General features: G+C 67.8%; 221 protein-coding genes, 6 tRNA genes, 2 pseudogenes and 1 riboswitch (2 of these 230 running past the window's edge). Of the genes and pseudogenes, 92 read left to right on the top strand and 137 right to left on the bottom strand.

Annotation, left to right across the window (positions count from 1 at the left end; genetic code table 11):
* The 44 genes from V5F75_RS12440 to fumC (V5F75_RS12225) all read right to left on the bottom strand — a co-directional run.
* On the bottom strand, positions 1 to 904 hold the 5' portion of the coding sequence (locus tag V5F75_RS12440) for a carbohydrate ABC transporter permease (RefSeq protein WP_394034678.1). 8 nt of this gene lie to the left of the window's left edge; only the first 904 of its 912 coding nucleotides appear in the window; its start codon is at positions 902 to 904; the stop codon falls past the left edge of the window.
* Between the two features lie 76 nt (positions 905 to 980).
* Positions 981 to 2,249 (bottom strand): ABC transporter substrate-binding protein, encoded by a 1,269-nt coding sequence (locus V5F75_RS12435; protein WP_394034679.1) that lies wholly within the window; start codon positions 2,247 to 2,249, stop codon positions 981 to 983.
* Positions 2,250 to 2,300: 51 nt separating this feature from the next.
* Complete coding sequence (locus V5F75_RS12430) at positions 2,301 to 3,383, bottom strand: ABC transporter ATP-binding protein (RefSeq protein WP_394034680.1); 1,083 nt, start codon at positions 3,381 to 3,383, stop codon at positions 2,301 to 2,303.
* Positions 3,384 to 3,385: 2 nt separating this feature from the next.
* A complete protein-coding gene (locus V5F75_RS12425; protein ID WP_394034681.1) occupies positions 3,386 to 4,168 on the bottom strand; it encodes a DeoR/GlpR family DNA-binding transcription regulator in 783 nt (260 codons plus the stop codon).
* 176 nt (positions 4,169 to 4,344) lie between these two features.
* A complete protein-coding gene (locus V5F75_RS12420; protein ID WP_394034682.1) occupies positions 4,345 to 5,667 on the bottom strand; it encodes a replication-associated recombination protein A in 1,323 nt (440 codons plus the stop codon).
* Positions 5,668 to 5,682: 15 nt separating this feature from the next.
* Positions 5,683 to 7,080: a DegQ family serine endoprotease gene (locus V5F75_RS12415; RefSeq protein WP_394034713.1), complete on the bottom strand. Its 1,398-nt coding sequence runs from the start codon at positions 7,078 to 7,080 to the stop codon at positions 5,683 to 5,685.
* A 186-nt stretch (positions 7,081 to 7,266) separates the two neighbouring features.
* On the bottom strand, positions 7,267 to 7,692 hold the full coding sequence (gene rplQ, locus V5F75_RS12410) for a 50S ribosomal protein L17 (RefSeq protein ID WP_394034683.1): 426 nt from the start codon (positions 7,690 to 7,692) through the stop codon (positions 7,267 to 7,269).
* 67 nt (positions 7,693 to 7,759) lie between these two features.
* Positions 7,760 to 8,788 carry a DNA-directed RNA polymerase subunit alpha gene (locus tag V5F75_RS12405; protein ID WP_394034684.1) on the bottom strand — a complete coding sequence of 343 codons (1,029 nt, stop codon included), beginning with the start codon at positions 8,786 to 8,788 and terminating at the stop codon, positions 7,760 to 7,762.
* 130 nt (positions 8,789 to 8,918) lie between these two features.
* On the bottom strand, positions 8,919 to 9,308 hold the full coding sequence (gene rpsK / locus V5F75_RS12400; RefSeq protein ID WP_394034685.1) for a 30S ribosomal protein S11: 390 nt from the start codon (positions 9,306 to 9,308) through the stop codon (positions 8,919 to 8,921).
* Positions 9,309 to 9,429: 121 nt separating this feature from the next.
* Entirely contained in the window at positions 9,430 to 9,798 is a 369-nt protein-coding gene (gene rpsM / locus V5F75_RS12395) for a 30S ribosomal protein S13 (protein ID WP_394034686.1), read from the bottom strand.
* A gap of 356 nt (positions 9,799 to 10,154) precedes the next feature.
* Positions 10,155 to 10,742 (bottom strand): adenylate kinase, encoded by a 588-nt coding sequence (locus tag V5F75_RS12390; RefSeq protein ID WP_394034687.1) that lies wholly within the window; start codon positions 10,740 to 10,742, stop codon positions 10,155 to 10,157.
* A complete protein-coding gene (gene secY, locus V5F75_RS12385; protein ID WP_394034688.1) occupies positions 10,742 to 12,076 on the bottom strand; it encodes a preprotein translocase subunit SecY in 1,335 nt (444 codons plus the stop codon). The genes V5F75_RS12390 and secY overlap by 1 nt, the downstream gene beginning before the upstream one ends.
* Before the next feature lie 197 nt (positions 12,077 to 12,273).
* Positions 12,274 to 12,759, bottom strand: a complete 486-nt coding sequence (rplO, locus tag V5F75_RS12380; protein WP_394034689.1) for a 50S ribosomal protein L15 — start codon at positions 12,757 to 12,759, stop codon at positions 12,274 to 12,276.
* Between the two features lie 11 nt (positions 12,760 to 12,770).
* The gene (gene rpmD / locus V5F75_RS12375; RefSeq protein ID WP_393988608.1) at positions 12,771 to 12,959 is read right to left on the bottom strand and encodes a 50S ribosomal protein L30; all 189 of its coding nucleotides are present in this window, start codon (positions 12,957 to 12,959) and stop codon (positions 12,771 to 12,773) included.
* A gap of 33 nt (positions 12,960 to 12,992) precedes the next feature.
* Positions 12,993 to 13,550, bottom strand: coding sequence for a 30S ribosomal protein S5 (gene rpsE, locus V5F75_RS12370; RefSeq protein WP_394034690.1), 558 nt, complete (start codon positions 13,548 to 13,550; stop codon positions 12,993 to 12,995).
* A 15-nt stretch (positions 13,551 to 13,565) separates the two neighbouring features.
* Positions 13,566 to 13,928: a 50S ribosomal protein L18 gene (gene rplR / locus V5F75_RS12365; RefSeq protein ID WP_394034691.1), complete on the bottom strand. Its 363-nt coding sequence runs from the start codon at positions 13,926 to 13,928 to the stop codon at positions 13,566 to 13,568.
* A 12-nt stretch (positions 13,929 to 13,940) separates the two neighbouring features.
* Positions 13,941 to 14,474 (bottom strand): 50S ribosomal protein L6, encoded by a 534-nt coding sequence (gene rplF, locus V5F75_RS12360; protein WP_394034692.1) that lies wholly within the window; start codon positions 14,472 to 14,474, stop codon positions 13,941 to 13,943.
* A gap of 16 nt (positions 14,475 to 14,490) precedes the next feature.
* The gene (gene rpsH, locus V5F75_RS12355; RefSeq protein WP_393988611.1) at positions 14,491 to 14,889 is read right to left on the bottom strand and encodes a 30S ribosomal protein S8; all 399 of its coding nucleotides are present in this window, start codon (positions 14,887 to 14,889) and stop codon (positions 14,491 to 14,493) included.
* Positions 14,890 to 14,899: 10 nt separating this feature from the next.
* The gene (rpsN, locus tag V5F75_RS12350) at positions 14,900 to 15,205 is read right to left on the bottom strand and encodes a 30S ribosomal protein S14 (RefSeq protein ID WP_394034693.1); all 306 of its coding nucleotides are present in this window, start codon (positions 15,203 to 15,205) and stop codon (positions 14,900 to 14,902) included.
* A gap of 139 nt (positions 15,206 to 15,344) precedes the next feature.
* The gene (rplE, locus tag V5F75_RS12345; protein ID WP_394034694.1) at positions 15,345 to 15,899 is read right to left on the bottom strand and encodes a 50S ribosomal protein L5; all 555 of its coding nucleotides are present in this window, start codon (positions 15,897 to 15,899) and stop codon (positions 15,345 to 15,347) included.
* Positions 15,892 to 16,209, bottom strand: coding sequence for a 50S ribosomal protein L24 (rplX, locus tag V5F75_RS12340; protein ID WP_393988614.1), 318 nt, complete (start codon positions 16,207 to 16,209; stop codon positions 15,892 to 15,894). The genes rplE and rplX overlap by 8 nt, the downstream gene beginning before the upstream one ends.
* The gene (gene rplN / locus V5F75_RS12335) at positions 16,209 to 16,577 is read right to left on the bottom strand and encodes a 50S ribosomal protein L14 (protein ID WP_138398138.1); all 369 of its coding nucleotides are present in this window, start codon (positions 16,575 to 16,577) and stop codon (positions 16,209 to 16,211) included. The genes rplX and rplN overlap by 1 nt, the downstream gene beginning before the upstream one ends.
* 195 nt (positions 16,578 to 16,772) lie before the next feature.
* On the bottom strand, positions 16,773 to 17,021 hold the full coding sequence (gene rpsQ, locus V5F75_RS12330) for a 30S ribosomal protein S17 (protein WP_234050018.1): 249 nt from the start codon (positions 17,019 to 17,021) through the stop codon (positions 16,773 to 16,775).
* A 7-nt stretch (positions 17,022 to 17,028) separates the two neighbouring features.
* Positions 17,029 to 17,238, bottom strand: coding sequence for a 50S ribosomal protein L29 (gene rpmC / locus V5F75_RS12325; RefSeq protein WP_394034695.1), 210 nt, complete (start codon positions 17,236 to 17,238; stop codon positions 17,029 to 17,031).
* Between the two features lie 10 nt (positions 17,239 to 17,248).
* On the bottom strand, positions 17,249 to 17,662 hold the full coding sequence (gene rplP, locus V5F75_RS12320) for a 50S ribosomal protein L16 (protein ID WP_393988616.1): 414 nt from the start codon (positions 17,660 to 17,662) through the stop codon (positions 17,249 to 17,251).
* A gap of 28 nt (positions 17,663 to 17,690) precedes the next feature.
* Entirely contained in the window at positions 17,691 to 18,449 is a 759-nt protein-coding gene (rpsC, locus tag V5F75_RS12315) for a 30S ribosomal protein S3 (RefSeq protein ID WP_394034696.1), read from the bottom strand.
* Entirely contained in the window at positions 18,449 to 18,829 is a 381-nt protein-coding gene (gene rplV / locus V5F75_RS12310) for a 50S ribosomal protein L22 (RefSeq protein ID WP_234050014.1), read from the bottom strand. Before rplV ends, rpsC begins: the two co-directional genes overlap by 1 nt.
* 6 nt (positions 18,830 to 18,835) lie before the next feature.
* A complete protein-coding gene (gene rpsS, locus V5F75_RS12305) occupies positions 18,836 to 19,114 on the bottom strand; it encodes a 30S ribosomal protein S19 (RefSeq protein WP_393988618.1) in 279 nt (92 codons plus the stop codon).
* 11 nt (positions 19,115 to 19,125) lie between these two features.
* Positions 19,126 to 19,959, bottom strand: a complete 834-nt coding sequence (gene rplB / locus V5F75_RS12300; RefSeq protein ID WP_394034697.1) for a 50S ribosomal protein L2 — start codon at positions 19,957 to 19,959, stop codon at positions 19,126 to 19,128.
* Positions 19,960 to 19,984: 25 nt separating this feature from the next.
* Entirely contained in the window at positions 19,985 to 20,293 is a 309-nt protein-coding gene (locus V5F75_RS12295) for a 50S ribosomal protein L23 (RefSeq protein WP_393988620.1), read from the bottom strand.
* Positions 20,290 to 20,910: a 50S ribosomal protein L4 gene (gene rplD, locus V5F75_RS12290; RefSeq protein ID WP_394034698.1), complete on the bottom strand. Its 621-nt coding sequence runs from the start codon at positions 20,908 to 20,910 to the stop codon at positions 20,290 to 20,292. The genes V5F75_RS12295 and rplD overlap by 4 nt, the downstream gene beginning before the upstream one ends.
* Positions 20,910 to 21,641, bottom strand: a complete 732-nt coding sequence (gene rplC, locus V5F75_RS12285; RefSeq protein WP_394034699.1) for a 50S ribosomal protein L3 — start codon at positions 21,639 to 21,641, stop codon at positions 20,910 to 20,912. The genes rplD and rplC overlap by 1 nt, the downstream gene beginning before the upstream one ends.
* Before the next feature lie 23 nt (positions 21,642 to 21,664).
* Positions 21,665 to 21,973 carry a 30S ribosomal protein S10 gene (rpsJ, locus tag V5F75_RS12280; RefSeq protein WP_012113701.1) on the bottom strand — a complete coding sequence of 103 codons (309 nt, stop codon included), beginning with the start codon at positions 21,971 to 21,973 and terminating at the stop codon, positions 21,665 to 21,667.
* 82 nt (positions 21,974 to 22,055) lie between these two features.
* A complete protein-coding gene (gene tuf, locus V5F75_RS12275) occupies positions 22,056 to 23,246 on the bottom strand; it encodes an elongation factor Tu (RefSeq protein WP_394077724.1) in 1,191 nt (396 codons plus the stop codon).
* A 63-nt stretch (positions 23,247 to 23,309) separates the two neighbouring features.
* On the bottom strand, positions 23,310 to 25,385 hold the full coding sequence (gene fusA, locus V5F75_RS12270; protein WP_394037042.1) for an elongation factor G: 2,076 nt from the start codon (positions 25,383 to 25,385) through the stop codon (positions 23,310 to 23,312).
* Between the two features lie 18 nt (positions 25,386 to 25,403).
* Complete coding sequence (rpsG, locus tag V5F75_RS12265; protein ID WP_394037044.1) at positions 25,404 to 25,874, bottom strand: 30S ribosomal protein S7; 471 nt, start codon at positions 25,872 to 25,874, stop codon at positions 25,404 to 25,406.
* 24 nt (positions 25,875 to 25,898) lie between these two features.
* Positions 25,899 to 26,270, bottom strand: a complete 372-nt coding sequence (gene rpsL / locus V5F75_RS12260) for a 30S ribosomal protein S12 (RefSeq protein WP_012171083.1) — start codon at positions 26,268 to 26,270, stop codon at positions 25,899 to 25,901.
* A gap of 575 nt (positions 26,271 to 26,845) precedes the next feature.
* Positions 26,846 to 27,829: a malate dehydrogenase gene (locus V5F75_RS12255; protein WP_394037046.1), complete on the bottom strand. Its 984-nt coding sequence runs from the start codon at positions 27,827 to 27,829 to the stop codon at positions 26,846 to 26,848.
* Positions 27,830 to 28,038: 209 nt separating this feature from the next.
* On the bottom strand, positions 28,039 to 29,088 hold the full coding sequence (locus tag V5F75_RS12250) for a helix-turn-helix transcriptional regulator (RefSeq protein ID WP_394037048.1): 1,050 nt from the start codon (positions 29,086 to 29,088) through the stop codon (positions 28,039 to 28,041).
* 120 nt (positions 29,089 to 29,208) lie between these two features.
* Positions 29,209 to 30,036 (bottom strand): TPM domain-containing protein, encoded by an 828-nt coding sequence (locus tag V5F75_RS12245; RefSeq protein WP_394037050.1) that lies wholly within the window; start codon positions 30,034 to 30,036, stop codon positions 29,209 to 29,211.
* A gap of 106 nt (positions 30,037 to 30,142) precedes the next feature.
* The gene (locus V5F75_RS12240) at positions 30,143 to 30,922 is read right to left on the bottom strand and encodes a TPM domain-containing protein (RefSeq protein WP_394037155.1); all 780 of its coding nucleotides are present in this window, start codon (positions 30,920 to 30,922) and stop codon (positions 30,143 to 30,145) included.
* A gap of 46 nt (positions 30,923 to 30,968) precedes the next feature.
* Positions 30,969 to 31,583 (bottom strand): LemA family protein, encoded by a 615-nt coding sequence (locus V5F75_RS12235; protein WP_394037052.1) that lies wholly within the window; start codon positions 31,581 to 31,583, stop codon positions 30,969 to 30,971.
* Between the two features lie 111 nt (positions 31,584 to 31,694).
* Positions 31,695 to 32,276, bottom strand: a complete 582-nt coding sequence (locus tag V5F75_RS12230) for a ParB-like protein (RefSeq protein WP_509212069.1) — start codon at positions 32,274 to 32,276, stop codon at positions 31,695 to 31,697.
* Positions 32,277 to 32,489: 213 nt separating this feature from the next.
* Positions 32,490 to 33,878 carry a class II fumarate hydratase gene (gene fumC, locus V5F75_RS12225; protein ID WP_394037056.1) on the bottom strand — a complete coding sequence of 463 codons (1,389 nt, stop codon included), beginning with the start codon at positions 33,876 to 33,878 and terminating at the stop codon, positions 32,490 to 32,492.
* Between the two features lie 432 nt (positions 33,879 to 34,310).
* Between fumC (V5F75_RS12225) and V5F75_RS12220 the strand changes: the two genes are divergently transcribed.
* The 6 genes from V5F75_RS12220 (at position 34,311) to V5F75_RS12195 (ending at position 38,954) form a co-directional block, all read left to right on the top strand.
* Complete coding sequence (locus V5F75_RS12220) at positions 34,311 to 34,505, top strand: DUF4169 family protein (protein ID WP_394037157.1); 195 nt, start codon at positions 34,311 to 34,313, stop codon at positions 34,503 to 34,505.
* Positions 34,486 to 34,764, top strand: a complete 279-nt coding sequence (locus V5F75_RS12215) for a ribbon-helix-helix domain-containing protein (RefSeq protein WP_394037058.1) — start codon at positions 34,486 to 34,488, stop codon at positions 34,762 to 34,764. Before V5F75_RS12220 ends, V5F75_RS12215 begins: the two co-directional genes overlap by 20 nt.
* A gap of 252 nt (positions 34,765 to 35,016) precedes the next feature.
* A complete protein-coding gene (hflK, locus tag V5F75_RS12210) occupies positions 35,017 to 36,159 on the top strand; it encodes an FtsH protease activity modulator HflK (RefSeq protein WP_394037060.1) in 1,143 nt (380 codons plus the stop codon).
* On the top strand, positions 36,156 to 37,052 hold the full coding sequence (hflC, locus tag V5F75_RS12205) for a protease modulator HflC (RefSeq protein ID WP_394037062.1): 897 nt from the start codon (positions 36,156 to 36,158) through the stop codon (positions 37,050 to 37,052). The genes hflK and hflC overlap by 4 nt, the downstream gene beginning before the upstream one ends.
* Before the next feature lie 17 nt (positions 37,053 to 37,069).
* Positions 37,070 to 37,264 carry a DUF2065 domain-containing protein gene (locus V5F75_RS12200; RefSeq protein WP_394037064.1) on the top strand — a complete coding sequence of 65 codons (195 nt, stop codon included), beginning with the start codon at positions 37,070 to 37,072 and terminating at the stop codon, positions 37,262 to 37,264.
* Between the two features lie 217 nt (positions 37,265 to 37,481).
* A complete protein-coding gene (locus tag V5F75_RS12195; protein WP_394037066.1) occupies positions 37,482 to 38,954 on the top strand; it encodes a DegQ family serine endoprotease in 1,473 nt (490 codons plus the stop codon).
* Positions 38,955 to 39,012: 58 nt separating this feature from the next.
* On the opposite strand, the gene serB is transcribed toward V5F75_RS12195, so the two are convergent.
* Positions 39,013 to 39,912: a phosphoserine phosphatase SerB gene (gene serB / locus V5F75_RS12190; RefSeq protein WP_394037068.1), complete on the bottom strand. Its 900-nt coding sequence runs from the start codon at positions 39,910 to 39,912 to the stop codon at positions 39,013 to 39,015.
* Here serB and miaA point away from each other — a divergent pair.
* A complete protein-coding gene (miaA, locus tag V5F75_RS12185; RefSeq protein WP_394037070.1) occupies positions 39,911 to 40,855 on the top strand; it encodes a tRNA (adenosine(37)-N6)-dimethylallyltransferase MiaA in 945 nt (314 codons plus the stop codon). The two genes, serB and miaA, sit on opposite strands and share 2 nt — an antisense overlap.
* Here the strand turns inward: miaA and V5F75_RS12180 are convergent.
* The 3 genes from V5F75_RS12180 to V5F75_RS12170 form a co-directional block, all read right to left on the bottom strand.
* On the bottom strand, positions 40,846 to 41,691 hold the full coding sequence (locus tag V5F75_RS12180; protein ID WP_394037072.1) for a protein-methionine-sulfoxide reductase heme-binding subunit MsrQ: 846 nt from the start codon (positions 41,689 to 41,691) through the stop codon (positions 40,846 to 40,848). The two genes, miaA and V5F75_RS12180, sit on opposite strands and share 10 nt — an antisense overlap.
* Positions 41,692 to 41,815: 124 nt before the next feature.
* Positions 41,816 to 42,019 carry a hypothetical protein gene (locus V5F75_RS12175; RefSeq protein ID WP_394037074.1) on the bottom strand — a complete coding sequence of 68 codons (204 nt, stop codon included), beginning with the start codon at positions 42,017 to 42,019 and terminating at the stop codon, positions 41,816 to 41,818.
* A 19-nt stretch (positions 42,020 to 42,038) separates the two neighbouring features.
* Complete coding sequence (locus tag V5F75_RS12170; RefSeq protein WP_394037076.1) at positions 42,039 to 42,833, bottom strand: thymidylate synthase; 795 nt, start codon at positions 42,831 to 42,833, stop codon at positions 42,039 to 42,041.
* A gap of 221 nt (positions 42,834 to 43,054) precedes the next feature.
* On the opposite strand from V5F75_RS12170, the gene V5F75_RS12165 reads away from it, so the two are divergent.
* Positions 43,055 to 43,131: transfer RNA gene (locus V5F75_RS12165), tRNA-His, on the top strand.
* Positions 43,132 to 43,266: 135 nt separating this feature from the next.
* On the opposite strand, the gene V5F75_RS12160 is transcribed toward V5F75_RS12165, so the two are convergent.
* Positions 43,267 to 43,950 carry a TetR/AcrR family transcriptional regulator gene (locus V5F75_RS12160; RefSeq protein ID WP_394077481.1) on the bottom strand — a complete coding sequence of 228 codons (684 nt, stop codon included), beginning with the start codon at positions 43,948 to 43,950 and terminating at the stop codon, positions 43,267 to 43,269.
* Positions 43,951 to 44,316: 366 nt separating this feature from the next.
* Here V5F75_RS12160 and V5F75_RS12155 point away from each other — a divergent pair, with 366 nt between their 5' ends.
* Together V5F75_RS12155 and V5F75_RS12150 are read left to right on the top strand one after the other, a co-directional pair.
* The gene (locus V5F75_RS12155) at positions 44,317 to 46,080 is read left to right on the top strand and encodes an acyl-CoA dehydrogenase family protein (protein WP_394037080.1); all 1,764 of its coding nucleotides are present in this window, start codon (positions 44,317 to 44,319) and stop codon (positions 46,078 to 46,080) included.
* Between the two features lie 45 nt (positions 46,081 to 46,125).
* The gene (locus tag V5F75_RS12150; protein WP_394037082.1) at positions 46,126 to 47,775 is read left to right on the top strand and encodes a long-chain-fatty-acid--CoA ligase; all 1,650 of its coding nucleotides are present in this window, start codon (positions 46,126 to 46,128) and stop codon (positions 47,773 to 47,775) included.
* A gap of 57 nt (positions 47,776 to 47,832) precedes the next feature.
* On the opposite strand, the gene V5F75_RS12145 is transcribed toward V5F75_RS12150, so the two are convergent.
* The 3 genes from V5F75_RS12145 to V5F75_RS12135 all read right to left on the bottom strand — a co-directional run bounded on the left by V5F75_RS12145 (position 47,833) and on the right by V5F75_RS12135 (position 50,174).
* On the bottom strand, positions 47,833 to 49,245 hold the full coding sequence (locus tag V5F75_RS12145) for a hypothetical protein (protein ID WP_394037084.1): 1,413 nt from the start codon (positions 49,243 to 49,245) through the stop codon (positions 47,833 to 47,835).
* Between the two features lie 88 nt (positions 49,246 to 49,333).
* Positions 49,334 to 49,618: a membrane protein insertion efficiency factor YidD gene (gene yidD, locus V5F75_RS12140; protein WP_394037159.1), complete on the bottom strand. Its 285-nt coding sequence runs from the start codon at positions 49,616 to 49,618 to the stop codon at positions 49,334 to 49,336.
* A gap of 97 nt (positions 49,619 to 49,715) precedes the next feature.
* Positions 49,716 to 50,174: an iron-sulfur cluster assembly scaffold protein gene (locus V5F75_RS12135; protein WP_394037086.1), complete on the bottom strand. Its 459-nt coding sequence runs from the start codon at positions 50,172 to 50,174 to the stop codon at positions 49,716 to 49,718.
* 342 nt (positions 50,175 to 50,516) lie between these two features.
* On the opposite strand from V5F75_RS12135, the gene folE reads away from it, so the two are divergent.
* The 4 genes from folE (at position 50,517) to V5F75_RS12115 (ending at position 54,005) form a co-directional block, all read left to right on the top strand.
* Positions 50,517 to 51,263 carry a GTP cyclohydrolase I FolE gene (gene folE / locus V5F75_RS12130; RefSeq protein WP_394037088.1) on the top strand — a complete coding sequence of 249 codons (747 nt, stop codon included), beginning with the start codon at positions 50,517 to 50,519 and terminating at the stop codon, positions 51,261 to 51,263.
* 72 nt (positions 51,264 to 51,335) lie between these two features.
* Positions 51,336 to 51,812 carry a phosphoribosyl-AMP cyclohydrolase gene (gene hisI / locus V5F75_RS12125; RefSeq protein WP_394037090.1) on the top strand — a complete coding sequence of 159 codons (477 nt, stop codon included), beginning with the start codon at positions 51,336 to 51,338 and terminating at the stop codon, positions 51,810 to 51,812.
* 434 nt (positions 51,813 to 52,246) lie between these two features.
* On the top strand, positions 52,247 to 53,320 hold the full coding sequence (locus tag V5F75_RS12120; protein WP_394037092.1) for a patatin-like phospholipase family protein: 1,074 nt from the start codon (positions 52,247 to 52,249) through the stop codon (positions 53,318 to 53,320).
* Between the two features lie 82 nt (positions 53,321 to 53,402).
* Entirely contained in the window at positions 53,403 to 54,005 is a 603-nt protein-coding gene (locus V5F75_RS12115; RefSeq protein WP_394037094.1) for a flavin reductase family protein, read from the top strand.
* Positions 54,006 to 54,008: 3 nt separating this feature from the next.
* Here V5F75_RS12115 and V5F75_RS12110 read toward each other — a convergent pair whose 3' ends face one another.
* Genes V5F75_RS12110 through V5F75_RS12100 form a run of 3 tightly spaced genes read right to left on the bottom strand, consistent with a single transcriptional unit; the run spans position 54,009 to position 57,343 of the window.
* Positions 54,009 to 55,097: an alginate O-acetyltransferase AlgX-related protein gene (locus tag V5F75_RS12110; protein ID WP_394037096.1), complete on the bottom strand. Its 1,089-nt coding sequence runs from the start codon at positions 55,095 to 55,097 to the stop codon at positions 54,009 to 54,011.
* 15 nt (positions 55,098 to 55,112) lie between these two features.
* Entirely contained in the window at positions 55,113 to 56,537 is a 1,425-nt protein-coding gene (locus V5F75_RS12105) for an MBOAT family O-acyltransferase (protein ID WP_394037098.1), read from the bottom strand.
* 23 nt (positions 56,538 to 56,560) lie between these two features.
* Positions 56,561 to 57,343: an NAD kinase gene (locus V5F75_RS12100; protein WP_394037100.1), complete on the bottom strand. Its 783-nt coding sequence runs from the start codon at positions 57,341 to 57,343 to the stop codon at positions 56,561 to 56,563.
* 227 nt (positions 57,344 to 57,570) lie between these two features.
* Here V5F75_RS12100 and cutA point away from each other — a divergent pair, with 227 nt between their 5' ends.
* Positions 57,571 to 57,909, top strand: a complete 339-nt coding sequence (cutA, locus tag V5F75_RS12095; protein WP_394037102.1) for a divalent-cation tolerance protein CutA — start codon at positions 57,571 to 57,573, stop codon at positions 57,907 to 57,909.
* A 4-nt stretch (positions 57,910 to 57,913) separates the two neighbouring features.
* On the opposite strand, the gene V5F75_RS12090 is transcribed toward cutA, so the two are convergent.
* The 3 genes from V5F75_RS12090 to V5F75_RS12080 form a co-directional block, all read right to left on the bottom strand.
* On the bottom strand, positions 57,914 to 58,903 hold the full coding sequence (locus tag V5F75_RS12090; RefSeq protein WP_394037104.1) for an MBL fold metallo-hydrolase: 990 nt from the start codon (positions 58,901 to 58,903) through the stop codon (positions 57,914 to 57,916).
* A gap of 136 nt (positions 58,904 to 59,039) precedes the next feature.
* A complete protein-coding gene (locus V5F75_RS12085) occupies positions 59,040 to 60,068 on the bottom strand; it encodes an amino acid ABC transporter substrate-binding protein (protein ID WP_394037106.1) in 1,029 nt (342 codons plus the stop codon).
* A 45-nt stretch (positions 60,069 to 60,113) separates the two neighbouring features.
* The gene (locus V5F75_RS12080) at positions 60,114 to 60,746 is read right to left on the bottom strand and encodes a L,D-transpeptidase (protein WP_393990230.1); all 633 of its coding nucleotides are present in this window, start codon (positions 60,744 to 60,746) and stop codon (positions 60,114 to 60,116) included.
* Between the two features lie 374 nt (positions 60,747 to 61,120).
* Between V5F75_RS12080 and thrS the strand changes: the two genes are divergently transcribed.
* Positions 61,121 to 63,094 (top strand): threonine--tRNA ligase, encoded by a 1,974-nt coding sequence (gene thrS / locus V5F75_RS12075; protein ID WP_394037108.1) that lies wholly within the window; start codon positions 61,121 to 61,123, stop codon positions 63,092 to 63,094.
* Between the two features lie 315 nt (positions 63,095 to 63,409).
* Here thrS and V5F75_RS12070 read toward each other — a convergent pair whose 3' ends face one another.
* Both V5F75_RS12070 and V5F75_RS12065 read right to left on the bottom strand, forming a co-directional pair.
* A complete protein-coding gene (locus V5F75_RS12070; protein WP_394037109.1) occupies positions 63,410 to 63,757 on the bottom strand; it encodes a c-type cytochrome in 348 nt (115 codons plus the stop codon).
* A 43-nt stretch (positions 63,758 to 63,800) separates the two neighbouring features.
* Positions 63,801 to 64,724, bottom strand: a complete 924-nt coding sequence (locus V5F75_RS12065; RefSeq protein WP_394037111.1) for an RgsD C-terminal domain-containing protein — start codon at positions 64,722 to 64,724, stop codon at positions 63,801 to 63,803.
* A 293-nt stretch (positions 64,725 to 65,017) separates the two neighbouring features.
* On the opposite strand from V5F75_RS12065, the gene V5F75_RS12060 reads away from it, so the two are divergent.
* Entirely contained in the window at positions 65,018 to 65,581 is a 564-nt protein-coding gene (locus V5F75_RS12060; RefSeq protein WP_394037113.1) for a nitroreductase family protein, read from the top strand.
* A gap of 7 nt (positions 65,582 to 65,588) precedes the next feature.
* On the opposite strand, the gene V5F75_RS12055 is transcribed toward V5F75_RS12060, so the two are convergent.
* Together V5F75_RS12055 and ygfZ are read right to left on the bottom strand one after the other, a co-directional pair.
* Positions 65,589 to 66,185: a DNA-3-methyladenine glycosylase I gene (locus V5F75_RS12055; RefSeq protein ID WP_394037115.1), complete on the bottom strand. Its 597-nt coding sequence runs from the start codon at positions 66,183 to 66,185 to the stop codon at positions 65,589 to 65,591.
* On the bottom strand, positions 66,185 to 67,069 hold the full coding sequence (gene ygfZ, locus V5F75_RS12050; RefSeq protein ID WP_394037117.1) for a CAF17-like 4Fe-4S cluster assembly/insertion protein YgfZ: 885 nt from the start codon (positions 67,067 to 67,069) through the stop codon (positions 66,185 to 66,187). The genes V5F75_RS12055 and ygfZ overlap by 1 nt, the downstream gene beginning before the upstream one ends.
* Before the next feature lie 182 nt (positions 67,070 to 67,251).
* Between ygfZ and folP the strand changes: the two genes are divergently transcribed.
* Together folP and folK are read left to right on the top strand one after the other, a co-directional pair.
* The gene (gene folP, locus V5F75_RS12045; RefSeq protein WP_394037119.1) at positions 67,252 to 68,088 is read left to right on the top strand and encodes a dihydropteroate synthase; all 837 of its coding nucleotides are present in this window, start codon (positions 67,252 to 67,254) and stop codon (positions 68,086 to 68,088) included.
* Positions 68,085 to 68,573 carry a 2-amino-4-hydroxy-6-hydroxymethyldihydropteridine diphosphokinase gene (gene folK / locus V5F75_RS12040; RefSeq protein WP_394037121.1) on the top strand — a complete coding sequence of 163 codons (489 nt, stop codon included), beginning with the start codon at positions 68,085 to 68,087 and terminating at the stop codon, positions 68,571 to 68,573. The genes folP and folK overlap by 4 nt, the downstream gene beginning before the upstream one ends.
* Positions 68,574 to 68,752: 179 nt before the next feature.
* Here folK and V5F75_RS12035 read toward each other — a convergent pair whose 3' ends face one another.
* Complete coding sequence (locus V5F75_RS12035) at positions 68,753 to 68,953, bottom strand: CsbD family protein (RefSeq protein ID WP_394037123.1); 201 nt, start codon at positions 68,951 to 68,953, stop codon at positions 68,753 to 68,755.
* Between the two features lie 234 nt (positions 68,954 to 69,187).
* Here V5F75_RS12035 and meaB point away from each other — a divergent pair, with 234 nt between their 5' ends.
* The 6 genes from meaB to V5F75_RS12005 all read left to right on the top strand — a co-directional run bounded on the left by meaB (position 69,188) and on the right by V5F75_RS12005 (position 74,216).
* On the top strand, positions 69,188 to 70,177 hold the full coding sequence (meaB, locus tag V5F75_RS12030; protein WP_394037125.1) for a methylmalonyl Co-A mutase-associated GTPase MeaB: 990 nt from the start codon (positions 69,188 to 69,190) through the stop codon (positions 70,175 to 70,177).
* Between the two features lie 102 nt (positions 70,178 to 70,279).
* Entirely contained in the window at positions 70,280 to 70,873 is a 594-nt protein-coding gene (locus V5F75_RS12025) for a pyroglutamyl-peptidase I (protein WP_394037127.1), read from the top strand.
* A gap of 231 nt (positions 70,874 to 71,104) precedes the next feature.
* On the top strand, positions 71,105 to 72,031 hold the full coding sequence (locus V5F75_RS12020; protein WP_394037129.1) for a sulfite exporter TauE/SafE family protein: 927 nt from the start codon (positions 71,105 to 71,107) through the stop codon (positions 72,029 to 72,031).
* The gene (locus tag V5F75_RS12015; RefSeq protein WP_394037131.1) at positions 72,028 to 72,834 is read left to right on the top strand and encodes a TIGR02186 family protein; all 807 of its coding nucleotides are present in this window, start codon (positions 72,028 to 72,030) and stop codon (positions 72,832 to 72,834) included. The genes V5F75_RS12020 and V5F75_RS12015 overlap by 4 nt, the downstream gene beginning before the upstream one ends.
* A 420-nt stretch (positions 72,835 to 73,254) precedes the next feature.
* Entirely contained in the window at positions 73,255 to 74,037 is a 783-nt protein-coding gene (locus V5F75_RS12010; RefSeq protein WP_394037133.1) for an enoyl-CoA hydratase-related protein, read from the top strand.
* 104 nt (positions 74,038 to 74,141) lie between these two features.
* Positions 74,142 to 74,216: transfer RNA gene (locus tag V5F75_RS12005), tRNA-Gln, on the top strand.
* 227 nt (positions 74,217 to 74,443) lie between these two features.
* Here the strand turns inward: V5F75_RS12005 and V5F75_RS12000 are convergent.
* Positions 74,444 to 75,352 (bottom strand): LysR family transcriptional regulator, encoded by a 909-nt coding sequence (locus V5F75_RS12000; protein ID WP_394037135.1) that lies wholly within the window; start codon positions 75,350 to 75,352, stop codon positions 74,444 to 74,446.
* A 790-nt stretch (positions 75,353 to 76,142) separates the two neighbouring features.
* Here V5F75_RS12000 and mdlC point away from each other — a divergent pair.
* The 6 genes from mdlC to V5F75_RS11970 all read left to right on the top strand — a co-directional run bounded on the left by mdlC (position 76,143) and on the right by V5F75_RS11970 (position 84,857).
* Entirely contained in the window at positions 76,143 to 77,708 is a 1,566-nt protein-coding gene (gene mdlC, locus V5F75_RS11995) for a benzoylformate decarboxylase (protein WP_509212068.1), read from the top strand.
* A gap of 166 nt (positions 77,709 to 77,874) precedes the next feature.
* Complete coding sequence (locus V5F75_RS11990) at positions 77,875 to 78,813, top strand: AEC family transporter (RefSeq protein WP_394037139.1); 939 nt, start codon at positions 77,875 to 77,877, stop codon at positions 78,811 to 78,813.
* A 94-nt stretch (positions 78,814 to 78,907) separates the two neighbouring features.
* On the top strand, positions 78,908 to 80,041 hold the full coding sequence (locus tag V5F75_RS11985; RefSeq protein ID WP_394037141.1) for a cupin domain-containing protein: 1,134 nt from the start codon (positions 78,908 to 78,910) through the stop codon (positions 80,039 to 80,041).
* Between the two features lie 582 nt (positions 80,042 to 80,623).
* Positions 80,624 to 82,087 carry a class II fumarate hydratase gene (gene fumC, locus V5F75_RS11980; RefSeq protein ID WP_394037143.1) on the top strand — a complete coding sequence of 488 codons (1,464 nt, stop codon included), beginning with the start codon at positions 80,624 to 80,626 and terminating at the stop codon, positions 82,085 to 82,087.
* A gap of 147 nt (positions 82,088 to 82,234) precedes the next feature.
* Positions 82,235 to 84,025 carry an NAD-dependent malic enzyme gene (locus tag V5F75_RS11975; RefSeq protein ID WP_394037145.1) on the top strand — a complete coding sequence of 597 codons (1,791 nt, stop codon included), beginning with the start codon at positions 82,235 to 82,237 and terminating at the stop codon, positions 84,023 to 84,025.
* A 307-nt stretch (positions 84,026 to 84,332) separates the two neighbouring features.
* A complete protein-coding gene (locus tag V5F75_RS11970) occupies positions 84,333 to 84,857 on the top strand; it encodes a phospholipase D-like domain-containing protein (RefSeq protein WP_394037147.1) in 525 nt (174 codons plus the stop codon).
* A 13-nt stretch (positions 84,858 to 84,870) separates the two neighbouring features.
* On the opposite strand, the gene pap is transcribed toward V5F75_RS11970, so the two are convergent.
* From pap to V5F75_RS11950, 4 genes are all read right to left on the bottom strand, one after another.
* Positions 84,871 to 86,364, bottom strand: coding sequence for a polyphosphate:AMP phosphotransferase (gene pap, locus V5F75_RS11965; RefSeq protein ID WP_394037149.1), 1,494 nt, complete (start codon positions 86,362 to 86,364; stop codon positions 84,871 to 84,873).
* A gap of 57 nt (positions 86,365 to 86,421) precedes the next feature.
* Positions 86,422 to 86,874, bottom strand: a complete 453-nt coding sequence (locus V5F75_RS11960; protein ID WP_394037151.1) for a MaoC family dehydratase — start codon at positions 86,872 to 86,874, stop codon at positions 86,422 to 86,424.
* A 144-nt stretch (positions 86,875 to 87,018) separates the two neighbouring features.
* Positions 87,019 to 87,987, bottom strand: a complete 969-nt coding sequence (locus V5F75_RS11955) for a DnaJ C-terminal domain-containing protein (RefSeq protein WP_394040988.1) — start codon at positions 87,985 to 87,987, stop codon at positions 87,019 to 87,021.
* Between the two features lie 112 nt (positions 87,988 to 88,099).
* Entirely contained in the window at positions 88,100 to 88,600 is a 501-nt protein-coding gene (locus V5F75_RS11950) for an RT0821/Lpp0805 family surface protein (RefSeq protein ID WP_394035065.1), read from the bottom strand.
* 12 nt (positions 88,601 to 88,612) lie between these two features.
* Here V5F75_RS11950 and pdxH point away from each other — a divergent pair, with 12 nt between their 5' ends.
* Together pdxH and V5F75_RS11940 are read left to right on the top strand one after the other, a co-directional pair.
* The gene (pdxH, locus tag V5F75_RS11945; RefSeq protein ID WP_394035064.1) at positions 88,613 to 89,254 is read left to right on the top strand and encodes a pyridoxamine 5'-phosphate oxidase; all 642 of its coding nucleotides are present in this window, start codon (positions 88,613 to 88,615) and stop codon (positions 89,252 to 89,254) included.
* Between the two features lie 381 nt (positions 89,255 to 89,635).
* Entirely contained in the window at positions 89,636 to 91,432 is a 1,797-nt protein-coding gene (locus V5F75_RS11940; protein ID WP_509212067.1) for a diguanylate cyclase, read from the top strand.
* 275 nt (positions 91,433 to 91,707) lie between these two features.
* On the opposite strand, the gene V5F75_RS11935 is transcribed toward V5F75_RS11940, so the two are convergent.
* On the bottom strand, positions 91,708 to 93,504 hold the full coding sequence (locus V5F75_RS11935) for an acyl-CoA dehydrogenase family protein (protein ID WP_394035062.1): 1,797 nt from the start codon (positions 93,502 to 93,504) through the stop codon (positions 91,708 to 91,710).
* Positions 93,505 to 93,687: 183 nt separating this feature from the next.
* Here V5F75_RS11935 and V5F75_RS11930 point away from each other — a divergent pair, with 183 nt between their 5' ends.
* From V5F75_RS11930 to V5F75_RS11920, 3 genes are all read left to right on the top strand, one after another.
* Positions 93,688 to 94,719, top strand: a complete 1,032-nt coding sequence (locus V5F75_RS11930) for an L-threonylcarbamoyladenylate synthase (RefSeq protein WP_394035061.1) — start codon at positions 93,688 to 93,690, stop codon at positions 94,717 to 94,719.
* On the top strand, positions 94,716 to 95,171 hold the full coding sequence (locus V5F75_RS11925) for a GNAT family acetyltransferase (protein ID WP_394035060.1): 456 nt from the start codon (positions 94,716 to 94,718) through the stop codon (positions 95,169 to 95,171). Before V5F75_RS11930 ends, V5F75_RS11925 begins: the two co-directional genes overlap by 4 nt.
* Before the next feature lie 96 nt (positions 95,172 to 95,267).
* Positions 95,268 to 96,197: a histone deacetylase family protein gene (locus V5F75_RS11920; protein WP_394035059.1), complete on the top strand. Its 930-nt coding sequence runs from the start codon at positions 95,268 to 95,270 to the stop codon at positions 96,195 to 96,197.
* A 550-nt stretch (positions 96,198 to 96,747) separates the two neighbouring features.
* On the opposite strand, the gene V5F75_RS11915 is transcribed toward V5F75_RS11920, so the two are convergent.
* On the bottom strand, positions 96,748 to 98,184 hold the full coding sequence (locus tag V5F75_RS11915) for a class II 3-deoxy-7-phosphoheptulonate synthase (RefSeq protein WP_393987429.1): 1,437 nt from the start codon (positions 98,182 to 98,184) through the stop codon (positions 96,748 to 96,750).
* A gap of 308 nt (positions 98,185 to 98,492) precedes the next feature.
* Here V5F75_RS11915 and V5F75_RS11910 point away from each other — a divergent pair, with 308 nt between their 5' ends.
* The 3 genes from V5F75_RS11910 (at position 98,493) to V5F75_RS11900 (ending at position 101,773) form a co-directional block, all read left to right on the top strand.
* Positions 98,493 to 99,728 carry a multidrug effflux MFS transporter gene (locus V5F75_RS11910; protein ID WP_394035058.1) on the top strand — a complete coding sequence of 412 codons (1,236 nt, stop codon included), beginning with the start codon at positions 98,493 to 98,495 and terminating at the stop codon, positions 99,726 to 99,728.
* A gap of 73 nt (positions 99,729 to 99,801) precedes the next feature.
* Positions 99,802 to 100,467 carry a TetR/AcrR family transcriptional regulator gene (locus V5F75_RS11905; protein ID WP_394035057.1) on the top strand — a complete coding sequence of 222 codons (666 nt, stop codon included), beginning with the start codon at positions 99,802 to 99,804 and terminating at the stop codon, positions 100,465 to 100,467.
* A 1-nt stretch (position 100,468) separates the two neighbouring features.
* Positions 100,469 to 101,773, top strand: coding sequence for a glycosyltransferase (locus tag V5F75_RS11900; RefSeq protein WP_394035070.1), 1,305 nt, complete (start codon positions 100,469 to 100,471; stop codon positions 101,771 to 101,773).
* Between the two features lie 63 nt (positions 101,774 to 101,836).
* Here V5F75_RS11900 and gor read toward each other — a convergent pair whose 3' ends face one another.
* A complete protein-coding gene (gor, locus tag V5F75_RS11895; protein WP_394035056.1) occupies positions 101,837 to 103,210 on the bottom strand; it encodes a glutathione-disulfide reductase in 1,374 nt (457 codons plus the stop codon).
* 177 nt (positions 103,211 to 103,387) lie between these two features.
* On the opposite strand from gor, the gene V5F75_RS11890 reads away from it, so the two are divergent.
* Entirely contained in the window at positions 103,388 to 105,562 is a 2,175-nt protein-coding gene (locus V5F75_RS11890; RefSeq protein WP_394035055.1) for a glycosyltransferase family 2 protein, read from the top strand.
* A gap of 269 nt (positions 105,563 to 105,831) precedes the next feature.
* Here V5F75_RS11890 and V5F75_RS11885 read toward each other — a convergent pair whose 3' ends face one another.
* The 3 genes from V5F75_RS11885 to V5F75_RS11875 form a co-directional block, all read right to left on the bottom strand.
* On the bottom strand, positions 105,832 to 106,377 hold the full coding sequence (locus tag V5F75_RS11885) for a DUF2059 domain-containing protein (RefSeq protein ID WP_394035054.1): 546 nt from the start codon (positions 106,375 to 106,377) through the stop codon (positions 105,832 to 105,834).
* Between the two features lie 26 nt (positions 106,378 to 106,403).
* On the bottom strand, positions 106,404 to 107,108 hold the full coding sequence (gene rpiA, locus V5F75_RS11880; RefSeq protein WP_394035053.1) for a ribose-5-phosphate isomerase RpiA: 705 nt from the start codon (positions 107,106 to 107,108) through the stop codon (positions 106,404 to 106,406).
* A gap of 137 nt (positions 107,109 to 107,245) precedes the next feature.
* A complete protein-coding gene (locus tag V5F75_RS11875) occupies positions 107,246 to 107,707 on the bottom strand; it encodes a hypothetical protein (RefSeq protein ID WP_394035052.1) in 462 nt (153 codons plus the stop codon).
* 220 nt (positions 107,708 to 107,927) lie between these two features.
* Between V5F75_RS11875 and gph the strand changes: the two genes are divergently transcribed.
* The 3 genes from gph to V5F75_RS11860 all read left to right on the top strand — a co-directional run bounded on the left by gph (position 107,928) and on the right by V5F75_RS11860 (position 109,810).
* Positions 107,928 to 108,617 carry a phosphoglycolate phosphatase gene (gph, locus tag V5F75_RS11870; RefSeq protein WP_394035051.1) on the top strand — a complete coding sequence of 230 codons (690 nt, stop codon included), beginning with the start codon at positions 107,928 to 107,930 and terminating at the stop codon, positions 108,615 to 108,617.
* Positions 108,618 to 108,803: 186 nt separating this feature from the next.
* Positions 108,804 to 108,878: transfer RNA gene (locus tag V5F75_RS11865), tRNA-Val, on the top strand.
* 275 nt (positions 108,879 to 109,153) lie between these two features.
* Positions 109,154 to 109,810, top strand: a complete 657-nt coding sequence (locus V5F75_RS11860; protein WP_394035050.1) for a methyltransferase domain-containing protein — start codon at positions 109,154 to 109,156, stop codon at positions 109,808 to 109,810.
* A 65-nt stretch (positions 109,811 to 109,875) separates the two neighbouring features.
* On the opposite strand, the gene V5F75_RS11855 is transcribed toward V5F75_RS11860, so the two are convergent.
* The 3 genes from V5F75_RS11855 to V5F75_RS11845 form a co-directional block, all read right to left on the bottom strand.
* Positions 109,876 to 111,027, bottom strand: a complete 1,152-nt coding sequence (locus V5F75_RS11855; RefSeq protein WP_394035049.1) for a GGDEF domain-containing protein — start codon at positions 111,025 to 111,027, stop codon at positions 109,876 to 109,878.
* A gap of 603 nt (positions 111,028 to 111,630) precedes the next feature.
* Positions 111,631 to 111,840, bottom strand: a complete 210-nt coding sequence (locus V5F75_RS11850) for a cold-shock protein (protein ID WP_393987418.1) — start codon at positions 111,838 to 111,840, stop codon at positions 111,631 to 111,633.
* Positions 111,841 to 112,393: 553 nt separating this feature from the next.
* On the bottom strand, positions 112,394 to 112,723 hold the full coding sequence (locus V5F75_RS11845; RefSeq protein ID WP_394035048.1) for a hypothetical protein: 330 nt from the start codon (positions 112,721 to 112,723) through the stop codon (positions 112,394 to 112,396).
* A gap of 328 nt (positions 112,724 to 113,051) precedes the next feature.
* Between V5F75_RS11845 and V5F75_RS11840 the strand changes: the two genes are divergently transcribed.
* The 4 genes from V5F75_RS11840 (at position 113,052) to V5F75_RS11825 (ending at position 116,250) form a co-directional block, all read left to right on the top strand.
* Entirely contained in the window at positions 113,052 to 113,432 is a 381-nt protein-coding gene (locus V5F75_RS11840; RefSeq protein WP_394035047.1) for a FlxA-like family protein, read from the top strand.
* Between the two features lie 231 nt (positions 113,433 to 113,663).
* Entirely contained in the window at positions 113,664 to 114,335 is a 672-nt protein-coding gene (locus tag V5F75_RS11835; RefSeq protein WP_394035046.1) for an SGNH/GDSL hydrolase family protein, read from the top strand.
* Between the two features lie 469 nt (positions 114,336 to 114,804).
* Entirely contained in the window at positions 114,805 to 114,996 is a 192-nt protein-coding gene (locus V5F75_RS11830) for a hypothetical protein (protein WP_394035045.1), read from the top strand.
* Between the two features lie 27 nt (positions 114,997 to 115,023).
* Positions 115,024 to 116,250: an acyl-CoA dehydrogenase family protein gene (locus V5F75_RS11825; protein WP_394035044.1), complete on the top strand. Its 1,227-nt coding sequence runs from the start codon at positions 115,024 to 115,026 to the stop codon at positions 116,248 to 116,250.
* Between the two features lie 284 nt (positions 116,251 to 116,534).
* Here V5F75_RS11825 and V5F75_RS11820 read toward each other — a convergent pair whose 3' ends face one another.
* The 4 genes from V5F75_RS11820 to V5F75_RS11805 all read right to left on the bottom strand — a co-directional run bounded on the left by V5F75_RS11820 (position 116,535) and on the right by V5F75_RS11805 (position 119,813).
* On the bottom strand, positions 116,535 to 117,008 hold the full coding sequence (locus tag V5F75_RS11820) for a hypothetical protein (RefSeq protein ID WP_394035043.1): 474 nt from the start codon (positions 117,006 to 117,008) through the stop codon (positions 116,535 to 116,537).
* A complete protein-coding gene (locus V5F75_RS11815) occupies positions 117,005 to 117,790 on the bottom strand; it encodes an ABC transporter ATP-binding protein (protein ID WP_394035042.1) in 786 nt (261 codons plus the stop codon). Before V5F75_RS11815 ends, V5F75_RS11820 begins: the two co-directional genes overlap by 4 nt.
* Positions 117,791 to 117,814: 24 nt before the next feature.
* Complete coding sequence (locus V5F75_RS11810) at positions 117,815 to 118,660, bottom strand: ABC transporter permease (RefSeq protein WP_394035041.1); 846 nt, start codon at positions 118,658 to 118,660, stop codon at positions 117,815 to 117,817.
* Between the two features lie 82 nt (positions 118,661 to 118,742).
* A complete protein-coding gene (locus V5F75_RS11805; protein WP_394035040.1) occupies positions 118,743 to 119,813 on the bottom strand; it encodes an ABC transporter substrate-binding protein in 1,071 nt (356 codons plus the stop codon).
* A 190-nt stretch (positions 119,814 to 120,003) separates the two neighbouring features.
* On the opposite strand from V5F75_RS11805, the gene V5F75_RS11800 reads away from it, so the two are divergent.
* On the top strand, positions 120,004 to 120,837 hold the full coding sequence (locus V5F75_RS11800) for a transporter substrate-binding domain-containing protein (RefSeq protein WP_394035039.1): 834 nt from the start codon (positions 120,004 to 120,006) through the stop codon (positions 120,835 to 120,837).
* 2 nt (positions 120,838 to 120,839) lie between these two features.
* Entirely contained in the window at positions 120,840 to 121,925 is a 1,086-nt protein-coding gene (locus tag V5F75_RS11795; protein ID WP_394035038.1) for a cytochrome-c peroxidase, read from the top strand.
* 103 nt (positions 121,926 to 122,028) lie between these two features.
* Here the strand turns inward: V5F75_RS11795 and V5F75_RS11790 are convergent, their stop codons facing one another.
* Positions 122,029 to 123,003, bottom strand: a complete 975-nt coding sequence (locus V5F75_RS11790; RefSeq protein ID WP_394035037.1) for a TauD/TfdA dioxygenase family protein — start codon at positions 123,001 to 123,003, stop codon at positions 122,029 to 122,031.
* Between the two features lie 200 nt (positions 123,004 to 123,203).
* Here V5F75_RS11790 and V5F75_RS11785 point away from each other — a divergent pair, with 200 nt between their 5' ends.
* The 9 genes from V5F75_RS11785 to dmeF all read left to right on the top strand — a co-directional run bounded on the left by V5F75_RS11785 (position 123,204) and on the right by dmeF (position 131,378).
* Positions 123,204 to 124,580: an LLM class flavin-dependent oxidoreductase gene (locus tag V5F75_RS11785; protein ID WP_394035036.1), complete on the top strand. Its 1,377-nt coding sequence runs from the start codon at positions 123,204 to 123,206 to the stop codon at positions 124,578 to 124,580.
* Positions 124,581 to 124,611: 31 nt separating this feature from the next.
* Entirely contained in the window at positions 124,612 to 125,214 is a 603-nt protein-coding gene (locus V5F75_RS11780; protein ID WP_394035035.1) for a nitroreductase family protein, read from the top strand.
* A gap of 197 nt (positions 125,215 to 125,411) precedes the next feature.
* Complete coding sequence (locus V5F75_RS11775; protein ID WP_394035034.1) at positions 125,412 to 126,278, top strand: MetQ/NlpA family ABC transporter substrate-binding protein; 867 nt, start codon at positions 125,412 to 125,414, stop codon at positions 126,276 to 126,278.
* A gap of 29 nt (positions 126,279 to 126,307) precedes the next feature.
* Positions 126,308 to 127,516: an acyl-CoA dehydrogenase family protein gene (locus tag V5F75_RS11770; RefSeq protein WP_394035033.1), complete on the top strand. Its 1,209-nt coding sequence runs from the start codon at positions 126,308 to 126,310 to the stop codon at positions 127,514 to 127,516.
* Positions 127,517 to 127,546: 30 nt separating this feature from the next.
* Positions 127,547 to 128,953, top strand: a complete 1,407-nt coding sequence (locus tag V5F75_RS11765; protein WP_394035032.1) for an LLM class flavin-dependent oxidoreductase — start codon at positions 127,547 to 127,549, stop codon at positions 128,951 to 128,953.
* 71 nt (positions 128,954 to 129,024) lie between these two features.
* Complete coding sequence (locus V5F75_RS11760; protein ID WP_394035031.1) at positions 129,025 to 129,279, top strand: hypothetical protein; 255 nt, start codon at positions 129,025 to 129,027, stop codon at positions 129,277 to 129,279.
* Between the two features lie 115 nt (positions 129,280 to 129,394).
* Positions 129,395 to 129,871, top strand: a complete 477-nt coding sequence (locus tag V5F75_RS11755) for a MarR family winged helix-turn-helix transcriptional regulator (protein WP_393987400.1) — start codon at positions 129,395 to 129,397, stop codon at positions 129,869 to 129,871.
* 256 nt (positions 129,872 to 130,127) lie between these two features.
* A complete protein-coding gene (locus V5F75_RS11750) occupies positions 130,128 to 130,409 on the top strand; it encodes a metal/formaldehyde-sensitive transcriptional repressor (RefSeq protein ID WP_394035030.1) in 282 nt (93 codons plus the stop codon).
* A gap of 30 nt (positions 130,410 to 130,439) precedes the next feature.
* A complete protein-coding gene (gene dmeF, locus V5F75_RS11745) occupies positions 130,440 to 131,378 on the top strand; it encodes a CDF family Co(II)/Ni(II) efflux transporter DmeF (protein WP_394035029.1) in 939 nt (312 codons plus the stop codon).
* A 104-nt stretch (positions 131,379 to 131,482) separates the two neighbouring features.
* On the opposite strand, the gene V5F75_RS11740 is transcribed toward dmeF, so the two are convergent.
* Positions 131,483 to 131,737 carry a hypothetical protein gene (locus V5F75_RS11740; RefSeq protein ID WP_509212066.1) on the bottom strand — a complete coding sequence of 85 codons (255 nt, stop codon included), beginning with the start codon at positions 131,735 to 131,737 and terminating at the stop codon, positions 131,483 to 131,485.
* 13 nt (positions 131,738 to 131,750) lie between these two features.
* Here V5F75_RS11740 and V5F75_RS11735 point away from each other — a divergent pair, with 13 nt between their 5' ends.
* The 3 genes from V5F75_RS11735 (at position 131,751) to V5F75_RS11725 (ending at position 134,369) form a co-directional block, all read left to right on the top strand.
* Positions 131,751 to 132,842: a methionine ABC transporter ATP-binding protein gene (locus V5F75_RS11735; protein WP_394035027.1), complete on the top strand. Its 1,092-nt coding sequence runs from the start codon at positions 131,751 to 131,753 to the stop codon at positions 132,840 to 132,842.
* Complete coding sequence (locus V5F75_RS11730; protein ID WP_394035026.1) at positions 132,835 to 133,521, top strand: methionine ABC transporter permease; 687 nt, start codon at positions 132,835 to 132,837, stop codon at positions 133,519 to 133,521. The genes V5F75_RS11735 and V5F75_RS11730 overlap by 8 nt, the downstream gene beginning before the upstream one ends.
* A gap of 65 nt (positions 133,522 to 133,586) precedes the next feature.
* Positions 133,587 to 134,369 carry a MetQ/NlpA family ABC transporter substrate-binding protein gene (locus tag V5F75_RS11725; protein ID WP_394035025.1) on the top strand — a complete coding sequence of 261 codons (783 nt, stop codon included), beginning with the start codon at positions 133,587 to 133,589 and terminating at the stop codon, positions 134,367 to 134,369.
* Positions 134,370 to 134,402: 33 nt separating this feature from the next.
* Here the strand turns inward: V5F75_RS11725 and tam are convergent, their stop codons facing one another.
* The gene (tam, locus tag V5F75_RS11720) at positions 134,403 to 135,179 is read right to left on the bottom strand and encodes a trans-aconitate 2-methyltransferase (protein WP_394035024.1); all 777 of its coding nucleotides are present in this window, start codon (positions 135,177 to 135,179) and stop codon (positions 134,403 to 134,405) included.
* 130 nt (positions 135,180 to 135,309) lie between these two features.
* Between tam and V5F75_RS11715 the strand changes: the two genes are divergently transcribed.
* The 3 genes from V5F75_RS11715 to V5F75_RS11705 all read left to right on the top strand — a co-directional run bounded on the left by V5F75_RS11715 (position 135,310) and on the right by V5F75_RS11705 (position 139,181).
* On the top strand, positions 135,310 to 136,446 hold the full coding sequence (locus V5F75_RS11715; protein ID WP_394035023.1) for a M23 family metallopeptidase: 1,137 nt from the start codon (positions 135,310 to 135,312) through the stop codon (positions 136,444 to 136,446).
* A 49-nt stretch (positions 136,447 to 136,495) separates the two neighbouring features.
* Positions 136,496 to 136,608: riboswitch (SAM-I-IV-variant riboswitch) on the top strand.
* A gap of 37 nt (positions 136,609 to 136,645) precedes the next feature.
* Positions 136,646 to 137,569: a homoserine O-succinyltransferase gene (locus V5F75_RS11710; RefSeq protein WP_394035022.1), complete on the top strand. Its 924-nt coding sequence runs from the start codon at positions 136,646 to 136,648 to the stop codon at positions 137,567 to 137,569.
* Positions 137,570 to 137,873: 304 nt separating this feature from the next.
* The gene (locus tag V5F75_RS11705) at positions 137,874 to 139,181 is read left to right on the top strand and encodes a sensor domain-containing diguanylate cyclase (protein WP_394035021.1); all 1,308 of its coding nucleotides are present in this window, start codon (positions 137,874 to 137,876) and stop codon (positions 139,179 to 139,181) included.
* Positions 139,182 to 139,247: 66 nt separating this feature from the next.
* Here V5F75_RS11705 and ettA read toward each other — a convergent pair whose 3' ends face one another.
* Positions 139,248 to 140,903 carry an energy-dependent translational throttle protein EttA gene (gene ettA, locus V5F75_RS11700; RefSeq protein WP_394035020.1) on the bottom strand — a complete coding sequence of 552 codons (1,656 nt, stop codon included), beginning with the start codon at positions 140,901 to 140,903 and terminating at the stop codon, positions 139,248 to 139,250.
* A gap of 321 nt (positions 140,904 to 141,224) precedes the next feature.
* Here ettA and V5F75_RS11695 point away from each other — a divergent pair.
* Positions 141,225 to 141,299 (top strand) — tRNA-Gly (locus V5F75_RS11695).
* A gap of 885 nt (positions 141,300 to 142,184) precedes the next feature.
* Here V5F75_RS11695 and V5F75_RS11690 read toward each other — a convergent pair.
* The 4 genes from V5F75_RS11690 to V5F75_RS11675 all read right to left on the bottom strand — a co-directional run bounded on the left by V5F75_RS11690 (position 142,185) and on the right by V5F75_RS11675 (position 148,482).
* A complete protein-coding gene (locus V5F75_RS11690; protein WP_509212065.1) occupies positions 142,185 to 144,170 on the bottom strand; it encodes an alkyl sulfatase dimerization domain-containing protein in 1,986 nt (661 codons plus the stop codon).
* Between the two features lie 101 nt (positions 144,171 to 144,271).
* Positions 144,272 to 145,114, bottom strand: coding sequence for a hypothetical protein (locus tag V5F75_RS11685; RefSeq protein ID WP_394035018.1), 843 nt, complete (start codon positions 145,112 to 145,114; stop codon positions 144,272 to 144,274).
* Positions 145,115 to 145,261: 147 nt separating this feature from the next.
* Entirely contained in the window at positions 145,262 to 146,722 is a 1,461-nt protein-coding gene (locus V5F75_RS11680; RefSeq protein WP_394035017.1) for a DUF1254 domain-containing protein, read from the bottom strand.
* Between the two features lie 230 nt (positions 146,723 to 146,952).
* Positions 146,953 to 148,482 (bottom strand): DUF1254 domain-containing protein, encoded by a 1,530-nt coding sequence (locus V5F75_RS11675; RefSeq protein WP_394035016.1) that lies wholly within the window; start codon positions 148,480 to 148,482, stop codon positions 146,953 to 146,955.
* A gap of 565 nt (positions 148,483 to 149,047) precedes the next feature.
* On the opposite strand from V5F75_RS11675, the gene V5F75_RS11670 reads away from it, so the two are divergent.
* A complete protein-coding gene (locus V5F75_RS11670) occupies positions 149,048 to 149,236 on the top strand; it encodes a hypothetical protein (protein WP_394035015.1) in 189 nt (62 codons plus the stop codon).
* A gap of 172 nt (positions 149,237 to 149,408) precedes the next feature.
* On the opposite strand, the gene V5F75_RS11665 is transcribed toward V5F75_RS11670, so the two are convergent.
* On the bottom strand, positions 149,409 to 149,531 hold the full coding sequence (locus V5F75_RS11665) for a hypothetical protein (RefSeq protein ID WP_509212064.1): 123 nt from the start codon (positions 149,529 to 149,531) through the stop codon (positions 149,409 to 149,411).
* A gap of 76 nt (positions 149,532 to 149,607) precedes the next feature.
* Entirely contained in the window at positions 149,608 to 150,081 is a 474-nt protein-coding gene (gene nikR, locus V5F75_RS11660) for a nickel-responsive transcriptional regulator NikR (protein WP_394035014.1), read from the bottom strand.
* A gap of 144 nt (positions 150,082 to 150,225) precedes the next feature.
* Here nikR and V5F75_RS11655 point away from each other — a divergent pair, with 144 nt between their 5' ends.
* From V5F75_RS11655 to V5F75_RS11635, 5 genes are read left to right on the top strand one after another with little or no spacing between them, the layout of a single operon-like run.
* Complete coding sequence (locus V5F75_RS11655) at positions 150,226 to 151,008, top strand: DUF4198 domain-containing protein (RefSeq protein WP_394035013.1); 783 nt, start codon at positions 150,226 to 150,228, stop codon at positions 151,006 to 151,008.
* A 21-nt stretch (positions 151,009 to 151,029) separates the two neighbouring features.
* Positions 151,030 to 151,644: a cobalt transporter CbiM gene (gene cbiM / locus V5F75_RS11650; protein WP_394035012.1), complete on the top strand. Its 615-nt coding sequence runs from the start codon at positions 151,030 to 151,032 to the stop codon at positions 151,642 to 151,644.
* Positions 151,641 to 152,216 (top strand): NikL family nickel/cobalt ECF transporter subunit, encoded by a 576-nt coding sequence (locus tag V5F75_RS11645; protein ID WP_394035011.1) that lies wholly within the window; start codon positions 151,641 to 151,643, stop codon positions 152,214 to 152,216. Before cbiM ends, V5F75_RS11645 begins: the two co-directional genes overlap by 4 nt.
* Positions 152,213 to 152,932, top strand: coding sequence for a cobalt ECF transporter T component CbiQ (gene cbiQ / locus V5F75_RS11640; RefSeq protein WP_394040991.1), 720 nt, complete (start codon positions 152,213 to 152,215; stop codon positions 152,930 to 152,932). Before V5F75_RS11645 ends, cbiQ begins: the two co-directional genes overlap by 4 nt.
* Positions 152,929 to 153,636 carry an energy-coupling factor ABC transporter ATP-binding protein gene (locus V5F75_RS11635; protein ID WP_394035009.1) on the top strand — a complete coding sequence of 236 codons (708 nt, stop codon included), beginning with the start codon at positions 152,929 to 152,931 and terminating at the stop codon, positions 153,634 to 153,636. The genes cbiQ and V5F75_RS11635 overlap by 4 nt, the downstream gene beginning before the upstream one ends.
* A 36-nt stretch (positions 153,637 to 153,672) precedes the next feature.
* Here the strand turns inward: V5F75_RS11635 and V5F75_RS11630 are convergent, their stop codons facing one another.
* The 12 genes from V5F75_RS11630 to V5F75_RS11575 all read right to left on the bottom strand — a co-directional run bounded on the left by V5F75_RS11630 (position 153,673) and on the right by V5F75_RS11575 (position 164,902).
* Positions 153,673 to 154,911, bottom strand: coding sequence for an ArsB/NhaD family transporter (locus V5F75_RS11630; protein ID WP_394035008.1), 1,239 nt, complete (start codon positions 154,909 to 154,911; stop codon positions 153,673 to 153,675).
* Between the two features lie 202 nt (positions 154,912 to 155,113).
* Positions 155,114 to 156,295, bottom strand: a complete 1,182-nt coding sequence (locus V5F75_RS11625; protein WP_509212063.1) for an ammonium transporter — start codon at positions 156,293 to 156,295, stop codon at positions 155,114 to 155,116.
* 141 nt (positions 156,296 to 156,436) lie between these two features.
* The gene (gene yut, locus V5F75_RS11620) at positions 156,437 to 157,432 is read right to left on the bottom strand and encodes an urea transporter (RefSeq protein ID WP_394035006.1); all 996 of its coding nucleotides are present in this window, start codon (positions 157,430 to 157,432) and stop codon (positions 156,437 to 156,439) included.
* A 16-nt stretch (positions 157,433 to 157,448) separates the two neighbouring features.
* On the bottom strand, positions 157,449 to 158,414 hold the full coding sequence (locus V5F75_RS11615; RefSeq protein ID WP_394035005.1) for an urease accessory protein UreD: 966 nt from the start codon (positions 158,412 to 158,414) through the stop codon (positions 157,449 to 157,451).
* On the bottom strand, positions 158,415 to 159,062 hold the full coding sequence (ureG, locus tag V5F75_RS11610) for an urease accessory protein UreG (protein ID WP_394035004.1): 648 nt from the start codon (positions 159,060 to 159,062) through the stop codon (positions 158,415 to 158,417).
* A 20-nt stretch (positions 159,063 to 159,082) separates the two neighbouring features.
* The gene (locus tag V5F75_RS11605; RefSeq protein WP_394035003.1) at positions 159,083 to 159,763 is read right to left on the bottom strand and encodes an urease accessory protein UreF; all 681 of its coding nucleotides are present in this window, start codon (positions 159,761 to 159,763) and stop codon (positions 159,083 to 159,085) included.
* A 41-nt stretch (positions 159,764 to 159,804) separates the two neighbouring features.
* Complete coding sequence (locus tag V5F75_RS11600) at positions 159,805 to 160,509, bottom strand: urease accessory protein UreE (protein WP_394035002.1); 705 nt, start codon at positions 160,507 to 160,509, stop codon at positions 159,805 to 159,807.
* A 229-nt stretch (positions 160,510 to 160,738) separates the two neighbouring features.
* Positions 160,739 to 162,457 (bottom strand): urease subunit alpha, encoded by a 1,719-nt coding sequence (locus tag V5F75_RS11595; protein ID WP_394035001.1) that lies wholly within the window; start codon positions 162,455 to 162,457, stop codon positions 160,739 to 160,741.
* A gap of 33 nt (positions 162,458 to 162,490) precedes the next feature.
* Entirely contained in the window at positions 162,491 to 162,901 is a 411-nt protein-coding gene (ureB, locus tag V5F75_RS11590) for an urease subunit beta (protein WP_394035000.1), read from the bottom strand.
* 18 nt (positions 162,902 to 162,919) lie between these two features.
* A complete protein-coding gene (locus tag V5F75_RS11585; protein ID WP_394035069.1) occupies positions 162,920 to 163,222 on the bottom strand; it encodes an urease subunit gamma in 303 nt (100 codons plus the stop codon).
* A 152-nt stretch (positions 163,223 to 163,374) separates the two neighbouring features.
* On the bottom strand, positions 163,375 to 164,541 hold the full coding sequence (locus V5F75_RS11580) for an HlyD family secretion protein (protein WP_509212062.1): 1,167 nt from the start codon (positions 164,539 to 164,541) through the stop codon (positions 163,375 to 163,377).
* Between the two features lies 1 nt (position 164,542).
* Positions 164,543 to 164,902: a DUF3302 domain-containing protein gene (locus V5F75_RS11575; RefSeq protein WP_394034999.1), complete on the bottom strand. Its 360-nt coding sequence runs from the start codon at positions 164,900 to 164,902 to the stop codon at positions 164,543 to 164,545.
* Positions 164,903 to 165,532: 630 nt separating this feature from the next.
* Between V5F75_RS11575 and V5F75_RS11570 the strand changes: the two genes are divergently transcribed.
* Positions 165,533 to 166,639, top strand: coding sequence for a helix-turn-helix domain-containing protein (locus V5F75_RS11570; protein ID WP_394034998.1), 1,107 nt, complete (start codon positions 165,533 to 165,535; stop codon positions 166,637 to 166,639).
* 281 nt (positions 166,640 to 166,920) lie between these two features.
* On the opposite strand, the gene V5F75_RS11565 is transcribed toward V5F75_RS11570, so the two are convergent.
* The 7 genes from V5F75_RS11565 to V5F75_RS11535 all read right to left on the bottom strand — a co-directional run bounded on the left by V5F75_RS11565 (position 166,921) and on the right by V5F75_RS11535 (position 176,314).
* On the bottom strand, positions 166,921 to 167,328 hold the full coding sequence (locus tag V5F75_RS11565; RefSeq protein WP_394034997.1) for a hypothetical protein: 408 nt from the start codon (positions 167,326 to 167,328) through the stop codon (positions 166,921 to 166,923).
* Positions 167,329 to 167,401: 73 nt separating this feature from the next.
* Complete coding sequence (locus tag V5F75_RS11560) at positions 167,402 to 169,075, bottom strand: arylsulfatase (RefSeq protein WP_394034996.1); 1,674 nt, start codon at positions 169,073 to 169,075, stop codon at positions 167,402 to 167,404.
* A 324-nt stretch (positions 169,076 to 169,399) separates the two neighbouring features.
* Positions 169,400 to 170,428: an HAD family hydrolase gene (locus V5F75_RS11555; protein ID WP_394034995.1), complete on the bottom strand. Its 1,029-nt coding sequence runs from the start codon at positions 170,426 to 170,428 to the stop codon at positions 169,400 to 169,402.
* Positions 170,429 to 170,667: 239 nt separating this feature from the next.
* Positions 170,668 to 172,965, bottom strand: coding sequence for a tetratricopeptide repeat protein (locus tag V5F75_RS11550; RefSeq protein ID WP_394034994.1), 2,298 nt, complete (start codon positions 172,963 to 172,965; stop codon positions 170,668 to 170,670).
* 104 nt (positions 172,966 to 173,069) lie between these two features.
* On the bottom strand, positions 173,070 to 174,812 hold the full coding sequence (locus V5F75_RS11545; RefSeq protein ID WP_394034993.1) for a tetratricopeptide repeat protein: 1,743 nt from the start codon (positions 174,810 to 174,812) through the stop codon (positions 173,070 to 173,072).
* A gap of 260 nt (positions 174,813 to 175,072) precedes the next feature.
* Entirely contained in the window at positions 175,073 to 175,675 is a 603-nt protein-coding gene (locus V5F75_RS11540; protein ID WP_394034992.1) for an HAD family hydrolase, read from the bottom strand.
* Between the two features lie 408 nt (positions 175,676 to 176,083).
* Complete coding sequence (locus tag V5F75_RS11535; RefSeq protein ID WP_394034991.1) at positions 176,084 to 176,314, bottom strand: hypothetical protein; 231 nt, start codon at positions 176,312 to 176,314, stop codon at positions 176,084 to 176,086.
* A 184-nt stretch (positions 176,315 to 176,498) separates the two neighbouring features.
* Here V5F75_RS11535 and V5F75_RS11530 point away from each other — a divergent pair.
* From V5F75_RS11530 to V5F75_RS11515, 4 genes and pseudogenes are all read left to right on the top strand, one after another.
* Positions 176,499 to 177,178, top strand: a pseudogene (locus V5F75_RS11530) (transposase).
* Between the two features lie 76 nt (positions 177,179 to 177,254).
* Positions 177,255 to 177,554 carry a hypothetical protein gene (locus V5F75_RS11525; protein WP_394034990.1) on the top strand — a complete coding sequence of 100 codons (300 nt, stop codon included), beginning with the start codon at positions 177,255 to 177,257 and terminating at the stop codon, positions 177,552 to 177,554.
* A 91-nt stretch (positions 177,555 to 177,645) separates the two neighbouring features.
* Positions 177,646 to 178,110, top strand: a complete 465-nt coding sequence (locus V5F75_RS11520) for an ion channel (RefSeq protein WP_394034989.1) — start codon at positions 177,646 to 177,648, stop codon at positions 178,108 to 178,110.
* Positions 178,111 to 178,300: 190 nt separating this feature from the next.
* Positions 178,301 to 178,990 (top strand): hypothetical protein, encoded by a 690-nt coding sequence (locus V5F75_RS11515; protein WP_394034988.1) that lies wholly within the window; start codon positions 178,301 to 178,303, stop codon positions 178,988 to 178,990.
* 89 nt (positions 178,991 to 179,079) lie between these two features.
* Here V5F75_RS11515 and guaB read toward each other — a convergent pair whose 3' ends face one another.
* Together guaB and V5F75_RS11505 are read right to left on the bottom strand one after the other, a co-directional pair.
* The gene (gene guaB / locus V5F75_RS11510; protein ID WP_394034987.1) at positions 179,080 to 180,591 is read right to left on the bottom strand and encodes an IMP dehydrogenase; all 1,512 of its coding nucleotides are present in this window, start codon (positions 180,589 to 180,591) and stop codon (positions 179,080 to 179,082) included.
* 262 nt (positions 180,592 to 180,853) lie between these two features.
* Entirely contained in the window at positions 180,854 to 181,333 is a 480-nt protein-coding gene (locus V5F75_RS11505; protein ID WP_394034986.1) for a L,D-transpeptidase, read from the bottom strand.
* Positions 181,334 to 181,574: 241 nt separating this feature from the next.
* On the opposite strand from V5F75_RS11505, the gene V5F75_RS11500 reads away from it, so the two are divergent.
* On the top strand, positions 181,575 to 182,141 hold the full coding sequence (locus V5F75_RS11500; protein WP_394034985.1) for an NnrU family protein: 567 nt from the start codon (positions 181,575 to 181,577) through the stop codon (positions 182,139 to 182,141).
* Positions 182,142 to 182,223: 82 nt separating this feature from the next.
* Positions 182,224 to 183,063: a 3-methyl-2-oxobutanoate hydroxymethyltransferase gene (panB, locus tag V5F75_RS11495; RefSeq protein WP_394034984.1), complete on the top strand. Its 840-nt coding sequence runs from the start codon at positions 182,224 to 182,226 to the stop codon at positions 183,061 to 183,063.
* 332 nt (positions 183,064 to 183,395) lie between these two features.
* Here the strand turns inward: panB and gmk are convergent, their stop codons facing one another.
* The 7 genes from gmk to fabD all read right to left on the bottom strand — a co-directional run bounded on the left by gmk (position 183,396) and on the right by fabD (position 190,186).
* On the bottom strand, positions 183,396 to 184,001 hold the full coding sequence (gmk, locus tag V5F75_RS11490) for a guanylate kinase (protein WP_394035067.1): 606 nt from the start codon (positions 183,999 to 184,001) through the stop codon (positions 183,396 to 183,398).
* Positions 184,002 to 184,093: 92 nt separating this feature from the next.
* Positions 184,094 to 185,020, bottom strand: coding sequence for a YicC/YloC family endoribonuclease (locus V5F75_RS11485; RefSeq protein ID WP_394034983.1), 927 nt, complete (start codon positions 185,018 to 185,020; stop codon positions 184,094 to 184,096).
* A 38-nt stretch (positions 185,021 to 185,058) separates the two neighbouring features.
* Entirely contained in the window at positions 185,059 to 186,219 is a 1,161-nt protein-coding gene (gene mltG / locus V5F75_RS11480) for an endolytic transglycosylase MltG (protein ID WP_394034982.1), read from the bottom strand.
* An 85-nt stretch (positions 186,220 to 186,304) separates the two neighbouring features.
* Positions 186,305 to 187,567, bottom strand: a complete 1,263-nt coding sequence (gene fabF / locus V5F75_RS11475) for a beta-ketoacyl-ACP synthase II (protein WP_394034981.1) — start codon at positions 187,565 to 187,567, stop codon at positions 186,305 to 186,307.
* 175 nt (positions 187,568 to 187,742) lie between these two features.
* Positions 187,743 to 187,979 (bottom strand): acyl carrier protein, encoded by a 237-nt coding sequence (locus V5F75_RS11470; RefSeq protein WP_234050244.1) that lies wholly within the window; start codon positions 187,977 to 187,979, stop codon positions 187,743 to 187,745.
* Between the two features lie 284 nt (positions 187,980 to 188,263).
* Complete coding sequence (fabG, locus tag V5F75_RS11465) at positions 188,264 to 189,007, bottom strand: 3-oxoacyl-[acyl-carrier-protein] reductase (protein ID WP_394034980.1); 744 nt, start codon at positions 189,005 to 189,007, stop codon at positions 188,264 to 188,266.
* 195 nt (positions 189,008 to 189,202) lie between these two features.
* A complete protein-coding gene (gene fabD / locus V5F75_RS11460; protein ID WP_394034979.1) occupies positions 189,203 to 190,186 on the bottom strand; it encodes an ACP S-malonyltransferase in 984 nt (327 codons plus the stop codon).
* Positions 190,187 to 190,337: 151 nt separating this feature from the next.
* Here fabD and V5F75_RS11455 point away from each other — a divergent pair, with 151 nt between their 5' ends.
* Both V5F75_RS11455 and V5F75_RS11450 read left to right on the top strand, forming a co-directional pair.
* Positions 190,338 to 191,207 carry a ParA family protein gene (locus V5F75_RS11455; protein WP_394034978.1) on the top strand — a complete coding sequence of 290 codons (870 nt, stop codon included), beginning with the start codon at positions 190,338 to 190,340 and terminating at the stop codon, positions 191,205 to 191,207.
* Positions 191,204 to 191,863 carry a hypothetical protein gene (locus V5F75_RS11450; protein ID WP_394034977.1) on the top strand — a complete coding sequence of 220 codons (660 nt, stop codon included), beginning with the start codon at positions 191,204 to 191,206 and terminating at the stop codon, positions 191,861 to 191,863. Before V5F75_RS11455 ends, V5F75_RS11450 begins: the two co-directional genes overlap by 4 nt.
* 13 nt (positions 191,864 to 191,876) lie before the next feature.
* On the opposite strand, the gene V5F75_RS11445 is transcribed toward V5F75_RS11450, so the two are convergent.
* Positions 191,877 to 192,569 (bottom strand): HisA/HisF-related TIM barrel protein, encoded by a 693-nt coding sequence (locus V5F75_RS11445; protein WP_394034976.1) that lies wholly within the window; start codon positions 192,567 to 192,569, stop codon positions 191,877 to 191,879.
* Positions 192,570 to 192,860: 291 nt separating this feature from the next.
* Between V5F75_RS11445 and folB the strand changes: the two genes are divergently transcribed.
* Together folB and V5F75_RS11435 are read left to right on the top strand one after the other, a co-directional pair.
* Positions 192,861 to 193,301, top strand: coding sequence for a dihydroneopterin aldolase (gene folB / locus V5F75_RS11440; protein ID WP_394034975.1), 441 nt, complete (start codon positions 192,861 to 192,863; stop codon positions 193,299 to 193,301).
* A gap of 99 nt (positions 193,302 to 193,400) precedes the next feature.
* Positions 193,401 to 194,393, top strand: coding sequence for a class 1 fructose-bisphosphatase (locus V5F75_RS11435; RefSeq protein ID WP_394034974.1), 993 nt, complete (start codon positions 193,401 to 193,403; stop codon positions 194,391 to 194,393).
* A 119-nt stretch (positions 194,394 to 194,512) separates the two neighbouring features.
* On the opposite strand, the pseudogene V5F75_RS11430 reads toward V5F75_RS11435, so the two are convergent.
* Together V5F75_RS11430 and V5F75_RS11425 are read right to left on the bottom strand one after the other, a co-directional pair.
* Positions 194,513 to 194,771: pseudogene (locus tag V5F75_RS11430) on the bottom strand (helix-turn-helix domain-containing protein); the annotation flags it as partial.
* A 137-nt stretch (positions 194,772 to 194,908) separates the two neighbouring features.
* Positions 194,909 to 195,895: a hypothetical protein gene (locus tag V5F75_RS11425; RefSeq protein WP_394034973.1), complete on the bottom strand. Its 987-nt coding sequence runs from the start codon at positions 195,893 to 195,895 to the stop codon at positions 194,909 to 194,911.
* A 380-nt stretch (positions 195,896 to 196,275) separates the two neighbouring features.
* Between V5F75_RS11425 and V5F75_RS11420 the strand changes: the two genes are divergently transcribed.
* Both V5F75_RS11420 and V5F75_RS11415 read left to right on the top strand, forming a co-directional pair.
* Entirely contained in the window at positions 196,276 to 197,889 is a 1,614-nt protein-coding gene (locus tag V5F75_RS11420; RefSeq protein ID WP_394034971.1) for an acyl-CoA synthetase, read from the top strand.
* Between the two features lie 157 nt (positions 197,890 to 198,046).
* Complete coding sequence (locus V5F75_RS11415; RefSeq protein WP_394034970.1) at positions 198,047 to 199,294, top strand: mechanosensitive ion channel family protein; 1,248 nt, start codon at positions 198,047 to 198,049, stop codon at positions 199,292 to 199,294.
* Positions 199,295 to 199,322: 28 nt separating this feature from the next.
* Here V5F75_RS11415 and V5F75_RS11410 read toward each other — a convergent pair whose 3' ends face one another.
* The 4 genes from V5F75_RS11410 to V5F75_RS11395 all read right to left on the bottom strand — a co-directional run bounded on the left by V5F75_RS11410 (position 199,323) and on the right by V5F75_RS11395 (position 204,114).
* Positions 199,323 to 200,027: an ABC transporter ATP-binding protein gene (locus V5F75_RS11410; protein ID WP_394034969.1), complete on the bottom strand. Its 705-nt coding sequence runs from the start codon at positions 200,025 to 200,027 to the stop codon at positions 199,323 to 199,325.
* Positions 200,024 to 200,806 (bottom strand): ABC transporter ATP-binding protein, encoded by a 783-nt coding sequence (locus V5F75_RS11405; protein ID WP_394034968.1) that lies wholly within the window; start codon positions 200,804 to 200,806, stop codon positions 200,024 to 200,026. Before V5F75_RS11405 ends, V5F75_RS11410 begins: the two co-directional genes overlap by 4 nt.
* Complete coding sequence (locus V5F75_RS11400; RefSeq protein ID WP_394034967.1) at positions 200,803 to 202,668, bottom strand: ABC transporter permease; 1,866 nt, start codon at positions 202,666 to 202,668, stop codon at positions 200,803 to 200,805. Before V5F75_RS11400 ends, V5F75_RS11405 begins: the two co-directional genes overlap by 4 nt.
* 261 nt (positions 202,669 to 202,929) lie before the next feature.
* A complete protein-coding gene (locus V5F75_RS11395) occupies positions 202,930 to 204,114 on the bottom strand; it encodes an ABC transporter substrate-binding protein (protein WP_394034966.1) in 1,185 nt (394 codons plus the stop codon).
* Positions 204,115 to 204,397: 283 nt separating this feature from the next.
* Here V5F75_RS11395 and V5F75_RS11390 point away from each other — a divergent pair.
* The 4 genes from V5F75_RS11390 to V5F75_RS11375 all read left to right on the top strand — a co-directional run bounded on the left by V5F75_RS11390 (position 204,398) and on the right by V5F75_RS11375 (position 205,718).
* Positions 204,398 to 204,474: transfer RNA gene (locus tag V5F75_RS11390), tRNA-Pro, on the top strand.
* A 115-nt stretch (positions 204,475 to 204,589) separates the two neighbouring features.
* Entirely contained in the window at positions 204,590 to 204,874 is a 285-nt protein-coding gene (locus tag V5F75_RS11385; RefSeq protein WP_394034965.1) for a hypothetical protein, read from the top strand.
* Positions 204,875 to 204,990: 116 nt separating this feature from the next.
* On the top strand, positions 204,991 to 205,296 hold the full coding sequence (locus tag V5F75_RS11380; RefSeq protein WP_394034964.1) for an ETC complex I subunit: 306 nt from the start codon (positions 204,991 to 204,993) through the stop codon (positions 205,294 to 205,296).
* 345 nt (positions 205,297 to 205,641) lie between these two features.
* Positions 205,642 to 205,718: transfer RNA gene (locus tag V5F75_RS11375), tRNA-Arg, on the top strand.
* Between the two features lie 68 nt (positions 205,719 to 205,786).
* Here the strand turns inward: V5F75_RS11375 and yhdJ are convergent.
* Positions 205,787 to 206,668, bottom strand: coding sequence for an adenine-specific DNA-methyltransferase (gene yhdJ / locus V5F75_RS11370; RefSeq protein WP_394034963.1), 882 nt, complete (start codon positions 206,666 to 206,668; stop codon positions 205,787 to 205,789).
* Positions 206,669 to 206,879: 211 nt separating this feature from the next.
* Between yhdJ and V5F75_RS11365 the strand changes: the two genes are divergently transcribed.
* Positions 206,880 to 207,836, top strand: a complete 957-nt coding sequence (locus V5F75_RS11365; protein ID WP_394034962.1) for a DMT family transporter — start codon at positions 206,880 to 206,882, stop codon at positions 207,834 to 207,836.
* Between the two features lie 99 nt (positions 207,837 to 207,935).
* Here V5F75_RS11365 and serA read toward each other — a convergent pair whose 3' ends face one another.
* The 9 genes from serA to V5F75_RS11320 all read right to left on the bottom strand — a co-directional run bounded on the left by serA (position 207,936) and on the right by V5F75_RS11320 (position 218,375).
* Complete coding sequence (serA, locus tag V5F75_RS11360; protein ID WP_394034961.1) at positions 207,936 to 209,522, bottom strand: phosphoglycerate dehydrogenase; 1,587 nt, start codon at positions 209,520 to 209,522, stop codon at positions 207,936 to 207,938.
* 37 nt (positions 209,523 to 209,559) lie between these two features.
* Complete coding sequence (locus V5F75_RS11355; RefSeq protein ID WP_394034960.1) at positions 209,560 to 210,735, bottom strand: phosphoserine transaminase; 1,176 nt, start codon at positions 210,733 to 210,735, stop codon at positions 209,560 to 209,562.
* Between the two features lie 165 nt (positions 210,736 to 210,900).
* Complete coding sequence (locus V5F75_RS11350) at positions 210,901 to 211,815, bottom strand: outer membrane protein (RefSeq protein ID WP_394034959.1); 915 nt, start codon at positions 211,813 to 211,815, stop codon at positions 210,901 to 210,903.
* Positions 211,816 to 212,339: 524 nt separating this feature from the next.
* Complete coding sequence (locus V5F75_RS11345) at positions 212,340 to 214,343, bottom strand: cation:proton antiporter domain-containing protein (RefSeq protein WP_394034958.1); 2,004 nt, start codon at positions 214,341 to 214,343, stop codon at positions 212,340 to 212,342.
* A gap of 267 nt (positions 214,344 to 214,610) precedes the next feature.
* Positions 214,611 to 215,216, bottom strand: coding sequence for a 3-isopropylmalate dehydratase small subunit (leuD, locus tag V5F75_RS11340; protein WP_394034957.1), 606 nt, complete (start codon positions 215,214 to 215,216; stop codon positions 214,611 to 214,613).
* Between the two features lie 73 nt (positions 215,217 to 215,289).
* Entirely contained in the window at positions 215,290 to 215,850 is a 561-nt protein-coding gene (locus V5F75_RS11335) for a cytochrome b (RefSeq protein ID WP_394034956.1), read from the bottom strand.
* 61 nt (positions 215,851 to 215,911) lie between these two features.
* The gene (locus V5F75_RS11330) at positions 215,912 to 216,355 is read right to left on the bottom strand and encodes a metallopeptidase family protein (protein ID WP_509212061.1); all 444 of its coding nucleotides are present in this window, start codon (positions 216,353 to 216,355) and stop codon (positions 215,912 to 215,914) included.
* A gap of 333 nt (positions 216,356 to 216,688) precedes the next feature.
* Positions 216,689 to 218,116, bottom strand: a complete 1,428-nt coding sequence (gene leuC, locus V5F75_RS11325) for a 3-isopropylmalate dehydratase large subunit (RefSeq protein ID WP_394034954.1) — start codon at positions 218,114 to 218,116, stop codon at positions 216,689 to 216,691.
* 88 nt (positions 218,117 to 218,204) lie between these two features.
* The gene (locus V5F75_RS11320) at positions 218,205 to 218,375 is read right to left on the bottom strand and encodes a hypothetical protein (protein WP_394092753.1); all 171 of its coding nucleotides are present in this window, start codon (positions 218,373 to 218,375) and stop codon (positions 218,205 to 218,207) included.
* Positions 218,376 to 218,546: 171 nt separating this feature from the next.
* On the opposite strand from V5F75_RS11320, the gene V5F75_RS11315 reads away from it, so the two are divergent.
* Positions 218,547 to 219,263, top strand: a complete 717-nt coding sequence (locus tag V5F75_RS11315) for an MgtC/SapB family protein (RefSeq protein ID WP_394034952.1) — start codon at positions 218,547 to 218,549, stop codon at positions 219,261 to 219,263.
* Between the two features lie 5 nt (positions 219,264 to 219,268).
* Here the strand turns inward: V5F75_RS11315 and V5F75_RS11310 are convergent, their stop codons facing one another.
* Positions 219,269 to 220,087 carry a TrmH family RNA methyltransferase gene (locus V5F75_RS11310; protein ID WP_394034951.1) on the bottom strand — a complete coding sequence of 273 codons (819 nt, stop codon included), beginning with the start codon at positions 220,085 to 220,087 and terminating at the stop codon, positions 219,269 to 219,271.
* A 447-nt stretch (positions 220,088 to 220,534) separates the two neighbouring features.
* Between V5F75_RS11310 and V5F75_RS11305 the strand changes: the two genes are divergently transcribed.
* Positions 220,535 to 221,068: an Hsp20/alpha crystallin family protein gene (locus V5F75_RS11305; RefSeq protein WP_394034950.1), complete on the top strand. Its 534-nt coding sequence runs from the start codon at positions 220,535 to 220,537 to the stop codon at positions 221,066 to 221,068.
* Positions 221,069 to 221,372: 304 nt separating this feature from the next.
* Positions 221,373 to 221,984, top strand: the 5' portion of a protein-coding gene (locus V5F75_RS11300) for an OpgC family protein (protein WP_394034949.1). The gene runs 531 nt beyond the window's last position; the window shows 612 of its 1,143 coding nt (coding positions 1–612); it begins with the start codon at positions 221,373 to 221,375; its stop codon lies off the right edge, out of view.

Here is a 221,984-nt window from a genome sequence, read left to right as displayed (position 1 = left end):
AGTGGATCCGCTTGTCGAAGACGGCGAACTGGAGGACCGCCACCGTGCCCAGGACCAGCAGCAGCAGCACGGTCATGGCGGCGGCGTGGGGCCGGTCGAAATAGGAGAAGGCCATCTCCCACACCCAGTAGAGCGCGAGCTTGGTGGCGTTGTTCGGCCCGCCCTTGGTGAGGATGAAAAGCTGGTCGATCAGCTTCACCGAATTGATGAGCGCGTTGATGAAGACGAAGGCGGTGGTGGGCATCAGCAGCGGCAGCAGCACCCGCCGCAGGTAGGTGAGGCGCCCCGCCCCCTCCACCAGGGCCGCCTCGCGCAGGTCGGGCGGGATGGTCTGGAGGGCGGCGAGATAGAAGATCATGAAGAAGCCCGCCTCCTTCCACACCGTCACGGCCATGACCGCCCACAGGGCCGTCTGCGGCTGGCCGAGCCAGTTCACCGGCGGCAGGCCGAAGAGGCCGGTGAAGCTGTCGATGACCCCGAGGCCCGGCGTGTAGAAGAACAGCCACAGGTTCGCCGCCGCCACCATGGGCAGCACCGTGGGGGTGAAATAAGCGCTGCGCACGAAGCCCCGCAGCGGAATGCGCGCATCCGCCCACAGCGCCATCAGCAGCGCGAGGGCGATGGAGACGGGGATCGTCACCGCCGCATAGACGAGATTGTTGCCGATCACCTGCCAGAAGACGGGGTCGGCGACGAGGTCGCGATAATTCTCAAGGCCGTTGAACACCGCAGGCCGGCGCGCCGTCCCGCGCGAGAAGAGGCTGCCCCACGCTGTGGCGCCGGCGGGCAGGAAGGCGAACAGCGTGAGCAGGACCAGCGCCGGGCTCAGCAGCATCCAGCCATAGAGGGCGTGGAGGCGGCGCTGGCGCTGGGCGATCGGATCGAGGGCGCGGGCTTCGGGCATGGCGGGTTCCGGCGGTCTCGGCGCGGCGGGGAGGACGGGCTCTGCGACCCGCCCTCCCCGCGTCTGATGCAGTTGCTCAGCGCTGGAAGGGCTTGAGCAGCTGGTTGGCGGTGGCCTGCGCCTCCTTCAGGGCGTCGGCCGGGGTCTTGGTGCCGGTGAGCGCGGCCTGGATGGCGTTGTTCAGCGACTCGCGCACGCGGGCGGTGTCCCAGGTGGAGAATTCGGCGATGGCGACCTTGAGCTGGTCGCGGGCGACGAGGGCCTGGGGGAACTCCTTGCCGTAGGCCTTGAGGGCCTCGGTCTCATAGGCGGCCGGGCTCACGCCCACGTAGCCGGTGGCGATGGACCACTCGGCGGCGCGCTCGGGCGCGGTCATGTAGCGGATGAGCTTCAGGCCTGCCTTGCGCTCCGCCTCGGAGGCGCTCTTGAACAGGTAGAAGTTGCCGCCGCCGGTGGGCGAGCCGGGGCGCTTGTGGGCCGGCAGCTCGGCCACGCCGAAGTCGAACTTGGCTTCCTTCCGCACGGCGGTGAGGTTGCCGGTGGTGTGCCACATCATGGCCGTCTGGCCCTGCACGAACGCCTGGCGCAGGGTGCCCCACTCCACGAGGCCGGCGGGCGAGATCTTCTGCTCGGTGGAGAGAGACTTCCAGAAGTCGAGCGCCTCGATGACGGCGGGATCATCGAAATAGACCTTGGCGCCGTCCTTGCTCATCAGCTCCTTGCCATTCTGGATGGCGAAGCACTGGAACATCCAATAGGGATAGCCGGTGGACGGCACCATGAGGCCGTAGCGGCCCTCCTTGGTCAGCTTCTTGCCGGCGGCCACCATCTCGTCCCAGGTCTTGGGCGGGGAATTGGGGTCGAGCCCGGCCTCCTTGAACATGTCCTTGTTGTAGTACATGACGATGGTGGAGCGCTGGAACGGTACGCCCCAGGTCTTGCCCTCGATGCGGCCGTTGGCCATCAGCGCGGGATAGAAGCTGTCGAGCCACGCCTTTTCATCGTCGCTCTTCGCCACGTCGTCGAAGGGGACGATGAGGTCCTGCTCGATCAGATCGTAGGCATCGATGGAGAACAGCACCGAGAGCTGCGCCGGCTGGCCGCTCTTGAGGGCCGAAAGCACCCGCACGCGGGTGTCGTCGTAATTGCCGGCGTAGACGGCCTTCACGTCGACGTCGGGGTTCTCCTTTTCGAACCCCTCGATCATGCCGTCGATGACCTTCGTCAGCGGGCCGCCGACGGAGATCGGGTAATACATGGTCAGCTCGGTCTTCGCGAAGGCCGAGGCGGCCGAGGCCGCGAGCAGGCCCGCCGCCAGGGCGGTGGCGGTGAAAAAGCGTCTCATGGTCGTGTCCTTCCAGCCTTGAGGCAACGCTTGCGGGGTAAAGGGAGACGATCAGCCCGCCGCGCGGGCCGGCGGGTCCACCGGACGGCGAAGCGGAATGCGGCGGCCGCTCTCGCGATCGAACCAATGGGTGGCTTCGGGCGCCCAGCTCAGCGACACGGCCGAGCCCGGCTGAGGCTCCGCGCGGCCGGGGATGCGGGCGGTGAGCGCCTCGCCGCCGGAAAGGCGCAGGTAGACGAAGGTTTCCGCGCCCAGAAACTCGCTCGCCACCACGCTGGCCGCGAGCGGGCCGGTGCCGGGCGGCAGCATCCGAACCGCCTCGCTGCGCACGCCCGCCATCAGGCGCTCCTCCACGTAGCCGGCCGGCGCCAGGAACGACACCGCCGCCGCCGGCACCAGCGTCATCGGCGGGGTGCCGATGAAGCCGGCGGCGAAGGCGCTCGCCGGAGCTTCGTAAAGCGCGGAGGGCGCGCCCTGCTGCTCGATCCGCCCCTCGCGCATGAGAATGACCTCGTCGGCCATGCCCATGGCCTCGGTCTGGTCGTGGGTGACGTAGATCACCGTCATGCCCAGCCGGCGCTGCAGGGCGCGGATCTCCTGCCGCACTCCGTGGCGCAGCTTCGCGTCGAGGTTGGAGAGCGGCTCGTCCATCAGGCACAGGGGATGGTCGGCGACGATGGCACGGGCGAGGGCCACGCGCTGGCGCTGGCCGCCGGAAAGCTCCGCCGGCTTGCGGCCATCGAGCCCCTCGAGCCCCGTCACCGCCAGCGCCTCACGCAGCCTGCGCGCCCGCTCGGCCTTCGGCACGCGCCGCACCTTGAGGCCGAACATGATGTTCTCCGCCACCGAGAGGTGGGGAAACAGAGCATAAGACTGGAACACCACGGACAGCCCGCGCCCCGAGGGCGCCACCGCCGTGACATCGCGTCCGCCGATCTCCACCCGCCCGCGATCGGGCGTCTCCAGCCCGGCGATGAGCCGCAGCGTGGTGGACTTGCCGCATCCGGAGGGGCCCAGCAGCACCGTGAAGCTGCCGCGCGGAATGGCGATGGAGAGATCCTCGACCCCTCCGCCGCCGGGAAAGACGCGGCTGACGCAATCGAGGCGGACGAAGGGCTCGGCTGTCGCGGCCATGCTCATGCTCCCGTGCCGGAGGCGACGCGCAGGCGCGCGCCCATGCCGTCCTGTTCGAACAGGGCGTCGAACGGCAGCGGCGGGGCCACGTCGAGCACCACCATGTCCACATCGCTCAGATGCCCGCCCCGCGCGGGGGCCGGACGGCCGAACTTGCTCACGTCCGCCACCAGGATGGACCGCCGGCAGCTCTCGCGCATGGCGGCGCGGGCGAGCACCTCGGCCCGGTCGAAATCCACGAAGGTGCCGTCCGCCTCGATGCCACCGACGCCGAAGATGCCGAAATCCACCCGGTAGTTGCGGTACATCTCCTCCACGTGCGGCCCGAGCACGTCGCGGTCCGGCAGCCGCACCGTGCCGCCCGGCAGGATGATGCGATTGGAGGGCGTGACGCTGAGCGCCATGGCCACGTTCAGGTTGTTGGTGATGACGGTGAGGTCCTCGTGCCTCTGCAGGGCGAGGGCGACGAACTCCGGCGTGGTGCCGATGCCGAAGGAAACCGAGGCGCCGCTGGGAACGAGGCTCGCCACCAGCGCGCCGATGGCCTGCTTGGCCAGGGGATGGATGATGCGACGAGAATCGTAGGGCAGGTTGAGGCGCGGCGCTTCCACATATTCGGCACCGCCCCGGCGCCGGCGCAGCAGGTTGGCGTCACACAGCGTGTTGATGTCCCGCCGGATGGTCTGCGGGGTCACGCAGAAATGCTCCGCGAGCGTCTCCACGCTCAGGAAGCCGCCCTGCCGGGCGAGATCGACGATATCCTGCTGCCGCGATGTGATGTTCATTCGGTCCGTCATCATGTTCATTCGAACACGCGCGGACCCTATCGAGGCTCATTGAAGGTGCTGCGTCAGTTCCATGACGTTCGAATGAACACGCATCGCGCGCACGAACACCCACGCCGGCACGGTGCCGCCGCGCGGATCGTCGCTGCGATATGGGATGGCCCGAGGGCCGTGCCCTATTTTTCCCCCCGCTCGGCGCGCAGGCGGGCCCAGTAGTCCATGCGCTTGCGGATCTCGCGCTCGAAGCCCCGCTCCACCGGGTGGTAGAAGCTCTGCCGGCCGAGCGCCTCGGGGAAGTAGTTCTGACCGGAAAAAGCATCCGGCTCGTCGTGATCGTAGCGATAGCCGAGGCCGTAGCCCTCGCGCTTCATGAGCTTGGTGGGCGCGTTCAGGATGTGCTTGGGCGGCGTCAGCGAGCCCGCGTCCTTGGCGAGGCGCGTCGCCGCCTTGAAGGCGCTGTAGACCGCATTGGATTTCGGCGCCGTGGCCACGTAGACGACCGCCTGGGCAAGCGCCAGCTCGCCCTCTGGCGAGCCGAGAAAATCGAAGGCGTCCTTCGCCGCGCTCGCCACCACCAGGGCCTGCGGGTCGGCGTTGCCCACGTCCTCGATGGCCATGCGCACGATGCGCCGCGCCAGGAACAGCGGGCTCTCGCCCGCATCCAGCATGCGCGCGAGATAATAGAGCGCCGCGTCGGGGTCCGATCCACGCACCGACTTGTGCAGGGCGGAGATGAGATTGTAGTGCCCGTCCTCGCTCTTGTCGTAGATGGGCGCCCGGCGCTGCACCACTTCGGCAAGGCCCGCCACGTCGAACACCTCGCCGGGCCGCGCCGCGCGCCACACCTCCTCCGCCAGGGTGAGCGAGGCGCGCCCGTCGCCATCCGCCATGTTCACCAGGGCGAGCCGCGCCTCTTCCGTCAGCGGCAGCGGCTTGTGCTCGATCTCCTCCGCGCGGGCGAGCAGGCGGCCGATGGCCTCCGCCTCGAGCGCGCGAAACACCAGCACCCGCGCGCGGGAGAGCAAGGCGGCGTTCAGCTCGAAGGAGGGGTTCTCCGTGGTGGCGCCCACCAGGGTGACGGTGCCATCCTCCATCACCGGCAGGAAGCCGTCCTGCTGGGCCCGGTTGAAACGGTGGATCTCATCCACGAACAGCAGCGTCGACTGGCCCAGCCGCCGCCGCGCGCGGGCCTGCTCGAACACCTTCTTCAGGTCGGCGACGCCGGAGAAGATGGCGGAGATCTGCTCGAAGTGAAGATCGGTGGCCGAGGCCAGCAGCCGCGCCACGGTGGTCTTGCCCGTGCCCGGCGGCCCCCAGAGAATGAGCGAGCCGAGGGAGCGGCCCTCCAGCATGCGGGTGAGCACGCCATCCGGCCCCACCAGATGGTCCTGCCCCACCACCTCCGAGAGGCGCGTGGGGCGAAGCCGGTCCGCCAGGGGGCGCGCCGCGCCCTCCCCCGCGCCGCCGGCCACGCCGGCCGCCTCGAACAGATCGCCCATGGCGCCGCCCCGCCCTCAGCCCGGCAGCAGCGCAGAAATGGCGCGCCCGCCGCGAATGACCAGGATGCGCCAGGCCCGCATGGGTGTCTGGGTCAGCGTGTCGAGGTCGCCGGTGCGGCCGATCTTCTCGCCGTTCACCTCGACGATCACATCACCCGGCTTGAAGCCCGCCGCCGCGGCCGGCGTGCCCTCGGCGATGTCCGAGATGACGACGCCGCTCGCAGCTCCGTCCACCCGCATCTCCTCCGCCACGGCCGGCGAGAGATTCACGATGGTGGCGCCGCCAAAGGGCGAGCGCGAGCGCAGAGCGATTTCCTCGCGCGGCGGCGTTTCCGGCGCGCTTTCCAGCACCACGACGGTACTCTCGCTGCGCCCGCCCCGGTTGAAGCCGAGCGCGGCCTTGCCGCCGATAGGGCGGGTCGCGAGCCGGTAGTTGAGCGACTCGGGATCCTCGATCCCCTGCCCTTCCACGGCCACGACGAGGTCGCCCACCTTCAGGCCGGCCTTCTCCGCCGGGCTGCCCGGCGCCACCTCGCGCACCAGCGCGCCGGCGGGACGTGCAAGGCCCAGGCCCTCCGCGATCTCCGGCGTGACGCGCTGCAGCTTTGCGCCGAGCCAGGGCCGCCGCACCGCCTTGCCGCCGGATTTCGCCTGCTCCAGCACCACCCGCACCATGTTCACCGGAATGGCGAAGCCGATGCCGATGGAGCCGCCCGAGCGCGAATAGATCGCCGTGTTGATGCCCGCCAGCCGGCCGGCCATGTCCACCAGCGCGCCGCCGGAATTGCCGGGATTGATGGCCGCATCGGTCTGGATGAAGAACTGGTAGTCGGAGACGCCCACCTGCGTGCGCGCCACGGCGGAGACGATGCCCTGCGTCACCGTCTGGCCCACGCCGAAGGGATCGCCGATGGCGAGCACGAGATCGCCGACCGCGAGCTCATCGGAATTGCCCAGTTCCAGCGAGGCGAAGGTCTCCTTCCCCTCCGGCTTGATGCGCAGGATGGCGAGATCGGTCCGCTGGTCGCGCAGCAGCACCTGCGCCTCATACTCGCGCTTGTCGTTGAGCGCGACGCGGATCTCGTCCGCGCCCTCGATCACATGGTAGTTCGTGACGATGAGGCCCGAGGGATCGACGATGACGCCCGATCCGAGCGAGCGTTGCATCCGCTCCGGAGCCCCAAGCCCCGGCGCCCCGCCCGGACTTCCGAAAAAGCGGCGGAAGAAGGGGTCCTCGAAGAACGGGTTCATGCGCTGCTGCGCGGTCTTCAGCGCATAGACGTTCACGACGGCCGGCGCCGTGCGCGCCACCACCGGTGCGAACGAGAGCTTCACCTCGCCTTCTGATGCCGGAACCCGCGCCGACGGCGCCTGGGCCGCGGCCGATCCCCCTCCGACAGCCGCAGCGACCATAAGGCCCACGGCCAGGGCAAGAGGCGAAAAACGTTTCAGCATCCGGGCACCCTCACGCTCAACCACCAGCACGCTGCTGCGCTGCCCCGCGGACCTCTCGCAGATTCGCAGCCGACCGACAGCTCTGAACGCAAAAAAGGGCGGCCCAAGGACCGCCCTCCTTCAATTCGTCTCGCGCGAGAAGGCTCACGCCGCCTCGGCTTCCCCGGCGGCCGCCTCGGCACGGGCGCGATCGGCAGCGCCCTTGGCGCTCTCGTCGCGGTCCACGAACTCGATCACCGCCACGGCCGTATTGTCGCCGTAGCGGAAGCCGGCCTTGATGATGCGGGTGTAGCCGCCCGGACGCGCCGCATAGCGCGGGGCGAGCACGTCGAAGAGCTTCTTGACGACCGACTGGTCGCGCAGCTCGGCGATGGCCTGACGACGCGCGTGCAGGTCGCCGCGACGGGCGAGCGTCACCAGCTTCTCGACCACGGGACGCAGGTCCTTGGCCTTCGGCAGGGTGGTGACGATCTGCTCATGGGTGATGAGCGCGCCCGCGAGATTGGAGAACATCGCCTTGCGATGCTCCGCCGTGCGGTTGAATTTGCGATGTACCTTGCCGTGACGCATGACGGCGAACTCCTGAAAGATGACGGCGGCGAGCCGAAAGGTTGCGCGGCTCGAGCCGCTTATGGGTTCAGTAGTGTTCCTCGAAGCGCTTGGCCAGCTCTTCGATGTTCTCGGGCGGCCAGCCGGGCACTTCCATGCCCAGGTGCAGGCCGAGGGAGGCGAGCACTTCCTTGATCTCGTTGAGCGACTTCCGGCCGAAATTCGGCGTGCGGAGCATCTCCGTCTCGCTCTTCTGGATCAGGTCGCCGATATAGACGATGTTGTCGTTCTTCAGGCAGTTCGCCGAACGGACGGAGAGCTCGAGCTCGTCCACCTTCTTCAGCAGGGCCGGAGAGAACGGCAGCGTCTGAATCGCGGTCGCCTCGCTCTCGCGCTTGGGCTCCTCGAAGTTGACGAAGATCTCCAGCTGGTCCTGCAGGATGCGGGCCGAATAGGCGAGCGCATCCTCGGGAGAGATCGAGCCATTGGTCTCGATCTGCATGGTCAGCTTGTCATAGTCGAGAATCTGGCCCTCGCGGGTGTTCTCGACCTTGTAGGAGACCTTGCGCACCGGGGAGTAGAGGCTGTCGATCGGGATGAGGCCGATCGGGGCATCTTCCGGGCGGTTGCGATCCGCCGCGACATAGCCCTTGCCCGTGTCCACCGTGAACTCGACCCGCAGCTCCGCGCCCTCGTCGAGGGTGCAGATCGCGAGGTTCGGGTTCAGCACCTGCACGTCGCCAACCGTCTGGATGTCACCGGCATAGAGCACGCCGGGACCGGTCTTCTTCGCCACCATGCGCTTCGGGCCATCGCCCTGCATCTTGATAGCGACATCCTTCACATTGAGGATGATGTCCGTCACGTCCTCGCGCACGCCGGGGATGGACGAGAACTCGTGCAGCACCCCGTCGATGTGGATGGACGTCACCGCCGCGCCCTGAAGGGACGACAGCAGGATGCGGCGCAGCGCATTGCCCAGCGTCATGCCGAAGCCGCGCTCCAGCGGCTCCGCCACCACGGTCGCGAAACGCTTGGGATCGCTGCCGTTGTTCACCTGCAGCTTTTCGGGCTTGATCAGCTCTTGCCAGTTCTTCTGAATCACTTGCATCACCATGCTTTCTCGCCGGGCTGACACGGCTGCCGGGGCTTTGAAGACCTCATCCGGAGGTGCAGACCCGTCCCGATCGGGGAGGAGAAACCGGGCAAACAACCCGCAGGCCGAAACCCACGGGACCAAGAGCGGATCAGACGCGGCGGCGCTTGCGCGGACGGCAGCCGTTATGCGGAATGGGGGTCACGTCGCGAATGGAGGTGACGAGGAAGCCCGCCGCCTGCAGCGCGCGCAGCGCCGATTCACGTCCCGAACCGGGGCCGGAGACTTCCACCTCAAGCGTGCGCATGCCGTGCTCGGACGCCTTGCGGGCGGCGTCTTCGGCCGCGATCTGCGCCGCGTAGGGCGTGGACTTGCGCGAACCCTTGAAGCCCATGGCGCCAGCGGACGACCACGAGATCGTGTTGCCCTGCGCGTCGGTGATGGTGATCATCGTGTTGTTGAACGACGCGTTCACATGGGCGACGCCCGACGCGATGTTCTTGCGCTCGCGGCGGCGAACGCGGGTAGCTTCCTTGGCCATACTCTTCTTGATCCTTCAAACGCGCCCGTAGCACCAGGCGCTCGGGATGACCCCCTTCGGGGCCAGGACAATGCCGAAAGGCCGGCTCAGCCGGCCTCTCTTCATCCAGCCTTGCGGCCGATCACTTCTTCTTGCCGGCGATGGGCTTGGCCGGCCCCTTACGGGTGCGGGCATTGGTGTGCGTGCGCTGCCCGCGCACCGGCAGGCCGCGACGATGACGCAGGCCGCGGTAGCAACCGAGGTCCATCAGCCGCTTGATGTTCATCGCGACTTCGCGGCGCAGATCGCCTTCCACGATGTAGTCGCGGTCGATGGTCTCGCGGATCTGCAGCACTTCCTGGTCGGTAAGCTGGTTCACGCGGCGCTCGGCCGGGATGCCGACCTTCTCCACGATCTCCTCGGCCTTCCTGGGGCCGATGCCGTGGATATACTGGAGCGCGATCACAACGCGCTTGTTGGTCGGGATATTGACGCCTGCAATACGAGCCACTGCTCTCTCCATGTACCGCCAGCCATTGCCGCGCCGGCGGAGTGAAAAACTCCGCGTCCGGTGGAGGCCGGCCCGTGCGGAGACGAATACGCTGCGAATGCGACAAAGGCGCCACGCCGCCCAACCCTTCCGGGCCGAGCGAATGGCACCAACTTCCGAAGCGAGAAAGAGCCCATACCGGGGATTAACGAAAGAGTCAATTCGTCATCGACGAAAGTCTCGCATCACCGGACGCGCACCAGCTCCCCGGAGATTCCGCATCGCTGCCTCCAGCCGCGATGCCAACGCCCTCTAACGAAAACACCCCCGCACAGCGGGGGTGTTGCGACACGTTCATGTGTGCGATCGCCAAGGTCTCACGCCACTTGGTGCAGCACACCATGGATGGCATCAGTAACCGAATCGATCGGCATCATGCCGTCGATCTGCTTGAGCTGGCTGCGCGTCTTGTAATAGGGCGCCACCACGGCCGTGTCCCGGTTGTAGGCTTCGAGGCGGCTCTTGAAGACCTCCGGGTCATCGTCCTTGCGCACCGGCTCGCCCTTGGCCTTCGCCTCGGCCGCCCGGTTCACGATGCGATCCACCAGCTTCTCCTGGTCGACCACCAGCTCGATCACCGCATCGAGCTTGATGCCCTTTTCCGCCAGCATCTCATCGAGCGCCTCGGCCTGAGCCACGGTGCGCGGGAAACCGTCCAGAATGAAGCCATTCTTCGCGTCCGGCAGCGATAGGCGGTCGGCGATGATGCCGATGACGATCTCATCGGACACGAGGCCACCGGCCTCCATCACTTCCTTCGCCTTCAAGCCGATCGGCGTAGCGGCGGCTACAGCCGCGCGCAGCATGTCGCCGGTCGAGAGCTGAACGATCCCATGCCGCTCCACCAGTCGTTGAGCCTGGGTCCCCTTTCCCGCGCCGGGCGGGCCGAGCAGAACGAGCCTCATCACTTCCTCCTCCCCCCACGCAGCTTCGCCTTCTTGACCAGTCCTTCGTACTGATGGGCGAGCAGGTGGCCTTGAATCTGAGACACAGTGTCCATCGTCACGCTGACCACGATCAAGAGCGACGTTCCGCCGAAATAGAACGGAACGGCTGCGTAGGAAATCAGCAGTTCGGGGAAGAGACAAACGGCGGCGATGTAGCCGGCGCCGACGACGGTGATGCGCGTCAGCACATAATCGATGTACTCGGCGGTGCGCTCACCCGGACGGATGCCCGGAATGAAGCCACCATGCTTCTTCAGGTTATCCGCCGTCTCCACCGGATTGAACACGATCGCGGTGTAGAAGAAGCAGAAGAACACGATCAGCGCCACATACAGCGCCATGTAGAGCGGGCGCCCATGGCCGAGGAAGGTGGTGATGGTCTGCAGCCACTCCGGCCCCTGGCCCTGGGTGAAGCTCGCGATCGTGGTCGGGATCAGCAGCAGCGACGAAGCAAAGATCGGCGGGATGACGCCAGACGTATTCAGCTTCAGCGGCAGGTGAGACGACTGCCCTTCATAGATGCGGTTGCCCACCTGGCGCTTGGGATACTGGATCAGCAGCCGGCGCTGCGCCCGCTCCATGAAGACGATGAAGGCGATGACGACCACGGCCATGACCAGCACGCCGAGAATCGCGACAGTGGAGATCGCCCCTTCGCGGCCAAGCTCCAGCGTGCGGACGAACGCGCCCGGCAGCTCCGCGACGATGCCGCCGAAAATGATGAGTGAGGTGCCATTGCCGATGCCGCGCGAGGTGATCTGCTCACCCAGCCACATCAGGAACATGGTGCCGCCGGTAAGGGTGATGACCGTCGAGATGCGGAAGAACCAGCCGGGATCCGCGACCACGGTGCCCGATCCTTCGAGACCGACAGCGATGCCGTAAGCCTGGAACAGCGCGAGCACGACGGTGAGATAGCGCGTGTACTGGTTGAGCTGCTTGCGGCCCGCCTCACCTTCCTTCTTCAGCGTCTCAAGCGTGGGGGACACGCTGGTGAGAAGCTGGATGATGATGGAGGCCGAGATGTACGGCATGATGTTCAGGGCGAAGATGGCCATGCGCTCCACGGCGCCGCCCGAGAACATATTGAAAAGACCGATGATCCCCTGATTCGCGGTCTTGAAAACGTCCGCCAGCGCATCGGGATTGATTCCCGGCATCGGGATATAGGTGCCGAGCCGGTACACGATAAGCGCGCCGAGGGTGAACCAAATGCGCTTCTTCAGTTCCTCGGCCTTGCCGAGAGCACCGAAATTGAGGTTCGCCGCGAGTTGTTCCGCCGCCGAGACCATGCCTTGCTCCGCTGGACGCCGCCCTTGAAGGGGCAGCCCTGATATATGGGCGGGATTTGCGGTGCCAAGGCGGCGCCGGCGCAACGCCCTAAAAAGCACATACCCGGCGCGGGGCCGGGCTGCCAAGGACGAAAGGCTGCACGAGATGCCGCGCCGCGCACCAAAACGGCCGGGCTATGCGCCCGGCCGTGTTTTTTTCAGACCGCTTCGGCGGCCACGGTCGGCGGAGCAAGGACAATCACCTTGCCGCCCGCCGCCTCGACGGCCGCAACCACGGAAGCCGTGGCATAGGCCACTTCCAGCGTCACCGCCGACTTCAGCTCGCCGCCACCCAGCACGCGAACGCCGTCCTTCGGACGACGCAGCACGCCGGCAGCCACCAGCACCGAAACGGTGATCGGCTCCGCCGCGTTGATCTTGCCGGCGTCGATCTCAACCTGAATGCGGCCAATGGCCACTTCGTTGTAGTCGCGACGGAAGATGTTATGGAAGCCACGCTTCGGCAGACGCCGATGCAACGGCATCTGACCGCCTTCAAACCCCTTCACGGCAACGCCGGTACGGGACTTCTGGCCCTTCACGCCGCGACCACCGGTCTTGCCCTTGCCGGAGCCGATGCCGCGACCGACGCGGATGCGGCTCTTCCGGGCGCCCGGGTTGTCCCGGATCTCATCGAGCTTCATGGTTCAGCTCCTCACTCCCCCTCGACCACACGGACGAGGTGGGCGACCTTCGCGATCATGCCGCGAACGGCCGGCGTATCCTGGAGAGTGGAGCGACGGTGCAGCTTGTTCAGACCGAGACCCTTGAGGGTCGCTTCCTGGCTGAACGGGCGGCGGATCGGCGAACCGACCTGCTCCACGGTGATGGTTTTCTCGCTCATAGTGGCGCGCTCCTAGTCTTGGGTTCGCGCCGCTCAGTCGGTCGCTTCCGCGTCTTCGACGCGGCGGCGGGACTGAAGCTGCGACACCTTGAGACCGCGCCGGGCAGCGACCGAGCGCGGGCTGTCCTGGCTCCTAAGCGCGTCGAACGTGGCGCGGACCATGTTGTACGGATTGGAAGACCCGAAGGACTTCGCCACCACGTCATGCATGCCCAGCGTCTCGAACACCGCGCGCATCGGACCGCCGGCGATGATGCCGGTACCGGCGGGAGCGGCGCGAAGCACCACCTTGCCGGCGCCGTGATGTCCGGCGACGTCATGGTGCAGCGTACGGCCTTCCCGCAGCGGCACGCGAATGAGAGCCCGCTTGGCGCTTTCGGTCGCCTTGCGGATCGCCTCCGGCACCTCGCGGGCCTTGCCGTGGCCAAAGCCCACGCGGCCCTTCTGGTCACCCACCACAACAAGGGCGGCAAAGCCGAAACGACGGCCGCCCTTCACCACCTTGGCGACACGATTGATGTGGACGAGCTTGTCCACGAACGTATTGTCGCGATCCTCGCGCTCGTGGCGCGGTTCCCGTTCACGGGCCATATCAACGTCCTCGCGTCAGAACTGAAGGCCGCCTTCGCGGGCGCCCTCAGCGAGCGCCTTGACGCGCCCGTGAAAGATGTAAGCGCCGCGATCGAACACGACCGTGGTCACGCCCTTCGCCAGCGCACGCTCCGCCACCAGCTTGCCGATGGTCTTCGCGGCGTCGGTGTCCGCGCCAGTCTTGAGAGAGGAGCGCAGCTCCTTCTCCAGGCTCGACGCGGCGGCGAGGGTCTCACCCTTCGCATCGTCGATGATCTGCGCGTAGATGTGCTGCGAGGTGCGGTGCACCGACAGGCGCGGACGCCCGTTGGAAGCCACGCGAATGGCGCGGCGCACCTTGGCCTTGCGGCGCGCCAGCGCCTCCAAATCCTTAGCCATGGTTCGCCTCCGTCACTTCTTCTTGCCTTCCTTGCGGAAGATAAACTCGCCTGCGTACTTGACGCCCTTGCCCTTGTAGGGCTCGGGGCCACGGAACTCGCGGATCTCGGCCGCCACCTGGCCAACCTGCTGGCGGTTGATGCCGGTGATCACCACTTCCGTGGGCTTAGGCGTGACGATCTGGATCCCTTCCGGGATCGCGAAGATCACGTCGTGCGAATAGCCGAGCGACAGGTTGAGGGCCTTGCCCTGCACCGCAGCCTTGTAGCCAACGCCCGTGATCTCAAGCTTCTTCTCGAAGCCTTTGGTCACGCCTTCCACGAGATTCGCCACCAGGGTGCGGGACATGCCCCACATGGCCTTGTGGCGGTTGCTCTCGCCGTTCATCGCAAGCTTGATCTCGGAACCCTCGATCTTGGCCGCGATTTCATCCACCAGGATCACCTCGAGGGCGCCCTTGGGGCCTTTCACCTTCACCGTCTGGCCGTCCAGCGTGGCGGTCACGCCGGCCGGAATGGCGACGGGAAGCTTGCCGATCTTCGACATTCTATCCTCCTTCGCCTTAGAAGACGGTGCAGAGCACTTCGCCGCCGACGTTCTTGTCGCGGGCTTCGTGGTCGGCCATCACGCCCTGGGGCGTGGAGACGACAGCGATGCCGAGACCGTTGGCGACGCGGGGCAGGTTCTTCACCGACGCATACACGCGACGGCCCGGCTTCGACACACGAGCGATCTCGCGGATCACCGGGGCGCCGTCGAAATACTTGAGCTCGATCTCGAACTCGCTACGGCCGTTGCCCTGGTCCGTGGCGGTATAGCCACGGATGTAGCCCTCGTCGCGCAGCACGTCGAGCACGGACGCCCGCAGGCGCGAGCCAGGGGTGGAGGTCTTCTCCTTCCGGCGCATCTGCGCGTTGCGGATACGGGTGATGAGATCGCCGATCGGATCATTCACAGACATGCGATCCTCCTCACCAGCTCGACTTCACGAGACCGGGGATCATGCCCTGGTTGCCAAGCTCGCGCAGCGACACGCGGCTCATCTTGAGCTTGCGGTAGAACGCACGCGGGCGGCCCGTCACCTCGCACCGGTTACGGATGCGGATCTTGGCGCCGTTACGCGGCATCTCAGCCAGCTTCAAGGTCGCCTGGAAGCGCTCCTCGATGGGCAGGGTCTTGTCATTCACGATCGCCTTCAGACGCGCGCGCTTCGCCGCCTGGCCTGCTGCCAGCTTGCGACGGCGCTCGTTCGTCTCGATCGCGCTCTTCTTCGCCATCTTTTGCTCCTGTTCTCCGCGTCTGAGGGCGCGTCGTCGCCCCCTCACGGCCGGAAAAGCATTCGAAACAGTCACTTACTCGCCATCGCCCGAAGGAGATGACGGAGGCGCACCGAATCGAAGCGCCCCTTCTAATCGATCACTGGCGGAAGGGGAAGTTAAAGGCCTTGAGCAGAGCCCGGGCCTCTTCATCCGTCTTCGCGCTGGTGCACACGATGATGTCCATGCCCCAGATCTGCTCGACGCGGTCGTAGTTGATCTCGGGGAACACGATGTGCTCCTTGATGCCCATGGCATAGTTGCCACGGCCATCGAAGCTCTTCGGGTTGAGGCCCCGGAAATCTCGCACGCGCGGCAGCGCCATGGTCACGAGACGATCCAGGAACTCATACATGCGCACCTTGCGAAGGGTGACCTTCGCGCCGACAGGCTGGTTCTCGCGCAGCTTGAAGTTCGAGATCGCCTTGCGGGCCCGCGTCAGCACCGGCTTCTGGCCGGCGATGAGCGAAAGATCCGCGGCGGCGGTCGTCGCCTTCTTGGTATCGGCGGTGGCTTCACCCACGCCCATGTTGATGACGATCTTCTCGATCGTCGGAACTTCCATGGGATTCTTGTAGCTGAACTGCTCGATCAGCTTCGGGCGCACCACGGTTTCATAGTGGGCGCGCAGCCGCGGAGTGTACGCCTCAGCCATCGATCTTCTCCCCGGAGCGCTTGGCCACGCGGACCTTGCTCCCGTCTTCCAGCACCTGGAAACCGACGCGGGTCGGCTTGCCGTCCTTGGGATCGGCGATGGCGACGTTGGACAGGTGGATCGGCCCCTCCTTGGAGATGATGCCGCCTTCCTGGTTCGCCGTCTGGCGCTGGTGACGCTTGACGATGTTGATGCCACGGACGAGCGCGCGCTCCTCCTTCGGCATCACCTGAATGACCTCGCCGGTGCGGCCCTTGTCGCGGCCAGCGAGGACGACGACCTTGTCGCCCTTCTTGATCTTCGCGGCCATCACAGCACCTCCGGCGCCAGCGAGATGATCTTCATGTGGTTCTTGGAGCGGAGCTCACGCGGAACCGGGCCGAAGATACGAGTGCCCACCGGCTCCTTGTTGTTGTTGATCAGCACGGCCGCGTTGCGGTCGAAACGGATCACGGAGCCGTCGACGCGACGAATGTCCTTGGCGGTACGCACCACCACGGCCTTCATCACGTCGCCCTTCTTCACGCGGCCGCGGGGAATCGCCTCCTTGACCGACACCACGATGATGTCGCCCACATGGGCATACTTCCGCTTCGAGCCGCCAAGCACCTTGATGCACATGACGCGACGCGCGCCGGAATTGTCCGCCACGTCGAGATTGGTCTGCATCTGGATCATGACGCACCTGTTCTCGTCATCCGGCGCCACCGGTTACCCGGCTTTGCCTAACCCTTGTTCTCCGTGCCCGCTCATCGAAACACGGGTTGCCGCAATGCGGTCTCCTCTCGCGCCTCCCGAAGGCAACGCGACGGACCCAGCATCGGGGCTCTTCGCTCACCCGGGCGAATCACCCGGGTGAGAAAGTTCTCAGTATCAGACTTCCGCCCGCTTCTCACCCTGGATCACGATCCAGTTCTTGAGCTTGGACAGCGGACGGTGCTCCTCGATCCACACCGTATCACCCACCTTCCAGGCGTTGGCCTCGTCGTGGGCGTGGTACTTCTTGGACCGGCGAACGGTCTTCTTCAGCAGCGGGTGGGTGAAGCGACGCTCCACCCGGACCACCACGGTCTTGTCGGTCTTGTCGCTCACCACGACGCCCTGGAGCACGCGCTTCGGCATCGCTTCCTCACTCCGCCTTCTGCGCCGCGCCGGCGCTCTTCTGACTCTGCACGGTCTTGATCCGCGCGATATCGCGGCGAACCTGCTTGGTCCGGGCAGTATTCTCCAGTTGACCTGTCGCCTTCTGGAAGCGCAGGTTGAACTGTTCCTTCTTCAGCTTCAGCAGCTCATCCGCGAGCTGATCGGGGCTGAGGGCCCGAACGTCCTCGGCTTTCATGAGCCTCTCCTCACTCGGCGATGCGCTGGATGAAGCGCGTCTTGATGGGCAGCTTGGCCGCCGCGAGGGTCAACGCCTCGCGCGCGAGCTCGACGCTCACCCCGTCGATCTCGAACATGATACGGCCAGGCTTGATCTTGGCCGCCCAATACTCCGGGGCGCCCTTGCCCTTACCCATACGAACTTCGGTGGGCTTGGCGGACACGGGCACATCGGGGAATACGCGGATCCACACCCGACCCGCACGCTTCATGTGGCGGGTGAGGGCACGGCGGGCCGCCTCGATCTGGCGGGCGGTGACACGCTCCGGCTCCATGGCCTTGAGGCCGAATTCGCCGAAGTTCAGTTCCGTGCCGCCCTTGGCGACGCCGTGGATGCGTCCCTTGAACTGCTTGCGGAACTTGGTGCGCTTGGGTTGCAGCATGGCTTAAACGCCTTCCTTCTCGCAGCCGTCAGGCGCGATCGCCGCGATCACCGCGGTCGCGATCGCCACGCTCACGGTCGCCGCGCTCACGCCGCGGGGGACGCGAGGAGGGACCGGCTTCCTGCTCGGCCTGGCGCTTGTCCTGCGCCATGGGATCGTGCTCGAGGATCTCGCCCTTGAAGATCCACACCTTGACACCGCAGGTGCCGTAGGTGGTGAACGCAGTGGCGGTGCCGTAGTCCACGTCCGCACGCAGGGTATGCAGCGGAACGCGGCCTTCCCGGTACCACTCAAGGCGCGCGATCTCCGCGCCGCCCAGGCGACCCGAGCAGTTGATACGGATGCCCTCGGCGCCAAGACGCATCGCCGACTGCACGGCGCGCTTCATGGCGCGGCGGAACGCCACGCGACGCTCCAGCTGCTGGGCGATGGACTCGGCAACGAGCCGCGCGTCGGTCTCCGGCTTGCGGATCTCGACGATGTTGATGAAGACCTCCGAGTTGGTCATCTCGGCGACCTTCTTGCGCAGCTTGTCGATGTCCGCGCCCTTCTTGCCGATGACCACGCCCGGACGCGCCGAGTAGATGGTCACGCGGCACTTCTTGTGCGGACGCTCGATCACCACGCGGGACACCGCCGCCTGCTTGAGCTGCTTGAGCAGCATCTCGCGGATCTTGATGTCCTCGTGCAGGAGCTTGCCGTACTCGCCCTTGCTGGCGAACCAGCGGGAGTCCCACGTGCGGTTGATGCCGAGCCGGAGCCCGACCGGATTGACCTTCTGACCCATCAGGCCCGCTCCTCGACTTCCCGCACCACGATGGTGATGTGGGAGAAGGGCTTCTCGATGCGCGAGGCGCGACCGCGCGCCCGCGGCGAGAACCGCTTCATCACCAGTCCCTTGCCCACGTGCGCCTCGGCGACGATCAGATCGTCGACATCGAGCTCGTGGTTGTTCTCGGCATTGGCGATCGCGCTCTCGAGGCACTTCTTCACGTCGCGGGCGATCCGCTTGTGGGAGAACTCGAGATCGGCGAGCGCCGTCGCCACTTTCTTGCCGCGGATCAGGCCCGCGACCAGGTTCAGCTTCTGCGGCGAGACGCGCAGGTTGCGCGCCACAGCCTTGGCTTCATTGTCCGCGAGCGCGCGGGGCTTTGCCTGCTTACTCATGACCGATCACCGCCGCTTCGACTTCTTGTCGGCCGCGTGTCCATAGTAGGTCCGCGTAGGCGCGAACTCACCGAACTTCTGACCGATCATTTCTTCGGTGACCGTCACGGGCACATGCTTGTGCCCGTTGTAGACGCCGAAGGTTAAGCCCACGAATTGGGGCAGGATAGTGGAGCGCCGGCTCCAAATCTTGATAACGTCCCTGCGACCCGAACCCTGAGCGGCTTCCGCCTTCTTGAGCAGGTAGCCGTCGACGAACGGGCCTTTCCAAACCGACCTTGTCATCTGTCAGGCCCTCACTTCTTCCGCTTGTGACGGCTGGACACGATGAACTTGTCCGTCGCCTTGTTGCTGCGGGTCTTCTTGCCCTTGGTGGGAATACCCCAGGGCGTGACCGGATGCCGGCCGCCCGAGGTGCGGCCTTCGCCGCCGCCGTGCGGGTGGTCCACCGGGTTCATGACGACGCCGCGATTGTGGGGGCGCTGGCCCAGCCACCGGCTGCGCCCGGCCTTGCCGAGCGAGATGTTCATATGGTCCGGGTTCGAGACCGCACCGACAGTGGCATAGCACGCGCCGTGCACGAGGCGCTGCTCGCCGGAGTTCAGACGCAGGATCACGTAGCCTTCATCGCGGCCCACAATCTGCGCATAGCTGCCGGCGGAGCGGGCGATCTGCCCGCCCTTGCCCTGCTTCAGCTCCACGTTGTGCACGATCGTGCCGACGGGAAGCGAAGACAGCGGGCCGGCATTGCCCGGCTTCACGTCCACCTGCGCACCGGCGATCACCTGGTCGCCGACAGCGAGGCGCTGCGGCGCCAGGATGTAGGCCAGCTCGCAGTCCTCATACTTGATGAGGGCGATGAACGCCGTGCGGTTCGGATCATACTCGATCCGCTCCACGGTGGCCGGCACGCCGCGCTTGGTGCGCTTGAAGTCCACCAAGCGATAGGTCTGCTTATGACCGCCGCCGCGGAAGCGGACGGTGATGCGACCGTTGTTGTTACGTCCGCCCGAGGAGCTCTTGCCCTCGGTCAGGGTCTTCACCGGCTTGCCCTTGTAGAGGCCGGAGCGGTCCACGATCACGAGCTGACGAAGGCTCGGCGTGACCGGCTTGAAATGCTTCAGCGCCATGGTCTTATCCCGTTCCCCTCAGCTCTCAGAGGCCCGTCGTGATGTCGATCTTCTGACCCTCTTCGAGGGTCACGACCGCCTTCTTGACGTCGCTCTGGACGCCCTTGCGGCCGCGGAAGACCTTCACCTTGCCCTTGCGGACCAGGGTGTTGACGCTCTTCACCTTGACGTCGAAGAGCTTCTCGACCGCTTCCTTGATCGCCGGCTTGGTGGCGGTTTTCGCCACCTTGAAGACGACCTTGTTCTGCTCGCTCTGGTTCGTCGCCTTTTCGGTGATGACCGGCGAGACGATCACGTCGTAATGACGCGGCTCGATATTGCGCGCGGAACTCATTTGAAGCGCGCCTCCAGCGCATCCACGGCGGCCTTCGTCAGCACCAGCGTGTCGCGACGCAGGATGTCATAGACGTTGATGCCCTGGACCGGGAGAACATCCACGTAGGGCAGGTTCCGGGCGGCAAGCGCCACGTTCTGCTCCACCTGGGCCCCGTCCACGATGAGCACCGACGCCCAGCCGAGCTGCGCGAAACGGTCCTTCAAGGCCTTGGTCTTCGGATCGGCGAGCGACACATTGTCGACCACCACGATCTGCTCCGCCTTCACCTTGGACGACAGAGCGTGCTTCAGCGCGAGGGCGCGGACCTTCTTCGGCAGCTCGATGGCGTGCGAACGCACCACCGGACCGAAGGCGCGGCCGCCACCACGGAACTGCGGCGCAGACGCCGCACCGTGACGGGCGTTACCGGTGCCCTTCTGCTTGTACATCTTCTTGGACGTGCGGTTGATCTCCGAACGGCCCTTGGTACGGTGCGTGCCCGCCTGGCGACGGGCGAGCTGCCACGTCACCATCCGGTGCAGGATATCCGCGCGCGGCTCGAGACCGAAGATCTCGTCCGACAGCGTCACGGAACCGGCGTCGGTGCCGTCGAGCGTCTTGACGGTGAGTTCCATCACGCGCCCTCCTCATTGGTGGCTTCGGCCGCAAGGGCGCCAGCCTCGGCAGCGGTCGCGATCTTGAACGCGCCCGGCTTCGGAGCGTCTTCCGGAAGCCGCTTCTTCACCGCGTCGCGCACGGTGATCCAGCCGCCGGCGTGACCCGGAACCGCGCCTTCCACGGCGATCAGGCCGCGCTCGACGTCGGTCATCACGACCTTCAGGTTCTGCGTGGTGACGGTGACGTCACCCATATGACCGGGCATCTTCTTGTTCTTGAAGGTCTTGCCGGGGTCCTGACGGCCACCGGTAGAACCGATCGAACGATGCGAGATGGACACGCCGTGAGACGCGCGCAGACCACCGAAGTTATGCCGCTTCATGCCGCCGGCGTAACCCTTACCAATGGTGGTGCCGGTCACGTCCACGTACTGGCCCACCACGAAGTGGTCCACCGTGATCTCGGCGCCGACCGGAATCAGCGCCTCTTCCGGAACCCGGAACTCGGCCATCTTCCGCTTGGGCTCGACCTGAGCCACCGCGAAATGACCCCGTTCGGCGCGGGTCACGTTCTTCGGCTTGCGACGGCCAGCGCCAAGCTGGACCGCGACATAGCCATTCTTATCGAGCGTACGGTGGGCAACCACCTGGCAGCTCTCGACTTTCAGCACAGTGACCGGAACATGCTCGCCGGCATCCGTGAAGATGCGGGTCATGCCGACCTTCTGGGCGATGACGCCTGACCTCATGGTCGTGTCTCCTCGCCTCTCGTTCAGAGCTTGATTTCGACGTCAACGCCGGCGGCGAGGTCGAGCTTCATCAGCGCGTCCACCGTCTGGGGCGTCGGATCGACGATATCGAGCAACCGCTTGTGAGTACGCATCTCAAACTGCTCGCGCGACTTCTTGTCGATGTGCGGAGAGCGATTGACGGTGAACTTCTCGATCCGCGTCGGCAGCGGAATCGGGCCGCGCACCTGCGCACCCGTGCGCTTGGCCGTGGCGACGATCTCGCGCGTCGAAGCATCGAGGATGCGGTGATCGAACGCCTTAAGGCGAATTCGAATGTTCTGGCCGTTCATGGCTCAAAGGCTCCGGGAATGAAGGGCACGCGCACCTGGTGCAAAGCACCGCGCGGCGTGCCCCCGTTTCTTTTCTTTTGGATCACTCGATGATGGAGGCGACCACGCCGGCGCCGACGGTGCGGCCACCCTCGCGGATCGCGAAGCGCAGCTTCTCTTCCATGGCGATCGGCACGATCAGGTGCACGTCCATGGAAACGTTGTCGCCGGGCATCACCATCTCGGTGCCTTCCGGCAGCGTGCACACGCCGGTCACGTCCGTGGTGCGGAAGTAGAACTGCGGGCGGTAGTTGGTGAAGAACGGCGTGTGACGACCGCCCTCTTCCTTGGTCAGGATGTAGGCTTCGGCCTTGAACTTGGTGTGCGGCTTCACCGAGCCGGGCTTGCACACCACCTGACCGCGCTCCACGTCCTCGCGCTTGGTGCCGCGCAGCAGGATGCCGACGTTGTCGCCAGCCTGACCCTGGTCGAGCAGCTTGCGGAACATCTCGACGCCCGTCACCGTGGTCTTCACGGTCGGACGGATGCCGACGATCTCCACTTCCTCGCCCACCTTGATGATGCCGCGCTCGACGCGGCCGGTCACCACCGTGCCGCGGCCGGAGATCGAGAACACGTCCTCGATCGGCATCAGGAACGGCAGGTCAACCGGGCGCTCCGGCTGCGGGATGTAGGCGTCGACCTGGGTCATCAGCTCCAGGATGGCGTCCTTGCCGAGCACGGGGTCGCCGTTCTCGAGCGCCACCAGCGCCGAACCGCGCACGATCGGGATGTCGTCGCCGGGGAAGTCGTACTTGGAGAGCAGCTCGCGCACCTCCATCTCGACCAGCTCGAGGAGCTCCGGATCGTCGACCATGTCGCACTTGTTCAGGAACACCACCAGCGCCGGCACGCCGACCTGACGGGCCAGCAGGATGTGCTCGCGGGTCTGCGGCATCGGGCCGTCGGCCGCCGACACCACCAGGATCGCGCCGTCCATCTGCGCCGCACCGGTGATCATGTTCTTCACGTAGTCGGCGTGCCCGGGGCAGTCGACGTGCGCGTAGTGGCGGTTCTGGGTCTCGTACTCGACGTGCGCGGTCGAGATCGTGATGCCGCGCGCCTTCTCTTCCGGCGCCTTGTCGATCTGGTCGTAGGCCGTGAAGGTCGCGCCGCCGGTCTCCGCCAGGATCTTCGTGATCGCAGCCGTCAGCGACGTCTTGCCATGGTCAACGTGACCAATGGTCCCGATGTTGCAGTGCGGCTTCGAACGGTTAAACTTCTCTTTGGCCATGGGACGCTCCGTTGGGTCTCTCTGGCGTGATATTCAGGGTGATGGAAATTCAGGCCGACGCGATCACGCGTACTTGGCCTGAACCTCCTGAGCCACGTTCGACGGCACCTGCTCGTAGTGGTCGAACTGCATGGTGAAGGTGGCACGACCCTGGCTGAACGAGCGCAGGGTGTTCACGTAGCCGAACATGTTGGCGAGCGGCACCATCGCGTTGATCACGTTGGCGTTGCCACGCATGTCCTGACCCTGGATCTGGCCACGACGGGAGTTCAGATCGCCGATGACCGAGCCCGTGTAATCCTCGGGGGTCACCACCTCGACCTTCATGATCGGCTCCAGCAGCACCGAGCCGCCCTTCTGCAGGGCCTCACGGAAGCCGGCGCGAGACGCGATCTCGAACGCAAGGGCGGACGAATCCACCTCGTGGAAGGCGCCGTCGATGAGCTGGACCTTGACGTCCACCACCGGGAAGCCCGCCAGCACGCCAGCACCAAGCACGCTCTCGAGGCCCTTCTGGACGCCCGGGATGTACTCCTTCGGCACCGCGCCGCCGACGATCAGGCTCTCGAACTCGAAGCCCTTGCCGGTCTCGTTCGGCTCCACCACGAACTTCACCCGCGCGAACTGGCCGGTACCACCGGTCTGCTTCTTGTGGGTGTAGTCCACCTCGGTCTTCTTCGTGAGGGTCTCACGATAGGCGACCTGGGGCGCGCCGATGTTGGCGTCCACCTTGTAGGTGCGCTTCAGGATGTCGACCTTGATGTCGAGATGAAGCTCGCCCATCCCCTTGAGGATGGTCTGGCCGCTCTCGTGATCGGTCGACACGCGGAAGGACGGATCCTCGGCGGCCAGCTTCGACAGGGCGATGCCCAGCTTCTCCTGGTCGGCCTTGGACTTCGGCTCGATGGCGATCTCGATGACGGGTTCGGGGAACTCCATCTTCTCAAGGATCACCGGCTTGTCGGTGGAGCACAGGGTGTCACCGGTGCGGACGTCCTTGAGACCGGCGAGCGCAACGATGTCGCCCGCATACGTCTCCTTGATGTCCTCACGGTTGTTGGCGTGCATGAGCAGCATCCGACCCACGCGCTCGCGCTTGTCGCGCGTGGAGTTCAGGAGGCTCATGCCAGCTTCCATCACGCCCGAATAGACGCGGCAGAAGGTGATGGTGCCCACGAAGGGGTCGTCCATGATCTTGAACGCGAGGACAGACAGGGGCTCGTCGTCAGACGGCCTACGCTCGGTCTCTTCCTCGGTCTTGAAGTCGATGCCCTTGATGGCGCCGCGATCGATCGGCGACGGCAGGAAGTCCACCACCGCGTCGAGCAGCGGCTGCACGCCCTTGTTCTTGAAGGCCGAGCCACAGAACACGGGGTTGAACTTACGACCGATCACCGCCTTGCGGATGAGGGACTTCAGGGTCGCCTCGTCCGGCTCGGTGCCGTCCAGGTAAGCAGCCATGGCGTCGTCGTCGAGCTCGACGGCGGCTTCCACCAGCTTGTTGCGGTACTCGGCAGCCTTGTCGGCGAGATCCGCGGGGATCTCCTCGTCATGGAACTTCGCACCGAGAGCCTCGTCTTCCCACACGACCGCCTTCATGCGGACGAGGTCGATGACGCCCTTGAAATTGCTCTCAGAGCCGATCGGGAGCTGGCAGCAGACCGGATTGCCGGCCACGCGGTCCACGATCATCTCGACGCAGCGGTAGAAGTCGGCGCCGATCTTGTCCATCTTGTTGACGAACACGATGCGGGGCACGTTGTACTTGTCCGCCTGGCGCCACACGGTCTCCGTCTGCGGCTCCACGCCCTGGTTGCCGTCCAGCACGCACACGGCGCCGTCCAGCACGCGCAGCGAGCGCTCCACCTCAATGGTGAAGTCCACGTGCCCGGGGGTGTCGATGATATTCAGACGCTTCCCGTGCCAGAAAGCGGTCGTCGCGGCAGACGTGATGGTGATGCCGCGCTCCTGCTCCTGGGTCATCCAGTCCATGGTGGCAGCGCCATCATGGACTTCGCCGATCTTGTGGCTCTTGCCGGTGTAGTAAAGGATCCGCTCAGTGGTCGTGGTCTTGCCGGCATCAATGTGCGCCATGATGCCGAAGTTGCGGTAGTCCTCGATCGCGTGAGTACGGGGCATGGGAAGCGTCCTCTCCGATCACCAGCGGTAGTGCGAGAACGCCCGGTTGGCCTCGGCCATACGGTGCGTGTCTTCGCGTTTCTTCACGGCGGAGCCGCGATTGTTGGCAGCATCGAGCAGCTCGGCGGAGAGACGCTCCACCATGGTCTTCTCGTTGCGCGCCCGGGCGGAAGCGATGAGCCAGCGGATCGCCAGGGTCTGGCGGCGCTCGTTGCGCACTTCCACGGGAACCTGGTAGGTCGCACCACCCACGCGGCGGGAGCGAACCTCCACCGCCGGCGCCACGTTCTCGAGCGCCTGGATGAACACTTCCACCGGGTCGTGCTTGGCCTTGGTCTCGACCACGTCGAGGGCGCCATACACGATGGATTCAGCGACCGACTTCTTACCGTCGCGCATCACGGAATTCATGAAGCGCGAGAGAATGGTGGACCCGAACTTCGGATCCGGAATGACTTCGCGGCGCTCGGCCTTGTGACGACGGGACATTTCTTAATTCCTCGCTTCAGCCGATCACTTGGGCCGCTTGGCGCCATACTTCGAGCGGCGCTGCTTGCGGTTCTTGACACCCTGCGTATCGAGCACGCCGCGCAGGATGTGGTAGCGCACGCCGGGAAGGTCCTTCACGCGGCCGCCGCGGATCATCACCACGGAGTGCTCCTGAAGGTTGTGACCCTCGCCGGGGATGTAGCCGATCACTTCGTAGCTGTTGGTGAGCCGCACCTTGGCGACCTTACGAAGGGCCGAGTTCGGCTTCTTCGGGGTCGTGGTGTAGACGCGGGTACAGACGCCGCGCTTCTGGGGGCTCGACTGGAGCGCCGGCGCCTTGTCCCGCGCCTTCTGCGCTTCCCGCGGCTTACGGATCAGCTGGTTGATCGTCGGCATGTACGCCTTCGCCTCGTCCTGATCTGCGGCCTTGGCCGCAACTTAAGTTCGACGATCTTTCGACCGCCACGACAGACCGCCTTGTGGCGGCCCGATGAATTCCCTTTGACCGCCCGAGAATCAGGCGATCGCACCACGAACAGAAAAGGCGCCGCTCGCCACCGCACACCGGCGGCGAACACGCCTTGCTCGCGACAGAGGATCACAACGCACATTCCGCGGGATTGAACCCCGTGGCGGCGCTGCGATCATGCACCTGAAGTTATCGCAGTGCTGTTCCTGGCAGCGCTTCGGCACCCTGAGAGACGCTGCGACCTGTGGACTTTCGTCCGAGTCTGGAGATGCGCCTCTCGTTCAGGCACCGACCGCCTGCCGCGAAAGTGGGCTGCTTCTAGCCGCAGAGTCGCTCTGCGTCAAGAGTTTCAACGCTTGCGCGACGGAAAAAGGGGTCGCGAAGCGGTTTTTCATCGCCCGGCGAAGGTCTAGCACCCCAGGGCGATGGGTTTTATGACAGCCCCAAAGCAAAGGGCGCGGCACCCTGGCGCCGCGCCCCATGCTCACCGAATCTTAAGGAATCAGCCGAGAAGGGAGGCGACGCCGTCGCGCTCTTCCAGCAGCTCCTTGAGGGTGACGTCGAACTTGCTCTTGGAGAAGTCGTCCATGGGCAGGCCCTTCACGACTTCGTAATCGCCATTGGCGCAGACCGCCGGCACGCCGAACACGATGCCCTCCGGCACGCCGTAGGAGCCGTCGGACGCGACGCCCATGGAGACCCAGCCACCGTTGGTGCCGTGGATCCAGTCATGCATGTGGTCGATGGCGGCGTTGGCCGCGGAAGCGGCCGACGACAGGCCACGAGCCTCGATGATGGCCGCGCCGCGCTTGCCGACGGTGGGAATCAGGGTATCGCGGTACCAAGCCTCGTCACCGACGAGCTCCGGCAGCGGCTTGCCCTTCACGGTGGCGAAGCGATAGTCGGCATACATGGTGGGGGAGTGGTTGCCCCACACGGCCAGCTTCTCGATGTCCTGGCTCAGCACGCCGGCCTTCTTCGCGAACTGCGAGAGGGCGCGGTTGTGGTCCAGCCGCAGCATGGCGGTGATATTGCGGGCCGGCAGGTCCGGAGCGCTCTTGGCGGTGATGTAGGCGTTGGTGTTGGCCGGGTTGCCCACCACCAGCACCTTCACGTCGCGCTTGGCGACCTCGTTCAGGGCAGCGCCCTGCACCTTGAAGATCTCGGCGTTGGCCTGGAGCAGATCGGCGCGCTCCATGCCCTTCGAGCGCGGGCGGGCGCCCACGAGGATGGCGGCATCGATGTCCTTGAAGGCCACCTTGGGGTCGGAGGTGATGACGACGTCGGCGAGGTTCGGGAACGCGCAATCCTCGAGTTCCATCACCACGCCGCCCACCGCGCCCTGGGCCTGCGGCAGGTCGAGAAGCTGCAGAATGACCGGCTGGTCCTTGCCGTACAGATCGCCATTGGCGATGCGGAACAGAAGCGAATAACAAATCTGACCGGCGGCGCCCGTGACGGCGACGCGAACGGCGGGTTTGGTCATGGGAAAATGCCCTTTGCCTTGAGTGAGCCCCGAAGGCTCGGGCGCGCAATCTATTCCGCCGGGCGGCGAATGCAAAGATGAATGCACACCAAGGTGCACCCCTGCCCCCGCTTCCTTCGTCTAGCATGGCCGCTGCCGTGGCAGGCGGGTCTGGCGCTCCTCCCCGGCTTCCGCCGGACCGGGAGGCGAAGCGCCAAGGTACCGCCGGCTCAGAGCCGCAGCGCGCGCAGCAGGCCGCCCAGGTCCGCGGCCCCATCCAGGCCGGGCGTGGGTGTGCGCGGCTCCAGAACCTGCCCGGCCAGCGCCGCCTCGCGCGCATCCGAGGGACTCATGCCGAACTCGCGCCGGAACGCGCGCGCGAAGCTCGACGGATCCGGAAAACCGTAATCCGCGGCGATGACGGAGACCGCCCCGCGCGCCAGCGGATCACGCAGCCGCCCCATGGCCGCGCGAAGCCTCTGGCTGCGAATATAGGCCGCGACGCCGCCGATGTCCTCGAACAGCCGGTAGAGGCGCGAGCGCGAGACGCCCACCGCACGGCAGATGCTTTCGGGCGTGAGCCCGGGCGACATCAGCTGCCCGGCCACATGGGCCCGCACCCGCTCACGCAGCGTGAGGTCGATGGCGCCTCCCGCCGCCTCACGGGCGTCGCCATCGGCGCCCGCCCAGGCGGCGAGCAGCGCGCGGGTGCTGCCGACGAGGCCGGGAAGGTCATCCCGCGAGAGCCCGCCCATGTGCCGCGACAGCGCCACCAGATAGTCCGACACGATGCCGGAAAAGGCCGTATCCGGGACATGGCCGGGAATGGCATCCAGCGCGCCCGCCTCGCGGGTGAAAAGGTCTCGGCAGATGTAGACCAGCAGCATGCTCGAATCATCGCTGTCCTGGTCGAAGCTGCGGCCAAGATGGCGCATCCGCAGGTGGCGGGAGCCGGGAGCGAAGGGCTCCTCGGCGCCGGTCCCGGGACAGCCCGTCAGTAGCAGGCACCAATGGTCGAGGGGGTCGCGGCGCAGGTTGCGGTAGCGCCGGCGAAATCCGGGACCGGGAAGGGTGGCCCGCACGAACGCCATGCTGCCCAGGTCCCAGACATCCATGCGCGTGGGGAAGCCCACGCGTTCCGGCCGCACCTGCGTTACTTCCGCTGTGGCGCCGACGAAGCAGCGCCACGCCTCGAACTGGTCACGGCCTGGGATATTCTCCGTGCTGAAACGCAGCGGCGCGAGGCGCTCGGCGCCGGCCGGCACAGCCAGGCGCGTCATTTCCCCACTCCGCTCCTCATCGCGCGACGACACCTTCCCCTCCCCGCGCCGGACATCCGCGCGACAAGGATAGGAAGCGGCAGCCCGGAGCGGTAGTCCGGGAAGTCCCTGGATGCACCCTCAGAGGATGACGACGCGGTCCGAGAGCTCGTTCACATCGCCGGGCCGCTGGGGCATGGGGCCGCCCAGGAGCTCCCCCGCCTTGCGCACGCCTGCCACAAGCCCCTCCGCCAGCGTGCCCTGGCGGGTCTGGCGGGAGATGGAATCGCGGATCTCCGCCCAGGCCACGGGCCCGAGCGGGGTATGCACGGCGTCGTCGGCCACCACCTCCACCAGCCGCTCGCGGGCGGCGACGAAGATGAGGATGCCGGTACGCCCACCGGTCTGCGCCACGCCGTGGGCGAGGAAGGCCTCGATGGCGGCCGAGCGCGCCGCCGCCTTCAGCGCGAGGCGCGGCACCGCCCGCTCGATCATCTGCGGCATCATCAGGATGCCCGCCACCACGAGGAAGACGATGGCCTGAATCTGCAGCACGGTCAGCGCCGAAACCGGCCAGAGCGCCACCACGGCCCACGGCAGCGCGAGCGCGATCAGCGACGACCACATCACGGAGAAGAATGGATGCTGCACCAGCGACGCGCGCGAGACCACCACGCGGATCTCGGCCGAGGTCTGCAGCTCGGCGGCGGCGATAGCCTCGCTCACCTCACGGATGTCCTCGGGAGAGAGGCCGACCTCGATGGCCGCCGGGGTGGCTGCTGGCGTAGTGGCGGCGACATAGCTCATGTCCGCCTTGCGATCTGCCGCCGGCTCGGGCGGGGGGTCCTGCGTCGTCAGCAACGCGGGCTTGGTGGGCGGCTGGGGCCGCCTGATGCGCCCCAGCGTGGAAGGGGCGGCCGCCTCGGCGCGCCCGCCGCGCGTAATGCCATGTCGGCGATCAACCACCATGACGGTCTCCGGCCCCTGCACTCATGGTCGAACGCTCCACTCATGTCAGAACTGGTGCGCGAACACCAGCGTCGATTGCATCGCGGGCAAAGGACGATGCTTTTGGTTACCACCGGCCGGAAGCCCCTCCGCCGCCCGAGGAGCCGCCCCCGCCCGACCAGCCGCTCGATCCGCCGGGGCCGCCGCCCCAGTCGAAGGACGACGAGGACCCACGGGAACGCCGCCGCCCGGAAGAACCACCGCCGCCGGAGCCGGAAATGCCGCGCCAGAGAATATAGAGCCACACCGCGACCACCAGCGCCACCACCAGGAGGCCCAGCCAATCCTCAAGCGTCATCTCCTCCTCGGCGGCGCGGGCGCGGGCGCGCGCTTCCTCGGGATCGAGGTTGAGCACCTCGATGATCGCGTCGGTACCCCTGGCGATGCCGTCCGCCATGTCGCCCGCCTTGAAGGCCGGCACAATGGCGTTGCGGATGATGGTGCCCGAGACCGCATCGGTGAGGATGCCTTCGAGGCCGTAGCCCACCTCGATACGAACCTCATGCTCCTTGGGCGCCACCAGCAGGAGCACGCCGTTGTTCTTGTCCGCCTGCCCGAGGCGCCAGGCGCGGAAGAGAGCGTTGGCGTAGTCTTCCACCGCGCCGCCTTCCAGGGAGGGGACGGTAGCCACCACCACCTGGTCGGAGGTCTTCTGCTCCTGCGCCGCGAGCTTCGCCTCCAGCGCCGCGCGGGCGGCGGGGTCGAGCACGCCGGCGGCATCCACCACCCGGCCCGTGAGCTCGGGAAAAGTGTAGGCCCGTGCCGTGGCGCCCGCGGCCAGCACCAGGAGAAAGCCAAGCAGCAGCGCCAGCCCGCGCCGCGCGGCGGCCGCCGCGGCACGGGAAATATCCGGTCTGCGAGCTTGCCGGGCGGCGATGCTCACGCGGGGTCCCTCAGTTGAACTTCACCTTCGGCGGCTGCCGCTGCTCCTCGGAAATCGTGAACGTCTCCATGGGCTTGTAGGAGCGGTAGAGGGTGGACGCCCACAGCACGCCGGGGAAGGTCTTCAGCTCGGTATTGTAGGCCTGAACGGCGCGGATGTAGTCCCGCCGCGCCACGGCGATGCGGTTCTCCGTGCCCTCGATCTGCGACTGGAGGGCGAGGAAGTTCTGGCTGGATTTCAGGTCCGGATACGCCTCCGACACCGCGATCAGCCGGCCGAGCGCGCGCCCCAGCTCCGCCTGGGCGGCCTGGAACTGCTTGAACTTCTCAGGATCGGTGATGGTGGAGGCGTCCACGTTGATGGCGGTGGCCTTGGCGCGCGCCTCCACCACGGAGGTGAGCACGTCGCGCTCCTGGGTGGCGTAGCCCTTCACGGTCTCCACCAGATTGGGAATGAGATCGGAACGGCGCTGATACTGGTTCAGCACCTCGCTCCATGTGGCCTTGGCCTGCTCCTCCGAGCTGGGGATGGCATTGACCCCGCAGCCAGCCAGCATCAGCGAAACCATCACCGCGAACAAGGGCGCCCTCAGCCCCGAGAGCCGCGCCGCGAACGAACCAGCCATCTTCCCCTCCCTTGCCCGTCGAGGAACGCTCCTACCGCGCGGCGGGCGCCGTGACCATGGGTCCAGAATCCGAAACGCACCAGATTGACATCCATTCCCCCGCCGCTCGCCTCAGGCCGGCCCAAGGTAGCCCGGCAGATCCTGTGCCTCGTCCAGATGGGAGACCTTGATCGCCAGATCCTCCGCGAGGTCGATATCGGTTTCCAGCAGGCGGATGGACATGTAGGAGCGATAGTAATTACCCCACATGAACTCCTGGAACGGCGTGTCCTCATTGGCATAGGCCCGGCCGCGCACGCCGCGCGCCAGGGTGCGCCAGGGATTGTCGGTGAGGTCCTTCACGTTGGCGGGGATCTTCACGCAAGGCCGCCGGTTGCCGTCCATGTCGATGGGCCAGCACAGGTTCTCGCGCTCCATCCGCAGCCAGAAGGTGTGAAGCTCGAGGTCGGAGAGGTCCGCCACCCGCGGGCCCAGCAGCACCTTGTTCTCGTCGATGCGCTGGAGCGCGCGGCACAGGTGGTGATGGTCCACCATGTAGAGGCGCCCGCCGGGACCGGCCACGTGCGGAATGGGCTTGGACGCCACCAGCGCCTTCAGATCGCCCTTCGAGAGGGCATCCATGGCCTTGGCGCGGCGCTTCACCTCGCTCATGCCGAGCGTGAGCTGCGTGGGATGCAGCGCGTCGATCCTCACTTCGTCGCCTTCCCGAAGCTGCCCCATCCGTGCCCCCTGCTCCCGTCGTCGCGCCACCGTTTGCGCGCGCAGGCACGATAACGCCGCGCCGCAGGCATGGGGAGGGTCATCTCACATCCCCGCGACAGCGATGCGAGGCCCTCCCGCCTCGGTCCCAAAACAGAAACGGCGCCCTTTCGGGCGCCGTTTCCTTGCGTTCCATAGCAAGCCGCGTCAGGCCGGCGAGATCATCTTCTCGGGGCGGACGATGGCGTCGAACTCCTCGTTCGTCACATAGCCGCCGCCCACCGCCTCGTCGCGCAGGGTGGTGCCCTTCTTGTGCGCGGTCTTGGCGATCTTGGCGGCGTTGTCGTAGCCGATCTTCGGCGCGAGGGCGGTCACCAGCATCAGCGAGCGCTCGAGACCCGCCTTGATGTTGTCCTCGCGCGGCTCGATGCCCACCACGCAGTGGTCGGTGAAGCTCACCGCCGCGTCCGACATGAGCCGGACCGACTGGAGGAAGTTGTAGGCCATCACCGGGTTGTAGACATTGAGCTCGAAGTGGCCCTGGCTGTCGGCGAAGGTGAGGGTGGCGTGGTTGCCGAAGATCTGCGCGCAGACCTGCGTCATGGCCTCGCACTGGGTGGGGTTCACCTTGCCGGGCATGATGGAGGAGCCGGGCTCGTTCTCCGGCAGCGCCAGCTCGCCGAGGCCCGAGCGCGGGCCCGAGCCCAGCAGGCGGATGTCGTTGGCGATCTTGAAGAGGGAGGCCGCCACCGTGTTGATGGCGCCGTGCGAGAACACCATGGCGTCATGCGCCGCCAGCGCCTCGAACTTGTTGGGCGCCGAGGTGAAGGCAAGGCCGGTGAGCTCGGCGATCTTGGCCGCCACCTTCTCCGCGAAGCCCACCGGCGCGTTGAGGCCGGTGCCCACAGCGGTGCCGCCCTGGGCGAGCTGCATGAGGCCCGGCAGCGTCATCTCGATGCGCTTGATGCCATTGGCCACCTGCTGGGCGTAGCCGGAGAACTCCTGGCCCAGGGTCAGCGGGGTCGCATCCTGGGTGTGGGTGCGGCCGATCTTGATGATGTGCTCCCACTGCGCGGACTTCTCCGCGAGGGCGCCGTGCAGCTTGTTCAGCGCCGGCAGCAGGCGGTGGGCGATCTCCTCCGCGCACGCCACGTGCATGGCGGTCGGGAAGGTGTCGTTGGACGACTGGCTCATGTTGACGTGGTCATTGGGGTGCACGGGCTTCTTGGAGCCCTTCTCCCCGCCGAGCATCTCGATGGCCCGGTTCGAGATGACCTCGTTGGCGTTCATGTTGGACTGGGTGCCCGAGCCGGTCTGCCACACCACCAGCGGGAAGTGCTCGTCGAGCTTGCCGTCCATCACCTCCTGGGCGGCGGCGGTGATCGCCTCGGCGAGCTTGGGATCGAGCCGGCCCAGGTCGCGATTCACCTCGGCGGCGGCGCGCTTGATGATGCCGAGCGCGCGGACCACCGGCAGCGGCTGCTTTTCCCAGCCGATCTTGAAATTACCCAGAGAGCGCTGCGCCTGGGCGCCCCAGTAGCGGTCGGAAGGAACCTCGATCGGACCGAAGGTATCGGTCTCGGTACGCGTGTTCATGCGTATACCCTCTCTCCTAGAGCGTTTTCGGGCGAAGTCGACATCGGTTCGCAGGTGGAAAACGCCTCAACTCAAGGTCCGCGGCGTCCGTGCCCGCCCGTGGAACGCGGGAGCCCCTGAAATCGCGCGGCGGGCGGGCTCATAGCACGGTCGCGGAGCGACGGGGAGCCATCCATCCGGCCCACGCATGGGCGGCGGCCTTCGGGTCGAAACTCGTAAGTGTTCCGTAGGGACGGTTAAATTTATTCCAGGATGGTAGCCGGTGGGGGCCGCGGTATTGGCGTTTCGCCATATCTTCACCACTGTCGCAGAGGTAATCTGCTCTCTGTGAACACCTTATGCTCCGGCGCAGGGCGTCGTGCATGATGTGTCCATAATGGCGGTGAGTTTTGGGGGAACCCGCCGCTCGGGAGAGGGTGAGAGTTGGGCGACGTGGTGAATCTTCATCGTGAGCGCAAGGCAAAGGCTCGCCGCATCGCGGAAGCGCAGGCCGAGGGGAACCGCATCCGATTCGGGCGGACCAAGGCGGAGCGTGAAAACGTCGCGCGCGAGCTCGAACGCCAGCGCCAGCACCATGAAGGCCATGCGCTGACCGAGAGGGAAGAACATGAAGAGCCCCGTGGTTAAGAGGTCCATCGTCATCGCCGGCCACAAGACCAGCGTGAGCCTCGAGGACGCGTTCTGGGAAGCGCTGAAGGAAATCGCCACGAGCCGTCGGCTCACATTGTCCGACCTCGTCGCCACCATCGATTCCGCGCGGAGCCAGGGCAATCTGTCCTCGGCGATCCGCCTGTTCGTGCTCGATCACTACCGTGGCGCCGCGCAAAGCACGCGGGCGGTGGGCGGCAGCGAGCGGGCGGTCGTCACCAGCCCTCCCGTTGCGTAATGCCCCTCGGAACCTTATCTGCTTCCATGGCGAACGGTTCGTCGCGTTGAAACGCGGCTTACGGTTTTCTATAACCGCACCCCTCGGGGGAATGGTGCTCCATTCCCGACCCTGCGGGTTCATGCCCCGCCGGGCGGCCTGACGGCCGCGCGGCGCTGGGAACGGGTGGAGCCGCGCGCTCCGCGCGGTGCTCGGACGAGACACGCTGTGACGCGGGCGCCGTAGCGCGGCACCGCCGACGGGAGACGACGGATGTCGTGGAAGAATCAGAGTGGCGGCCCATGGGGAAACGGGCCGCGCGGCCCCTGGAGCTCGGGGCCGCAATCCTCGGGACCCACGCCTCCTGACATCGAAGACCTCATCCGGCGCAGCCAAGACCGGCTGCGGACCATGATGCCCGATGCATTCGGCTTCAAGGGCATCATCCTCATCGTCGCGCTGATCGTGGGCGGCTGGCTGCTTTCCGGCTTCTACCGCGTGGAGCCGGACGAGCAGGGCGTGGTGCTGCGCTTCGGCAAGTTCGTCGGCCTCACCCAGCCGGGCCTCAATTATCACTGGCCCTACCCCATCGAGACCGTGATCACCCCCAAGGTGACGCGCGTCAATCGCATCGACATCGGCATTCGCGTCGCCGAGGACGGCCGCCGCGCCAGCATGGCCCGCGACGTGCCGGAAGAGAGCCTGATGCTCACCGGCGACGAGAACATCGTGGACGTGGACTTTTCCGTGTTCTGGGTGATCAACAACGCCGAGCAGTTCCTGTTCAACGTGCAGAACCCCGAGGGCACCATCAAGGCCGTGGCCGAAAGCGCCATGCGCGAGGTGATCGGTCGCACGGACATCCAGCCCATCCTCACCGGCGCCCGCCAGAACATCGAGACCGGCGTGCAGGAGCTGATGCAGCACACCCTCGACCAGTACAAGGCCGGCGTGCGCGTGACCCAGGTGCAGCTCCAGAAAGTGGACCCGCCGGCCCAGGTCATCGACGCCTTCCGCGACGTCCAGGCCGCTCGCGCCGACGCCGAGCGCGCCCAGAACGAGGCGCAGACCTACGCCAACCGCGTGCTGCCCGAGGCCCGAGGCGAAGCCTCCCGCATCGACAACGCCGCCCAGGCGTATCGCGAACGCACCGTGGTGGAGGCGCGCGGCCAAGCGGCCCGCTTCCTCAAGGTCTATGACGAATACCTGAAGGCGAAGGACGTGACGCGCGAGCGCATGTATCTCGAGACCATGGAACGCGTGCTCGGCGGTGTGGACAAGGTGCTGGTGGATCCCGGCGCGGCTTCCACCTCTGGTTCCGGCGGCCAGGGCGGCGTCGTGCCGGTCCTGCCGCTCAACGACCTCCTGCGCCGTTCCACGGCGCCTACCGCCCAGACGCAGGGAGCCACCCGATGAAGAATCACGTTTTCGGTGGCGTGCTCGCCGTCCTCGCGGTGATCGCCCTGGTGGTGGTCTATTCGTCCGCCTTCATCGTCAACCAGACCCAGCAGGCCCTGGTGCTGCGCCTCGGCGAGCCGCTGGAGCCGGTCACCATCCCCGGCTTGCACTGGAAGGCGCCCTTCATCGACAGCGTTGTCTATATCGACAACCGCATCCTCGACCTGGAGAACCCCTCCCAGGAAGTGATCGCCGCGGACCAGAAGCGCATCGTGGTGGACGCCTTCGCGCGCTACCGCATCACCAATCCGCTGCGCTTCTATCAGGCGGTCGGCACGGTGGAGGCGGCCAACTCCCGCCTCGCCACGGTGCTCAACTCGGCCCTGCGCCGCGTGCTGGGCGAGAACACCTTCATCGCCGTGGTGCGTGACCAGCGCGAGAACCTGATGCGCCAGATCGGCGAGCAGGTGAACCGCGAGGCGGCGAGCTTCGGCATCACCGTGGTGGATGTGCGCATCCGCCGCGCGGACCTGCCGGAGGCCAACAGCCAGGCCGTGTTCCAGCGGATGCAGACCGAGCGCCAGCGCGAAGCCGCCGAGATCCGCGCCCAGGGTAACGAAGCCGCCCAGCGCCTGCGCGCCCGCGCCGACCGCGAGGCCGCCATCGTCCTGGCCGAGGCGAACTCCAAGGGCGAGCAGCTGCGCGGCGAGGGCGACGCCGAACGCAACCGCATCTTCGCCGACGCCTTCGGCCGCGATCCGGACTTCTTCACCTTCTACCGCACCATGCAGGCTTACGAGGCCAGCATGAAGTCGGCCGACACCCGGCTGGTGGTGAGCCCGGATTCGAGCTTCTTCCGCTACTTCCGTGATCCGTTCGGCGGGGCCGCGCCGAAGCCGGGCGCGCACTGAAGCAGGCTCCGGGCGGCATGACCGACCTTCTTGCCGCCCTCGGGCTTCTGCTCGCCATCGAGGGCCTGTGCCTCGCGGCTTTCCCCGCGGCCTGGCGGCGCGCCATGCGCGCCGTGATGGAGGCTCCGGAAGGCCCCATGCGCATCGCCGGGCTCGCCGTCGGCGCCCTCGGGGTGCTGGTGGTCTTCCTGGTCCGGTCCGGGCCCCGCTGATGCCCGGCGCAGCCTGTGCCGCGCGGTTCGCGGCTTTGGCGATGATGCCGGCGGGAACGCCGGCATCCGGCGGCCGTGCCCGCCCACTCCCATAGGCGGCGCTTCCCCAGGCGCGCGGGCCTCTCGGGGCGATGTGAACGGGGTACGCGCATTTGGCCTTGCGCGCCGGCCGCGCCCGGCGCAGCCTCCGCAGGTCGCCGCAGCTCCGAGGAGACCGATGTCCCTGTTCCGACGCATCCTTCGCCGCCGGCCGCTGGCGGTTGCCGCCCTGGCCCTGTCCCTGGCAGCCCCGCTCCTCGCGGGTGGCCCGCTGGCGGCCGCGCCGGGCAAGGGCCCCGACACCGTGGCGGACGTGGCCGAGCGCGTCATGGACGCGGTGGTGAACATCTCCACCTCGCAGACGGTCGCGGCCTCGCGCAGCGTGCCCACCCCGCAGTTGCCCCCCGGCTCCCCGTTCGAGGACTTCTTCGACGAGTTCTTCAAGCACCGGCAGGAGGATGGCGGTGAGAGCCGCTCGCGACGGGTCTCCTCCCTCGGCTCGGGCTTCGTGATCGACCCCTCGGGGCTGATCGTGACCAACAATCACGTGATCTCCGACGCCGACGAGATCTATGCCAACTTCAACGACGGCACCAAGCTGAAGGCGGAGCTGATCGGCCGCGACACCAAGACCGACCTCGCCCTCCTGAAGGTGAAGCCCGAGAAGCCGCTCGTCGCCGTGAAGTTCGGCAATTCGGAAAAGCTGCGGGTGGGCGACTGGGTGATGGCCATCGGCAATCCCTTCGGCCTGGGCGGCACGCTGACCGTGGGCGTGGTCTCCGCCCGCAACCGCGACATCAATTCCGGCCCCTACGACAACTTCATCCAGACCGACGCGGCCATCAACCGCGGCAATTCCGGCGGCCCGCTGTTCAATATGGAAGGCGAGGTGGTGGGCATCAACACCGCCATCATCTCCCCCTCGGGCGGCTCCATCGGCATCGGCTTCGCCGTGCCTTCCGCCACCGCGCAGCCGGTCATCGCGCAGCTTGAGCAGTTCAAGGAGGTCCGGCGCGGCTGGATCGGCGTGCGCATCCAGGCGGTGACCGACGATCTCGCGGAAAACCTCGGCATCGGCAAGCCGCGCGGCGCCCTGGTGGGGGTGGTGAACGAGGGCGGCCCGGCGGCGAAGGCCGGCCTCAAGCCGGGCGACGTGATCGTCCGGTTCGACGGACGCGACGTCAAGACGGTGCGCGACCTCACCCGCTCGGTGGCGGACACCATGGCTGAGCGCGAGGTGGACGTGGTGGTGATCCGCAAGGGCAAGGAAGAGTCCCTGCGCCTCAAGGTCGCCCGCATGCCGGAGGACGACAAGGCCGAGGCCAAGGCCGGCGCGGACCAGAAGGCCGCGCCCAAGCGTACCCTGGGCCTTGAGCTCTCCCCCATGAGCGAGGAACTGCGCAAGCGCTACAACATCAAGACCGAGATCAAGGGCGCCGTCATCACCGCGGTGGAGGACGGTACCGAGGCTGCCGACAAGGGACTGAAGCCGGGGCAGATTATCGTGCAGATCGGCCAGGAGCCGGTGGCGAGCCCGGCCGATGTCCAGAAGCAGATCGAGGCCCTGCGCAAGACGAAGAAGAAATCCGCCTTGCTGCTGGTCTCCGATGGCCAGGGCCAGCAGGAGTTCGTGACCATCCCGCTCGACTGAGCCCCGCCCTCGGCTTCGGCGGCATCCGCGCTCCGCGCGGTGCCGCCGACAGCGCGGATCAGGCCGGATGGAACTCCTCGCGCATGTAGCCCTGCATGTAGAGCAGCGCGGTGAGGTCGCCATGGTCGATACGGGCATGGGCAGCGGCCGCCACCTGCGGCTTGGCGTGGAAGGCGATGCCCAGGCCCGCTTCCGCCAGCATAGCGAGGTCATTGGCACCGTCGCCCACGGCCAGGGTCTCGGAGGGCGCGAGGTGGAAGCGGTCGCGCAGCTCCACGAGGGCCGCGAACTTGGCATCGCGGCCGAGGATGGGCTCCGCCACCGCGCCCACGAACGCGCCGCCATCCACCAGCAGGGTGTTGGCGCGGTGCTCGTCGAAGCCGATCATGTCGGCGATGGCGGAGGTGAAGAGGGTGAAGCCGCCGGACACGAGGGCCGTGTAGGCGCCGTTCGCCCGCATGGTGCCCACCAGCTCCCGGCCGCCGGCCGTGAGGCGGATGCGATCACGCAGCACCTCGTCCACCACCGAGGCGGAAAGGCCGCGCAGCAGGGCGACGCGTTCGCGCAGGGCGGGCTCGAACTCGATCTCGCCGCGCATGGCGCGCTCGGTAATGGCGGAGACATGGGCCTTCACGCCCACCACGTCCGCCAGTTCATCGATACATTCCTGGCGGATCATGGTTGAATCCATGTCGGCGAGGAACAAACGCTTGCGCCGGCCGGCCTCAAGCTGCACCACCACGTCGATGGGCGCGCCACCGAGGGCGTCGCGCACCCGGCCGGCGATGGCGCGCGCATCGGCGCCGAGCGCAGGCGCGAAATGGATGTCGGCCGCGACCTCCGGGTCGAGGATCACCGGCTCCTGGGCATGGGGCAGGACGGCGCGCGCATCGTGGAGTGCCTCGCGCGTCACGGCCGGGGCGGATGGATTCGAAATCAGCGTTGCAACATAGGCCATGGAAGAACCGGAGACAGGACAGGAGAAGGGGACGGCGGTGCTCATCGCAGGTCCCACCGCCAGCGGCAAGTCGGCTCTCGCCCTCGCGCTCGCCGAGCGCACGGGTGGTGTCGTGCTCAATGCAGATTCCATGCAGGTCTATGGCGATCTTGCGGTGCTCACGGCGCGGCCGAGCGACGCGGACGTTAGGCGGGCACCTCATCTTCTTTATGGCCATGTGGACGCGGACAGCGAATATTCCGTCGGCCACTGGCTGGCCGACGCCAAGGCCGCCCTGCGCGGCGCCTGGGCGGATGGCCGCCTGCCGATCCTCGTGGGCGGCACCGGCCTCTATTTTCGCGCGCTGACGCAAGGGCTTGTGGACCTGCCCGCGATTCCCGAGCACATCCGCGCCGAGATCCGAGACGAAGCCGAACGCGCGTCGAACGACACGCTCCACGCTCGGCTCGCCGAGGTGGACCCGACCGCCGCCGCGCGCATCGGCGCCAACGATCGCCAGCGCATCCTGCGCGCGCTGGAGGTCGAGGCGGCCACCGGGCGGCCCCTTTCCGCATGGCAGAGCGAGGTCCAGCCGCCGTTCCTCGCCGCCGAATCATGCGTGCGGATGGTGCTGGAGGTGGAGCCCGAGCTGCTCCGCGAGCGCATCGACGCCCGCTTCCTCGCCATGCTGGACGCCGGCGCGCTGGAGGAAGTCGCCCGCTTGGCTGCCCGCCGGCTCGATCCGGCCCGGACGGCGTTGAAGGCCCATGGCGCGCCCGCCCTCACCCACCATCTGGCCGGCGAGATGAGCCTCGCCGACGCCATCGCCGAGGGCCAGGGCGATACCCGCCGCTACGCCAAGCGCCAGCGCACCTTCTTCCGCCACCAGATGGCCGGCTGGGCCCATGCCCGGCCGGAACAGGCGCTCGACCTACTGCTCGGCGCCCTGCCCCCTCAGGCGTGAGAACGGATGGGACGGCCCGACCGGCGCGGCGCCGCGCGCTGGCGCAGGGCCGCGAGCAGCGCCACCGCGAGCCCCCCGGCCAGCACCCACCACACCGGGCGCGGGCCAAGGTCGAACGAGAAGTTCGCCTCCCCCACCAGCCAGGGATCGACCCGCGTGGCGAGGCCGTACCAGGCCATTTCCAGGAGCCCGGTGACCACCGCCGCCGCGAGCGCGAGCAGGGCGAAGGCGGCGGGCGTCACCTCCCCCCGCGCCTTGAAGGCGATGCGGTAGAGGAACAGGAGCACCAGGGCGCCGGTCACGAGCACGGGCTCGGTCACGTCGAGCTTGGACTGGATGAAGAAATGCAGCGCCGCGAGCACGGCGATCACATAAACCGCCCGGTGCAGCAGGTTCCAGCGCTGCGCCCCGAGCCGGCGCAGCGCCCCATCGGTGGAGGTGGCACCCAGCGCGATCAGCAGCGCCACGGCCACGGCACCGATGGTGAGATAAATCCGGAGCGCTATTTCCGACACGGCCCGCGCCGCGCCCTGATCGATGAAGAACAATGTGAGGTGCGCCAGCGCATAGGCCAGCGCCGCGAGGCCCAGGATGCGCCGTCCGAAGAACAGCTTCGGCGCCGCCAGGAGCCGGCGCAGCGGCGTCACCGCGAGGGTGAGCACCAGGAAACGGATGGCCCACAGGCCGGTGAAGTGGATCGCCTCGGTCCAGGGCCGCGGGCCAAGCCCGCCGGAGGCCGCGAGCCATGCCAGCCAGAAGGCTGGCAGCACCGAGAGCAGAAGGAAGAAGGTCTTCTCCCGGCTGAATGCGCCGGAGCGTTCGTGAAAGAGCGGCATGAACGGCCTTCGCGCTGCGGCGCCCCTGTGGAGCCACCCTTCGCATACGCCTTCCCGCGCCCCGGCGGCATCGCCCGAGGGCGCACGATGGCGTGAGCGCGCGCGGGCGTGAACAGCCGCGCCCTCAGGCCGCGACAGCCCCCGGAGCCGGCTCCCGCTCGCGCGCCTCGGTGAGCAGCAGGGCCGCGCCGAGCCCGACGATGCAGATGGCCGGCAGCAGCCCGATGGCGAGGAGGGGAAAGCCTACAGGTCCAGCCTGCTTCAGAGGGCGCAGAAGTGTCTCGCGGCGCGCTCCGCCGCCCCACCGTCTCCACCATGAAGGCGGCATCTGCCCTCCGGCCCGCGCCTCACACGGCCACCGGCGCCTTGATGGCGGGGTGCGGATCGTAGCCGGTGATGCCCACGTCCTCGTAGCGGAAGGCGAAAAGGTCGTGCACCTGCGGGTTCAGCTCCAGGCGCGGCAGGGCGCGCGGGCTGCGCGAGAGCTGCTCGCGCGCCTGCTCGAAATGGTTGGCATAGAGGTGGGCATCGCCCAGGGTGTGGATGAAGTCCCCCGCCCGAAGGCCGGTGACCTGCGCCACCATGTGGGTGAGCAGCGCATAGGAAGCGATGTTGAAGGGCACGCCCAGGAACACGTCGGCCGAGCGCTGGTAGAGCTGGCAGGAGAGGCGCCCCTCCGCCACCGCGAACTGGAACAGGCAGTGGCAGGGCGGCAGCGCCATCTTCGGCACATCGGCCGGGTTCCAGGCGGTGACGATGAGGCGCCGCGAATCGGGATTGCGGCGAATCTCGGCGACCACCTGGGCGATCTGGTCGATGGTGCCGCCTTCCGGCGTGGGCCAGGAGCGCCACTGGTGGCCGTAGACGGGGCCGAGGCTCCCGCTCGCATCCGCCCACTCGTCCCAGATGGAGACCCCGTTCTCCTTCAGGTAGCGGATGTTGGTGTCACCCGCCAGGAACCACAGGAGCTCGTGGATGATGGACTTCAAGTGCAGCTTCTTGGTGGTGACCAGGGGAAAGCCCTCGTCGAGGCGGAAGCGCATCTGGTGGCCGAACACGCTCAGCGTGCCGGTTCCGGTGCGGTCGTCCTTGCGGGCGCCCTCGCTCAGAATGCGGTTCAGAAGGTCGAGATACTGCTGCATGGTCCTCCTCCACCGGACGGCGGCCCGGACCCGAGCTTTACACCAATGCCCCGCAATCGCCATGGCCGCCCCGGGCGCGGCCCACAGGGAGCGCCGGACCAGCGAGCCGCGGACGCAACGAGCCTGTGCAAGACGCGCCCCGCTTCGACCTTGCCTCTTGCAATCTGCGGGGAGCTTGCGTAGGTTCCGCGCTCTCTCCGGCGCCCCGCGCTGGAGCGTGTGCAGGTGTAGCTCAGTTGGTTAGAGCGCCGGTCTGTGGAACCGGAGGTCGGTGGTTCGAGCCCACCCACCTGTACCACTGCATCCTCTCCGCATCACAGCTTCGATAAGGACGCGCTTCAGCCGCGCGATGTTCCCGTGGCACGGGGGCGGAAACCCACGCGCGGGCGCGGCGCCCCCTACATCCGACGGATCGGCCCGACGCCGGTGCGACTCACCCCTCCTTCGCCTCGCCCGCCGCAGCGGGGTGGCGGAAGATGCGCACGATCTGCCGCCCGATCTCCTCGGGCGAGAGGCGGCCGGGCCGGTACCACAGCCCCACATTGTTCAGCAGCGTGAGCAGCAGCAGCCGGTAGACGCCGCGATCGATGCCCGGCTCCAGCGGCAAATCGTCCACCAGATCCAGGAAGATCCGCTCGAAGGCGTCGCGCTTGGCGATGAGGCTCTCCTGCACGTGGCGGGGCACGGCCAGAAAGTCGTTCATCAACGGCATGGTGATGGACTGGGGATCGAGCTGGATGCCCAGCATGGTCACGCACGCCGCCTCCAGCCGCGCCCAAGGGTCGCTCTCTCGCTCGATGGCGGCGCGGATGCGGTCCTCCGACACCTGCAGCGCGGTGTCGTGGATCTTGATGAACAGCAGCTCCTTGGACTTGATGTAGTGGTAGAGCGAGCCGCCGAGCAGGCCCACCCGCTCGCCGATGTCGCGCACCGAGGTCGCGGCATAGCCGCGCTCCGCGAACAGGCTCGCGGCCGCCTCCAGGATGGCGCGGTAGCGCTCGCTGATCTCCCCCGCGAACAGGTCGCCGCGAACGCCGGTCGCCGTGCTGCCGGCCCGTTCCTCAGTGCTGTCCGCTCGCGTGCTGTCCTTCACCTGCCACCTCGTGCCGCGGCGCATGGCCTTTCGCCCGCGCCGCTCCGCCCTCGCCACGCAGGGCCGCACCCATAGCGCCCTGCCATCCCTCACTTACCGCGCTGCGCCGCCCGCGCAAACACCCGCGCGCCCTGGAAGCGACGCCAATGCGGAAGCGCCTCTTGCGGAGTGTAACAATCGTTTGGTACAGCACACAACAGAGCGGAGATCACCGGACGTGGCGAAACCTCTGGCGGGGCCGAAGGAGCAGGCGGATGGGCGGGCGAGAGCGCCGTGCCCGGCAGCTCCGGCATTCCGCAGGAGCCGCGCCCGCCGCGCCCCCGCAGAGCTTCCCATTCCCCGCTGCCCGGCCGCGTCCGCGCGCCGGCCCCGAACTCCAAGGACTCACCCATGGCCGCCTATGTTCCGCCCGTCGACGACATCGCCTTCCTGCTCGATCGCGTCTTCGGCTTCGATGGCGCCATGGCAGCCCTGCCCGCCTATCCGGAGGTGAACACCGAGCTTGCCGTGAGCGTGCTGGAAGAGGGCGGAAAGTTCTGCGCCGGCGTGCTGGAGCCGCTCAACCGCCCCGGCGACGAGACCGGCTGCACGCTCGAGGACGGGCGCGTGACCACGCCCAAGGGTGTGGCCGAGGCCTACCGCGCCTTCGCGGAGGCTGGCTGGTGCGCGCTTTCGGGTGATCCCGAATACGGCGGCCAGGGCCTGCCCCGCGTGCTTCAGATCCTGCTCGACGAGATGCTCTCCTCCGCGAATCTCTCGTTCGGCCTGTTCCCCGGCCTCACGCGCGGGGCGGTGGAGGCCATCGGCCACCATGCCGGCGCGGAGCTGAAGGCCACCTACCTGCCCAAGATGATCTCCGGCGAGTGGACCGGCGCCATGGCGCTGACGGAGGCCGGGGCGGGCACCGATCTCGGCCTGCTCACCACCCGCGCCGTGCCGAACGGCGACGGCACCTACGCCATTTCCGGCACCAAGATCTTCATCTCCTCCGGTGATCAGGACTTCGGCGGCAACGTCATCCACCTGGTGCTCGCCCGCCTGCCGGACGCGCCGAAGGGCGTGAAGGGCATCAGCCTGTTCCTGTGCCCGAAGGTGCTGGTGGAGGCGGACGGCAGCCTGGGCCGGCGCAATGCCATGTCGGTGGGCGCGCTGGAACATAAGATGGGCATCCACGCCCAGCCCACCTGCGTCATGAATTACGACGGAGCCACCGGCTGGCTGGTGGGCGAGGCCGGCCGCGGGCTCAACGCCATGTTCACGATGATGAACGCGGAGCGCCTGTTCGTCGGCATCCAGGGCCTCGGCGTCGCGGAGGCGGCGAACCAGAAGGCCGTCGCCTATGCGCGCGAGCGCCTGCAGGGCCACGGCGCGGACGGCACGCCGGGCCCGGTCGCCATCATCTCCCACCCCGACGTGCGCAAGATGCTGCTGAAGGGCCGCGCCTTCATCGAGGCGGCGCGCGCGCTCGCGGTGTGGACCGCGCTCCAGATGGACATCGCCGCCCACCACCCGGATGCCGCGGCGCGGCACGAGGCGGACGGCATGGTGGCGCTGCTGACCCCGGTGGTGAAGGCCGCCTTCACCGATTTCGGCTTCGAAACGGCGGTGGCCTCCCAGCAGGTGCTCGGCGGGCACGGCTACATCCGCGAATGGGGCATGGAGCAGTTCGTGCGCGACGCCCGCATCGCGCAGATCTACGAGGGCACCAACGGCGTGCAGGCCATGGACCTCGTGGGCCGCAAGCTCACCCTCGATGGCGGCGCCCTGCCCGCGCGCTTCTTCGCCCTGGTGGAGGCCGACCTCGACGCCGCCCTGCCCGTGGCCGGCGCGGCGCTGGTGAAGCCGGTTTCCGACGCGCTGGAGCGCCTGCGGGGCGCCACCGCCCGACTCGCGGAGAACGGCGGCGCCATCGAGGCCGGCGCGGCGGCGACCGATTACCTGCGCATGTTCGCCCTCGTCTCGTTCGGCTGGATGTGGGTGCGCATGGCGACGGCCGCCGCCGGCCTCGGCGAGACGGCGACGCCCACCGTCCTGCGCAAGGCAGCGCTGGCGCGTTTCTTCGTTGAGCGCATGCTGCCCGAGACGCTCGGCCTCGACGCCGCGCTCGCCCACGGCGCGCCCTCGCTCATGGCGCTTCCCGCCGACGCCTTCTGAACAAACGCCAACGTCCGGAACGACAACTTTCAAACGGAGGAAACGATGCTCGGAACGATGATGGATGTCCCGCTGCTGCTCTCATCCATCCTACGGCACGCGGAGGCCTACCACGCCGACGGCGAGGTGGTGTCCGCGGCCGTGGAGGGCGGCCTCCACCGCTACACCTACGGCGAGCTGGCACAGCGCACGCGCAAGCTCGCCAATGCGCTGGCACGGCTCGGCCTCAAGGACGGCGACCGGGTGGGCACCCTGGCGTGGAACGGCTACCGCCACATGGAGCTCTATTTCGGGGTCTCCGGCTCCGGACTCGTGTGCCACACCATCAACCCGCGCCTGTTCCGCGAGCAGATCGCCTACATCATCCACCACGCCGCCGACAGCGTGCTGTTCTTCGATCTCACCTTCCTGCCCATCGTCGAGGAGCTGGCCGGCGAACTGAAGGGCCTCAAGGCCATCGTGGCCATGACGGACGAGGCCCATATGCCGAGGTCCGAGGCCCTGCCCGGCCTGCTGTGCTACGAAACCCTCATCGCCGGCGAACCGGACACCTTCGAGTGGCCGGCGCTCGACGAGAACACCGCCTCCAGCCTGTGTTACACCTCCGGCACCACGGGCGACCCCAAGGGCGTGCTCTACAGCCACCGCTCCTGCGTGCTGCACGCCATGGCGGTTTCCATGCCCGACGCGTTCGGCTTCTCCAGCGCCGATGTCATCGCCCCCATCGTGCCCATGTTCCATGTGAACGCCTGGGGCCTGCCCTTCGTGGGCGCCATGGTGGGCGCGAAGCTGGTGCTGCCCGGCGCCCACCTCGACGGCGCCAGCCTCTACACCCTGTTCGAGGGCGAGGGCGTCACCTTCACCGCCGGCGTGCCCACCGTGTGGCTCGGCCTGCTCGACTGGATGGACACCCACGGACGCCGCTTCTCGGCCCTCAAGCGGGTGGTGATCGGCGGCTCGGCGACCCCGCCCATCATGATCAGCCGCTTCCACAACATGGGCGTGAAGGTGCGCCACGCCTGGGGCATGACGGAAACGAGCCCGGTGGGCCTTGCCGCCGCCCTCAAGCCCAAGCACGAGGCGCTCGACCCCGAGGCGCGCCTCGCCCTGGAATGCAAGCAGGGCCGCCCCCTGTTCGGCATGGAGTTCCGCGTGGCCGGCGCCGACGGCAAGCAGGTGCCGCGCGACGGAAAGAGCTTCGGCGCCATGCTGGTGCGCGGGCCGTGGGTCGCCGCCTCCTACTTCAACACCGAGCACAGCCCCGCCCACGAGGAGGCGCCCGGCTGGTTCAACACCGGCGACGTGGTGACCCAGGACGCCGACGGCTTCATTCAGATCGTGGACCGCACCAAGGATGTCGTGAAATCCGGCGGCGAGTGGATCTCCTCCATCGAGCTGGAGAACATCGCCCAGGCGCACCCGGCCATCCAGGAAGCCGCCATCGTGGCGAAGCCCGATGCGCGCTGGGGCGAGCGCCCGGTGCTGGTGGCGGTGCTGAAGCCGGGCGCGAGCTTCTCGCGCGCCGAGATGCGCGCCCACTACGAAGGCAAGATCTCCAAGTGGAGCATCCCGGACGACGTGGTGATCGTGCCGGAGCTGCCCCACACCGCCACCGGCAAGCTCTCCAAGAAAGCCGTGCGCCAGATCATCCTGGAGCATATCGGCGGCGGCGGTCCGGACGTTTTCACAAGCTGAGCTGCGGAGCCGGCTCCCCGTCCCGCGCGGCCCCTCGGGGTCGGGCGGGGCGGGGCCTCAGGCCCCGGTGCGCACCAGGGGCTCGTCCGCGCCCGGCAGGTGGAAGCGCTCTGCCACCACGCGGGCCATCATGTTCGCGTCCGGATTGTCAGAGCCATAGGGCCCGTGCGGCTCGCCCATGTCCCACAGCAGCGAATAGAGCCACAGCCCCCCGGCCTTCAGGCGGATGGCGGCGTTGGCGAAATCGATCACGTCGGTCAACGAGCGCTTCACGTCCCCGTGCCACGGCGGGCCGGACCGCAGGCCCAGGAATACCTGCGCTTCCGGGAAGTGGTATTGATAGGCTTCCAGCGCGCGCACCGGATCGTATCCCGGCTTTTCGTCGAATGACATGATGTTGATGGCGTCGATGGCGGCCCGCGCCTTCGGGTCCCGCGCCAGGGCCGCCACGTAGCCGTGGTTCCAGCCCACCGGAATCTGCTTCGCGAACGGGCCGAAATAGGCGCCCGTATTGTAGGCATCGATGGCGAGGCGATATTTCGGCCGCGGGAACTTGTCGCGGAATGCCTTGATGACGCGCACCAGCTCGCCGTCCGTGTAGCACCACACGTCGCCGCCAGCCTTCACGAGGCAGTGCTTGTCCCCGTCCATGGAGGAGGCCACGCACTCGTAGTCCACGTCGACGTCGCGAATGCCCATCTGGTCCATGAACAGGGCGAGGGCGCGGAAGTGGGTGCCGTTCATGCCGGCCCACCCGTCACGGTCATAGGGCTCGAAGCCGAGCGGCCCGCCCTGCTGCACCGCGAGCGCGACGCGGATGCCCGGCCGGCGCATGCGCAGCAGGTCGAGCGCGGTCTTCAGCTGGTGGCCGGTGCCCTGGAACTGGAGGCCGGTGGTGGCAAAGACATTGTCGTCCAGCCCCTCATAGGTCACCTGCGGCCGCGCGAAGCAGAGCGTGACGGTGGAGACGTAGGGCGGCAGATTGGTGAGGTGGAAGCCTTCGGGATAGGCGAGGTCCGGCTTCTCGTACCAGGAATCCCAATGCACGTGGAATTCCTGCCCCGAGGGCTGCGGCACGGACATCTTCCCCACCATGCCCAGCGCCACCACGCCCCCCGGCAGCACCGACATCTGGCCGGAGGTGATATCCACCACCTTGCCGTAGGCGAGCGTTGGCGCATCGAGCCGCAGGTCGGCACCCACCTGGCCGGTGAGGACCAGCGCGCCATCCACGGAGGCGAGACGGAAGCTCTCCACCGGCCCGTCACTGCGCGCGGTGCCGAACCAGAGGCCGGAGACCTGCTGCACGCCGCCGCCGGCCCTGAACGGCTCGAGCGGCAGCCGCACCCGCGCCATGAGCGGGGCGCCCGCCGCCGCCGGCCCCAGCAGATCCATGGTGCCGAGGGCGAGACGCGCCGCCACCGAGGCCGCATCGGAAACCGGCCCACCGCTGACCACCGAGATCGTCACGCCATCACCTCCGGCTCACGCGCTCCATACCCCGAAACCGCACCGAGCATAGGCAGCGCGCCCCGCGCCGGGCAAGCCGCCCCGGCGCTCATTCCCCCTGCGGCGGCGCCTCGCAGCGCCAGCGCCCGTAGCGCCACGGCAGATACCAGCGGCCTTCCGACGGCAGTTCCCCCGGCACCGGATCGTAGCCGTGTCCGCCCCAGGGATGGCAGCGGCACAGCCGGGCCGTGGCCATGAACAGGCCGGGCCACGCGCCGTGGCGGGAGATGGCCTCGTCGGCATATTCGGAGCAGGTGGGCAGGTAGCGGCACTGCCGGCCCATGAAGGAGGACAGGGTGTAGCGATAAAGCAGGATCGGCGCGCGCAGCACCATGCGCGGCACGCGGCCGATCAGACCGAGAAAGCCCCGCCCCCGGCGCTTCGGCGCCGTCCACGGCAGATCGTCGAGGGCGCCCCCTCCCCCGCGGGGCTCACTCGGCCGCACGGCCCGCCCCGCCGGCCCGTGCCCGCTCGATCTGGTCGATGCAGTCCACCACGGCGTCGAAGGTGAGCATGGTGGAGGCGTGGCGCGCCTTATAGTCACGGATAGGCTCCAGCACCTTGAACTCATCGAAGGCGCCCTCCGGCGGCGGGCCGTTCTCCTTCAGCATCTTCAGCACCGTCTGGCGCAGCGCGCGCAGGTCCGCCGCCTTCGCGCCGATGACGTGGCGAGCCATAAGGGAGGAAGAGGCCTGCCCCAGGGCGCAGGCGCGCACCTCGTGGGCGAAATCGGTCACCGTGTCGCCGTCCATGGCCAAGTCCACCACCACGGTGGAACCGCACAGGCGCGAATGGGCCTTTGCGGTGGCCTGCGGCGCGGCGAGGCGCCCGAGCCGGGGAATCTCGGCCGCCAGTGTCAGGATGCGCGCGTTGTAGATGTCGTTGATCATGGGCCCGAACCCGCCGGCCCTGCCGGCCTTGAACCAAACGTGATGCCCGCGTCGGCGCCGTGCCGGCGAAAGAACCGCGGCTGATCCCTATATAGCGCTGTGTCGGACGCCGGTAAGGCCCCCCGCTCCATGCGTGCCGCGCAGCTTGCGCCAAAGCGCGCGCCGCCCCATGATGGAGCTTCGCCTGGAAGCGCTCCAGGCTGGAAGGGTACGGACGGCATGGCCGCCGCTGCAAGGCGGGGCGCGGTTGGGGAAGGCTCCCGCGCATGCGTAGCCGACGACCGGTGACACTCCCGCCATCCGGCTTTGCGCCGCGGCGGGTCGAACGGAGTTGTGTACGTCATGGACGCGGTTGTGAAATTGTTCAAGGCGCAGGCGGAAAACGAAGAACGCCAGCGCCAGGCGCAGGCGCGCGAGATGGAAGCCGCGAAGAACGCCCGCAAGGGACACAAACCGGCCGCCGACGGCCAGCCGGCGCCCCGCCCGGTGTTTCCCCCCCTGCCGGACGGCAGCCCCCGCCCCTCCCGCGAGGAGGCCGAGGCCGCGGTGCGCACCCTGCTCGCCTACATGGGCGAGAACCCCGCCCGAGAGGGCCTGCTCGACACGCCCAAGCGCGTCATCAAGGCCTATGACGAGCTGTTCTCCGGCTATGCCGAAGGCGGCGACGAGATGCTCGACCGCACGTTCGGCGAGATCGGCACCTTCGACGACATGGTGCTGGTGAAGGACATCCCCTTCTATTCCCACTGCGAGCACCACATGGTGCCGTTCTACGGGCGGGCCCACGTGGCCTATTTCCCGGTGGAGCGGGTGGTGGGCCTCTCGAAGATCGCGCGGGTGGTGGACACGTTCGCCCGCCGCCTGCAGACCCAGGAGCACCTCACCTCGCAGATCGTCACCACCCTGGACGAGGGCCTGCGCCCGCGCGGCGTGGCGGTGATGATCGAGGCCGAGCACATGTGCATGTCCATGCGCGGCATCACCAAGGCCGGCGTCACCACCCTCACCAGCCAGTTCACCGGCGTGTTCCGGGACGATCCGGCCGAGCAGGTGCGCTTCATGACCATGGTGCGCGCCGGCAAGGCCTGATCCGCCGCTTCGCCGACGATTTCAACGGGGCCGCGCCGCAAGGGAGCGGCCCCATGCTTGAGAGCCTCTCCCATGACCGCCCCCGCCGCCCCCTTCGCCGCCCCTGCCTCCGGCGCGGCGCTGGAGGAAGGAACCCAGCTCACCCCCAGGTTCGACGCCAACGGCCTCATCACCTGCGTGGCCGTGGACGCGCGCACCGGCGAGGTGCTGATGCTCGCCCACATGAACGCCGAGGCGCTGGCCCTCACCATGGCCACCGGCGAGGCGCACTATTTCAGCCGCTCGCGCGGCAAGCTCTGGAAGAAGGGCGAAAGCTCCGGCCACACCCAGAAGGTGCTGGAGATGCTGGTGGACTGCGACCAGGACGCGGTGGTCATCAAGGTGGAGATGGGCGGCACCGGTGCCGCCTGCCACACCGGCCGGCGCTCCTGCTTCTACCGCACCGTGCCCCTGGGCGCCGCGCCGGGCCCGGACACCGCCCTCGGCTTCACCGGCGACACCCCGCGCTTCGACCCTGCCGCGGTCTACGGCAAGCCGCACGACCACTGAATAGCCGCCTGCCAGCACGCCGCGGGTCCGCAGCCCGCGCCCGTACCGCGATGGGAAAGTACGGCGTGGGCCTCCGCACGGCAGGGTTCGAGCCCTCTTGCTCCAGGCCAGGAGCGGCCATCGGACGTGCTCCTCCGGGGGGCATGATGCTTGAGCCTCCGCGGCAGCATCGCGGAAGGTCTCCGTCCGCTGTCGCCGCCGCCATGAGCGCGCTCGGGATAACCCGCAGCGCCATCGGCACCGGCGCCCGCCACGACGATCGCCGTCCGGCTTCGGCCACCATCCGCCGCATCGCATCCGCGCCGCGGCCACGGTTCCGACATCCATCTGTGGCAAGATACAGGTAATGGAGGGACGCGCCGGAACCGGCGCGTGGGCTGGGGCATTGCTACTGCAAAGCACGCGTCTCGACGCGGCGGCACTGCGAGGCGACCATGTTTCATCCCTTTCTCCGGCGTGGCGAAAGCGCTCTCGACCCCGCAGGCCCCCGGCTCGACGACACGCAGGCCAGCGCCCCGCCCGTGAACGAGGCCGAGCTGCGCCCCGATCTCGACGCCGCCCCGCCACGTCCGCCAGCCCATGTGCACCGGCCCGCCTTCGGCCTCGCCCTCGGCGGCGGTGCCGCGCGCGGCTTCGCGCACATCGGCGTTCTGCGCGCGCTGGAGAAGGCGGGCCTCCGGCCCGGCGTGGTCACCGGCACCTCCATCGGCGCGGTGGTGGGCGGGGTGTGGGCGTGCGGCAAGCTCGATATGCTGGAAGAATGGGCGCTCGCCCTCAACAAGCGGCGCGTGCTGGGCATGCTGGACTTCGCCCTCGGCGGCGCGGGGCTCATCGGCGGCCGCCGGCTGGTGGACCTGATGCGCCAGAAGGTGGGCGACCTCGCCATCGAAGACCTGCCCGTGGTGTTCGGCGCCATCGCCACGGAGCTCGGCAGCGGCCACGAGATCTGGCTCACGCGCGGCGATTTCGTGGACGCGCTGCGCGCCTCCTACGCCCTGCCCGGCATCTTCACCCCGGTGAACGTGGGCGGACGCTGGCTGATGGACGGGGCGCTGGTGAACCCGGTGCCCGTTTCCCCCGCGCGGGCTCTGGGCGCCCGGCTGGTGGTGGCGGTGAACCTGAACGCCGACGTGTTCGGGCGCGGCACCGTCATCCACGACCACGGCGGCGTGGTCGGCCATGTCGCGGATGCCGCCCTCACCGGCAAGCGCCGCAACCTGATGGGACGGCTGAGCCCGGACCGCCTGCGCCGGCAGTTCTTCTCCGCCCCGGACGAGGACGGCCCGCGCGGCCTCTCCAGCGTGATGATCGACGCCTTCAACATCACACAGGACCGCATCGCCCGCTCGCGCCTCGCCGGGGATCCGCCGGACCTGATGGTCTCCCCCAAGCTCGGCGCCATCGGCCTGTTCGATTTCCAGCGGGCCCGCGAGGCCATCGCCGCCGGCGCCGAGGCGGTGGAACGCAGCCTGGAGGACATCGCCGCCGCCGTGGCCACGCTGAAGTGAGCGCGCAGGGCGGATGACGGCGCCGGCGTGCGCGGATAACGATGGCGGCAGACCACCCCTCCCGCCCGGATGGACGCCGCGCATGTTCTACGAGCCCGCCCGCAACGACCACGGATTGCCCTACAGCCCGCTGAAGGCCATCGTGGCGCCCCGCCCCATCGGCTGGATCTCCTCCATTTCGGCGGAGGGCACGGCGAACCTCGCGCCCTATTCCTTCTTCAACATGGTGAGCGAAGCGCCGCCGCTGGTCATGTTCTCCTCCATCGGGCGCAAGGACAGCGTGGCGAACATCGAGGCCACCGGCGAGTTCGTGTGCAGCCTCGCCACGCTGGACCTGATCGACGCGGTCAATGCCTCCTCCGCCCCGCTGCCACGCGAGGTGAGCGAGTTCGCCGCCTGCGGCATCGCCCCGACCCCCTCGCGCCTCGTGAGGCCGCCGCGCGTGGCGGCGAGCCCCTGCGCGCTCGAATGCGTGCATGTGGAGACTGTCCGCCTGCGCGGACGCGACGGGCGCGTGAGCGACAATTACATGGTCATCGGCGAGGTCGTCGGCGTCCACATCGCCGACGAGAGCATCGTGGATGGGCGCCTCGACATCACCCGGCTGCACAGCCTCGCGCGCTGCGGCTACCTGGACTATGCGCCGGTGGACCGCGTTCTGGCCCGCCCGCGCCCGAAGGCGTGAGCCTTATTTCTCCGCCCGGCACGGCAGCGAGCGCTCGGCCGGAGCATAGATCAGGATGTCGGGCCTGAAGCGCTCCACTTCCTGCATGTCGAAGCCGCAGCTGCGGTGGTGGGTCCACATGTAGGCGGAGGCGCGGGCGGCCAGGAAGCCCGGCCAGAAGTTCTGGGTGAACGAATCGCCGATCACCATGATGCGCGGCCCCGCATGCCCGGTTTCGTACACCTGCGGCTGGAAGGGGTCCTTGGGCGAGCGCTGGGTCGCGATGTCGGGGATGGGCGTCAGGTCCTCGCGCCGCACCATGGCGCCCTTCCGCGGATAGTCCACGTCCGGCACCTCGGCCTTGGTGGCGCCCATGAGGCGCACGAGATCGCCGTCGAACCGCTGGCGGGGCGGGCCGAGCACGTCGGCGGGATCGAACGCGAGGTCGGGCCTGCCCAGGGCCTTCATGGTGGCGTTGAAGCCGAGAACGGCGCCGCGGTCGTTCCAGTGGGTGTCGTTGAGGCGGTAGACCGGCCCGTCCTTCCTCGCCTCCGCCATCACCGGGCGCAGGTCCACGAAGGGCATGCCGCGCGCCGCCATGGTCTTCGCGAGCAGGTCGTATTCGGTCGGCGCGCGCCGCAGGTCGCGCGCATATGCGGGCAGCCGGTCCCAGTTCACGGTCTGGCCGTTGGGCGGCACCACCATCACGAACCGGCCGCCGATGGACTTCATGTAGTTGTCCAGGCGTGAGGCGACATCCGCCACCTGCTCCACCACCCAGGGGCGCACGAGCTGGCCGATGGACTGCTCCACCGCCTGCTGGTCCTTGATGAACAGCGCGCCGCCCTCGCCCTTCATCACCCGCTCGCCGTCGACACCGAGCCAGCGGACGTAACGGTCGTGCGCCGCCAGCACCGCGCCGCGGAAGCCGAAGACGTTGTTGATGTAGGGGTCGAGCCGCTCGGAGGCCCTGAGCCACCAGCTCTCCGCCGGAGCCGTCACCGTGCGCAGGGGCGCCGGCAGGTCGGGCGCGAAGAAGCCGATGGTGGGCAATACCAGCACCGAGAAGAAGAAGACCGCCCAGTAACGGCGGAAGGACATGAGCAGCGCCATGAGGCTCCCCCCTTCTCAGAACTGGAAATAGAGGAAGGGGCTGTAGGCCGCCGCCCCCACCGAGAGCGCGCACAGGATGAAAAGCACCAGCATCACCGTGCTGTCGCCGAGGGCATAGAACGCGCTGCGCAGCCTTTCCGGCAGGCGCATCATGCCCGCGCCGGGCTTCGGCAGGCCGAAGATGGCGAGCGGCCATGCGAGGATGCTGACCGCGATGGTCATCCACTGCAGCTCCGCCAGCAGCGCAGCCGAGACCTCGCCCGTGCCGTTGAGGCCGATGAGGCTCCCGAACAACGTCTTCGACTGCTCAAGCGAGCTCGCGCGGAACCACACCCAGCTCGAGAACAGCACGGCCTGGGTGTAGAGGAAGCCCACCACCGGCGGCGAACGCTCGAGCCACGTGCCGAGCCGGGTGCGCTCCAGCATCAGGAAGAGGCCCTGGTAGAGGCCCCAGACCAGATAATTCCAGCTCGCCCCGTGCCAAAGGCCGCACAGGAAGAACACCGCCCAGAGATTGCCGATGGAGCGCCACGGCCCCTTCCGGCTTCCGCCCAGGGGAATGTAGACATAATCGCGGAACCAGCTCGACAGGCTCATGTGCCAGCGTCGCCAGAACTCACCGATGGAGCGCGAGCGGTAGGGCAGGTTGAAGTTGCGCGGGAACCGCAGCCCCATGGCGATGGCGAGCCCGATGGCCATGTTGGAATAGCCGCCGAAATCGAAATAGAGCTGGATCGCGTAGGCGTTCACGCCGATCCACGCCTCCCAGAGGTTGGGCACCGCCGTCTTGTCGAACACGACCGACACCACCGGCGCCACCTCGTCGGCGATCAGCACCTTCCAGGACAGGCCGATGACGAAGATGCGCAGGCCCGCCGAAACCCGCCCGAGCGTGGTACGCCGCTCGCGGATGCGGTGGGCGATGGTGGAGTAGCGCACGATGGGCCCGGCCACCAGCTGCGGGAACATGGTGATGTAGACCGCGATCTCCTCGAACCGCCCGTTCGCCCGCACCTTCCGGCGATAGACGTCCACCAGGTAGGAGATGGCGTGGAAGGTGAAGAAGGAGATGCCCAGCGGCAGCTCCGGATGCACCACCGGCAGCGCGAGCCCGAGGGGCGAGATGAGAATGTTGAGGTTGGTGGCGAGGAAGCCCGCGTATTTGAAGGCGATCAGCCCCGCGAGATTGACCGCGACCGCGAGCCCCAGCGTCTTCAGCCGGTAGCGTTCGGAGCGCGCGTCGATCAGCAGCGCCAGGAAATAGTTCGCCACGATGGAACTGGCGAGCACCACCACGTTCGCCAGCCCGCCCCAGGCATAGAAGACGATGGAGAAGGCCAGCAGAACGGTATTCTTGATCCGTATGCCCGGCGCCAGGAAGTAGCAGGCCAGGAATGCGGGCAGGAAATAATAAAGGAAGGTGACTGAGGAAAAAACCATCGGGCGTCGCGGGCAGGAGGGGTCTAATACACGAACTGCTCGCGCAGTATGCGCTCTTCCAGGCCGTGGTCCGGGTCGAACAGCATGTCGATGGACGATGAAGTGTCAAGCCGTGCCGAGACTGCGACGATGTTCCGCACCTCGTAATGGTCGGCCGCCGCGCTCACGGGGCGCTTCTCCGCCTCCAGCACCGCGATGTCGATGCGCGCCTTGTCCGGCACCAGCGCGCCGCGCCAGCGGCGGGGGCGGAAGGGCGAGATGGGCGTGATGGCGAGCAGGGCCGTGCCGAGCGGAAGGATCGGCCCGTGCGCGGAGAGATTGTAGGCGGTGGAGCCGGCCGGGGTGGCGATGATGATGCCGTCGCAGATGAGCTCCTCGAGCCGCACCTTGCCATCGATGGAGACCCGGAGCTTGGCCGCCTGATAGGTCTGGCGCAGCAGCGACACCTCGTTGATGGCCGGCGCGCGGTGGCGGGTGCCGTTGGCGTCCATCACCTCCATCACGAGCGGATGGATCCGCACGTGCTGGGCGGCGGCGAGGCGCTCCACCAGATCGTCCTCGCGGAAGGTGTTCATGAGGAAGCCCACCGAGCCGCGATGCATGCCGTAGATGGGCAGGCCCCGGTCCCGGAAATGATGCAGCGTCTGCAGCATCAGCCCGTCGCCGCCCAGCGCCACGATCACATCGGCGTCGGCCACCGAGGTGCCGCCGTAGCGCGCGGCGAGGCGATCGCGCGCGGCCTCCGCTTCCGGCGTCTGGCTGGCGACAAAAGCGATCTTGGGGGAAAGGCCGGCGGATTGGCTCATGGGTGAAGCGTTCAGGACGGCGGCCGGGGCCGCGAGGGGCGGAAGCACCCGCTTTCGTCTAATGCCCCGATCGGGTCTTGTCGAGGCAAAGCAATCGTCCCTGTCGCAATCCTCCGGCGGGAACGGGCGTCAGTGGCGCCGGCCCCGCCTTGGCGGCCGACGGCTTTGGCGCCATCCTGGCGCGGCGCCGGCCACTCCGGGCGACGCCCGGCCATCGAGAGGCGCCCATGAGCCATTCCGCAACCGCCCTGGTCTACACCACCTTCCCGGCGCTGGAGCCCGCGGAGGCCACCGCGCGGCTGCTGGTGGAGCAGCGCCTCGTCGCCTGCGCCAACATCCTGCCGGGCATGGTTTCCATCTACCGTTGGGCGGGCGAGCTGGAACGGGGCGAGGAAGTGGTCATGCTGTTGAAGACCACCGCGGCCCTTGCGGAAAAAGTGGTGGCGACGCTCCGCGCCCTCCACCCCTATGAGCAGCCGGCCATCGTGGTGGTGCCCGTCGCCGGCGGAGATCCCGGCTATATCAGCTGGATCGCCGCCGAGACCGAGCCGCTGCCGCCCGCATGAGCCCTCACGGCACCGGGTTCCACATCACCGGCACGTAGCGATAGCCATCGCCCTCCTTCACCACGTGTGCCGCGCCGGGGAAGGGAAAGTGATAGCCCGCCACCTTCATGCGCTCGGCGGCGAGGCGCTCATAGGTGCGCTGGCGAACCTCGGCGGCCTTGGCGCCGTCCATGTCGAACATCACCTGCCAGGAGGGATTCGCCACGAACAGGGCGGGAATGTTCGTGACATCAGACTGGATGAACAGCGCATCCGCCCCCGAGCCGAGCGTGAAGGAGGTGTGCCCGGGCGTATGGCCGGGGGTGCCGAGGCTGGTGAGGCCGGGCGCCACCTCCTTGTCCCAGGCATAGCGTTCCACCTCGCTCCCGAGCGGCTTGAACACGCGCCGCACGTTCTGGAAGCTGCTTTTCATGCGCTCCGGGGCGCGGCTCGCCTCGCCCTCATCCATCCAGAACGCCCATTCCGCCTCCGGCACGAAGACGCGCGCCTTCGGAAAGGCGGGCGCGCCCTCGGCCGTCAGCAGGCCGTTGATGTGGTCACCGTGGAAATGGGAGATGACCACCTGGTCGATGCTCTCCGCCGGCACGCCGATGGCCGCCAGCGTCTCCCGCGCGCGGCCCACCGGCCCCTGTCCGGGCCCGTTGCCCGTATCCACCAGCACCCGCCGCCCGCCGGTCTCGATCAGCAGCACGTTGAAGGGAATGGAGATCTGGTCCGGCGCGAGGAAGGCGGCGGCGAGCGCCCCGTTCACGGCCTCGCGCGGCGCGTTGCGCACGAAGCCCTCGGGCATGGGGAAGGTGCGCACACCATCGCTGACGGCGGTGACCACCGCATCGCCCACCTTGTAGCGGTAGGCGCTCGGGATCGGCCGCGCAGCGCCCTGCCCCTGCCCCGCGTCCTGCGCCTCGGCCGGCGTGATGCGGGCGCCCAGGAGGCCGGCGACGGTTGCGCCGGCGGTTCCGGCGACGAGGGTGCGGCGCGACAACGCGGTCATGGAGATCCTTCCGGCGCGAGGGAAAGCCTGTGCGGCCGGAGGATAGCCATGCGCGCCCAAACGGTCGACGCCACAAACGAAGGCGCCGCTCACATGCCTGCGAGCGGCGCCGGAAGCCTTGGAATGTGTCCGCGCCTCAGCGGATGGGCGGGGCGTACTGGATGCCGCCCATGCTCCAGAGCTGGTTGATCCCGCGCGGGATGCCGAGCTTGGAGGCGGCGCCGACGTTGCGCTCGTAGCTCTCGCCGTAGTTGCCCACGGCCTTCACCACCAGCACCACGAAGTCGTTGGGCAGGCCGAGGGAGGCGCCGTTGTCGCCCTCCACGCCGAGCAGGCGCTTCACGTCCGGCTTCTGCGACTTCTGCGCCTCATCGAGGTTCGCAGAGGTCACGCCCAGCTCCTCCGCGTTGATCATGCCGTAGAGCACCCACTTCACCACGTTGAACCACTGGTCGTCGCCCTGGCGCACCACGGGGCCGAGCGGCTCCTTGGAGATGACGTCGGGCAGCACGATATGGTCGGCGGGCTTGGCCGTGTTGAGGCGCAGGGCATAGAGCTGCGACACGTCGGTGGTGAGCGTGTCGCACTTGCCCGATTCGTAGGCCTTCACGAGCTCCTCGGAATTGGGCAGCGTGACGAGCTCCAGCTCCATGCCGTTGGCCTTGAAGTAGTCCTGCGTGTTGCCCACCGCGGTGGTGCCTTCCTGCACGCAGACCTTCGACTTGCCGAGCTCCAGAGCCGAGGTGATCTTGCGCGAGTCGCGCACGAGGAAGCCCTGGCCGTCGTAATAGGAGATGCCGGCGAACAGCAGGCCGAGCTTGCCTTCCCGGTCCAGCGTCCAGGTGGAGTTGCGCGAGAGCAGGTCCACCTGCCCCTTCTGCAGGGCGGGGAAGCGCTCCTCCGCCGAGAGGGGCACGAACTTCACCTTGTCACCGCTGCCGAGCACGGCGGCGGCGACCGCGCGGCACAGGTCCACGTCGAAGCCGCTCCACTGCCCCTTGGCGTCGGCTGCCGAGAAGCCCGGCAGGCCCTTCGACACGCCGCAGATGAGCTCGCCGCGGTCCTTCACGGTCTTCAGGGTCTGCGCCGGTGCCGCGGTCTCAGCCGAGGCGCCGGTGGCCGCGAGCGCGACCGCGCCGGCCAGAAGGGCCAGTAACTTCTTCATGAATGCCCCCGGTTCAGGAGAAGAGAAAAAGGGAAAGGGCCACCCTCAGAGGGTGGCCTGCTGGCGCACGATGACCTTCGTGCCCACCGGCACACGCTGGTAGAGGTCGATGATGTCGGAGTTCACGAGGCGGAAGCAGCCCGAGGACACCGCATAGCCGATGGTCTGCGGCTGGTTGGTGCCGTGGATGCGGTAGACCGTGCCGCCAATGTAGAGCGCGCGGGCGCCCATGGGGTTGCCGGGACCGCCGGCCATGAAGCGCGGCAGGTACGGCTGGCGCTCGATCATTTCGGACGGCGGGCGCCAGTCGGGCCATTCGGCCTTGCGCTCGATGCTCTTCAGGCCCGACCACTGGAAGCCGTCGCGGCCGACGCCGATGCCGTAGCGGATGGCGCGATTGTCACCCTGGACGAGATAGAGGAAGCGCTCGTTGGTGCTGATGATGATGGTGCCCGGCGGCTCGGTGGTGCGGAAATACACCGGCTGGCGACGGAAGGCGGGGTCCATCTGGGCCTCGTCGTCATCGGGAGGCACGTAGCCGGGCTGGTCGCCGATATCCATGGTGGCGCCGGGGGTACCGCGCGGCGCCGTCTGCGCATGGCCCGCGCTCACGCCGGCCAGCAGGCCAGCCTGAAGCAGGGCGGCGAAGGTCAAGGTCTTGAAGGTCGAGGAAATCATGCCCGCCTCATCTGTCGCGTCCCTTCGGGAGCAAACGTTGTCACCGGGTTCGGCTTAAGCGCGGCTTAACGCCGGCCGTTCCCCTCACTCACCCCCTCGCGCGGGCCGCGCCTGCCCCATCGTCCCCAAGAGGACTCATGCGGCGTGCACAACCCACATCCCCGCAATTCGATTAGCTGAGCCGCGCCCCGAGGGAAAGGGGGAGCAGCCCCCGCAAGGCGCCGCTTTCCGATCACAACCGCCTCATCCGCCCCGCCGGCCCATACGCCCGGCGGCCATCTGGACGCCGCCGGCCCTTCCCCCTTAAAAGGTGCGCCCCATATGGGACACAAGCCTACCTGCGTGGTGCGCAGGAGTGGGCAGGAGGATGCTTTATGATCTCGTTGACCTTCCCTGACGGCGCCCAGCGCGAGTACGCCGCGGGAACCTCCGGCGCCGACATCGCCGCCCAGATCTCCAAATCCCTGGCCAAGAAGGCGGTTGCCGTCACCCTCGATGGTGAGCTGGCCGACCTTGCCGCCCCCATCGGCGCCGACGCGAAATTCGAGATCGTCACCCGCGACGACCCGCGCGCGCTGGAGATGATCCGCCACGACTGCGCCCACGTGCTGGCGGAGGCGGTGCAGTCCATCTGGCCCGGCACCCAGGTCACCATCGGCCCGGTGATCGAGAACGGCTTCTATTACGATTTCGCCCGCAACGAGCCCTTCACCACCGAGGACCTGCCGGTGATCGAGGCGAAGATGCGCGAGATCATCGCTCGCGACCGCCCCTTCACCAAGGAAGTGTGGACCCGCGACGAGGCCAAGCGCGTCTTCGGCGAGATGGGCGAGAACTACAAGGTCGAGCTGGTGGATGCCATCCCCGCCGACCAGGATGTGAAGATCTACAAGCAGGGCGAGTGGTTCGACCTCTGCCGCGGCCCGCACCTGCCCTCTACCGGCAAGATCGGCAACGCCTTCAAGCTCATGAAGGTGGCCGGCGCCTACTGGCGCGGCGACAGCAACAACCCGATGCTGACCCGCATCTACGGCACCGCCTGGCACGACGAGAAGGAGCTCGCCGCCTACCTCCACCGCCTGGAGGAAGCCGAGAAGCGCGACCATCGTCGCCTCGGCCGGGAGATGGACCTGTTCCACTTCCAGGAGGAAGGTCCCGGCACCGTCTTCTGGCACCCCAAGGGCTGGACCCTGTTCCAGGAGCTGGTGGCCTACATGCGCCGCCGCCTGAAGGCCGACTACCAGGAGGTGAACGCGCCCCAGGTGCTCGACGCCGGCCTGTGGGAGACCTCCGGCCACTGGGGCTGGTACAAGGAGAACATGTTCAAGGTGCAGTCGGCGGGCGACGAGACCAAGGACGAGCGCGTGTTCGCCCTGAAGCCCATGAACTGCCCCGGCCATGTGCAGATCTTCAAGCACGGCCTGAAGAGCTACCGCGACCTGCCCATGCGCCTCGCCGAGTTCGGCGCGGTGCACCGCTACGAGCCCTCCGGCGCGCTGCACGGGCTCATGCGCGTGCGCGGCTTCACCCAGGACGACGCGCACATCTTCTGCACCGAAGAGCAGATGGCGGCCGAGTGCCTGAAGATCAACGACCTGATCCTCTCCACCTATGCCGACTTCGGCTTCGAGGAGATCATCGTGAAGCTCTCCACGCGCCCCGACAAGCGCGTGGGCTCGGATGCCGTGTGGGACCATGCCGAGGAGGTGATGACCCGCGTCCTCAAGCAGATCGAGGAAGCTTCCGGCGGACGCATTAAGACCGGCATCCTGCCGGGCGAGGGCGCCTTCTACGGGCCGAAGTTCGAATACACCCTGCGTGACGCCATCGGCCGCGAATGGCAGTGCGGCACCACCCAGGTGGACTTCAACCTGCCGGAGCGCTTCGGCGCCTTCTATGTGGATGCCGACGGCCAGAAGAAGACGCCGGTGATGATCCACCGCGCCATCTGCGGCTCCATGGAGCGCTTCACCGGCATCCTGATCGAGCATTTCGCCGGGCACTTCCCGCTCTGGCTCGCGCCCACCCAGGTGGTGGTGGCCACCATTACCTCGGAGGCCGACGCCTACGCCGAGGAAGTGGTGGCGAAGCTGAAGGCGGCGGGCCTGCGCGCCGAAATTGATCTTCGCAACGAGAAGATCAACCTCAAGGTGCGCGAGCATTCGCTGGCCAAGGTTCCGGTGCTGCTGGTGGCGGGCAAGAAGGAAGCGGCCGAGCGCACGCTCTCCATCCGCCGCCTGGGCTCCAACGCCCAGGAAAGCGGGAGCCTGGACCAGGTGCTCGCCGCGCTGAGCGACGAGGCCGTGCCGCCGGACCTGAAGCGCAGGGCGTGCGCCGCGGCGGCCTGAGCGGAACATCTCACCTGTCTTGAGGAGAACCCCGAAGCCCCGCTTCGGGGTTCTTTTTTGCCCGCCGAATTTGGCTCCCCCGGCCGTTTACAGAGTTCGCCCGGCGCCGCATGCCGCAGCCTTCGGAAAGGCAGGCTCGGGCGGCGCGGACCCGCGGGGGCAAGACGCTCCGGGAGCGCCGCCTGCCTTCCGGCGCAGGGGGTCATCGGCCCGAAACAGACTCACGCGGCGTCCGGTGACAGGGCGAGCGACTGTGCGCCTTCGCGACCCGCAACCCGCGAGGCTACTGGTCCTTCTCCAGGGTCCTGAAAGAGGCTACTGGTCCTTCTCCAGGGTCCTGAAATAGGCCGCGAGGTCCTCGGCCTGGGCGCGGGTCAGGGAGATCTGGGGCATCTGGGGATGGGGGGAGAGAAGCCGGAAGGCGATCCACTCCGCCGAGGGATCGAGCGCCCGGCGCACGATGGAGGCGAAGGGCGGCGCATCGCTCTGCGCCCGCTCCTGGGCGCGGTCCACCACATGGCAGCTCGCGCACCATGTCTTCGCCAGGGCCTGCCCCGCGGCGGCATCGCCGCCGGCCATCGCCGTGCCCTCCCCCGCCAGAACTGAAACGAAAACGACGGCCGCCGCCAGCGGGCCGGATGCAGGACGCAAAGGACGGATCACGGGCCTCGCCTTTCGCTGGGTCGCGGTCACAAACGATGATGCGCTATTGCATCATCACTTCCAAGTTCTGGTCCTTGCCGGCCTCCACCTTGAAGTCGCGGCTGAAATTCTTGCCGTCGTGGCGCCCGATGGCGGTGTAGTCGCCCTCTGAAAGCACGAAGGTGGGAAAGGCGCCAATGGATTCCTTGATGGTGTCGCCGCCGGGGGTGATAACGGTCCACTGGGTGTCGGGCTGCGCCTCGCCGCCCTTTGCCCTCACCAGCTTCAGCATCACCTGCGCGGCACGATGGTGCATGGTGGCGTCGGTGAGCTTGCCGTGCGTCACGTTCACGTCCGCGCGCACCACCGCGTTGGCGTCGCCATAGGTGGAGACCACGTGGTAGGTGCCCTCGGGCAGCAGGACCACCTCGCCGGCGCCGGCGCCGCGGTAATAGGGCTGGCTCGAGGCGCGCCCCTGCAGGAACGAGCCCTCGTAGATGTCGAAAGTGAGCTTCTGGGCGGCGATGGCGTGGTTTTCCACGTCCGCCTGGAGGCGCAGTCCGCCGGCCGGCAGCGCGAACGCCTCGCGCCGCGAGACGGCGCCCACCACCACACGCTGCGCCGTGGTGGCGAGCCCGTAGGTGACGTGCACGATGTAGCCGCCCGGGGTGAGAAAGAAGACCGGCGCCGCCTCCGCGCTTTCCGCCACAAGCGCGAAGGCGCCCGTGCTCTCCGGCTGGTCCGCGAACACCCGCCACACCAGCCCGCGCTGCACCGGCGCCCCCTCATCGCCGAAGCGGGCGAACACGCCGAGCGCGGCCTTGCCGGGCGGCGCGCTGGGCAGCACCGCGTGGGGCTCGCGCGATCCCGCGGAAGGCGGGCTTCCTGCGCCGGGCGCGAGCACGGGAGAGCGCTGGCCGGGGCCGGCGGGCGGGGCCGCGAAGGGGCCAGCCTGGGGCACCGCAGCCGTCGAGCCGAGAAACTGCATGCTCTGCGCACCCGCAGGAATGCTCCACGACAAAGCCGCCGCCAAAGCGAGCGCCATGAGGACCAGCGGCCGGCCGGTCGGGCCGGAGCTGCGGGAAAGACGCCGGAACAGGGGAGCGAAGCACGTCATTGCCTTGAGGTGCACAAAATTCGGGGCGGTTTCAAGTCGCCGCCGTCATGCCGCTGCGGCAGCGCGGCGCGGCAATGGCGCGCTTTCATCCCCTGCCCCCTCGCCTTTATAGATCGGCCAGACCCGCCCGGCTCGCAGCCGGCTACCAGCGAAGGCCCCGCCCCATGCCCGACGCCATCGAGCTCCTGAGCACGCGCCGCTCCTCCCGCATCATCGATCTCCAGGAGCCCGCCCCCTCCGCGGAGGAGCTGGACGCCATCCTCACCATCGCCGCCCGCGTGCCCGACCATGGCAAGCTCGCCCCCTGGCGCTTCATCGTCTTCGAGGGCGAAGGCCGTGCCCGTGCCGGCGAGGCCCTGGCCCACGTGCTCGCGGCCAAGGACGGCGAGGCGAGCGAAAGGCGGCTGGAGGAGGAGCGCGCCCGCTTCCTGCGGGTGCCGCTGGTGGTGGGCGTCGTTTCCAGCGCCGCGCCCCATGTGAAGATCCCCGAGTGGGAGCAGCTTCTCTCGGCCGCCGCCTGTTGCCAGAACATGCTGCTGGCGACGCTCGCGCTCGGCTACGGCGCCACCTGGATCAGCGAATGGCCGACCTATGACGCCGATGCGCGCGCGGCCCTGGGGCTGGCCGCCCACGAGCGCGTGGCAGGCTTCATCTACATCGGCACGCCGGCCCAGAAGCTGGAGGATCGCCCGCGGCCGGACCTCTCGCGGATCGTCACCCGGTTCTGAACCGGGGTCAGCGCTGTCCGGAGTGGCGGTAGCAATCCACCAAATGGTCGTCCACGAGGCCGCAGGCCTGCATGGCGGCATAGACGATGGTGGGTCCGCAGAACTTGAAGCCCAGTCCTTTCAGCCGCTTGGAGAGCGCGCGCGATTCGGGCGTCTCGGCCTGGGCTTCGGAGAGGTGCCGCAGGTGGTTCACCCGCCGCTCGCCGCCCACCGCCTCCCACATCAGGTCGGAGAAGGAGATCCCCTTCTCCCGCAGGTCGAGATAGGCGCGGGCGGAGAGCACCGCGCCCTCGATCTTGGCGCGGTTGCGCACGATGCCGGCGTCCTGCATCAGCGCCTCCACCCTGGAGGCATCATAGCGCGCGATGATCTCGGGCTCGAAGCCGTCGAAGGCGCGGCGGAAATTCTCCCGCTTGCGCAATATGGTGATCCAGGCGAGGCCGGCCTGGAAGCCGTCGAGCAGCAGCTTCTCGAACAGCGCCCGGCTGTCGCGCTCCGGCACGCCCCATTCCTCGTCGTGGTAGGCGACATAGAGCGGGTCGGTGCCGCACCACGGGCAGCGCAGCCGCCCGTCCCCGTGCGCGACGGCCTCGCCGGTGCCCATCAGCTCTTGGCTCCCTTGAACTTGGCGTCGAGCGCGCTCGTCTTGCGCTCCCACTCCAGCGGAAACTCGGCCCAGTCGGGCGCCTTCAGCTCCACCTCCGTCCCGGCCACGGTGAGGGGAACCCCCTCGGCCCTGGCATCCGTGGCGCGGTCGAGACGCACGGTGGCGATGGCCTTGGCGCCGGCCACGGACGACAGGCGGCCGATGCTCCTGTCGCCGGCCATGATCTCGGCCCCGGTCTCGGCCGGAGCGGGCAGAACCACCTCCACCAAGCGGTTGCGGGCGGTCGTGCGGTGCTCCATGCGGCTCACCACCTCCTGGCCCACATAGCACCCCTTCTTGAAGTCCACGCCGCCGAGCTGGTCCATGTCGGCCTCGTGGGGGAAGGTCTCGCCATAGGGGAAATCCACGCCGCCCTTGGGAATGCCGAGGCCGATGCGGTGCGCCTCGTAGGCGTCGAGACCGGCCGGCAACCCCTCGGCCACCGCCTTCGGCAGCACCAGCCGGCGCCCGAGGGCGGCAAGGCGCGGGTCCGTGAAGGCAGGCCCCTCGGGCACGTCCTCCGCCGCGCCGAACACGGCGGCAACCGCGAGATCGCCGGCCTTCTCGAACGCCACCTTGGCGCGCAGCCGATGGAAGGTGAGGCGCTTCAGCAGATCGTCGGCCTGCGCGGCGGGAACATCGAGGAGGAAGCTCTCCTCCCCGTCGCGATAGATGAGGAAATCGGAGAGAATCTTGCCCTGCGGGAACAGCAGGGCGCCGTAGCGCGCATCGCCCACCGCCATGGTGGCGACGTTGCAGGTGATGACGCCGTGGAGGAACTTGGCCGTCTCCGGGCCGGATGCACGAATGAGGGCACGATCGGTCAAATGAACGACGGGCATGGGACCGTCCTTTCTGAGGCAATCCCCAAGATGTAAGCCGAGCGCCCCGCCCCCTCAAGTGCGCCGCGCCGGCGCCCATCCCCGTCGCGCGGGGGCGCTTGAGGAGAACGCCCGCGACCGTGCCGCTTGCCACGCGCGCGCCCAGGGGCTTGAGTGGGGTGACCTCATCTCATCGCCGTGCCATGACCCTGCCTCATCCCCGCATCCTGAACGCCCGCGACCGCGCCATCCCGTTGGGCCCGCGCACCCTCGTCATGGGCATCCTGAACGTGACGCCCGATTCGTTTTCCGACGGCGGCCGCAGCGCCAGGCCCGACGACGCCCTCGCCAATGCCCGGCGGCTGGTGGCGGAGGGCGCCGACATCCTCGACGTCGGCGGCGAATCCACCCGCCCCGGCCACACGCCGGTGCCGGCGGACGCGGAATGGGCGCGCCTCGCCACGGTGCTGCCCGCGCTGGCGGCTGAGATGCCGGTTCCCATCTCCGTGGACACCTACAAGGCCGAGGTGGCGGAAAAGGCGCTGAAGGCCGGCGCCCACATCGTCAACGACGTATGGGGCTTCGCCCACGACCCCGACATGGCCCGCGTGGTGGCGGACCACGACGCGGCGGCGGTGGTGATGCACAACCGCGCCGAGGTGGACGAGACGCTCGACATCGTGGCCGACATGCTCGCCTTCTTCGAAACAGCCCTGGAGAAGGCCGAGCGGGCGGGCGTGAAGCGCGGGAAGATCGTGCTCGATCCCGGCATCGGCTTCGGCAAGACCTTTCCGCAGAACCTCGCCGCCATCCGCCGGCTCGACGAGCTTCGCGTGCTGGGCCTGCCGATCCTGCTCGGCACCTCGCGCAAGTCGCTCATCGGCAAGGTGATCGAGACCACCCCGGCCGAGCGCCTGCCGGGCACCATCGCCTCCAACGTCATCGGCATCATGGCGGGGGTGGAGATCATCCGCGTCCACGATGTCGCCGCGCATGTGCAGGCGGCGCGCGTCGCGGAAGCCATCCGGGACGCCTCATGAGCGCAGAGACGGCCTATCTGTGCCTCGGCTCCAACGTGGGCGACCGGGCGGGAACCCTCGGCCTTGCCCTCGGCGTGCTGGCGCGGGCGGGGCTCATCATCCGCGCCCGCTCCGCGCTTTACGAAACGCCGCCCTGGGGCCCGGTGCCGCAGGGCCCCTATCTCAACCAGGTGGTGGAGGTGGAAAGCCCGGTGGGCGCGCGCAGCCTCCTGTTCCTGTGCCTGCTGGTGGAGCGGATGCTGGGGCGCGACCGCGCGCGCGAGGTGCGCTTCGGCCCCCGGCGCATCGACATCGACATCCTGCTCCACGGCCGCGCGAAGGTGGCCGAGCCGGATCTGGAGATCCCCCATCCGCGCCTGCTGGAGCGGGCCTTCGCTTTGGTGCCGCTGGTGGAGATCGCGCCCGACATCGTCATCGACGGCACGCGCGCCGCCGACGCCCTGGCACGGCTCGATGCGGGTGGCATCCGCGCCTTCGCCCGCTGAAGCGCCGGCCGCGCGTCGGCTCCCCGACAGCGCTCGAAGTTCTGCATCGGCGCATGTCTTCACGCGAACCGGGAACCGCTATGCCGGGAAACGCTCCAAGGGGCGCACCCCTGACGAAAAAGCCCCCGCGCCGACGGGCGGCGCGGGGGTCGGAGGTTTCTTGAAGATGCGCGGGAGCGTCAGTTGAGGGTGCCCCCGAACTTATCGACCTGCCGCTTCACTTCGTCCTTCGTGAGCCCGTAGCGCTCCTGGATCTTGCCTTCGAGGGCCTCGCGCTGGCCCGCGATCTGGGTGAGGTCATCATCGGTCAGCTTGCCCCACTGGGCCTTCACTTGCCCGGAGAGCTGCTTCCAGTTCCCCTCGATGCGATCCCAATTCATCGGCTTCTCCTCCTCGGTAGCGCGGGCGGCGACCACCACGGCGCGGCCATGCCCGCCCGCCGTTGAGGCACGGCCCGAAGGCGCCGCGCCGGACATCCGGCGGCGGAGCGAAGGCTCCGGAACCGCCGGGTCGAAGTGGAAATTTGCCTGGACAACGCCCGCGGACCGTGCCGAGTTCCGTTGCAATGCGAAGACGAGGCCGGCGCTGTCCGGCCGCAGGGGAGAAGAAGGACGATGACGGCTGCGCGTGTGCTGGACGATGCGAAGCTCGCCGAAGGGGTCGCGAGGGGCGAGCGCGCCGCGCTGGCGCGGGCCATCACCCTCGTCGAATCGCGTCGCGCCGACCACCGCGCACGCGCGCAGGCGCTGCTCCAGTCGCTTCTGCCGCGCACGGGCGGGGCCTTCCGCGTGGGCATCACCGGCGTGCCGGGCGTGGGCAAGTCCACCACCATCGATGCCCTCGGCACCCACCTCACCGGCCTCGGGCACAAGGTGGCGGTGCTGGCGGTGGACCCCTCCTCCAGCCGCACCGGCGGCTCCATCCTGGGCGACAAGACCCGCATGGCGCGCCTCTCCATGGACGAGCGCGCCTTCATCCGCCCCTCCCCCTCGAGCGGCACCCTGGGCGGCATCGCGGCCAAGACGCGCGAGACCATGCTGCTGTGCGAGGCCGCCGGCTTCGACGTGGTGCTGGTGGAAACCGTGGGCGTCGGCCAGTCCGAGACGGCGGTGGCCGACCTCACCGACACCTTCCTCGTGCTGATGCTGCCCGGCGCGGGCGACGAGCTGCAGGGCATCAAGAAGGGCGTGCTGGAGCTTGCCGACATCGTCGCCGTGAACAAGGCCGACGGCGACAACGTGACCCGCGCCCGCGCCGCCGCGAGCGAATATCGCGCCGCGCTCCACCTGCTGGGCGCGCGGCAGGCCCACTGGTCGCCGCCGGTGCTCACCTATTCCGCCCTCACCGGCGACGGCATCGCCGAAATGTGGGCGCAGGTGGTGCTGCACCGGCAGAAATGCGAGGCCGCCGGCGCCTTCGCCGCCACCCGGCAGGCCCAGCAGGTGCGCTGGATGTGGACCCTGCTCAATGAACGGCTCGCCGAGAAGGTCTCCTCCGACCCCGGCGTGAAAGCCCGCCTGCCGGCGCTGGAGCGCGAGGTGGCGGCCGGCACCCTAGCCCCCGCGCTCGCGGCGGCCGAGATCGCCGGCCTCATCGGCCTCTAGCGCCATGCCGGCACGGGTGCGCGGTCGTTCCGGGACCGGGATTGCGAAGCGGCGGGATCTGGGGCGCATCCGCTCGCACCGCTTGGGCCCCGGGTTCGTGTGATGGCCGTGGGCCCGCGCATCCTCATCTGCGCCTTCGGGCCCTTTCCGGGCGTGCCGGCGAACCCGTCCGAACGCCTCGCCCGCGCCCTCGCGCGCATGCGCCGCCCGGCGCTCGCGGACTGCGAGCTTGCCCTCGAGATCCTGCCGACACGCTGGGAGGCCCTTGGCCTGCTCCAACGGCACCTCCACCGGCACGCGCCCGACGCGGTTCTGCTCATGGGCGTCGCCCCACGCCGCCGCGTCCTGTGCGTGGAAACCCGTGCGGTGAACGCCGCCGCCGACCGGCCCGACGCCGCCCGCAGGCATCCGCCCACGCGGCTCATCGAAGCCGCGGCGCCGCCCGTGCTGCGCGCGACGGCGCGGGTGCCGGCGCTTATCGCCGCCGCGCGCGAAACCGGCGTGCCCGTCCGCCTCTCGCGCGATGCCGGGCGCTATCTCTGCAACGCCAGCTACCTCACCGCACTCACACAGGCGCAGGGGCGGCCCGTGGTATTTGTTCACGTTCCCGGCCGCATGCCGGCCCGCCGTGCCGCCCTGCCCCGCGCCCTCGGCGCGCTGCTGGTGGCGCTGGCGGCCCAGGCCCGGCAGCGTTGAGATGCCTCCTGCGTCCACGCCGGGCATATCCAGAATTCATCTGGAAAACCCTCGGGGTAGCCATACTGAATCGGTGTTGGAACTCAGCAAGGGCCAACACCCGCCTTCCAGCCGAACCAGACCGCCGAAAAGGCGCGGATGGGGCGGCCATGGCACGCCTTTGGCCTTCTCAGGGCCGGCGCGATGGCGTAAAGCCGCCCCAACCGCCGTGACCCGCTACGGACGATCCCCGTGACCATCTACCTGCCGATCGCCGAACTGCCGGTGGTCATCTTCACCGTCTTCGCCATGGGGCTCGCGGTGGGCTTCATCTCGGGGATGTTCGGGGTGGGCGGCGGCTTCCTGATGACCCCGCTGCTGATCTTCACCGGCGTGCCGGCCGCCGTGGCGGTGGCGAGCGTGTCGCCCTACATGGCCGCCTCGTCCTTCTCCGGCGCCTTGTCCTACCTGCGAAAAGGCATGGTGGACCTGCCGCTGGCCGGCGTGCTGCTGATCGGCGGCCTGACGGGGACGGCGGCGGGCGTGGCGCTATTCCTCTGGCTGCGGATCATCGGCCAGGTGGATCTGTTCATCCACATCGCCTACACGCTGCTGCTCGGCGCCATCGGCACCATGATGCTGGTGGAAAGCGTGCGCGCCATCCGTCGCAGCCGGCGGGGCGAGGCCCCGACCGTGCGCCGGCCCGGTACCCACGCCTGGTTCATGCGCCTGCCGCTGAAGATGCGCTTCCGCCGCTCGCGGATCTACGTGTCCGCGATCCCGGTGGTGGGCATCGGCTTCGTCATCGGCGTGCTGGGGGCGGTGCTGGGCGTCGGCGGCGGCTTCATCCTGGTGCCCGCGCTCATCTACATGCTGCGGGTGCCCACCACCACCTCGGTCGGCACCTCGCTGGTGCTCACCCTCGTCACCATGGCCGGCGCCACCGTGCTGCATGCCGAGGCGAACGGAACGGTGGACGCCGTGCTCGCCCTGGTGCTCATGATCGGCGGCACCATGGGGGCGCAGTTCGGCGCCCGCACCGGCCAGACCCTGCGGCCGGAGAACCTGCGCTTCCTCCTGGGCCTGCTGGTGCTCTCGGTGGGGCTGCGGGTGGCGGTGGATCTGGTGCGCACACCGGCCGACCTTTACGTGGTCAACCCGATCGAGGTGCGCCGGTGAGCGCGCCGCGCACACGGCGCCGCCGCGCCCTACTGCAAGCGGCGGTGCTGGCGCTCGCCCTTGCCTGCGGCGCGCGCGCGGCCACCGCGCAGGAGGGCAAGGCGGATCGCCTGGTGGTTTCCGTGTCGCAGCCGCAGGTACGCATCACCTCCACCTTCACGGGCGCCGAGCTGGTGGTGTTCGGCGTCGCCGAAACCGCGCAGGCCGGCTCCGCGCCGGACGTGGTGGTGACGGTGCGCGGGCCGAAGCAGAGCTTCGTCACCTGGCGCAAGTCCCGCGTGCTCGGCCTGTGGGTGAACGCCGACAGCCGCACCTTCATCGAAGTGCCCGCCTTCCTCAGCGTGCAGGCAAGCCGCCCGGTCGAGGACATGGCGCCGCCCGAAGTGCTGCGCGTGGAGCAGATCGGCCTCTCGCGCAACGTGCTGACGCAGCTGGTCGGCCCCGACTATGCGGACGTGGTGCCAACCGACGCCTTCCGCCTCGCCTTCCTCAGAACCCAGGAGGCGGAGGACCTGTATCAGGAGAACCCGAACGGCGTCACCTTCCTCGCGCCGCGGGTGTTCCGCGCCAATCTCACCATTCCCGGCCGGGCACCCATCGGGCGCTATGATGTCAGCGTCAAGTTGCTGCGCGAGGGGAGAGTGACGGCACAAGAACTCCAGCATTTTGAAGTCAACAGAACAGGATTTGAACAGGAGATCGCCTCATTCTCCCATAATGATGCGCTCATATACGGCATCGTCGTCGCCATCGGCAGCCTTATTATCGGGTTCATAGGAAATTTCCTTTTCCGAAAAGAATAGCGCTCTGGAAATGGTAAATTGTGACCATTTGCATACCGAAGCGTAAAGTTGCAGTGAAGGATCTCCTCGCGGATTGATCTACGCGCGATTATCCCATCGCTCTTTTTTTTGCTTGAACTTCAAGCCCGATCGCGCCAAACAAACGGCCCATACGTGAGCTGAGAGCCGTTCGGCTCCCGCAGCTTCGGGTACCAAGCCCTGACCGGTGCCCGTAGGGGCGGGACGGTGCCTTCCGGCACCGTCCCGCATCCCCGAAAACACGCTCCCCTCCCGTTCATCCAGCTCCTGCCGTGGCAATGAGCCCCGCGCCTCTCCGCGAAATGCGCCGCCCGGTGCATTTCGCGTTTCAATGCCGCGCAAAAATGCTCTAGAGCCGGAACCCGGAGCAACCGCACGCGCACGCTGGAACTGGAGGCCGAGTTGGCTGGCAGCATCGCCATTACCGTCGAGGACGGCATCGCCCGTCTGGTCCTGTCGAATCCCGAGCGGCGCAACGCCATTTCGAGCGGCATGTGGCAGGCGCTCGCGGCGTTCGCCACGGAAGCCGCGCGCCGGCACGACATCCGCGTCGCCATCCTGCGCGGCGAGGGCGCGCTCGCCTTCTCCGGAGGGGCCGACATCTCCGATTTCGACGCCGCCCGTTCCGACGCCTCCGGCGCCCAGAGCTATGACGACATCGTGGAGAGCGCCTGCGCGGCCATCGAGGCGCTCGCCTTCCCTACCCTCGCGCTGATCCACGGCGCCTGCGTCGGCGCCGGCGCGGCCCTGGCATCGAGCTGCGACCTGCGCATCGCGGCCGACGACTCCTTTTTCGCCGTCCCCGCCGCACGCCTCGGCCTCGGCTACGACCCGCGCGGCCTGCCGCGCCTGCTGCGCGTGTTCGGCGGCCAGGGCACCCGGCAGCTCTTCTTCACGGCAGAACGGCTCGCCGCGGCGCGCGCCCATGAGATGGGCGCCATCGACCTGCTCGCGCCTGCCGGTGAAGTGGATGCGGCCGCCGACAAGCTCGCGCTGCGCATGGCGGAGAACGCCCCTCTGACCCTCAAGGCCGCGAAGCTCTCCATCCGCGCCGCCGAGAGCGCGCACGGCGCCCTGCTGGCGGAGGCCAAGCGCGCCACCGGTGCCGCCAACGCCAGCGCCGATTACCGGGAAGGCCGCCTCGCCTTCGCCGAGAAGCGGGCTCCGCGCTTTACCGGAGCCTGACGCTCCGCTCCTCCCGCCTCCGGACGGGAGGAGCGCTTTGGATATGTCGCACACCGCATTGGACAGGATGAGACCCGGACGATATTGTCCGCGGCCTCCCGTCTTGGGGCGTAGCCAAGTGGTAAGGCAGGGGATTTTGATTCCCCCATTCCCAGGTTCGAATCCTGGCGCCCCAGCCAGTTTCTGGATCCAAGCCAGCAGCATTCCGCGGGTCATCGCGCCACGAAGGGGCGGCCCGTGAAGCGCGCCGGAAGGGAGCCCGGCTTGAGTTTCGCGCGCGCCAATCGCGCTCATGTCGCGCTGACGGGCATTCTTCCTGCCTTCAACGCGCTCTCATTCGCAACGCCTCACGGGCAGCCGGAATCGGGCTGGCCAATCGCCGGCGAGCCCCCCCGAACGTGACCGCTCAGCTCGGCGACGAGGTGGCGGCAGCGGGCGCGGCGGCATCGTGCGCGGTCTGCTTGGCCGCCTCCCGAAGCACCGAGAAGAACGCGCGCGAGGCCTCGTCGGACTGGATGGAAAAACCCTCCAGCACATAGTTCAGCGTGCCGAGCCGCGGCAGGCCCACCTCCGCCGGGATCTCGGCGATGCCGGGCGTGCGGAAGCTGCGTCCGATAGCCATCACGCCGAGCCCGGCCTCCGCCGCCGCCAGCAGGCCGAGAAGATTGCTGCCCTCGGCGACATTCACCCAGGCGCGCCGGGCGGCGAGCAGGGCCGCTTCCGCGAGATCGCGGGTCATGCTCGGCTTGGTGTAGGTGATGAGGGGCAGCGGCTCTCCAACGGGAGGCAGCGCCTTGTGCCGGCCCACCCACGTCAGTTGCTCCTGCCACAGCACCTCGCCGCTGCCTTCCTGGTGGCTCTTGCCTAGAATGATGTCCACCTCGTGGGAGCGCAGCGCATCATGCAGATGCTCGTTGCGGCCGGTGATGAACTTCAGGGCGAAATGCGGGAACTGATCGCGGAAGATGGCCAGCACCAGCGGCAGCCGCGTGGTCGCGAACTCGTCCTCGATGCCCACCTTCAGCACCCCCTTCACCGCCGGACGCAGGAGGTGCTGGCGCGCGTCCTCGGCGATGGCGAGGATGGAGCGGGCGTAAATCAGCATCGCCTCGCCGTCGACGGTCAGGTCGACCCGGCGCGTGGTGCGGCGAATGAGCTGCCGTCCGAGCCGCTTCTCCAGCCGCGTGATGCGCTGGCTGATCGTGGACTGGGAGCACCCGAGCTCGACGGCGGCGAGGCTGAAGCTGCGCCGGGTGGCGACCGCATCGAATGCCCGAAGCTCATCGGTGTCTATGAGATTATCGTGTTCCGCCATGCTCAGACCGTCTGCTCCGCCTGCAAAGCCGCGCGCTCTTGGTAGCATGCCTGCAGCCACGAACCAGCCCCGGCACGGAAATCCCGAACATTCATCGCAAAGCAGAATAAGTATTCCATAAAAAATAATGTATATTCGAATAAATGATATAAATTCACGAATCTTGAAAATATTTTATATTTTTTGTTTTTATGAAAATAAGAGCCGCTCCATCACACCGCACACTCTTAGATTGACTGCGACCGAAAGACGAAATTTCCGGATCGCACGCATTGGACACTCATGCGGTAATCCACAGTCTTCCGACATTCATGAAGAGGCGAAAGACAAAGCGATTTGAATGGGCTGATGACCGTGCGCCTCCGCAGAGCCAGCCTTCCGGGGCAAGCGGGGCCCGGCGACGTTCACCACCATGCGCCCGCTGAGGCGAGCCGTCCGGTGCACTCGCGAAATATGAAGCCGGCATCGAAGCTTCGCGGCCCCACCCTTCCCATTTGGGATATGGCACTTCGCATCCGCATACGCTTACCTATCGATCCCAGGTGGCGCCTGCCTGCAGCCACACCGAGGATGCAAATCCCTCGAAGATGTGACGAAGTTACGTAAAGTTAAATAAAGATGGGTCGACTGCCTTAATATTATCGTCGTCTTAAATCTGTAAATGAAAATACGTCATGTCGATGCACCCCTGCGCGCATCATCTGAAACGCTGAAAACAGAGGTGAAGATGTCCGAGGCGACCATTCGTGACGTCACGTTCGCGCTTCTGCGGGAACTCGGAATCACAACCATGTTCGGAAATCCGGGCTCCACGGAAGAAACCTTCCTGAAGGATTTTCCCAGCGATTTCCGCTACATCCAGACCCTGCACGAGGCCTCGGCCGTGGGTGCCGCGGATGGATACGCGCAGGCGACCCGCAAGCCCGCCCTGGTGAACGTGCACACCTCCGCCGGGCTCAGCAATGCCATGAGCAACATCCTCACGGCATTCCAGAACAAGACCCCGCTCATCATCACCGCCGGCAACCAGACCCGCGACATGCTGCTGATGGAGCCCTGGCTCACGAACGTGGAGCCCTCCCTCCTGCCGCGGCCCTGGGTGAAGTGGAGCTACGAGCCGGTGCGCGCCGAGGATGTGCCGGCGGCCTTCATGCGCGCCTACGCCACTGCGGTCCAGGCGCCGGCGGGCCCGGTGTTCCTCTCCATCCCCCTTGACGACTGGGACAAGCCGGCCAGCGCCCCCGCGGTGGTGCGCACGCTGGCCACCCGCATCGCGCCGGACCCGGCCCGCATCGCCGATTTCGCCGCGGCGCTTTCCGGAGCGAAGAATCCGGCCCTGATCTACGGATCGGCCATCGCCCGCGGCGCAGGCTGGCCCCAGGCCATCGCCCTCGCCGAGAAGCTCCAGGCCCATGTGTTCGCCGCGCCCGCATCCGAGCGCCCGCCGTTCCCGGAAGCCCATCCGCTCTACAGCGGCGGCCTGCCCTTCGCCATCGGCCCGCTGGCGAAGAAGCTCGAAGGCTATGACGTCGCCATCGTGATCGGCGCGCCCATCTTCCGCTATTATCCTTATGTGCCCGGCCCCTACCTGCCGGAAGGGCTGCGCCTGCTGCACATCAGCGACGATGCCGCCGAGACCGCCCGCGCCCCGGTGGGGGACAGCCTGGTGGGTGACGCGGTGCTGGCCGTGGAGGCACTGGAGAAGCTGGTGACCGCGCGCGCGGCGCCGACGAAGCCGGTGACCCGGCAGCCCCACGGCGCCGCGCCCCATCCGGCGGCGGCCCCGGTCGATACCGCCGGCGTGATCGGCGCCCTCGATCTGTTCAAGACGCTGCGCGCGGCCACGCCGGCCGATACCGTGCTGGTGGAAGAATCCCCCTCCAACCTCGGCGAGCTGCATGCGGCGTGGCCGGTGGAGCGGCCGGACTCCTTCTACACCTTCGCCAGCGGCAGCCTGGGCTGGAACCTGCCGGCCAGCGTCGGCCTCGCCCTCGCCGAACGCGACAGCGGCCGCAACCGGCCGGTGCTCGCCATCATCGGCGACGGCTCCTTCCAGTATTCCATCCAGGGCCTTTGGACCGCGGCGCAGCACCAGCTGCCCGTCATCTTCGTGGTGCCGCGCAACAGCCAGTATTGCATCCTGAAATCGTTCGCGGTCCTGGAAGAAACGCCCGGCGTGCCGGGGCTCGACATTCCCGGGCTCGATTTCGTCGCGCTGGCGACGGGCTACGGCTGCGCGGGCGTGCGCGCGCAGACGCTGGACGAGGTCCGCGCGGCGGTGGCCGAGGCGCTCACCCGCAAGGGACCGACCGTCATCGAGGTGCCGATCGCGCCGAGCATCCCCCCGCTGCTCTGAGCGGCCCGCGACATGGCGAAAGCCCCGCCCGGAGCAGTCCCGGCGGGGCGCCATGCCGCGCGCATCGGGCAGCCATAGGCGGGCCGGATCATCCCCATCCGACCGCTCCACCCCCCACTTTCCGGCCGTAGACCGGAGACCGTCCCACCCGACGGAGACGCGTGCCATGCTGGAAACCATCGTCACGGCCCTGCTGCCCATCGTCGTCACCCTCATGCTGGGCTTCTTCGCCGGTTGGGAGCGCAGCTTTTCCCAGGACCAGGCCACGGTTCTCAACCGCATGGTCATGCTCTACGCGCTGCCCCTGCTGCTGTTTGCCGGCATCCTCGGCACACCGCTGGCGGAGATCGGCAGGAACGTGCCGCTGTTCATATGGACCACGGTCGGCATGGTGGGCGGGCTGGTCCTCGTTTTCGTCGTCTCGCTCCTGTTCCGCTCTTCGGCCAAGCTGGCGGCGCTGCGCGCCATCGCCATCGCCGGCCCGGCCGTGCCCTTCGTCGGCACTCCGGTGCTGGGCGTGCTCTATCCCTCGGACGCGGACCTCGCCATCGCCGCCGGCAGCCTGCTGATGAACCTCGTGCAGGTGCCGCTGGCGCTGATCTTCCTGGTGGGCAGCGGCGCGCAGGGTGCCCCGGGGCGGAGCCCGCTGGCGACAGCGGCGGCGAGCGTCGTCAAGGCCGTCAGGCAGCCGGTGGTGTGGGCACCGGTGCTGGCATTCGTGCTGCTGCTGGCGGGCCTCGATCTGCCAAAGATGCTGAAGGGCTCCTTCATCCTGCTCGGACAGTCCACCGGGGGCGTGGCGCTCTTTGCCGTAGGCGTCGTTCTGTTCTCGCAGAAGGTGAGCGTGTCGCTGCCCGTGGTCGTCAACGTGGTGTGCAAGAACCTGCTGCTTCCGGGCATCATCCTCGCCGCGATGGTCTTGCTGGCGGTGCCCGCCGCGGAGCGCGGGCTGGTGGCCGTCACGCTCGCCATTCCCACCGCTTCCATCGCCGTCATCTTCGCGGTGGAATACAAGTGCGGCGAGCAGGAAATGGCTTCCACCCTGTTCTGGAGTACCATTCTATCGGTTCTGTCCATGGGCGTGTTCATCTGGATCACGGCATAGCCACGTCCAGACGCGAGGGCTCCCGCAGATGGCGAGCAGCGGCGCGGCGTGCCGCTTCAACGACACCCGACCCCAACCAACCGGAGGAGTTTCGATGACCGACCTCGTACAGCCGATCGTGGGCACCAAGGGCGCGACCATCGCGGGGCCGCGCAACCCCCAGGTGGAGGCGCAGAACCCCGACATCCTGATCCCGCCCGCCACCGACAACGGGGGCATCCCCAATCTCAAGTTCCCGTTCGCCATGGCCCACAATCGCCTCGAGGACGGCGGCTGGGCGCGCGAGGTCACCATCCGCGAGCTCGGCGCGCTCAAGGAACTGGCCATCGTGAACATGCGCCTCGGCCCCGGCGTGGTGCGCGAGCTGCATTGGCACAAGGAGGCCGAATGGGCCTATGTGGTCCAAGGCCGCGTGCGCTTCTACCTGGTGGACGACCAGCGCCAGGTGCTGGTTGAGGATCTCAATCCCGGCGACCTTTGGCTCGCCCCCGCCGGCTTCCCCCACGCCATCCAGGGCCTCGAGGAAGGCACCGAGTTCGTGCTGGTCTTCAATGACGGCAATTTCTCGGAAAACCAGACCCTGCTCGTCACCGAGCTGTTCGCCCACACGCCGCGCGCCGTGCTCGCGAAGAACTTCGGCGTGCCGGAGAGCGCCTTCGAAGGCATCCCGACCTCGGAGAAGTACATCTTCCGCCTGCCGGTTCCCGGCCCCATCGAGGAGGTGCGCCGGCAGCTCGGCGCCGCCTCGATGACGGGGAAGTATGTGTTCCGCGCGTCCGAGGTGCCGTTCAATGCCTTCCCTGGCGGCGGCACCAAGATCATCGATTCGAAGAAATTCGAAGTGACCAACATGGCGGCACTGATGATCGATCTCGAACCCGGCGGCATGCGCGAGATCCATTGGCACCCCGATGCGGACGAGCTGCAATATTATCTCGGTGGAAAGGCACGCATGACGGTGTTCGACGCAGTCAACAACGCCCGCACCTTCGACTACACCTCCGGCGACGTGGGTTATGTGCCGAAGACCCTGGCCCACTATATCGAGAACATCGGCGACGAGCCTATGCGCGTGCTGAACGTGTTCAACAAGGGCGAGTACAGGGACGTCTCGCTGAACCAGTGGCTGGCGCTGACCCCGCAGGAACTGGTGAAGGGCCACCTCGACATCGGCGAGCCCTTCACCTCGTCCTTGCGCCAGGGCTACAGCCCCGTGGTCAAGGGATAACGACGAAAAGGCCGGTATCGCGAGGGCCCAGGCCCGCGATCCCGGCGCCGATCAGCCCCGGCCGGACAGCGTGCCGCCGGCCGGGGCGCCGCGGATGACCCCGCAAAACGTGATGCGGCTCGCCATTTGCGATGGCGAGCCGCATCAGGGCATGACACCGCCATTTCCGCCTCACGCAAGCCGGGCTGCTCCACCCGACAACGCTCCCGCGCGCGCCGCGCTACCGCAGGCATCGGCCACGGCGCCACGACACCTGAAGGCGCGATGAGCTTCATATATTTATTATGACATGCAGCCAACCTGCAACCATATGTATTGAACTCTCGATAAATTCAATAATTACGATAACCCTCCATTGACCCACGCAGATTGAGCACTATTTTCGGCACCGACAATGCTGAAATAAATCGCGAAAGCTCACATGAACGGGCTTATCCTTCATCCTGCACCAGGATGAGCCCAAACTCATTTGGTGATCTAGCGGTGGGCTGAAACGACGCAGACCTGCTGGAGGGGCAGCTTGGCGCCACTCCGTCAGGTGGCGTGTGCTTGACCGGTAACGTCAGGATCGGAGATCACACGATGGCAGACAAAGCGGCAGCAGACTATCCGGCGCTTCAGGACAGCCCGGTCGGGATCGAGGCGAGCGGCCTTCGTCACGAGACGGACTCCATGGGCGGTATCGATGTGCCGGCCGATCGGTACTGGGGCGCACAGACCCAGCGCTCGCTGGTCCATTTCTCCATCGGCGACGACCGCATGCCGAAGCGCGTCTACCACGCCTATGGCTATGTGAAGAAGGCGGCGGCGCTGGTGAATGCGGCCGCCGGGCGGCTGCCGGCCTGGAAGGCCGAGGCCATCGCCCGCGCCGCCGACGAGGCCATCGCCGGCAAGCTGGACGACCATTTCCCGCTCTATGTCTGGCAGACCGGCTCCGGCACCCAGTCCAACATGAACGTCAACGAGGTGCTCTCGAACCGCGCGATCCAGCTGCTCGGCGGCACGCTCGGCAGCAAGGCTCCCGTGCACCCCAATGACGACGTCAACATGGGGCAGTCCTCCAACGACAGCTTCCCCACCGCCATGCACATCGCGGCGGTGCTGGAGATCGACGAGGTGCTCACCCCGCGCGCGACCGCCCTCGCCGAGGTGATCGAGAGCAAGGCGCAGCAGTGGATGGGGGTGGTGAAGACCGGCCGCACCCATTTGCAGGACGCGACCCCCCTCACCGTCGGCCAGGAATGGTCGGGCTATGCGGTCCAGATCCGCGATGCGCTGGCCCGGATCGAGGCCTCCAAGAGCGGTGTCTACGAGCTGGCGGCGGGCGGCACCGCCGTCGGCACCGGGCTCAACGCGCCGAAGGGCTTCAGCAAGGAGATCGCGGACAAGATCGCCGAGCTGACCGGCCGCCCGTTCGTGACCGCGCCCAACAAGTTCGCGGCGCAGGGGTCGCTGGACGGCATCGTCGCCGTCATGGCCGCGGTGCGTGGCCTTGCCGTCGCGCTGATGAAGATCGCCAACGACATGCGCTGGCTGGCCTCCGGCCCCCGCTGCGGCCTCGGCGAGCTGATCCTGCCGGCGAACGAGCCCGGCTCCTCCATCATGCCGGGCAAAGTCAATCCCACCCAGTGCGAAGCCATGGTGATGGTCTGCATCCGGGTGATCGGAGAGGACAACGCCGTCGCCTTCGCGGGCAGCCAGGGCAATTTCGAGCTGAACGCGATGCGGCCGATCATCATCGAAAGCGTGCTGCACGCCGTCCGCATCCTGGGCGATGCCTGCGAGAAGTTCCGCCTCTACTCGGTGGAAGGAACGGAGCTGAACCATGCCCGCATCGACGCCATGGTCGGCCAGTCGCTGATGCTGGTGACCGCCCTGTCGCCCGTGATCGGCTACGACAAGGCCTCCAGGATCGCCCACATGGCGAACGACGAGGGCACGACCCTGAAGGAAGCGGCCCTGAAGTCCGGCTTCATTGACGAGAAGCGCTTCGACGAGATCGTCAATCCGTCCGCCATGGTCGGAGACGGCGTCGCGGGCGCCTGAGGGCGACGGGGACCGGCCGGGAGCCGGCGCGCGCCCCGCGCGCCGGCGGCGGCGGACACCTCCTTCAATTCCAGCCCGCCGGGCGACCGGCCAAGAGGCATGGAAGCAGCAACCACCCACTCCTGCCAATTTTGAAAGGCGACAGCCATGTTCAGCAGACAGGCCAAGGTCATCAAGGACGGCAACGGCCGGCGCATCACCACCACCGCACGCGGCTACGACGTGCTGCGCGACCCCGCGCTCAACAAGGGCACGGCCTTCTCCCTGGCGGAGCGCAAGGCCCTCGGCCTGCAGGGCCTGCTGCCGCCGGTCGTCACGACCGAGCTCGAGCCCCAGCTCGATCGCGCCTACCGGGCGTATCACGCGGCCCCGACCGACCTCGCCAAGCACATCTACATGTGGCGCCTGCACGACGACAACGTCACGCTGTTCTACGCGCTCCTGCAGCGTCACATGCTGGAAATGCTGCCGGTGGTCTATGACCCCGTGGTCGGCGAGGCGATCGAGAAATACAGCGAGGTGATGACCCGCCCGCGCGGCGTGTTCCTGAGCATCGACGATCCGGCTGGCGTGGAGGCGAAGCTGGCGGACTTCGGCGCCGGTGCCGACGACATCGACCTGCTGGTGGCCAGCGACGCCGAGGAAATTCTCGGCATCGGCGACTGGGGCTCGAACGGCATCGACATCTCCATCGGCAAGCTTGCGGTCTACACCGCGGCGGCCGGCGTCGATCCGCACCGCGTCATTCCGGTGGTGCTCGATGTGGGCACCGACAACGAGAAGCTGCTCAACGATCCCTTCTATGTGGGCTATCGCCACAGCCGCGTGCGCGGAAAGGCCTATGACGACTTCATCGACGCCTATGTGACCGCGGCGAAGAAGCTGTTCCCCAAGGCCATGCTGCACTGGGAGGATTTCGGCTCCACCAATGCCCGCCGCATCCTCGGCCGCTACCGCGACAAGGTCGCGACCTTCAATGACGACATGCAGGGCACCGGCGCCATCGTGCTCTCCGGCCTGCTCAATGCCGTCGCCCGCACCGGCACCGCATGGACCGAGCAGCGCGTGGTCGTCTTCGGCGCCGGCACCGCGGGCGTCGGCATCGCCGACCAGATCCGCGACCTGATGGTCCGCCACGGCCTCTCCAAGGAGGACGCCACCCGCCGGGTGTGGCTGGTGGACCTGCCCGGCCTGCTCACGGCCGACATGACCGACGGCCTGCTCGACTTCCAGCGGCCCTATGCGCGGCCTGAGGCGGAAGTGTCCGGCCTCGCCCGCACCCGCTGCGAGGCGATCCCCGCCGCCGAGACCCGCTGGCCCGAGATGTCGGCGCTCCGCGCGGCCGCGATCGCGAAGGGCGGCATCATCGACCTCGCGACGGTGGTGGCCGCGGTGAAGCCGACCATCCTCATCGGCACCTCCACCACGCCGCAGCAGTTCACGGAGGAAATCGTGCGCTCCATGGCCGCCCATGTGGAGCATCCGATCGTCTTCCCCCTCTCCAACCCCACCCTGCTGCACGAAGCCACCCCGACGCAGATCCTGACCTGGACCAACGGCAAGGCGTTCGTCGCCACCGGCGCGCCGTTCGACGACGTGGTGCTCGACGGCGTCACCTATGCGATCGGCCAGGCCAACAACGCCGCCCTATATCCGGGGCTCGGGTTCGGCGTCATCGTCTCCCGCGCCTCCATGGTTTCGGACGAGATGATCTTCGCCGCCGCCCAGGCCGTCGCCGGCCAGGCTCCGGAGGCGGCGCCCGGCGCCTCGCTGCTGCCGTCGAACGCGGACCTGCGCATCACCTCCAGCGTCGTCGCCATCGAGGTGGCGCGCACGGCCATCCAGCAGGGCCTCTCGAAGGAGAAGCTCGACGGTCTGGTCGAGGACGTGCGCGAGGGTCAGTGGTGGCCGGTCTACGACCCGGTCGAAGCGGTCTGACGCCCAGCCACCCCAAAGTGGCGAAGCCGCGGGTGCCCCGGCGCCTGCGGCTTCGCGCCTCCCGTCCGGCGGCAAGCGGCCCGAGACCTTCCGGCGCCCCGCCGCGGGAATGATCTCCCCGCGCATGTCCTGAGAACATCTTGCCTTGCAGCCCCTCCCGGCTGTACCTCTCGCTGGGAAGTCGGGTGGAGACGTTCTCCGCACGTGGCGCCCGGGCCGAACCGGAAACGCCCCAGCCGGATCGTCCGCCGCCGTCCGGCCTTGCTCGCGGGCCTGCTCCGGCCTCGGCGCCAAGGGGGAAAGCAGCATGGCCATCTCGCGAACCGCCACCGGCGCTCTTGTTGCCCTGTCTCTCGCCATCGCGCTCCCGCTGCCCCCGGCCTGGGCGGAGCCCGCGGCGCCGATGATCGAGCTCCATTACGCGCCAGCGGAGGATCTGGAGCGCATCGACGTGGCGCTCATCGGGTCCGCGCGCGCGAGCATCGACATGGCCGCCTATTTTCTCACCGATCCGGCGGTGATCGATGCGCTCCTGGAGGCGGCGAAGCGCGGCGTGGCGGTGCGGGTCGTGCTCGACCCCACCCACGAGCAGGCCTATGCGCTGCTGGCGCCGCTGGGCGAGCGCGTCCGCAAGAAGCCGCACCGTCCGATCATGCACCTCAAGGCGTTCGCGGTGGACGGAAAGGTGCTGCGCACCGGCTCCGCCAACTTCAGCACCAATGCCTTGAAGCAGCAGGACAACGACCTCCTCATCCTGCGCGATCCCGCGCTCGCGAAAGCCTATCTGGAGGACTACGAGCGCATCTGGAACGGCGCCGTGCCCCTTCAGTAGGGTCGGGCGCGGCCTATTCGGCGAGCGCCGCCTCCAGCCGGTCGGCCACCGTGCGCAGCACCTTCACGCGGGCGAAGTGCTTGTCCTCCGCCTCCACCAGCGTCCAGGGCACGGCGGGGGTGGAGGTGCGGTCCACCATCTCGGTGATGGCCGCCTCGTAGAGCGGCCACTTCTCGCGGTTGCGCCAGTCTTCCGGGGTCAGCTTGAAGCGCTTGTAGGGAATGGCCTCGCGCTCAGCGAAGCGGCGCATCTGCTCCTCCTGGCTGATGGCCAGCCAGAACTTCGCCACCACATAGCCGGCGTCGGCGAGCTGGGCCTCGAAATCGTTGATCTCGCCATAGGCGCGGCCCCACTGCCCGGGCGTGACGAGCCCTTCCACCCGCTCCACCAGCACCCGCCCATACCAGGAGCGATCGAAGATCACGGTGTGCCCGTGGGCGGGGATGTGGCGCCAGAAGCGCCACAGATAGGGGCGCGCCAGTTCCTCGTCCGTGGGCGCGGCGATGGGGTGCACGCGGAAGCGCCGCGGGTCGAGCGCGCGGCGCAGGCGCATGATGGTGGAGCTCTTGCCCGCCGCGTCGCTGCCCTCGAAGGCGAGGACGAGGCCGCGCTCGGCGAACAGAGGGGAGAGCGTGGCGCGGGTGATCCGGCTCTGCTCGTGCGCCATCTGCTCCTCATAGTCCGCCTTCTCCAGCCGCTGGCTCAGATCGAGCGTGGAGAGGATGGAGAAGGCGGGCAGCGCCTTGGGCACATGGGTGGGGCTCGGCGTGGGGCGGGGCGCGCTGGCGCCGCCGTCGGCGGTCATGGTCCGCAGCGTCTCCAGCAGCACGCTGCCCACGGTCGCGTCGCGATAGGCCTCGTCGGCGGCCGGCACCACCTGCCACGGCGCGAAATCGGTGGAGGTGAGGCGGGCGGCATCCTCCGCCGCCAGCTCCAGGCGCCGACGCTCCTTCGCGCCGGAAAGCTCCGCCCATTCGCGCACCACGGGGCGCTGGTAGACGCCCTCGCTCAACGCCTTCAGGCGCTGGCGCGCCTCCTCGGGGTCCACATAGAGCCACAGCTTCAGCAGGCCTACCCCCTCGGCGTGGAGCATGGCCTCGAAGCGGCGGATCTCCTCCATGGCGCGCACGAGCCCCGAGCGCCCCACCTCGCCCAGCGCCCGCCGGCACAGCGGCCGGTGATACCAGGTGCCGAGCATCATGCCGATCTCGCCGAACGGCGGCAGGCCACGCCAGTATTTCCACATGGAGGGGCGGCCCGAATCCGGGCTGCAGGGCGCCTCGAAGGTGAGGGTTTCCAGCTTGCGGACGTCGAGCCACTCATAGAGCCGGTTGAGCACCGCGCCCTTGCCGGCGCCGTCCGGCCCCTGGATCAGCACCAGGAGGCTGCGGCGCTTCTGGTCGATGAGCTGGGCCTGCGCGTTGAGCAGGTCCTCGCGCAGGCTGGGCTCCAGGGCCTTGAAGGCCGCCTTTTCCAGCCGGTGCTCCACCTTGGCGGATTCGAACATGGCAGCGTCATCCCCCCACGGGCGAGGCCGCGCCGGCCTCGCTTCACATGCGCGCCCTCAGGCCGAGACGACCTTCTGCGCGCCGGAGGAGGGAACCTTCACCCAGGCCTCGCCGTCCAGAACCACCTCGCCCTTCACCGAGCAGACGCAGGACAGGCGGGCGCGGCAGCGCTCGGGAATCAGCTCCATCACCTTGACCTCGACGTCCACCGTGTCGTCGATGCGCACGGGCGCCCGGAAATTCAGGGTCTGGGAAATGTAGACCGCGCCAGGGCCCGGCAGGCGCGTGCCGAGCACGGCGGAGATGAGGCCGGCGGTGTAGAGGCCGTGCGCGATGCGGCCACCGAAGGGAGTCTTCGCCGCGAAGTGCTCGGAAAGGTGGATGGGGTTGCGGTCGCCCGTCAGCTCGGCGAAGCCGACGATGTCGGAAGACGAGACCGTCTTCGACATGTGCTCGGTGCGACCCACCGTGAGGTCTTCGAAATAAAGATTCTGCAGCTCGAGAAACATGGGGCGCACCCGTCAAGGTCCAATCGGGGCGCGGACCTTAGATCATTTCCCCATGCCGGGGAAACCGCCCGACAAGAAGAAAAAGCGACAGCCTGGCTGTCGCTTTCTTCCTAGCGCCTGCGGCGGAGAAGGCTGGTCGCGCCCTCACTGCGCGGCGGAGCGCAGCTTGTGCATCAGCGCTTCGAGCTCGGAATCCTTCGCCTTCGGCAGCAGGATGTTCACGCGCACCAGCATGTCGCCGTGGCCGCCGGTGGTGTTGGGCAGGCCCTTGCCACGCAGGCGGAAGACGCGCCCACCGGAGGTCCAGGCCGGAATGGAAAGCTCCACCGTGCCCGACAGCGTCTCCACCCGCGCCTTCGCGCCCAGGACGGCATCGGAAAGCGGCACATCCAGGTTCTGGCGCAGGTCGTCTCCGTCGCGCTCGAACACCGGGTGCGGCGCGTAGGAGATGGTGACGTAGGCATCGCCCGGCGCGCCACCCATGACGCTGACCTCCCCCTGCCCCTTCAGGCGCAGGCGATGGCCCTCGCGGGTGCCGGCGGCGATCTTGATGTCGATCTGCTTGCCGTTGGGCAGGCCCACGCGCTTGCTGGCGCCGTGGGTGGCCTCCTCGAAGGTGACGGGCAGCGATATCTCCATGTCGTCACCTGCGGGGGGAGCGGAACCGCCGCCAGCGCCGCGGCGCTGGCGGCCGAAGCCGAACAGGTCTCCCAGGTCGTCGAAGCTGGAGCCGCCCTGGCTGCCCGCGCCCCCGCCGCGCCGCGAGCTGCGGCGCGCGCCGTCGGGGCCGAACGAGAAGCTCTCGAAGATGGTGTCGCCGTCGAACCCGGAGAAACCGCCCGGACCGGAACGCCGCCCGCCGCCGAAGCCGGAGAACTCGGGCGCGCGCGGCTTGCCCTCCGCGTCGATCTCGCCGCGATCGAATTGGCCGCGCTTCTCCGTGTCGGAGAGGATCTCGTGGGCCGTGTTCAGTTCCGCGAACTTGTCCTGGGCCTTGGGATCGTCGGCGTTGGCGTCGGGATGCAGCTTTTTCGCCAGCCGCCGGTAGGCGCGCTTGATCTCGGCTTCGTCGGCGGTCTTGGAAACGCCGAGGACGTCGTATGGATCACGCATGAAATCTCACCTCGCCGGCCGGCGCTCAGGCGGCCGGCCGCGTCCAAGATGTGGGTCGGCCTTAACCAAATTGCAACACTTATGCCGCGCTACCCCCGAGATTTCGTGCGTGTCAGGCCCGGCCGAGCACCCGCACCTGGGACAGCACCGTCTCGCCACGCGCCCGGCAGGCTTCGCCGTGGACCCAGCGGTCGGCGACCTTGCCGTCCACCACGGCGATCATGAAGTCGCGGCAGCCGCCGGAACGCACCGTTCCGATGGGGGTGGCGGTGCCGCGCGCCCCGGTATCGGCATTCTCCCAGGGCACGCTGATGTCGGCCTCGCGGGAGACGAGGGCCTGGTCGAGCGCAAGCTTGGCCGCGGTCCAGTCGGAGGCGGCGATTCCCTTCGGCGCATCACCTTCGGGGAGGCGGTAGGAGGCGGGGTGGGGCTTGATGGAGCCGGTCACGATGTCGTCGTCGGGCAGGGGCACGCTGCTGCAGCCGGCGCAGGCCGCGGCGGCGAGGAGCAGGGCGCCGCCCACCCCCGCGCGCAGGACTTCGCGCAGCCGCGCGAGGCTCCTATAAGGAGGCGTCCCGCCAGCGGGCGGGGCAACCGGGAATCGGCGAGGCACGGGGCGCTCCACATGACGACGAACACCACCATGGAACCCCAGGACCACTTAACAACTGGTGATTTCACCGAAGCGGACGAGCCCTTTCGCCTGTTCGGCGCCTGGATGGCCGACGCAGAGAAGAGCGAGCCGAACGACCCCAATGCCATGGCCCTCGCCACCGTGGACCCGGACGGCCTGCCGGACGTGCGCATGGTGCTGCTCAAGGGCGTGGACCAGGACGGCTTCGTCTTCTTCACCAACACCGGCAGTGCCAAGGGGCAGGAGCTGGCCGCGACCCCCAAGGCCGCCATCGTGTTCCACTGGAAGTCGCTGCACCGGCAGGTGCGGGTGCGCGGCCCGGTGGAGCGCGTGAGCGACGCCGAGGCCGACGCCTATTTCTCCACCCGCCCGCGCCTGTCGCAGATCGGGGCATGGGCGAGCCGCCAGTCCCAGCCTCTGGAGGGCCGCTTCACGCTGGAGGCCGCAGTGGCCACCGCCACGGCGAAGTATGCCATCGGCACGGTGCCGCGCCCGGCGCACTGGACCGGCTTCCGCATCTCGCCCGTGCAGATCGAGTTCTGGCACGATCGCCCCTTCCGCCTCCATGACCGGGTGGTGTTCCGGCGGCCGGAAGCCGGCGCGCCCTGGAGCAAGACGCGCCTCTTCCCCTGATGCGTGGCCGTTTCCTGTGGGAAAGAAGCTTTGCTTTCCCACAGGGCCGTGCCAAGAATTGGCGTCAGTGGAAGCAAAGTAACCAGATGTAACTTAATACCGCACCCGAGTTGCCCTGCCTGTCCACAACCCCTGATTTCGACACGACAGCAATGGCCGGCAGAATACACGCCGGACGTTTGTTGAATTGGGGGAGACAGCCGGCCCGAGAACGAGCCCCTGATGCGCCCGCACGAGCCCCCTCCCCTTTCTCCCGGCGGCATGACCGCCGCGGCGGGAGGCCGAGCTTCCGAGACGCTGCCGGGGGCGCCCCGCGGTTCCATCCCTGCTCCCCCAGAAGCCGGCGCGCTCTCCTCCTTCCGGTCGGCGGTCGCGCAGGTCGTGCTGTTCACCACCTTCTACGCCTGCCTGCTGCTCATCCTCATCTCCGCGCTGCGGAGCCTGCAGCTCGATTCCGCCATCTGGCCCGCGAACGCGCTGGCGGCGGGCATCTACCTGCTGGCGGTGGACGTCGCGCTCGGCTGGTGCGTTGCGGGGGTGGCGGGCGCGACCCTCGGCGCCCACCTGCTGTTGGGGGATGCGAGCGCCTACGCCGGCGCCAGCGCGCTGGCGAGCGGCGTCACCTTCAGCCTCATCGTCGTCGGCTGCCGGGGGGCCGACCTGCGCCCCGGAGGCCCCTTCGACGTGCGCCATGTGGCCGGGCTGGTGGCGGTGGCGTTCGCGGCCGGCATTCCGGGCGCGCTCATCGGGGCGGGCGCCAGCCTCGGCGACGCGGGCGGGCGCTACTGGACCATGGTGATGCGCTGGTGGCTGCCCGACATGGCGGCGGTGGTGCTTCTGCTGCCCCTGTTCCTGCTATGGCCGCAGGGCCAGCCGATGGCGGCGCTCCGCGGACGGCCGCCGCCGGCGCGCCGTGCGGCCGGCAACCGGATGGAGACCCTGGCGGCGGCGACCTGCCTCATCGGCGCGGTGGTGCTGGCCGCCTCGACCGGGGAGCCCCTGCTGCTGGATCTCGGCGCGTGCGTGCTGCTGTGGTTCGCCTTCCGGCTCGGGCCATTTCCCACCGCCGTCGCCGCGGGTGCGTTCGCCGGGGTGGTGCTGAGCCTCACCCTGGCCAACACCTGGCACGCGCCGGGCGGAAGCCTCGCGTCGGAGCTGCTGAAGGCGCAGGGCCGGCTGGTGCTGGCGGCATGCCCGGCGCTCATCATCGCCGCCATCATGGCGCAGCGCGAGCGCCAGCAGCGCACCCTTGAGGAAGACCAACGGCGCCTCGCCTATGCGCTCGAAGGCGCCAACGACGGCATCTGGGACTGGCACCTGCCCTCCGATACCATTTTCTTCAGCACCCGCGCCTATCGCATGCTCGGCTACGACCCGACAGTCGACACCGACACGCTGAAGCGCTTCCAGGAGCTGATCCACCCCGACGATCTGCCCCAGGCCGGCCGCGAGTTCAGCGAGCATGTCGCGGGGCGGCACCGGCTCTATCAGGCGGAGCTGAGGGGCCGGCACCGCAGCGGCTCCTATGTCTGGCTGCTCTCGCGCGGCAAGGTGGTGGAGCGCGATCCCTCAGGCCGGCCGCTGCGCGCGGTGGGCACCATCACCGACATCTCGCAGAAGAAGCACCTGGAAGAGGCGCTGGAGCACGCGGCGAGCCACGATCCGCTGACCGGCCTCGCCAACCGGGCCACCTTCGACCGGGCCATGGAGCAGGCCCGCCGCCGCCTCCTGCGCGATCTGGCGCCGTTCGCCGTGCTGCTGATCGACGTGGATCACTTCAAGCGCGTGAACGACATGCACGGCCATGTGGCCGGCGACCTGGTGCTGACCACCACCGCGCGGCGGCTGCAATCGGCCCTGCGCTCGGGCGACGTGGCCGCCCGCTTCGGCGGCGACGAGTTCGCGGTGATCGCCATGGGCAAGAGCCCGGAGGAGTTCGCGCCCATGGCCGACCGCCTTCACGATCACCTCTCCAAGCCGGTGGAGACGGAAGGCCTGGTGCTGCCGGCGTCGTTCTCCATGGGCATGGCGGTGGCGAGCGGCTCCGACGTGGACCCCATCGCCCTGGTGGCCCAGGCCGACGCCGCCCTCTATCTCGCCAAGAACGAGGGGCGCGGCACCTGGCGCGCGCTGGGCATGCGGGGCGAGAGCGGCCCGGGCGCCACGCTCCCATCCTGAGCCGGCTCGCCCGGGCAAGGCTTCCCCGCCAATGCGCCGCCGGACGATGCCGCGTGCCTGCACACGACGTCCGCTGGTGCCGGTCAGACATCGCACCATGTAAAGCCCGCGGGAGGCGATCGGCCCTCCCGCGGGATCTCTTCCTCAGACCATGGGCTCCGGTCTTCGGCCGGGTCCCGGCGGCCTTCGTTCAAACGCCGCGCGAGCCTCGCCAAAGGCCCATGGAACGCAGCCCCTGAAAACGGCCCGTGAGAACGGCTCACGGGCCTTTCGCATCAGTCGAGCGCGAGCACGCTCTCGGCGTCGAGCACGCTGGCGTGGCCGCCTTCCACCGCCTCTTCGAGGCCCTTGGCCTGAGGGCACAGATTCTCGGCGAAGAAGCGGGCGATGGCGATGCGGGCCTCGAGGCGCGGATCGGTGTTGCCCGCCGCGCGCTCCCTGTGGGCGGCGAGGGCCGCCTTGGCGAGGTAGGCGCCGCCGGCCGCGCGCGCGAACAGGCGCAGGTAGGGCGAGGCGCCGGCGAGGGCCTTCTGGCTCTCCTCACCCAGCCGGTCGAGCTGGATGCGGGTGGCGCGGCCGAGGGCGTCCACCGCCTCCGCCAGCCTCTCGCCCGCGCGGCCGAACTCGGGCAGCTCCAGGGCGTGCACCTCATCGGCGATATCGCGGAAATCGGCAATGAAGGTGGTCGCCACATCCCCGCCTTCCAGCGGCAGCTTGCGGGTGACGAGGTCGATGGCCTGGATGCCGTTGGTGCCCTCGTAGATCGCGAAGATGCGGGCGTCGCGATAGTGCTGGGCGGCGCCGGTCTCCTCGATGAAGCCCATGCCGCCGTGCACCTGCACGCCGATGGAGGCCACCTCGATGCCGATGTCGGTGGAGAAGGCCTTGGCCACCGGGGTCAGCAGGCTGGCCTCGGCGAGGGCGCTGGCGCGGGCCACCGGGTCCGGCAGGCGGCGCGAGCGGTCGAGCGCGTCGGCGGTCATCAGGCAGATGGCGCGGGCGGCGTCGGTCTCGGCGCGCATGGTGAGCAGCATGCGCTTCACGTCCGGATGGAAGACGATGGGCGCCATGCCCTCTCCCGTGTAGCCCACGGCCTTGCCCTGGCGGCGCTCCTTGGCATAGGCGAAGGCGCGCTGGGTGGCGCGCTCGGCCACCGAGACGCCCTGGATGCCGACGGCGAGGCGGGCGTTGTTCATCATGGTGAACATGCAGGCGAGGCCGCGATTCTCCTCGCCCACGAGATAGCCCACGGCGCCCTCGCCCTTGTCACCGAAGGTCATGGTGCAGGTGGGCGAGCCGTGCAGGCCGAGCTTGTGCTCGATGCCGGTGCAGTAGACATCGTTGCGCGCGCCCAGGGAGCCATCCGGGTTCACGAGATACTTGGGCGCCACGAACAGGGAGATGCCGCGCGTGCCGGCCGGCGCATCGGGCAGGCGGGCGAGCACCAGGTGCACGATGTTCTCGGCGATGTCGTTCTCGCCGTAGGTGATGAAGATCTTGGTGCCGAAGATGCGATAGGTGCCGTCCGCCTGCTTCACCGCCTTGGCGCGCAGGGCCGCGAGATCGGAGCCCGCCTGCGACTCGGTGAGGTTCATGGTGCCGGTCCAGGTGCCGGAGACCATCTTTTCCAGGAAGATCTTCTGCAGCTCGGGCGAGCCGTGGGCGGTGAGCGCCTCGATGGCGCCCTGGGTGAGCACGCCGCCGATGCCGAAGGAGGGCGAGGCGGTGTTCCAGAACTCGGTCAAAGCGGAAGTGATGGTGGTGGGCAGGTGCTGGCCGCCGAAATCTTCCTCAGCCGCCACGGAATTCCAGCCCGCCTCGTTCCAGGCGTGGAAGGCCTCCTTCCAGCCGGTGGGGGTGGTCACCGCGCCGTCCTTGAGGGTGCAGCCTTCCTTGTCGGCGCCACGGTCGAGCGGCTCGATGACGGAGGCGGCGAACTTGCCGGCTTCATCGAGCACCGGGTCCACCACATCGAAGGTGAGGTCGACGAGCCCCTGCTCCATGAGCTTCGGCAGTGAGGTGCAGGTCTTCAGGAAAAACGATACGTCCTCGACCGGCGCGCGATAGGCCATCACTCTCTCCTTGCGATGCGCGGGCACCCCTGTCCCCTCGGGTGCCCAGCGGCTTGACCGGACCCTTCACCCGCGCTCTAAGCACAGGCGCCGGCCGGCCCCAATTCGCGGCGATGGCCCCTGTTCGTCAAGTCGCGTCTACCGGCCATTGGTCGCACTCGCCGCCCCGCATGTAAGGCACGCATGGCTCACACCCAGGGTTTCAAGGCTCCTGTGATCGAGACCCGCACCGTCGCGGCGGACGCGGCCGGCATCGCCGAGGCCGCCGAGCGGCTGCGGGCAGGCGGGCTCGTGGCCTTTCCCACGGAGACGGTCTATGGCCTGGGCGCCGATGCGGCCAATCCCAGCGCGGTGGCCGCCCTCTATGCGGCCAAGGGCAGGCCCGCCTTCAACCCCCTCATCTCCCACCTCGCCAGCGCCGAGTCGGCCTTCGCCCACGGCGCCTTCAACGCCACCGCCCGGCGGCTGGCGGATGCCTTCTGGCCCGGCCCGCTGACGCTGGTGGTGCCCTATGCGGGGGGCGAGAAGGTGTGCGACCTCGCCCGCGCGGGGCTCGACACGGTGGCCCTGCGCGTGCCCGCCCACCCGGTGGCGCAGGCGCTGATCGCGGCCTTCGGCGGCGCGGTGGTGGCGCCCAGCGCCAACCGCTCCGGCCACGTCTCACCCACCGCGCCGGCGCATGTGCTGGGCGACCTTTCCGGCCTGATCGACCTCGTTGTGGACGGCGGCGCGACGCAGGTGGGGGTGGAAAGCACCATCCTCGACGTCACCGGCGAGACGCCGCGCCTGCTGCGGCCCGGCGGGGTGACACGGGAGGCGGTCGAGGCGCTCCTCGGCCGGCCCCTCGCCGATGCCGGCGCGGACGACGCCGCGCGTCCCGCATCCCCAGGCCGCCTCGCCTCCCATTACGCGCCGCGCGCCCGTGTGCGGCTCGACGCCGGGAGCGTCGCTCCCGGCGAGGCCCTGCTCACCTTCGCCGGCGCCCGCCCGACGGGCAGCGCCGACGCCTGCGCCATCCTCGACCTCAGCCCCGCCGGCGACCTCACCGAGGCCGCCGCCCGGCTCTACGGCGCCCTGCGCAGCCTCGATGCTTCGGGCGCACCGGCCATCGCCGTGGTGCCGCTGCCGCGCACCGGCCTCGGCGAGGCGATCGCCGACCGGCTCGGCCGCGCCGCCGCACCCCGTCCTTCCCCCCAAGACGAGCAGCAGCCATGACCGCTCAGTCCCTCACCGCCTCCGACACCCCGGACATCGTCATCGCCCACGCGGAGGACGGGGACATTCCCGCCCTCGTCGCGCTCTGGGAGCGGGCGGGCCTCACCCGGCCTTGGAACGATCCCCATGCCGACATCGCCCTCGCGCGGCGCGGGCCGCACTCCACCATCCTCACCGGCAAGGCCGGCGGCACGCTGCTGGGCTCGGTGATGGTGGGCCATGACGGCCATCGCGGGTGGGTCTACTATCTGGGCGTGGAGCCCGCGCGCCAGCGCCAGGGCCTGGGCAGCCTGCTGCTGACCGCGGCCGAGGACTGGCTGCGCGCCCGCGCGGTGCCCAAGCTGATGCTGCTGGTGCGCCCCGACAATGCGGACGTGCGCGCCTTCTATCATGCCGAAGGCTTCATCGAGGAACCGCGCATCGTCTTCTCCAAGCGGCTCGACGAAAAATAGAACACGCGGCTTTGAGCCGTCTCAAAGCTGTGCCCGCGGCTGCGACCTATGTTATGAGTTCTATAAAATAAAACTCATAGGGAGGTCCGCCGTTTCATGTCCACGCTGCTTGTCACCCATCCGGCCGGCCTTAATCACCTGACCCCGCTCGGCCACCCCGAGCGCGCCGACCGGATCCGGGTGCTGGACCGCATCTTCGAGCAGGAGAAGTTCTCTCTCCTGGTCCGCGACAGCGCCCCCCGCGGGGAGCGCGAGGACATCATCCGCGTGCACCCGGCGGACTTCTTCGACGCCATGGGCGGCGCCTCCCCGAGCGAGGGGCTGGTGCGCATCGATTCGGACACCGTCATGTCCCCCGGAAGCTGGGAGGCCGCGCTGCGCGCGGTCGGCGGCGCCTGCTTCGCCGTGGACGAGGTCATGGAAGGCAAGGTGGCCAACGCCTTCGTGGCCATGCGCCCGCCCGGCCATCATTGCGAGGTGCGCAAGCCCATGGGCTTCTGCCTCCTGAATCAGGTGGCCGTCGCCGCCCGCCACGCCCAGGCGAAATACGGCCTGGAGCGGGTCGCCGTCGTCGATTTCGACGTGCACCACGGCAACGGCACCCAGCAGATCTTCTGGGACGACGACAGCGTGATGTATTGCTCCACCCACGAGATGCCGCTCTTCCCCGGCACCGGCGAGGTGAGCGAGACCGGCACCGCCAACACCATCGTGAACGCGCCCCTGCGCGCCGGTGACGACGGCACCCAGTTCAAGGACGCCATGGACAGCCGCGTGCTGCCGCGGCTGGAGGCGTTCCACCCGGACCTGATCCTCATCTCAGCCGGCTTCGACGCCCATGTGCGCGATCCCATGGCCTCGCTGCGGCTGGTGGACACCGATTTCGCCTGGGTCACCCGCCGCCTCATGGACGTGGCGGACCGGGTGTGCGGCGGGCGCGTGGTGTCGCTGCTGGAAGGCGGCTACGACCTCGAAGCCCTCGCGTCCTCCGCCTCCGCCCACGTCTCCGCGCTCATGCGCGGGTAGAAGCCGCCCGGAACTGGCAGGCGGCCTCGCGTCCGCGATTGTGAAGTGAGGCTGATCGGGCGGCATTTACTGAACCTGTTGGGTAACGCCGCGCCTCTTCGGCGCGGCGAGCCCGCTCCGCCGCCCGGAATTGTCAGGGAAGGCACCTGCGCCCTGGTGAGCAACGGAAGCGGGGCTCCCGCTCCCGCCAGTCGCAAGTGGAACCCGAGGCCGCCCCGTGCAAAACGGCCCACCGGCCCTTACGGGGCGCGAGGCGGCGCCATCCCATTCCACAGACAACGGTGATCCGCGCGCATCCAGGGCGCCCTCACCCGCATTGGTACAGAAGAGGGCCGATCCCGACCGCCGCCGGAAGCCGGCCACGCGGGGCAGCAGGCGTCCGGAAACGTCCTTGCCCGGACACCATCCCGCATGAAAAAGGCGCCGCCGTCACCGGCAGCGCCTTGAAGAATCGGCAGTTCCCGCATGGGAGAAAGCCAAGCGTCCGGCAAGGCAGGCGTCCAGAAGCCAAAAGCAACCGGACGCCCTCTCGCATTTCATCGGCGACGGATCACTCCGCCGCTTCCACCGTCACCCGGCCGCGGGCAACGCGGTCGCGCTTCAGCAGCTCGGCCACCAGGAAGGCGGTCTCGATGGCCTGCTCCGCGTTGAGGCGCGGATCGCAGTAGGTGTGGTAGCGGTCGCGCAGGTCCTCGTCGGAAATGGCGCGGGCGCCACCGGTGCACTCGGTCACGTCCTTGCCGGTCATCTCCAGGTGCACGCCGCCGGGATGGGTGCCCTCGGCCGCATGCACGTCGAAGAAGGCGCGGATCTCCGCCTGCACCCGCTCGAACGGACGGGTCTTGTAGCCCGAGGCCGCCTTGATGGTGTTGCCGTGCATGGGATCGCAAGACCACACCACGGTGCGGCCCTCCTTCTCCACCGCCCGCACCAGCGCCGGCAGGTGATCGCCCACCTTGTCCGCACCGAAGCGGCAGATGAGGGTGATGCGGCCGGCCTCGTTGTCCGGCTGGAGAATGTCCAGCAGGCGGATGAGGCCGTCCGGCGTCAGCGAGGGGCCGCACTTGATGCCGATCGGGTTGTGGATGCCGCGGAAATACTCCACGTGCGCGTGGTCCGGCTGGCGGGTGCGGTCGCCGATCCACAGCATGTGGCCGGAGGTGGCGTACCAGTCGCCGGAGGTGGAATCCACGCGGGTCAGGGCCTGTTCATAGCCAAGCAGGAGCGCCTCGTGGCTCGTGAAGAAATCCGTCGAGCTCAATTCGGGATGGCTCTTGGGATCGATCCCGCAGGCGCGCATGAAGTCCAGCGCCTCCGTGATTCGGTTCGCCAGTTCCTGGTAACGGGAGGACTGGGGCGAATCCTTCACGAACCCCAGCATCCAAGCATGGGCGTTGGCGAGGTTGGCATAGCCGCCGTTGGCGAAAGCGCGCAGCAGGTTCAGCGTCGCCGCCGCCTGCCGGTAGGCTTCGAGCTGGCGGCGCGGATCGGGCACGCGCGCCTCGGCCGTGAAGGCGAGGTCGTTGACGATGTCGCCGCGGTAGCTGGGCAGCGTCACCCCGTCCACAGTCTCGTTATCCGAGGAGCGGGGCTTGGCGAACTGGCCGGCGATGCGGCCCACCTTCACCACCGGTACCGAGCCGGCGAAGGTGAGCACCACGGACATCTGCAGGAACACCCGGAAGAAATCACGGATATTGTCTGCGGAATGCTCCTCGAAGCTCTCGGCGCAGTCGCCGCCCTGGAGCAGGAACGCCTCGCCCTTGGCGACGCGGGCCAGCTCCGCCTTCAGCTTGCGGGCCTCGCCGGCGAACACCAGCGGCGGATAGGAGGCAAGCTTGGCCTCTACCTCGGAGAGCAGCGCCTTGTCCGGATAATCGGGCATCTGGACGCCGGGATAAAATCGCCAGCTCTCCGGACGCCAGCCTTCGGCGCGGCGAGACTTCTCGGCGCCAGAAACGGGTGCGGAGTGCGGGCGGGTCACCATTTGACTCTCCATGAGGTTGCCGGTGCGGGACTGTTCCCGGCCGGACCCGGACTGGCGTTCCTCTTGTGTTCGCCTAGCCGGAAGCGGGTTTATACATGAACACCGCGGCTTCCGAAAGGCGACGCCATCCGTGGAAGCCCATGTGGCGATGCTGCATCGCAGTTGCAAGATCCCCTCAGCCCCGCGCCCGATGCCCTTCTCTTCGCCGGCGCCTTCCCCTATGAGTGCACCGCCGCGCGCCAACGCTTTTCCGTTGCCGCAAGCCCCTGCGCGTGTCTGTTGCGGGACACCTCACCCCCGAGTGCGTCATGTCCCTTGCCCCCGGTTCAGTCGTGAAGACCACCCCCGGCTTCACCGAATTCGTCCTGCTGATCGCCCTTATGATGGGCATCACCGCCTTCTCGATCGACAATCTTCTGCCCGCCTTCGGCTTCATGCGTGACCATTTCGGCCTCGCCAACCCGAACGACGTACAACTTGCGGTCTATGCCTACCTCATCGGCATCGGCGCGGCGCAGATCGTCTATGGCCCCTGGTCGGATGTGGTGGGCCGCCGGCCTGTGCTGATGGTGGGCATCGCCATCTACATCGCGGCCGGATTGCTGGCGCTGTTCACCGATTCCTTCACCACCCTCATCGTGGCGCGCGTGATCCAGGGCGCGGGAGCGGGCGCGGCGCGGGTTCTGGCCGTCGCCATCGTGCGCGACCGCTTCGAGGGACGCGAGATGGCGCGCATCATGTCGCTCACCATGATGGTGTTCCTGGCCGTGCCCATCCTGGCACCGGCGGCGGGCAGCGCCATCCTGATCTTCGGCTCATGGCGGATGATCTTCGTGGCCATGGTGGCGCTCGCTCTCGTGCTCGCGCTCTGGTTCGGCCTCCGCATGCCCGAGACGCTGCACCCCGAATACCGCATCCCCTTCTCGCCGCGCGCCATCCTCGCGGGCATGAAGCTCTCGGTCACCACCCGCCGCTCGGTGGGCTACGCCACCGCCATGGGCCTCATGATGGGGTGCCTCATGAGCTATGTCGGCTCCGCCTCCCAGGTGTTCCAGACCGACGTGTACAAGCTCGGCGCCATGTTCCCGGTGCTGTTCGCCGGTGTCGCGGGCACCATGGCGGTGGCCTCCTTCCTCAACGCCAGCCTGGTGCGGCACATGGGCATGCGGCGGCTCTCCCATGGCGGCCTCCTGGGCTTCCTCGCGGTTTCCGTGGGGCTGGTGGCCGCCGCGCTGGCGTTCGGCGGAAGGCCGCCCTTCTGGCTGTTCTGCACACTGATCGCGGCGGGCCAGTTCCTGTTCGCGCTCACGGTGCCCAACTTCAACTCCATGGCCATGGAGCCGCTGGGCGCGGTGGCGGGCACCGCCTCCTCCTTCATCGGCTGCTACACCACGCTCATGGCGGCGCTGCTGGCGCTGGCCGCCGGCCGCGCCTTCGACGGCACGGTGCTGCCGCTGAGCCTCACCTATCTGGTACTGTCCACGCTCTCGGTGGTGGCGGCCCTTTGGGCCGAGAAATGGCGGCTGTTCGGGCACCAGCCGTGAGCGCCACTTTCATGTAAGCCTCACTTAAATGATTTATTGACGCGGGCACGGATTTCGCGATAGTCATACTATCATGAAATCCGTGAACGCCCCCTCCTCCGCAGATCCGCCCCGGCGCGCCTACAACCAGGGCGCCCGCGCCCGCGCCGCCGAGCAGACCGCCGAGCGCATCCTCGACGCCTTCGCCCGCCGCATCCGCGACGACTGGTTCGAGGAGATCACCCTTGAGCAGATCGCCCGCGACGCCGATGTCACGGTGCCGACCGTGGTGCGCCGCTTCGGCGGCAAGGACGGGCTGCTCGATGCGGTCAAGCAGCGCGTCGCCAGCGAGATCCACGAGCGGCGACGCATCGCGCCCGGCGACATCGCCGGCGCGCTCGCCGTGCTGGTGGAGGATTACGAGGCCGCCGGCGACCTGGTGATGCGCGTCCTCGCCCAGGAGGAGCGGCACGCCCCGTTCAGGGCCATGACCGATGCCGGCCGCGCCTCCCACCGCGCCTGGATCGCCGCCGTCTTCAGTCCCTGGCTGGAGCCGCTGCCGGAAGAGGCGCGCCGCGACCGGCTCGACACCCTCGTGGTCGCCACCGACCTCTACACCTGGAAGCTGCTGCGCCGCGACATGGGCCGCAGCGCCGCCGAGACACGCATTCTCATGCAATCCCTGGCGGAGGGCATTCTCGGCGCGCACGCCGGGACGCCTTCCGCCGCCGTCTGCCCGGAGGTGCCCCGCCGTGACTGACATGCCTGGAAAATCGTTCCTTCTCACCACCTTCGAGGGGGGCGGCTCGGTGCCGCCCTTCCTGGAGGTCGCCCGCCGCCTCGTGGCGCGGGGCCATCGCGTGCGCCTCATGAGCGACGCCTGCAACCGCGTGGACGCGCTCGCCACCGGCGCCCGCTTCGTGCCGTGGACGACCGCCCCCTCCAAGATCGGCCGCACGCGGGAGTTCGACCTCTTCCACGACTGGGCCGCGCCGACGCCGTTCGAGGGCATCATGGCCGCCTGCCGCGCCTTGCTCACCGGCCCGGCCCGCGCCTTCGCGGACGACATCATGGCCGAGCTGGCGCGCGAGCCGGCTGACCTCGTGGTGGCGAACGAGATGCTGTTCGGCACGCACCTGGGCTGCGAGGCGGCGGGGCAGAACATGGTGCTGCTCGGGGTCAACATCAATCTGTTCCCGCCCGCCGGGGTGCCGCCCATGGGGCCGGGCCTGATGCCGGCCGCGACCGCGCAGGAGGCGGCCGAGCACGAAGCCATCCGCGCCGGCATCCGCGCGGCGCTCGACGCGGGCGGCCTGCCGGCCCTCAACGCCGCGCGCGAGGGCCTCGGCCTTGCGCCCCTCGCCAGCCTCGCCGACCAGCACCGCGCCGGCCGCGCCCTGCTGCTCGCCACCAGCCGGGCGTTCGATTTCGCGCCCGACCCGGTACCGGAAGGGCTGCGCTACGTGGGGCCCATCCTGGCCGAGCCGGGCTGGGCGGCGCCGTTCGCATCCCCCTTCGCGGATGATGATCCCAGGCCGCTGGTGGCGGTGGCCTTCAGCACCACCTTCCAGAACCATGCGGGCGCGGTGCAGAAGGTGATCGACGCCCTTGCCCGCCTGCCGGCGCGCGGGCTGGTGACCCTCGGCGGCTCCCTGCTGCGCGCGGACCTCGGCGCGGTGCCGGACAATGTCGCGGTGATGGACAGCGCCCCCCACGGGGCGGTGATGCGCGATGCGGCGGCGGTGGTCACCCACGGCGGCCACGGCACGGTGATAAAGGCGCTCGCCGCCGGCTGCCCGCTGCTGGTGATGCCCCACGGCCGCGACCAAGCCGACAACGCCGCCCGCGTCGCCGCGCGGGGCGCCGGCCTCACGCTGGATGCGGCCGCAAGCGTGGATGAGATCCACGCCGCCCTGCGCCGCCTGCTCGACGAGCCGGCCTTCACCGACGCCGCCGTGACCCTCGGCCACCAGGTGCGCGCGGAGGCGGACGACTCGCCCCTCGTCAGCCTGCTGGAGGGGATGGCGCAGACGCCGCCGTGCTCCGGCGCCCTCTGCGCGGCCTGACCCCCGCCGGGCCGCGCGAGTGCCCGCCCGCGCCCCGGCGCGGGCGGGCAAAAGCCGTGTCGCTCAGGAGGCCTTGGTGCGCATGGTCACCAGTTCCTCGGCGGCGGTGGGGTGCACCGCGATGGTGCGGTCGAAATCGGCCTTGGTGGCGCCCATGCCCACGGCGATGCCGGCGACCTGGATCATCTCGCCTGACCCTTCGCCGACGATGTGGACCCCGAGCACCCGATCGGTCTCCCCATCCACCACCAGCTTCATGAACATGCGCGTCTCGCGGCCGGAAAGGGTGGCCTTCAGCGGCCGGAACGCGGTCTTGTAGATGTCCACCGGCCGCCCGGCCGCGCGCGCGGCCTCCTCGGAGAGGCCCACGGTGCCGATCTCCGGCTCGCAGAACACAGCGGTGGGCACCAGGGAATGGTCCATGGTCCACGGCTTGTTGCCGAACACCGTGTCGGCGAAGGCGTGGCCCTCGCGGATGGCGACGGGCGTGAGGTTCACGCGGTTGGTCGCGTCGCCCACCGCATAGATGGACGGCACGCAGGAGCGCGACTGCGCATCCACAACCACCGCGCCCACCTTGTCCAGCTCCACGCCGGCTTCCTCCAGGCCCATGTCACGGGTGGCGGGAATGCGGCCCACCGCCAGCATCACCTCGTCCACCTCCTGGGTGGAGCCGTCGGAATAGGTCACCTTCTTGCCGCCCTCCACCGCCTCGATGGAGGCGATGGACTGGCCCGGCATCAGCCGCAGGCCGGCGGTGGTGAATTCCTGCATCATGTGGGTGCGGACTTCCTCATCGAAGCCGCGCAGCGGCGCATGTCCGCGATAGACCAGCGTCACCTCCGCCCCCAGCGCCCGGAACAGGCAGGCGAACTCGACGCCGATATAGCCCGCGCCCTGGATGACGATGCGGTTCGGGAAGCGCGGCAGGCTGAACGCCTCGTTGGAGGTGATGGCGAGCTCGGCGCCGGGAATGGCCGGCCCCAGCGCCGGACGGCCCCCGGTGGCGACCAGGATGTAGCGGGCCTTGACCTCCTCCCCGGTGGAGAGGATGCGCACCGTGTGAGGGTCCACCACCACCGCGCGCGAGGCCACCAGCTCCACGCCCGCGGACTGGGCGTTGCGGGTGTAGATGCCTTCGAGGCGCGCGATCTCCTTGTCCTTGTTGGCGACGAGGGTGCGCCAGTCGAACTCCACCGCGTCCACCCGCCAGCCGTAGCCGGCCATGTCCTCCAGGTCATGGGCATAGCGCCCGGCATAGACGAACAGCTTCTTCGGCACGCAGCCGCGGATCACGCAGGTGCCGCCCACCCGGTACTCCTCGGCCATGATGACCTTGGCCCCGTGCTGGGCGGCGATCCGCGCCGCGCGCACGCCGCCGGAGCCTCCGCCGATGACGAACAGATCCACTTCCCTCTGCGACTGCGCCTGCGACATGGGGCTCCACCTTCTGGCCGCTCCGTATGGTGCCCAGACAAGTCAGGGCCGCTGCCCCGCGTCAAGCCGACACGGTGCCGCGATGCCTCCGCACGCGTCCGCGGGGGCGGCAGCCCTTGCCTTCGCCCACCCCTCGGTGGTGTAAGGCGGCCTGAAGCAATGCAGCGAGCGCGCACCATGGCCGACGAGATCCCTCCCCTTCCCCTGCGGCGCGGGCGGACGGGGCCCGAGGGCGTGGTGTTTCCCGTGCCGCTCGCCGTGCGCCTCAAGATGCGGGGGCGCGATGCGCTGATCGCCCTGCGCTTCACGGGGGCCGGGCCCGGCCTGATGCTGAAGGTGGAGGATGCGGACGGCGCGCCCCTCTTCTCAGCACCGCTGGCGACGGACGAGCCGCTGATTCTCGTGCCTTTGCCCCACGGCGCGGCGCGCATCGTCGTCACCGGCGCGGGCGCGGAGCTGCGCGCGGGCTTCCTGCCGGTACCGGATTCCTACCCCCTCAGCCGGCTGGTGCTGAAGCTCAACGCCTTCCTGCGCGGCCGCATCGAGATGCCGCCGGGCGCGAAGGGCGGCCTTGGCGGCCTCTCCCAGCGCTGGAAGATCGCCACCGATGCCGCCCGCGAGCTGCGCGCGCGCCTCTCCACCCTCATCGTTTCCTCGCCCTTCGGCCGCTATGCGCAGCAGGCCGATTACCAGCGCTTCCGCAGCCGGTGGGTGGAGGATTTCGCGGAGGTGGTGCCGGCCGAGGCGGCGCCACGCCTCGTCTTCATCAGCGCCGGGCCGGCCTGCGATGCCGCCGGGCTGCGCGCCTGCGCGGCGGCGCTGAAAGCCCAGGGCGACCCTGCCTTCGCGTGGCTGCTCGCCCTGCCCGCCGATGCGCCGGAGCTGCCGGACGAAGTGGCCGCGATGGCCCGGCGGGTGCCCGCGCCGGGGTCGGGCGCGGCGGAAGGGCTCGCGGCCGCCCTCGCCGCCACGGCGCCCGGTGCGCTCGTGACGGTGCTCGACCCCGCCGGCACGCCCACCCGCGACGCTGTCGCCATGATCCGCGCCGCATTCGCCGCGCACCCGGACTGCCAGCTCCTCTACACCGACGAGGAGCGCCGGGATGCGGCGGGGGCGCCGCTGGAAGGCGTGTTCAAGCCCGCCTTCAACCGCCACCTGCTGGAAGCCTGGCCCTATATGGGTGCCTTCACGGTGCTGTGCGCCGACACGGCGCGGGCGCTGGGCCTCGACCCTTCCCTCGGCTCCGCCGCCCTTTACGATCTCGTGCTGCGCTATGTGGAGGGGCTCGACAGCGCGCGCATCCGCCACCTGCCGCGCGTCGCCTATGTCGGCACGGCGGGCGAGCCGGGCTTCGCGGATGCCGCGGCCGCGGCCGAGGGGGCACGCGCCCTTGAGGCCCGCCTCGGCACCAAGGTGGAGGTGAGCGCGGACGGGCGCTTCCTGCGCCCCCTGTTCCCGGTGCCGGCGGCGGCGCCGAAGGTGTCCATCGTCATCCCCACCCGCGACCGCGCGGCCGTGCTGGGCATGACGCTGCGCACGCTGGTGGCCAACACCGCCTATCGCAACTTCGAGATCATCGTGGTGGACAACGGCTCGGTGGAGCCGGAAACCTTCGCCCTGTTCGAGGAGACCAAAGCCGCCTGGCCCGCCACGACCATCGTGCGCGACGACGGCGACTTCAACTTCCCGCGCATCTGCAACGCCGGCGTCGCCGCCATGACGGGCGAGCTGATCCTGCTGCTCAACAACGACATCGAGGTCATCGAGGGCGGCTGGCTCGACGAGATGGTGGGCCTGATCTGCCGGTGCGACGGGGCGGCGGACACTGGCGTGGTGGGCGCCAAGCTGCTGTTTCCGGACCGGACCATCCAGCACGCGGGCGTCATCGCCGGCCTGTTCCGCTACGCGGCGCACTGGTTCGCCCATTGCCCGCACTGGGCGCGCGGCTATGAGGGGCGCCTGCTCACCCGTCAGAACCTCAGCGCCGTCACCGGCGCCTGCCTCCTGATCCGCAAGGACGTGTGGGACGCCATCGGCCCCCTCGACGAAGTGCGCTTCGCCGAAGACTGCAACGATATCGACCTGTGCCTGCGGGCCCGGCGCGGCGGCTACGGCGTGGTTGAGACCCCGCATGCGCTGCTGATCCACCACGAATCCGCCTCGCGCGGGCGCCGCCGCACCGCCGAGCACCGGGCGCGGCTGAAGGCCCAGCGCGCGCGCTTCGACGCGATCTGGCACGCCACCACCCTGGTGGACCCCCACTACAGCCCGAACCTGAAGCGCGACAGCCTGCTCGCCGCCTGCGCCCCCGCCCCCGAAGGCCCCCGAGAGGCCCGCACCGACGCCATCTGAGCCCGGGAGCGTGAGCCGGGAGGCGTGCCCCAGGAGCCCCTTCCCGCATCAGGAAGGGGGCGCCACCGGGCCCGGACCCTCGGCTCCGCCTCTGCCGGTGCAAAGCGGGTTTCCACGCCGTATGCCGCGCGGGCCGGTCCGCGCGCCCTCAGGGCAGACTCACGGACCCGCGGCATCGGGCCCCGGAACGACGACGGCCGGCGAGGTCGCCCCCGCCGGCCGTCGAGATGTCACGGATGTGCCCCGGCCCGGTGCCGGAACGGAGAGCCTCAGAGATCGAAGCCCTTTTTCTTCATCTCGGCGCGCACGCGCTCCACGGCCTGGGCGTTGAGCTGGGCGCCCCAGCCCTGGACCCCCTGCACCGCCTGCTGCACGATGGCCGGGCGATCCGACACCAGCTTGCGGCCGGTGGGGGTCTGGTAGAAGGTCAGCGCCTCCTTCAGCTCGGCCTCGCTGAAGCGCGTGGCATAGGCAACGGCCAGGATCTGCAGCAGCTCGGGCTTGCGCTTCTCGAACTCCGGACGCACCGCGATCGCCACCTCACGCAGTTGCTTGGCGAGGTCGGGATTGGTGGAGAGGAAGGACAGCGCGGCTCCGTCCACGATATTGGCGATCACGCCGTCGAAAGCGCGGACCTCGCCGTTGGCTTCCACGAGCTGCTTGGCCAGATCGATCTGTACCGCCGTGGGGGCCGCCGCCTGCTGCGCCAGCGCCGCGCCGGGGCCGGCGAGGGCTCCGCCGAGGACGGACACCGAGACCGCCGCGGCCATGAGCAGGCCGAAACGGCGAGAGGCGAAGTTGGAAGAACGCATCATCTTCTCCGGAAAGCGCAATTGTTCACTCAAGCCTGGCGATCGAGGACCACGATGCCATCCGCCCCGGCCAGCACGGCCCGGCTGGCGAGGCCCAGAAACAGCCCGTGCTCCACCACGCCCGGCACCTCCGAGATGGCGCGCGCGAGCGCGGCCGGGTCCGGGATGCGGCCGAGATGGGCATCGAGGAGCACATGCCCCTGATCGGTGATGAAGGAATGACCGTCGCGATCGCGGCGCGGGCGCAGCTCGCCGGAACAGCCGGCCGAACGGATGGCTTCGTCGACGCTGCGGGTGATGCTGGCGGCGCCGAAATCCACGATCTCGATGGGGAGCGGGAAGCGGCCGAGCACGTCCACCTTCTTGGTGGCATCGGCGATCACCACCATTTCCTTCGCGGCGCGGGCCACGATCTTCTCGCGCAGCAGCGCCCCGCCGCCGCCCTTCACCAGGGCAAGGCCGGGGCCCACCTCGTCGGCGCCGTCCACGCACAGGTCCAGCTCGCCCACCTCGTCGAGGGTCGCGATCGGCACGCCGAGCTCCACCGCCTGAGCTAAAGTCTGCTCGGAGGTGGGAACGCCGATCACCTTGAGCCCGGCATAGACCTTCTCCGCCAGCAGCTCCACGAAGTGGCGCGCGGTGGAGCCGGTGCCCAGGCCCAGGCGCATGCCGTCCTGCACATATTCGAGGGCGGCGGCGGCGGCGCGGCGCTTCAAGTCTTCGGCAGGAGCCATGGGGCGTTTCCGTCGTTGTGCGCGAATGCGGGCCAGGGCACCCGACCCGCGCAAGGCGAAGGTGCCCCTCTCGCCCCCGGCTCTAGCCCCGATCGCTGCAGCGGACAAGCGCCGCGACGCCTCACCCGCCCGCGCGCTCAGCGGGCCTGGGGCGTGCACAGCACGGTGGGCTCGGTCTTGCCGTCCGCCTTCGGCAGGTCGCGGACGTAGCAGATGCTCATCTCGCCGGTCTCGTAATTCACGCGGAAGACGCCGGTCTCACCCGCATAATGGGTGGAGACGAGGCCATAGCGCCCCGCCTTCTGCGTGCCGGCCCCCTCGCCCTGGGCGAAGCAGCGCGTGACGCCCACGGACGACCCCGCCGGCCGCTCGAACTGGCAGGCGGAAACCTCGCCCGTCTTGCGGCCGACACCATAGACCCGGTTCGCCTCCGCCGAGGGCGGGGCGGCGAAATCGTAGGCGCCGAAGCTCTGCGCGGATGCGCCTGTCGCCGCCGCGAGGAGGAAGCCCGCCGCCGCCAGCGCCGAGATGCCGGCCCCGCGCCCGCCTTCCGCAACCCGCCCGACCGGGGCGAACGCCCACCGCCGCTTCATCCGCATGCGCACCTCCATCGGCTGCCTCGCGCCCGCGCTGTGTGGCCGCAGGCACGACAAGGGCCGCGACGCTGGCGCCGAAAAACGGCAGGATTTAAGGCGGGCCGCCGTCAAAGGCCCGCGACCCCACAGCACAGCCGAGGAACGTCCCATGTCTGCCCCGACACCAGCTGCCCCGACACCATCCGCCCCGTCCTCCCCCGCTCCGGCGACTTCCGCGCCGGGCGTGTCCGTCGACTCGCATCCCGTCGTCGCCTTCGACCTCGACGGCACGCTGGTGGACACCGCGCCCGACCTGCTGAACGCCCTCGATGCCATCCTCGCCGGCCACGGCCTGCCGCAGGTGGAGCGCGCCCACGCCCGCAACATGATCGGCGGCGGCGCGAAGCTCTTGATCCAGCGCGCGCTCACCAGCGCCGGCGTGCCCTTCTCCGAGGCCGAGCTCTCCGAGCTGAACCAGCAGTTCGTGGCCCATTACGCGGCCCACATCGCGGACGAATCGCGGCCCTTCCCCGGCCTGCTGCCGGCCCTCGACCGGCTGGCCGACGCCGGGGCGCGCCTGTGCGTGTGCACCAACAAGCTGGAGCGCCTCGCCCGCGAGCTGCTGGACGCCCTCGACCTCACCGGCCGCTTCGCCGTGGTCACCGGCGGCGACACCTATGCCCGGCCCAAGCCCGATCCCCTGCCGCTGAGCGCCACCATCGCCGCCGCCGGCGGGGCGCCCGCCCGCGCCATCATGGTGGGGGACAGCATCACCGACATCCGCGCCGCGCGCGCCACCGGCGTGCCCGTGATCGCCGTCTCGTTCGGCTACACGGAAATGCCCGCGGCGGAGCTGGGCGCCGACGCGCTGATTCACCACTACGACGAGCTCGCGCGCGCCGTCGCGGCCCTGCTGCCGCGCGCGGCGGCCTGAGCGGAAACCCCGCGCGGCGCCGTCAAACCCTTCAGGCACAGGGGTTTGACGACCATCCGGCGAAGACGGCCGCCGGGACGCGCCGGCAACACCTGTGGACAAATGGGGGTGCCCGAGGGGCTCGCGGGCACCCCCCTTGACACCAAGGGGCCCTAAGCTCTAACAAGCGCTCCTCCGCGACGGAATGGGCGATTAGCTCAGCGGGAGAGCACTCCCTTCACACGGGAGGGGTCGCAGGTTCAATCCCTGCATCGCCCACCATTCCGCATCTCACACAGATGAATAGATTAGCTATTTCGCAGGCACGGGGGCGATAGCCCAGCATCGCCATCTCGTCCGGCCGCGTACAGCCCTGGTCGGTCCGCCATAGAGCAACGCACCGACAACCTCGCCGACTTCAATGTCGCCCGAATGAGGCAGCCGAGTTGACGTTAAGCTAGGGATATGGCCCATTCCACCATGGATCCCGCCTCCGTGGGCATGCCATTTACCGGCGCGATTGACGTTGAAACTCGACCCTATTTCGAGGTGGCCGTGTGACCCAGTTTGCTTTCAGCGACTCGACGATCAAAGAGCTCATTGCACACGCCCTGAAGAACGCCAGCGGGCCGAATGATTGGCACATTACGCGGACCGCGATGTATAAAGCTCTCAGGGGTAAATTTGCGGCCCATGATTCCGAAGCTAAAAATTGTCTGGCGATTTCCAACTCGGGATGGTTTGGAAAAATACTTGGACTGACAAAGGTAAAATATACGCTTGCGAATTATCCCGAAGAAAACATCATAAACCTGTCATTCCAGGATCAATTTTTCGATTTTGTCGTTTCCGACCAAGTATTTGAGCACATAGAGGGCAACCCATTCGTGGCCTTCGCCGAAACCGCGAGGGTGGCAAAGCCGGGCGGACTGATTTGCCACACGACATGCTTCATCAATGAGATACACGGAGTGCCCAAGGACTTTTGGCGCTTTACTCCAGACGCCCTTGCATTACTCGCGACCAGCGCTGGCTGCGACGTCGTTGAGACCGGGTCGTGGGGAAACCGCGAAGCCTGGGCGCTTATCCATGCGGGCTTCCGTATGGCGAAAATCCCTGAGGACGAAACACACCCCTTGTACCGCCTCGCCACGCGCAACGAAAAGGAATGGCCAATCGTGACCTGGGTCATCGCGAAAAAACGTGAGGCTTAACCGCCTTGACCCGAACCCCATTTCGCGGCCGGCTTAAGAGAGAGTCCATGGAGTGATCGGCGGCTTCAGGCTCCGATCTCCCCCGACAGCTTCTCGTCGGGGGCCATCTCCAGCCGGTCGCGCCCGAGCTGCTTTGCGCGATAGAGCGCCCTGTCGGCGGCACCCATCACTTCGTCGAAGCGTGCGCCGCCGATGTCGCCGCGGGAAAGACCACCGCTGACGGTGGTCTTGAGCGCAAGCTCCGCATGCGCGCGATCGGTGAAGCGGCGGCGCAGCCGGTCCGATTGTTCCCGTACGTCCGCGATATTTCCGCGAGGGCAAACAAGAAGGAACTCCTCGCCCCCGAGGCGCGCTGCGACCTGACCCTGGGCAAGATGCTGCCTCAGCACCTCCCCGAACAGGGCAATGACCTCGTCGCCCCGCGCATGACCGTGAGTGTCGTTGATGCTCTTGAACCGGTCGATGTCGAACAGGACGAGCGTCGCCTCCCCGCTCAATCCCGCCATGCTTTCGAGCAGCGCGCGCCGGTTCGGCAAGCCGGTCAGCGGATCTGTGAGAGCCTGCTGTCTGTGAGCGCGCACGAGGCGCTGCTGGTTCAAGGCGAGGGTGAGCGCGCCGAGGGCCGGAACGGACGCCACGATCAACGCGAGGCTTGCGGTCTGCGCCCAGTTCTGTGGCGGGCCGGGCATGATCGCACGCCCGTCGAGGACAACGAGCGCCGCGCGTGGAAGAAAGGAAAGGCCGATCGCGAAGTAGAATGCGGAAAGGCCGATGAGCGTCCCCGGCGCCTCCCGGCGGGCAGCCCAGAAATTGAAAGACGCAAGGAAGAGCAGGGCGGCTGCCGAAAGAAAGCCGATCACGAAGCCGACGCCGTTGTACCCCAGCGCGTGCGGCGGCACGGTCAGGGCCAAAGAGACCGCTGCAGCGAAAATTACGACGCGCGACGGCGAGGCATCATACCGGAACTGCCAGGCTGTACCGTAAATAGTCGACAAGCCGCCGAGGAGAAGGATGTAGGCACTGGTGACGAGCCAGGGGCGCGGAGCCTGCGCATAAAAGGCGGAGCAGACCACGCTGATCGCCACGAGAAGCGCGCCAAGGCCGCACGTCAGCAGGAAACCGTCGCGTCGCGACGTTGCCCAAGCGGCGAACAGGACGACGCTGCTGCCCACGGTGGAGAAGAAAATCGCGAAAAGGAGAGATGAGAAGTCAAACATCTTCCTCGTTCGAGCCTCCGGGCGACACTCTCCTCACAGGGACGCAGCGCTGCAGGCAGCTCCAGGCGAATCGAATATAGGGAGCACGGCCAAGGTGCAATCCCGCCGTGCACTCTCATGCAGCATGAGGAGGCCCCGGTGCCGGACGATCCGCGGGTGCATCGGGAGGCGCGGGCGGGGATCAGCCGAAAGACGGCGCAGCATGGGTGACGACCGCGAACTCGTGTCGCGGGCGCCTGATCCGTGCCCGATTCCACTTTTTGCACGCTGGCAGGCCTGGGCCCCTGGCTGCCCCTGCTGTCGTGACGCCCCCCCTGCAGGAGCAAGTCCTTGTTGCGGGCAGCGGCGTCCAGCGTGCCGGAGAACCGCGTCATTTTCGCGGAAGGAAACAGCCCGAAAATCACCCGCCCCACACTTCGATAAAAATGGGACATCGCCTTCCCATCGCCTTCCCGGCGCGGACAGACCAATCCAGAGGGATCACACCCGGTCGGGAGGGCCATAACGAAAAAAGCTCCGCCTCATGGAGACGGAGCCTTCCGTGACATCGTCAGGGCCATTCTACGCCATTGCCAGTACATCCGTGGTCAATGGCGAGGAAAATCACGCAGCCTGAAGATTGCCAGCCGAACTCTTCCCGGACTTATTGTCCCGGACGATGTCGAACTGCAGCTTCTGGCCTTCAGCCAGGGTCTGCATGCCCGCCCGTTCGACCGCAGAAATGTGCACGAACACATCCGCGCCGCCGTTTTCGGGCTGGATGAAACCGAAGCCCTTGGTGGCGTTAAACCACTTCACCGTACCGATATTCATGACGATATCCTTTCAATCGCGCATGGGCGCCCGACCCGATGGATCGGGCCCGGCCAATAGTTAGAAATTGAAGGGAGTCATCGTCAGATGCGTCTATGCGCATCAGGAAATCAGCCGTCAAATTCAGACGGTGGGAAATTAGGAGGCAATTGTGTTTATTGCAAGGCCGGAAATTATTTGATCGGAAATCCAAAATTTCATCCCGCCGCAGCGAACCAATTACGCGCTTCCACTGGAGAACGGCCCTGCACCTGGAATGCGTCCTCCGCGAAGCCGCAGCTCCTTCCCGCGGCGGGACGCGCTCCACCGCCTGCCCAGGGCGGGCAAAGGGAGGGAGGCGCGAGCGATGCCACCGAGCCTTCCCGCCGCCGGATGCTCCAGCTTGAGATCCAGGATCTGCGATCCAAGGGAAGGAGACAGGCCATCACCCCGAGGCCTTTCACGGGGCAGGCCAAGCGCGCGCCACGGCAAGACCATTGAGGCGCGCTCCGGTGGCTGACCGCGCATCAGACCTCAGCGGGGCCCTCGCCTTGCGCGAGAGCCCCGGCGCGGATCAGGGCAGGAAGGTGAAGGTGCCGACCTCACAAACGTTGACCTTGCGCTTGATCACAGAGTCGCCGTCGGCGAACACCGCCTTGAAGTCGTAGACGCAGGCGTTGGTGCCGTCGTCGATGTCCGCGTCCAGCGTCTCGCCGTTCTTCAGCGTGTCGCCGTCGAGCATATCCTCTTCCCAGCTCTCCTGGTCGACGCTCGACGCGAAGAAAGACGTCATGGTGTGCCCGGTCTTGTTGATGACATCCACCTTCCTGTCTTTCGCGAGGGCGGGAAAAGCAAGGAAACCGGTGGCGAGAACTGCGGCAGCCAGGGTACGGACCAAGGACATTATCGTAGCCTTCGAGAGATGAAAAACATCACGCCACTTCTTACGTAAGACAGCAGAAGACGGCAAGGCTCACCTTACGCCAAAGAACAACCGCTGCGGGAAACCCCATTGGGGGAGCAACGCCGCCCCTCCGAGCCGGAGCAAGACACTTCGTATTTCCAATACCAGCGTCCAGCATCCCCGGATGCGGCCATGCCGATGCGTAGTCCCCCGCCGGGTTCGGCCGCCGGAAACATTCGGAAACACGATTTTCAACATTCGGAAACACAGCTTTGCGCCAGCCGCATCTTGCAGAAGACCATGTGGCCTGAGCCATAAGGAGGCTGGCATGGTTTCGGTTTCTTCGGTTTCAACGACGTCCACCACCGGCGGCGCCTCGAGCGGCGCTTCCGATATCGCTGCGCAGATCGCCCGCCTCAAGGCGAGCCAGGATGCCTATCAGAAGCAGATCTACGACGCGGAGGCTTCGACCGAGCTCTCCGACGAGGACAAGCAGAGCACCGTCAAGGCCGCGGAGGCGAACCTGAAGCAGGTGGCGGCCCAGATCACCGAGCTCACCGCGCGCCTCGCCGCGCAGAAGTCCCAGGAATCCTCCGCCACGTCCAACACCAACCCGCCGCAGCCGCCGCGGGACGATGACGACGCCGCCAACCCCTATGCCACCCTTTCCAAGACGGATCTCTCGATCCTGAACGAGAGCAACGGCTGAGGTGGCGTGATCTTCCATCGCGGGCGCGCATCGTCGCGTCTCGCGCTGTTCCGCCACTCGCGCGGTGGCCGGTCGAGCGGGCGGGCGGGCCCTCTCGGCGTGCCGGCGTCCCCGCGCCGGCCGGAAACATAGAGACATCCACCCGCAAACATTCGTTTCCCCCCGGTCTCACCGGAGACACCCGCGCCGCCGAGCATGCGCCATCACGCTTCACACCGCTCGGGTCCGCTCATGACACATGCCCACGCCTCCGGCGCTTCCGCATCCCGGCCCCGCCGGCTTCCGTTCCGGCTCTGGCCGGTCCTGGCCGCGCTCGCGGCGCTGGCGGCCGCAGCCTATGGCGCGCACGCCATTCCTCCGCTGAGCCGCATCGTCACGCGGCACGAGGCGGGCTCCTTCCTCACCGATGCGCCGGTGGCCCTGCTGGGCGACAGCATCGCCTACGCCAACGGCCCATCCAGATTGTGCGGGGAGGAGGTGTTCAATGCCGCCGTTCCCGGCGCCCGGCTCAAGGATCTTCTGGGGCGGGGCGCGCGCATCGCGGAGCGCATCCACGCCACCCGCGTGGTGGTGGCCATCGGCGTGAACGATGCCATCCAGCCGCATGCCGACATCGAGGAATGGACCACCCAATACCGGCGGCTGCTGGACCGCATCACCGCGCCGGACATCACCCTCGTGGAGATCAATCCCGTCGACCCGCGCTTCCCGGTGGCGGCGCACCTGTTCGACCGGGACTTCATCGCCAGGCAGAACGCGGTGATCCGCGCCCTGGCCGCCGAGAGCGGCGCGCGCCTCGTGTCCGCCCCCCTTTCCGCGCAGACGGAGGACGGCCTTCACCCGAACGCGGACGGCGGCATCCTCTGGCGCGCGCGCCTCGCGCGTGAGGCGTGCGACGCCTGAGGCGCTGCCGCGACCACATCCGTGACATCCGCGCCGGGATCGCGCCTGAGCGTCCGTGCGGCCGCTGATTCCGGACGGGCATCGTCCATGTGACATGAGGACAGGCGCCTCCGTCGTGGGCGATGGCCGACCATCGCCGCCGGCACATGCCTCGCGGGCCCCGCCCTTCTCCAAAAGCACTCTTTGCGTCCAGGCCGCCCCGCCGCGCGTCCCTTCGGCGCCGGCCCCAGGCGGCTCCCTTAACTCCACAGCACCACCGAAGCGCGCCTCCGGACGCCTCCGCGCATGCCCTGCTGGAACGGTGGGGATGCGCGGCGGCCGCTTGACTTCGCGCCATACACAAGTGTTTCTATAGAAAAAATTAATTATGGTGGTGCTCATGGCTCTCCCCTTCGCGTGCTTCGGCCGCCGAAAGCCGGTTCGCAGCCCTCGCGCCCTCCGGCGGGCCCCGCGAGCGCGCGACCGCGCCATGGCATCGGAGCGGGCGCCCTCGGGCTCGGAAGCCACCGCCGGGCGACGGCGCACGCGCCATGAGCAGGAAGACGCCAAGGCGGCCATCCCGCAGCGCGCCGTCCGCCGGCACGAGCGGGCCGCAAGCCGACGGCGCACCCGCGATATTCCGCCGGAGCCCATCGCCGCCGCCCACCCGGCCCAGGTCTGACCCCCCCTAGTTTCCGCGAGAACGAGCATGAACAAAGCTGTTGCCAAACTCCCCCTTTCGCCAGCATCCACGCCTTCCGCCGATCCTGCGGACTGGCAGGACCTGTTCGCGCGCATCGGCGCGGGCTCCGCGGAGCGGGAGCTCAAGCGCGTGCTGCCCTTCGAAGCCATCGGCCTGCTGAAGCAGGCGCGTTTCGGCGCCCTCCGCCTTGCGAAGGAAGACGGCGGGGCCGGCGCCTCCTTTCCGCAGGTCTACAAGCTCGCGCTGGAGCTGGCGGCGGTGGACGCCAACGTGGCGCACATCTTCCGCAACCATTTCACGGTGGCCGAGCAGTTCACCCGCCACCCCTATGACGATCGCAGCCGGGCCTGGCAGGCCGCGGTGCGGGAAGGAGCCGTCTTCGGCCTCGCCTCCACCGAATCCGGGTCCAGCCCGGCCGGCGGCGTCGCGCCCGATACCCGTCTCCTGGCCGATGGCGAGGGCTTCCGCCTTGAGGGCGTGAAATATTACAGCACCGGCACCCTTTATGCGGATTCCATGCTGGTGCGCGCCACCGATGAGGAGGGGCGCGTGGCCTCGGTCATCATTCCCACCGGACGGGAAGGCATCGAGATCGTGGACGACTGGGACGGCGCCGGCCAGCGCCTCACCGCCTCCGGCACCACCCGCTTCCACAATGTGCGGGTGGAACGCGACGAAGCCATTCTCGACACGCCGGAGTGGGGATACGGCCTCGCCTATTCCAACACCCAGGCGCAGCTTTTCCTCACCACCGTGGTGGCGGGCATCGTGAAGGGCATCCTGAACGATGCCATCGCGCTCGTGAAGCGCCGCAAGCGCAGCTTCTACTACGCCCCCACCCAGACCGTGACCGAAGACCCCTTCCTCCAGCAGGTGGTGGGCCAGATCGCCGCCCACGCGTTCGCGGCGGAGGCCCTGATCCTCGCCGCGGCCGAAGCGCTGGACCGGGCGAGCATCGCCCGCGACAAGGGCGAGCCGGCCGAGGCGCTCGCGGCCGAAGCGGCGAAGGCGGCGGCCCAGGCCAAGCTGGTGGTGGACGACCTCGCCCTGCGCTCCGCCTCGCTGCTGTTCGAGGCGGGTGGCGCTTCGGCCACCGAGCGCGCGGTAAACCTCGACCGGCACTGGCGCAACGCACGCACCATCGCCTCGCACAATCCCGCCAGCTACAAGGCGCGGGCCATTGGCGACCTGCTGGTGAACGGAACGCCCCTGCCCTCCAGGGGCTTCTTCTGAGGTGAGGCCGGGTCCGGTGATCGCCGACGGCAGCAGCCGAGGCGATCACCGGGCCGGTCGTTCCGCCTACAGCCAGGAAGGGCGGCTCACGCTCTCGGCCCATCGCCCGCGCGCGACGACGCACGGAGGCGCCTGCACGGAGCGCGCCCAGACGCCATGCGGCGCTTGGCGCCATTATCCGGACCGAGGAAGAAGTTGCGGCCAAGCCGGGCGTCCAGATGGGACCGCCGGCATGGCTTGCCGCGTGCGGATGCGGCAGGCCATGAGCGAGAACGGAGTCCTCCTTACCGCCCGGCGGCGGCGAGGGCGGCCTTCAGCCGGTCGTATTCCTCGCAGCCCTGCGGGTAGCAGAGCAGCCGCAGCAGCTCGAGGTTCTTTTCCGCGCGCGGAAAATCACGCTGCGCGATGAACAGCTCGCCCTGGTATTCGAGCGCCGGCCGATGGCCGGGATCGTAGAAGAGCGCCTCCTTGTACCAGCGCTCGGCCTCCCCGTAGCGCTTCAGGTTGCGGTTGGCGAAGGCGATCAGGTTGTAGAGATCGGCGTGGTGGACGGTGGCCGTGAGCGGCATGAGCAGCGCCAGCGCCCGGTCATAATCCCCCGCATAGATGGCCGCCCGGCTCTCGGAGAGATCGGGCAGGTCGGTGGAAGGCGCGGTATCCATGCCCCGCGCCGGCCCGGCGGCAAAGGCCGCCACCAGCAGGGCGAGGCCGAGGCCGGCGGCGAACGCCCTCGGCCCGCGCGCGTCGTGGCGCCTCATGCGGCGCGCGACGGGGCGTGCCCGCTCCCCTCACCCATGGCTTCCAGGATACGCCGCTTCAGGGCGACGAACGCCACGTCCGCCCGGTCGCGCGGGCGGGGCAGATCGATCGCCAGATCCTCCACCACCCGGCCCGGCTTGGCCGCCATCACCAGCACCCGGTCGCTGAGAAAGATGGCTTCGTCCACATCGTGGGTCACGAGGATCATGGTGGTGCCTTCCTGTTCCCAGATGCGTTGCAGCTCTTCCTGCAGGTGCACGCGGGTGAGGGCATCGAGCGCGCCGAGCGGCTCGTCGAGCAGCAGGATCTCCGGCCGGACGACGAGCCCGCGGGCGATGGCCGCCCGCTGCGCCATGCCTCCGGACAATTCATGCGGATAGGCCTTCTCGAAGCCGGTGAGGCCGACGAGGGCGATGTGCTCGCGCACCGTCTCGGCCTTCTCCTTCGGCCCCCAGCCGGAATTCTCCAGGCTGAGGCCGATGTTCTGCTCCAGCGTGAGCCACGGCAGCAGGCGATGGTCCTGAAACACGATGCCGCGCGAGAGCGAGGTGCCGCGGATGCGTGCCTCGTTCAGCAGGATCTCGCCCTGGTAGTCGTCGTCGAGCCCGATGATGGCGCGCAGCAGGGTGGACTTGCCGCAGCCCGAGGGCCCGACGATGGAGACGAAGCTTCCCGGCGCCACGTCGAAGCTCACATGGGAGAGAACCTTGACCAGCGGCCGCCCGCGCGCGGCGAACGTCTTGGAGATGTCGCGGATCTTGAGATGTCCGGGGGTGCTCATGAACGATGTTCCTTCGAGACGCGCTCAGCCCTCATAGCCCTGCTTCCATTTCAGGACCCGCTTCTGCGCGAAATACATGGAGCGATCGATGGCGAAGCCGACGATGCCGATGATGACCATGCAGACCAGGAGCTGGTCGGTCAGCAGCAGGCCCTGGGCGCGGAAGATGAGGAAGCCCAGGCCCTCCAGGCCCGAAAGCCCCTCCGCCACCACCACCAGCGCCCAGGCAAGGCCCGCCGAATAGCGCAGCGAGACCATGATGGACGGCATGGCGGCGGGCAGGATCACCTTGCGCACCAACTGCCAACGCGTGAGCGTCAGCACCTTGGCGAGCTCCACATAGTTCCGCTCCACGTTGCGGATGCCCTGCAGGGTGTTCAGGAACACGGGGAAGAACACCGACTTGCCGATGACCAGGATCTTCGCCGGCGCGCCGATGCCCAGCCACAGGACGATGAGCGGCAGCCAGGCGATGCCGGGGATGTGGCGGATGGTGTCGAAGGTGGGGCCGAAGAACTCCTCCACCTTGCGCGAGAGGCCAGCCGCGATGCCCAGCGCCACCCCCACCAGCGCGCCATAGAGGAAGGCCTGGCCCACGATCCTGATGGAGGCCAGGAAATCGAAGGCCAGATGCTGCTTGGTCAGCATCGTCCAGAAGGCCGTGACCACCTTGAGCGGCGCTGGCAGGAAGACCGGATCGATCCATTTGTTCGCCGCCGCGGTCTGCCACAGGGCGAGGATCAGGAATGGCAGGATGAAGCCGGTGAGGTTCGGAATCCGGAAGCCCCGCCCCGCCGTCCCGGCGGCCGGCAGGTCCACCGTTCCCGCCTCCACCGCGGCGGCCTCGATGGTGTCGGAGGTATGCGCCATGTCTTCATTTCCGCTGTGTTGGTGTCCGCACGCCCTGAAAAGGAAGAGGTCGCCGGAGCACAGAGGCTCCGGCGACTTCCGTTCAGTTGTAGATGGAGTATTGGCCGCCGACGAAGAAGCGACCGTCGATGAAGGCGTCGATCTGCGGCGCCGTCAGGCCGCGCTCGGCGAGAATGTCGTCGCCATGGTCCACGTACCAGGCCTGGAAGGTCTTGATGGCATTGCGGGCGCGGTCGGCGTTGGGCTCGCCGGCCATGAACTCCCACTCGCCCGCGTGGGTGATCTGGAACTTCGCCACCTCCAGCGGCACACGGGTCTTGTCGGCGACGATCTGGGCCGCCTCGTCCACGTGGTCGAGGGCCCATTCGCGGGTCTTCTCGCGGGCGGCGAGGAAGGCCTTCACCACAGCAGGATACTTGTTCACGAAATCACGGCGGGCGAAGTAGGTGACGCGGCCGGCGTTGTTCACATAGACGCCGTCGTCGGGCGAGTGGCCGATCACCTTCAGCTTGCCGGAGAGCCACGCGCCGGTGAAGGCGCCCGCCGCGAGATGAGCTGTGGTGGCATCGGTGGCGCCGGACAGCACCGAGGAGATGGCGACCGCCGAATTGTCGATGGAGGTGTAGCGGATGCGCCCCTCCTTCTCGCGCGAATCGAAGGGCAGGCCCGCCTTCTGCGTGATCTCGAACGGCGACGACCAGTAGCAGGAGATGCGGCTCGACCCGAACTTCTTGCCGTCCAGGTCCGCCACCGAATTGATCTTGTCGTTGTCGGCGCGGGCGAGGATGGGTGCGCGATAGCGGTTGGAGGGCTCGGACACCCAGATCACCACGCCGTCGAGGCCGTTCGCCCGGTGCACGGTGGCCGGGTAGATCATGCGCTGGGCGATGGCGATCGCCCCGCCGCCCACGGCCGCGGCCTCCGCGCCCAGGAGCTCGCCGGCGCCGGAGGCGATGAGGTTCACCTGCTTGGTGCCGATCTTGTCGAACTCGTCTTTGAAGAAGCCCTTCTCCTGCGCCACCACCGTCCAGGGCGAGAGCTGGAGATTGATGGACGGCAGCACGGCCTCCTCCGCGCGGGCGGCGCCCGTCGATGCGGCGGACAAGGTCAGCGCCAGCGCGAGCAGGCCGGCGGATACGGAACGATGGGACATGGGTTCCTCGCGAATGGGACAGGCTTTTGGGAGGAGGGGCGAAACGACGTTTGCCGCTTGCTATTTTGATATTATCGACCTTTTTTATATACAAATGCAAGACCCCCGGTGCCATGCGTCGCCATGAACGGCCGGGAGCAGACGGCCCCGGCCCGCATCGCCGATCCACCCGGTCATTTTCGGTATTGAAATGCCTTTTTCCCGCAAGCACTTGGTCCGGCTGACGGCAGCCCTCTCCCTGGTCGCGGCGCTCGGCTGCGCGGCCATCCTCCTCGCGCCGGCACAGCCGCGTGCGGCGGGGCGCGACTTCGCCGGCCAGCCGCTGCGCGTCGGCGTCCCCTGGCTGCCCCCGCCGGATGCGCCCGATTCTCGCCTCTACATGGAGGAGGGCTTCGAGCTGGATCTCGCCAGCGAGATCGCCGCGGCGCTGGGCGCGGAGCTGCGCCTCGCTCGGGTTCCGCCAGAAGACGCGGGGCGCGCGCTTTCCGCTGGCGAGGTGGACCTCGTGCTGGCGCGCGCCGGCACCGGTGATCCCCTGCGGGGGAAGGCGCGCATCATCGCCACCGGCTTCACCTCCGGCCTCAGCCTCGCCATGCGCTCGGACCAGCCGCTCTCCTCCTGGAGCGCGCTGGCGGGCCGGACCGTCTGCGCCGCTGAGGCGAACGTCCACGCCCGCGCCCTTGCGGAACAGTTGGGAGCGACCGTGAAGGTTCTGCGCGCGCCCGCGCCGGCCCTGATCCTCATGCGCACGGGGGATTGCGACGCGGCCATTCTCGATCAGACGCTGCTCGATCCCCTGCTCAAGATGCGGTCGTGGCGGAAATTCTCCGCGACCCTGCCACCGCAGGAGCCGACCACGCTGGTCGTCGCCGTGCCGCCCGGCGATGCCGCGCTGGCGCAGGCCGTCGAGGCCGCGCTCTCCCCCCTCGACACGCGCGAACGCTGGCGCGGCCGCGAGGAGCGGTGGGCCGCCACCGTGTCGTTCGAGGTCTACCGCGACCAGGTGGCGGCGGACTGCCATTGAATATGCGCGGCCGCATCGCCAGGGCGGCGCTGCTCTGCGCCATGCTGACGGGCATGGCGGTGGCCGGTCCGCCCGACGACCTGGGGGAGATCTCGCCGCCGGACCTGCGCCGTGCCTATTCCGGACCGCCGCGGACATGGCCGGCGCCATGGCTCGACGCCGACGTCGCCTTCGTGGAGCTCGGCGCTCCACCTCCCGCGCCGCCAGCCGGACCGGAGGCCGCCCTCGGCGCGCGCCTGTTCGGCGAGCTGCGGCTGTCGGCGGACGGAACGGTGGCCTGCGCGAGCTGCCATGATCCCGCCCGCGGCTTCAGCGTGCCGGACAAGGTGGGAACGGGCATCGGCGGCGCCCAGGGGCGGCGCAATCCCCCCGCCCTGTTCTCCGTCGCCCGGCGGGCGCACCTCGATTGGGACGGCGGCGGCGGCGCGCTGGCGGCGCGCGTGCTCACGCCCCTCGCCCACCCGCTCGAGATGGGTCCTTCAGAGCCCCAGGCGCTCGTTTCGCGGCTCGCGACGGCGGGCTATGCGGGGCGCTTCTCGGCGGTGTTCGGCCCGCAGGGCCTGTCTGAAGGCACGCTGGCGCGCGCCCTCGCCGCCTATCTGGAAACCATCGACGCGGAAACCCGCCTCGACCGCTTCGCGCGTGGCGAGGCCGGCGCGCTCACGGATACCGAGCTTTTCGGCCTTCACCTGTTCCGCACCAAGGCGCGGTGCGCCAACTGCCACTTCGGGCCCCTGCTCACGGACGAGGGCTTTCACAACCTGCGCTTCTCCTTCTTCGGCGAGCCGGCGCAGGATCTCGGCCGGCACGGGGTGACGGGCGCGGCGGAGGATGCCGGGCGCTTCCGCACCGCGAGCCTGCGGCATGTGGAAAGCAGCGCGCCCTACATGCACAACGGCCTCATCCCAACCCTCGAAGGGGTCATCAATTTCTACGATCGCGGCGGCGGGGAGGTCTGGGCGCGCAACGCGGCCGAGGCCGCCCGCCCCCTCTACCGGGAGGCGGCCCGCCTTTCGCCGCACATCCGCCCGCTCCACCTCACGCCGCAGGAGAAAGCGGCGCTGGCGGCCTTCCTGAGGGCGCTCTGAGGACATTTCAGCCGCCGCGCGCAAAAAGAAGCCGGGCCCCGCTGAACGCAAGGCCCGGCCCAGGTGCCGCAGGGACCGGATGCCGGAAAGGCGGCGCTAGCCTTCAGGCGAGACCGGCGGAGAAGGCATCGAGGGGCTCCCCCTCGATGGAGGTGGAGGGCCGGCCGTCCACGCCCACCGGAACGTCGCCCTTGAGGGTGACGCGGTAGAGCTGACGGTCGAAATCGAGGCTGTAGATGTCACGCGGGGCGAGGTGGGCGGTGGTCCTGTTGTCCCAGAAGGCGATGGAGCCCGGCTGCCAGCGGAAGCGCACGGTGAATTCCGGCCGGGTGATGTGCTCGAACAGCAGTTCCAGGATCTGCTGGCTCTCGCGCGGGGAAAGGCCGGTGATGCGCTTCAGGAAGGACGGGCTGACGAACAGCACGCGCTCGCCGGTCTCGGGGATCACGCGCACCAGCGGGTGCTCGCTGACGAGCGGGCGGCGCTGGTTCCTGTCTCTGAAGTCCGCGGTGGCGCCGAGCCCTTCCGGCGGCGAGAAGGCATGGATGCCGCGCAGGCCGTCCACGAAGCCGCGCAGGGCGGGCGAAAGCGCCTCATAGGCCACCGCGAGGTTGGTCCAGAAGGTATCGCCGCCATAGGGCGGGATCTCGACCCCGCGCAGGATGGATGCGGCCGGCGGGTTCACAGCCGCCGTCACGTCCGTGTGCCAGCCGGTCCAGGGACGGATGAGCGGCTCGCCGGTGAAGCGCGTGGCGAAGCGGTCGCGGGCAACGGAATAGATCTGCGGGTATCCCTCCACGAAGCCGAACACCGGATGGCCGATGGTGGGCGCGCCAAAGGCGCCCGCGAGCGCCACATGCTGCGCGTGGGTCAGCGGCTGGTCGCGGAAGAACACCACCTTCCACTTCGAAAGCGCGGCGCGGATCTCGCCCACCGCTTCCGCGGCCAGGGGGCGGGAAAGGTCCACGCCCGCGATCTCGGCGCCGATATGGCCGGTGAGCGGGTGCACGCAAATGTGCCGCGGTTCCGGCCGCTCCGGCGGCGCGGCGGTGGCGAGGGCGGTCGCGGCGGTGCTCATGGTCGCTCCTGTCGTGGCACGGGTCTTCGCGCCGGCGGCGCGCCTTTCTTTAATTTATTCAGATCATCGATTTTATAGAAAATCAATTGACGAAATGAGCCGACGGCCTATCGTCGCCCTCCGAGCCGCCGCGATCCGGCCTGCGCCGCCGAAGCCCGCCCCGGCCCGTCCACGCGCCTGAAAGATCGAAGGAGAGAACCATGGCCATCGCGCACTCGAGCGCCGCGCCGGCCCGTCCGGGCCGCCAGCTGGTCCTCAACCTGTTCATCTATCCCGGCGGACACCACGAGGCCGGCTGGCGCTATCCGGGCTCGACGCCGGAACGGCTGCTGGACATCGGCTTCTACCAGGACCTCGCGCGCTCGGCCGAGGCCGCCAAGCTCGACGCCGTCTTCTTCGCGGACGGCCCGGCGCAGGTGGACGACATCCGCTACGCCTCGCGCTTCCGGCTGGAGCCCCTCACCTGGCTTTCCGCCATCGCGGCGGCCACCAGCCGCATCGGCCTCATCGGCACCGCCTCCACCACCTATTACGAGCCCTACAATCTCGCCCGGCTCTATGCCTCGCTCGATCATATCTCCGGCGGGCGCGCGGGCTGGAACATCGTCACCACCGCCGTGCCGCAGGCCTCCGCCAACTTCGGCCTCGCCGAGCCGCCGGGCCACGCCGAGCGCTACGCCCGCGCCGCCGAGTTCGTGGATGTGGTGACCAAGCTGTGGGACAGCTGGGAGGACGAGGCCCTGGTGGCCGACGCCGCCTCCGGCCTGTTCGCGGACGATGCCCGCATCCATCCCATCGAGCACGTGGGCCGCCATTTCCGGGTGAAAGGCGCGCTCAACCTGCCGCGCGGGCCGCAGGGACGGCCGGTCTACGTGCAGGCCGGCTCCTCCGACGACGGCCGCTCCTTCGCCGCGCGCTATGCCGAGGCCATCTTCACCGCCCACCAGACCATTGAGAGCGCCCAGCGCTTCTATGCGGACATCAAGCGACACGCCGCCGGGCTCGGGCGAAACCCGGACCATGTGAAGATCCTGCCCGGCATCAGCCCCTACATCGGCGCCACCGAGGCCGAGGCGAAGCGGCTCCAGGAGGAGCTCAACGACCTCATCCAGCCCGCCTACTCCCTCGCCCAGCTCAGACAGATCACCGGCGTGGACTTCACCGGCCATCCGCTTTCCGCCGAGGTGCCGCTCGATGCGTTCGCGGACGCCGCCCCGGCCAAGCAGGTGGCGAGCCGCTTCCAGCTCGTGGTCGACATCGTGCAGCGCGAGCGGCCGACCCTGCGCCAGCTCATCGACCGGCTGGCGGGGGCCCGCGGGCACTATGTGTTCGCCGGCACGCCGGAGCGGATCGCGGACGAGATCCAGCTCTGGTTCGAGAACGGCGCCGCGGACGGCTTCAACGTGATGCCGCCCTGGTTCCGCGGCGGCTTCGACCTGTTCGCCTCGGAGGTGGTGCCGCTGCTGCGCAGGCGCGGCCTGTTCCGCCACGACTACACCGGCCGCACCCTGCGCGAGCACTACGGCCTGCCGCGCCCCGCGAGCACCTACGCCACACACGCCCGCGCCACCGCCTGAGGCGCCCCACCCGCAGACAGGACACAGGACCATGACGATCGCCACTCCCCTCCGCGCCGCCGGCCACCCGGTGGAGCCGCTCTTCCTCGACCGCTGGTCGCCCCGCGCCTTCACCGGTGAGGAAATCCCCCAGCAGGTGCTCGATTCGCTGTTCGAGGCGGCGCGCTGGGCGCCCTCCAGCTACAATTCCCAGCCCTGGCGCTTCCTCTATGCCAAGCGCGGCACCCCGCAGTTCGAGACCTTCCTCGCGCTGCTGAACCCCTACAACCAGCAATGGGCGAAGAACGCGTCGGCGCTCATCATCGCCCTGTCGTCGCGCACCTTCGTGCGTCCGGGCACGACGGAGGTCATCGCCGCCCGCACCCATTCCTTCGATACCGGCGCGGCCTGGGCGCACCTCGCGCTTCAGGCGGCGAAGCTCGGCTGGCACGCTCACGGCATCGGCGGCTTCGACATTGAGAAGACCCGCGCCGACCTCAAGGTGCCCGAGGGCTACGAGGTGGAGATCGCCATCGCCGTGGGGCGGCGCGGCGACAAGTCCCTCCTGCCGGAGAGCTTCCATAAGGGCGAGACGCCCAACGGCCGCCGCCCGGTTTCCGAAACCGCCTTCGAGGGCGCCTTCCCGGCCGGTTGAGCCCCTCCGACGGCAGGGGCGCGGTGGGCACGCTGCCCGCCACGCCCCGCGCCGACGCCCGTCGCGAAGCCGGTCGCCGCAGTGCGGCACTCACAATTTAGTTTACTTATTTAATCGATTTAATTTATTTTATCCGTTGAAGTGCGCCGCGCTTCCGGATTCCCGCTCGGCCCTCCCCCAACGACGGACCCATCGCCTTGCCTCTCCTCGCCCGCTCTCTCCGTTCCCGGCCCCTCATCGCCCGGCCGTTCCTGTCGCGCGTCGTCGCCGCCGCGCTTTCGGGCCTCGCCCTCCTGTCGCTGTCCGCCGCCGCGCAGGCACAGGCGCCGGCCACCGACAAGCCGCTGAAGGTGGGCGTCTCCGCCGGCCCCTACGGCGACATCCTGCGTGAGGCCGCGCGGCTTTCCGAGAAGGAGGGCGTGAAGGCCGAGATCATCGAATTCACAGACTGGAACCAGCCCAACGCGGCGCTGGAGGCGGGCGACATCGACCTCAACAATTTCCAGCACAAATTCTACCTCGCCAATCAGGTGAAGGCGCGCGGCTACCATCTGGTGGCGCTCGAGCCGTCCATCCTGGTGCCGGCCGGTATCCACTCGAAGAAGTATGCCAAGGCCTCGGAGATCCCCGACGGGGCCAAGATCGCCATTCCCAACGACCCCACCAACGCGGCGCGCGCGCTGCTGCTGTTCGAGAAGGCCGGCCTCATCAAGCTCAAGCCCGGCGCCGGCCTGTCCGCCAGCGTGCTCGACGTGGCGGAGAACCCCAAGAAGCTCCAGATCGTGGAGCTGGACGCGGCCCAGCTGCCCCGCTCGCTGGATGATGTCGCCGCCGCCTTCGTTTCCTCCAACTACGCCTATCTCGCCGGCCTCGACCTCAACAAGGCGCTGGTGGCCGAGACCTCGGACGCGGAGGCCAAGCCCTACTTCACCCTTATCTTCGCCGCCCGCGACGACCGCAAGGATGACCCGCGCATTCGCAAGTTCATCGAGGTCTACCGCTCGCAGCCGGTGAAGGACTTCATCGCCGCCAAGTTCAACGGAACCATCCTGCCCACCTGGTGAGCAGGGCTGCGGCGAAGCGGGAGCATGCCATGACCAACGTGACCGTCCTAAACATCTCCGACGCCGGCAACCGGCAAGCCCCCGCCTTCGACTGGACCGCCGCCGCGGGGCAGGTGGCCGTCGAGCTCGCCAAGGATGCCGCCGCGCGCGACCGCGCCGGCGCCACGCCCCGGCGCGAGCTGGAATTGCTGCGCGCGTCGGGGCTCCTGTCGCTCATCAGCCCCCGCGCGCACGGGGGCGCCGGCGGCAGCTTCTCGGACGCGCTGGGCGCGGTGCGCCTCATCGCGCGGGCGGATGCCTCCATCAGCCAGCTCCTGGCCTACCACTACCTGCACCTCACCAACGCCCTCTGGCGGGCCGGCGCTGAGCAGGGCGAGGCGCTCTCGCGCGCCTCGGTGGCGGGCCAGTGGTTCTGGGGCGGCGCCTCCAACCCGCGCGATCCGGAATCGACCCTCGTCGCGGACGGGGACGGCTACCGCCTCAACGGCGCGAAGACCTTCGCCTCCAACGCCGCCCTCGCCGACCGCATCACCCTGCGCGCGCAGCTCGGCGACGGCTTCGCGGTGCTGGTGGTGCCCGGCGACCAGGAAGGCGTGAGCCACGGCGACGACTGGGACGCCATCGGCCAGCGGCTCTCGGAGAGCGGCACCGTGCGCTTCTCGAACGTGCGGGTGGAGAAGAACGAGATCCTCGGCGATCCTTCCGCCCCGCCGCCGGCGCGCACCAGCCTCGTGGTGCCCTTCCACCAGCTGCTCATCGTGAACATCTATCTGGGCACGGCCCAGGGGGCGCTCGCGGAAGCGAGCCGCTACATCCGCGAGGTCTCCCGGCCCTGGGCCGCCTCCGGCGTCGCGCGGGCGAGCGAGGACCCCTATATCCTGGAGCATTACGGCGACCTGGACGTGGAGCTTCGCGCCTCGGTCGCCCTCGGCGACGTGGCGGCCCAGGAGCTGGAAAAGGCCCTCGCGCGCGGCGATGCCATCACCCCGGCGGAGCGCAACCTCGCCGCCGCCGCCATCTACGCGGCGAAGGTGCACGCCACCCGCACCGGCCTGGAGGTGACCTCCAAAATCTTCGAGCTGATGGGCGCCCGTGCCACCGCCAGCCGCCATGCCTACGACCGCTTCTGGCGGAACATCCGCACCCACACCCTGCACGACCCGGTGACCTACAAGTCCCGCGAGGTGGGCAATTACGCGCTCAACGGCCAGCTCACCGCCCTGCCGCTCTACAGCTGAGCCGCCGGCGCTCCAACGGAGGACGAGACCATGGGCGCCCCCAGGCAGCTCCGCTTCAACGCCTTCAACATGGCCGCGCCCGGCCACACCTGGGCCGGCCTGTGGGCCCACCCGCGCGACAAGGCGGCGGGCTACAACAGGCTCGACTATTGGATCGAGCTTGCCCGCACCGCCGAGCGCGGCCTGTTCGACGGCGTCTTCATCGCCGACGTGCTGGGCATCTATGACGTCTATGGCGGCAGCCCCGAGGCGGCCCTGCGCTCCGCCGCGCAGACGCCGCAGATCGACCCGGCGCTGGTGGTGCCCACCATGGCCCACGCCACGCGGCACATCGGCTTCGGCGTGACGGCGAACCTCACCTATGAGCACCCCTACCAGTTCGCCCGGCGCTTCGCGACGCTGGACCACCTGACCGGCGGGCGCGTGGGCTGGAACATCGTCACCGGCTATCTCGACAGCGGCGCCAAGGGCATGGGCCACACCGCCAACCGCGCCCACGACGCCCGCTATGACGCGGCGGAGGATTTCCTTTCCGCCGTCTACAAGCTCTGGGAAGGCAGCTGGGAGGACGGCGCGGTGCGGCGCGACCGGGCGGCGCGCGTCTTCACCGATCCCACCAAGGTGCACCGGGTGCATCATGACGGGCCCTATTATCAGGTGGACGGCATCCAGCTCGCCGAGCCCTCTCCCCAGCGCACGCCGGTGCTCTACCAGGCGGGCACCTCGGAGCGCGGGCGGCTGTTCGCGGCCCGGCATTCGGAAGCCATCTTCCTGAACGGCCAGACGAAACCCATCCTCGCCGACGCGGTGAAGGCGGTGCGCGCGGCGGCCCGCGGCTTCGGCCGCGACCCCCATGATATCCGCATGTTCGTGGGCGCCACCGTCATCGTCGCGCGCACCCGCGCGGAGGCCGAGGACAAGCTCGCCGAATATGCGAGCTATATCGACACCGCCGGCCAGCTCGCCTTGCTCTCGGGCTGGACCGGGGTGGACCTCTCCAAGGTCGATCCCGACGACGCCATCGCCTTCGTGAAGAGCAACGCCATCCAGTCCACGCTGGAGAACCTCACCCTGCGCAGCAAGGTGCCGCTCAGGGTGCGCGATCTCGCCACCCTCTCCGCCACCGGCGCGCGCGCGCCGTTCGTGGTGGGCACGCCCTCGGAGGTGGCGGACGCGCTCGTCTCCTGGGCGGAGGAGACCGACGTGGACGGCTTCAACCTGAACCGGGTGGTCTCCCACGAGACGCTGGCCGATTTCGTGGACCTCGTGGTGCCCGAGCTTCAGGCGCGCGGCGTCTACCGCACCGCCTACGGCGAGGGCACCCTGCGCGAGAAGCTGTTCCCCGGCCGGGGTCCGCGCCTTCACCATACCCACCCGGGCGCATCCTTCCGCCACCTGGAGGCGCCGCAGCAGGAGCGCGCGGCCGCGCGGGCGTGAGCCCCGGTGCCTGGGAAAAGGCGCTTGCCGGTGCTAAGTATTCTCCACGCGACCGCGGGGGCAGGCTGGCGATGTCGGGATTTCAGGTGAACTGGCGCGGCTTCAAGTTCGACCTCGAATGGGGCCAGGTGGCCACCGAGACCGAGAATGAGCTGCGCATCATGCAGGCGGACGGTGGCGCCTGGATCATCCGCGACGAGCCGGGCAAGGGCGTCAGCGTCCTGTTCCAGGCCGCGCCGCCGGACCTGCTGATGGATCGCACCGCCGCCCCCTGGGTGCCGCCCCGCCGCCCCCAGGCCGGCGCGCCGGACGGCTCCCGGTCCTGAGGCCGGCGGCCCATCGAGGCCGTTGATTTTATCAACCTGTTGATATAGCTGGAGGGCAGAGACTCCCCCCGCAGGAGAGACCTGTTCCATGTGCCCGCCCCCAGATTCCTCGGGCGTGTCTGTCCGCCGCGAGGCTTCCCCGGAAGCCGAGCGATTCGAGGTGGCGAACCGCCTGTTCCTTCGCCTCTACCAGTGCTCGAACCTCCTGCACAAGAACGGCACCCGCCAGATGGGCGATTTCGGCGCCACCACCCAGCAGTGGGCGGTGCTGGGCGCGCTGGCGCGGCCGCTGGTGGCGGCCAAGGGCATGAGCGTGAAGGACCTCATCGAATTCCTGCTGCTCAGCCGCCAGAATCTCACCGCCGTGCTCGACCGGCTGGAGGCGCGGGCCTGGGTGGAGCGCGTGAAGGACCCGGAGGACGGCCGCAGCCGCCTCATCCGCCTCACCGAGGAAGGCGACCGCAGCTGGCAGGCCATGCGCGGGCCCATCGAGACCTTCTACAACCACGCCCTCTCCCCCCTCAGCGAGGCCGAGCAGGTGCTGCTGGTGCAATTGCTCGACCGCCTGAAGGGCGGGCTCAACGCCGGCTGAGCACGCGGGACGCCGCGACCGGCAGGACGTCCCTTCTGCCCACCTGACAGGACCGCCATGACGGGCGGCGCGCGCCGCCGGAACCGACGGATCGGCGCGCCCATCTCCTTGCAATCGCGCATGATGAGGCCCTTCGCCGCGAGGGACGCCGTCCCCTGCCCGCTTTCCGGCACACAGGAACCGCGAGCCGGGGCACAGGGAGCATGCAGCCCCGGCGCCTTGCACGGCTGTTTCTTATAGGGTACCACCCTATCCCATGGCACATACCCGCGACCCCAAGCAGAATGCCGCCCTGCTGATGCGCGTGAAGCGCATCGCCGGGCAGATCGAGGCCATCGAGCGTGCCCTCTCGGGCGGCATGGAGTGCGCCGACGTGCTGCATCAGGTGGCCGGGGTGCGCGGCGCCGTGAACGGCCTGATGGACGAGATTTTCGAGGCCCACCTCAACGAGCACGTGGCCCGACCCGGCCTCTCCGACGAGGAGCGCGCGCGGGGGGCGGACGAGCTCTCCACTGTGCTCCGCCGCTACGCCAGATAGTCCGCCGCCGCCCGGATGAAGGAACCCGCCATGTCCCACACCCACGCCGCCCCGCCGGCTGATGCCGCCCACAGCCACGTATTCCTCGGCGCGCGCCACGAGGAAAACACGCGGCGGACCGTGTGGGTGGTGATCCTCACCGCCGTGATGATGATGGGCGAGATCATCGCCGGCACCATTACCGGCTCCATGGCCCTGCTGGCGGATGGCTTCCACATGGCGACCCACGCCGGCGCCCTCGGCGTCGCCGCCATCGCCTATGTCTACGCGCGCCGCCACGCCGGCGATACGCGCTTCTCCTTCGGCACCGGCAAGGTGGGCGACCTCGCCGGCTTCGCCTCGGCGCTGGTGCTGGGGCTGGTGGCGGTGGGCATCGCCGTGGAATCCTTCGCGAGGCTGCTGGAGCCGGTGGACGTGGCGTTCGGGGAAGCGATCGCGGTGGCGGTGCTCGGCCTCGGCGTCAACATCGTGAGCGCGCTGCTGCTGAGCGGCGGCCACCATCACCACGGCCACGACGGGCACCATCACGAGGAGGCGCACACCCACGGCCATCACCACGAGGCGGACAACAACCTCCGCTCCGCCTATTTCCACGTGCTGGCCGATGCGCTCACCTCCGTGCTGGCCATCGCGGCGCTGATGGCGGGCCGCTACCTCGGCTGGGCCTGGTGCGACCCGCTCATGGGCATCGTGGGCGGCATCGTCATCGGCCGCTGGTCATGGACCCTCATGCGCGACACCGCCGCGGTGCTGCTCGACGCCACCGACGCCCACGTGGCCGAAGAGGTGCGCGAAGCGGTGGAAGGCCCCGGCGATGCCGTGATCCAGGACCTCCATGTGTGGCGGATCGGCCCGCAGGCGCGCGCCGCCATCGTCAGCGTGCGCGGAACGGGCCTCGACCCGGCGACGATCCGCGCGCGCCTCGCCCCGGTGGACGAGGTGGCGCATCTCACGGTGGAGTGCCACTGAAGCGGTTCCGGCGCACAGGACTGTCATTTCCACAAAGGCGCCGCGCCGGGATGGGCGCGGCGCCTTTTTCACATCACAATTGCGACTATCATCTTTATCCACATTCAGCTTGACGCGTTCGTTAAACAGAACAATACTCCCGTCAATCCAGCCGCCAGAGCATCCGGGCCGATCATGTCGATGTGTCGCTTCTTCCTGTGATCCGGCTGCCAGCCGCAAGCGAGGCCATGACGCTGAAAAGCCATCGCCTCCAGCGCGCGCCGGCGGATTTTCCTTCCAGCCCTGTGGCCGCGCGTCATGTCGACATTCCGTTCCCCCTCCGCGAACATCCGGTCTGACGAACGCACCCAGGGCTCCACCACGGAGCCTCCCGTGAACGCCCCCCTTTCCCATGATCCCGGGCCGCAGGCCGCCACGGCCGCGCCGGTCATCCTGTTCGACAAGGTCGAGAAGACCTATGCCGCCCGGCGCGGGCACCAGCCGGTGACCGCCCTGTCCGAGATTTCCCTCTCGGTGCCGGAGGGTGCCATCGTCGGCGTCATCGGCCGCTCGGGCGCGGGCAAGTCCACCCTCATCCGCCTCGTGAACGGGCTGGAGACACCCTCCGCCGGCCGCGTGGTGGTGGACGGGGTGGACATCGGCGCCCTCTCCGAGAAGGCACTGCGCGCCCAGCGCCGCTCCATCGGCATGATCTTCCAGCACTTCAACCTGCTGGCCCGCCGCACCGCCTATGACAACGTGGCGCTGCCGCTGGAAATCGCCGGCCTGCCCGCGCGCGAGATCAAGGCGCGGGTGGAACCGCTGCTGGAGCTGGTGGGCCTCGCCGACAAGCGCGACCGCTACCCCGCCGAGCTTTCCGGCGGCCAGAAGCAGCGCGTCGGCATCGCCCGCGCCCTCGCCACCCGGCCGCGCGTGCTGCTCTCCGACGAGGCCACCTCCGCCCTCGACCCGGAGACCACGAACCAGATCCTCGCCCTGCTGCGCAAGGTGAATGCCGAGCTGAAGCTCACCGTGCTGCTCATCACCCACGAGATGGCGGTCATCAAGGCGGTGGCAGACCAGGTGGCGGTGATCGACGGCGGCCGCATCGTGGAGGAAGGCTCCACCTACGACGTGTTCGCCCAGCCGCGGCACCCCACCACCCGCGCCTTCCTCTCCGCCCTCACCGGCGCCAGCCTGCCGCCCTATGTGGCGGACCGGCTGAAGGCCGAGCCGGGGCCGGGCCGCGACGCGCTGGTGCGCATCGTCTTCACCGGCGGCCATGCCACCGATCCCGTGCTGTCACGCGTGTCGCGGCTGCTGTCGGTGGATATCAACATCATCCAGGCGCAGGTGGACGAGATCGCCGGCAACCCGTTCGGCGTCATCGTCATTTCCGTGCCGGGGGACGCCGCCACCCTCTCCGCCGTGACCAACGCGGTGGAGCGGCTGAATCTCAGCTCCGAGGTGCTCGGCTATGTTTGACCTGACCTTCGGCCTCGTTTCCCCCGCCATGGCGGACCTCATCGTCGAGGCCACCAGGCAGACTCTCTACATGGTGCTCGTTTCCGGCGTGCTGGGCACCGCCGTGGGCCTGCCGCTGGGCGTGTTCCTGGCCACCAGCCGCCCCGGCGAGCTGTTCGCCGCGCCGTGGCTCAACTCCGCCCTCGGCCTGCTGGTGAACGCGGCGCGCTCCACGCCCTTCATCATCCTGGTGGTGGCCATCATCCCCTTCACGCGGCTGGTGGCGGGCACCACCATCGGCACCAACGCGGCCATCGTGCCGCTCACGGTGGCGGCGGCGCCCTTCATCGCCCGGCTCATCGAGGCCTCCATCCGCGAGGTCGACCAGGGCCTGGTGGAGGCCGCCCGCGCCATGGGGGCGAGCCCGCTGCAGATCGTCGCCAAGGTGCTGCTGCCGGAGGCGCTGCCCTCCATCAGCCTGGCGCTCACCCTCGCCGTGGTCTCGCTGCTCGGCTACTCGGCCATGGTGGGCGCGGTGGGCGGCGGCGGCCTGGGAGACCTGGGCATCCGCTTCGGCTACCAGCGCTTCATGCCGGAGGTGATGGCCATCGTGGTCGTCGTGCTCATCGTGCTGGTGCAGGGCGTGCAGAGCCTGGGCGACACCCTCGCCCGCCGGCTCGACAAGCGCCATCGCGGCTGACGCCGCCCGCTCCCCCTCCCCTGGCGGCCCGCCAGCCGCCCGTTCGTTTTGATGGAGAGACATCCATGAAGCTCACCGCATTCGCCCTCGCCGCGGCGTTCGGGCTCGCCGGCCTCTCGGCCGCGGGCGCCGAGACCATCAAGGTCGCCGCCACCCCCGGCCCCCATGCGCAGATCCTGGAGGCGGTGAAGCCCATCGCCGCCAAGAAGGGGCTCGACATCCAGGTGATCGAGTTCTCCGACTATGTGGTGCCGAACGCGGCCCTCTCTTCCGGCGAGATCCAGGCCAACTCCTTCCAGCACAAGCCCTATCTCGACGCGCAGATCGCCGATCGCGGCTACAAGATCACGCCCGTGGGCTACACGGTGAACTTCCCCATCGGCGTCTACTCCAAGAAATACAAGAGCTTCGAGGAGATCCCGGCCGGCGCCACCATCGCCATTCCCAATGATCCCACCAATGGCGGGCGCGTGCTGCTGCTGCTCTCCGACAAGGGGCTCATCAAGGTCGATCCCAAGGCCGGGGTGAAGGCCTCGGTGGCGGACATCCTGGAGAATCCGAAGAAATTCAAGTTCGTGGAGATCGACGCCGCCCAGCTTCCGCGCTCGCTGCCGGACGTGGACGCCGCCGGCATCAACACCAACTATGCCAAGGAAGCCGGCCTCGACCCGGTGAAGGACCCCATCCTGCGCGAAGAACCCAAGGGGCCTTACGTGAACGTCATCGCCGTGCGCACCGAGGACAAGGACAAGCCCTGGGTGAAGACCCTGGTGGAGAGCTACCAGTCGCCGGAAGTGAAGGCCTTCATCCTCGACACCTACAAGGGCGCGGTGCTGCCGAGCTGGTGAGCCGCCGCGGCCGAGAGGAAAGCGGCGCCGGCCTCAGCCGGCCCGCCGCGCGACGATGAACAGCCGCGGGAAGGCGAGGAGCACCTTGCCGTCCCGCTGCTCCGGATAGGGCGCCACCAGGCGCTGGCGGTATTCCTCCAGGAACTGGGCCTTCTCGTCGCCCACCAGGGGGTCGATGAAGGGCCGAAGGCCGGTGCCCTTCACCCACTCCACGATGGCGGCGGGCCCGTCGAGCGGATGATTGTAGATGGTGTGCCACACGTCCACCCGCGCCGCCGCGCCGATCATGAGGTCGTAATAGGCGCCGGGCGGCGGCAGGGTGGTGCGCCCCGCGATGGCGTTGCGCAGCCGGCCGGCCCAGGGGCCCATCATGGCCGTCTCCCGCATGGCGACATGGGAGGGCTCATCGAGATTGTCCGGCATCTGCACCGCCAGCACCCCGCCGGGGGCGAGCAGCGAGAGCAGCCGGGGGAAGACCGCCTCATGGTCCGGCACCCATTGCAGCACGGCGTTTGCGAAGATGAGATCGGCCGGGCGCGGCAGGGTGAAGGAGGCGGCGTCTCCTGCCTCGAAGCGCGCCGCCGGCAGGCGCTTGCGGGCCGCCTCCAGCATGTCGGGGGAGGTGTCGAGGCCCAGGATCTGCGCATCGGGGAAGCGGGCGGCAAGCAGCTCGGTGGAGTTGCCCGGCCCGCAGCCGAGATCCACCACGAAAGCCGCCCGCGCGAGCGGAACCTGCGCCAGGAGATCGCGCGCCGGCCGGGTGCGCTCATCCTCGAACTTCAGATACTGGCGAACGTTCCATTCGGCCATGTGGGTCTCCTCGCAAGGTCGAAACGTCACATTAGCACCCGCCGCACGGGAACGCGCCTCCGCTCACTATCGCAGTGACGTGAGCGGGGCTATGGTTCACCCTCGCCCCTGCCTGCGGAGTCCCGCCCCGATGCTTCGAGCCGCGCTCGCCGCTCTCCTGCTCCTGGCCGCCCTTCCCCTCCACGCCGAGGGCCTGCGCCCCGAATCGACCGCGCTCGTCGTCACGCCCCTCCAGGAGGCGAGCTGGGTGCCCGCGGACGACGGAAAGCTCCATGTGGAGTATGACCTGCTGGTGGTGAACACCTTCCCGGTGCCGGTCACCGTGAACTCCATCGAGGTCCTCGATTCCTCCGGGCGCGAGCTGGGCCGCTTCGCCCAGCCGGCGCTCGCCGAATCCACCAGCTACATCCTGGACCGGAGCAAGCTGCGCACCCTTCCGGCCAACAGCGCCACGATCATCGAGATCGACCTCGCGCTCGAAGGCGGGCCGGTGCCGGAGCACCTCACCCACCGCATCCTCGCCTCCGCCCCGGAAGCCGACGGCGCCGTGCGCGCCCTGCTGACCGGCGAGCCGATGGACGGGCCCGACGTGAAGGTGCGGACCACGCGCCCCATCGCCATCCGCCCGCCGGTACGCGGCGCGGGCTGGGTGGCGTTCAATGGGTGCTGCACGCCGAACGTGCACCGCAGCGCCCGCTATGCCGCCGGCACCCGCATCGCCGCCTCGGAAACCTACGCCATCGACTTCATCCGGCTGGAAAACGACCGGCCCTTCTCCGGCAGCGGCAGCGACAACGTGCACTATCCCTCGTTCGGAAACGCCGTGCTGGCGGTGGCGGAGGGCGAGGTGGTGGCGGCGGTCGACGGGATCGCCGACGCCATGCCGCACCGGCCCATCGGCGGCCTGCACGCGCCCCTCGATCTCGGCGGCAATTTCGTGCTCCAGCGCATCGCGCCGGATGTCTATGCCTTCTACGGCCACCTGAAGCAGGGCAGCCTGGAGGCGAGGCCGGGCACGATTCTCAAGGCCGGCGAGAAGCTGGGCGAGATCGGCTCCTCCGGCAACTCGGCCGCGCCGCACCTGCACTTCGGCCTGGTGGACCGGCCCGATTTCGTCACCGGCAATGCCGTGCCGTTCGTGTTTCCGGCCTACACCCTCACCGGCCGCATCAATAAGGTGAGCGAGGAGGGGCTCGACATGGAGAAGACCTCCGAGGCGGTGAGATCGGCCTATCCGCTGGAGGGCGGCATCGCCACCTACGAATAGGCGACGGCGCGGGCGCCATTGCCAAGCGTGACGCGCCGGGGTAGAGACGGCCTCACATCAAGAGTTGGGGCGACGCCCAACACCAACCTGCCGATCCGGGCAAGGTGGTACTCTTCCTTCCAGGGAGAGGATGTGGCCGAGCCGGCAAACCAACGGATCAAGCCACCGAGCGTCAGTCCCCCGAGCCGAGGACGACGCCGTGCCCATCAAGATCCCCGATCTCCTGCCCGCCCGCCGCACGCTCGAAGCCGAGGGCGTGATGGTGATGAGCGAAGGCGATGCGGTGCGGCAGGACATCCGCCCGTTGCGCATCGCGCTGCTCAACCTGATGCCGGACAAGATCACCGCCGAGGTGCAGATCGCCCGCCTCCTGGGCGCCACCCCGCTGCAGGTGGAGCTGACGCTGGTGCGCATCACCGATCACGTCTCGCGCAACACGCCCGAAGACCACATGTCCGCCTTCTACCGCCCCTGGGCCGAGGTGCGCGACGCGCGCTTCGACGGGCTGGTGGTGACCGGCGCGCCGGTGGAGCACCTGCCCTTCTCCGAGGTTTCCTACTGGGACGAGCTCGCCCGCGTGTTCGACTGGACGCAAACCCACGTGCACCGCACCTTCACCATATGCTGGGCGGCCCTTGCCGCCGTGTATCACTTCCACGGCGTGGGGAAGCACGTGCTGCCGCGCAAGGCGTTCGGCCTCTACCGGCACCGCATGCTCCAGCCGGCCTCGCCCTATCTGCGCGGCTTCCCGGACAGCTTCCGCGTCCCGGTCTCGCGCTGGGCCGAGGCGCGGGCGGGCGACATTCCCGCCGGCAGCGGCCTCGGCGTGCTGGCCGATAGCGCGGAAGCGGGCCTCTGCCTGCTGGACGATCCCCGCCACGGCGCCCTGCACATGTTCAACCACCTGGAATATGACGCCGGCACGCTCGCCGCCGAATACGCCCGCGATGCCGCCAAGGACCCGGCGACGCCCCTGCCGGCCCACTATTTCACCAATGACGATCCCGGCATCCCCCCGGAGAACCGCTGGCGCGGCCATGCCCATCTGCTGTTCGCCAACTGGATCAATGAGATATACCAGACGACGCCGTTCGAGATGGAGCGCATCGGCCGCCGGGCGTGAGCATCCATTGGAGCATTTTCAAGCGAAGCGGACACCGCTTCGCGTGAAGAAAATGCGTAAACTTAAGAGTCTGGCGCGTTATCCGTGAGCCGGTGCGAACGGAAAACGCGCCAGCAGGGAGGTCTCCACCCGGCGTCGCCACGGTATCGGATTGCCATCAACACAAAAAATGGGTCAGGAAGTATACATTGACAAGCCTGGATAGCCAACCTAGAGTTTTTACGGTAACTGTGCACAAAGATATAATGAAGTTGTTTTGATTTCCAACTAAGTTGGAGCATGGGCGGCAGGACTTCAATTCGCCATGGCTGAAAGCAATGTTTTGGAAAAGGCGCCGTCGCAGCGCGCCGGGGAAGCACCGCAATACTGGGTGTGGCAGCTTAACAAGAACTGCGAGTTCAGCTTCTCGTCCTCAGCCAGCAAGAGCATCCTCGGGTTGACGCCTTCTGAAGTCCTGGGGCGACCGTATTTCTCCGTGCTTCCGAATGCCGGCTCGGTGGACTTCGAAAATATCCTCTTCGCCGCGGTCACCGAAGGACGCTCTCTCGAAAACCTCGTCCACCGCACACGCCATACCGATGGAACACCACGCGTGCTCGAAGTTTCGGGCGCGCCCGTGCGCCGCGATGACGGCGCCCCCGACGGTTTCTTCGGCGTGACCACGGACATCACGGCCGAGAGCATCGAGGAAAAGAACCTGCTCGACCCCAGGACGCTCTATTCGGAGGCGCCGGTCGCCCTGTGCGTCGTCAACCGCCAGGGCCAATATACGCGCGTCAACGGCCAGTTCGCCCGCACCGCCGGCCTGCCGCCGGAGGATATCATCGGCCTGCCGGTCGCCGACCTCTCGCCCGAGGCCGCCCGCACCTTCGAGAGCAACATCCGCATCTTCGATCTCGGAGGCGAGAGCGCCGAGCAGGAGCTGAAATGGCGTGGCCGCTCGTTCCGCATGTCGGTGGAGCCGGTGCGCAGCATCGAAGGCGACGTGGTCGGCGGCTCCATCGCGCTCGTCGACATCACCGACTATGACAACGCCATCCGCGGCCTCACCACCGCCAACCGGCGCTTCCAGCTCCTGGCCGAGCGCGATTACCTGACCGGCCTGTTCAACCGCCGCCAGTTCGAGAAGATCTTCCGCATGGAGCTGGCTGCGGCGCGGCGGGAGCGCTCGCCCCTCTCCCTGCTCATTGTGGACGTGGACCAGTTCAAGCGCTTCAACGACCACTACGGCCACACCGCCGGAGACCGCAGCCTGCGGGAGGTGGCCAAGGCGCTCGCCAGCGCCTGCTCCCGCCCCCGGGATTCGGTGTGCCGCTACGGCGGGGAGGAATTCGTGGTGGTGCTGCCCGGCACCAACCACGCGGGCGCCGGCGTGGTGGCCGAACGCGTGCGACGCGCCGTGCTCGACCTGCAGATGCCCCACGAGATGAGCGATTTCGGCCAGATCAGCGTCAGCATCGGCGGCTCCACGCTCACGCTGATGCCCAAGGGCGGCGACATCCTGGACTTTCGCCACGCCCTGCTCATGTCGGCGGATGCCGCCCTCTACGAGGCGAAGCAGGGGGGCCGCAACACGGTGCGCATCGCCGAACCGCCCCTCGGCGAGGACTGAGCCCTCAGCGCTCACGCCCCCTGAAGGAAGGAGCCGGCGGCGCATGCCACCGCCGGCCCCGCGTTCTCAGCGCGAGAACTTCTTGTACTGGATGCGCTTGGGAATGGTGGAATCGATCCCCAGCCGGCGCTTCTTGTCTTCCTCGTAGTCGGCGAAGTTGCCCTCGAACCACTCCACGTGGCTGTCGCCCTCGAAGGCCAGCATGTGGGTGGCGACACGGTCCAGGAAGAAGCGATCATGGGAGATGATGACGGCGCAGCCGGCATAATCCTCCAGCGCCTCTTCCAGCGCGCGCAGGGTGTCCACGTCGAGATCGTTGGTGGGCTCGTCGAGCAGCAGCACGTTGCCGCCGCGCTGGAGCACCTTGGCGAGGTGCACGCGGTTGCGCTCACCGCCGGAGAGCATGCCCACCTTCTTCTGCTGGTCGCCGCCCTTGAAGTTGAAGGCCGCGCAATAGGCGCGCGAGGGGATCTCCTTCTTGCCGACGTAGATCACCTCGTTGCCGTCGGAGACCTCTTCCCACACGGTCTTCTTGTCATCGAGGGCGTCGCGGCTCTGGTCCACATAGCCGAGCTGCACCGACTCGCCGATGGAGATGGAACCGCCGTCGGGCTTCTCCTGGCCGGTGATCATGCGGAACAGCGTGGTCTTGCCCGCGCCGTTCGGCCCGATGACGCCGACGATGCCGCCGGGCGGCAGCTTGAAGGAGAGATCGTCGATCAGCAGCTTGTCGCCGAACGCCTTGTTGAGGTGGTCAAAAGCGATGACGTTCTGCCCGAGCCGCTCGGCCACGGGAATGACGATCTGCGTCGCCGAGGGCTGCCGCTCCGAGGCCTTCTGCACCAGATCCTCGTAGCGCTGGATGCGGGCCTTGTTCTTGGCCTGCCGGGCCTTGGGCGAGGCGCCGATCCATTCCTGCTCGCGGGCGAGCGCGCGCTGGCGGGCCTCGTCCTCGCGGCCCTCCTGCTGCAGGCGCTTCTGCTTCTGGCCGAGCCAGGAGGAATAGTTGCCCTCGTAGGGGATGCCCCGGCCGCGGTCGAGTTCCAGGATCCAGCCCGTCACGTTGTCGAGGAAGTAGCGGTCGTGGGTGACGATCAGGATGGCGCCGGGATAGGTGCGCAGGTGGCCTTCCAGCCAGTTCACCGTCTCGGCGTCGAGATGGTTGGTGGGCTCGTCGAGCAGCAGAACCTCGGGCTGCTCCAGCAGCAGGCGGCACAGGGCCACGCGGCGGCGTTCACCACCGGAAAGCCCGGTGACGGCCCAGTCGTCCGGCGGGCAGCCGAGGGCGTTCATGGCCTGCTCCACCTTGCTGTCGAGATCCCACAGGCCCTGGCCTTCGATCTCGTCCTGCAGGCGGGTCATCTCGTCCGCGGTCTCCTCCGAATAGTTCATGGCGAGCTCGTTGTAGCGGTCGAGGATGGCCTTCTGCTTGGCCACCCCGTCCATCACGTTCTCGCGCACGGTCTTGTTCGGATCGAGCTGCGGCTCCTGCGGCAGGTAGCCCACGCGCACGCCTTCGGCGGGCTTGGCCTCGCCGGAGTAGTCCTTGTCGATGCCCGCCATGATGCGCAGCAGGGTGGACTTGCCGGCGCCGTTGACGCCGAGCACGCCGATCTTGGCATCGGGGTAGAAGGAGAGATGCACGTTATCCAGGACCTTCTTGCCGCCCGGATAGGTCTTGGTGAGACCGTGCATGTGGTACGCATATTGGTAGGAGGCCATAAGCCGCCGGCTCCATTGGGGTTCGCGGAAGTTACGGCCGTTCTAGCGGTGCGGCCGGGACGCGGCAAGCAGCGCCTTCGGCGGCGCGGGCCGGCGTCGCTGCTGCGGCAGCCGGATAGGAACGCCCCATGCACCCCTCCCGCCCCGCGCGCGGGATGCGGCACGGCGGATTTTTCCCTTGAAACACAAAGCCATGAGAAGATTCGCCGGATACACAATCCACAGCCCCGAGCGCACCCGGCGCGAAGAATCTTGCATTCGCCGCCGGCTCCTGCCATATGAACGCACCGCTGGCGCTGACCACGGCGCGGCGAGATGGATGCGGGTGTAGCTCAGGGGTAGAGCACAACCTTGCCAAGGTTGGGGTCGAGGGTTCGAATCCCTTCGCCCGCTCCAGTTTATTCCTAAGAATCAGTTGTCTGGCAGACGCTCTTCGGGACGTTTTCTGCTTCTATTCTCCTTATGGCGGGAGGCTGGAAGCGCAATGGAAGCACTTGAGCGGAAATCGCAGGGGAACCGAACGTAGGATTCCCCCCGCCTGCCTCCTCAGCCTCGCCTCGTAAACGACCGCCCCCGCGTTCTTGAAGCCTTCGCAGGCCCGGTGAGAAGCGGCCGCTCTCTTCCACAAGCCGGGTTGACACGGGTAGGGTCGAGGTGGAGTCCGTCTCCCAGAGGCTTCTTGTGCATTGGTACCGGCCGCCCCAGCGCCCGTGACGTGACACATCAATCGCGCGCGCCAGCGCTCCAGAAGTCAGCCGATCCCACAGTACGTTTCCCAGCCGGCCAAGCATCCTCTGCGACACTTCGGCCACCTGTTCGCGCTCTCCCGGCGAACTGGCCAGGCTCAGGACTCGTTACTCAGATCCAGAAGAGAACAGTCGCGGCCAGGGCGAGTGCCGAGAAGAGCACGGTCGGGGACATCGATCGTATCGGGTTGCCGCGCAGCGCCAGTCTCCCAATCAATGGGTCCTGCGTCTAGATGCGTGTCGTGAAATTCTGCTGGCAAGATTCGAATCGCGTTGCTACTGGAATGCTCTGCCGTGACAGGCGGCCTCTGTCTTTTGTCGCCTGCTCGGCAGCCGTTAACTGTGAGGAGGGGTTCTATTTCATCTTCGTTCACCATTCCGACGAGACACAAACCCTCCTCAGCTCTCGACCGCCATTCTGAGCCGTGCGCCCCGACTCCGGACACCGCCGAGGTCATCCATCATATGGACATCAGTGGTTCAACCACCGACTTCAGCCGCCGGCGCTCAGGCTTGAAATCAAACGCTCCGCCGACTATGGCGTCACGATATTGAACCAGAAGTCGAAATTATCGAGAAGGCCAACAAATTCGACGACCTTGTTCTGGTTGCCCTCAATCTTGACGTGGCCCTCCTGAATGGCATCGCTCAGCTTCGTCTGCCCGAGATTGATGTCGTCCAGAAGGCTCCGATTCATGGTCACCGTGGCATCGGCCTGGTTGTTCTGACGGCCGAGGGTGTAGTTCATGACACCGTTGGTGACCGAGAGCGTGAACTCTTGATGCACATCGGGCATGACGAAGTTGAGGGCGATCTCGGTCTGCGCCGCCTTCGGATGGTTCAGCAGCACGGCCAGATAGTCGAGATAGATGCCGAGCGGCAGCGCGCGCACCATGTCGGGCGAGGCGGTGTCCGGCACGGCGGTCTTCACCACACCCTCGCGCAGTTCCTTTGCGCCCGACAGGTAGAAGTTGCGCCAGGGGCCGCTCTCGGCCTGATAGCCCATCTGCGAGAGCGCGTCGGCCAGCAGCTTTCGGGCCGCCATATTGTTGGGATCGGCGAAGACAACATGGTTCAGCGCGGTCGCGACCCAGCGATAATTGCCGGCGGCGTAGTCCATCTTCGCCTTCGCGATCACCGCCTCCGCCCCGCCGGCATATTCGACGAACTTCTTCCCCTCTTCCACGGGCGGAAGCTCGTGAAGCTGGGACGGATTGCCGGAGAACCACCCGAAGTAGAGCTGGTATTGGGCCTTTGCATTGTGGTTCACCGAGCCGTAATAGCCGCGATCGGCGAACTTCTTGGCGAGGCTGTCGGGCAGCTTCATCTCCTCGGCGATCTCGGTCATGGTCTCGCCCTTGTTCGCGAGGCGCAGCGTCTCGTCATGGAGATAGCGGTAGGTGTCCCGCTGGCCCTTCCAGAATTCGACGATCTCCCTGTTGCCCCAGGTCGGCCAATGGTGGCTGCCGAAGGAAACCTCGACCTCGCCGCCGAAGCGGTTGATGGTGTCGTTGATGTACTTGGCGAACTTGTCACCGTTGCGCACCTTCGCGCCGCGCAGCGTATAGAGATTATGCATCGTATGATTGATCTCTTCCGCCTGCATCATCGCCTTGAACTTCGGGATGTAGAACATGAACTCGGCCGGCGCCTCGGCGCCCGGCGTATTCAGGAAGACCATGTCGACGCCATCGACCTTGAGCGTGGTCGGGGTTTCCGAGACCGTAACGCTGGGCTCCACGATGCTCAGCGTTCCCGCGGCTGTCGTGGTGCCGAGTCCCGAGCCGAGCGTCCCGGTCGGCCCCTTCTTGAGCAGGTTGCCATACATGTAGCTGGCGCGCCGGCTCATGGCGTTGCCGGCGATCAGGTTCTCGCTGACCGCCTCCTCGAAGAAACCCTCCGGCGCGATGACCGGAATCTTGCGCGCGGCGACCTCCTCGGTGGTGAGGATGCCCTTCACGCCGCCGAAATGATCGGCGTGGCTGTGGGTGAAGATGACCGCGGTGATCGGCAGGTCCTCGACCTTCTCCCGCAGCAGCTTGTAGCCGGCCGCAGCCGTCTCGTTGGCCGTGAGCGGGTCAATGACGATCCACCCGTTGTCGCCGCGCACGAAGGACATGACCGCCAGGTCGAAGCCGCGGACCTGGTAGATGCCCCCCTTGACGACCTCGAACAGGCCATGGATCGCATTCAGCTTGCTCTGGCGCCACAGGCTCGGATTGGCGGTGTTCGGCGCATCTCCCTTCAGGAAATCGAACTGCGCCATATCGTAGATCACCCTGCCGTCCGGCGTGGTGATCTGCTCGGCCTCCAGCGTCGCGATCTGGCCCCGGGTGGCATTCTGGAAGTCGGTCTGGTCCGTGAAGGGAAGATAGTCGAGGAGCGCCTTGTTGGCATCGATCGTCGCTTTGCTGGCCTCCTGGCTTGACGCGCAGCTGATCGACCCAAGCAGCAAGGCCATCACGAGGCAGGGACGCTTCATTCCGAACTCCTTCGTTATCCGTTTCGTTGAAATTGCCAATTGCGCCGGCCACGACGATGAACGCGCGTGACCGCATCGAATGCGCGAGGCGTGTCTTGGGCCGCGTCGGTGCCCGAGCCGAAAGTCATGTCGTGCGCCGGTCAAAAGCGCCACGCCACGGCGAAAGTCGGACCATGCATGATTGTATTGTAACGAAAGCTCCCGGTCTTCGCCCCGGGCGCCTCATAATCTTCATAGAGGTAGCGATAGCCGAGCGATGTGGAGAAGCTCTTGGTCCACATGTAGCCGACACCCATATACCCCGTGCTGGACAGATCCGAACCCACGCCGAAGCCGCCGATATCTGCAATGGCATTGACAAACCACTTCTCGTTCAGGTCCAAATGAGCGAAGAAGCCTAGCGTCGGATCGAGCCACCATTGCCGCGCGTTGGCCGAAACGTCAGAAAGCGGGCCGAAGCCGCTCCAGGACAGGGAGCCCTTGACGCTCGCATATCGGAGGCCGCCCGTGATCGCGAAATCAAGGTCGGATCGGCCGGTCGGCAGCATGTAACCCACCGCGCCCATTGCGATGAGCTCGGTGATGCCGGCGCCGAGCTCGCCTCCAAAGGCGTCGATCGGCCGGGAGGCCGAGAGCTTGGCGAAGACGACATCCGCGAGAAGAAGCCATTCACCGTTGTCGGCAAAGACGGATCCCATCAGCGCACCGTCGAGATGCTTCAGCACCTCGGAAAACGGCACGTCGATGGAAGTCGTCGGCAGGTTTCGTATGCCGACATCACCCGTGAGAGACGTCGCCCAGCCGTAAAGCGTCACCTGGTACTTCCATTCCGAGGCGGACGAGGCCTGCTCGGAGGACCGGTCCGGCATGGGAGGCATCGGCATGTCCGCGGCATTGGCCATTCCTGTCGCAAGGCCAATGACAGCCGCACCCACCGCCGCACGCACCAACATCCCCGTGCCCGCACTTGACATGACGTCCATCCCCATCCTTCAGCGCATCGGAGCTGCTGGCGGCTGCGGCAGCACATCTGCCACTCCCGAACCGATGCCTGCTCCGAGCCCCCATCCCGCCGATGCAAGGACGGGGAGCCCCTTGACTGTTGTGTGATGCCCTCTTGCGTGACGCGCCTATTCGGCGACCTTCACCGCCGGGGGCTGCCATGTTCCTTCGAGGATCGGGGACTGCCCCCAGTAGGCGCGGATATAGAGCGAGAAGTCGCCCTTCGGCGCCGGCAGCCAATTGCTCTGCGGAGCGCCCTTCGGCAGCGTCGCGCTGACATAGAGGGTCAGCGAGCCATCGTCATTCCGCTTCAGATCCGTATTCTTGCTACCCAGAGAATACCGCTTCAGCTTGTTCTGGCCGAAGAAATGAAGCTTGTCATAGACCGTTAGCGACCAGAAGCCATTGACCGGAGGCTCCTCGGCCTTCGAGAAGGTGATGGTGTAGCTCTTGGAGGAATTCAGCTTGGCCCCGGATGTATCGAAGTCCGTGTAGAAATACTGTGTTTCGTTCGGACGGTTGTCGAACATGTTCGAGCGCGCCGTTCCGGTGCGATCGAAATAGTCGACGCCCCACTCGGCATTATGCAGCGACCGGTTCCAGTGGTTGCCGGCCGGCTTGCCGTTGTATTGCCACTGGAAGAAGGGGGTGATGACGTCCTTTTCCGCCTCGATCGCAGCCTCGATCATGGCTGCCTTGAGCGCCGGATGCTTGGCTCCAAGCTGCAGCAGCCAACGGAACTGCGCATACATGGCCTCCTCGCCCGGCAGCGGTGAAACCTGATCCAGCACCGTGCGCAGATCGTCGAAGAATTTCTCGGGCACCACCCAACGGGTCTCGCCGCTCTCCTCCGGAGCTGGATTGGGAATCGAGGGAAGCTTGGACCAGTCGACGACCTTCATCCTGCCGTCGAATTCACTCAGCGGATAGACAACAACCTGGTTGATGACACCCTGGATCGCCTTCCGATCTTCTTGCGTATCATTCATGAACACGCGCGGAACAAGGTTGGCGATCGAGGTGGCCGAGCGGATCACATCCGCAATCCCGTCGGGCACCTTGCCGTGCCAGTTGGGGCCAGTCAGCAGATAGAAGCCAGGGCTGGTACCGTACGGCTTGCCGAGGTGGCCGAACTGGTCCGTGCGCTGGTCATAGGCCGCATAGACCCAGAAGCGGTCTCCGAAATCAGGCACCTGGACGACTACGGGCTGCGCATCGAGGTCAAAGAAGCCGAGCCCGTAGACCACGTCCTGGTTCGGGCAGGCGACGAATCTTTCGTCAGCCGCGATGTAGTCGTGGAGCATAGCGATCCGACCGCGGGGCGCCACGGGAACGACGCCCCCAAGCAGGCCGGCCTCCGGCGCTTTGGTGATGCTCTCATAGCGGTTCAGCATGCTCACCATCGGCCAGCCCCAGATATAGGCCGTGCGCGCCAGAGCCTTCACATAGCCGGGCTGGGGCGTCACGTCGGGTGACGGCACCGCAAGATTGGAGAAGCCCCGCATCGGCTCTGTCTGCGCCGCAGCGGGTGAAATGCCGATCAGGCACGTGCCGACAAGGGCAGCGTTCAGAAGCCTGGATTTGATCATGGCAGGTGCCCATTCCCTACGAGCGGCCAAGGTGGATGATAAGAGGCAATGCTGTGGATTGGCCCGCCGGGAGGGCGAGATGCGCCCTCCCGAGAAGTGCTCTCCGAGATCGGCAGATGGGGTGAGCCGGCCATGGCAGCCTGTCACCTCCATTCAGCCTGATTCTTCGGAGGCGCCGGGGCTTACACGCGCAGCGCCCCGTCCCGTCGAAGCGCCTGATCCGAGCGCTGTCATTGCCTCTCGAAGTCGCCAGGCTTCCAGCTGAAATTGATCGCCGGCTCTTCCGGGCCGTAAAGCCTCAGAATGGCGAAGAAGCCTTTTCCTGGCGCGGTCGGCAGCCAGTTTGCCTCTTTGCCCTTCGGCGCAGTGGGACCGACATAGAGGTCCGTCGTGCCATCCGGATTGGGGACCGGCTTGTCCCGCGAGCCGAGGGAAGGGAAGCGGCGCGCCTTTGTCGCCAGACCGGAGGCATTGGCCGCGTCGTAGAGCGTCACGGACCAGAACAGCTTCGCTGGGATGTGCGCTGGCAATGTCAGCTTGTAAGCATTGTTCCCGGATAGCGGCGCACCCCGGGCGTCGTTGAAGGCGATCTCATAGGCGGCGCCGCGGCCTGGAATCTGCGAGACCATCCCCGGGCTGATCGAGTAATAATCGGTGAAGAACCAGACGCGCGGCTCGATCGCCGTGTAGCCGCTCGCCTTGTCGCGGAACTCGAGGTCGAGGGGCTTTTCCGGGCCCGGATAGGCGGCGTTGTTGAACGGATTGACCCACTGGCGGTCTGGCCAGACCAGATAGGAGCTGTTGCCAACCCCGTTGCTGAGGCCAATCACCCGGCTCATCTTGTAGGCCGTCCTGGCGGCGGCTTCGAGGATCGCCCGCGTCTCGCTGCCGGGATTGAACGGTTTGCCGGCGACGAGACCGATATTGGCGAGAAGGCCCAGCCCGTCGGCGCTCGCGAGATATGCGCCTTCCCGGTCGAGCAGCCCCTTCAACTGCTCGAAGGCCGAAAAGTCCGCGCGCGGCAGCATGTTCACCGGAACGCCAGAGGCGTCCGGGAACGTCATCGGCTTGCGCTCCGCCTCCGGCAGGTTGAGCGGGTAGATCTTGGTCTTCTCGAGGTGCTCCACCGCCGGGGTGAGGTTGTTCGGATCGTCGTAGAAGCCGCGCAGAAAGATAAAAATATTTTTCGTGCCGGAGCGGTAGACATAATAACCGTCTGGCACCTCGCCTTTATAGCCCGGCGGCAAAACGAGGAACTTTCCGCCCTTGCCCTGGTCGGGTCCCGGCAAGCCGATGTCGCCGAAGTATTTTCCACCGTCGACCGGGATCGGCCGCTGCCAGAAATCGAGCAGGATGCCCTGCAGGTCGGACGGGGCGTCCAGCACGACCGGACCAGTCTCGCCCATGTCGACATAGCTCATCGCATAGAGCACATCGGAATTGGGCGTGGTGACCAGGGTCTTTGGGTCGAGCCGTTGCTTCCAGATCGGCAGCACGTTGTAGCCGGCGCCGAAGGTTTTCTCCGAGCCATATTTCATGCCGAGCGTATTGATCAGCGGCATGGCCCACAGATAGGCCTGGGCGGCCTGCTGGAAGGCGAGTTCCTGCCTCAACTCGACGGCTGCCCGAGCCGTGGGCCGGCCCTCCTCGAAGGGCACATCCGATTGCGCCCGAAGCCCGCTCATATCCGCCATGGCGGCGCTGCCGACGGCTGCGGCTGAACACATGGCGACGCTCGCGAGCAAAGCCTTTCGGGTCATAGGATCACCTTCTGTGGCACGCCTTGTGCTTTATAGTTGATTTGCTATTTTCTTATTTTCTATTGCAGACCAACAATCCACATGTGCATACGACCTATTGGGACGAATTTTGCCACAGGCACATGGACGCCCTGCTTGCACCGACCGGATGTGATGTTAGGTTAGATGAGGTACGGACCCTTATCATTTCGCGTCAATGGATCGATATCGCCCAAGGGATCGAATTGGTCCCGCTCGTTCGTGCCAGCGGGCTGGGTTCTCTGCCTCAGCTTCTCGAAGAGCGGGCCGGCGAGCGTGCGTTGCTGAAAGCCCTCCACGGCCAAGGGCTGCCCATCGCGGTGCGCGAGCTCGGCGGCATGCTGGTTCCCGCGAGAGCCCGGATCGGCCAGTTCGCCCGGCCGGGTCCATGCTCGCGGACCGAACGCTCGGCCTGCAAATTGGCAAGCGCATGTCATATGCGGAATATGGTCCGTGGGCGGTGCGTGCGGCAATGGCGCCGAGCCTCTACGAGACAATCTCCCTTGCCAACTCTACCAGTTAGGCTCCCAAGCGTCGGTATATCGCTTTGATCCGGCGCGCCAAATACCCATTGGGTCTGAGGAATTATCGCAATCGCGCCCTGCGCGACGACATCAACCACATCGATCACCAGATCTTTCCGGTGATCGACCTTGCGCGCCCTTTTCTCGGTCCCGATTGGCGGCCGGATTGGATCGATGTCGATTACTGGCGAAGAAACCAGCTCGCCTCGTGACGGTTGCGCTGGCCAACAAGCTGGCGCGCCTCTTGGACCGTCATGTACCGAAAGGAAGATTTTCGCATGGCGCCAGCCGCAGCTTGAGCGCTGGGCAACCGCCTTGGGCAGGAGAGAACGGCACGCGTGATGCCGATCGGGTCAAGCCGGGGATCGGGACAAACTGAGGGTTTCAACGCGCGGCGGCTTGATGAGGATCCGATCCAGCGGCGCCATCATGGCCAGCGGCCTTCTCGCGCTGTGTAAAAAAGCCGAACACATGATTGATCCTGGCCGGAACGGCGAAAACATCCATTCCCCTCTTGCTCAACGGGGCCCGCCACACATGAATACGCCCAGCCAACGCCTTCAACCCATTATCAAACGGTCTCTTAGAAGCCGCTTTTGACCCGAAGGTGAGTATGCCGCGGTGATCCGCCGGGTTTATGCGTGTGCCCGCTGGTGTCTTCGGCCACGGGAATCAGGCTCAACGTGCCGTGCATCACACCCCGCTCGAGAAACAGAGCCTCGGCATAAGCGGAGATGTCCCCCACCTGCCCACGCATGACGGCGACATCGATCGAGGTCGTATGATCAAGCGGGATCGACAGGACCGACACCGTCTGGTCATGACGCTCCAGCCGGCCCTGCGGCACCCGCGCGGCCAAGCTCCGCACCGATTGATCGATGGTGCAGCTCACGACACCGAAGCAGTGGGCATCTTCCGGCTCGATCGGCCGTGCCGACAGGCCCCGCCGCACCAGGTCGCGAATGGCTTCAGAGCGGCTGACGGCACCGCTGAGCTGCATATAAGCATCCAGCTTGGCGGCCAGATCGTCGTCGATGGCGATAGTGATCCGCTGCATGGATGCCCTCCGCGCACGCCGGAACGTTAGGCCATCCCCCGAAGCGACGCAAGGAAACGCCCGCTGCGCCGCATTTTTCCGTTGCCGTTCAGCGAGCTTCTTGGGTATGATTTTTTTGAAAATATTTCATAACAGGATCTGCTCATGCCTTCGCGCACGCGCACCATCGCCCCCATTGCCACTGCGATGCTCGTTCTAGGCTTATCATTGCCGGCCTCTGCGCACTTCCAAGAAATCATCCCCTCCGCCGATGTGCTGCCGGACGGCGGACCGGTCACCGTCGATCTGGTCTTCACGCACCCCGTGGCTGGCGGCCCGGTCATGGAGATGGAGAAGCCCGCCGAAGTGGGTGTGCTCGCGGGCGGCAAACAAACCAACCTCACGGAGCGGCTGACGAAGAAGCCAGTGGATGGCAAGCAGGCCTGGTCCTTCCGCTACGATCTGGCGGAACCCGGCGCCGCCGTGTTTTTCGTGAAGCCGCGGCCCTATTGGGAGCCGGCGGAAAACAAGTACATCGTCCATTATGCGAAGGTGATCGCCGATGGCTACGCCTCCGGCGAAGGCTGGGATGCGCTCGTGGGCCTGCCGGTCGAGATCCGCCCGCTGACGCGTCCTACCGGGATCTGGACCGGGAACCTCTTCTCCGGCGTGGTGCTGAAGGCCGGCAAACCGGTGCCCTTCGCCGAGGTGGAGGTGGAGTTCATCAACGACGGCTCGGTCAAGCCACCGAACGATGCCTTCATCACCCAAGTGATCCGCGCCGACGCCAGCGGGACCTTTACCTATGCCATGCCCCGCGCCGGTTGGTGGGGCTTCGCCGCGCTGGTGGAGGGCGACACGCCGATGACGGCGCCGGACGGCGAGAGCGTCCCTGTGGAAGAAGGGGCGCTGATCTGGGTCAAGGCCACCGACATGGGTGCGAAATAGTCACCGCTGGAAGGTCGTTCCATGGCCCACATTCCTGACGGCATCCTTTCGGCCCCGGTGTTGATCGCTGGCGGCGTCATCGCTGCGGGCGGCGTCGCATTGGCCCTGCGGCAGCTCGACGACCGCATGATTCCGCGCACGGCCATCCTGGCTGCGACCTTCTTTGCCGGATCGCTGATCGCGGTGCCGGTTGGCCCATCCAGCGTCCATTTGCTGTTTGCCGGGCTGATGGGGATCATGCTGGGCTCGGCCACCTTTCTCGCCGTGCTGGTTGCGCTGCTGCTTCAGGCTCTGCTGTTCGGGTTCGGCGGGCTGACCACCCTCGGGGTCAACACGGTGAACATCGCCCTGCCGGGCGTGCTGGTCGGCCTGGCGCTGGGCCCGGTGATCCGGACCACCACGCGGCCCCAGGTCCGGGTTCTGGCGGCGGCCCTGGCCGGCGCCCTGGCGGTGCTGGGAACAGGCGGGCTCGTTGCGCTGTCGTTGGGACTATCGTCCAGCGACTACACGATAGTAGCGCGCGTCATGATCCTCACCTACGTGCCCCTCGCCATCGGCGAAGCGTTCATCACCGGCGCCGTGGTAGGTTTCCTCGCGCGGGTGCAGCCCGAAGCGCTGCGGGCGCTGGCCTCATGACCCGCCGTCCCCTCTCCCTGGCGCTGCTGGCGCTGTCGCTCACCCTGGCTGGGCCAGCCCATGCCCACAAGCTCAAGGTGTTCGCGACAGTGGACGCCGGTGCCATCAAGGGTTACGCCTTCTTCATCGGCGGCGGCCGGGCGCAGAACACGCCATGGATCGCCCAGGATGCGGACGGCACTCGGATCGCCCAAGGCACCACCGACGACGAGGGGCGCTTCTCCTTCGCCCTGCCCGCGTCCCCGCAAGCGGACGTGACGGTCACCGTCGATACCCATGAGGGCCATATCGCTTCCGCGAGCGTCGCGGCCAAGCGCCTCGGGGCCCCCGCTCAAGCGACACGAGCAACCGCCACCAGCCCGGCGGAGCCACCACCAGCGGACCTCTCCACGGCCATGGATGCCAGGGTGGCCGCCCTGGTGGAGGCCGCCGTGCAGCGCCAGGTCGAGCCGCTGATGGAGCAGATCGAGCAGCTGGACTCCCGCCTGCGCTTCACCGATGTGCTCTCCGGCCTGTTCCTCATCCTCGGCCTTGCCGGCATGGGGCTGTGGGCCCGTGGCCGGCGCTCATGACCCCCATGCGGCTCCTGCCAGATCTCCGCCTCCGGATTGTCGCGGCGTTCGCCGCCATCGCCTGTCTCTCCCAGCTGCAGGCATTACCCGTCGCGGCGGGCGCTTTCGCGGCGGTGCTGCTCGGCGCGGCGCTGAGCCGTGCGGCGCTGCCCTGGCATCGGCTGCTGCATGCGGAAGGCTTCCTGCTGCTGCTGTTCGCCACCCTGCCCTTCACCATGTCCGGCCAACCGCTTTTCAGCCTCGGTCCGCTGACCGTCAGCGATGAAGGCGTGCGCCGCGCGGCCCTCATCGCCTGCAAGGTCTCGGCCTCCGTCCTGGTCATGATGACCTTGCTGCATGGGGTAGAGCCCGCTCGGCTTGGCCAAGCCCTGCGCAGCCTGTATCTGCCGGAGGCCGTGGTGCGCCTGTTCGTGCTCACCGCGCGCTACCTCTCCCTGATCCGGGAGGAGGCGCTGCGGCTGCACGATGCCATGCGGATGCGGGGTTTCCAGCCCCGCTCGAATGGCCACACCTGGCGCAGCTACGGCAATCTGGTAGGCATGCTGCTGGTGCGGGCGCTGGACCGCGCACAGAGGATCGAGGAAGCCATGCTGTGCCGGGGCTACAATGGCCGCTTCCCTCATCTTGCCGAGCCGGCCCCGGCCCTGCGAGATTGGGCGGGCTTTACCGCAGTCATCGGCTGCGCCGCCGCGCTTCTTCTGGTGGACAGGCTATGAGCGAGCTGCTCGCCCTTGATGACGTCACTGTCCTGCGCGACGGCGAGGCGGTGCTGCGCCACGCCAGTCTCAGCCTCGGAACCGGGGAGCGGCTGGCCATCGTCGGTCCCAATGGCGCGGGCAAGACCACGCTGCTTCGCACCCTGGTCGGGCTGGAGCGTGAGGTCCAGGGGCGGGTCCGACTGTTCGGCGCCGAATGCCGGAAGGAGGCGGCGTTCCGCGCCGCCCGTCCGCGCATCGGCTACCTGTTCCAGGACAGCGACGATCAGCTGTTCTGCCCCACCGTGATCGAGGACGTGGCGTTCGGCCCCCTCAACACCGGCTGCACGCAAAAGGAAGCGGTCCGCCGCGCCGAGGACGTGCTGGACCAGCTGGGCATCGGCTCCCTCGGCCCGCGCCTCAGCCACCGGCTCTCCGGCGGCGAGAAGCGCCTCGTCTGCCTGGCCGGGCTTTTGGCCATGAAGCCCGATGTGCTGATGCTGGACGAACCCACCAACGGCATCGATGCCGCCAACGGCATGCGCCTGCGCGCCGCGCTCCGCAGCTTCCCGGGCGCCATGCTTCTGGTGTCCCATGATGATGGCTTCATCGCCGAACTGGCGACGCGCGCCATGGCCATCGACAATGGAACCCTCCGCCCCGCGGAGATCCACATGCACCAGCACGCCCACAGCCACCCGCACATTCACCAGACCGGGCCTTAGCGCACCGGGTGGCGCCGCTGAGGCTGCGCCGCGGCCTCAGTGCAGATAGAGGATCCAGACCGCCCCCAGCAGCAGGCAGATGAGCGAGGCCGGCAATCCGGACTTCGCAAATTCGCCAAAGCTGATGCGAATGCCGCGGGCGCCGGCCTGTTCCGCGACGATGATGCCGGCAAGACTGCCGAAGATGATGGCGTTGGAGGAGAAGCCGGTGCCCAGGGCAATGGCGGCCCCCAGGGCTTCAGGGTGCTCCGCACCGGTCAGGAATGGCGCGGCGAGCATCACGGCGGGATTGTTGCCGACGATATTCGACAACACCGACATGATCACCAGCATGGACATGGGATCATGCAGATTGAGCCCGACGCCCCGCAGCGCCGCCAGGAGATCGCCCGGCAACCCTGTGGCGGCGACCGCCGCGTTGACGATGAACAGCCCGATCAGCAGCATCAGCAGGTCGCCATCCACCCGCCGGATCAGGGCCTCCGACGTCACGCGGCGGCTTATGAGCAGAAGACTGGCGCCGAACAGGGCAATGAGCATGTGCGGCCAATCGGTGGCGACGAAGGCGACGATCACCCCCGCCGTGACCAGCGCCGCCTTGAGGGTTTCGCCGAGGTCGAACGTCACCGGCGCGGGCGCCGGTGTGTCAACGGACGCACCGGCAGCGGCGACGAGATCCCACCGGCCACGATAGAAGAACACCAGCACCAGCCAGAGGATCGGCAGGCCGGCGATGGCCGGCAGGGCCGCCACCGCCATGAAGCCGGTGAAGGACAGGTGCAGCATCTCGGCGGCAATCATGTTCTGCGGGCTGCCGATGAGAGTGGCGGCGGCGCCCACATTGGCCGCGAAGCAGAAGCCGAGCAGAAACGGCACCGGATTGAGCCGCCGGGCGAGGCAGATCTGGCAGAAGATGGGTGTCATCGCCACTGCCACCACATCATTGGTCAAGAGCGCAGAGAGGCCCCCGGACACTGCAATCATGATGGCGAGCAGGCTTTTCGGCCCCACTTTCAGCGCGCCCACCGCGCGCGCCGCCCAATCATAGAAGCCGGCGACGCCGAACGCCGCGGAAATGACCATGAGCCCGAACAGCAGGCCCAGCGCGTTGTAGTCGATGGACTGCCAGGCCGCGGCCGGCGAGATCTCCTTCAATGCGATGAGCAGCATGGCGCCGACCAGCGCCGCGCCGGTGCGGTCCAGGCGGAAGCCCGGAAGGTGGCCGACGCCCATGGCGACATAGACGAGGACGAAAATGAGAAGCGTCAGGTCCATGGCAAGCCTTTGCGAACAGCCAACACCACACGGGCACATCATCGCGCCTCGTTTTTCCAGCGAGAGGCTGGGCCAGCGTCACCGGAAAGGTGCCGTGCACGCATCCGTCAGCGCTCGCGCCCCACACCAAAGGCCCGCGTGCTGACCACGCGGGCCTTTCCCATGTATAGCGCCCTGGGGGCAGAACCCCTGGGCGGAAAGCTCATTTCGACGTATCGCGCTCCATGTCCCACAGGTTGAAGGCCCGCTCGCCATACATGGCATCGTCGAGACCCTTTTCCTGGACCGAGCTCGACACCCGCAGCACACCCACGCCATCCAGAATCTTGAGCAGGATGTAGGTGACGAAGGAGGCGTAGGCGGCGACGATCGCCACCGCCAGAGCCTGGACACCCAACTGATGCACACCAGCGGACACCTGATTGATGCTCGAGCTGGCCAGAACGCCGATGAGCAGGGCACCGGTGAGACCGCCGACACCATGGGCCCGCCAGACCTCCAGCGAGTCGTCGATCTTCAGCCAGCTCTGCACATGCTTGGCATGGTAGCAAACGGTGGCGCCGACCGCGCCGATGACGAGCGCCGCCATGGGCTCCACATAGCCCGAGGCGGGCGTGATGGTGGCAAGACCCGCCACCGCGCCCACCAGCACGCCGGAGAAAGACGGACGGCCGCTGCCGCGCCATTCCCAGAACATCCACACCAGCATGGCGATGGAGCCGGCGAGCATGGTGTTGGTGAAGGCATAGGCCGCAAGCGCGTCCGCCGCATAGGCGCCGCCGGCATTGAAGCCGAACCAGCCAAACCACAGCAGGCCCGCGCCGAGCGCCACCAGCGGCAGGCTCGCCGGCGCGGATTCGCTCTCACCCGGCGCCAGCTTGCGCTTGCCGAGGTAGGCGGCGGTGACCAACGCCGAGAAGCCGGCCGCCGTGTGGATGACGATGCCGCCGGCGAAATCCACCACGCCGAGCTTCTCCAGGAAGCCGCCGCCCCAGATCCAGTGCGCGGCGGGCAGATAGACCAGGATCGTCCACAGCGCGATGAAGAGCAGATAGGCGCCGAACCGGAAGCGGCCGACGAAGGCGCCGGTCATCAGCGCCGGGGTGATGATGGCGAACATCATCTGATAGGCGAACACCATGATGAAGGGGATGCTCGGCCCGTAGGCAGGATTAGGCTGGATGCCCACGTGGTACATGCCGAAATAGGGCACGATATTGCCGATGACGCCGCCGATATCGGGTCCGAATGCCAGGCTGAATCCGCCGAACACCCAGATCAACCCCACCACGCCCATGCAGACGAAGTTCTGGATCATGATGGAGAGCATGTCGCGCTGCTTGACGAGACCGCCGTAGAACAGGGCCAGGGCCGGCGTCATCATGCACACGAGCGCGGTGCATAAGAGAATAAAGGCTGTATCGCCAGCATTAATGCCTTGCATGGCAGTCCCCCATGGTGTGCGAAAAGAGACGAGGCGTCAGACGAACGGTGCGGGGGAGAGCCCCCCGCGACACAGCTTTCATCAGGCCCCCGCGCGGCCCTTCGTGTCGACCGGATGGCCCGCCACAGGCTTGTGCGGATGGGGCGCCATGAGATCCTTGGGCGCGATGAACAAATACATGGTCAGCACATAGGGGGCGGTGAAGGACGGGATGCCGGCGGGCGCCACCATCACGTCGAGCGCCCCCTGCACGAACACCGTCACCACCGTCGCCAGCAGCGCGTAGAGCCCCACTTTCAGGCTCGGGTTCAGGAAGATGACACCCACCGCCATGGCCGTCAGCACCGGGCTGAAGCCGTAGAGGCCCTGGCTCACCACCGCCGGGCTCGCCCCCATCCCCAGCGCGACGACGGTGGCCACCAGCGACCCCAGCACCGCGGCGATGCCCGCCGGCACCGAGGCGATGAAGATGCCGACAAGGATGATGACGCCACTGATCCAGCTGCCCAGCAGATAGACCTGGCCGATGTTGCGGAAGAAGATCTCCACCAGCTCAATGGGGGCCGGAAGAGCCGAAAGCCCTTGCACGTAATCGGTGGCGAGCTTGGGGCTATCGCCGGTGACCTGCAGGCCGCCGAAGGAATAGGCGCCCGCCACCATCAGCCAGCCGGTGAGCACGAACGGACCGGTGGAGCCGGGAATGCCCCATTTGGCGGTCAAGGTGGCGCTGAAGGCCGCTGTGAAGACCGTGCTCGCCGCCGCACCAACGACCACATAGACCCACAACTGCGGCGAGGCGGCGATGAAGGTGGGCAGCGCCGCCCCCACCAGCACCCCGTTGAAGCCGAAGAGGCCCGAGGAGATGGAGGGCTTATCGCAGTCCATAAGGTGGGCGGTGAGGGTCGCGACCACCACGCCGATAGCGGCGCCGATGGTGGTGGCCCACACCCCCGTGTCATAGGACGCATAGGCCATCGCGGCGAAGAACAGCACGCCCGTCAGGGCATTCTCCATGAAGAAGACCTGGCTGGTGCCGCGCAGCACCTGGACTGCGAAATTGGCCTTGCTCTCAGACATCAACGCCCCCCAGCGATCACCGCCACAAGAATTCTTCCGGCAGGGTGCGGCCGCGCGCTTCCTCCCGCACGATCCGCCAGAAATCGCGCACCTGCCGGCGCACGTCATAGCTCTCGATGCCCACCACCCGCAGCATCAGGCCCGCCCCGTTGGGCAGGCGGCTCACACCCGACAGGGCGCGCGCCTCTTCCTGCGGGAAATGGGTCTCGCATCGTGCCTTGATGCGGGCCGCGGTCTCCGGCGGCGTCAGGCACATGATGTTGGCGAAGGCATCGAAGCCGCCCATGACTGCGGCAGCGTCGAAGCGGGCGTCGCCCTTCTCGATCAGGATCTTCTCGGTGAACAGCTTGCGCCCGTCCGGCCGGTGCACCGCCACGGCCATGGACAACAGATCCAGGCCGAAGCGCTCCTCGGCATGATGATGCTTGCGCCCGCTCATCATCATCTCGCCGTAGAGGAGGGTCGCATCTTCAGGGAGGACGATGTCGGTCTGGTTCAGGAACCGCGAGCCGCGATAGGGAATGGTGAAATCCGGCAGGTATTCGAGATAGCTGCCGGCTTCGAGGGTGACCGTCTGGTATTGCGAGGCGTAGTTCGCATCCATCTGGTGCACGCGGTTGGCGCTCTGCGACGTCACCAGGGCGCAGGCGCCTGCGCCCACCGAAATATCGATCTTGTAGCGGTCCCCCTGCAGAATGCCGCCGCCCACCGAGATGATCGAGCAGATGGGCAGCTCGGGCATCGCCTCATCCCAATAGAGGGCCTGCTGCACCAAAAGCGGCGCCACCCGGTAGAGGTCGCTCAGCACCGAGCGCCCATGGCGCAGCGAGAAGCCGAGCCGCAGCTCGCCCACCTTGCCGGGCGCGGCGGCGCGCATCTGCGCCGGCTGCGCGTGATAACCGGCAAGCTCGCGGGCCGCGTCGAGCCGGCTCAGCCGCTCGTGCAGCGTGGTCTGGTGCAGGGTGGCCTCGCGCACGCTCATTCAGGCGCCCACAGCCGTCGGCGGGGTCACCTTCACGTCGAACAAAGCCATGTCCAGGATCAGCCGGATCAGCTCGTCGATGCCCTCGCCGGTCTTGCAATTGGTGAAGATGAAGGGCTTCTTGCCGCGCATCAGCTTGGAGTCCCGCTCCATCACCTCGAGGCTGGCGCCCACATAAGGCGCGAGGTCCTTCTTGTTGATGACCAGAATGTCCGACTGGCAGACGCCCGCGCCGTTCTTGCGCGGAATCTTGTCGCCGGCAGCGACGTCGATCACATAGATGTAGAAATCCGCCAGCGCCGGGCTGAACGTCAAGGTGAGGTTATCACCACCGGATTCGATCAGGATCACGTCGCTGTCCGGGTATTTCTCCTCCAGTTCCTCCACCGCGGCGATATTCATGGAGGGGTCCTCGCGCACCGCCGTGTGCGGGCAGGCGCCGGTCTCCACGCCGACGATCTTCTCCTCCACCAGCACACCCTTCAGCGTGCGTCGTACCTGCTTGGCGTCCTCGGTCGTCACCACGTCGTTGGTGATGATGAGCGGCTTGATGCCAAGGTCGATCAGGCGCGGCGTGATGGTCTCGATGACCGCGGTCTTGCCCGAGCCCACCGGGCCGCCGATGCCGATGCGGGTGATCTTCTTCATGGACATGTCCTTTCCCGCGTTCAGTTCATGAATAGGCGGACGTGAGTGGTCGTGTGATGGGCCACGAGCACGTCGAAGATCGGCGCGAACGAGGCCATCTCGTCGAGGCCGAGCTCCCGCACGGCCTCATAATCATCCTCCACCCGCGCCTGCCCGGTGAACAGGATGCGCTGGGTATCGAGGTGGTCGATCCGCATCAGCCGGAGCGCGGCGCTGAGGATCATCGAGGCGACGCCATATTGGTGCATCACGAAGGTCTCGGCCTCATCGGCGCCCATATGGGCGAGAACGATCGCCTGGGCCACCGGGAAGCATCCCGGCGTCGTGTCGGCCTTGATGTCGGCGAGCCAGCGCTCCAGCATGGGCGAGGGGCTGATCTTCATGACCAGCTCGCCGAGCTTGCGGCCCATGCGCGCCAGCATGAGCTGCTGCTCCTCGCCGACGCGACGGCACATCAGCTCCCGGTCCGCCTCGATCACCCGGTCATAGGCACCGGCCCGCGCCGCCCGGTGGGCGTGGAGCAGCGCCACGCCATCCACGCGCGCGGTCTGGTGGAGGATCAGCTCCACATAGGACAAGAGGCCCGCGGGATCGCGGACGATGCCGGTCTGCAGGGCCGATTCAAGACCGTTGGAAAAGGCGAAGGAGCCGATCGGCAAGGTCGAATCCGCGAATTGCATCAGGCGCGCCAGATGCAGCATGTCGCGAGACCGACGCGGCGTTGCGGCTCCCTCCGTCATCATCAGCGCCCCGACGAATGGGAGTGGCCATGGCTGTGACCATGACCGTGTCCCTCATCATGGTCATGGGCGTGGCCGTGCGCATGGTCGTGGTGGTGGTCGTCGTCGTGATCATGGACATGAGCGTGCTCATGCTCATGCGACGCGGTGAGGCCACCGTGATGGTGATGCGGGGTGGCATCGGCTCCGGCGAACAGCAGCCGCACCTCGTTGGCATCGAGCTTGGCGGCGACCTCCTCACCGGGCGCGAAATGGGTCTTCACATGCTGGAAGGCATGGGTGCGCATGACCGAAGCCATCACCTTCTGGTCGACCGACAGCGGCACATAGACGGTGGATCCCTTGATCACCGCGGGCCAATGCTGGTTGCCAAGCCCATGGCCGAGCTCGAAGCAGGTCCGCAGGATCTCGATGGGGGACAACGTCTCCAGCCCATCGAGCTCGATCACCAGCACATCCTTCAGGGCGATGCGCGCCACCACGATGACCTGCTTCTCGGCATCGAAATGGAGAACGTCGTCATTGTGCAGATGCTCCGCACGCGGCAAGGAGATCGCGAGCTCGATGCCGCCCTCGCTCGCCTTGCGCAGACGGTTCTTCGGCGCCTCCCACTGCTCGAGCACCAGCGGATCCACCTGCGCCTGTGCCGCCCGCGCGCGCCATTCGGGGTCGCTCAGATTGCCCAGCGTTTTCTCGACCAGAATCATGTTGCCTCCCGGGGGGGGGAGCGCGTCCTGGTCGGCCACGCCGCAGGCCGCAGGCATCCCGTGGATGAAACTGCAAACGTGAACTTCCCGCCAACGACGCCAGCGCCGCGGAATGCGCCCAGATCATCGGAGAAGCGCCGCAGGCGGCGCAAACCATACCCCAAGCGGACACTCCCCCTCCACGGGGAGCCAGGCCGGAGCTGCGGAGGCCCCGCAGCTCCGGCGCCGCTCAGCTGAAGAAGTAAAGCTGGGCCAGCGGAATGCGCTTGGCCGGCTCCACCGTGGCATGCTTGCCGTTCACCGTGACGGCGAAGGTTTCCGGATTGACCTCGATGGCGGGCAAGGTGGAGTTTCGGACCATCGAACTCTTGCTGATGGTGCGCGTGCCATAGACCGGCATCACCTGCGACTTCAGCTGGTAGCGCTCGACGATGCCATTCTCCATCCCCGCCAGCGAGGTGAAGGTGACCCGCGTCTTGGCGAGAGCCGATCCCATGGCACCGAACATGGGCCGGTAGATGACCGGCTGAGGCGTCGGCAGGGAGGCGTTCGGATCGCCCATGAGCGACCAGGAGATCATGCCGCCCTTGATGACCATCTTCGGCTTGGCGCCAAAGAAGGCCGGCTCCCACAGCACGAGGTCGGCCATCTTGCCCACCTCCACCGAGCCGATCACCTGGCTGACGCCCTGGGCAATGGCCGGGTTGATGGTGACCTTGGCGACGAAGCGCAGCACGCGCTCATTGTCGTTGCCGGAGGTGTCACCCTCATAGGCGCCAGTGCGCTGCTTCATCAGGTCGGCGGTCTGGATGCTGCGCATCCAGTTCTCGCCGACGCGGCCCATGGCCTGGCTGTCGGACGACAGGATCGAGATCGCCCCGAGATCATGCAGCACGTTCTCCGCGGCGATGGTCTCGGCGCGCACCCGGCTTTCCGCGAAGGCGACGTCGGTCGGGATCTTCGGGCTGAGGTTGTGACAGATCATCGTCATGTCGAACAACTCGGCCTGGGAGTTGATCCCATAGGGCAGGGTCGGATTGGTGGACGAGGGAATGACGTTGGACAGGCCAGCCACCCGGATGATGTCGGGCGCATGGCCGCCACCGGCACCCTCGGTGTGGTAGGTGTGGATCGTCCGCCCCTCGAACGCGGCGATGGTGTTCTCGACGAACCCGGCCTCGTTCAAGGTATCGGTATGGATGCACACCTGCACGTCATACTGGTCGGCGACCTTCAGGGCGACGCGGATCGCCGCCGGGGTACTGCCCCAATCCTCATGGATCTTCAGACCCATGGCGCCGGCACGGATCTGCTCCTCGATCGGCAGCGGCGCCGAGCCGTTGCCCTTGCCGAGCACGCCCGCATTCACCGGCCAGGAATCGAAGGCACGGAGCATCATCTCGATGTTCCAGGTGCCCGGGGTGATGGTGGTGCCGTTAGTGCCGTCGCTGGGGCCGATGCCGCCACCGAACAGGGTCGTCACGCCGTTGGAAAGCGCGGCCTCCGCCTGCTGGGGCGAGATGAAATGCACGTGGGCGTCGATGCCGCCGGCGGTGAGAATGAGATGCTCGCCGGAGATGGCATCGGTGCCGAGCCCGATGGCGAGGCCCGCCGTGACGCCCGACATGGTGGAGGGATTGCCAGCCTTGCCGATGCCGCAGATCAGGCCATTCTTGATGCCGACATCCGCCTTGATGACGCCCTGCACCGCATCGAGGATGGTGACATTGGTGATGACGAGATCCGGCGCGCCGGCGGCGCTGGTCAGCTCGTTGTCATAGCCCATGCCGTCGCGCAGGGTCTTGCCGCCGCCGTAGACCGCCTCTTCGCCGTAAACCCGAAGGTCCTTTTCGATCTCGATGTAAAGATCGGTGTCGCCCAGCCGGATCTTATCACCGGTGGTGGGACCATACAGGTCCGAATACTGCTGCCGCGAGATCTTAGCCATCTCAGAGTTCCGTTCCCTGTCGGTTGAGGCGGATCAAGGCTTGTTCTTGAAGCCGTAGCGGGTCACGCGCTCCATGGCGTCGGCCAGCCGGGGACGATAATCATTGTAGTTCTCGTCGCCGACCCAGCCGTCCACGAGGCCATTGAAACCCAGCACACGCTGCTTGCCCTGATAGGGAACCAGAGTGACTTCCTTCTCGTCGCCGGGCTCAAAGCGCAGCGCCGTGGTTGCCGGAATGTTGAGTCGCTTGCCAAACGCCTTCTCGCGATCAAACTCCAGCGCGGCGTTCACCTCGAAGAAGTGATAATGCGAGCCCACCTGAATGGGCCGGTCGCCAGTGTTGCGCACCTTCAAGGTGGTGGTGGCATAGCCGGCATTGATCTCGATGTCGCCATCGGCGAGCACGAGGCCACCGACCGGAGCGCTCTTGGATGTCTCAGCCATGATGATCTCCGCCTCGCGTCACTTGATGGGAGAATGAACCGTCACGAGACGGCTGCCATCGGTGAATACCGCCTCCACCTGGACGTAAGGGATCATATCCGCCACGCCCTCCATCACGTCGTCGCGGGTAATCACCTTGCCCGCCGCCTCCATGACCTCTTCGAGCGTCTTGCCCGCTCGCGCCCCATCAAGGGCCGCAACAGAGATCAGCGCCACAGTTTCAGGATGATTGAGCTTCAGACCCTGATCTTTTCTTTTCTGGGCCACCTGCGCCATCACATGGATGAGAAGCTTGTCTATTTCTCGCGGTGTAAAGTGCACGGCAACCTCCTCCTTGAATTCCACCTAATGCGAACCAGCGTCCGCAGCGTCATTTGCCTTGCGACTGGGCTCCAACGAGGCCGACGATATACAACATCTTTCGCAGGTTTCGATATAGCTTATTTTTTTGTATCCAACGACGGATAAATATTCTAGACATTGAGCGGGTAGAGCCAAGCTAGCCACGTATGCATGCGGATGGCGACCTTACGCAAGGCGGCCCAAGCTCCCCGATCTCCGTCTGTATAGATGGCCGCAGAGCCCTGCGCTCCGATGGGGAACTTGGATTGCTCGGCGTCATCCAGCACGATCTTCACGGCATACTGTCCTTGAGGAATGCTGGGATCCGCTGCCTCGAACTTCGGTATCTCGGCGGTGGGCAAAAGCTGGCCCTGCCCATTCGCCTTCCAGATACTCGCCACGTGCCCTTTGAATATCTGGCCTGGATACAGGTCCAATGCCACCTCAACATACTGTCCCGGCTTTACGTACTTGAGATTCTCCTGGAAGAAGGAGGCAAGTAGATACCGATTCTCGTCGGCGATCAAGACGGCAATGCCACCGATTCGCAGGATGCCGGAGACCATTCCCGGACGCACCTGCAGGTTGATCACGCGGCCGTCTTCAGGCGCCGCGAGCGTCGTATTGTCGAGATAATATTGCGCCTGCTGCAAGTCCGCCTCGAGTTTCGCGACAGATGTATGAACCCCATCGATGTTTGAATCATATTGCAGGCGCGCAACCAAGGCTTCAGCTTCCGCGCCACGGAGACGCGCGGTATCCCCCTTCACAGTGTCGCGCCACTTGATGGCCTGATCCACGCGCCCCACCCCCTTCTTGACCAGAATGTCATAGTCATTCATCTGGGTGGTCGAAAAGGAGAGGGTCGCCTTGGCCTGCTCCACCTGAGCGTTAGCCGTGGAAATATTTGTTTCGAGGACTTTGACGTTCTGCTGCGCTTCGGCCAGTTGGGCCTTCAATTGATTCACTCGCGCTTCGTAGATCGTTCGGTCGAATTTGAACAGCGGGTCTCCCTTCTTGACCGGCGTATTGTCCTCCACCAGAACTTCGGAAATCAACGTGGGCTCCGACAGGCGCGGAATCAGCTGGATCGTATGCTGAATGATCGTTGCGTTGGTGGAATATGGGGTGACAAACCGCAGCCCAATCACAAAAATCAACGCCAGGTGGATGAAAAATACGCTGAACCCAAATATCCACCCCGGAGTAAGGCGCAACAATTTGAATTTTAAGAACACGACCCAAAACAATATGGCGGCGATGGCAAGAACTAGTATTCCGATCATCATGTCGCGCACTCTACTCGTCAATGTTTGCAGTTGTTTCACCGTCGGGCTTGGCCGCAAACGCAAGCGGCGTCGCGCCCTTCAATCGCGCGATCATCTCCTGGGTTTCTTTTTTCACCTGACGCGGTGTGTAGCGCAGATCAACGACTTCAGTCGGCTTGAACGCCCAGATAAAGGCATTGATCCACGGCACGACGCCGAGAAATCCCAGCCATCCCATGGTATAGACCGCATCTGCTTCCGGGTGATTTCGCCCAATGGCAATACGCCCAGGCAGGCCAAGGATGAAGATGACGATAAGAAGGCCAGATAAAGCTATGATGCTCAGGCCCAAAAGTGCGGCATAGTCCCAGCCATCCAGTACGAAGCCCATGACTTCTCTCTACATTCGTTTCACGCTTGACTGTTGGCGGCTTAAGTCTGGGCAGAGCAGCACGCTATCCGCCGCAGGCGTGTGAACCAGACGGGCGCCTCCCCGCCGCGACCTGAACGACGGCGTCTGGCGTAGGCGAAGCGGCGTTGTGTTACGCGGCACCAGTAAATCTGCGGTGAACCGACAGTGAAACCATGTTGCGCGCCCCACATAAGGCTCGCCCGGCCCTCTTTGAAGGGCAGATTCGCCTGCGCCCGAAGCCGGCTCATATCGGCCATGGCGGCGCTGCTGGCGGCTGCCGCCGAGCATACGCCTCCACTCACCAGCAAAGCCTCTCGCGTCATAGGATCATCTTTCGTGGCGCGCCTTATGCTTTGCAGCTGATTTTCCGTTTTCTTCTTTTCTGTTGCAGATGGATAATTCACATGCGCATACGACCTGTTGGGGGCGGGTTTTGCCACAGACACATGGACGCCCTGCTTGCGCCAACCAGATGTGATGTTAGGTTAGAAGAGGCAATGGTCCTTATCATTTTGCGTCAATAGAGCGATATCGCCCAAGGGGCAGTGGGCATCGCTGCCGGCCCCGGCTAGCCGCCGTTCTGGAGGCGCCGAAGGACTGTGCGTGGCCATGGGTTCGACCGCGCCGTTGGAAGTCGTGCGAACGCTCCATATTGAAACTACGCGAGTGCTTGCGATGAAGAAATCCGGATTGGTCCCGCTCGTTCGTGCCAGCGGTTTCGGCTCGCTGCCTCAGCTTCTCGAAGAGCGGGCCGGCGAACGCGCATTGCTGAAAGCGCTCGATAGCGAAGGACTGCCGATCGCGGTGCGAGAACTCGGCGGCATGCCGGTCCCCGCGAGAGCCCTGATCGGCCTGTTCGCCCGGGCCGGCTCCATGCTTGGAGACCGAGCGCTCGGTCTCCAGATTGGCAAGCGCATGTCATATGCGGGCTACGGCCCGTGGGCTGTGCGGGCTTCGATGGCGCCGAGCCTCTACGAGGCGATTTCCTTTGCCAACTCAACCAGTCAGGCTCACGCAGCCGCAGCATATCGTTTCGATATGGTGCATCAAGATACCCATTGGGTCTGGAGAATTATCCGCATTCGCGCCTTGCGTGGCGACATTCACCACAGCGATCATCAGATCTTCCCGATGATCGACTTTGCGCGTCCTTTTCTTGGTCCCGACTGGTGGCCGGATTGGATCGAAGTCGATTATGGAAAGGACCCGGGCGCCTTCAACATCGAACGCATCGTGGAAGCTCCCGTCCGGTTTGGCCGTCCGGGAGTGGGGGTCGCCTTCTCTCGCGAACAATTGGCCCACGCGCGGCGTGAAAAGCCAGACCCCTCGGCAATAGTGAACGTTCTGCCGCGCCCCATCTATGATGACATCATCTTGCCCGACGCACCCGAGCCGGTGCGTTCGTTCTCAGCCATCGTCGCGCTTCGTCTCATCGATGGACAGAGCGACATCGATGGCGCGGCGCGCATTGCTGGCGTTGGCGTTCAGAGACTTCAGCGCGATCTGCGAAGAGCCGGCTATTTCTACAGAGAGGTACTAGAAATCGCGCGGCGCAAGCGGGCTATTCACCTGTTGACCAAGACCCATATGTCCATCGCCGATATCGCCGCCTCCCTGGGCTATGAGGAGCATGCGAATTTCACGCGAGCCTTCGGGCGCTGGCAGCAATGCTCACCGTCGGAGTTTCGCAGGATGAACGGGCAGGACCTGCCGTAGCAGAGCCCCGTCGCCGGTTGATCCAGGCCGGAGCCGAGGGCCCTGTTCACATCGTCGGATTGCACCGACGCCTATCCGCAGTGCGGCAGATCGGCGCCCGGCCGCGGTCAAAGAGCAGGCCCGTCCGGCAGGACCCATTCTTTACATGACTTCAGGTTTTCCTGAAAATAGGTCGCAGGTACGTACCGCTCGGCGTTCGCGACGATGCCGGCGATACCGCCGGCGCGCCCGATGCCCGAAACCAACCCCGGCCGGACCGGAAGGTTGCTGATGCGGCTAAACTAGTCTCCCGGCAAGCCCAGGATCATGATGCCGGTAATCTTGTCATTCGTGCTCATCCCCAACAGCATGCTGCCGGTATCGCCACGAGGAAATGTCAATCGCAGCAAATAGACAGTCTGGCGGTCGCCAGCGCGTTGCTCCATGACTTCCGCCTTTTCGGGCGCCGTGCCGTAATCGCGAGAGTTCAGATACTGCGATAGGGCATGTACGGCCTCAGCAGTGAGCTGCGCGTTGTATTCGGCGCTCAACCGGCTGCGGTCGATGTCGCCGGTCTTCATGCGCCCAAACCATTCAAGGGCAAGCTTGGCGATCGGCTCACCCGTGGCGGCGGGGACGGCGTCAGCCTGCGCGACCGTGCCGTAGGCCATCACCAAGACTAGAATCAGTCGTATCGAGAATTGTTTCACTCGGCGGCTCCCCTGCAATTCAACGGGGCGGCCGAAGCCGCCCCGCACTCTGCATCGTTGCTGGTCCTTGGAATCAGCCGCCGCTGCCGCCGGTGCGGATCTTGTCGATCTGCTGGTTATTCAGCAGCGGGATCGGATTATTGGGCTGCTGCAAATTCGGAACCAGATCATTGGAGGCCCCGCCGAGATAACGCGGGATGCTCGGGAACTTGATGATCGTCTTGTCAAATTCCGCGATAACCGGCTCGATCAGTGCCAGAACCCAGCCATTGTCCTGTCCGGCATACCGACCGGGCGAGGTCGTCATCACGCGCATCGGCGCTGCGCCGTTGAACGTCATGTCGTACTTTTCGTAAGGGTCCATGGTGAGGTTGTAGGTCGCGCCGATACTACCAAGGTTCTGGTTCGGGCCGAGCCAGGAATCCTTCGCCGTGTAAAGGTACTTCCACGCAATATTGACCCACGGCTCCTTCGGGTCATCGCCCACGTCGGCCCGGGCCCCCTGGAAGACCTCACCGTCGATATAGACCCACGACTTGCGGGCGGAGTGCTGGCTCTTGCCAAGGATGTACGCGCTGTTGTCGATGCTGTCGAAATAGATCGGCTTGCCGTCGTTGCCGGTCCATTCCGGCGGCGGCGGCGTCACCCCCGCCATGCCCGCCAGCGTCGACCAAGCGTCGATGTGCGACATCATCTCATGATATTTCGCGCCGGCCGGAATCTTGCCGGGCCACCACATGATGCCGGGCACGCGCCAGCCGCCCTCGAAGGCCGAGCCCTTCTCGCCGCGGAACGGCGTCGTGCCGGCGTCGGGATAGGCGTCCAGCCACGCGCCATTGTCGGCGGTCAGGATGACGATGGTGTTCGGCGCCTCCTCGCGGATCGTCTTCATGATCTGGCCGATATTGTCGTCCAGCTCCATCAGCGAGTCGGAATAATCGCCGAGGTGCGACCGGCCGCGGAACGGAGGCGCAGCATTGGTCGGGTTGTGCATCTTCATGAAGTTGACATCCATGAAGAACGGCTTGTCGGACTTCGCATGCGCCTTGATGTATTCGACCGCGTTCTTCGTCTGCCGGACGTCGAATTCGGCGAGGTAGTCATAGGTGATCGTGGCGATGCGCTTGGCGGGCTCCCCGGCCTTGCCCTCCCATTCGCCCAGATTCACGACCTCGTTGTACATCTTGTTGAACGCGGCATTGTACGAGGGGAACCAGGGGTGGAACCACTTGCTGGTGTCGTTGTAGGCGTACACGCCGGGATAGTAGGCGGCGAAATTCTTCATCTCGTCGAAGCCGTGCTCGATGGGATACGAGTCGGGCTTGTCGCCGAGATGCCACTTGCCGGAGAAATAGGTCGTATAGCCGTTCTTCTTGAAGAACTGCGCGATCGTCGGCGTCTCCTTGCGCAGCCGGTTCTCATCGCCCGGCGCCACGACGATCGACAGGGCCGAGCGGATCGGAATCCGCCCCGTGATGAAGGACGCGCGGCCGGCGGTGCAGCTCGCCTGGCCGTACCAATTGGTGAAGACCGCGCCTTCCTGCGCCAACTGGTCGACGTTCGGAGTGGGATGGCCCAGCGCCGTGCCGCCGCCCGAATAGGCGCCGAAGTCGTTCCAGCCGGTATCGTCGGTCATCAGCATGACGATGTTCGGCCGCTTGGCGTCTTGCGCGGCGGCAAGCCCGCCGGGCGCCAGGGATGCGACTATCCCCAGCGTGCACATGGATATTAACGAGAGTGGCTTCATGAACTCGGCCTCCGTTGCAGGCAAAACTGGTCAAGGAGGGGGGTAGGACGGTGGCCTGTCTTCGTTGCGGCCTGCGTTCCGTCCACGCCCCTCGCATCGGATATCGCCCTGGCAGGCCCCGCGTTGGCGGGCGATCAAAGCTAGCCGCCCCCCGATCCAAGCGTGAGGTTCCAACAGGTTCGCACCTGTTCGAACCTCCAGATCCATGCTGGCGGCGCGGCCTGCGAGACCAGCGCACTCGATGATGGAACCGCACCGGACGGCCGTTCGCGTACCGTCGACCCCGACGAGATGGCGGGCGCGCAGCCCGCCTTGGCCGGCCGTCTATCCCTCGAAGGAAAAGATCCGCCGCCAGTCACGCTTCATGCTGATGATGGTCCAGCTCTGGCGGACAGCGAGATCGTACATCTCCTGGCTGAACGTCCCCACGGAGGTCGCGGGCAGGCCGGTCGCCGGGCCGTAGGCATACTCGCGTACGGAATCATCGTGCAGCACGGCGGCGGACAGGCGCGCCTCGCCGCCGGCCTTCACATATTCCAGCATCTGCTGATCATCGTCGGAGGAATTGCCGAAGGCCGCATGGGGGCGGCGTCCGTACATCAGCCAGAAATTCTCGATTTTTCCGGCACCGAGATTGTCGAGCACCAGCTTCGGATCTCGGGTGAGCGTGGGGCGATGCTCGGCATCAGGGCCGAACGTGAAAGCCTGCTCGGTGCCGCAGACCTGCTCCGGGGGAACCCCATACACCTTGCCGGAATATTCCCGCACGAAGCCGGCGCTGCCGCCCGTCGCGATGAAGGTCTTGAAACCTTTGGCACGCAGGTAGGTCAGCACCTCGAGCATGGGCTGATAGACGAGATCCGTGTAGGGCCGGCCCCAGCGCGGATCCCTGGCGGTAGCGAGCCACTTCAGGACCTCCGCGCGGAAGACCTCCACGGTCATTCCGCTCTGAACGGCGATCACGATCTCGAACAGCTCCCGCATCGACAGATGCGCGATCGCCTCGCGGCCGCCGGACAGGACGGCCTTGAAAGGCGCGCACTCCTTCAGCTCCGGCTTCTGGGCGACAAGGGCGGGGACACGCTCCAGACAGAACACCACCTGCGTGTAGAGCGGATGCTCGACCCAGAGCGTGCCGTCCTGATCGAACGAGGCGATGCGCTCCGCGGGGGGCACGAACTGGGGGCTGGCCCCGTCCGTCGTATCCCGGACGAATTTCAGGATCGCATCCTTGGCGGCGCCGGCGTTCCACGACGGGAGAGGGTCGTCCTGCGCGCCCGCCGGTGTTCCGGCGGCGAGACCGGCGGCCGCTCCGATCAGGAGGGCTGCGAAGTCGCGACGGTGAAGCTCCATGATGGCCTCCGGATTGCGGCGCGCGTCGTCGCCGCGATGGATCGCGCGGCGACCTGCCAGCCTCCGGTCGGCGGATAGGCTCGCGCCAATCCAACGAGGGCTACGACGACAGAACGGCGAACGGGAGGTGCCAACAGGTTCGAACCTGTTCTGACATCACCTCCGGATCGGCTCGGATGGGTTGGACCCATGTCGATCCAGGCTCGGCCGGCCCTCGATCGCCGGCGCCCCCGCATGCCTCAGCGTCCTTTCAGCCGGTCGGCGAGCCGCGCGAGGCCGGTATCATCCGGCTGCATCTGGGACAGGCGGCTGGCGAGATCCGCCGCAATCTCGACCTCCGATTGGCGCAGCGCATCCTTCAAGGCGAAGGTCAGCAACGTACCGTCATAGGGATGCCGGCGCAGGGCCTCCGTCACCACCGCCCGGACCTGATCGCCCTGACCCGTCGACTGGAGCGCGACGGCATAGACGTAAGCGAAGCGCGGCTCGTCCGGGACAAGCTCCATCCCGCGCCGGAGCTCGGCCAGGGCTTCCGCGTAGCGCTTCTGGCGCACCAGGGACAGGCCGAGCGCATGGTGAGCGGCACCCGCTTCCGGCGCCCTGGCGATGGCTTCGCGCAGCACCGCCTCGGCATCTGCCTCCCGGTTGAGCGCCCGGTAGAGATCGGCCAGGTTCACCGAAAGGGTTGTCGATCCGGGATAAAGGCGCAGGCCCGCGCGCAGCTCGGCTTCCGCGCCGGCGGGATCGCCCCGGCTGGCGAGGAAGCGCGCCAGGTTCGCGCGCGCGTCGGGCCGGTCCGCGTTCAACCGCTGCGCCGCTTCATACTCTGCCATTGCGGCGGTGAGGCGCATCCTGTCCGCCTCGGCCAGATCGGCCGTCGGCTGATCCGCCAGCAGCAGCGCGGCTTCCGTGCGCACGGCCAGGATCGGATCGCCGAGCAGGGGCGCCGCCAGCTCCCATCGCCGTGGCAGCGGCGCTCCCGCGAGGGCCCGCAGGGCTATGACCCGCACCATGGGATCGGCGTCCGACAGGGCCTTGGCCGTCGCCTCCGACGTGGCGTTCGAAGGGAAGCGCTGCGCCTCCGACAGGGCGGTCGCACGGGCGATGCCGGGCACGTCAGGAGCCGTGGCGAGCTTCAGCAGCAGCTCGCGCGCGGCCGGCTCGCCGGCGCGGGCCCGGTGGAAGGCCTCGGTCCAGCTCTGGAAGCCCTTGCGCACGGGGCCGTGCCAGCGCTCCACCGCCGCGGCGGCCCAGGACGCCGGCTTGTCGGCGTGGCAGTCGGTGCAGGCGTTGGAGGTCTTGAAGGCCTCCGAGAGATCCGGGCGGGGCACGCGGAAGGAATGGTCGTGGCGCGTGTCCACCCCCATATAGGTGCGCGCGGGCATGTGGCACGAGATGCAGTCCGGCGTGCCCGGGCCGGGCGCGTGGCCAGTGTGCGCCGCGCTCGAGAAGCGCTCCGGCGCGTGGCACTGCCCGCACACCTCGGCTCCTTCGGTTTTGAGCTTGCCTGAATGAGGATTGTGGCAGTCGCTGCAGACCACGCCCTTGGCGTACATCAGGCTCTGCTTGAAATTCTGGTCGTTGAAGACCTCGTCCCGCATCTGCCCGTCGTCCTCGAACAGGTCGGCCGACAGGAGGGCCGGCATATGCGTGTCCGTGATCGGGTGTCCGGGCTGCCAGTTCTCGGACAGGGCCCCACGCCGGCCATGGCAACGGGCGCAGGTCTCCACCTCATCCCCCGCGGGGCGCGAGGTGCCATGGGCGGGGCTGCCGGTCGCGGGGCTGGCGGTCCAGTCCGCCGGCGGGCGCTTGGGCGCCATCGACGCGAAGCCTTTGCCGGCGAGCCCGGGGTCGGCGCCCTCCGTGGCCCAGGTGATGTGCCCCGATGCCGCGCCGTGGCAGGATTCGCAGCCGACGCTGATTTCCGAGAAGGTGGTGTGGAACGTGTCGGAGGCGGCATCGTAATTCTTGCGCACGCCCGTCGAATGGCATTCCGCGCACATGAAGTTCCAGTTCTGGCCGAGCTTGGTCCAGTGCAGGGAATCGTCGTGGCGAACAGGCTCGCCGGGATAGAGATGGAACCAGCGCTGCCCGCCCTTCGCCTTCGGCCGGCCGTCCCACGCGAAAGGCAGGGCCTGGACGCGGCCGTCGGGGAACTCGACCAGATATTGCTGGAGGGGGTCCAAGCCGAAGGTGTACTTGACCTCAAAGGTCCCCATGGCGCCGTCCGGCCCATCCGTCGTCACTAGGAATTGTCCATCCTTACGGAAGAACCGGGTGCGGATTCCGAAGTAGTCGACGTCGACGCCGCCGAAGTCCCCAAGAACGGTGTCCTCGCGAGCGTGCTGCATGGCGGCGGCGTGCTGGGACGTGCGCCAGCTCTCGGCTTCGGCCGCATGGCAGCCGGCGCAGGCCTGCGAGCCGACCATGGCCGGAGGGGTGCTCGCCCCCGCGGTCAGGAATCCGCCCGCCAGGATGGCGAGGGCCGAGGCGAGCCCGATGGCCAGCGCGGCGAGGGTGCCATGGATCCGGCTCAAGCTTGTTTCCTCCGCCACGTCGCGCGCACCGCAGCCCTCTGCGGACGAACAGATTTCATCATCGGACGTCGATTCCTCGGCATGTCCGGCACCGCGGTCCCGCGTCATTCGGCTCTGGCCTGACGATCCGGCGCGCTTTTCCAGCCAGCCTGCCGCAGGCCGGCCACGAAACGCGCCCGGATGGCATCGCTGAAGCCGTGCTTCGCGCTCCAGGCATCGGCATCGCGGGCGAGATCGGGTGCGCGGGCGGCCATCATCGAGAGCGCATTGGCGGCTTCATCCCGATTCCCACGGGCAGCCTGGATGATCGCATACAGCGACCATCCGCCGCCGAAGTCGTCGGCCCTCGCCTTGCCCGCGGCATCCAGGGCCCCATCGAGATCCCCGCGCACATAGTCCTCCAGCGCGAGCGCGAAATAATACCATGGCGGCGGATCGAGGCTTTGGGCGATCGCACGGGCGAGAGAGGCGCGCCCCTCGTCTCCGCTGCCGCGGAGAACCAGGTGCCAGCCCAGCTGCGCCAACGCCTCCGGATCGCCGGGGCTCAATTCCGACGCCTGCCGCAGACGCCGTTCCGCCTCGTCGGGCTGCCCACGGTAGTGCGCCGCCGCGCCCAGCGCCTGGAGGCCCAGCGCGCTTCGCGGCGCAAGCTCCACGCTTCTTCGCGCGTTCTCGAAGGCGCGTTGAAGCTCCCGCGCCATCTCGTCCGGCGCGAGATCCTCGAAGCGGGCCGTGTCGAGATGCACCAGGGACAGGAGCGCGAAGGCGTCGGCATAGCGCGGGTCCAATTGCACCGCCTCCTCCAGGCACCGGCGCACCTGGGGCCGCGCCTGGGGCGAGAAGGTGCGGCGATAGGCATAGGCCCGCAGCACGCAGCCATAAGCCACCATTGACGGAAGCTGATGATCGGCGAGGCGCTCCATGGCGATGCTGCTGATGATCCCGTAGGGCTGGCCGAGCTCGGTGGCGATGAGACCGGCCAAGCCTTCCCGTACTTCCAGCAGGCTGTCCGATGCGAGCTGGCGATCATAGGTATCGCCCCACAGGACGCGGCCGGTCTTGGCGTCCAGGAGTTCGACATTGACCTGCGTGCGCCCCCCGCCGGATCTGACGCTGCCCTCGACCAGATAGACGGCGGGCAGGTTCTGGCTTGCCTTCATCGGGTCTACTGTCGCGCCATGCCGGGGGCTGAGCGGGGCTGAATAAAGGTTCAGCCCCGCAAAACGCGTCAATGCGGTGGCGATCTGCTGGGCGAAGCCGAACGCGAGATAGTCCTCTTCCTTGGAGCCACCCGACGACCGGAACGGCAGCACGACCACGGTGACCCCATGCTCCTGCTTGACCGCGGCCGATGAAAAGCGGGCCATCCAGTGTTGTGGCGGATGCTGCGCCACAATGCCCCCCGCAACCAGCGCAAGGGCAAGACCAGCCAGCGCAAGACCAGCCAGCGCAAGACCGGCAGGGACGCGACCACGCCACGGGCGAGAATGCCGCTGTTCCGGGGCGGACGGCTCCAGCGGCGCGGAAGAGTCGGCGGGAGGCTTGGCCTCGGCTATCGCGGCCTCCATCTCCACCATGCCTACGGCCGGGCTTCCGTGGCCCTCGCACCATGCGAAGGCTGGCACATAGGCGCCCTTGGGAATGCTGATCCGCACCGGATCGCGTGTTCCGGAGGTTCCATAATACACGTCGAGCTCGCGACGCAGCCGCATGGCTTCGACGCGGACCAGGGGATCGGCCTGGGCATCGAAGCTCTCGTCGCGCCCGAAGACCGCGACCGCAATGGCAAAGCCCTTCAGGCGGTCGCCCTGTCCTGCCAGGGCCTCCTCCACCAGATAGCGGAGCAAATTCCGACGTTGCGCGCTCGCGGTAAATCCGGGGCTCGCGAGGATTCGCTCAAGCTGGGCGCAGACATCGTCCTGTGACGGCTGCCGAGGGCCGCTATCAGTCTTCCGCGCGCGGAACATGTCTATCCGCCCCATCCCGCTCCCCTTCGCGCGCGCAGCCCGTGCTCCACGCGACACCACGGGCAGTTGCCGCCCGCATTCCACTTTCACGAGGGTTCCTGCCTGATGGCGCTCAGGGAGGGGGGAAGATGGTGGACCAGTCAGCCTTCATGCTGATCACGTGCCACCCTCCCTTGCGCGCCTCCTCCATCAGCCGCGGAGAGAATGTCCCGAAAGCGGTGTCCGGCAGGCCACCCGCGCACCTCGGCGATCCATCCCTTGATGATCTTCTCGAACTCTGCCGTGCTCATGCCAGCATGGGTTTCCATGACGATCTTCAAAAGACCGTCCTCACCCAGCGTCCCGAGGGTTTTCATGTCGCCTTCAAGGGCGGCCTTGAAAGGCTGGACGGCCTGCCATTCGGGATGTTTGGGCGCGAGCTTTTTCAAGCGATCGAGCGCGAAGGCGAGCTGCGTGTACACCGGGTGCTCGACCCAAAGCGTCCCGTCGTTGTCGAAGGTCGCGATGCGCTCGGCGGGCGGCACGTAATTCGGACTGGAGGCATCCGTCACGGATCTGAAGAACGCGATGATCGCGCTCTTGTTAACCCCTGCATTCCAAGACAGCGATGGATCGGCCTGAGCCAAGACGTCCTGAGCCAAGACGTCCTGAGCCAAGACGCACTGGGTCAAGACCGGAAATACGAGGGCGACGGCCGCGATTACAGAGACAGCATGGCGCACGACATTCAGTGGAATGCGCATCCTGTTCTCCTACGCTCCCGAACCGGGACATCACCGGACATCCGGGGACATTTTGTCATTTTATCAGCCTGATGAACGGCCGATTGGGGCGCTCTCGGACCAGATAAATTATGTTAATATGTGCGGTTATGAATTGGCCGCATGCGTATTTGTCAATTTACCCGCCTCTCCTGCCCCGCGTATCCGCGCGATGCCATTGCAGGTATATTTGCCGCAACTTGCAAGGCAGCTTGATCGTGATCATGATACCCAGAGACCTTTGATTCCAATTATCATTTTGCGTCAGGCGGGCCGATTTGCCCTCCGACCAGCCTGCGGTGGGCCATGACGGAACAACCGCGCTTGCGCCCCAGCACGCCAGAGCCACAATGTCCGCGGCATTATCATTGGGTCGGTCCGCAAGCGTCGTCAGAAGCGATAGCGGTAGCCGATCTCGATGCCCGTGTAGCTCGCCTTGCCGTTCGACCAGTCACGTTCCAACATCAGGGACACGGCGTTATGCGTATCGATGGTGTAATCGACGCCGCTGGCGATATCTGGAGCGTTATAATCGTTCAAACTATCGAATGAATTACGATAGCGAACGCGGAATACATTCAACGTCCATTTATCCGCGACCGGCGCAGCCCCGGATGACATGACATAATAATACAGAAATCTGGTCGGACCATCCTAATGGATGAAATGTTGACCGAAACCGATGGTGCCCGTCAAAGAAAGTTAGCCGTTTTGGTATCGGCATGAGAGGCCGTCCCGAAAGGGTCGAGCGGCTGGGGCGATCGTGATGCCAAGGGGTTGTTCAGGCCATCTTGGGAAGCGAGCGATGTGGGCCCCAGCCACTCGCCGAGAGCATAGTCGCGTCGGGGCTTCGATACGAAACGGATTTGACGGATGCGGAATGGCAGTTGATCGAGCCGCTGATGCCGGCGCCGAAGCGGACGGGGCGACCGCTGTCCTGGCCGCCGCGCGAGATCGTCAACGCGATTTTCTACGTGATGCGCGGAGGCGTCGCCTGGCGCCTGCATCATCGACGGCCAGAGTGTGAAGACGAACGAGGCAGGTGGGCCGTGCGGATATGATGTCGGCAAGAAGATCATGAGCCGCAAGCACCACGCCCTCGTCGATACCGACGGGTGCGGCCTCATTCTGTTCGCGCATCCCGCCAGCGTGCAGGACGGCGACGGGGCGGGCCTGCTGCTGGCGGCCTCGCGGCGCCCATTCCCGTTCATCGAAAAGGTCTTCGCCGACGCTGGCGACCAGGGTCCGCGCGTCGAGATCGTCCGCCGCAAGCCCGATCAGATCGGTTTCGCCGTCCAGCCGCGCTGATGGATCGTCGAGCGCCTCTTCGCCTGGATCAATCGAAATCGGCGCCTCTGGAAAGACGCCGAGGCCACCATTGCCTCGGCAACTGCCTTCCGCTACGCCGCCGCAGCAATGGTCCTCATTCGACGTATCGCACGAACGCCATGGGTTCCGGGACGGACGCTTAGAACCCGCTTTTGACCCGGCTTTCGCGCCCGAGGGCACCGTAGTGCCGGCGCGCCCAAAGTCCGCCGGAATGTTGGGGGAGGATGCGCTCATGAAACAGCTCCTCAACGTCTTCGGCGGTTTCGCCGGTCTCGCTGTGGCGGCCCTGGCGGGCTTTGCCTTGTTCACGCTGGTGGGCGGGCTCATCATCGTCGCGGGGGTGGTGGTGTCGGCATTGCTGCTGGGCGGGGGTGTCTATGCCCTCGTCAGCGGGCGGCGCGGCTTCACTGTGCGCCGGAGCAGCTTCGAAGGCGTGCGCATCTTCGATCTGCGCACCGGCCGCCCGGTCGACACTCCCTTCGAAAACGAAATGATCGACGTCACCCCGCCCAAGCCGCCGAAGGACCGCTGAGGCCTCCATCGCGGAAGACGGCAGCCGCGCGCGCCGCGGCTGCTAATGTCCCTCCAAGGCCGAATCAGGACCTGCGGAGGAGACGTTCGCGATGAACGAGGGGATCGCTTATGCCCATCTGATCCTGGTCTGCCTCGGGCTCGCCTTCCTCACCGTCGTCATTCACATGTCTGGGCTGTTCGTGCTGCGGCACTGGATCCGCCGCCTGCTGCGCAGCGGCAGCTTCAGCCATCATGTGATGCGCGAGACGTTCGTGGTGAGCGCCCTGGTGATCGGCCTGTGCGTCGTGCACCTCACGGAGGTGCTGGCGTGGGCATGGGGCTACCTGGTCACCGGCGCCCTCGCATCGTTCAACGACGCGCTCTATTTCTCCCTCACCACCTACACCACCGTGGGGTCGGACGGCGTTTCCATTCCCCGCGTCTTTCGCGGCATCGCCGGCTTCGAATCGCTGCTGGGCCCGATGATGGTGGCGTGGTCCACCGCCTTCATGGTGGAATATGTGACGCGCGTCATCACCCCTGATCCCCAGAGCAAGCCGCGCAATCCCTCCTGAAGACGGAGTTTTCCCGGCAGCCGGCCAACTCGTCCCCGCCCCCAAATTGCGCGAGGGCGTCGAGCATGCCATAAGGGAAGGTGACAGGACACATGCAGGGCGGGGCGGCGCGCTGCGGTGGCGGCATTCGCCGGCGCCGGCATGCGGAAGGCAGATGCCGGACGGCGCGTCTTCCAGGCATCTCTTCCCGATGATCTATTCCAGGCTCAACAATCTCCTCTTCCTGAAGACCCGCAAGACCGCGGGCACCAGCGTGGAGCTGGCGCTGCGCGCTGTCTGCGGCCCGCGGGACATCGTCACCCCCGTGGACGAGCAGGGCCCTTCCGGCGTGACCGAGCAGAACTACCTGATGCTGCGCCCGGACTGGCGGCTGAAGCACCGCATCCGCTGGACCCTGGGCCTGCGCGCGCCCCGCTTCAGCCCCTACATCCCCATCCCCGACCACATGCACGCGGCGGATGCGCGGCGCCTGCTGGGCCCCAAGGCCTTCGACGCCGCCTACCGCTTCTCGATCGAGCGCAACCCGTGGGATCGGCAAGTCTCCAACTACTTCTGGCAGACCCGCGCGCTTCCGGCCGAGCGCAAGCCCTCCTTCGCCGCATGGCTCCACGCCGATGGGCCGGGGCTGAAGATCGACAACTGGCAGATCTATGCCATCGACGGCCGCGTGGCCGTGCACAAGGTGCTGCGCTACGAGCATCTTGCCGAGGATCTCGCCGCGCTCGCACGCGAGCACGGCCTGAAGCTGCCGGAGCTGCCGCGCGCCAAGGGCGACCTGCGGCCGGGCGGCGGCTACCGCGACTATTACACCCCCGAGACGCGGGATCTCGTGGCCTCCTGGTATCGCAACGAGATCGAGGCTTTCGGCTACGAGTTCTGAGCGGGCTCACGGCGGCGCGGAGTGGACATGCAAAGAAAAAGGCCGGCGGGACGCCCCGCCGGCCTTTTTGCGTTACCTGTGGCCCGACCTCAGATGGAGGTCGGGTAATTGGGGCTCTCGCGGGTGATGAGCACGTCGTGCACGTGGCTCTCGCGCAGGCCGGCGGAGGAGATGCGCACGAAGCGCGCCTTCTCGCGGAACTCCTGCAGGTTGCGCCCGCCCACGTAGCCCATGGCGGCGCGCAGGCCGCCGGCGAGCTGGTGCAGCACCGCGCCCACCGGGCCCTTGTAGGCCACCTGGCCCTCGATGCCCTCCGGCACCAGCTTCAGCGTGTCGCGCACCTCGGCCTGGAAGTAGCGGTCGGCCGAGCCGCGCGCCATGGCGCCCACCGAGCCCATGCCGCGATAGGCCTTGTAGGAGCGGCCCTGGTACAAGAAAACCTCGCCGGGGCTCTCCTCGGTGCCGGCGAGCAGCGAGCCCACCATGGCGGCGGAGGCGCCGGCCGCCAGCGCCTTGGCGAGGTCGCCGGAATATTTGATGCCGCCGTCGGCCACCACCGGGGTGCCGGTGGCATAGGCTGCCTCCACGGCGTCCATCACGGCGGTGAGCTGGGGCACGCCCACGCCCGCCACGATGCGGGTGGTGCAGATGGAGCCGGGCCCGATGCCCACCTTCACCGCATCGGCGCCGGCATCGATAAGGGCCCTGGCCCCCTCGGCGGTGGCGATGTTGCCGGCGAGGATCTGGGTCCTGTTGGACAGCCGCTTGATGCGCTCCACCTGGTCCAGCACCTTCCTGGAGTGGCCGTGGGCGGTGTCCACCACCACGAGGTCCACGCCCGCGTCGATGAGGCGCTCGGTGCGCTCGAAGCCGTCGGGGCCCACCGTGGTGGCGGCGGCGACGCGCAGACGGCCCTGCTCATCCTTGGCGGCGCTGGGATAGGCCACCGCCTTCTCGATGTCCTTCACCGTGATGAGGCCGACGCAGCGATAGCCGGCATCCACCACCAGCAGCTTCTCGATGCGGTTCTGGTGCAGGAGGCGCTTGGCGTCGTCCTGGGTCACCTCGCCCTCGCGCACGGTGATGAGGTTCTCGCGGGTCATCAGCTCGGAAACGGGCTGGTCCGGATTATGGGCGAAGCGCACGTCGCGGTTGGTGAGCACGCCCACGAGGCGGCCCGGCATGCTGTCGGCCCCACGCTCCACCACCGGAATGCCGGAGATGCCGTAGCGCTTCATGAGCGCAAGCGCGTCGGAGAGGGTTTCGTCGGGATGAATGGTGACCGGGTTCACCACCATGCCCGATTCGTACTTCTTGACGATCTTGACCTGCTCGGCCTGCAGCTCGGGCGTGAGGTTCCGGTGGATCACGCCGATGCCGCCGGCCTGGGCCATGGCGATGGCGAGGCGCGCCTCGGTCACCGTATCCATGGCGGCGGAGATGATGGGCAGGTTGAGGGTGATGGACTTGGTGAGCTTGGTCACCGTATCCACCTCGCCGGGCATCACTTCCGAGGCGCCGGGGGTGAGCAGCACGTCGTCGAAGGTCAGCGCTTCGCGAAACGGGCCGGAGAGGGGGGCAGACGAGAGGGGCGCAGTCATGGCCAACTCCTGTTGGCGACGCCCGGAATGCGCGTCGCGCGACTTGGGTCGGAACGGGTGGAGGTGGACGACTTTCGTCTCGGCTCCCGCTTCGAGTTGGCAGTGGCCGATACCATGGGTGCGCGACGAAAAGAAGACCCGGCACGCAGAGTTTTCACGCAAGTGCGCCATGCGCGCCGCACATGCGTGGGGCCGCGCCCCCTCCGGACACGGCTTTCCCGGCCTCCGCCGGGGCGTGCGCGGCCTCCCTGGAGGACGCCCGTCAGCGTGTGATCTGGATCAGCGTGTCGCCCGGCCCATGGCTCTCGATCAGACCATAAAGCGTGGCGGCGTTGCTCGGATGAAGGCGGATGCAGCCGTGCGAGGCGGGCGCGCCGAGCTGGCTCACGGCATAGCTGCCATGGATGGCATAGCCGCCGCGGAAGAACACCGAATAGGGCATGGGTGAGTTATAGTATTTACGCGAGAAATACTTGCGATGAAGCCGCTGCGGCCGGTATGTCCCGATGGGAGTGACGTATCCGCGCCGCGCGGTGGAAACCGGCCAGCTAAAGCGCGGCACCCCGTTCACCAGCACCGTCATGCGCTGGGCGGAGAGGTCCACGCGGGCCACCACGCCGGCCTGCGCGGGCGCCGGCCAGAACGCCGCGCCGGCAAGCAGGAGGACGAGCCAGCTGGCGAGCCCGAATCCCTTCGTGCGGAAGATGCGCGCGGCCGCGCGCGCCGTGCCCCTCGCGCCCATGTCATTCCCCTCCGTCAGCCATACTGCCACGGCGCCGTTGCAACGCAAGGGCGAACATGGAGGACGCTACCTCTCCGCGCTGTGCGGCCCCGGCGGATGGCGAGGACCCGCCCCTCCCCTGCCCGCCCGCTCCTGCTGCATCCTCTCTTGCCGCATTCTCTCTTGCCGCATTCTCTTGCCGCATCCGCGCGCCTCGTGCACTTGAGGCGGGGGCACATGACGCCCCGGCGGAGACACTGCCATGATGATGATGGTTCTGGGCCTCGCGATCTTCCTCGGTATCCACGTGGTGGCGAGCTTGAGGGCGCTCCGGGCAAGGCTCATCGAGGCCGTGGGCGAGGCGGCCTACAAGGGCCTCTTCTCGCTGTTCGCGGCGGGTGGGCTGGTGCTGACGGTCTACGGCTTCGCCCTGTGGCGCGCGGCCGGGTCGGCCATCGTGTGGGAGCCACCGGTGGCGCTGCGCCATGTCACGCTGCTGCTGATGCTCTTCGCCTGCATCTGCGCCGTGGCGGCCTATGTGCCGAGCCACCTGCGCACGCGGCTGAAGCATCCACTGCTGGTGGCGGTGAAGACCTGGGCCTTCGGCCACCTGCTGGCCAATGGCGATGCCGCATCCATGGTGTTGTTCGGCGCCGTGCTCGCCTGGGCGGTCTACGACCGCATCGCCCTGCGCCGCCGTGGCGCGCCGGTGCCGGCCGCGCCGGCCGGGTGGGCGGGAGATGCCCTTGCGGTGGTGGCCGGGGTGGTGCTCTATGCTGTCCTCGCCTTCCTGTTCCACCCCTATGTGATCGGGGTGCCCGTGATGTGAGCGGGCGGGGAACGGGAGCCGCGGCCGCGCGTGCCGGCGAGCCCAGGGCAAAGGTGCCCGCGCCAAAATCTAGAGGAACGTCATGTCCAGCCAGGCAGACAGCCGCCGCATCACCGCGCCGGAGATCCAGGCCCGCAAGGGGGGCGACCCCATCGTTTCGCTGACCTCCTACCATGCCCACACGGCGCGCCTGCTCGACCGCCACGTGGACGTGGTGCTGGTGGGCGACAGCCTGGGCATGGTGATGCACGGGCTCGAAACCACCGTGCCCGTCACCGTGGAGCTGATGATCATGCACGGCCGCGCCGTGGTGCGCGGCACCAAGCGGGCGCTGGTGGTGGTGGACCTGCCTTTCGGCAGCTACGAGGCGAGCCCCACCGAGGCCTTCCACACCGCCGCCCGCGTGCTGAAGGAGACCGGCGCCGGCGCCGTGAAGCTGGAGGGCGGCCGCCGCATGGCCGAGACGGTGCGTTTCCTGGTGGACCGCGGCGTGCCGGTGATGGGGCACGTGGGCCTCACCCCCCAGGCCATCAACACGCTCGGCTCCTTCAAGGCGCGCGGGCGTGACGACGCGGAGGCCTCCGTCATCCTCGACGACGCGCGCGCCATCGCCGATGCCGGAGCCTTCTCCATCGTGCTGGAGGCCATCGCCGAGCCGCTCGCCCGCCGCATCACCCAGGAAGTGGCGCCGCCCACCATCGGCATCGGCGGCTCGGCCGCCTGTGACGGGCAGATCCTGGTGCTGGAGGACATGCTCGGCCTCGGCGAGCGGGTGCCCAAGTTCGTGAAGAAGTACGCCAACATGGGGCCGGACATCGAGAAGGCCGTCGCCACTTACGCGGAAGAGGTGCGCGCGCGCACCTTCCCCGGCCCGGAGCATGTCTACGCCCCGCGCCTCGTGCAGAAGGCCAAGGCGTCCTGAGGCACGGCGGGCGGCCTTCTCCGAACGGCCGCCCATCGCCGGCAATGCTGGTGCGAGACCATGCGCGAAGCGCCGGGGGTAGCCGGAAACGCAGCCAGCGGCGGGGGCGAGGCATCGCTCCCGGCCGCGCGACCTTGCAGGAACTTCGGTGCTTCCAGGCTTCAGGGGCGCTCGGCCATGGCTCTGGAGCCGGCCCGGCCCGCGCGCTTGCGCCCTGCCCGCGAAGGAGAGCGCGCTGGCGCGTTTTCGAGCGGCCGGTTCACGCCAGGAAAACGCGTCGACTCAGGACCTCAGAGCGCTTGCCTCCGAGAAGAGGCGCGCGGAAAGCGCCTCTATAGCGCGTCCCGCAGATGCTTCACGAAGGTCGAGAGGCCGGTGAGCCGCCGGCGCTTCAGCCGCTCCGCCTGCAGGATGGACTGCAGCTTGACGAGGCTGTCCTCCACCTCATGATTGATGAGGATGTAGTCGTACTCGTCGTAATGGCTGATCTCGTCGGAGGCCTTGGCCATGCGCTGGTGCACCACCTCGTCGGTGTCCTGGGCGCGGGTGCGCAGGCGCTTTTCCAGGTCGGCCGCGCTGGGCGGCAGCAGGAACACCTTCACGAGATCCTGCTGGGCGCTCTCACCGAGCTGCTGGGTGCCCTGCCAGTCGATGTCGAACAGCACGTCCCGCCCGGCGGAAAGCGCAGCCTCCACAGCCCCGCGCGGGGTGCCGTAGAGGTTGTTGAAGACCACAGCGTGCTCTAGCAGCTCCCCCTCGTCACGCATGCGCTCAAAGGTGGGCACGTCCACGAAGAAATAGTCCTTCCCCTCCACCTCGCCGGGCCGGGGCGCGCGCGTCGTCACCGAGACAGACATGGTGATGCGCGTGTCCACCTCCAGCAGGCGGCGCGACAGCGTGGTCTTGCCGGCGCCCGAGGGCGAGGAGAGCACCAGCATCAGCCCGCGCCGCGCAAGGCCGGCGCCGGCCCCCGGCTTCCAGCCGGGCAAAGCGAAATGGGGAGAGAGGGAGGAAGGCGTCGTCACCGCGGTCACTCGAGGTTCTGGATCTGCTCGCGGAACTGATCCACCAGCAGCTTCAGGTCAAGGCCGATCTGCGTGAGCGCGACCGTGTTCGACTTGGAGCACAGGGTGTTCGCCTCGCGGTTGAACTCCTGGGCCAGGAAATCCAGCCGCCGACCCACCGGCCCACCGGCTCCCAGCAGCTCCCGCGCGGCAGCCACGTGGGCCGCCAGCCGGTCCAGCTCCTCGCGGATGTCCGCCTTGGTAGCCAGCATCACCGCCTCCTGATGCAGCCGCTCGGGGTCGAGCTGAGGCCCCGCCTCCAGCAGCACGCGCACCTGCTCGGCGAGCCGGGCGCGAATCGCCTCCACGCTGCGTTCCGGCAGCCGCTCCGCCGCCTCCACCAGAGCCGAAATGGCGTCGAGACGGCCGAGCAGCACCACCTGCAGCGCCTGGCCCTCCCGCTCGCGCATGGCGCACAGCTCGGCCAACGCCACCTCGAAGGCCGCGAGGCAGGCGACGGCGCGGGCGTGCCGTCCGGCCTCGTCCTCCTCCGCCTCGGTGACCTCGACGATGCCCTTGACCGCCAGCAAGGCGTCGAGCCCCGGCGCCGGCGCGCCAAACTTCTCCGCGGTGCGGCGCACGGCGCGCACGAGGCTTTCGAGCCCCGCCTCGTTGACGCGGATCGCCACGTCCTCCCCCTCACGCGCCGCCGTGAGGGTGGCCGAAACCGATCCGCGCGCCAGCACGGCGCCGGCGCGGGCGCGCACCTGGGCCTCGATATCCTCGCAGCCCGGCGGCAGGCGCAGGCGCAGGTCCAGCCCCTTGCCGTTCACCGAGCGCACCTCCCACGCGAAGCGCCAGCGTCCTTCGCTCGCGGAGGCGCGGGCGAAGGCGGTCATGCTGGCCAGCGATGCGGGGCGCATCGCGGCGGGGGCGGAGGAGAGCGCGGTCATGGGTGCTCACGCGGGGGATGAGCCGCCGCGCGCCTTCTTCAGTTGCCGGCGGGCTTGGGGGCGCCGCCTTGGGGGGCCGCTGGCGCCGGCGTGGCCGGCTGGGGGGCCGAGCCGGACTGAGCCGCCTCGATGGCGCGCCAGCGCGCCACGTTCCTGTTGTGGTCGGCCAGGGTCTCGGCGAAGGCGTGGCCGCCCGTGCCGTCGGCCACGAAGTAGAGATCCTTCGTGTGGGCGGGATTGGCCACCGCCGCCAGCGCATCGCGGCCGGGATTGCCGATGGGCCCCGGCGGCAGGCCGTCCACCGTATAGGTGTTGTAGGCGGTGGGCGCGACGATGTCCGTGCGGCTGATGGGTCGCCCCAGCGATCCCTTGCCGCCGACGATGCCGTAGATGATGGTCGGGTCCGACTGGAGCCGCATCTTCTTGTTGAGCCGGTTGACGAAGACCGCCGCCACCTTGGCCCGTTCATCCGGCTCGCCCGTCTCCTTCTCGACGATGGAGGCGAGGATGATCATCTCCTGCGTGTTCTTCAGGGGCAGGTCGGGGTCCCGCTTTTCCCACAGGGTCTTCACCAGCTTCTGCTGGGCGTCCGCCATCTGCTTCAGCAGCTCGTCGCGGGACATGCCGCGGTGGATTCGGTAGGTCTCGGGCAGCAGCGTGCCTTCCAGCGGCACCACCGGCGTGCCGGTGAGCAGGTCGTTCGCCAGCAGGCGCTGCACCACCTGGAGGCTGGTGAGCCCCTCGGGGATGGTGACTTGGTGCGCCACCACCTTGCCGGAGGCGATGGCATCCACCACGCTCGCCATGGACTGGCCCGGCTTGAAGAGGTATTCGCCCGCCTTCATGCTGGCATCCGGGCGCATCATCTTCTGGCCCAGGATGAACACCAGCCAGTTGTCGATGACGCCCTCGCGCTCCAGCGTCTCCGCCATGTCGCGCACGCCCGCGCCGCGGGGGATGAGGACGGTCTTCTCCGCGGCCAGGGGGCCGGGGCCGTTATAGGCGTGCTCGCCGTACCAGAGGGCGAGGCCGCCGCCGAGCAGCACGAACAGCAGAAAGGTGAAGATGCCACTGCCGATCGTCACCGCCGGGTGGCGCGCGGCCTGGGAGGGCCTGCGGGCCTTGCCCTTGTCCCGGCGCCTGACGTGATAGGTGGGCGCGACCCCGCGATCGGGGTTCTCGTTCTCTGGTGTTTCCATAACGGGCCTCCCACGCGCGGCGCCGGGCAATCTGGCGCGGCCGCTGACGCGGCCACGCCCTGGACGCAGGCTGCGCCGCGCCGGCTCAGGCCGCGTAGCGCCGGAAGATCAGCGACGCATTGGTGCCACCGAAACCAAAGGAATTGGACAGCACCGTGTCGATCTTGCGGGGCTGCGCCTTCAGGGGCACCAGATCGATCGGCGTTTCCACCGACGGATTCTCGAGATTGAGGGTCGCCGGGGCGATCTGGTCGCGAATGGCGAGCACCGAGAAGATGGCCTCCACCGCGCCCGCGGCACCGAGCAGATGCCCGATGGACGACTTGGTGGACGACATGGCGGTCTTGCCCGCCGCGTTGCCCAGGAGCCGCTCCACCGCCTTGAGCTCGATCTCGTCGGCCATGGTGGAGGTGCCATGGGCGTTGATGTAGTCGATGTCATCAGCGGACAGACCGGCCCGCTTCAGCGCGGCCGACATGCAGCGATAGGCGCCGTCGCCATCCATGGAGGGGGCGGTGATGTGGTAGGCGTCGCCGGACAGGCCATAGCCCACCAGCTCGGCGTAGATGCGAGCCCCGCGCGCCTTGGCGTGCTCCAGTTCCTCCAGCACCACCACGCCCGAGCCCTCGCCCATCACGAAGCCGTCGCGATCCCGGTCGTAGGGGCGCGAGGCGCGGGTGGGCTCGTCGTTGAAGGCGGTGCACAGCGCCTTGCAGGCGGCGAAGCCGGCGAGCGCGAGGCGGTTGATGGGCGATTCGGTACCGCCGGCCACCATCACGTCCGCATCGCCCAGGGCGATGAGGCGCCCGGCGTCGCCGATGGCGTGGGCGCCGGTGGAGCAGGCCGTGACCACCGCGTGGTTCGGCCCCTTCAGGCCGTGCGCGATGGAGACGTAGCCGCCCGCCAGATTGATGAGTCGGCCAGGAATGAAGAAGGGCGAGATGCGGCGCGGGCCGCGCTCCTTCAGGGTGAGGGAGGCTTCCGCGATGCCCTCGATGCCACCGATGCCGGAGCCGATCAGCACGCCCGTGGTGATCTGCTCCTCGTAGGTGGAGGGATGCCAGCCGGCGTCGTCGAGCGCCTGGGAGGCGGCAGCCATGGCGAAGACGATGAACTCGTCGACCTTGCGCTGCTCCTTCGGCTCCATCCACTGATCGGGATTGTAGGTGCCGTCGGAGCCGTCACCGCGCGGAATGTTCGCCGCAATCTTGCAGGCAAGATCGGAAACATCGAAGTGCGTCACGGCCGTGACGCCGCTTTCGCCGGCAAGCAGACGCCGCCACGTGGGCTCCACGCCGCAGCCGAGGGGCGTCACCATGCCGAGACCGGTGACGACGACACGTCTCATGGGGAAAACTCCGACAGACGCTCGAAAGCGTGCAAACATCCCGGCTGAAGGCCACTGCGCTCGGACCTTCCACGCCCGCTTCCGGACCCGCCGCGGCAGCCGCGGCGGGCCGATCACAAGAACGGCCGCGGGCGCAGGGCGCCACGCGACCGGAGCCTGAACCTCGAGCCGCGGCTCAGGCCGCGTTCTTTTCCAGGAACTTGATGGCGTCGCCGACCGTCAGAATGGTCTCGGCGGCGTCGTCGGGGATCTCGCAGTTGAAGGCTTCCTCGAACGCCATCACGAGCTCGACGGTGTCGAGGCTGTCGGCGCCGAGGTCGTCGATGAAGGAGGCGCCATCGGTCACCTTCTCAGGTTCGACGCCCAGATGCTCAGCGACGATCTTCTTCACCCGCTCGGCGATGTCACTCATCGATGCAACCCTCGTTGTTCGGATAATCCCGTTGCCGTTCGGCGGCTGGAGGTGGGCATAATGCCTTTTTTCCGCCGTGCCCAGCCCCCTCGTCCACATCCGGTGCATGGGGCCGGCGCCGCCGGCGCTTGAGCCTGCCGGAATGGCGCCGCGCCGCACGTCTCCTGACGTTGCGTGACGGATCGGAAACGCCAAATGGCGCCCCGAATCCGGACCGGCTGTGCGGCTCGTACCATACTCGCGACGCCCTGACCAGCGAGGGTAAAGGCGCCGCACCGCAGCATTCAGATCATGGCCATGCCGCCGTTCACGTGCAGGGTCTGGCCCGTCACGTAGGCGGCTTCATTGGACGCGAGATAGACGCAGGCGGCGGCGATATCCTCCGGCGTCCCCAGCTTTGCGGCGGGCACGGCCTTCAGGATGCTCTCGCGCTGCTTCTCGTTGAGCGCGTCGGTCATGGGCGTGGCGATGAAGCCGGGGGCGACGCAGTTCACCGTCACCCCGCGCGAGGCCACTTCCTGCGCCAGCGACTTCGACATGCCGATCATGCCCGCCTTGGCCGCCGCGTAATTGCCCTGCCCCGCATTGCCGGTGACGCCGACGATGGAGGTGATGGAGATGATGCGGCCAGAGCGCCGGCGCATCATGGTGCGCACCGCCGCGCGCGAGAGGCGGAAGGCGGCCGTGAGGTTCACCGCGATCACCTGATCCCACGCCTCGTCGGAGAGGCGCATGAAGATGTTGTCACGGGTGATGCCGGCGTTGTTCACCAGAATGTCGATATGCCCGCCCAGCGCCTCCTCGGCGGCGGGCACCAGCTTCTCCACCTCTTCGGCGTCGCCGAGATTGCAGGGCAGCACCGCCACGCGCGCGCCGCCGAGTTCCGCCGCCAGGGCTTCCAGCGCCTCGCGGCGGGTGCCGGAGACGGCGACGGTGGCGCCCTGGGCGTGCAGCGCCTTGGCGATGGCGCCGCCGATGCCCCCGGTGGCGCCGGTGACGAGCGCGGTCTTGCCGGTCAGATCGAACATGAAACCCCAGTCCTCTGTTGGATGGTTCCGGCGACTGGCCGGTCAATGATGGCGACGCGTCCCGCCCGTCCGGGCCGGGGCGCGTCCGCGGTCGCCGGAGGCGGCGTCCGCGTCGAAACCTTGAGGAAGCTTCTGCCCCTTCCCGGCCGCGCCCCGCAAGCGCGGGAGGCCGGGAAGGGACGAAATTTCCGCGCCTCAGGCGACCGGAGCCGCGCTGCGGGCGGCGATGAAGGCCGCGACATCCTCGGCCGCGCCCACGTTGGAGCAGGCGATCGACTTGTCGATGCGCTTCACGAGGCCGCACAGCACCTTGCCGGCGCCCACCTCCACCATGCGGTTCACGCCCGCGCCCGCCATGTAGATGATGCTCTCGCGCCAGCGCACCGTGCCCGTCACCTGCTCCACCAGCAGACGGACGATCTCGGCCGGGTCGGTCACCGGGGAGGCCCGCACATTGGAGACCACGGGCACGCGCGGCGTCATCACGGTGGAGCCGGAGAGGGCCACTTCCATCGCCTCGGCGGCGGGAGCCATCAGCCGGCAATGGAAGGGGGCGGACACCGGCAGCAGAACCGCCTTCAGCGCGCCCTTCTCCTTGGCGATGACGATGGCCCGCTCCACCGCCGCCTTGGTGCCGGAAACCACCACCTGGCCCGGCGCATTGTCGTTGGCCGCCTCGCACACGTCGTCGCCGGCGGCTTCCGCCGCCACTGCGACCGCCTGCTCGTAGTCGAGGCCGAGCAGCGCCGCCATGGCGCCCTCGCCCACCGGCACGGCCTCCTGCATGGCGCGGCCGCGAATGCGCAGCAGGCGCGCCGCCTCGGTGATGGTGAGCGCACCGGCGGCCGCCAGCGCCGAATACTCGCCCAGCGAGTGGCCGGCCACGAAGGCGGCATCGCGCGCCAGGTCGAGCCCCGCCTCGGCCTCCAGCACGCGCATGGCGGCGAGGGAGACGGCCATGAGCGCGGGCTGCGCGTTGGCGGTCAGGGTCAGCGTCTCGGCCGGGCCTTCCCACATGATGCGGGTGAGGTGCTCGTTGAGCGCTGTGTCCACCTCGTCGAACACCGCCTTGGCGGCGGGGAAATTCTCCGCGAGCGCCTTGCCCATGCCCACGGCCTGGCTGCCCTGGCCGGGAAAGATGAAGGCGGTCTGAGAGGTCAAGCGCTGTCCCTCGCTCATGGGGCGGCCCTCCGGTGCTCTGGAAGCAGGGTTGAAATTGGGGAGCGCAGAGACACCGGGAATGTGGGCGAGTCAAGGCGGGGCGCTGTTGCGAAACCGTCTGCAATCGGTGCGATATATCCAAGGTTGTGGAATCGCGGGGGTAGCACGGGTGTCCAAAGTCATCTCCATCGTGAACATGAAGGGCGGCGTCGGGAAGACCACGCTGGCCGTGGCATTGACCGACTACATCGGCTGCGTGCTGCAGCAGAATGTATGCTTGGTGGATCTCGATGCGCAGGCCAACGCCAGCTACGCCGTGCTGGGCGAGGAGCGCTTCGAGGCGCTGATCGAGCAGAATGCGACCATCGACCGCTTCTTCCTCGACCAGGGCAAGCCCTTCAAGGACGACAGCCTGGACGACTACATCCTGGACGAGGCCTCGCGGCTGGAGGACGGGGGCGGGCGCGTCTCGCTCGTGCCGTCCAACCCGCGCCTGCGCATGGTGGAGCGCTCGCTGCTCATCAAGCTGGCCCGGCTCAACGTCTTCGACCAGGAGCTGGAAGGCCGCGCGGGCTCGGCCCTGCGGCGCGGCTTCGCCGACCTGACCGGCAAGGGCACCTACGTGGTGGTGGACTCTCCGCCCGGGATTTCCGGCTTCGCCATGGCCGCCCTCAAGGCGTCCGACATCGTGGTGGCGCCGGTCAATCCCGATTACCTCTCGGCCATCGGCCTCGACCTGCTCGGCCGCGAGATCATCCCGCGCCTGCGCCCCGAGGAGCGCCCGCCGCTCTGGGCCTGCCGCACCAAGATCCGCCCCGGCGTCCATTATCCCCGCATGGAAAAGTTCAGCGATCCGGCGTTCCAGGACACGGCGGACTTCTCGCTCATGAACACCGTCATCCAGCTCCGGGCGGATCTCGGCCGGATCGTCGAGGAGGGTGAGCTTTTCCAGTCCTTCAGGCAGAAGTACGGAACCGCCATCGATGACGTCATCTCCTTCGGGGAAGAAGTCATGAGCCTTGTGGACGGTGAAAGATGAGCAGCCCCATGTCCGCCCTGGAAGCCGCCCGCGCCCTGGCCGCCGTCGCCCAAGACGGCGAGCGGGAATTGAACGACCTTCTGATCCAGAAGTTCATTCTTCCGAAGCTGGAGGCCATCTCCGGCCTCGATGCCGCCCGCGCCAGCTTCAAGGCGCTCGGCCCCGCGCCGTTCCGCGCCTATGCGCTGCGCATGGCCGATGCGAAGGTCCGGAAGGTTCTCGAGGCGTGCGGCGGCGGCAAGGCCGCCATCAAGCCGTTGTCGGGCGTCGAGATCCGCAATCTCCTGGAGGAGCTCGCGTCCGGCGCGCGCGACACCTACGCGCCAGAGCCCCGGCCCTCCCGCTCCGCCCCCGCCGCGCGGACGCCGAAAACCGCCCCCAGCCGCGAGCCGAAGCCCCCGGCCACCCTGCCCGACGTGCGCGCGCTCTACCGGTCCGGCGGCACCGAAGCGCTCTACAAGGCCATCAAGCCGCTGAAGGTGGCGGAGCTGCGCGCCGTCATCACGGACCAGGGCCTCAAGCTGCCGTCGAAGGCCGGGGCCAAGAAGGACGACCTGCTCAAGAGCATCCAGACGGCGGTGCGCGACGAGCTGGGCGTGCGCGGCGACTGGGTCGGCGCCGTCGCGCGCAAGAAGAACGACGCAGACGAGGCGTGATCGCCCGTCGCGCTCACACCCACCTGCGCGCGCATGCGGCATCGATCCGCCCGTCGTGCAGGGCGCTCGCCACCAGCACGCCGGCGGCGCCGGCCGCCGCCAGGGCGTCCAGGTCCTGCGGCCCACGTACGCCGCCGGCGGCGTAGACGGCGACATCCGGCCGGCGGGCCCGCACCCGGCGCAGGGCATCGAGGTCCGGCCCCTCGCCGGAGCCCACCCGCGCCAGGGTCATCACGATGACCCGCTCCGGCCACAGGGATGCATCCTCGTGCACCGCGCGGGGGCCGAGGGGGCCGGTGCCGTCGTGGTCCAGGGAGAGGATGGCCCCGGCACGCAGCAGTTCGCGCGCATCAAGGCCCTCGCCGAGGGATTCGGTGCCCACCACGCTGGTGCCGAGCCCGGCCGCGGCACGGGCGCGCACGGCCTCGGCGCGCGCCTCCCCCGCATCCACCCACAGCTCCACCTGGGGGAAGGCGCGGCGCAGGGCGACGACCACGGGGGCATTGTCTCCGGCGCCGGTGATGGCGTCGATGTCCGCCACGTAGAGGGCGCGGAAGGGCGCGAGGGCGAGGAAGCCGGCGGCCACGTCCACAGCCTGGGCGGAGGCGCAGAGCGGGCTCGCGAGGGGCGCATAGCTCTCGCGCGCGCCGCGGCGGGCGTGGACCACGATGCCGCCCTTGAGATCGATGACCGGAATCAGCAGCATTCACCCCACCCGCGCCGGAAGACGCGCGGCAGCATCGCATTTCGGCCCGGCCTCGCGCCAGTCGCCCGGAGGGCATCGCCCGCCGCCGATGCGTGCGGTGCAGCATGGGACGGCGACGCTGATCCGTTGAAAGCCGGCGCGGAAAACAATAGGAAGTCACGACATCCACGGTGCGCGCGGCACCCCGGACCGGTCCCTCCCCGCCTCACGCGAGGCACATGGGGCGTGGCTGCCCCCATTGCGGCCGAGCTTCCGCGCGATCCGGCGTTCTGCTGCGCGCGCGAGGCCTGAATGACACCACCTGACGATCCCGAAATGATGGCCGATGCTTCCCTCTCCACTGAGGCGCTTCCCGCCGGCAGGCCCGCGCAGTCCGGCCGGCTGTTCCTGCGTGCCCTCCCCTTCTTCGCCCGTCACGGCGTGCACGAGGCGGAACGCGAGCTGGGCCAGCGATTCGTGATCGACGTGGACTGGTGGCTGGACACCCGCCCCGCCGCCTGGGCCGACGACGAAGCGCTCACCATCTCCTACCAGCAGGTGTATGAGCATGTCGCGGCGGTGGTGAACGACGACCCCGTGCACCTCATCGAGACCCTGGCCGAGCGCATCGCCACCCGGATGCTCGACCATTTCGCCCTCATGGAGCAGGTGCGAGTGGTGGTGCACAAGCCAGGCGCGCCGGTAACGGGCGTGTTCGGCGACGTGGGCATCGAGATCATCCGCCAGCGCTGAGCGGCGGCCGTTCGTCTTGCGGTAATTGCTTTGCCGCGCGGCGCGCCTTGGGCCATAAGGGCGCCGGCGGCGCGGGCCGCCGGTCGTGCCAGGGAGATGATGGTGAGTGAGATCGTGACCCTTCAGGCCTATCTCGATCGCTGGGCGGGAGCGGACGCGGAGCGCAAGGCCGTCGCCGGCGCGGTGCGCACCATCGCGGCGACCGGTGTCGGCATCGCCGACCTGGTGGCGCGCGGGCCGCTGGAGGAAGGGCTCGCCAAGATCCGCGGCACCGATCCCAACGCCGGCGGCGACGCGCAGAAGGAGCTCGACGTCATCGCCGAGGAGCGCATCGTCTCGGCCCTGAAGGGCACGGAAGTGGCGTTCCTCGCCTCCGAGGAGAGCGAGGAGCTCATTCCGGTGAACGCAGGCGGCCGGCTGGTGGTGGCGGTGGACCCCCTCGACGGCTCCTCCAACATCGACACCAACGTGTCGGTTGGCACCATCTATTCCATCCTGCCCTATGCGGCGGGCGAGCACCCCGACCCGGCGGCGGCGGTGATGCGTCCCGGCAGCCATCAGGTGGCGGCGGGCTTCCTGGCCTACGGGCCGGCGACCATCCTGGTGTCGACCCTGGGCGAGGGCACGCAGGTGTTCGTCCATGACCGGGAGAAGGGCGAGTTCTTCCTGGCGCGCGAGCAGGTGGAGATCCCGGCCGAGACCAAGGAATACGGGGTCAACCAGTCCAACGTGCGCCAGTGGCACGGGCCGATGCAGGCCTATCTGGCCGATTGCCTCGCCGGCAAGGAAGGCCCGCGGGGCAAGGACTTCAACATGCGCTGGGTGGGCTCCATGGTGGCCGACGCCTTCCGCATCTTCACCCGCGGCGGCGTCTACATCTACCCCTCCGACAAGCGCAAGGGCTACGAGAACGGCCGCCTGCGGCTGATCTACGAGGCCAACCCGGTGGCCTTCCTCACCGAGCAGGCCAAGGGCGCGGCCACCGACGGCAAGACCCGCATCCTCGACATCGTGCCCCACCATATCCACCAGCGCATTCCGCTGGTGTTCGGCTCCCGCGCCGAGGTGGAGAAGATCGCCTCCTATTACTGAGCCGGGCGGGCTTTGGCGCCGCCTTTCTCTTCCGTCACACCGCGCGGCGCCGGCCTCCACCGCTTCCTCAATGCGTCAGCGCGACCAGGGACACGGTCTTGTCGGCGGCCGCGGGGTCAGCCCGGCGGCCGCGTCTTGTCGCGCAGTAGCCCTTCGACGCCTTCCTCCACGAAGCGCGCCTGCCAGCGCCAGACGATGGTCTCGGCCGCGCCGGTCTCGGTCATGATGGCATGGGTGCCGGCCCCATCGGCGCTCATGAGCACGATCCAGGCCCGCCAGACGTACTTCTGTGGGGGTGTTGCGATCCGCCACCAGGGCATCAAGCCGCCGCCGATGAGCCGCATCAAGGGCGGTGTGATCCCATCGCGTATGCGCTATCGGACCACATCAGGGGCACAAACGGAATCCATAAGCGGACTCTTCCGTCTCGGTCACTCCACAAGAGGTGCCTGTACGCGTCGCTGGTCGAGAGACGCGGGATAGCCCCGCGCCGCTCTCCATGTTTCCTCGATCGTCTACCGGTCGGGATCGACTTTGCAGGCAGCCAGAACTTTCCCGAAAGCTGCCTTCCAGTTACTTTCTTCTATTTTAAACACTCCTCCAGCAGCAGAAACAATCATGGGGCCGGATGCAGAATACATATTTCTCAAGCGCGCAATCCCACTTGCAGACCTTTCAACGAAGGCATAGAAGGAGACAAAGTTCGTCGCGTGCGTGAATTTTGATGGAAATGAGAATCTGGAATTTCCAATATTTATATTCAATGACTCTTCAACGCCTTCAGTAACACTGCGAGTTGTATTTGTTGATAGATATCCAATTCGAATCTTTTCACCTATACACATTACACTGATATTATCTTCAGAATCCGTTTTCTCTGCACTTATCTCCGTAAAAGAAAGCCCCGATGTCGGATTCTCGCCGACCTTAATCTTCCAAGCGCCTTCCGCCTCCGTCTCAATGGCGGAGCGGGTCGATGTGGAAGCCGGTGATTTGGAGATGCCACACGATTTAAGCACGGCTGTAAAAGCAGCCTCCCGGCCGGAGTCTTGAAAAATGTACGATCTTCCGTTGGCTGTAAACGTTAAATCACCGGAATTATGTGTTATATATTTTATCGCCTTGCTGTACATATCGCCATCGCTTGCGCGCAGAACATAAGCAACATTGCTTCCAACATTTTCAATGTTACTTTTTATCTTAAACCCAATATTCGATGAAAATTTTACGTCTAATTCTGGCGATAAATTTGATATTGACAGACCATTTGGCCTCGCCGTCGTCAATGCAATGATTATATTTTTAGTGTCTTCGCCAAGTTGACACTCAAAACTAAGCTTAGATCCTGCACTGTTATTAATTATAGCGACAGCGTATTTATATTCATTTCCATTGTCCGATTTGTCAAAGCCGCTACTAAGCTCCCAGGCAGATGCCTGCGCGATGCTTGACGTGAATGTGAAACAGAAAGCAAAGGCTGTGAATCTTAAAAGAAACGACACTCGATAGCCCCCCTCACTCCGATAGCGTTTCCGATGATAACGGGATCACCGAAAACGCTCTACCATTTTGTTTTTATGCATTTCCGGATGCAAAACCGTTTCACACTTTTTCTGGAAATGCTCCAGGCCGCGTGGACGGAATTTGGGCGTATGGGGGCCCTTCGCGGGTTTTGCGCGATTCATAGCGGGCCAGTCTTCGGTGAGGCCGGCCATGCTGATTCCGTGAAACCGGGAACGCCCCAGCCCCCTTGACCGCCGCAGGAAAAAAACGTTCGATCGTTTCCTGAACGCACGGAAGGCGCCCACCGGCGCCGGCCGCGAGCGGGGACTTCCCGCCGCGCCGGCGCGCGAGACGAAACGGCGCCATGCGGAGGAAACCGATGTCGCCCGCCAGCCCCTGCTACGAGACCCTTCGGCACGCCTTCTCCTGGAACATCCCGGAGCGCTACAACATGGGCGTCGCCTGCGCCGACGCCCATGCGGACGGCTCCGGCCGGCCGGCGCTGATCTTCGTGGAGGAGACGGGCGCCGCCCGCACCTACAGCTTCGATGAGCTGAAAGCGCTCACCAACCGATTCGCCAACGTGCTGACGGCGGCGGGCCTCCAGCGCGGGGACCGGGTGGCGGTGTTCCTGCCCCAGGCGCCGGAGACGGCCATCGCCCATATCGGCGCCTTCAAGGCGGGCATGGTCTCGGTGCCCCTGTTCACGCTGTTCGGCGCCGAGGCGTTGGAATACCGTCTGGCCGCATCCGGCGCGCGGGCGCTGGTGACGGACCTTTCCGGCCTCGCCAAGCTGGAGGAGATCCGCGCGCGCCTGCCGGATCTCCGCCATGTCTTCGTCACCGGCACGGACCCCGGCGCGGCCCATGCCCGCCTGTTCGACACGGCGCTGGAGGCGGCATCGGACCGCTTCACTCCGGTGGAGACGACGCCGGACGACCCCGGCATCATCATCTTCACGTCAGGCACCACCGGCAATCCCAAGGGGGCGCTGCACGGCCACCGGGTGCTGCTCGGCCACCTGCCGTGCCTCCAGGTCATCCACCGCGGCATGCCCCAGCCCGGCGACCTGCACTGGACTCCGGCCGACTGGGCCTGGATCGGCGGCCTGTTCGACGTGCTGTTCCCGACCCTGCACCTGGGGGTGCCGGTGCTTGCCCACCGCGCCCGGAAGTTCGACCCCGAGGCCGCCATGGCGCTGATGGCGGAGCACGGCGTGCGCAACGTGTTCCTGCCGCCCACCGCGCTGAAGCTGCTGCGACAGGCGGATGTGAAGCCGCGCGCGCTGAAGCTGCGCTCGCTCCTCACCGGCGGCGAGACGCTGGGGGCGGAGCTGGGCGCCTTCGTGGCAGAGCGGCTGGGCGTGGAGGCGCGGGAGATCTACGGCCAGACCGAATGCAACCTCGTGGTGGGTTCCAACTCGGATTTCTTCCCCATCCGCCCCGGCGCCATGGGCAAGCCCATGCCCGGGCACGACGTGCGCATCGTGGACGACGCGGGCCGCGAGCTGCCGGTGGGCCAGGAGGGCAACATCGCCGTGCGCAAGGGCGATCCGGTGATGATGCTGGAATATTGGCGCAACCCCGAGGCCACGGCCCAGAAATATGCCGGCGACTTCCTCCTCACCGGCGATCGCGGGCGGCAGGACGAGGACGGCTACCTCTGGTACGTGGGCCGGGCGGACGATGTCATCACCTCGGCCGGCTACCGCATCGGGCCGGGGGAGATCGAGGACTGCCTCCTGAAGCATCCGGCGGTGGCGCTGGCGGCGGTGGTGGGGGTGCCGGACCCGGTGCGCACCGAGGCGGTGAAGGCGTGGCTGGTGCTGAAGCCCGGCCATGCGGGCACGCCCGAGCTGGCGCGCGAGCTGCAGGAGCATGTGAAGAGCCGCCTCTCGGCCCACGAATACCCCCGCCAGATCGCCTTCACGGAAAGCCTGCCCATGACCGCCACCGGCAAGATCCTGCGGCGCGAGCTGCGCGCGCGGGGCTGAGGGCGGGGACACGCGGAAGCCCTGCGGAGAGGATGCGCCGCGCGGCGGGGGAGGAAGGCTTCCCCTCCCGCGCGGGCGCTGCCATGGTGCGGGAGAATCCATCCGCCCCCTGAACCCAACAGGCACCGCCGCGCTTCCCCGGGAGGACCGCCCGCCCATGCTGGACAGCTATGTTCCCAGCGACATCGTGAGCACGTTCAACGGCATCTACACCTCCGTCAGCACGCCGCTCATGGAGGCCTTCAACGATGCCTTGAGCTTTCCCTTCGACCGGCTCATCGTCGCGGTCGTGATCCTGGCGTTCTTCTTCGCCATCCGCCGTCCCATCCGCCACATCATCTTCCTGGGAATGGGGCTGCTGTTCGGCGTGGACAAGCGGGAATTCCGGGACAGCCTGCGGCGGGCGCTGACGGGGCCGGTGGAGCTCCTGCCCGTCGTCTTCGGGACGTTCCTCGCCTTCGAGGCCGTCAAGATCGGCGAGGACAGCCCGATCAAGCTGTTCTCGGAGCGGGTGGTGGAGACGCTGTTCATCGTCTTCGTCTACTGGACCATCATCGCGCTCATCGAGCCGGTTACCGAGCAGCTTCGGCCGCACGCCAGCAAGCTGACGGATTCGGTGGTGGACTGGATCCGCAAGGCGCTGAAGTGCTTCTTCGCCTTCTTCGCGCTGGCGGCCATCCTGCAGCAATGGGGCATCAAGATCGGCCCGCTGCTGGCGGGCATGGGCATCGCCGGCGCCGCGGTCGCCCTCGGCTCGCAGGCGCTGTTCAAGAACCTCATCTCGGGCGTGCTGATCCTGCTGGAACGCCGCTTCCAGTATGGCGACTGGGTGAAGGTGCAGGGCGTCATCGAGGGCACGGTGGAGAGCATCGGCTTCCGCTCCACCCGCGTCCGGCAGTTCGACGATTCCGCGGTCCAGGTGCCGAACTCGGATCTCGCGGACAATGCCGTCATCAACTACAGCCAGATGCGGCGGCGCCGCATCTACTGGATCATCGGCGTGCCCTATTCCACGACGGTGGAGCAGCTCAAGGCCATCCGCGACGGCATCGAGCAGCACATCCACACCTGCGACGACTTCGTGCCCTACACGCTCGCCTCAACCTTCGTGCGCATCGATTCCTTCGGCGCCTCCTCCATCAACATCATGGTCTACTGCTTCACGCAGACCACCAAGTGGGGCGAGTGGCTACAGGTGAAGGAGCGGCTGGCCTACAAGATCATGGAGATCGTTCTGGGCGCCGGCAGCAGCTTCGCCTTCCCCTCCACCTCTCTCTATGTGGAATCCGTGCCGGGCGGCAGGCCGGACCTGTTCCTGCCGCCGGAGGATGCCCGCCCGCGCATCCAGCCGGCCGCCGGCGCACAGGACGAGGCGCCTCTGATGCCCGAGGCGCCGCGCGGCTGATTCTCAGCCCGTGCCCTTCCGCGCGCCGTCACACCGCCAGATAGGCGTCGCGCAGCTCCGGGGCGGCCTCCAGCTCGGCCATGGTGCCGCTGAAGCGCACCCGCCCCCGTTCGAGGATATAGGCGCGGTCGCACACCAGCCGCGCGAAATGGAGGTTCTGCTCGCTCACCAGAATGCCGAGCCCCTCCCGCTTCATGGCCACGATGGCCTCGGCCATCTGCTCCACGATACGCGGCGCGAGGCCCTCGGAGGGCTCGTCGAGCAGCACCAGGGCGGGATTGCCCATGAGGGTGCGGGCGATGGCGAGCATCTGCTGCTCGCCGCCGCTCATCTGCCCGCCCCGCCGCCCGCGCATCTCGCCGAGGTTGGGGAAGAGGGCGCAGATGCGCTCCACGGTCCAGGTGGCGACGCCGGGGCGTGGCGGCCGCCGGCCCACCTCCAGGTTCTCCTCCACCGTCAGGTCGGTGAAGATGCGCCGGTCCTCCGGCACGTAGCCGAGGCCGCGCCTCGCGATCTCGTAGGGCGGCAGGCGCGAGATGTCCTCGCCCGCCAGCAGCACCCGGCCGGCGCGCCGGGGCACGAGGCCCATCAGCGAACGGAAGGTGGTGGTCTTGCCCGCGCCGTTGCGGCCCAGCAGCGCCACCACCTCGCCCTCGCCCACCGCAACGTCCACGGCGAACAGGATGTGGGCCTGGCCGTAGAAGGCGTCGAGGCCCTGCGCGTCGAGCCTCATCGCCCCGCCTCCCCGCCGGGCCCGGCCGCGTGGAGCAGGCCCTCGCCGAGATAGACCGCCCGCACCCTCGGGTCCCGCCGCACCTCCTGCGGGGCGCCGCGCGCGATCAGCTCGCCCCGGTCCAGCACCATCACGGCATCCGCGTGCTCGAACACCACGTCCATGTCGTGCTCGGTGAAGAGCACGCCCATGCTCCGGGCGCGGGCGAGGGAGGCGGCGAGGCGCATCAGCTCCGCCCGCTCGCCGGGGGCCATGCCGGCGGTGGGCTCGTCCATCAGCAGCAGGCGCGGCCGGTTGGCGAGGGCCATGGCCAGCTCCAGCCGCTTCAGGTCGCCATAGGCGAGCGCGCCGCAGGGCCGCTCCGCCTGCTCCGCCATGCCCACCTGCGCCAGCAGCCCTTCAGCCTCCGCGCGGCAGGCGGCGCCGGCACGGCCCACCGGCAGCCAGAGCCGGCGCCTGTGCGAGAGCAGCGCCACCTGCACGTTCTCCCGCACGGTCATGGAACCGAAGGTGGCGGTGACCTGGAAGGTGCGCCCCACCCCGCGCCGCCACATGGCGCGCGGCGGCAGGCCCGTCACCGTCTCGCCGGCGAGGGAGATGGTGCCGGCATCGGGGCGGATCTGCCCGTTGAGCATATTGAAGCAGGTGCTCTTGCCCGCGCCGTTGGGGCCGATGAGCGCCAGGATCTCCCCCGCGCGCAGCGAGAAGGAGACATCGCGCACCGCCTGCACCCCGGCATAGGACTTGGCGAGCCCCCGCGCCTCCAGCAGCACGGTCATGGCGCCGCCTCCGCCCCGGCCCGGCCCCGGCGCACGCGCGCGAGGAGGCTTTCGGCGAAGCCGGCGATGCCCTTCGGAAAGGCTACCACCAGCAGCACGATGACCGCCCCCAGCACCAGCTTGGAAAGATCGGTCTGGCTCATGAGCCAGATGGCGAGCGCCTTGTAGACCACCGCCCCCGCCACCGCGCCGGAGACCGTGCCGATGCCGCCCAGCAGCACCATCACCAGCGCATCCACCGAGAGCGGAATGGCCAGCACCTCGGGAAAGACCGAGCCCTTCAGGAAGGCGAACAGCGCCCCGGCGAGGCCGGCGAAGGCGCCCGCCACCATGAAGGCGGCCCATTGCACCCGTCGCGGATCGATGCCCAGCGCCTCGGCGCGCAGGGCGCTGTCGCGCGCGGCCCGAAGGGAATAGCCGAAGGGTGAGAACACCAGCATGCGCAGCACCGCCACCCCTGCCACGGCCGCCGCGAGCGCGAGCCAGTAGAAGCCTTGCGGGCTCGCGGCCCAGGCCGCCGGCCACACGCCCAGGATGCCGTTGTCGCCCCCCGTCACCTCCACCCACTGGAACGCCACCGACCACGTGATCTGCGCGAAGGCGAGGGTGAGCATGGCGAGATAGACCCCCGAGAGCCGCACGCAGAACCAGCCGAACAGCGCCGCCCCCGCGAGCGCCAGCAGCGGGCCGAGCGCCAGCGCCGCCCCCATGGGCGCGCCGAGCCACGTGGCGGCGAGCGCGGCACCATAGGCGCCGAGGCCGAAATAGGCGGCATGGCCGAAGGAGGCGAGCCCGCCGGTGGACATCATGAACTGCAGGCTCGCCGCGAACAGCACGAACACCAGGATCTCGGCGCCGACGCCGAGCGCATAGCCCCCCGCCACCAGCGGCAGCGCCGCCGCAGCGGCCACCGCCAGCGCGGTGCCGAGGCGCGCCGCCGGGGCGAGCGGGCGCCACGGCCGCGCGGAAAGGCCAGTGCCGGCGCGCGGGGCGGCATCCGGCCGGCCGAACAGGCCCCAGGGCCGCACCACCAGCACCAGGGCCATCACCAGGAACACCGTAACCATGGAGATCTGCGGCAGCACCAGGATGCCGAAGGCGTTCAGCTCCGCCACCAGCACCGCCGCCACGAACGCCCCCGTGACCGAGCCCAGCCCGCCGATGACCACCACCACGAACGCCTCCACGATGATGGAGAGGTCCATGGCATGGGTCACGGTGGTGCGCGGAATCTGCAGGGCGCCGCCGAGCGCCGCCAGGAACACGCCGAGGGCGAACACGCCGGTGAACAGCCACTTCTGGTTCACGCCCAGGCAGGCCACCATCTCGCGGTCCTGGGTGGCGGCCCGCACCAGCACGCCCCACCGGGTGCGGTGGAACAGCAGCCACAGCGCCCCCAGCACCGCCGGGCCCAGCGCCATGAGCAGGAGATCATAGGCGGGCACCAGCCGGCCCAGCACCGGCACCGCGCCGGTGAAGCCCGGCGCGCGTGGGCCCATCAGGTCGTCCGGCCCCCAGACCAGCACCACCAGATCCTCCACCATCAGCGTGACGCCGAAAGTGGCAAGGAGCTGGAACAGCTCGGGCGCCTGATAGATGCGGCGCAGCAGCGCCATTTCCATGAGCGCGCCCAGGACCGCCACCGCGAGGCTCGCCGCCACGAGGCCGCCCCAGAAGCCGAGCGGCCCCGAGAAGCGCGCGGTGAGGGTGAAGGCCACGTAGGCGCCGAGCATGTAGAAGGCGCCGTGGGCGAAGTTCACGATGCGCGTGACGCCGAAGATGATCGACAGGCCCGACGCCACCAGGAACAGGGAGGCGGCGCTGGCGAGCCCGCTCAGGGCCTGGATCAGCAGGAAATCCACGGCAGCGCCTTTCGTTCACCGGCGGGAAGGTCTTGTGGTGCCGGCCGACGCCCATCGGCGACGGGTCCGCATCCGGATGGCCGGAACCGTTGCGGCCGGGCGAGCCGGCGAGAGGCGGGCGCGGGACGGTCTTCCGGCCCTCGCGATCCGCTCGCCTTCCCGGCCACCCGTCGGCGGGAGAGGAAGGGCCCCTCCCCCTCTCGCGAGGGAGAGCGCGCGGCGCGGGCGCGACGAGGAGCCGGCAGGCGCCGCCAGCGCCGCTCAGTTCGCCGGGCGCATCTTCGCGGCGTCTTCCTCGCTCGGCAGGTAGTCGGCGCCCTTCTTGAACACCACGTCCACCATGATGCCCTTGCCGTCCTTCAGCGCGGTGCGGCCCACGAAGGCGCCGAGGGTCGACTGGTGGTCCGCCGCGCGGTAGACGATATCGCCGTAGGGCGTCGAAACCTTCAGGTTTCCCATGGCCTTGAGCAGGCTGTCGGTGGAAAGGTCGTCCGCCGCCGCCAGCGCCGCGGCGATGCTCTTCACCGTGGAATAGCCGATGACGGCGCCGAGGCGCGGATAGTCCTTGTGGAGCTGCTGGTAGGCATCGAGGAACGCCTTATGCTCCGGCGTGTCGACGGAATACCAGGGGTAGCCGGTGACGATCCAGCCTTCCGGCGCCTCGTCCTTCAGGGGGTCGAGATATTCCGGCTCGCCGGTGAGATAGCTCACCACCGCGCGGTCCTTGAACACGCCGCGGGTATTGCCCTCGCGCACCAGCTTCACGAGGTCGCCGGCGAAGGTGGCGTTGAGGATGGCGTCGGGCTTGGCCGCGTCGATGGCCTGGAGCACCGGGCCGGGATCGATCTTGTTGAGCGGCGGCCACTGCTCGGCCACGAACTCCACGTCCGGCCGCCGCTTCTTCAGCAGCTCCTTGAACACCGCCACGAAGGACTGCCCGAACTCGTAGTTGGGCGCGATGGTGGCCCAGCGCCGGGCCGGCAGCTTGGCCGCCTCCTCCGCCAGCATGGCCGCCTGCATGTAGTTGGAGGTGCGCAGGCGGAAGGTGTAGGCATTGCCCTTCGACCACACCATGGCATCGGTGAGCGGCTCGGAGGCGAGGTACATCACCTTCTTCTGCTTCGCGAAATCGGAGAGCGCCAGGCCGACGTTGGAGAGGAAGCCGCCGGCGATCATCACCACCCCGTCGCGGGTGACGAGCTCGTTGGCGGCGGTGAGCGCGTCGCCCGGCTTGCCGCCGTCGTCTTTGGTGATGATGACGAGCTTGCGCCCCTTGATGCCGCCGGCGTCGTTGATCTGCTTCAGCGCCAGCTCCATGCCCTTGCGGTAGGGCTCGGTGAAGCCGGGCAGCGCCGAATAGGAATTGATCTCGCCCACCTTGATGTCGTCCGCGGCCCGCGCGGCACCGCAGGCCGCGAGCAGGGCGGCGAGCGCCAGTGCCATCATCCGTCTCATCCGCTCATCCCCCTCCGCGCCGCCCGCGTGCCGGGCCGCGCCGCATGTCGCGCTTTCCGCCATCCTAGCGCAAGGCGGGCCCGCTTTTGACGCGCCCCGCGCCCTGCCGCAAGCCGGCGGACAAGGCGCCGGAGGCCATTCCGCGCCCATGCCCGCCCCGCCGCGTCCATATGCCCCAACGGGATGCCCCGTGCCACTTCCGCGGCGGAGCGGCGCGCGGCCCCTTGCGCCGGGCGCGCGCGAAATGTAGGAATGGCGCCATTCTCCCCAGTGTCGGAGCATAGCGCAGCCTGGTAGCGCATCTGCTTTGGGAGCAGAGGGTCGCAGGTTCAAATCCTGCTGCTCCGACCACCCCTTCCAAATCCGCACCCGGCCACCGCGCTCCGTGCCTTCGCGGCGCCCTTGCATTCGCCGGTGCGTTGCGCCTCAACTCCGACCCGCCCGAACCGGGCGGAATCGGAACCCCATGATGCGCATGACACCGGCCGTCCTCACGGCCTCCCTTCTGGCGACCCTGCTCGCCGCCGGCCCGGCCCTGGCGGACAAGCCGGCGGCCGATCGCTGCGCCGCGAAGCTCCCGCCCGATGCCCACGCCATCTATGCCGCGAGCGCCCCGAAGCTGGTGCCCGGCGCCGACGGGCGCGCCGTGGTGACGGAAGAGACGCGCAAGCTGGTGCTCGGCGGGCAGGTGGATTTCAACAGGGCGCATGATGCCGCCATGGCCGCCGCCGGCTGCCTCATGCTGCGCTGAGGGCGGCCCGGCATCGGTTGTCAGCGCGCCGCGCGCTCACTATAGAAACTCTCGGAAGAGACACCCTGGTGGGTCGGCGGGCATGCCCGCCGCGATGGGAAGCGGGCTGAAGGATCATGGTGGCACGCATCTACAAGCCGACACGCAACGCCATGCAGTCCGGCGTGGCCAACACCAAGCAGTGGGTGCTGGAATACGAGCCCGAGCAGCCACGCACCGTGGAGCCGCTCATGGGCTACACCGCCTCCACCGACATGCGCAGCCAGATTCGCCTCACCTTCGAAAGCAAGGAGGAGGCGGTGGCCTACGCGGAGCGCAACGCCATCCCCTACCAGGTGTCCGAACCCCACGAGGCGGGCCGGAAGAAGATCGCCTATTCGGACAACTTCTCCTTCCGCCGCATGGGTCAGTGGACCCACTGATTCCGCCGCGCAGCCCGCGCACCCTCCCTCGCCGGGCCGCACGCGCGCTTTGAAGCGTTTCCGAGCGAAGTGGAAGCCGGTTCGCGTGAAGGAAACGCGTCATTGTGAGAGGATGAATCGTTTCGGTGTTTCCATGAAACCCTGAAACGATCCAGAAGCCCGCCTTCGCCGCGACGGCTCTCAAACGGGCCGCGTGGCCGGCTTCCAGGCCGCGCTCCGCCGGCCTCCATGCCGATGCGGCCCCCGTGTCCGTCACGCGTCGCCGACGCGCTGGATGTGATGACCGCCGGGTTTGAAGACTTGCCGGTTTGAAGACTTGCCGGTTTGAAGACTTGCCGGCTTTCCGGCCCCGTAGCTCAACTGGATAGAGCACTCGCCTTCTAAGCGAGCGGTTGCGTGTTCGAGTCACGCCGGGGTCGCCATTTCCTCCGCCCGCATAGCGTTCAAGCGAAATTGAACCGGCTCCGGCCCGGAACCGGGGCCGGCGGGCTCAAGCCTCCTCCGCCGTCGCGCCGCCCTCCGGCGGTGCCGCGCCTGCCCCGCGATCATGCTTCGAGCGGTTGGCGGTCTTGCGCCGCTTCACCTTCGCCAGATCCTCCGCCGTGTATGGCGATGGCAGCGCGAGGCGGCGGATGCCGATCCGCGCATAGGCCTCGTTGATCTCGATGGAGATGGACCCCCGCCCCAGCCGCCGGGCCACCGCCCCCGTAGTGAAGGTGCCGGCGAAGGGGTCCAGCACCAGGTCGCCCGGATGGCTGGAGGCGCGGACGATACGCTCCAGCAGCGCCTCCGGCTTCTGGCTGGGGTGATTCTCGTATTCCCCCATGCGGAAGCGCACGCGCGGCAGGCTCCACACATTGCCCGGCACCTTGCGGCTGGCATAGGGCCGAGGCGGGTCCCTGCGATAATCGATCAGCCCGCGCCGCGCACCGGTCTTCGCCTCCACCAGGATGTCTTCGGCATTGAAGGTTGCGGCGCCGCCCGAGGCCACCATGTGCAGGATGGGCTCCCACATGGAGCCGAAGCTGCGACGGGCCTGCACGCCCGAACTGTCATAGGCCCACACGATGCGCGAGAGGATGGTGAAGCGCGCACGGCAGTAGAGGTCCAGGTGCGGCATCATCTGGGTGGAGGCCATCAGGTAGAAGCTGCCGCCCGGTCGCAGCACCCGCCGGCATTCGTCGATCCAGCGCCCGCACCAGGCGAGGTATTCTCCCTCCTCGCGCCGGTCGCCCACCCCGTCGAAATCCTTGCCGATGTTGTACGGCGGATCGGCGAACACGAGGTCCACCGTGCCGGTGCCGATGCCCGCCAGGGCCTCGAGCACGTCGCCGTGGACCACCTGATGCTCCCCGCTCGCGAATGTGCGCATTCCGCCCCGCCGCCTCCCGCCGGCGGGAGACTACCGCGCCCGCAGCGGCCCGACCACCGGCGCCATGCGCTGGCCGCAGGGCACGGCGCGCCGCCGGTCCTTGCGCTGCATGGCGGATTGCCCGATCAGGTTTATTCAAATGCAGCGGGCCCGTAACGAGGCACCGCGGCGGCGGCGCGCGCCGGCGCGGCGCCGGCACATGGGAGGAAGCATGCCGGCACCACATCTCCTGCGCCGCCTGTTCGACGCGCCCTATCTGCTCCTGGCCCTCACCTCCCTGCTGTGGGCCGGCAATTTCGTGGTGGGTCGCTACGTGGCGGGCCACGTGCCGCCGCTCACTCTGGCGCTGCTGCGCTGGGTGGGGGCCACGCTCATCGTGCTGCCCTTCTCCTATGCGCAGGTGATGCGCGACCTGCCGGTGATTCGCGCCCATTTCTGGTCGCTGCTGCTGCTGGCCGCCACCGGCATCTCCTGCTTCAATGCCATGAGCTATTACGCGCTCCAATATACGGAAGCGCTGAACGGCCTGCTGCTCCAGTCCATGGCTCCGCTGCTGGTGGGGGTGTGGAGCTTCGCCCTGTTCCGCGATCGGCTGAGCCTGGGGCAGGCGGCGGGCATCCTCACCTCCCTGTGCGGGGTGCTGCTCATCATCAGCCGCGGCGAGGTGGACACCCTGCTGCACCTGAAGCCCAACATCGGCGATGTGTGGATCCTCATCGCGCTGCTGATCTACGCCTTCTACGCCGCCATCCTGCGCACGCGGCCGCCGCTGGGCGGGCTTTCCTTCCTCACCGTCATCATGGCGCTCGGGGCGCTGCTGCTGGCGCCGTTCGGCCTGTGGGAGGCATTGAGCGGGCACGTGTTCGTGGTGGACACGCAATCCCTGCTCGCCCTCGCCTACGTGATGGTGGGGCCCTCGCTGGTCGCCTATCTCTTCTTCAACCGCGCGGTGGAGCTGGTGGGCGCCAACACGGCGGCGCCCTTCCTGCACCTGATGCCGGTGTTCGGCACCGGGCTCGCCATCGCCTTTCTGGGCGAGCAGGTGGCGTGGTTCCATCTCGGCGGCTATGCGCTGGTCATCAGCGGCATCGCCCTCGCCACCTTCGCCGCGCGCAAGGCGCGGCCCAAGGCGGCGGAGGGGACACCCACGGCCGGCGATCCGCACTGAGGCCTAAGCCAGAGGCCCGCGCGCCTTTCTCGCGGGTCCTTGGCCGAGCCCGCGCGGCGCTTGAACGAGGCTGAGCCGGCGCCGGGCGAAGGCCGGGCATCAGAAGGCGAGCAGCCGCGCCAGCCGCACCTGCGGCAGGGCGCGCGCCGCGTCCATCAACCCCGCCGGCAGGGACCCGTCCACCGCCACCAGGGCGATGGCATCGCCCCCCGCCCGGTCGCGGCCGAGGGAGAAGGTGGCGATGTTGACGCCCGCCGCGCCCAGCAGGCTCGCGAGCTGGCCCACGAAGCCCGGCTTGTCGATATTCTCCGCATAGATCATCGCCGGGGCGAAGGCGGCATCCACCTTGATGCCGTTGACGGCGACGATGCGTGGATGCCCGTCCGCGAACACGGTGCCGCAGACCGTGCGCACGGCGCCACCGGCGATCACCGAAAGGGTGACGAGGCTCTCATAGTCGCCCGCCGCGGCGCGGGTGGTCTCCTCGATGTTCACGCCCCGCGCCCGCGCCAGGGCCGGCGCGGAGACGAGGTTCACCTCCTGCAGCATGGGCCGCAACAGCCCCGCCACGGCGGCGGCGGTGAGCGCTTTCACGTTGAGGCCCGCCACGGCGCCCTCAAAGGTGACGCGCACGGTGGCGATGTCGGTGTCGGTGAGCTGGCCGAGGAAGGCGCCCAGCCTCTCCGCGAGCGCCAGATGGGGCCGCAGGCGCGGCGCCTCCTCGGCCGTGATGGAGGGGAAGTTCAGCGCATTCGCCACCGCGCCGGAGAGCAGGTAGTCGCTCATCTGGCCGGCGATCTGCAGGGCCACGTTCTCCTGCGCCTCGGTGGTGGCGGCGCCCAGATGGGGCGTGCACACCACGTTCTCCCGGCCGAACAGCGGGCTCGCCAGGGCCGGCTCGTCCTGGAACACGTCGAGCGCGGCGCCGGCCACATGGCCACTGTCCAGCGCCGCCGCCAGCGCCGCCTCGTCCAGCAGCCCCCCGCGCGAGCAGTTGATGATGCGCACCCCCGCCTTGGCGCGGGCGATGTTCCGAGCGGAGAGGATGTTCCGCGTCTTCTCCGTGAGCGGGGTGTGCAGGCTGATGAAGTCCGCGCGGGCGAGCAGGGCGTCGAGCTCCACCTTCTCCACCCCGAGGGCGAGCGCGCGCTCCACCGAGAGGAAGGGATCGAAGGCGATCACCTTCATGCGCAGCCCCAGCGCCCGCTCGGCGACGATGGAGCCGATGTTGCCGCAGCCGATGACGCCCAGGGTCTTGCCCGTGAGCTCCACGCCCATGAAGCGGTCCTTCTCCCAGCGGCCGGCCTGGGTGGAGGCATCCGCCGCCGGGATCTGCCGGGCGAGGGCGAACATGAGCGCGATGGCGTGCTCGGCGGTGGTGATGGAATTGCCGAATGGCGTGTTCATCACCACCACGCCGCGCGCGGTGGCGGCGGGAAGGTCGATATTGTCCACGCCCGTGCCGGCGCGGCCGATGACCTTCAGCCGCCCCGCGCGGGCCAGCACCTTCGGCGTCACGCGCGTGCCGGAGCGCACCACCAGCCCGTCATAAGCGCCGATGGCGGCGGCCAGCGCCGCCTTATCCGGCCCCAGCTCCGGACGCAGGTCCGCCGCGATGCCGCGATCCTCGAAAATGCGGATCGCGGCCGGGGAAAGCGGATCGGAGATGAGGACGCGGGGGGCCATGGCGGTGCTCCGGCGCCGGGGGTCGTCGCGCGGCCGCTCAGGCCGCCTGGGGCAGCGCGGCCCTGGCCTCGTTGAAGGCCCAGTCGAGCCAGTGGGTCAGGGACGCGACATCGGCGCGCTCCACCGTGGCGCCGCACCAGATGCGCAGGCCGGGCGGGGCGTCGCGGTAGGAGCCGATGTCATAGGCGATGCCGCCCTTCTCCAGCCCCGAGGAAATGGCCTTGGCGAACGCCGCCTGCGCCTCCGCCGGCAGGGCGGTGACGGCCGGGTCCACCACCCTGAGGCACACGGAGGTGTTGGAGCGCGTCATCGGGTCCCGAGCCAGGAAATCCACCCAGGGCGTCACCGCCACCCACTGGGCGATGGCCTCGAAGTTGCGGTTCGAGCGCTCCTGCAGCGCTTCGAGCCCGCCGATGTTCCGCGCCCACTTCAGGGCGTCGATATAGTCCTCCACGCACAGCATGGAGGGGGTGTTGATGGTCTCGCCCACGAAGATGCCCTCCATGAGCTTGCCGCCCTTCGTGAGGCGGAAGATCTTCGGCATCGGCCAGGCGGGGGTGTAGCTCTCGAGCCGCTCCACCGCGCGCGGGGAGAGGATGAGCATGCCGTGCGCGCCCTCCCCGCCCAGCACCTTCTGCCAGGAGAAGGTGACAACATCGAGCTTGGAGAAATCCACCCGCTGCGCGAACGCCGCCGAGGTGGCGTCGCAGATGGTAAGGCCCTGCCGGTCGGCCGGAATCCATTCTCCGTCCGGCACCATCACGCCGGAGGTGGTGCCGTTCCAGGTGAAGACCACGTCGTGGCTGAAATCCACCGCGGCAAGGTCGGGCAGGTCGCCGTAGGGGGCTGTGATGGCGCGGACGCCGGAGAGCTTGAGCTGCTTCACCACGTCGGTGATCCAGCCTTCGCCGAAGGATTCCCAGGCCAGCATGTCCACGGGGCGCGCGCCCAGCAGCGACCACATGGCAAGCTCCACCGCCCCGGTATCGGAGGCGGGCACGATGCCGATGCGGTAATCGTCCGGGATCTCCAGCACCTCGCGCGTGAGGTCGATGGCCTCCTTCAGCTTGACCTTGCCCACCTTGGCGCGGTGGGAGCGGCCGAGCGGCGCGTCCGAGAGCGCCTCAAGGGACCAGCCGGGGCGCTTGGCGCAGGGGCCGGAGGAGAAATTGGGATTCTCCGGGCGCGTGGCCGGAGCGGGGTTCGCAGTCATGAGCATCCTTCCAGATGATCGCCTCCCGTTGGGGGGAGGTGGCCCGCGCGTGGCGATACGCCCGCGGCGCGGGGGGCGTCAAGCGCGGCTCACGCGCTTCAGGCCCGTCCATCCGGAAGAGGTCGGGCGCCCGCCGACGATGCGGCGGGCTCCCCGGAGCGCCGATCAGAACTTGTAGTTCACGCCGGCCCGCACGGTGTGGAATTTGAAGTCGGCGGTGCCGTTGTGATAGGTATTATCCTCGGTGTTCAGGTAGGTGTACTCGGAGCTTCCGAGATCGACGTAAAGGTATTCGGCTTTCACGATCCAGTTGTTCGTCACGGCGAACTCGCCGCCGCCGCCGATGGTCCAGCCCCACTTCTCCTCGGACTGCGAGGGCAGGCCGACAGTGGTGGTGCGCACCCGGTCCGGCAGCCGCGCGCCGGTCGAATCCCACGACGCGACATTGGTCAGCGTGGTGTCGGAGCCCTCCACCGAGGTCCGCCCATAGGCGGCGCCGCCCGTGAAATAAGGCAGGAACCGATCCATCGCATAGCCGACACGCGCGCGGATGGTTCCAAAGTAATCGACACCGGCGCTCCTTTCGCCCTGACCGCCATAAATGCTCGCGACATTATTCGTATTCGTCACGGGATCATAGTAGTATTGATACTGGCTGACGAGGTTGCTGCTGGTATCGCTCCGCGTCTTTCCCTTGACGCCGGACCACTGAAGATCGGTCTCGAAGCCGAGCACGATGTTGTTGCGGAGCTGGTAATTATAGCCGACCTGCCCGCCGACCACCGCACCCGACGAGGTGACCGAATTCGAGCTGCTGCCCAGGAGCGTGCCCGGATTGTAGTTGCGGAACGTGTTGGTCCGGTAGTTGTAATAGGTCTGGTTGTTGGGCCCGACCGACCGCAGCTCATCGTTCTGCACCCGTCCGGCGCCGACGCCGGCATTGCCGCCGATGTAGAAGCCGGTCCAGGAAAAGGCAGGCGCGGGCGCGCTCTTGACGGGATAGGGGCTGCCCAGGTCGGCGGCGACAGCCGGGGCCGACACGGCGGCAATCGCAACGGCGGCGAGGATGACGGACTTCATATTCAGCTCCCAGACCACAACGGGCTAAATCAGGATACGGACTGAACAGAGCACCGCACGCGTGCAGGAGTACTACGTCGCCAGGATTGTTACATCAGGCACGACGCTTAAGACCAATCAGCGCATGTATATGTGCTCAGCAATATTGGTTTACGCTACGCATGGTTAAAGAACACTAAATGGTTGCATTTAGATGAGATCCGGTCCGGCGACGCGACTGCGATCCCCGTGAGCGGCCCCGCAAAAAGCTGGCGCGATGGAAAGGGAAAGGCCGCAGTGAATGGGAGCGATGTCGGCGCGGCCCGCCACAGTCGCCACACCACGCGCGCGGGCGGCAAGCGGCCGGGCCCACGGTGTCGGACGCCATGCCGGAGGCGCGCGGCGTCAGGCTTGTCCTGGAAATGACGGCGCGCGTGGGCGCCGCGTCACCCCAGACGCCATTGCGCGCGGCAACGCGCACGCCATGAAATCATGGAAACCCGCCTCCCGCGCCGCCATGCGGCACGGCAGGCAACCCGCGTGCCCTACCGTGCGTCTTCCGGCGCCGGGGCGGCGTTCGGTGGGGGCGGCGCCGCGTCCTCCGCGACGGGCTCTTGCGCGGCTTCAGCCGCGCGCTCCTCCGGCAACGGGGCCATCTCGGGAATCTCGGCCGCGGCCTCGGCCGGGGGCAGCACGTGGCCCAGCATGCCGCGCGCCACCTCGCGCTCGCCCATGATGATGAAGTTGGCGCCGGTGGCGCGCAGGCGGTCCACCTCTTCGTCGGAGTGGGCGCGGGCGATGATCTCGATGCCCGGATTGACGGCCCGCGCCTTCTTCAGCACGCCGCTCGCCTCGAAGCCATTGGGAATGGCGAGAATGAGCCGCTTCGCGCCGGCGAGGTTGGCGGCGGTGATGGCGGCGGGCGAGGCAGCATTGGCGTTGACCACCTCGAAGCCGCCCGCGCGCAGCTCCTCCACGCGGTCCTGCTGGTCCTCGATCACCAGCAGCGGCACGCCGGCGGCCTTCAGGCCATCGGCCACCAGCCGGCCCACGCGGCCGTAGCCGACGATGACCGTGTGGTTTTCCTTGTCGGTGATCTGGAGGGTCTCCGGGCTGTCCTCGTCCTGCACGGCCACGGTCGCCTCGCCGCCCGCGACGGCCTTCGCCTCCGCCTTGGCGGCGACCTTGGCGGCCTTGGCCTCCACCTTGGCCTGCTTCGCCTCGGCCTTGGCTTCGGCTTTCGCTTCCGCCTTGGCGGCCGCTTTCTCCTCGGCCTTCACGGCCTTGGCCTCCGCCTTCTCCATCTTGCGGGCCATGGTGCGCGCCATGTCCTGCGCCATCTTGCGGGCGCGGAAGCGGTCGAGCACCAGGAAGAAGAAGGGATTGGCGACGATGGAGATGATGGCGGCGGCGAGGATCAGGTCGCTGCCCTCCTTGGGCAGCAGGTCGAGGCTCATGCCCAGGGCCACCAGGATGAACGAGAACTCGCCGATCTGCGCCAGGGAGGCCGAGATGGTGAAGGCCGTGAGCTTGGCATAGCCGAACATGCGCACCAGCACATAGGCGGCCACCGACTTGCCCAGCAATACGATGGCGAGGGTCGCGATGAGCGGCAGCGGCTGGGTGATGATGATCTCCGGGTCCACCAGCATGCCCACGGAGACGAAGAACAGCACGGCGAAGGCGTCGCGCAGGGGCAGCGTTTCCTCCGCGGCGCGCTGCGAGAGCGGCGATTCGCTCAGCACCATGCCGGCGAAGAAGGCGCCGAGGGCGAACGACACGCCGAACAGCTTGGCCGAGCCGAACGCCACGCCGAGCGCCACGGCCAGCACCGCGAGGCGGAACAGCTCGCGCGAGCCCACGTGCGCCACCCAATGCATGATGAACGGGATCACCCGCCGCCCCACCACCAGCATGAGCGCCACGAACGCCGCGACCTTGGCGAGGGTGACGGCGATGGAGGTCCATATGTCCATGGGGCCGAACCACTCGCCGGCCGCCCCCGCGTGCACCGCCTTGCCGCCCAGCGCCTCGGACATGGCCGGCAGCAGCACCAGCGTGAGCACCATGGCGAGGTCTTCGACGATGAGCCAGCCGACCGCGATGCGGCCCTGCTCGCTCTCGATCATGCGCCGTTCCTGCAACGCGCGCAGCAGCACTACCGTGCTCGCCACCGAAAGGGCGAGGCCGAACACAAGGCCCCCGCCGATGCCCCACCCCATGAAATGGGCAAGGCCCATGCCCATCGCCGTCGCCACGCCGATCTGCAGCACGGCGCCCGGCACCGCGATGGCCTTCACCGACAGAAGGTCGCTGAGGGAGAAGTGCAGGCCCACGCCGAACATGAGCAGGATGATGCCCACCTCGGCCAGCTGCTCCGCCAGGTGCTGGTCCGCCACGAAGCCGGGAGTGAACGGCCCCGCCATGACACCCGCGAGCAGGTAGCCCACCAGAGGCGACAGCCGCAGCCGCTGCGCCAGCGCGCCGAAGGCAAAAGCCAGCACGAATGCCCCGACGAGGGTCGCGATCAGCGGCGTATCGTGGGGCAAGCATCACCTCCGGGGCATGGAAAGAAACAAAAGGTACCCGCGTGCCCGAGGGCGCGCCGATGTGCGAATGCAGGAAATGCCTTCAGATTAAGGGAAAGCTGAGGCGGGTCCAGCATTTCCCGCAAATCAGGTCGCATGGTCGCAGGGGGTGCCTGCCGTACCGGGGACTGGAATCCGATTCACATGAAGAACGCGCGTCAAAGACGGCCGCCCGACACAAAAAAGGGCACCCGCCGGGGTGCCCTTCTTTCAAGGGGGGTGCCGTGGTCAGAGCCAGGGCTGCTCGACCGCCTTGGCGGTCTCGTAGGAGGCGATGGCGGGCGCCTTCTCCAGGGTGAGGCCGATGTCGTCCAGGCCCTCCAGCAGGCAGCGCTTGCGGAAGGGGTCGATCTCGAACCGCACCTTGCCGCCGTCGGGCCCGCGAATCTCCTGGGCCGCGAGGTCCACGGTGAGGGTGGCGTTGGCGCCGCGCTCGGCATCCTCGAACAGCTTGTCGAGGTCGTCCTTCGACACCACGATGGGCAGGATGCCGTTCTTGAAGCAGTTGTTGTAGAAGATGTCCGCGAACGAGGTGGAGATCACGCAGCGGATGCCGAAGTCGAGCAGCGCCCAGGGTGCATGCTCACGCGAGGAGCCGCAGCCGAAATTGTCGCCCGCCACCAGGATCTTCGCCTTGCGATAGGCCGGCTGGTTCAGGACGAAATCGGGATTCTCCGAGCCGTCCTCCTTGTAGCGCATCTCAGAGAACAGGCCAGTGCCGAGGCCCGTGCGCTTGATCGTCTTCAGATACTGCTTGGGGATGATCATGTCGGTATCGACATTGACCAGCTTCAGCGGCGCCGCGACGCCTTCGAGAACGGTGAACTTCTCCATGGAACCTTCCCTCATTCGAACCCTGTCGGCGCGCCGGGCCATGCCCGCCCGGCGCGCGAATTCATGATCGCCCTCAGGCGGCCCCGTCCCGTCCGGGGAGCATCCGCCTCAGCACGTCGTCCTTGAGCACGAAATGGTGCCCGATCGCCGCCGCCGCATGCAGCAGCGCCACGACGACCAGCGCGTTCGCCAGCCATTCGTGCACCTCGATCACCTGCCGCGCGAAGGTGCGGTCCACCGCGATCGGCGAGGGGATCGTGAACAGCGAGAAGAAGGTGACCGCGTCGCCCCGCAGGAAGGCGAGGTAGACGCCCACGAGGGGCGTCGCGATCAGCAGCAGGTAGAGCAGGCCGTGCGCCGCCTCCGAGGCGAGCGCCACCGGGCGGCTGATCTGCGTCGAGGGCGCCGGCACCCGCCCGAAGATGCGGTTGGGGATGCGCACCGCCAGCAGGGCGATCAGCAGCAGGCCGAAGGAAATGTGCAGCCACCAGATCATGAGGCGCGGCGGCGAGCCGCGCTCGAACAGGCCGGTGAGATAGGTGAGGCCGAACACCACGATCACCGCGAGCACGGTGAGCCAGTGCAGCGCCCTGGCGAGGGGCGGATAGCGCGTGAGGGAAGGGTCGACGGACATGGAGGGCTCCTATTTCTGGAACTCTTCTAAAACGGTGCCATAAGCGGGTCCAGCGCCGCGCTCATTCCGCCTCCGCTTCCACGGCGGCCATGTCCTCGTCCGACAGGCCGAAATGATGCCCGATCTCGTGCACCAGCACATGGGCGACGATATCCCCCAGGGTCTCTTCGTGCTCGGCCCAGTAGTCGAGGATGGGGCGGCGATAGAGGAACACCATGTTGGGCATCTGCCCGGTCTGGGCCACGGCCCCGCCCTGCGCCTGCCCCACCCCCTGGAACAGGCCGAGCAGATCGAACGGCGTCTCGGCGCCCAGGGCGTCCAGCACGTCGTCGGTGGGGAAGTCCTCGATCACGATCACCACGTCCGCGCACAGCTTTCGGAAGTCCGCGGGCAGCCGGGCGAAGGCGGCGTGGGCCAGCGCCTCGCACTCGGCGAGGCCGGGCGCCTTCAGATCGTCCCATGCGCGCGCCGGCGCGCGCATCTCCGATTTGCTCCTTGCCGACATGCCCTGCTCCCGAAACACCGACCCGCGCGACCCGCCCCTTATGGTTAAGGAACTCTTAACGGCCCGCGACGTTCACCCTGAAGACAGCGATCAGGAGTGACACCATGCTTCGCAAGCTCGCGGTCGCCGGTGCGCTGGCGACCATTCTTGGAATTGCAGCGTTTTTCGCCCCTCACGAGGCCACCACCGCCGCTGTCGCGCTCAGCGCGTCCGCTCCGGCCTGAACCGGGGATCACGCGGGGGAATCACTTGCCCCGCGCGATCACGTGATCGTGACGAGAGACGCCCCAGCTTTCTCTGGCGCGTCTCCCGGATGCAACGCCGCGTCCGCGCTCAGCCCGCCTTCGGGAAGGCACGCACGTCCACGAAATGCCCGGCGATGGCCGCGGCCGCCGCCATGGCGGGCGACACCAGGTGGGTGCGGCCCTTGAAGCCCTGGCGGCCCTCGAAATTGCGGTTCGAGGTGGAGGCGCAGCGCTCCTCCGGCTTCAGCCGGTCGGCGTTCATGGCAAGGCACATGGAGCAGCCGGGCTCGCGCCACTCGAAGCCGGCGGCGCGGAAGATCTTGTCGAGGCCCTCGGCCTCCGCCTGCTCCTTCACGAGGCCCGAGCCGGGAACCACCATGGCGTTGACGCGCGGGTTCACGGTGTGGCCGGCCACCACCGCCGCGGCGGCGCGCATGTCCTCGATGCGGCCGTTGGTGCACGAGCCGATGAAGACGCGATCGATGCCGATGTCGGTGATCTTCGTGCCGGCGGAAAGGCCCATGTAGGCGAGCGCGCGCTTCTTGGCCGCGCGCTTCACGTCGTCGGCGATCAGCTCCGGATCGGGCACCACGCCTTCCACGGAGATCACGTCCTCGGGGCTGGTGCCCCAGGAGACGATGGGCGGCAGGGCCGCGCCGTCGAGCCGGATCTCGGTGTCGAACACCGCGCCTTCGTCGGTGCGCAGGGTGCGCCAGAAGGCGACCGCCTTCTCCCAGTCCGCGCCCTTGGGCGCCTTGGGGCGGCCCCTGAGATATTCGAACGCCTTCTCGTCCGGCGCCACCAGTCCGGCGCGGGCGCCGCCCTCGATGGACATGTTGCACACCGTCATGCGCCCCTCGACCGAGAGGTCGCGGATGACGTCGCCGGCATATTCGATCACGTAGCCGGTGCCGCCAGCGGTGCCGATGGTGCCGATGATGGCGAGCACAACATCCTTCGCGCCCACGCCTTCGGGAAGCTTCCCGTCGACGGTGACGCGCATGTTCTTCGCCTTCTTCTGGATCAGCGTCTGGGTGGCGAGCACATGCTCCACCTCCGAGGTGCCGATGCCGTGGGCGAGCGCGCCGAAGGCGCCGTGGGTGGAGGTGTGGCTGTCACCGCACACGATGGTGGTGCCGGGCAGGGTGAAGCCCTGCTCGGGGCCCACCACGTGCACCACGCCCTGGCGCTTATCGAAGCCGTCGTAATACTCGATGCCGAATTCCCTGGTGTTCTCGGCCAGGGCGGCGATCTGGGCGACGCTCTCCGGGTCGGGGTTCGGCAGGGTGCGGTCGGTGGTGGGCACGTTGTGGTCCACCACGGCCAGGGTCTTCTGCGGCGCGCGCACCGGGCGGCCGGCCATGCGCAGCCCCTCGAACGCCTGCGGGCTCGTCACCTCGTGCACCAGGTGGCGGTCGATGTAGAGCAGGCAGGTGCCGTCTTCCTGGCGGGCCACCACGTGGTCGTCGAAGATCTTGTCGTACAGGGTGCGCGGGCTGCCGGCGGGTGCGGTCATGGGTCTGTCCTTGGGTCTTAAGCCGAATGGAGGCCGGCGCGCGCATCGGGCGGCCGGTCCGAACAGGAAAGGCGGATGGGAGGGCGCGTCAGCGCCCGAGCACGGCCGAGGCGGCGGTGGTGAAGCGGCCGAAGAAACGGCCCGGCAGGCGCACGTGGTCCGGCACCGCCGCGAATTCCATGGTGGTGCGCGCGAACGGCCCGGCGGCGCAGAAGGCCGCCCGGCTCATGCTCGTGGAATTGGCGCACGCATAGGACATGAAGGGTTTGTAGCAGTTCCACGCTGCCGCGACAATCGTGCGCCGCCACATGCTCCGACACATGAGCGCGATGTGACCGCTTCGCACACCGGCGAAGGGGTATTGCCACGCTGGCGGCCTGCGGCTACGCACCGGCCGGGCCCGGGCGCCCGGCAATGTGGGGGAGACAGCGTGCGTTTCATCGCGGCCTTCGAAATGGCGAGCTTCCTCGATTCCATCATCAGCCTGGGCGCGGCGTTCGTGCTCGGCACCATCATCGGGGCGGAGCGGCAGTATCGCCAGCGCACGGCGGGCCTGCGCACCAATGTGCTGGTGGCGGTAGGGGCGGCCGCGTTCGCGGACCTCGCCAACCGCGTCGGCTCCCCGGAGGACGCCATGCGCGTGGTGGCCAACGTGGTCACGGGCGTCGGCTTCCTGGGCGCCGGCGTCATCATGAAGGAAGGCCTCAACATCCGCGGGCTCAACACGGCGGCCACCCTGTGGTGCTCGGCGGCGGTGGGCTCGTGCACCGGCTCCGACATGCTCGCGGAGGCCCTGCTCATCACCTTCATCATCGTCGCCGGAAACACCGTGCTGCGGCCCCTCGCCGCCTTCATCGACCGCATCCCCATCAACGAGCGCGTCTCGGAGATCACCTACGAGGTGCGGGTCTCCACCGGCACCGCCACGGCCGCCGTGGTGCGGGACCTCGTCAACGACATCCTCGACGCGGCCAAGTACCCGGCTGCCGACCTCGACACCGAGCATGGGGTAGGCGATGGCGTGGACATCGTGGCGCGGCTGGTCAGCACCGCCGTGGACCGCGCCGAGCTGGACGACGTGGTGGAGCGGCTGAAGCACGTGCCCGGCGTCACCTACGCCACTTGGGAGATCACCACCCAGAGCTGACGCCCTCACACCCCCGCCAGGTGGTGCAGCACGATGCCCGACGTGGTGGCGACGTTCAGGCTGTCGAAGCCCGGCGCCATGGGAATGGAGAGGGTGCGCGCGGCGGCGAGCACGTGGGCGGGCAGGCCCGGCCCCTCGGTGCCGAACAGCGCCGCCACCCGCGGCGGCGGCACGAACGCCGAAAGCCGCTCGCGGCCCGAGGGAGAGAGCGCCACCACCGGCACCCCCGCCGCCTCCAGCGCCGCCATCATGGCGGTGGCGTCGGGCACGCGGGCGAAGGGCACGATGAGGCTTGCCCCCACCGAGACGCGGATGGCCTTGCGGTAGAGCGGATCGCAGCTCGCCGCGTCCAGCAGCACCAGATCCGCCCCGAAGGCGGCGGCGTTGCGGAAGATGCCGCCCATGTTGTCGTGGTTGGTGATGCCCGCGACCCCCACCACCAGCGCTCGCGGCCCCAGGCCCGCAAGCAGCGTGCCCGCCTCCGCCGGCGGCCGCGCCGCGCCCAGCGCCAGGATGCCGCGATGGATGGGAAAGCCCACGATGCGGTCCATCACCCCCTGCCCCGCCACATGCACCGGAAACTGCGGCGGCAGGCCCGCCAGCACGTCGCCGAGCCGCTCCGCCTGCCCTTCCGAGAGCAGCAGCGAGAGCAGGCGGTGGCCGTGGGCGGTGCGCCCTTCCGCGTCCACATGGGCCGCGAGGAGGCGCAGCACCACCTCGCCCTCCGCCATGAAGCGACCCTGCCGGCCCACGAGATCACGCTCGCGCACGTCGCGATAGTCGGCGATCCGGGGGTCGTCGGGGTCGGTGATGGGCAGGATCATGGGTGGCAGGCCGGCGGGGAGCGCGGAGAAAGGCCGCGCGGACGGCGCTTTATAGCGGCCGCCCGCCGCGCGCACCATGCCCGCGACGCAACGTCCGGTTTTGACGCACATCAAGGCGGATGGATGCCCGGTGGCGTTGATGGGCTCTGCTGATGAGGCTCATGCGCCACGGAGATGGCCGCATCCCATTGATCCGGGGCACCGCAAGGCCCTGGAAGGCATCCCCCCTTCCAAGGCAGGCGCGGCCGGCACAATGCCGCCATCCTCCGGGCGCATGAAATCAGGGTCGGCACGTCGTCGCGAGCACCGCCTCGCGGGGCGGGCCGGAACGTGTGATCGCGTTCGACTTCGCGCGTCCGGCGCCGGGTTCCATCCCCGGACGGGCGCGCAGCCGATGAGACAGCGGCGGCCCTGCCGCCGGTCATTATCCGCTTGAAGGAGACGATCATGGCCGACATCCAGAAAGTCCCCGTGAATGTTGATCCCAGCCGGGCCGCGGGTCCGGTTTCGGTGCCGTCCGCATCGCCGTTCGACCAGCTGCGGCGCGAGATCGAGCAGGTGTTCGAGAACGTCCGGCTCGGTGCGCTGGGCTTTCCGCTCACGCGCGGCGGGCTCGACTTGCCCTGGCCGCGCCTCGCCGGCTCGGCGCTGGCGCCGGCGGTGGACGTCACCGAGCGCGACGGCGCCTACGAGATCACCGTCGAGCTTCCCGGCATGGAGGAGAAGGACATCGAGGTGAAGCTCGCCAACGGCACCCTCACCATCCGCGGCGAGAAGAGAGAGGAACGGGAGGAGCAGGAGAAGGACTATTACCTCTCCGAGCGCCGCTACGGCGCCTTCTCCCGTGCCTTCAAGGTGCCCGAGGGCGTCGATCCCGAAAAGGTGGAGGCGCGATTCTCCAAGGGTGTGCTCACCGTGGCCCTGCCCAAGAGCGCGCAGGCCCGCAGCCAGGAGAAGACCATCGCGATCAAGGCCGCCTAGGGCATTTTCGAGCGAAGCGGATACCGGTTCGCGTGAAGGAAATGCGTGGCCTCGACAACCTGGAACGTGTTCCGCGCGCGATGGGAGCGGAACACGTTCCGGCGCGCTCAGCGCCCTGGCCTTTCGTCCTCCCTGGCGTCTTCCCCTGGCGCCTTCCCTGGCGTATTCCCCAGGGTGGCCATTGACAACCATTTGAACATGAATCACGCCTAGACATGCTGCATCGCAGCGCGCGCCTTTCCGCTTCGGGGCGGGAACGGGATGGGCGGGCCGGCGTTTCCAGCGAACAGCGGAGGTGGATGCGGTGGCGGATTCGCGCATCGTCAGCATTGATTTCTGGCGCGGCTTCGCCCTGCTCACGATCTTCGTCAATCACATCCCCGGCCACGTCCTCGGTGCCTACACCTTCCGCAACTTCGGGGTGTCGGATGCCGCCGAGCTGTTCGTGCTGCTGGCCGGCGTGTCGGCCGCCTTCGCCTATGCGCGCCCGTTCGAGCCCGGCCGCCGGCTGCGGGTGGGCGCACGCATCGTCACCCGCGCCTTCAACCTCTATGTGGCGCATCTGGCGCTGGTGATGGTGGCGGTGGCGGTCATCGGCGGCTTCGTGGTGGAAACGGCCGATACCCGCGTGCTGGCGTGGTACCACCTGGACGTCATCATGGAGGCGCCGCTGGAATCGCTGGTGGGCATCGCGATGCTCACCTTCCAGCCGGCCTACCTCAACATCCTGCCGCTCTACGTGTGCCTGCTGCTGCTGGCGCCGCTGCTGGTGATGCTCACGCGGCGCTCCATCGCGCTCGCGCTCGGCTTCTCCGCATCGCTCTATCTCGCCACCCAGCTCGCGAGCCTCGGCCCGCCGGTGTGGCCGGGCGCGGGGCGCTGGTATTTCAACCCGCTGGCGTGGCAGCTCCTGTTC

The sequence above is a fragment of the Xanthobacter albus genome (genome assembly GCF_043194895.2).
Lineage (GTDB): Bacteria > Pseudomonadota > Alphaproteobacteria > Rhizobiales > Xanthobacteraceae > Xanthobacter.
The sequence above is the reverse complement of the archived record's forward strand: the minus strand, read 5'-3'. Positions and strand labels throughout refer to the sequence as shown.

Excerpts from the sequence above, each read along its gene's own strand:
- V5F75_RS12435 (WP_394034679.1), bottom strand. The coding sequence starts at position 2,249 with ATGAGACGCTTTTTCACCGCCACCGCCCTGGCGGCGGGCCTGCTCGCG.
- V5F75_RS12430 (WP_394034680.1), bottom strand. The coding sequence starts at position 3,383 with ATGGCCGCGACAGCCGAGCCCTTCGTCCGCCTCGATTGCGTCAGCCGC.
- V5F75_RS12425 (WP_394034681.1), bottom strand. The coding sequence starts at position 4,168 with ATGAACATCACATCGCGGCAGCAGGATATCGTCGATCTCGCCCGGCAG.
- V5F75_RS12420 (WP_394034682.1), bottom strand. The coding sequence starts at position 5,667 with ATGGGCGATCTGTTCGAGGCGGCCGGCGTGGCCGGCGGCGCGGGGGAG.
- V5F75_RS12415 (WP_394034713.1), bottom strand. The coding sequence starts at position 7,080 with ATGGTCGCTGCGGCTGTCGGAGGGGGATCGGCCGCGGCCCAGGCGCCG.
- rplQ (WP_394034683.1), bottom strand. The coding sequence starts at position 7,692 with ATGCGTCACGGCAAGGTACATCGCAAATTCAACCGCACGGCGGAGCAT.
- V5F75_RS12405 (WP_394034684.1), bottom strand. The coding sequence starts at position 8,788 with ATGGTGATGCAAGTGATTCAGAAGAACTGGCAAGAGCTGATCAAGCCC.
- rpsK (WP_394034685.1), bottom strand. The coding sequence starts at position 9,308 with ATGGCCAAGGAAGCTACCCGCGTTCGCCGCCGCGAGCGCAAGAACATC.
- V5F75_RS12390 (WP_394034687.1), bottom strand. The coding sequence starts at position 10,742 with ATGAGGCTCGTTCTGCTCGGCCCGCCCGGCGCGGGAAAGGGGACCCAG.
- secY (WP_394034688.1), bottom strand. The coding sequence starts at position 12,076 with ATGGTCTCGGCGGCGGAACAACTCGCGGCGAACCTCAATTTCGGTGCT.
- rplO (WP_394034689.1), bottom strand. The coding sequence starts at position 12,759 with ATGAAGCTCGATGAGATCCGGGACAACCCGGGCGCCCGGAAGAGCCGC.
- rpmD (WP_393988608.1), bottom strand. The coding sequence starts at position 12,959 with ATGAGCGAGAAAACCATCACCGTGGAGCAGGTCGGTTCGCCGATCCGC.
- rpsE (WP_394034690.1), bottom strand. The coding sequence starts at position 13,550 with ATGGCCCGTGAACGGGAACCGCGCCACGAGCGCGAGGATCGCGACAAT.
- rplR (WP_394034691.1), bottom strand. The coding sequence starts at position 13,928 with ATGGCTAAGGATTTGGAGGCGCTGGCGCGCCGCAAGGCCAAGGTGCGC.
- rplF (WP_394034692.1), bottom strand. The coding sequence starts at position 14,474 with ATGTCGAAGATCGGCAAGCTTCCCGTCGCCATTCCGGCCGGCGTGACC.
- rpsH (WP_393988611.1), bottom strand. The coding sequence starts at position 14,889 with ATGTCTGTGAATGATCCGATCGGCGATCTCATCACCCGTATCCGCAAC.
- rpsN (WP_394034693.1), bottom strand. The coding sequence starts at position 15,205 with ATGGCGAAGAAGAGCGCGATCGAGACGAACGAGCGCCGTCGCAAGCTG.
- rplE (WP_394034694.1), bottom strand. The coding sequence starts at position 15,899 with ATGGCTGAGGCGTACACTCCGCGGCTGCGCGCCCACTATGAAACCGTG.
- rplX (WP_393988614.1), bottom strand. The coding sequence starts at position 16,209 with ATGGCCGCGAAGATCAAGAAGGGCGACAAGGTCGTCGTCCTCGCTGGC.
- rplN (WP_138398138.1), bottom strand. The coding sequence starts at position 16,577 with ATGATCCAGATGCAGACCAATCTCGACGTGGCGGACAATTCCGGCGCG.
- rpsQ (WP_234050018.1), bottom strand. The coding sequence starts at position 17,021 with ATGCCGAAGCGCGTGCTCCAGGGCGTCGTGGTGAGCGACAAGACCGAC.
- rpmC (WP_394034695.1), bottom strand. The coding sequence starts at position 17,238 with ATGAAAGCCGAGGACGTTCGGGCCCTCAGCCCCGATCAGCTCGCGGAT.
- rplP (WP_393988616.1), bottom strand. The coding sequence starts at position 17,662 with ATGCTGCAACCCAAGCGCACCAAGTTCCGCAAGCAGTTCAAGGGACGC.
- rpsC (WP_394034696.1), bottom strand. The coding sequence starts at position 18,449 with ATGGGTCAGAAGGTCAATCCGGTCGGGCTCCGGCTCGGCATCAACCGC.
- rplV (WP_234050014.1), bottom strand. The coding sequence starts at position 18,829 with ATGAGTAAGCAGGCAAAGCCCCGCGCGCTCGCGGACAATGAAGCCAAG.
- rpsS (WP_393988618.1), bottom strand. The coding sequence starts at position 19,114 with ATGACAAGGTCGGTTTGGAAAGGCCCGTTCGTCGACGGCTACCTGCTC.
- rplB (WP_394034697.1), bottom strand. The coding sequence starts at position 19,959 with ATGGCGCTGAAGCATTTCAAGCCGGTCACGCCGAGCCTTCGTCAGCTC.
- V5F75_RS12295 (WP_393988620.1), bottom strand. The coding sequence starts at position 20,293 with ATGAGTTCCGCGCGCAATATCGAGCCGCGTCATTACGACGTGATCGTC.
- rplD (WP_394034698.1), bottom strand. The coding sequence starts at position 20,910 with ATGGAACTCACCGTCAAGACGCTCGACGGCACCGACGCCGGTTCCGTG.
- rplC (WP_394034699.1), bottom strand. The coding sequence starts at position 21,641 with ATGAGGTCAGGCGTCATCGCCCAGAAGGTCGGCATGACCCGCATCTTC.
- rpsJ (WP_012113701.1), bottom strand. The coding sequence starts at position 21,973 with ATGAACGGCCAGAACATTCGAATTCGCCTTAAGGCGTTCGATCACCGC.
- tuf (WP_394077724.1), bottom strand. The coding sequence starts at position 23,246 with ATGGCCAAAGAGAAGTTTAACCGTTCGAAGCCGCACTGCAACATCGGG.
- fusA (WP_394037042.1), bottom strand. The coding sequence starts at position 25,385 with ATGCCCCGTACTCACGCGATCGAGGACTACCGCAACTTCGGCATCATG.
- rpsG (WP_394037044.1), bottom strand. The coding sequence starts at position 25,874 with ATGTCCCGTCGTCACAAGGCCGAGCGCCGCGAAGTCATTCCGGATCCG.
- rpsL (WP_012171083.1), bottom strand. The coding sequence starts at position 26,270 with ATGCCGACGATCAACCAGCTGATCCGTAAGCCGCGGGAAGCGCAGAAG.
- V5F75_RS12255 (WP_394037046.1), bottom strand. The coding sequence starts at position 27,829 with ATGACCAAACCCGCCGTTCGCGTCGCCGTCACGGGCGCCGCCGGTCAG.
- V5F75_RS12250 (WP_394037048.1), bottom strand. The coding sequence starts at position 29,088 with ATGACGCGCCTGGCTGTGCCGGCCGGCGCCGAGCGCCTCGCGCCGCTG.
- V5F75_RS12245 (WP_394037050.1), bottom strand. The coding sequence starts at position 30,036 with ATGGTGGTTGATCGCCGACATGGCATTACGCGCGGCGGGCGCGCCGAG.
- V5F75_RS12235 (WP_394037052.1), bottom strand. The coding sequence starts at position 31,583 with ATGGCTGGTTCGTTCGCGGCGCGGCTCTCGGGGCTGAGGGCGCCCTTG.
- fumC (WP_394037056.1), bottom strand. The coding sequence starts at position 33,878 with ATGAACACGCGTACCGAGACCGATACCTTCGGTCCGATCGAGGTTCCT.
- V5F75_RS12215 (WP_394037058.1), top strand. The coding sequence starts at position 34,486 with ATGAAGAGCCCCGTGGTTAAGAGGTCCATCGTCATCGCCGGCCACAAG.
- hflK (WP_394037060.1), top strand. The coding sequence starts at position 35,017 with ATGTCGTGGAAGAATCAGAGTGGCGGCCCATGGGGAAACGGGCCGCGC.
- hflC (WP_394037062.1), top strand. The coding sequence starts at position 36,156 with ATGAAGAATCACGTTTTCGGTGGCGTGCTCGCCGTCCTCGCGGTGATC.
- V5F75_RS12200 (WP_394037064.1), top strand. The coding sequence starts at position 37,070 with ATGACCGACCTTCTTGCCGCCCTCGGGCTTCTGCTCGCCATCGAGGGC.
- V5F75_RS12195 (WP_394037066.1), top strand. The coding sequence starts at position 37,482 with ATGTCCCTGTTCCGACGCATCCTTCGCCGCCGGCCGCTGGCGGTTGCC.
- miaA (WP_394037070.1), top strand. The coding sequence starts at position 39,911 with ATGGAAGAACCGGAGACAGGACAGGAGAAGGGGACGGCGGTGCTCATC.
- serB (WP_394037068.1), bottom strand. The coding sequence starts at position 39,912 with ATGGCCTATGTTGCAACGCTGATTTCGAATCCATCCGCCCCGGCCGTG.
- V5F75_RS12180 (WP_394037072.1), bottom strand. The coding sequence starts at position 41,691 with ATGCCGCTCTTTCACGAACGCTCCGGCGCATTCAGCCGGGAGAAGACC.
- V5F75_RS12175 (WP_394037074.1), bottom strand. The coding sequence starts at position 42,019 with ATGCCGCCTTCATGGTGGAGACGGTGGGGCGGCGGAGCGCGCCGCGAG.
- V5F75_RS12170 (WP_394037076.1), bottom strand. The coding sequence starts at position 42,833 with ATGCAGCAGTATCTCGACCTTCTGAACCGCATTCTGAGCGAGGGCGCC.
- V5F75_RS12160 (WP_394077481.1), bottom strand. The coding sequence starts at position 43,950 with ATGCGCCGCGGCACGAGGTGGCAGGTGAAGGACAGCACGCGAGCGGAC.
- V5F75_RS12155 (WP_394037080.1), top strand. The coding sequence starts at position 44,317 with ATGGCCGCCTATGTTCCGCCCGTCGACGACATCGCCTTCCTGCTCGAT.
- V5F75_RS12150 (WP_394037082.1), top strand. The coding sequence starts at position 46,126 with ATGCTCGGAACGATGATGGATGTCCCGCTGCTGCTCTCATCCATCCTA.
- yidD (WP_394037159.1), bottom strand. The coding sequence starts at position 49,618 with ATGGTGCTGCGCGCGCCGATCCTGCTTTATCGCTACACCCTGTCCTCC.
- V5F75_RS12135 (WP_394037086.1), bottom strand. The coding sequence starts at position 50,174 with ATGATCAACGACATCTACAACGCGCGCATCCTGACACTGGCGGCCGAG.
- folE (WP_394037088.1), top strand. The coding sequence starts at position 50,517 with ATGGACGCGGTTGTGAAATTGTTCAAGGCGCAGGCGGAAAACGAAGAA.
- hisI (WP_394037090.1), top strand. The coding sequence starts at position 51,336 with ATGACCGCCCCCGCCGCCCCCTTCGCCGCCCCTGCCTCCGGCGCGGCG.
- V5F75_RS12120 (WP_394037092.1), top strand. The coding sequence starts at position 52,247 with ATGTTTCATCCCTTTCTCCGGCGTGGCGAAAGCGCTCTCGACCCCGCA.
- V5F75_RS12115 (WP_394037094.1), top strand. The coding sequence starts at position 53,403 with ATGTTCTACGAGCCCGCCCGCAACGACCACGGATTGCCCTACAGCCCG.
- V5F75_RS12110 (WP_394037096.1), bottom strand. The coding sequence starts at position 55,097 with ATGGCGCTGCTCATGTCCTTCCGCCGTTACTGGGCGGTCTTCTTCTTC.
- V5F75_RS12105 (WP_394037098.1), bottom strand. The coding sequence starts at position 56,537 with ATGGTTTTTTCCTCAGTCACCTTCCTTTATTATTTCCTGCCCGCATTC.
- V5F75_RS12100 (WP_394037100.1), bottom strand. The coding sequence starts at position 57,343 with ATGAGCCAATCCGCCGGCCTTTCCCCCAAGATCGCTTTTGTCGCCAGC.
- cutA (WP_394037102.1), top strand. The coding sequence starts at position 57,571 with ATGAGCCATTCCGCAACCGCCCTGGTCTACACCACCTTCCCGGCGCTG.
- V5F75_RS12090 (WP_394037104.1), bottom strand. The coding sequence starts at position 58,903 with ATGACCGCGTTGTCGCGCCGCACCCTCGTCGCCGGAACCGCCGGCGCA.
- V5F75_RS12085 (WP_394037106.1), bottom strand. The coding sequence starts at position 60,068 with ATGAAGAAGTTACTGGCCCTTCTGGCCGGCGCGGTCGCGCTCGCGGCC.
- V5F75_RS12080 (WP_393990230.1), bottom strand. The coding sequence starts at position 60,746 with ATGATTTCCTCGACCTTCAAGACCTTGACCTTCGCCGCCCTGCTTCAG.
- thrS (WP_394037108.1), top strand. The coding sequence starts at position 61,121 with ATGATCTCGTTGACCTTCCCTGACGGCGCCCAGCGCGAGTACGCCGCG.
- V5F75_RS12065 (WP_394037111.1), bottom strand. The coding sequence starts at position 64,724 with ATGCAGTTTCTCGGCTCGACGGCTGCGGTGCCCCAGGCTGGCCCCTTC.
- V5F75_RS12060 (WP_394037113.1), top strand. The coding sequence starts at position 65,018 with ATGCCCGACGCCATCGAGCTCCTGAGCACGCGCCGCTCCTCCCGCATC.
- V5F75_RS12055 (WP_394037115.1), bottom strand. The coding sequence starts at position 66,185 with ATGGGCACCGGCGAGGCCGTCGCGCACGGGGACGGGCGGCTGCGCTGC.
- ygfZ (WP_394037117.1), bottom strand. The coding sequence starts at position 67,069 with ATGCCCGTCGTTCATTTGACCGATCGTGCCCTCATTCGTGCATCCGGC.
- folP (WP_394037119.1), top strand. The coding sequence starts at position 67,252 with ATGACCCTGCCTCATCCCCGCATCCTGAACGCCCGCGACCGCGCCATC.
- folK (WP_394037121.1), top strand. The coding sequence starts at position 68,085 with ATGAGCGCAGAGACGGCCTATCTGTGCCTCGGCTCCAACGTGGGCGAC.
- V5F75_RS12035 (WP_394037123.1), bottom strand. The coding sequence starts at position 68,953 with ATGAATTGGGATCGCATCGAGGGGAACTGGAAGCAGCTCTCCGGGCAA.
- meaB (WP_394037125.1), top strand. The coding sequence starts at position 69,188 with ATGACGGCTGCGCGTGTGCTGGACGATGCGAAGCTCGCCGAAGGGGTC.
- V5F75_RS12025 (WP_394037127.1), top strand. The coding sequence starts at position 70,280 with ATGGCCGTGGGCCCGCGCATCCTCATCTGCGCCTTCGGGCCCTTTCCG.
- V5F75_RS12000 (WP_394037135.1), bottom strand. The coding sequence starts at position 75,352 with ATGGCGGAACACGATAATCTCATAGACACCGATGAGCTTCGGGCATTC.
- mdlC (WP_509212068.1), top strand. The coding sequence starts at position 76,143 with ATGTTCGGAAATCCGGGCTCCACGGAAGAAACCTTCCTGAAGGATTTT.
- V5F75_RS11990 (WP_394037139.1), top strand. The coding sequence starts at position 77,875 with ATGCTGGAAACCATCGTCACGGCCCTGCTGCCCATCGTCGTCACCCTC.
- V5F75_RS11985 (WP_394037141.1), top strand. The coding sequence starts at position 78,908 with ATGACCGACCTCGTACAGCCGATCGTGGGCACCAAGGGCGCGACCATC.
- fumC (WP_394037143.1), top strand. The coding sequence starts at position 80,624 with ATGGCAGACAAAGCGGCAGCAGACTATCCGGCGCTTCAGGACAGCCCG.
- V5F75_RS11975 (WP_394037145.1), top strand. The coding sequence starts at position 82,235 with ATGTTCAGCAGACAGGCCAAGGTCATCAAGGACGGCAACGGCCGGCGC.
- V5F75_RS11970 (WP_394037147.1), top strand. The coding sequence starts at position 84,333 with ATGGCCATCTCGCGAACCGCCACCGGCGCTCTTGTTGCCCTGTCTCTC.
- pap (WP_394037149.1), bottom strand. The coding sequence starts at position 86,364 with ATGTTCGAATCCGCCAAGGTGGAGCACCGGCTGGAAAAGGCGGCCTTC.
- V5F75_RS11960 (WP_394037151.1), bottom strand. The coding sequence starts at position 86,874 with ATGTTTCTCGAGCTGCAGAATCTTTATTTCGAAGACCTCACGGTGGGT.
- V5F75_RS11955 (WP_394040988.1), bottom strand. The coding sequence starts at position 87,987 with ATGCGTGATCCATACGACGTCCTCGGCGTTTCCAAGACCGCCGACGAA.
- pdxH (WP_394035064.1), top strand. The coding sequence starts at position 88,613 with ATGACGACGAACACCACCATGGAACCCCAGGACCACTTAACAACTGGT.
- V5F75_RS11935 (WP_394035062.1), bottom strand. The coding sequence starts at position 93,504 with ATGGCCTATCGCGCGCCGGTCGAGGACGTATCGTTTTTCCTGAAGACC.
- V5F75_RS11930 (WP_394035061.1), top strand. The coding sequence starts at position 93,688 with ATGGCTCACACCCAGGGTTTCAAGGCTCCTGTGATCGAGACCCGCACC.
- V5F75_RS11925 (WP_394035060.1), top strand. The coding sequence starts at position 94,716 with ATGACCGCTCAGTCCCTCACCGCCTCCGACACCCCGGACATCGTCATC.
- V5F75_RS11920 (WP_394035059.1), top strand. The coding sequence starts at position 95,268 with ATGTCCACGCTGCTTGTCACCCATCCGGCCGGCCTTAATCACCTGACC.
- V5F75_RS11915 (WP_393987429.1), bottom strand. The coding sequence starts at position 98,184 with ATGGTGACCCGCCCGCACTCCGCACCCGTTTCTGGCGCCGAGAAGTCT.
- V5F75_RS11910 (WP_394035058.1), top strand. The coding sequence starts at position 98,493 with ATGTCCCTTGCCCCCGGTTCAGTCGTGAAGACCACCCCCGGCTTCACC.
- V5F75_RS11905 (WP_394035057.1), top strand. The coding sequence starts at position 99,802 with ATGAAATCCGTGAACGCCCCCTCCTCCGCAGATCCGCCCCGGCGCGCC.
- V5F75_RS11900 (WP_394035070.1), top strand. The coding sequence starts at position 100,469 with ATGCCTGGAAAATCGTTCCTTCTCACCACCTTCGAGGGGGGCGGCTCG.
- gor (WP_394035056.1), bottom strand. The coding sequence starts at position 103,210 with ATGTCGCAGGCGCAGTCGCAGAGGGAAGTGGATCTGTTCGTCATCGGC.
- V5F75_RS11890 (WP_394035055.1), top strand. The coding sequence starts at position 103,388 with ATGGCCGACGAGATCCCTCCCCTTCCCCTGCGGCGCGGGCGGACGGGG.
- V5F75_RS11885 (WP_394035054.1), bottom strand. The coding sequence starts at position 106,377 with ATGATGCGTTCTTCCAACTTCGCCTCTCGCCGTTTCGGCCTGCTCATG.
- rpiA (WP_394035053.1), bottom strand. The coding sequence starts at position 107,108 with ATGGCTCCTGCCGAAGACTTGAAGCGCCGCGCCGCCGCCGCCGCCCTC.
- V5F75_RS11875 (WP_394035052.1), bottom strand. The coding sequence starts at position 107,707 with ATGCGGATGAAGCGGCGGTGGGCGTTCGCCCCGGTCGGGCGGGTTGCG.
- V5F75_RS11855 (WP_394035049.1), bottom strand. The coding sequence starts at position 111,027 with ATGTTTGACTTCTCATCTCTCCTTTTCGCGATTTTCTTCTCCACCGTG.
- V5F75_RS11850 (WP_393987418.1), bottom strand. The coding sequence starts at position 111,840 with ATGAATATCGGTACGGTGAAGTGGTTTAACGCCACCAAGGGCTTCGGT.
- V5F75_RS11845 (WP_394035048.1), bottom strand. The coding sequence starts at position 112,723 with ATGTCCTTGGTCCGTACCCTGGCTGCCGCAGTTCTCGCCACCGGTTTC.
- V5F75_RS11840 (WP_394035047.1), top strand. The coding sequence starts at position 113,052 with ATGGTTTCGGTTTCTTCGGTTTCAACGACGTCCACCACCGGCGGCGCC.
- V5F75_RS11835 (WP_394035046.1), top strand. The coding sequence starts at position 113,664 with ATGACACATGCCCACGCCTCCGGCGCTTCCGCATCCCGGCCCCGCCGG.
- V5F75_RS11830 (WP_394035045.1), top strand. The coding sequence starts at position 114,805 with ATGGCATCGGAGCGGGCGCCCTCGGGCTCGGAAGCCACCGCCGGGCGA.
- V5F75_RS11825 (WP_394035044.1), top strand. The coding sequence starts at position 115,024 with ATGAACAAAGCTGTTGCCAAACTCCCCCTTTCGCCAGCATCCACGCCT.
- V5F75_RS11820 (WP_394035043.1), bottom strand. The coding sequence starts at position 117,008 with ATGAGGCGCCACGACGCGCGCGGGCCGAGGGCGTTCGCCGCCGGCCTC.
- V5F75_RS11815 (WP_394035042.1), bottom strand. The coding sequence starts at position 117,790 with ATGAGCACCCCCGGACATCTCAAGATCCGCGACATCTCCAAGACGTTC.
- V5F75_RS11810 (WP_394035041.1), bottom strand. The coding sequence starts at position 118,660 with ATGGCGCATACCTCCGACACCATCGAGGCCGCCGCGGTGGAGGCGGGA.
- V5F75_RS11805 (WP_394035040.1), bottom strand. The coding sequence starts at position 119,813 with ATGTCCCATCGTTCCGTATCCGCCGGCCTGCTCGCGCTGGCGCTGACC.
- V5F75_RS11800 (WP_394035039.1), top strand. The coding sequence starts at position 120,004 with ATGCCTTTTTCCCGCAAGCACTTGGTCCGGCTGACGGCAGCCCTCTCC.
- V5F75_RS11795 (WP_394035038.1), top strand. The coding sequence starts at position 120,840 with ATGCGCGGCCGCATCGCCAGGGCGGCGCTGCTCTGCGCCATGCTGACG.
- V5F75_RS11790 (WP_394035037.1), bottom strand. The coding sequence starts at position 123,003 with ATGAGCACCGCCGCGACCGCCCTCGCCACCGCCGCGCCGCCGGAGCGG.
- V5F75_RS11785 (WP_394035036.1), top strand. The coding sequence starts at position 123,204 with ATGGCCATCGCGCACTCGAGCGCCGCGCCGGCCCGTCCGGGCCGCCAG.
- V5F75_RS11780 (WP_394035035.1), top strand. The coding sequence starts at position 124,612 with ATGACGATCGCCACTCCCCTCCGCGCCGCCGGCCACCCGGTGGAGCCG.
- V5F75_RS11770 (WP_394035033.1), top strand. The coding sequence starts at position 126,308 with ATGACCAACGTGACCGTCCTAAACATCTCCGACGCCGGCAACCGGCAA.
- V5F75_RS11765 (WP_394035032.1), top strand. The coding sequence starts at position 127,547 with ATGGGCGCCCCCAGGCAGCTCCGCTTCAACGCCTTCAACATGGCCGCG.
- V5F75_RS11760 (WP_394035031.1), top strand. The coding sequence starts at position 129,025 with ATGTCGGGATTTCAGGTGAACTGGCGCGGCTTCAAGTTCGACCTCGAA.
- V5F75_RS11750 (WP_394035030.1), top strand. The coding sequence starts at position 130,128 with ATGGCACATACCCGCGACCCCAAGCAGAATGCCGCCCTGCTGATGCGC.
- dmeF (WP_394035029.1), top strand. The coding sequence starts at position 130,440 with ATGTCCCACACCCACGCCGCCCCGCCGGCTGATGCCGCCCACAGCCAC.
- V5F75_RS11730 (WP_394035026.1), top strand. The coding sequence starts at position 132,835 with ATGTTTGACCTGACCTTCGGCCTCGTTTCCCCCGCCATGGCGGACCTC.
- V5F75_RS11725 (WP_394035025.1), top strand. The coding sequence starts at position 133,587 with ATGAAGCTCACCGCATTCGCCCTCGCCGCGGCGTTCGGGCTCGCCGGC.
- tam (WP_394035024.1), bottom strand. The coding sequence starts at position 135,179 with ATGGCCGAATGGAACGTTCGCCAGTATCTGAAGTTCGAGGATGAGCGC.
- V5F75_RS11715 (WP_394035023.1), top strand. The coding sequence starts at position 135,310 with ATGCTTCGAGCCGCGCTCGCCGCTCTCCTGCTCCTGGCCGCCCTTCCC.
- V5F75_RS11705 (WP_394035021.1), top strand. The coding sequence starts at position 137,874 with ATGGCTGAAAGCAATGTTTTGGAAAAGGCGCCGTCGCAGCGCGCCGGG.
- ettA (WP_394035020.1), bottom strand. The coding sequence starts at position 140,903 with ATGGCCTCCTACCAATATGCGTACCACATGCACGGTCTCACCAAGACC.
- V5F75_RS11685 (WP_394035018.1), bottom strand. The coding sequence starts at position 145,114 with ATGGACGTCATGTCAAGTGCGGGCACGGGGATGTTGGTGCGTGCGGCG.
- V5F75_RS11680 (WP_394035017.1), bottom strand. The coding sequence starts at position 146,722 with ATGATCAAATCCAGGCTTCTGAACGCTGCCCTTGTCGGCACGTGCCTG.
- V5F75_RS11675 (WP_394035016.1), bottom strand. The coding sequence starts at position 148,482 with ATGACCCGAAAGGCTTTGCTCGCGAGCGTCGCCATGTGTTCAGCCGCA.
- V5F75_RS11665 (WP_509212064.1), bottom strand. The coding sequence starts at position 149,531 with ATGGATGTTTTCGCCGTTCCGGCCAGGATCAATCATGTGTTCGGCTTT.
- nikR (WP_394035014.1), bottom strand. The coding sequence starts at position 150,081 with ATGCAGCGGATCACTATCGCCATCGACGACGATCTGGCCGCCAAGCTG.
- V5F75_RS11655 (WP_394035013.1), top strand. The coding sequence starts at position 150,226 with ATGCCTTCGCGCACGCGCACCATCGCCCCCATTGCCACTGCGATGCTC.
- cbiM (WP_394035012.1), top strand. The coding sequence starts at position 151,030 with ATGGCCCACATTCCTGACGGCATCCTTTCGGCCCCGGTGTTGATCGCT.
- V5F75_RS11645 (WP_394035011.1), top strand. The coding sequence starts at position 151,641 with ATGACCCGCCGTCCCCTCTCCCTGGCGCTGCTGGCGCTGTCGCTCACC.
- cbiQ (WP_394040991.1), top strand. The coding sequence starts at position 152,213 with ATGACCCCCATGCGGCTCCTGCCAGATCTCCGCCTCCGGATTGTCGCG.
- V5F75_RS11635 (WP_394035009.1), top strand. The coding sequence starts at position 152,929 with ATGAGCGAGCTGCTCGCCCTTGATGACGTCACTGTCCTGCGCGACGGC.
- V5F75_RS11630 (WP_394035008.1), bottom strand. The coding sequence starts at position 154,911 with ATGGACCTGACGCTTCTCATTTTCGTCCTCGTCTATGTCGCCATGGGC.
- V5F75_RS11625 (WP_509212063.1), bottom strand. The coding sequence starts at position 156,295 with ATGATGACGCCGGCCCTGGCCCTGTTCTACGGCGGTCTCGTCAAGCAG.
- yut (WP_394035006.1), bottom strand. The coding sequence starts at position 157,432 with ATGTCTGAGAGCAAGGCCAATTTCGCAGTCCAGGTGCTGCGCGGCACC.
- V5F75_RS11615 (WP_394035005.1), bottom strand. The coding sequence starts at position 158,414 with ATGAGCGTGCGCGAGGCCACCCTGCACCAGACCACGCTGCACGAGCGG.
- ureG (WP_394035004.1), bottom strand. The coding sequence starts at position 159,062 with ATGAAGAAGATCACCCGCATCGGCATCGGCGGCCCGGTGGGCTCGGGC.
- V5F75_RS11605 (WP_394035003.1), bottom strand. The coding sequence starts at position 159,763 with ATGCTGCATCTGGCGCGCCTGATGCAATTCGCGGATTCGACCTTGCCG.
- V5F75_RS11600 (WP_394035002.1), bottom strand. The coding sequence starts at position 160,509 with ATGATTCTGGTCGAGAAAACGCTGGGCAATCTGAGCGACCCCGAATGG.
- V5F75_RS11595 (WP_394035001.1), bottom strand. The coding sequence starts at position 162,457 with ATGGCTAAGATCTCGCGGCAGCAGTATTCGGACCTGTATGGTCCCACC.
- ureB (WP_394035000.1), bottom strand. The coding sequence starts at position 162,901 with ATGGCTGAGACATCCAAGAGCGCTCCGGTCGGTGGCCTCGTGCTCGCC.
- V5F75_RS11575 (WP_394034999.1), bottom strand. The coding sequence starts at position 164,902 with ATGGGCTTCGTACTGGATGGCTGGGACTATGCCGCACTTTTGGGCCTG.
- V5F75_RS11570 (WP_394034998.1), top strand. The coding sequence starts at position 165,533 with ATGGGTTCGACCGCGCCGTTGGAAGTCGTGCGAACGCTCCATATTGAA.
- V5F75_RS11560 (WP_394034996.1), bottom strand. The coding sequence starts at position 169,075 with ATGAAGCCACTCTCGTTAATATCCATGTGCACGCTGGGGATAGTCGCA.
- V5F75_RS11555 (WP_394034995.1), bottom strand. The coding sequence starts at position 170,428 with ATGGAGCTTCACCGTCGCGACTTCGCAGCCCTCCTGATCGGAGCGGCC.
- V5F75_RS11540 (WP_394034992.1), bottom strand. The coding sequence starts at position 175,675 with ATGCGCATTCCACTGAATGTCGTGCGCCATGCTGTCTCTGTAATCGCG.
- V5F75_RS11535 (WP_394034991.1), bottom strand. The coding sequence starts at position 176,314 with ATGTCATCCGGGGCTGCGCCGGTCGCGGATAAATGGACGTTGAATGTA.
- V5F75_RS11525 (WP_394034990.1), top strand. The coding sequence starts at position 177,255 with ATGAAACAGCTCCTCAACGTCTTCGGCGGTTTCGCCGGTCTCGCTGTG.
- V5F75_RS11520 (WP_394034989.1), top strand. The coding sequence starts at position 177,646 with ATGAACGAGGGGATCGCTTATGCCCATCTGATCCTGGTCTGCCTCGGG.
- V5F75_RS11515 (WP_394034988.1), top strand. The coding sequence starts at position 178,301 with ATGATCTATTCCAGGCTCAACAATCTCCTCTTCCTGAAGACCCGCAAG.
- guaB (WP_394034987.1), bottom strand. The coding sequence starts at position 180,591 with ATGACTGCGCCCCTCTCGTCTGCCCCCCTCTCCGGCCCGTTTCGCGAA.
- V5F75_RS11505 (WP_394034986.1), bottom strand. The coding sequence starts at position 181,333 with ATGGGCGCGAGGGGCACGGCGCGCGCGGCCGCGCGCATCTTCCGCACG.
- V5F75_RS11500 (WP_394034985.1), top strand. The coding sequence starts at position 181,575 with ATGATGATGATGGTTCTGGGCCTCGCGATCTTCCTCGGTATCCACGTG.
- panB (WP_394034984.1), top strand. The coding sequence starts at position 182,224 with ATGTCCAGCCAGGCAGACAGCCGCCGCATCACCGCGCCGGAGATCCAG.
- gmk (WP_394035067.1), bottom strand. The coding sequence starts at position 184,001 with ATGCTGGTGCTCTCCTCGCCCTCGGGCGCCGGCAAGACCACGCTGTCG.
- V5F75_RS11485 (WP_394034983.1), bottom strand. The coding sequence starts at position 185,020 with ATGACCGCGCTCTCCTCCGCCCCCGCCGCGATGCGCCCCGCATCGCTG.
- mltG (WP_394034982.1), bottom strand. The coding sequence starts at position 186,219 with ATGGAAACACCAGAGAACGAGAACCCCGATCGCGGGGTCGCGCCCACC.
- fabF (WP_394034981.1), bottom strand. The coding sequence starts at position 187,567 with ATGAGACGTGTCGTCGTCACCGGTCTCGGCATGGTGACGCCCCTCGGC.
- V5F75_RS11470 (WP_234050244.1), bottom strand. The coding sequence starts at position 187,979 with ATGAGTGACATCGCCGAGCGGGTGAAGAAGATCGTCGCTGAGCATCTG.
- fabG (WP_394034980.1), bottom strand. The coding sequence starts at position 189,007 with ATGTTCGATCTGACCGGCAAGACCGCGCTCGTCACCGGCGCCACCGGG.
- fabD (WP_394034979.1), bottom strand. The coding sequence starts at position 190,186 with ATGAGCGAGGGACAGCGCTTGACCTCTCAGACCGCCTTCATCTTTCCC.
- V5F75_RS11450 (WP_394034977.1), top strand. The coding sequence starts at position 191,204 with ATGAGCAGCCCCATGTCCGCCCTGGAAGCCGCCCGCGCCCTGGCCGCC.
- V5F75_RS11445 (WP_394034976.1), bottom strand. The coding sequence starts at position 192,569 with ATGCTGCTGATTCCGGTCATCGATCTCAAGGGCGGCATCGTGGTCCAC.
- folB (WP_394034975.1), top strand. The coding sequence starts at position 192,861 with ATGACACCACCTGACGATCCCGAAATGATGGCCGATGCTTCCCTCTCC.
- V5F75_RS11435 (WP_394034974.1), top strand. The coding sequence starts at position 193,401 with ATGGTGAGTGAGATCGTGACCCTTCAGGCCTATCTCGATCGCTGGGCG.
- V5F75_RS11420 (WP_394034971.1), top strand. The coding sequence starts at position 196,276 with ATGTCGCCCGCCAGCCCCTGCTACGAGACCCTTCGGCACGCCTTCTCC.
- V5F75_RS11415 (WP_394034970.1), top strand. The coding sequence starts at position 198,047 with ATGCTGGACAGCTATGTTCCCAGCGACATCGTGAGCACGTTCAACGGC.
- V5F75_RS11410 (WP_394034969.1), bottom strand. The coding sequence starts at position 200,027 with ATGAGGCTCGACGCGCAGGGCCTCGACGCCTTCTACGGCCAGGCCCAC.
- V5F75_RS11405 (WP_394034968.1), bottom strand. The coding sequence starts at position 200,806 with ATGACCGTGCTGCTGGAGGCGCGGGGGCTCGCCAAGTCCTATGCCGGG.
- V5F75_RS11395 (WP_394034966.1), bottom strand. The coding sequence starts at position 204,114 with ATGATGGCACTGGCGCTCGCCGCCCTGCTCGCGGCCTGCGGTGCCGCG.
- V5F75_RS11385 (WP_394034965.1), top strand. The coding sequence starts at position 204,590 with ATGATGCGCATGACACCGGCCGTCCTCACGGCCTCCCTTCTGGCGACC.
- V5F75_RS11380 (WP_394034964.1), top strand. The coding sequence starts at position 204,991 with ATGGTGGCACGCATCTACAAGCCGACACGCAACGCCATGCAGTCCGGC.
- yhdJ (WP_394034963.1), bottom strand. The coding sequence starts at position 206,668 with ATGCGCACATTCGCGAGCGGGGAGCATCAGGTGGTCCACGGCGACGTG.
- V5F75_RS11365 (WP_394034962.1), top strand. The coding sequence starts at position 206,880 with ATGCCGGCACCACATCTCCTGCGCCGCCTGTTCGACGCGCCCTATCTG.
- serA (WP_394034961.1), bottom strand. The coding sequence starts at position 209,522 with ATGGCCCCCCGCGTCCTCATCTCCGATCCGCTTTCCCCGGCCGCGATC.
- V5F75_RS11355 (WP_394034960.1), bottom strand. The coding sequence starts at position 210,735 with ATGACTGCGAACCCCGCTCCGGCCACGCGCCCGGAGAATCCCAATTTC.
- V5F75_RS11350 (WP_394034959.1), bottom strand. The coding sequence starts at position 211,815 with ATGAAGTCCGTCATCCTCGCCGCCGTTGCGATTGCCGCCGTGTCGGCC.
- leuD (WP_394034957.1), bottom strand. The coding sequence starts at position 215,216 with ATGGAGAAGTTCACCGTTCTCGAAGGCGTCGCGGCGCCGCTGAAGCTG.
- V5F75_RS11335 (WP_394034956.1), bottom strand. The coding sequence starts at position 215,850 with ATGTCCGTCGACCCTTCCCTCACGCGCTATCCGCCCCTCGCCAGGGCG.
- V5F75_RS11330 (WP_509212061.1), bottom strand. The coding sequence starts at position 216,355 with ATGTCGGCAAGGAGCAAATCGGAGATGCGCGCGCCGGCGCGCGCATGG.
- leuC (WP_394034954.1), bottom strand. The coding sequence starts at position 218,116 with ATGACCGCACCCGCCGGCAGCCCGCGCACCCTGTACGACAAGATCTTC.
- V5F75_RS11320 (WP_394092753.1), bottom strand. The coding sequence starts at position 218,375 with ATGTCCTATGCGTGCGCCAATTCCACGAGCATGAGCCGGGCGGCCTTC.
- V5F75_RS11310 (WP_394034951.1), bottom strand. The coding sequence starts at position 220,087 with ATGATCCTGCCCATCACCGACCCCGACGACCCCCGGATCGCCGACTAT.
- V5F75_RS11305 (WP_394034950.1), top strand. The coding sequence starts at position 220,535 with ATGGCCGACATCCAGAAAGTCCCCGTGAATGTTGATCCCAGCCGGGCC.